Here is a 223,140-nt window from a genome sequence, read left to right as displayed (position 1 = left end):
TGGGCTGCCACCGCCGGGCAGCAACAACCGGCTGCCGGCCTCGCCATCCATCTCGCCGGCCTTCAGCAGGGCCGCGATCTCGCCGTCGCGAGCGGCATCCAGGGCGCTGGCGCCCGCGGCCGGCTTGCGCTTGTGGGCGATCCCGGCGGCGCGGATGCCGACGCGGGGTTTGTCGAGGGTCGAGGTGGTGACGGAGAATTGCATCAAATGCCTCCCGAAAATGAGTCCGAGCATGTTACCAGCGCCGAGCGGCGCCCGACCACGCGTCGCGTCCGGCGCGGGGTGACGGGCGCATGATCCTGCGTCGCGCCGAGCGCTTCATCGCCCGCGAGCTGTGGCTGACCCAGGCCGCAGTGAGCGTGGTGTTGCTGCTGGTCATTATCGGCGGCGTACTGGCGCGGGTGCTGCGCGACGTCGCCGAGGGCAGCCTGCCGGTCGATTTCCTCCCCGGCATGGTCGCGTTCGGGGCGTTCAAGGGCATTGTGTTCCTCTGGCCGGTCGCCCTGTTTCTGGCGTTCATGCTGGTGTTCGGGCGCATGCAGCGCGACAGCGAGATGACCGCGCTGCAGGCCAGCGGGATGTCGTTCGCGGCCCTCTACCGCGCGCTGTTCTGGGTGGCGGCCCCGGCCGCGCTCCTGCTGCTGGTGCTGATGACCATGGTCGTACCCCGTACCGAGGCGCAGATCGACCAGTTGCGTGACCTGGCCGAGCAGCGCTCCGACCTGGTGGGGATTGCCCCGGGGCGTTTCCTGCGTTCGCGGGTGGGCGATCAGGTCTTCTTCGCCGAGCGCATGAGTGAGGATCGCGAGGCCTTGCTGGAAGTCTTCATCTATCGCGAGGTGGATGGAGAGTCGCAGATCACCGTGGCCGAGCGCGCGGTGCCCGATCCCGAGGCCGAGGGCAGCGGCTTCCTGCTGCTGGAGAACGGCTATCGCTACGTCGGCGAGCCCGGCACTGCGAGCTTCCGCATGCTGGAGTTTGAGCGCCTGCGCACCCAGATTACCGAGCCCGACCCAACCACGCGCCGCGCTAGCCTGGATGCGCTGCCGACCTCCGCGCTGTGGGCGCAGCGCGACGATCCCGAGGCGCGCGCCGAGCTGGAATGGCGTCTGGCAATGCCGCTGTCGATCCTGGTGCTGGCATTGCTTGCGCTGCCGCTGGCGCAGGTGCCGCCCCGCACCGGGCGCTATGCGCGCATCCCGGCCGCGATCGGTGTGTACGTGCTGTACGCAAACTTCCTCATCCTCGGGCAGGGACAGCTGGCCGACGGCCGCACACCACTGGCCCTGGGGCTGTGGTGGACCCATGGCCTGATGCTGGTGTTGTGGGTGGTGCTGGCCTGGCACAAGGGCCTGTTGCGGCTGCGATCGGCCACTCCTCGCTTGCGTGATGCCGGAGGGGCGCCATGACCACGGTGTTGGGGCGCTATGTGATCCGCCAGGTGCTGATCGGCACGGCGTTGGCCGTAGTATTGCTGGTCGCGCTGGACGCGGTGTTCGCGATGATCGACGAGCTGCGCGATACCGGCACCGGCACCTACGGGGTCACCGAGGCGATGCTCTACGTGGCGCTGACCCTGCCGCGGCGGATGTACGAGATGCTGCCCTCGGCGGCCCTGCTGGGCGGGCTCCTGTGGTTGGGCAACCTCGCCGCGAACAGCGAGCTGACGGCGATGCGGGCCGCCGGCATGACCCTGGGCCGGTTCATCGTCTGGGTGCTGCAGGCGGGGCTGGTCGTGGTAATGGTGATGCTGATTATCGGCGAGTTCTTTGCTCCGGCCTCGGAGACGCGTGCCCAGGCGTTGAAGGCCTCGGCCTTCGACGAGGAGATCAGCGTGGGGTCGATGGGGCTTTGGGCACGCGACGGTCAGCGAATGATCCACGCCGAGTCGGTGCTGGCCGGGAATCAGCTGATCGGGGTGCGCATCATCGAGTTCACCGGGGATCGCGAGCCCAGCCGCATCACCCGCGCGGCGCGGGCCCAGTTTGTCGATGGAGATTGGCGGCTGGAGGACGTGGAGCGTTCGCAGCTGTCGCATGACCGCGTGGTCGCCGAACACCGTGAGCAGGAGACGATCGACCGGCTGATCGCCCCCGAGTATTTCGACGTGCTGGTGGTCGAGCCCAGCCAGATGGCCGCGCTCGATCTCTCTCGCTACATCGATTATCTGCAGCAGAATCAGTTGGATGCGGCTCCCTACGAGGTCGCGTTCTGGCAGCGCTTCACCCTGCCGGCCAGTACCTTCGTGATGCTGCTGCTGGCGATCCCGTTCCTGTTCGGCTCGCAGCGCGAGGGCGGCGCCGGCCAGCGCCTGTTTATCGGGATCGCGATCGGGGTCTCGTTCGTGATCGTGATGCGCGCGATCACCCACCTGGGGCTGGTGTACAACCTGCCGCCGCTGCTGGCGGCCAGCCTGCCGGTGTTGCTGTTCCTGGCCATCGCGCTGTTCGCGCTGCGACGCATGGCGGTGCGGGCATGATCGCTCCCTTGCGGCGGATATTTCTCGCGGGCGGTTTGGCGGGGCTGCTGGCCCTGCTCGCCGGCTGTGGTGGTAGCGGACCCGGTGACCTGGAGCCGCTGCCGCGCGCGGCCACGGTGCTGGCGTTCGGGGACAGCGTGACCCACGGGACGGGCGCCTCGCGCGGGGAAGATTTCCCGGCGCGTCTGGCCGAGATCACTGGCTGGCAGGTGGTGAACGACGGCGTGCCCGGCGACCGGGCGGACAGCGCGCGTGGCCGGCTGGGCCCCAGCCTGCGCGAGCACGAGCCCGATCTGGTGATCATCGGTCTCGGCGGCAATGACTTCCTGCGCCAGCGCGCCGCGCCGGCGGTCAAGGAGGACCTGCGGGCCCTGATCCACGAGGTGCGCGAGCATGGCGCCCAGCCCCTGCTGCTTGGCGTGCCCTCGGCCTCGGCCTTCGCGGCCGCCACGGGGCGCCTGCGTGACGACGGCATCTATGGCGAGTTGGCGCGCGAGGAGGAGGTCCCGCTAATCGACGGGGTGCTGTCAGGGGTGCTCTCGAACGGCGACCTGCGCGCGGATCGCATCCACCCCAACGCGGCCGGCTATCAGCAAATGGCGGAGCAAATCGCCGACGGGCTGGAGGAATCAGGCCTGTGGCTTGCCCCCTGATGTAAAGGACCCTGCGGGCTCCGGGGCCGCAGGCGGCGTCGGTTCAGGCCGCCTTGTCTTTTTTCCAGCGTGGTTTGGCGAGGCCCGGGATGCGTACCAGCTCGGTCCCGGACAGCCAGTCGTGCAGCATCCAGCGCCGTGGATGGAACTGCGACAGCCCCAGCGCGAAGATCGCTGCGGCGGTAACCGCCACGGTCGCCACGGCGCCGTGTTCGCGCACCGCCCAGATCGCCATCAGCACCACCAGCCACTGGGCGGCCGCCACCAGATAGCGCAGCGTGGCCTGCCAGGCGTTGACCGGCTGGCCATGCTCGGTGCGCAGCTGGATGTTCCAGGTCTGCAGGCCCAGGGTCTGCCCGGTGCGCGTCCAGAACCAGAAAAAGAATGCCCAGCCCACGAACAGGTTGGCGATGAAATGCGCGCGGGTGGAGTACCAGCCGGTCAGGTTGCCCAGTGCCACCACGATCATGCCCAGCACCATCCAGATCGCGATCAACAGCAGGGCGTCGTAGATGATCGCGCCGAAGCGGCGCAGCAGGCCGGCGGGCAGGCCTTCGATATTCTTGGGGTCTTGGCTCATGGGCAGGGTCGGGATCGGTATGCAGGTTGGTGGAACGGGCAAGGAGCGCGTAGTCTTCCTGTATGGAGCGACGGTTTCAACGTATCCCCCTGGAGTTTCCGGCCAACCTGATCCATGCGAACGGGGAATGTCCCGTGCGCGTCGAGGACATATCGCTGCGCGGTGTCCTGGTCGAGGGGGCGCAGATCCCAGTTTTTGAGCCAGATGCCGTGGTCACGCTGGACATCCCTTTGTCCGACGAGGCGCGGATCGCGTTCGAGGGTCGCGTACGCTGGCAGGAGGGCCTGTGGCTGGGACTCGAGATCGAGGCGATGCCGCTGGAATCGGCGACGCACCTGCGCCGCCTGGTCGAGCTCAATCTGGGTGACGAGGCCCTGCTGGAGCGGGAATTTGCCGCCATGGCCGAGTCCGCCCCGACTCGCGAATAAGTCAGCCTTCAAAGCAAAGGCCCCAGCCTGCAATCCCGAAGGCTGCGGCGATCAGAAGACTTCCCGGAACGAGAGCACCTCCACCCATTCGCCCACGCGCGCCCCGTCGGACTCGCGCGGCAGCACGATGTAGGCATTGGCCTCGCTCATCGCGCGCAGCTGGTGCGAGCTCTGGCCGCCGGCCGAACGTACGACCCATCCACGCTCATCGGTGGCGAGCACCGCCCGCTGGAAGTCCTTGCGCCCGGGGGTCTTGCGCAGGTCCTCCACCAGGCGTGCGCTGATGGTGTGCGGCGGCGTGGTGTCGCGTCCGGCCAGGGCCTGCAGGGCAGGGCGTACCAGCAGCGCGAAGGTCGTCATGACCGCGACCGGGTTGCCGGGCAGGCCCAGGAAGTGGGCGTTGCCGAAACGCCCGAAGGCCAGAGGGCGGCCGGGCTTGATCGCGATCTTCCAGAAGCCGACCTGGCCCGAGGCCTGCAGGACACGAGTCACGTGGTCGGCATCGCCGACCGAGACGCCGCCGGTGGTGATGACCAGGTCCGCTTCCTGCCCGGCGCGCTCCAGCGCCTCGCGAACGGCCGCCTCTGTATCGCGGATCACGCCGTAGTCCAGCGCCTCGACCGGGTAGGAGGCCAGCAGCGCGCGCAGCGTGTGGCGGTTGGAGTCATGGATCTGGCCCGGTCCCAGCGGCTGTCCCAGCGGCACCAGTTCGTCGCCGGTGGAGAAGAATGCGACCCGCGGCTTGCGCAGTACTTGCAGCTCGCCGATCCCCTGGCTGGCCAGCACGCCGATCTCGGCCGCCCCGATGACATGCCCCCTGGCGAATAGCGCGGTCCCGCTGGCAGTGTCGCTGCCCGGGCCGCGAATGTTGTGCCCGGGCGCCAGGCCGCCGTTGTGCAGGCGAATCCCGGTTTCGCCGACGCGCTCGACCTGTTCCTGCATGATCACGACGTCGGCCCCGTCCGGGACCACGGCGCCGGTCAGGATGCGCACGCACTGGCCCGGTGTCACCGTGCCGTCCCAGGGGTGCCCGGCGGCCGAAGTCCCGGCCAGCATCAGCTCGCGGCCCTCGACGGCGTCGTCGGCGCGCAGGGCATAGCCATCCATCGCCGAGACGGCGGCCGGCGGGACGTCGATACGGGCGGCGACCGGCTCGGCCAGGGTGCGGCCCAGCGCCGATTCCAGTGCCAACGTCTCGGATTCGGTCAGTGCATCGCAGGCCTGCAGGATGGCCGCGCGCGCCTGTTCCAGGGTCAGTGCGTTGGGGTCGAATTCGTCGCAGCTGGGCACGGACATAGCGCTCGGCGTCTCCGGGGCAGGTGTTCAGGGGTTCAGGTTGAAGTGGTCAATGATAAAACGCGCGACCGCATCGGGGTCGTTGATCGGCAGCAGGGGGCCGTCGAAGTCCAGCTCGGCGGCATCGGTCGCGACCGCGATCACGCCGGGGATCTCCGGGTAGAGCGGGGGCTTGCCGACAGAGGGGCGGTGGACCTCGATCTTCGGCAGGTCAGCCTGCTTGAAGCCCTCGACCAGGATCAGGTCCGCGCGTTCCGGGTCCAGGCGCGAGCAGAGCATGTCCAGGTCCGGTACGCGGCCATCGTCGGTCTCCGGGGTCTCCACCATCAGCGCATAGCGCCGGCAGGAGGCAACCAGCATCTGGTCCGCACCGGCATGGCGCAGCTCGTAGCTGTCCTTGCCGGGGGTATCCACGTCGAAGGCATGGTGGGCATGCTTGATCACGGCCGGGCGCTGGCCGCGGGCGCGCAGGGCGGGGATCACCGCCTTGAGCAGGGTGGTCTTGCCGCTGCCGCTCCAGGCGGCAAAGCCGATGCGCGGGAGGTTGGTCGGGATTGGGTTCATGGCCACCTGCTTGCGTTATGCACGCCCGAGTATAGCGATAACCGGTGGCAGCGGGAGGGGGCGCTCAGCCGACCAGGTCTTCGGGCGTGTTCAGGTTGACGAAGGCGCCGGGCTGGTCGGAGAAGTCGACCACCGTGGCGCCAATGTCGCGAAACCAGCGGCCGACCGCGAGTGGGCCACGTGCGAGATCCGTCTCCAGGCGCGCGGCCAGCTCGGGTCTGAGCAGCGCGAATAGCGGTTGCAGCCGTTCGCCGTCGTGGGCGATCGCGGCCGGGGCGGCGCAGGAGCCCAGCGCCTGGCCCAGTCTTGCGGCCAGATTCGGAGGCAGGTGCGGGGCATCCACCGGGACACAGAGCAGGGTGTGGCCGGGGGCGTGCGCCCATGTCGCGGCGATCCCGGCCAGCGGCCCCGGGTAATCGGGGCGCGTATCCGGCAGACAGGGAAACCCCAGCGCCTGATAGCGGTCGATATCGGTGTTGGCGCTGATCACGATGGAGTCCACTTGCGGCCGCAGACGTTCGATCACCTGTTCCACCAGTGGGCGGCCCTGGTACTCCACCCAGCCCTTGTTGCGCCCGCCCATGCGTCGACCCTGTCCGCCGGCCAGGACCAGGCCGAGTGGCGGATGCATTGCCTTGTTCGTGGGGGATGCGGACATCGGGATTGGGGAATCAGCGGCGCAATAGCCTATGGTTTAGGGTGGGGGCACGTACCGGGTGAAGCGTTGCCGAGTGTACGACGAAACAGGACCGACGGGAGAGGAAGCCCATGAAGCGAGGCGGCATGCGCCTCTGGCGAACCGTAATCTGGCTGGCGTTCCTGCTGCTGGGGGCCGGCTGGCTGGCGATGTCCACGCTGGCGGACACCGGGCAGCGGCAGGCACTGGTGCTGACCGTGGAAGATGCCATTGGTCCGGCCACCGGCGATTACATCCGCCGCGGTATCGAGCGCGCGGAGGCCGAGGACGCCGAGATCATGGTCCTGATGCTGGATACCCCGGGCGGGCTGGATTCCAGCATGCGCAGCATTATCCGCAACATCCTGCAATCGGATGTCCCGGTGGTCACCTATGTCCACCCTTCGGGTGCCCGCGCGGCCAGTGCCGGGACCTACATCCTCTACGGTTCGCATGTCGCCGCGATGACCCCGGCCACCAACCTCGGTTCTGCCACGCCGGTGCAGATGGGCGGAGGCGGCCTGCCGGGCATGGATCCGCCGGAAGAGGAGGAAGAAGAGGCCACCGACGAGACCAATGGCAATGGCGACAACGGTAACGGTAACGGCAACGGCAACGGCAACGGCGACAACGGCGAGGTCGAACCGGCCACCGAGGAGGAACTGCTGGAAGACGATCCCCCCTCACCCCGCCGGGGCGGCGACGCGATGGAGCGCAAGGTGCTGGAAGATGCGGTGTCCTACATCCGCGGCCTGGCCGAGCGCTACGACCGCAACGCCGAGTGGGCCGAGGAGACAGTGCGCGAGGGCTCCAACCTGACCGCGACTGCCGCGCTGGAACAGAACGTGATCGATTTCGTCGCGGACAACCTCGACGACCTGCTGGCGCAGATCGACGGCCATACCGTGCGTATGCACGACGGCGAGCGGACGCTGTCGACCGAGGGGCTGGAGATTGTGCGCATGGATCCGGACTGGCGCACCCAGTTGCTGTCGCTGATCACCAACCCGAATATCGCCTACATCCTGATGCTGATCGGGATATACGGCATCATCTTCGAGCTGGCCAATCCGGGCGCGATCTATCCCGGGGTGATCGGCTCGATCGCGCTGATACTGGCGTTCTTCGCGCTGCAGGTGATGCCGGTGAACTACGCGGGCCTGGCGCTGATGCTGCTGGGCATGATTTTCATGATTGCAGAGGCCTTCGTACCCAGTTTCGGGGCGCTGGGCATAGGAGGAATCGTGGCCTTTACTGTTGGCTCCATCATCCTGTGGGACGACCCGCAGCTGAATGTGGCGATCCCGCTGGTGATTGGCACTGCCATCGCTATCGGCATCCTGTCGGTCTGGGTGCTGGGCCGGCTGTTCAGCCTGCGTGGCAAGAAGCCCGCCACCGGCTACGAAGAGATGATCGGCATGATCGGCGAGGCGCGCGAGGACTTCGACCAAAGCGGTCGAGTCTGGGTCCACAGCGAACAGTGGAACGCGGAGACTTCGGCACCGGTCCGCGAAGGACAGAAGGTGCGGGTGACCGCAATCGAAGGACTCAGGCTTCGGGTCGAACCCGTGACTGAAGAAGACACCCCGGGCACTGCCTCGGCCGGCTAGGGAAACACTGATTAATGTACACACTCGCGTTGGTACCCCAGGTTTTCCGAGACAAGGCGCGGTGCGCAGCCGGTAGTGGTTCTACCGGCAAGTGCCGCAACGCAGGATCGGGGAACCTGGGGTGCCAACCCTACGACTTAATTAACGAAAGGGCTCGGCCGCTTTTGCGCGCGCACGGCGTTGCGGCTCCCTTGTGCAGAATGACTGCACGGCGGTCACCGCGCCTTGTTCGCACGCAAAAGCGACTCGAGCGCGAGCGTGTACATTAAACAGTGTTTCCCCCGCCGGCGCGGCACCCTCAACACAGAAGGAGCAGGACATGAACGATCTCGGTTTCTTTGTCGTCCCGCTAGTCATCCTGGTCGCCATCATCGTGATGTCGATCAAGGTGCTGCGCGAGTACGAGCGCGGCGTCATCTTCTTCCTCGGCCGTTTCCAGTCGGTGAAGGGCCCGGGCCTGATCATCGTGATTCCGGGCATCCAGCAGATGGTGCGGATCGACCTGCGCATCATCACACTCGACGTGCCCAGTCAGGACGTGATCTCGCAGGACAACGTGACGGTGCGGGTGAACGCGGTGCTGTACTTCCGCGTGGTGGATTCCGCCAAGTCGGTCATCCAGGTCGAGGATTACTACGCTGCGACCAGTCAGCTCGCGCAGACCACGCTGCGCTCCGTGCTCGGCAAGCATGACCTGGACGAGATGCTCTCCGAGCGCGACAAGCTGAACAACGACATCCAGGAGATCCTCGATTCACAGACCGATGCCTGGGGCATCAAGGTCACCAATGTCGAGATCAAGCATGTCGACCTGGACGACTCGATGATCCGCGCGATCGCGCGCCAGGCCGAGGCCGAGCGCGAACGTCGGGCGAAGGTCATCCACGCCGAGGGCGAACTGCAGGCGGCCGAGAAGCTGGTCCAGGCCGCGCAGCAGATGGAGGCGAGCCCGGCCGCGCTGCAGCTGCGTTACCTGCAGACGATGTCCGACATGTCGACGAACGGCAACGCCAACTCGATCTTCTTCCCGCTGCCGCTGGAGCTGACCAAGGTGTTCGAGAACCTCGCCGGCAAGTTCCGCGCGGAGAACCCCGAGGCGCCGGGCAATCCGATGGGTGGTCTCGGCAATCCCGGCAATCCGGGCAACCCGGGAGGTAACCCGTAGGCCGCGCGCGGGCCGTGACCGCAGCGGCAGTCCAGTCCGACACCCTCGACCGCTTCCTCGACGAGCTCTGGGCGGTCGAGGGCCTGTCGGATCACACCCTGGCGGCCTATCGCCGCGACCTTGAGGCCCTGGCGCGCTGGCTGCACGGGCGCGGGGTCGCGCTGGAGACGGCCAGTGGTGCCGATCTGCTGGGATTCGTCAGCGCCCGCATGCAGGCGGGCGCGCGGCCAAAGTCGATTACCCGTGCCCTGTCCAGCCAGCGGCGCTTCTACCGCTACCTGGTGCACCAGGGCGAGCGCGAGGATGACCCCAGTGCCGGGATCGAGTCCCCGCGCGCCGGGCGCCCGCTGCCGGACAGCCTGTCCGAAAGCCAGGTCGACGCGCTGCTGGCGGCCCCGGAACTGGATACCGCAGTCGGCCTGCGCGACCGCGCGATGCTGGAGCTGATGTACGCGACCGGCCTGCGCGTGTCCGAGCTGGTCGGCCTGGAGCAGTCCGAGGTGAACACCCGCCAGGGCGTGGTGCGCGTGACCGGCAAGGGCGACAAGGAACGCCTGGTGCCGCTGGGGGAGGAGGCCGTGCACTGGCTGACACGCTATCTGCGCGAGGCCCGGGCCGACCTGATGGCCGGTCATCCGCCGGTGGATACCGTGTTTGTAACGCGGCGTGGCCGGGGACTGACGCGTCAGGCCTTCTGGTATCGCATCAAGCACTATGCACGGGTGGCCGGCATCGAGGCGCCGCTGTCGCCGCATACCCTGCGCCACGCGTTCGCGACCCATCTGCTGGACCACGGGGCGGATCTGCGCGTGGTGCAGATGCTGCTGGGCCACTCCAGCCTGTCGACGACGCAAATCTATACCCACGTCGCACGCGCCCGCCTGCAGAGCCTGCATGCGGAACATCATCCCCGCGGCTGACGTCTATTACCCCAGTTTCGTGCCAGAGCCGGGCGGGCCGTATTGTTGGGCCTGCTAGACTGGCCTCCTTTTTTGTACAGCCACGAGAGAGTCCATGTTTGTAAAACGCGCACTGCCCCTGGCCGTCCTGCTGGCCGCCTTCACTACCACCGCCGCCGCGACCGATGCCATCGAGGAGCGCATGGCCGAGGTCATCCCCAATGCCGAGATCGACAGCATCCAGGAAACCGGCATGGACGGGATCTACGAGGTGCGCTACGGCACCGAGATCTTCTATGTGTCCGGGGATGGCAAGTACCTGCTGCAGGGCAACCTGATTGACCTGGATACCCGTGACAACCTGACCCAGGGTTCGCTGCGGGGCGTGCGTGCCGACATGTTCGCCGAGATCGACGACAGCGAACTGGTCGTCTATTCACCGAACGGCGACACCCGCGGCGTGCTGAACGTGTTTACCGATCCGAATTGCCCCTACTGCCGCGAGATCCACCAGGACATCCCGCAGTACCTGGAGGCCGGTATCAAGGTGCGCTACCTGATGTTCCCGGTGCTGGGGCAGAACTCCCCGGAGATCATGGACCGGATCTGGTGTGCGGATGACCGCGAGGACGCGATGGATCGCGCCAAGGCCGGTGACACTCTGGACGACATCGACGGCAGCTGCGGCACCCCGCAGGACGCGCACATGGCGCTGGGCCAGCAGCTGAATTTGCGCGGCACCCCGGCCCTGATCACCGAGGACGGCCAGCAGATGTCCGGCTACCAGGAGCCGGAGGCCGTGATCGAACGGATCGTCGGCAGCAACTGACCGAACGGATCGCCCGGACCGCAGCGGACGGGCCGGGCGCATTCTTCCAGCGGAGGTTTCGATGCTCGAATACGAGTTGCGCGTTGAACGACTGGACTCGCACGGCAGTGTGGCCAGCGCCAAGCAGGCCGAGATCACCCTGGACACCGACATGGACGGGCGTGACGATGCGCTGAGCCCGCCGGAGCTGCTGCTCGCATCGCTGGGGGCCTGCATGGTGAGGGGTATTCAGCGGGCCCTGCCAATGTTGCGCATGGAGATCGACACCCTGTCGATCCAGTTGCGTGGCTGGCGCCAGGACGACCCGCCCGCAATCGCCAGAATCGAGTACCGCATCGAAGTCGGGACCGACGACGATGAGGAGATGCTGGAGATCCTGCACCGCAACGTGCAGAAGGGCACGATCTACTCGACCCTGGCCGCTGGGACCGAACTCACCGGAGAGCTCGTCGCCAGCACCTGATGTTGCGCTTTCGTAGGAGGCCAGCCCCCTGGCCGATGGGGTGCTGCCGTATCGCGCGCACGCGTAGCCCCGCCCGCGCCGGATGTATTCCCGGTGGCTACGGCAGGGGTTCGGCGTCCGTCGGATGGGTTGGCCTGCGTCTGATCGCCGAGAGGGCTCGGCTCCTACAGCGCTGGACCGCGCCCCTCGTAGGAGGCCAGCCCCCTGGCCGATGGGGCGCATGCAGGAGCGCGGTCGCCCGCGAAGCCCCTGTTCGAGCGGATTCCCGAGCGTCTCCTTAGTACAGAAGTGACGCCATCTGCCGCCGGTACTGTCCGACCAGCGGATGGTCATCCCCCAGCACCTTGAATGCGGCCAGCAGGCCCTTCTGGCCAGCGCCGTCGTTGTAGGCGCGGTGCTGCTTCATCAGTTGCAGGTACAGCCCCAGCGCCTCCTCGGCGCGGCCCGAGAGGATCGCGTAGGCGGCCATCTTCTCCAGTGCCTCGGGGCTGGGGTTGCCGGACTGGATCTCCGTCGCCACGGCCTGCGGGTCGATGCCGGCTGCGGTCTTGGCGAAGACTAGTCGCGCACGCAGTTCCTTCACCGCGTCCTGTTCGTGCTGGTCCAGCGGCAGCTTGTTCAGCTCCGCTTCGGCGGCGTCCGCATCGCCAGACTGGGCCAGCGCTCGGGCCAGCTCGATGCGCAGGTCGCCATTGTCGGGGTCTTCCTCGAGCGCGGCCCTGAGCGTGGCCAGGGCACCGTCCACATCGCCGGTTTTCGCCTGTTCGCGCGCCTGTTCGATGATCCTGTCCGAGGGCTTTTCCAGGTAGCGGTCGATCATCGCGCGGATGTTCGGCTCCGGCTGTACGCCCATGAACTGGTCCACCGGCTTGCCGTGGCGAAACACCATCACGGTGGGCAGGCTGCGCACGCCGTACTGCTGGGCCAGGGCCTGCTGCTCGTCGCTGTTGACCTTGGCCAGGCGGAACTTGCCGGCGTACTGCGCGGCCAGTTGCTGCAGGAGCGGCATCAGCTGCTGGCAGGGCCCGCACCAGGCGGCCCAGAAGTCGACCATGACCGGGCGGCGGGCGGATTCTTCCAGCACGGCCTGCTGGAAGCTTTCCTGGGTGACGTCGAGGATATCGTCGCCGGTTATGCTCGCGGCTTCTTCCATCGGAAACCTCCTGTGAAGACGGGGATACGGAATCTGTCCTGCATTGTTGGGATCGGAACCGGGATTGCAAGCAGCCTTTCCCCCGCGGGCTTTGGTACGCTGCGCACAGGCCACCGCGCTGGCCACGAATACGGTTGCCCCGTCATTGCGAGAAGGCGTAGCCGACGAAGCAATCTCCCCGGGCGGCTCCGACGCTGGCCCGGACCAATGTCGGTGGTTTCGTTGGGAGGTTGCTTCGTCGCTTCACTCCTCGCAATGACGGTGCCTGTTCAGAAGGCCGGGTTCGGCAAAGGGCATGATCAATAAAGGGGTTCCTGTGTGAGCTATTCCGCATCCGATATCGAGGTCCTCGAGGGGCTGGACCCGGTGCGCAAGCGCCCGGGCATGTATACCGACACGACCCGCCCGAACCACCTCGCGCAGGAGGTGATCGACAACTCGGTGGACGAGGCGATCAGTGGCCACGCCAAGCGCATCGACGTGATCCTGCACAAGGACGACTCGGTATCCGTTTCCGATGACGGCCGTGGCATGCCGGTGGACCTGCACCCGCGCGAGAACCGCCCGGGGGTAGAGGTGATCCTGTCCACGCTGCATGCAGGCGGGAAGTTCTCCGACAAGAACTACCAGTTCTCGGGCGGCCTGCACGGGGTGGGCGTGTCGGTGGTCAATGCCCTGTCGCAGAAGCTCGAGGTGCAGATCAAGCGTGACGGGCGCGAGTACCGCATGGCCTTCGCCGGCGGCCACAAGACGCAGGACCTGGAACCGGTGGGGGAGGTCGGCAAGCGCAATACCGGCACCACGCTGCACTTCTGGCCGGACCCGCAGTATTTCGATTCGGCGAAGTTCTCGGTACCTCGGCTGAAGCACATCCTGCGCGCCAAGGCGGTGCTGTGCCCGGGTCTGACCGTCACCTTCCGCGACGAGACCACCGGCGAGGCCTGCGAGTGGTGCTATCAGGCGGGCCTGCGCGACTACCTGGTGGAGGCGCTGGATGGCCTGGAGCGCCTGCCGGAGGAGCCCTTCATGGGCGCGATGGCCGGCGCCACCGAGGCGGTGGACTGGGCGGTGACCTGGTTGCCGGAGGGCGGCGAGGTCGTCAGTGAGAGCTACGTGAACCTGATCCCGACCACCCAGGGCGGCACGCACGTGAACGGCCTGCGCACCGGTCTGACCGACGCGGTGCGCGAGTTCTGCGAGTTCCGCAGCCTGCTTCCGCGCGGTATCAAGCTGGCGCCGGAGGATGTCTGGGAGCGGGTCGCCAGCGTGCTGTCGTTCAAGATGCAGGACCCGCAGTTTGCCGGGCAGACCAAGGAGCGTCTGTCTTCGCGTCAGGCCGCGCCGTTTGTCTCCGGCGTGGTCAAGGACGCCTTCAGCCTTTGGCTGAATCAGCACCCGCAGCAGGGCGAGCGTATCGCCGAGCTGGCGATCCAGAACGCGCAGAAACGGAGCCGCGCGGGGCGCAAGGTGGTGCGCAAGAAGGTCACCCAGGGCCCGACCCTGCCGGGCAAGCTGGCGGACTGCGCCAGCCAGGACCTGGAGCGCACCGAGCTGTTTCTGGTCGAGGGCGATTCCGCCGGTGGCTCCGCCAAGCAGGCGCGCGACCGCGACTTTCAGGCGATCATGCCGCTGCGTGGCAAGATCCTGAACTCCTGGGAGGTCGACCCGGACCAGGTGCTCGGATCGCAGGAGATCCACGACATCTCCGTGGCCCTGGGCGTGGACCCGGGCCAGGCCAGCCTGGACGGGCTGCGCTACGGCAAGGTCTGCATCCTGGCCGACGCGGACTCCGACGGCGCGCACATCGCCACCCTCCTGTGCGCGCTGTTCCTGAAGCACTTCCGCCCGCTGGTGGAGCGGGGGCATATCTATATCGCGATGCCGCCGCTTTATCGCGTGGATGTCGGCAAGCAGACGTTCTACGCCCTGGACGACGACGAGAAGGCCGGGGTGCTGGAACGCATCGAGGCGGAAAAGCTGAAGGGCAAGGTCTCGGTGACCCGCTTCAAGGGCCTCGGCGAGATGAACCCGCTACAGTTGCGCGAGACCACCATGAACCCGGACACCCGGCGCCTGGTGCAGCTCACCCTGGACGCCGCCGACGACACCCAGCAGCTGATGGACATGCTGCTCGGCAAGAAGCGCGCCTCCGAACGCCGCGCCTGGCTGGAAGGCAAGGGCCACCTGGCCGACGTCGCCGTTTAAGGAAGTCACGTGCCCATGCATGTGCTCGTGCTCGGTTGGTTGCCCGCGCTTGTAGCGGAACCCGACCATCCCTTAGGGGGTCGATCATGCGTTATGCCCGACGAATCATCCCCAAGGAGTCGCTGATGAAATCTCTGTCCCCAGTGCGCTGGGTTTTCGGGCTGGTGCTGGCCGGCTGTATGGCCCCCGCCCTGGCCAATTCGTATACGACGATGCAGGACCGCGAGATCAAGGCCCTGTCGGCCGAGGAGCAGGAGGGTCTGCTGGACGGGCAGGGACTGGGGATGGCCCTGCCGGCGGAGCTGCATGGCTATCCCGGTCCGCTCCATGTGCTGGAGGTGGCCGATCAACTGGATCTCAGTGCCGAGCAGCAGGCGGAAACCGAGCGGTTGTTCGATGCCATGCGCGAGCAGGCGCGGGAGCTGGGGCAGCGGATCGTCGATCTGGAGCGTGAGCTTGACGAGCGCTTTGCCTCGCGCGAGATCACCAGCGACCAGATCGAGGCGCTGACGGTCGAGATCGGCGAGTTGCGTGGGCGGCTGCGCCACGTCCATCTTTCCCACCACCTGGAAGTGGACGAGCTGCTGTCGGATGAGCAGAAGGAGGCCTACCAGCGTGCCCGTGGCTACGACGAGGATCGGCCCGGCGCGCACGGACATCAGCACGGCCACGATCACCACCATGGCCACGGCCACTGATCGGGGCGCCGTTCAAGGGCGCCGATCGGCGCCCCAGTGCTCTTTTAGCGGCGTTTGCGGCGGCGCCGGCGGCCGAGCTTGATGCGCTTCAGGGCGGTTTGCAGCTCGCCCTGCGCCTCGCGGGGGATGGAGCCGGAGGCGCGCAGGCGTGCGCCCTCGCGGGTGCGCATCGCGGTCAGGCGGCCGCGCTGGATGCCGTAGCGCCGGGCGACATCCCGGGCTGTGTGCTCGAAGTGCATGGGCACGTCGCCGCGCCGTGCCCGCGGCTTGCCGTCCACGATCTCGAGGCTGAACAGGATGCTGGCCTGCCAGATGATCAATGCCGCTGCGGCCAGCAGCAGCGCAATCATCAGCAGTAACGCGGTGAGCATGGACATTTCGGTCTAATCCGACTCCGGTTCCGGTAGTGCTTCGACCTGGCGGCGAAAGCGCTGGAAATCATCGCTGTCTCGAGCCAGCCCGTCCAGTGTTTCCTGCGGGAGCGCGTCGATCCGCGCCTGGGTGTTCTCCACACGCTCGCGGGTGGTGGGGTGTGTAGCGAAGAACTGCTCGACCCGGCCGGGATCCCGGTCGCGCTCGTCCAGCAGGGTTTCGAAGAACGAGACGAGGCCAATGGGGTGGATACCGGCATCCACCAGGTAGCCAATGGCCACGTCGTCCGCCTCGCGCTCCGCCTCGCGGCTGTAGCCGGCGAACACGCCCGCGGCGCCGACCTGCACGGCCACCTGCTCCGCCGCGCCAGGGTCGCGTCCGAGAATCACGCCGTAGACGACGGCGAGCCCCATTTCCGCCTGCTGCGCGCGACGCCACTGGTCGATGCCATGGCGCTTCACCACATGCCCGACCTCGTGTGCCAGCACGCCGGCCAGTTCGGACATGTCGTCGGCCCGCTCGATCAGGCCGCGGTAGACATAGATATGGCCGCCGGGCACGGCGAAGGCGTTTACGTCCGGCCCGTTGACCACATAGAAGGTGTAGTCGATCTCTTCGCGATCGTCGGCCACCGCCGCAATCGAACGACCCAGCGAATTGATGTAGTCGTTGATGGCCGGCTCTTCGACGATGGGCAGCTCCGCGTTCAGGTCCGCGGCCAGCTCCTCGCCCAGCTGGCGTTCCTCCTGTACCGAGACTCGCGGTGCGCAGGCGCTCGCCAGCACAAACACACCGACCAGGGCCAGCACTGCGGCCAGCCGTCCATACGCCCTCTGCATGCCTGGTGTCGTCATGCTGTCCCTCCCATCCTGTCGCGTTCCCTTGTGTCTCCAACATAGAGCGTTTTGGCTCGCGCGGGGAGGGCCGGAATCGTACCTGGGTCTGCGTTTGCCTCAGTGTTTCAGCAAGTCGTCCAGCGTGCGGCGCGGCGCAGGGTGGGATGTGCCGTCCGGGCGGCCTAGCGCGAACAGCAGTTGCGGCTGGCCCCCACCCAGGGTCTCGGCCAGTTGCGGGCGCCAATCGGCCTGCTGGACGGGCTGATTCAGATAGCGGGCGCAGAGCCCGTGCCGGGCGGCTTCGAGCAGTACGCGCTGCAGGGCCTGGCCGGCGGTCAGCCACTGCATCGGACCCTCGATTCCGGTGCCCAATGCCAGCAGCAACGCGGCCGCCTGCGCCGCCCTTGCCTCGCCGCGCGCCATCGCGCGGGCGGGCACCAGATGGCGGACGCTCCAGCGGGCCAGGCCGCCGGTCACACGACCGACCGGCAGGCCGTCGCCCCGGGAGGCCGGGCGCATCCACTGCGCCAGTTCGCGGCGCCAGGCGGGATTCTTCCATTGAGCAGCGGTCGCCGCGCGGATCAGGTTGGCGACCTCCTCGCGGCGCTCGTCGCCCGTGATCGGGCGCAGCCAGGCCCCTTCCTGGCGGGCGGCATGCACGAGTGTTTCGACGATGTCCGGGGAGATTTCGCCGGTGAGAAACCGGCCACGCCAGGAGCGGCGTTCACCGATCCATTCTCGCAGCGGTGCCAGGTCCTGCTGGCCTGCTCCCCCATGGTGCCCAGTCAACAGCCGCACGAACGGGCCGTCGCCCGCCTGTTCCGGGCGCACGTTCAGGCCCTGGCCGTCCGCGGCGGCGGCCACGCGCAGGTTCAGCACCGCACAGCCGCAGCTGATGATGCGTTCGCGCCCGGTCGGGTCATTCACCGGAAGCGAGCGCGTCGGGTCGGTCCAGACCTCCACTCCCGCGCGGTCCACACGGAACCGCCAGGGCTGGGTGTTGTGCGAGGAGGGTGCCTGCCCGGCCAGGCGCAGCCACTCGCGGATGGTGGGATCGATCTCCATTCCGCCAACATACCGCTAAGCCTTCGCGCTGGCGACGGGCTTGCCAGGCTGCTAGTCGAGCGTGGGGTAATCCGTGTAGCCGTGTTCGTCGCCACCATAGAAGGTCGCCTCGTCCCATTCGTTCAGCTCGGCATGGCGGCGGAAACGCTCCGGCAGGTCCGGGTTGGCGATGAAGGGGCGGCCGAAGCTCACGAGGTCGCAGCGCCCGGCGTCGATGCGCTGACGGGCCTCGTCGGCGGTGTAGGCGCCGTTACCGATGTAGGTGCGGCTGAAGTGTTCACGGATCGCGTCGATCACGGGTTCCGGGCGACCGGATGCGTGGTTGCCCTGAAACGAGTCCTCGACGACCTCGATATAGCTGATGCCGGTGGCGTCCAGCTCGCGGGCAAAGGCGCTGTAGGTAGCCAGCGGGTCGTCGTCATGCATGTCGTTGAAGCTGCCAGTGGGGCTCACGCGGATGCCGACTCGCTCCGGTCCCCATACCCCGATGACCGCGCGCACGACCTCCAGCGGCAGGCGCATGCGGTTCTCGACCGAGCCGCCATAGGCATCGGTTCGCTGGTTGCAGCCGCTGCGCAGGAACTGGTCCAGCAGATAGCCATTGGCCGCGTGGATCTGCACCCCGTCGAAGCCGGCCGCTCGCGCGTTCTGCGCCGCCTTGCGGTACTGCTCCACGATGTCCGGCAACTCGTCGGTCTCCAGCGCGCGGGGTTCGAGCACCTCCACCATGCCGGAGTCCGCACTGACAAACGTGTAGGCACCTTTGGGCTGGATGGCGGAGGGCGCGACGGGCTGGGCGCCATCGGGCTGAAGCTCCGGGCGCGAGATGCGGCCGACATGCCACAGCTGGGCCTGGATGCGGCCCCCGGCGGCGTGCACCGCCGCGGTGACCTTGCCCCAGCCGGCGACCTGCTCGGCCGAGTAGATGCCCGGCGTAAAGGCGTAGCCCTTGCCCTGCGGCGATACCTGGGTCGCTTCGCCGATGATCAGGCCCGCTCCGGCACGCTGGGCGTAGTACTCGGCGTTCAGCTCCCAGGGTGCGTCGCCCGGCTGGGCGGCGCGCGAGCGCGTCAGCGGTGACATCAGTATCCGGTTGGGCAGTTCTAGATCGCCAAGGCGATACGGGCGGAAAAGCGGGTCGCTGGAAGCGGTCATCAGGTTCTCCATCTCGGTTGAGTTCGTTCCGTGCGGGGCGTCGGACCGGAACGGGCCGGCGGACGTTCCGCTGCAGGGCGTCACCGGCATCGGGTGGGCGATGCGCAGAACCCTGGCTGTTACCGATGGTCTGAACGTCGAGCTATCGCGGAGATTCGACATGCCCCTGTTCATGCGCCTGTTCGCTGCCATCCTGCTGGTCTTTCCTCTGGCGCTTGCCAGTGCCGCCGAGCCTGACCGGGCGGCGTTGTTCGAGCACGAGCTGGGTCGATTGCACTCCTCCGAGGTGGTCAATCTGCAGGAGCGCTTTCAGGGGCACCCGCTTCTGATCGTCAACACGGCCAGCCACTGTGGCTACACCGATCAGTTCGGCGGGCTGGAACGGCTGCACCAGGATTACCGGGACCAGGGCCTGAAGGTCGTCGGCTTCCCCTCGCACGACTTCAACCAGGAGGCGGATGACGAGGCGGAGACCGCGCGTGTCTGTTTTCAGAACTTCGGCGTGACCTTCGATATGTTCAAGCCGATCGGCGTACGCGGTGACGGTGCGCACCCGATCTTCCGCGAACTGGCGCGCCAGGCCGACGCCCCGCGCTGGAACTTCTACAAGTACGTGGTGGACCGCGACGGCCGGGTGGTCGCGCACTTCCCCAGCCGGGTCGGCCCCAACTCCACCGACCTGCGCGGCGCGATCGAGAGCATCCTGTAGTACGTCTTTCGCGGATGCCGGCCCCGGCGCTCAGGGCAGCGGGACGAACTCGTGCTCGTCGCCCGGGCCTTGCCGGAAACAGCCGCCTTACCAGTTCTGTCTGGTTTGTCCGATACGCTCCTGGCGCAGCAAGCGTCTACTCGGGAGCGTTCCCGGGGCTGTAAGGCGGGTTCTTCCGCCGCACAGGGGGCGGGCTAGGCCTCGCATGCCTGCTCGTCAGTACGTGCGCTGTTCCCGAGCGAGCCGGGACCTCCGGCGTTCGAACATCCCGGTGGCGCCAGTTCTGTGCCTGCGCGGGCGATTACCAGGCGGATTACGGCGCGGCGAGAGTTCGTTACGGTGTCGAGTCCAGAGAAACGGATGCGACAGGAGCGATGGCCATGGGGTCGACCAACACGCGGGGGCTGGATGAGCTGGCGATGCGGCTGGAGGCGTTCGTCGAAGAGCGCGACTGGGCGCAGTTCCATTCGCCGAAGAATCTCTCGATGGCGCTGGCGGGTGAGGTCGGCGAGCTGATCGAGCACTTCCAGTGGCTGACCGAGGAGCAGTCGCGTGGCCTGTCCGGCGAGGCGCTGGAAGAGGTTCGGGCCGAGATCGCAGATGTGCAGATCTATCTGCTGATGCTGGCGCGCAAGCTGAACATCGACCTCGTGCAGGCCGCGAGCGACAAGCTGGAAACCAACGCGAAAAAATACCCGGTGGACAAGGCGCGAGGCCGCGCACGCAAGTACACGAACCTGTAGATCGCTCGTTCGGCCCGCCGGGAGTCGTATGCGGCAAGAGTCGTGACCCGGATCAAGATGCCTGGCCTTTGCCGGGCTGATAATGGTTTTGTCCGCGAGCGCCTTGCCGCGGTTACCCGACTGCACGATGAAGGAGACACAGCATGAGTCCCCTGGAAGGAAAAGTGATCGTAATCACCGGTGGTGCCGGTGGTATTGGCGAGAGCACGGCGCGCATGGCGTACGAGCAGGGCGCCAGTGTGGTGATTACCGACCGCGACGCCGGGCCGGTGGAGGCCATCGCCCAGTCCCTGGGCGAGCGTGCGGTAGGCCTGGCCGTGGACGTCACGCGGCGCGAGGACAACGAGCGCATGGTCGCGACGGCACTGGAACGTTTCGGGCGCCTGGATGGCGTGTTCCTGAACGCCGGGATCGAGGGCGAGGTGGGCCCGTTCGACAGCCGTTCCGACGCGGCTTGGGAAAAGGTCTTTGCCGTCAACGTGCATGGCGTACGTCTGGGCGCGGAGGCGGCCCTTCCTGCGCTGCGTCGCGGCAATGGCGGCAGCATCGTGATCACCTCCAGCGTAGCCGGGCTGCGCGGGGCTGCGGGCCTGTCGCCCTATGTGTCCAGCAAGCACGCGGTGGTGGGCATGATGAAGTGCCTGGCCGCCGAGCTGGGATCGGAGAACATCCGCGTGAATACGCTCAACCCCGGCCCGGTCGCGAACCGCATGATGCAGTCCATCGAGGAGCAGGCGAACCCGGGCCACGCCGACGAGGTGCACAAGTCCTTCGAGGCGCGCATCCCGCTGGGCCGCTACGTCAGTAATGAGGAATGCGCCGGGATGGCGGTATTCCTGCTGTCCGACGCCGCCTCCGGCTGCACGGGCAACACCTTTGTTGTCGACGGCGGACTCTGCTCGCAGTAGCCTGCAGGCGCGCGCCACTCGTCGTCGTTCGGCGCGCCAGGTGGTGACGTCATTGCGAGGCCCCGCAGGGGCCGCGGCAATCTGTCGATTGAACCTGCAAGCGGGGCTCCGGGAGCTATGCCGGGGCCCCGCGTCAGCGCCCCACGCAGTGGTTGGCAAAGGCGAAGGCGTCGTTCATCGTCCACTGGGCCTGGGGCGTGTTGGCCATGGCGTCGCACCATGCGGGACTGCCAACCGCCTGCGCGCCACCGGCGAACGTGGCCTCCATCTGCCGTTCCAGCCGCTCGTTGGTCCGGGCGAAGTTCAGCCACGCCATCTCCAGGGCCGGCGTTGCATGCGCTGTCTCGACACGCATGATGTTTTCTTCCAGTCGATCCAGCGACTGCTCCATGCGCCCTTCCAGTTCCAGCATGCGCTGGTGGTTTTCCGGGGCGTCAAACGACGCCTCCATGACCTCCATCTCGTGTTCCTCGATCGACTCCATGAAGACGATCATCTCGCTCGCCAGTTGTTCCAGGCGCGGCGTCAGTTCTTCGGTCAGCCAGGTGGCGTGCTCATTGGCGGCCTCCCGGCTTTCGACCCCGGCCAGTTCCGCACTCATGGTGTCGAACAACTCGATCCAGGACTCCAAAAAGCCGATCGCGCGCTCCATGGCCGGCGCGTCTGGTTCTTCCTGGATGATGGTGTCCGGTTCCGCGGCCTGGGCCGAGTCGTTCGATTGGCCGCAGCCGGAAAACGTGATCAACACGAAAGCCAGCCCCGCGATGGCTGGCGCGGTAAAGCTCGGTAGGGTGTTCATGGCTGCCTCCCTCGGTTCCCCCTAACCGAACACAAATCAATGCAACAGGATGGGAACCGCGGCCGACAGCGAACGGAATGCGAACAGGCGGCGATTACCTAGTTCATAGCAGCAAACGCACCGGTTTGCCGAGGTGCAAGTTCGTCAGCCCAGCAGGCCGCTTTGCTCGAGGCCGTCGAATATGAACTGCATGGCCAGTGCGCAAAGCAGCACGCCGAGGATACGGGTCAGCACATGGGCGCCGGTCACCCCCAGCAGGTGCTGCAGGCGTGATGCCACCAGCAGACAGATCAGGGCCAGTACCATGATCGCCGCCAGCGCGCCCAGCACCACCGCCTGGGCCATCCAGTCATCGCCGGCCCGGCTCATCAGCAGGATTGCCGCCCCCATCGCGCCCGGCCCGGCCAGCATGGGGGTCGCCAGCGGGAACACCGAGATGTCGCCCCGGCTGCGCGCCTCGCTGGTTTCCGCCGGAGTCGCCGACACCCCACCGGAACTGCGCGCGAAGACCATGTCGATCCCGATCAGCAACAACAGGATGCCGCCGGCCGTGTACAGAGCCGGCATGGTGATGCCCAGTACCGACAGCACGGCCTCGCCGAACAGCGCGAACAGCATCAGGATGGCGGTCGCCAGCAATGCCGCGCGCCAGGCCACTCGGCGTCGCTGGGCCCGTGTCATGCCCTGGCTCAGCACCGCGAACACGACCGCCACGTCCACGGGGCCTACGGTCACGAAGAAAGTCGCCAGTGCGACCACACCCAGTTCCAGCATTGCTCTCCCCCGATGGCTCGGGTGACCGGATTAGTCGTTGACGTCCCGGCGGGATTCCCGGAATACGAATAGTGTCCGCACTAAGTAGGGGCTGACCAAAGTCAGGATCACCCATCCATTGAACAGCCATCCGGGCGCCCGGTCCACCTGCAGCCAGCTCCCCACTGCAAGGAGCGCAATCGGCGCCAGGATTGCGAGCACCGCATACGACGCGCGCGTACCGAAGCGCGCCCCATTCCCCGAAAAGACGATCGCGATAGCCATCCCCAGGAGAAAAACAGGAAGAAGTAGAGGCCACAACATTCGCGTCTAACCCACCCGGATTCCGCGAATTTCAGCCCCTTCCATCTGCGCAGCTCCTGTTGGATGGCGAATCGCCATATCGTTCGCGGTTACGGCGCCATCGAACCCCGTTGGTTGGCGGTCCCTGTGACATCCTCTGAGCCAATGGCCCGGTCCTGTAATTACCCGTGGACGCATTAGAAGTAGTCGTCCTCGCGCTGGTGCCGAAACGCCAGGAGGGAGACCGTCTCGGCATCGTCGATCTCGAACAGGGCGACATAACCCGAGCGGCCAAACGGAATCAGGAGTTCGCGGATGCGGGGGTGGGAGGCGTCGGGCATGCGGCAGCTCAGCGGAAAGCGCTCGAGTAGCGATACCGCCTCGCCGATGGCGGCCCGAGCATGGGCCGCGGCCGTTGGGTCGCGCTCCGCGAGGAAAGCGACAAGCCGCAGGAGATCTTCGCGCGCCTGCGCTGTAAATCGTACCGAGTAACTCATCCTTGAGACTCCAGCGGTTGGGCTACTACTTGCTTAAGAGACGGTCGAGATCATCGAGTACCGATTGGGCCGGGTAGTACTCGTCCGTTTCCCGGGCGCTGCGTGCGGACTCCAGGCCGCGCGCCAGGAACTCGGCCCGGGCTCGTCGACGGTCAATCTCGTGGCGTACGGCATCCTCGATAAAGGCCGACAGTGTCTCCCCTTCGCCAAGGGCTTGCTCCACCTGATGCCGAAAGCCATCGCTCACCCGCAGGGCTGGCAACGTCGTGTTTTTCATCCTGTGTCTCCGCAACCGCCTTCCCGTATTGTATCGCAAATGCAATACAGAATGCTGGCCTGCATTCGAAGGTGTTATCGCCTGTCAGGGATAACGAGTGGCAAAGGAAGGTCTGGTGCTGAAGTCGTCACTGCGAGACTGCGGCCATCCGCCGAACCGGCCAGCTATCCGGTCGCGCGCATGCCGCCGCCACCTCCGCCGCCCGGCGGGGGCGTCCAGACGTTGCGAAAGGCCTGGTGGGTCTTTGCTGGCAGGTCGCGGGAGAAGCGCAGTTGCACGCCCGCGTCGGTGCGCACGGCGGCGATTCGGCCCCGCTTGAGCCCGAACTGGCGTGCCACGTCCTCGCAGCCACGCAGGAAGCCGGCCGGGGGCTTGCCGCGCCGCACGCGGGCCGTCCCGTCGCGCAGCTCCACCGAGAACACCTGCCGCGCATGCCAGAGCATCAGCGCGACACCCAGGCCCAGCAACAAGAGCATGATCAACAGCGTAAGGAGCATCACCGAATGGGGCGCCAAGTGGGACGAGAATCGGCGCCCAGTGTAGCGCACGCCATCCTGCGTCGATCGCATGTCACAGCGGCGAGCTGGGGTCTCCCGATGCGTGCGGGGCGAAGTGCGGGCGGTTCCGCATCGCCCGCGAGCCGGGGCCAGACGCATGTACTACAGTCCAAAGAAAGACACGAACATGCCGTAGCGGAATGAGCTGCGGAGGGAGTGTGGCCAATGGAGCTTCGCGAAGGGCGTCGCAGGGCGATCGGCATGACCGCCGAGGTGCAGACTCGATCCGGTGCCCCAGGGTATCGCGCCCGTGGCCGGGTCCGGGATGTCAGCCTCAGCGGGTTGTACTTGGAGCTGCCGATTTCCGGTCTCTCCGAGAATTCCAGAGTGCGGCTGATTGTAAGCCCTGAAGAAGCGCCCGACGGCCGGACCCATGTCTGGCATTGCATCGTCATGCGCCTGGACGAGAACGGCGCGGGCGTGATGTTCGAAACGGAAGACCCGACCAACGTCGACGGCCTCCTCGACCTGATGCGCGAGCGCCTCGGGCTCTCACCCCCGAGGCGCCCATTTGGCGGGTGAAATGCCCCGTTTAAGCCTCAGGAACCGCCTTTGAGGGACCGAAAGTCTCGTTCCTACAGAGGGTTGCCGTGGTCCAACCCCGTTATATATTCGCTTAGAGTCATATACCCACGGATGAGCCGTAACGTATGCCATCAGCCGCGCGAAGTAAGAGGGTCGGATGGGTGTCGATTTTAATATCATACTTTTACATTGTATCCACCCGCTTTCAGCTCCTTAATTATCGAGTATCCACTTTCTTCAATGCTGGTCGTATATTGTTTGTACACCAAGCCGCCCAAGTCGCTAGGTAGCACGACGGAACCAGTGTGAAGACAGCAGACTCTGTTTCGCCCCAGCTTCCCAACGAAGTAGCCGAACTCGAATATAACGTTCGGCCTTGATCGGATTTCGATCTGTCGGTCACTTTCTGGAACCTCGGCTTCAGATGCTAGATACGCAAACTCATCTGGCGTCAAGAGCACGAAGACGTACCCGACATCGCTGTGGGCTTCGAATTTCTCTATTACCGTCCGCCCTTCGTCCGCCTTGCGGTGCAGTACCACCGGCTCCAAGCCCAGTTCTGTAAGGAATATTTCCATCTCCTGCTTTGCGCTCTCATCATGTCCATGAACAATGAAAACCTTGCTAGAACGTGGTTTCCCATCCGGACTTACGTCCAATGCTCCCACTTCGGGCAGTACCTCATCAGCCACGCTAGCCCGTGCCGACTTTAGCGAACTCAGTATCATGGTTTTCGCATTGGTGAACTTTTCTTCGCCAAATCCGAGAACGCGAATAACAAGGCCCTTTTGCAAGGTTTGAGCCGGGACTGAGTCTTGGCCAAATTTAGCCTCCAAGAAGGTCCTTGCGCGAGACTGCCATACGACCCACTCCTCGGAGTACGCAGCTGGGTATCCGTGACGGGAAGTGGTGGCGCGAAAGTTCTCGTACGTGAACTTTTCGCCTTCACTAATTAGCTCATCTAGGGTATCTAACATTGCGGGCATGTGGGTATTCCTCTCAACGGTGATTGGGTGGCTCGGATGGAGATTGGATTAACGTGCGCGCGTATTCAGTTCGATATTCAGCCGAGTGGGGGGGGGCAATGAAATCAGTCAGCTAGCGAGTGTCTGACGTGGTGTTCGGTGCCCGGGTATTTTGCGGAAGTGCGGAGTGGTTCGGTGGTCCGTCCATGTGAAGTAGTTCCGTTTCTATATGGTTACGACCTTATCTCTTTTTAGTTTGGTTGCACTGTACCGATATGTAGTGGCGTTTGGCTCCTATGAGGGTTTGTGATCCGTATGTTGTGTCATTGGGGGGGTGGACGTTGGTCCACTGGCGGCTTGTGGTGTGAGTCGCGCGTTACGCTTTGCGCGGCGACCGGGTTGGTGGGCTACTCGCTGCATGGTGGCGAGGCCGGTGTGGGAGGGGTTGGGGTGAACGGGAGGCCAGGGGGTTGGTCGGACTGGGTAGCCGTATCCGCGGATGTTGAAAGTGAGCAGGATAGGGATGTTGGTGGGGGCAAGGAGTGAAGGTCGTCCACCCTGTGCGCAATCCGCAGCACTCGGCGGCGCGATAACCACGGGCTATCGCCGGGATGGGCAATCTCAACTGGTACCCATGACGCCTGGGGCCTACCTTCATAGAGAGACGGGCAGCAAGCCGTTCTTCGGCCGGTTGGAATCCGGAGTGGAATGGCTCGCGGCCCTAAAGAAAGCCATTGCCGTGTAGACGGATGGCGGTTTCCGAAAGACGAACGAACACGCTCAACGCAGCGAACATGGAGAACGACATGGGTGAGCAGCAGAACATGGGCAAGTGCCCGGTCATGCACGGTGGCCAGACCACCGAGGGCCACTCCGTCACGGAGTGGTGGCCGGAGTCGCTAAATCTGGACATCCTGCATCAGCATGACCGCAAGACGAACCCGATGGGCGAGGACTTCGACTATCGGGAAGAGGTGAAGAAGCTCGACTTCGAGGCCCTGAAGAAGGACATGCACGCGCTGCTGACCGAGAGCCAGGCGTGGTGGCCGGCTGACTGGGGTCACTACGGCGGGCTGATGATCCGCATGTCCTGGCACGCGGCGGGTACCTACCGGATCGCCGACGGCCGGGGTGGCGGTGGCACCGGCAACCAGCGCTTCGCGCCGATCAACAGCTGGCCGGACAACGCGAGCCTGGACAAGGCGCGCCGCTTGCTGTGGCCGCTCAAGAAGAAGTACGGCAACAAGATTAGCTGGGCCGACCTGATCATCCTGGCCGGTAATGTGGCCTACGAGAACATGGGTCTGAAGACCTTCGGCTTTTCCTTCGGACGCGAGGACATCTGGCACCCCGAGAAGGACACCTACTGGGGGGCGGAGAAGGAGTGGCTGGCACCGTCCGACGAACGCTACGGCGACGTCGAAAAGCCCAACACCATGGAGAACCCGCTGGCGGCCGTGCAGATGGGTCTGATCTACGTGAACCCGGAAGGGGTTAACGGTAAGCCTGATCCGCTGAAGACCGGCGAGCAGGTGCGCGAGACATTCGCCCGCATGGCGATGAACGACGAGGAGACCGCGGCGCTGACCGCCGGCGGCCACACCGTGGGCAAGTGCCACGGCAACGGCGATGCCGGCGCGCTGGGGCCGGAACCGGAAGGGGCCGATGTCGAGGAGCAGGGCTTCGGCTGGAAGAACCCCAACATGCAGGGCAAGGCCGCGAACGCCATCACCTCCGGCATCGAGGGAGCCTGGACCAAGAACCCGACCCAGTTCGACATGGGCTACTTCGAAGCCCTGCTCGACCACGAGTGGGAGCTCAAGAAGAGCCCGGCCGGCGCCTGGCAGTGGGAGCCGGTGGACATGAAGGAGGAAGACAAGCCGGTCGACGCCACGGATCCGTCCATCCGCCATAACCCGATCATGACCGATGCGGATATGGCGATGAAGATGGACCCCGTCTACCGCAAGTACATGGACGCGTTCCGCAAGGACGCCGAGTACTTCAAGGACTGCTTCGCCCGCGCCTGGTTCAAGCTGATCCACCGCGATATGGGCCCGAAGACCCGTTACATCGGGCCGGACGCGCCGCAGGAAGATCTGATCTGGCAGGACCCGGTGCCGGCCGGCAACACGGACTACTGCGTGGAGGCCGCCAAGCAGAAGATCGCCGCGAGCGGACTGAGCATTGCCGAGATGGTCGCGACCGCCTGGGACAGCGCCCGTACCTTCCGTGGCTCCGATATGCGCGGTGGTGCCAACGGTGCCCGCATCCGCCTGGCGCCGCAGAAGGACTGGGAAGGCAACGAGCCCGAGCGCCTGGCCCGTGTGCTCAAGGTCTACGAGCAGATCTCCGCCGAGACCGGGGCCAGCGTGGCCGACCTGATCGTGCTGGGTGGTAGCGTGGGCATCGAGCAGGCGGCCCGGGCGGCCGGTCACGATGTGCTGGTGCCGTTCATCCCGGGCCGGGGTGACGCCAGCGCCGAGATGACCGACGCCGACTCCTTCGAGCCGCTGGAGCCGCTGGCCGATGGCTTCCGCAACTGGCTGAAGAAGGACTACGTGGTCAAGCCGGAAGAGATGCTGCTCGACCGGGCCCAGTTGATGGGGCTGACCGCGCCGGAGATGACCGTGCTGATCGGCGGTATGCGCGTGCTGGGCACCAACCATGGTGGCAGCCAGCATGGTGTGTTCACCGACCGTGAAGGTCAGCTGACGAACGACTTCTTCGTCAACCTGACCGACATGGCCTACGCCTGGCAGCCCGCGGGCAACGGCGTGTACGAGGTGCGCGATCGCCAGGGCGATCAGGTGAAGTGGACGGCCAGCCGCATCGACCTGGTGTTTGGTTCCAACTCCATCCTGCGTAGCTACGCCGAGGTGTACGCCCAGGATGACAACGAGGAGAAGTTCGTGAAGGACTTCATCCAGGCCTGGACCAAGGTCATGAACGCCGACCGCTTCGACCTGGAGCAGTACCAGCAGTAAGGCCCGAGCCGGGCGGTTCGCCCGGTTCAGATCAAAAGGCGCCCGGGGTTATCCCGGGCGCCTTTTTGTTGCGCAGTGCGAAACCTCTCGGCGTGCCCCCGACGCCCGGGCCGCCCAGGGGGATCGCCACGTCGCTGCGCTCCTCGCATGACGGTGCTTCTCTTACCCGTCATTGCAAGGTCCCGCAGGGGCCGCGGCAATCGGCGGGAGCGACCCGCTATCCGGTCGCGCGCATGCCGCCGCCATCGCACAACTCGACCGAAAACACCTGCCTTGCGTGCCACAGCATCAGCGCGACGCCAAGGCCCAGCAGGGCGAACACGATCCGCAACGTGAGCAGCATGGTGGGTAGCGGCACCGAACGGGCTGGGGTTGGCGGCCGAGTGAAGCGTATGCCATCCGGTGCCCCTTGCCTCCCGCTGTCACCACCTTCGGAGTTGATGCGGCAGGTGGTCTGCCAACAGAACGGTGGGCGTACTTTTTCCCATTCGCTGGGGGGGGCAGGCCGTGCCTGGTACCCCGGGGGGAATTTCTGGAGCTAAACGCGCCTTACAGGACCACAAAACTGCCACTGCTCTGTATAAAACCTATTGAATTCAATTTACTACCGTAGCCTTATCCCGTCTTGAGTCTTGGTGCCCGGAGTGTCCGGCACCGTTAACTCCCTATCCGGATGCATTAGAGTCTGGGGCCGCGAAACGACAATCCAGTGCCCGATGGGGCCAAGACGGGAGTTAGATAATGGATCTTCGAGAGGGGCGTCGCAGGGCCGTCCGTGTGGAAGCCGAGGTGGAGACTCTGGCCGGCGACTCTGAGTACAGAGCAAGCGGCCGGGTCCGCGATGTCAGCCTTAGCGGGTTGTATCTGGAACTGACGGATTCGGTTGTCTCGAAAAATACGAGACTGCGGCTGACCGTGAGCCCGGAGGAGTCCGGGGATGACCGGGCCCACGTCTGGCATTGCATCGTGATGCGGCTGGATGAGCACGGCGTGGGAGCGATGTTCGAGCCTGAAGATCCGTTTGCGGTCGATGGCCTGCTGGATCTGATGCGCGAGAGTATTGGCCTCCGCTCGGTCCAGGATGGTCCGCGGCATGACAGTCTCTGTACACCGTAGACACCACGGGATCACACCTGGCCGTTTGTTCTCGGGACCGACCAGGCGCAGGCAGAATCCTATCGGCCAGAGGGCTGGCCTCCTGCAGGTGATTGGGGGTTACAGCCAGCGGCGGCGGCGGAACAGGTAGAGCATGCCGAGGACGATGGCGAGCATGATGCCAAGCAGGACGGGATAGCCGTAATAGGTGTAGAGCTCGGGCATCGACCACGGGCTGTCGGGGTGGTCGAAGTTCATGCCGTAGATGCCGACGATGAACGTGAGCGGGATGAAGATGGTGGCGATGATGGTGAGCACGCGGATCACGTCGTTGGAGCGCTGGTTCACGGCCGAGAGGTAGGCCTCGATCAGGCTGGAGGCCATGTCGCGGTAGGACTCCAGCAGGTCCATGATCTGGATAGTGTGATCGTGGACGTCACGCAGCCAGGGCATCATCTCGGGGCCGAACGGGTCCTGGTCGTCGCGCATCAGGCGGGTGATCACGTCGCGCGTGGGCCAGAGCTGGCGGCGCAGCACCAGCAGCTCGCGGCGCACGACATGGATGCGGCTCAGGGTGTCGTGGTTGGGCTGCGAGAGCACGCGTTCTTCCAGGTCTTCGATGCGGTCGCCCAGTTTCTCCATCAGCGGGAAGGCCTGGTCCACGACGACATCCATGAGGGCATAGGCCAGGTACGGGGTTCCCAGGCGGTTGAAGTTGCGGTTGGTGCCGCGCATGCGCTGGCGGATGGGCTCGAACGGGTCGGTCTCGCCGCTGTGCACGCTGATCACGAACTGCGGGTGCACGAACAGGTTGAACTGCTCCAGGCGCACGCTATCGCCGTCCAGCTGCGGCTGGTTGAGGATGATCACCGCATAATCGCCAAAGTAGTCGAGCTTGGGGCGCTGGCCGCGATGGCGCACGTCCTCCAGCGCGAGGGGGTGCAGCGCGAAGGCCTCGGCCAGTTGCTGAAGCTGGCGTGGGCCGGGTGTTCCCTGGAAGTGCAGCCAGACGAATCCGTCCACCGGCGCACCCTCATGCATCACGGTTTCCGGGTCCTGGGGGTTCAGTTGTTCGTTGTGGTAGTGCCAGGCGGAAACAACGGCCTCGGAAGGGTGAGGGTGTTCGTGAGCGTGCACCCCGTGGCCCGGGGCTGTGCCGGGTTGCGGGTAGGTCTTCTCGAACAGTCGTGTCATGGGTTCTTCCGGGGCTGTGTTGTCCCGAGTATAGGGCGTTGACGGGCGCAGACGACACGCGGATGCGGTGGCGCGGCGACTCTGGCAGGCTGGGGCACTGGGCCAGCGCGATGGCCTGTAACGAGGAGCGCGGAGCCGATGGAACTGAAGACCATGCTGGTGCCGGTGGACGGCTCGGCCAACGCCTGGCGCGCGGTGGAAGTGGCAGCGGATCTGGCCGCCAAGTATCAGACGCGGGTGGTGCTGGTCAGCGTGCTGCTGCAGGGCGAGGTGCCGCCGCATATCCGCAAGCTGTCGGAGCTGCCCGATCCGGACGACCCGCCCCTGGCGGTCGGCGGTGCAGCCATTGGATCCGCGGTGCCGCCCAAGGTGTTGCGCGACATAGCGAAAAAGCTGGTGGAACAGGCGCACGAGTACTTCGCCGAGCTGGGCGTGACGGATATCGGCCATCATATCGAGGATGGCTCGCCCGCGAAGGTGATCCTGCAGCAGGCCGAGTACCACGATGTGGACATGATTGTGATGGGCTCGCGCGGGCTGGGCGGGTTGCAGGGGCTGCTGGCCGGTAGTGTGTCGCACAAGGTGCAGCAGCTGGCGCGCTGCATCGTGGTGACGGTGAACTGAGCGCCGTTGGTTAGCGATGTCACGACTGTCCATCGACCTGCACGAGTGCTTTCGTAACGGGCGCAAGATCGATGCGGCGCTCAACGGCGCAATCGAAGAGGCCTGCGACAAGCGCATCAAGACGGTGGAGATCATCCACGGCAAGGGCAGCGGGCAACTGAAAAAGCGCGTGCTGCGTTTCCTGCAGCAGCCGGAGATCAAGCAGCGCTACCACCGGGTGGAGAAGGACTCGAAGAACCACGGCCGCCTGTTCGTGCATTTCAAGCACTGAGCAGGCCGTTTCGCCTTTCCTGTAGGAGGCCAGCCCTCTGGCCGATGGGGCGCCGACAAAAACCCATCGGCCAGAGGGCTGGCCTCCTACGGGGGGTGGGGCGAACGCTGTTGGTGCCCCAGGCTGCGTTCGGCGAGGTGGTAGCCGAGTTCGATCATCTCGCGGGCGCGGTGGAAGTCGAAGATGCCGCAGGCGTTTACGGGCACCTCGATCAGGTGTTCGGGGTTGTAGGCGGCGATGCGAAAGCGCGCGATCGAGCCCTGCATGGCCTCAATGGAGTGGGAGACGACGTCGATCATGCTGAGCGCTCGGGCCTCCTGCGCGCGGCTCATGCCGTCGGTCGTGGAGCCCAGGCCCAGCTTGCCTGGCCAGTCCTGTAGCCAGCCGCCGACCCGGTCCGGCAATACGTCCTGCAGCCGCTGATTCAGGCGGCTGCGTCCCAGTTTTTCGGCCTCGACGTCATCGAAGGCATTGGGGCGGGTGACGCGCGTGAGTTCGTCGCCCATGCGCCCGTTCATGCTGACGGCCACGGTGATGTCGGTGTGGTCGTTCAGGGTCGGCGCGATGGGTACCGGGTTCAGCAGGGCGCCATCCACCAGCAGCCGTCCGCGATGGCGCACCGGGGTGAACACGGTGGGGATGGCGATGGAGGCGCGAATGGCGTTGAACAGCGAGCCGGAGTTCAGCCAGACCTCGCGTTCGCGCTCGATGTCGGTGGCCACCGCGGTAAAGGAGATCGACAGCTCTTCGATGTCGATGTCGCCCAGCATGTCGCGCAGTTTGCCGATCAGGCGGTCGCCCCGGATCAGCCCGGCACCGCGAAACGAGAAGTCCAGCAGCCGCCAGACATCCTGACGGCGAAGGGTCTTTACCCAGTCCTCGTAGATGTCCAGTTTGCCCGCTGCGTAGATGCCGCCGATCAGGGCGCCCATGGAGGCACCCGAGATGGAGCGAATGCGGTAGTCGGAGTGCTCCTCCAGCCAGCGGATGACCCCGATCTGCGCCAGGCCGCGGGCGCCGCCGCTTCCCAGTACGAGCGAAATCGACTGTTCGTGATCGTCCATCGTCGGGTCGCTAGGAAGAGGCGTCGCTCAGCAGGAAGTCGTGCAGCGTTCGGGCGGACTCCGTGGCCGACTCTTCCAGGCGCACCTGCCACACGGCCACTGGGTGTTCCGGCGACCATTCGCTGATCACCACCAGCCCCGAATAGACGTTCGTGCCGCGGACCGTACCGACGGTGACGCGCCCGGTATCGTCGCCGAACAGGCGGACTTCGAACTCCGAACCGGGCGTGGGCAGGGACCAGTACCCGTTCTGGCCTGTCTCGCGGAATTCTTCGTCGGAGGGATGCACCGCCTCGCCAAAGTGGCGGCGCAACAGTGGTACGGCGAGACGGTGGGGCAGGCCCAGCACGGTCTCGATCCCCGATCGGCCGCGGTCGATCGCGCGCGCAGCCCCGGTTAGGGGGTCTTCTCGGCCCAGCCAGCGTTTTACAGCATTCAGCATGCCCTCGATGATCCGCGTGACGGCGGGCGGCTGCAACCGGTTGGTGCGGGCCCGGGGCGCGCGTTAGGGTGGCGGGTACGCATTGATCAGGAGATTGGCGATGGGTTTTGCACTGTCCGACCTGCAGCTGTCCAGTTCCGCGTTCGGTCCGGGTCAGCCGATCCCGAAGCGCCATACGGGCGAGGGCGAGGACACCTCGCCAGCGCTCAAGTGGAGCAACCTCCCGCGGGAAACGCGTTCGCTGGCCGTCATTTGCCATGATCCGGATGCCCCGCTGATCAAGTCCGGCACCTACGGCTTTGTGCACTGGGTGCTCTACAACCTGCCGCCGGATACCGACGGCCTGCCCGAGGCGGCTACGCTGGGCGATGTCGGCGAGAACGACTTTGGCGGCACCGGCTACGGCGGCCCGATGCCACCCGAGGGCCACGGCAAGCACCATTACTTCTTCTGGCTGCTGGCGCTGGACCGCGACCTTCAGCTCCCTGCCGGCCTCACGCTCTGGCAGTTCCTGGAGCGCGCCGAGCCCCACGTGATCGGCATGAACCGCCTGGTCGGCACCTACCAGCGCGACTAGCCCTGGAGTCACAGTTCTTATTGTAGGAGCCGCCTTGGCGGCGAAGCCCCTGCCAGAGCCGGGCGCAGGCAGGGGCTTCGCGTGCAAGCACGCTCCCACGGGGCAGGGGTCGGAGCGGGTGCCATCCACAAAAAAGGCCCGGACCGAGGAAACTCGGGCCGGGCCTTTTGCGTTCCCGGGCGGAGTGCCCGGGGCGGCGTGAGGTCGCTTAGTAGCGGTAGCCGAAGGCCTTTTCGAACTTGTCGGCAAATTCGGTGGCAGTGAAGTGGTGGTTCTGGGTGCCGGAGTGGGCGATCTTGATCGAGCCGATCAGCGAGGCGATGCGGCCGGTGGTTTCCCAGTCGTAGCCCTGTTCCAGGCCGAACAGGATGCCGGCGCGGTAGGAGTCGCCACAGCCGGTCGGGTCCTTGATCGCGGCCGGTTCGACCGACGGGATGGTGATCTTCTTGCCGCCGGTGTAGATGTCGGAGCCCTCGCCACCGCGGGTGACGATCATTGCGTCGACCATCTCGGCCATCTGCTCCAGGCTCAGGCCGGTGCGGTCGGAGGTCAGCTGCGCTTCGTAGTCATTGAACGCGGCATAGGTCGCCTGTTCCATGAAGCGCTTCAGGTCGTCGCCGTCGAACATCGGCAGGCCCTGGCCCGGGTCGAACATGAACGGGATGCCGGCCTCGGCGAACTGCTGGGCGTGCTCGATCATGCCGTCACGGCCGTCCGGGGAGACGATGCCGACCTTGATGCCGTCGGCCTCGGTGACCTTCTGCTGGTGCGAGAAGCCCATTGCGCCCGGGTGGAAGGCGGTGATCTGGTTGTCGTCCTGGTCCGTGGTGATGAACGCCTGACCGGTGTAGGTGTCGTTCAGCTCCTTGATGTGCTTGCGCGAGATGCTGTGCTTGTCCATCCAGTCGGCATAGGGGGCGAAGTCGCCGCCGACGGTGGCCATGATGGTCGGCTCGCCGCCCAGCAGCTTCATGTTGTAGGCGATATTGCCGGCGCACCCGCCGAACTCGCGACGCATGTCCGGGACCAGGAAGGACACGTTCAGCATGTGCACCTTGTCCGGCAGGATGTGGTTCTTGAAGCGGTCGGGGAACACCATGATGGTGTCGTACGCGATGGACCCACAGATGAGTGCGGACATGTTGACTCCTTGCGTTGTTGAAACGGGTTGGCATGGCACCGCTTGTGGTGCCAAAACGGCTCTGCGGCGCGCGATTTCGGGATGCTCGGCGCGTCTGCGGCAGGCCGGACGGTGCGCATAGGGTAAATATTTGGGCGCAAAACAACAAATCGGGGGCCCCCGCGACGCCGTTCGTGCCACCGTCATCGCGAGTCGCGAAGCGAGGTGGCGATCTCCGGTCGAAGCCACCTGTTCCTGCGTGCAGACAGCTTTGGCCGATTGCCACGTCGCCTTCGGCTCCTCGCAATGACTTTGCTTTTGCCCCCCGTCATTGCGAGGAGCGCAGCGACGAAGCAACCTCCGAAAGCTGGCGGGGCGTCCACGATTTGCCCTGGCTGACAGCCTCAGGAGATTATTCGCTTCGCTCTCCATGCGGGCCGGCCTGCGGCCATTCAACGCGCTGCGCGCGTTTGTGCCACGGCCCCTGAAGGGGCCTCGCAATAACGGGACAGGAAACAACGCCATCGCGAGGAGCCGAAGGCGACGTGGCGATCTCCGGGCGTAACCCCGACGTTGGCCTGGCCTGGCCGGGGCGGTGGCGCTGCTTTTGGCGACGCCGTGCCGGAGGCTTTGTGGCAGCATTGGGGTACTGTCGCGAGCGAGGGCCTGTCCGATGAAACCACGTGTCCTGATCCCGATCCTGATCATTCTGCTGTTGCTGCTGAGCCTGTGGTCCATGAGCCTGGATGGCGAGGGCGGCATCCTGCCGAGCGCGCCCGAGCCGGGGGCCTCGGCACCGCAAACCACGCACCTGGTGGCCGCTCCCGCATGAGCGCGTCCCCGGCCCCCGTGGCCACGCGGGAGACGATCTTTCGCGCGGCGGGGGTGACCAAGGTCTACCGCATGGGCGAGGTGACCATCCACGCCCTGCGCGGGGTGGACCTGGAGCTGTACACCGGTGAGCTGGTGGTGATGCTGGGGGCCTCGGGCTCCGGCAAGTCGACGCTGCTGAACATCATGGGCGGGCTGGACACCGCGACCGAGGGCGAGGTGCGCTACCGCGACCAGGACCTGGCGCAGGCCTCCGAGCGCACGCTGACGGCCTTTCGCCGTGACCATGTCGGCTTCGTGTTCCAGTTCTACAACCTGATCGCCAGCCTGACCGCGCGCGAGAACGTGGCGATCGTCACCGAGATCTCGCGCGACCCGATGTCACCGGAGGAGGCGCTGGCGCTGGTCGGGCTGGAGGACCGCATGGACCACTTTCCCTCGCAGCTCTCCGGTGGCGAACAACAGCGCGTGGCCATCGCCCGCGCGATCGCCAAGCAGCCGGCCGTGCTGTTGTGCGACGAGCCGACCGGCGCGCTGGATTCGAAGACCGGTATCCGTGTGTTGGAGGTGCTGCAGCACATCAACGAGCGCCTGGACACGACGGTGGCGATCATCACTCACAACGCGGTGATCGGCGAGATGGCCGACCGGGTGATCCACCTGAGCGATGGGCGCGTGAGCGAGATCCACGAAAACGCCACGCGCCAGTCGCCGGCCGAGCTGCACTGGTAGCGACCGCGGCCGACCATGCGCGCGCTGAACCGCAAGATCCTGCGTGACCTCGGCCACCTGAAGGGGCAGGCGGCGGCGATCGCACTGGTGATCGCCAGCGGCGTAATGACCCTGGTGATCGCCGTGACCAGCCTCGACGCCCTGACGATCACCAAGGACCGTTTCTACTCGGAATACCAGTTCGCCGATGTATTCGCGGAGATCACGCGCGCGCCGGAGAGCGCGGTGGAGCGCTTTCGCGATACGCCGGGGATCAACCAGATCGAGACCCGGGTGCAGGCCCCGGTGCGCCTGGAGGTCGCCGGTTTTGACGATCCGATCCGCGGCACGGTGCTCTCCATACCGGACGGCGGCGAGCCACTGCTGAACCGGCTCTATCTGCGCGAGGGGCGGCTGCCGGAGGCCGGGCGCGAGCGCGAAGTGGTCGTCAGCGAGGCCTTCGCGGAGGCCCACGAGCTGCGGGCCGGCGATTCCCTGCGCGCGATCATCGACGGGCGCCTGACCGATCTGCAGATCAGCGGCATCGCGCTGTCGCCGGAGTTTGTCTATCAGATCAGCCCCACCGACCTGCTGCCGGACTACGAACGCTACGGCATCCTGTGGATGAACCGCCGCGCGCTGGCCGCCGCCTACGGCATGGAGGGGGCGTTCAACTCGGTGGCCGTAAGCCTGGAGGCCGGCGCGGACCCGGCCCCCGTGATCGAGGCGATGGACCGGGAACTGGCGCCCTACGGCGGCATGGGGGCCTATGGCCGCGACGACCAGTTCTCGCATCGCTTTCTGTCCGAGGAGCTGACCCAGCTGCGGGCGCAGGCGGCGATCCTGCCGACCATATTCCTGGCCGTCGCGGCGTTTCTGCTGAATGTCGTCGTCGGGCGCATCATCCGCTCCCAGCGCGAACCGATCGCCGTGCTCAAGGCCTTCGGCTACGGCAACGGCGCGATCGCCGGGCACTATGCCCTGCTGACCGGCGGCATCGTGCTGGTGGGCTGCGCCCTGGGGCTCGCGTTCGGGGCCTGGGCCGCACAGGGCCTGGCCGGGATCTACGCCGAATACTTCCGCTTCCCCGAGATGAGCTTTCGCCTGCAGGGCTGGGTGATGGTGCTGGCGGTGGGTGTGGCCATGGGCGCGGCGATGCTCGGCACCTTCCGCGCGGTCTGGCAGGCGGTGCGCATGCAACCGGCCGAGGCCATGCGCCCGCCGGCCCCGGAACGTTTTCATCGCGGCTGGCTGGAGCGCTCGGCGGCCTGGGGCGCGTTCGACCAGCCGACCCGGATCATCCTGCGCAACCTCGCGCGCCACCGCCTCAAGTCCGTGCTGTCAGTGATCGGCATCGGCCTCTCCGGCGGGCTGCTGCTGATGGGCGCCTACCAGCTGAACGCGGTGACCCAGATGCTGGACACCCAGTACGGGCAGGTGCTGCAGATGGACATCGACCTGCAGTTCACCGATCCCGTGCCGGCGCGCGCGGCCGGCGAGCTGCGTCACGAGCCGGGCGTGCTGGCGGTGGAGACCTTCCGCGCGGTACCGGTGCGGCTGGTCGGCGTGAACCGCGAGGAGCGCGTGCGCCTGCTGGGGCTGGACGCCGAACCGCGCCTGCGGCAACTGCCGATGGGCGGCGGGCGCGGGCGACTGCCGGACGAGGGCATCCTGCTGACGGATTATCTGGCCGAACAGCTCGGGCTGCACGTGGGCGACCCGGTGGAGGTGGAGATCCTGGAGGGGCGCCGCCGCACCGTCTCGGTGCCGCTGGCCGGTGTGGTGGAGGAGCCCATCGGTGTCGGGGCCTATATGTACCGCCCGGCGTTGAACCGCCTGATCGGCGAGGGCCCGGCGGTCTCCGGTGCCTGGTTGCTGACCGACCGCGCACAGGAGGATGCGCTGTTCCGCAGCCTGTCCGACCGCCCGCGGGTCGCCAGCGTTGGTCTGATCGCGGAGGCCGAGCGCAACATCCGCCAGTACATCGGCGAGACCATCATCGTGTTCGCGATGGTGTTCGTCGCGCTGGCCGTGTCCATTGCCTTTGCCGTGACCTACAACAACGCACGCATCACCTATGCCGAGCGCGCCCGCGACCTGGCCACGCTGGAGGTGCTCGGCTATTCGCGCGGCCAGGTCAGCTGGATCCTGCTCGGCGAGATCGCGATGCTGACCCTGGCCGCGATCCCGGTCGCCTGGCTGACCGGCACGGGCTTCGCCTGGCTGCTGAACCAGGCCTTTGCGATGGACCTGTTCCGCGTGCCGCTGGTGATCACGCCGCAGGCCTACGGCTTCGCCGCACTCGGCATCCTGGTCGCGGCCAGTCTGACCGCCTTTCTCGCCTGGAGGCGTCTGCAGCAGCTCGACCGTGTGCAGGCCCTGAAGGCGGCGGAGTAGCGGTCGTTGTTGCCCGCCTTTTTTGGCTGGATCTGGTTCGGCATCTGGTGTTTACGGTGGCCTTGGTCCACCGCCTGCCAAGCGCTGTCTCGGCAGCGCACCCCGAGCCCGAGGTACTTCTTTGCTCGTGCAAAGAAGTACCCAAGAAACACGCCCGACTGCCGCGAGCCCGGCCCGCTGTGCGGGCCGGGGTTTCCCTCGCTCCGAGGCTTTTCGCGGGCGGCGCTGAAACTCGCTGCGCCTTCGGCTCCGCTCAGACAGTCAGCGCCTCTCTTCCCGCGAAAACCCTCTCCACTCGGCGCGACGACAACGGGGGTGAAGGTCCAAACAACGGCTGTCCCAGCGGCGTAGCACATGGATGGAGGCTGGGTCTTCCGACATCTTGGGCACGCGCGGCCTACGGCCATGGCGTGCCGCGCCCGCAAGCGGGCGCTAAGGGTAGGATGCCGATGAGCGCAGCGAATCGCATCAGGGTTGCCCCGACGTTGGAACGGTGCGTTTCGCTGTGCTCAATCGCACCCTACGGCGTTGGAGTTAAGTACAAGCGCGGGGAGACCTTCTGTTTTGACCTTATCCCCCCGTATGAAGCCCCTTGCGGAGGGGTCCTCGGGACGGAAAAGAGGCGCTGACTGTCTGAGCGGAGCGTAGCGCAGCGAGTTTCAGCGCCGCCGGCCTGGCGCGGCCGGAGCAAGGTTCCTGGGCGAATCCCGGGCGTGTTTCTTGGTTACTTCTTTGCACGAGCAAAGAAGTAACTCGTGGCGCGCTGCCGAAACAGCGCATGGCAGGCGGCGGACAGAAGCCACCGTAAACACCGGATGCCGGACCATGCCTAGCCTCACAGCGGCTGGTTGCCAACCACCGTTCAGGTGATAACCGAGGGTGGCACTTTGCAGATATACGCTCCGACACGCCGGGCGATGAGGGGGGAAGCGCGGAGTGGCGGGATTTGCGAGACTGATCCTATGGCGATGAAAAAGCGAATCACGGTTGGGCTCATCGTGCTGGCAGGGGTGGCCGCGCTGGTATGGGCGCTGCGCCCGCAGCCGGTGCCGGTATCGCTGACCACGGTCGAGGCCGGCCCGTTCGAAGAGACCGTGCGCGAGGAAGGGCGCACGCGGCTGCGCGACACCTTTACGGTGTCGGCGCCGATCGCCGGCTTCCTGCATCGCGTCCGGCTCGAGGAGGGCGATGCCGTCGAGCTCGGCGACGCGCTCTTCCGCATGGAGCCTTTGCCGACCCCGGCGCTGGATGCACGTTCGCGTGAGCAGGCGCGCGAGAATCTCGCCGCTGCTCGGTCGCGGCTTCGAAGCGCCGAGGCGAATCTGGAGAACCTGCAGTCGGAGGCCCGCTTCGCGGAATCGGAATATCGCCGTTATCAAGAGCTGTTCGATCGGGGTGCGGTTTCCGCCACCGAGGTGGAGCGTATGGAGACCGCACGCGATCGGGCGCGCTCGGCGGTTCGCGCCGGCGAATCCGCGGTGGAGGTCGCGCGCAGCGAGGTCGAGAGCGCGCGGGTGGTGCTGGATATTGCCAGTGGACAGATGCCGGAGTCCGAGGCCGATGCCCTGACGGTTCGTTCGCCCGCCGCAGGCGTGATCCTGGAGCGGTATCGCTGCTGCGAGGGCACGATCGGGGCCGGCGAGCCGGTGCTGGTCGTGGGCGATCTCGACGACCTCGAGGTCCAGGTGGACCTGCTGTCCATGGACGCGGTGCGCGTGGTGCCCGGCATGCGCGTGCGGCTGACCGACTGGGGCCGCGATGCCGAACTGGAGGGCACCGTACGCCGGGTGCAGCCGTTCGGCTTTACCAGGATCTCCGCGCTGGGCGTGGACGAGCAGCGCGTGCCGGTGATCCTCGACCTCGACGCGGTGGAGGCCCGCATGGCCGGGCTGGCGGTGGGCTACCGCGTGGAGGCCGAGTTCCTGCTGTGGGAAGGGGATGAGGTGCTGCAGGTTCCGACCAGCGCGCTGTTCCGCGACCGCGGCGAGTGGTCGGTGTTCGTGGTCGAGGACGGCCGTGCCGAGCCGCGCCAGGTCGAGGTGGGGCGTCGCTCGGGCTTCGCCACGCAGATCCTCGAGGGCCTGGAGGCGGGCGAGCGTGTGGTCACTCGCCCGGGGGACCGCGTGCAGGCCGGTACGCGCGTGGTCGCGAACTGACCGCTGTAGATGGCGAAAGAGTTGAATGAGGCGCCGCAGGCCCGGGCGCTGGAAGACCTCCTGGACCCCCTGGATGCCGCGCTGCAGACGCGCGGTGCCGCCGTGCTGGTGGCCGAGCCGGGCGCCGGCAAGACCACGCGCGTCCCGCTGCATCTGGCCGCCTCCAGCCCCGAGGACCGGGTGATCGTGCTGCAGCCGCGTCGACTGGCCGCGCGCATGGCGGCGACCTTCATGGCCGCGCAGCTGGGCGAAGCGGCCGGGCAGACGGTCGGCTATCGCGTGCGCGACGAGCAGAAGGTCTCGGACCGCACCCGGGTGGAGCTGGTCACCGATGGGCTGTTCCTGCGGCGCATCCAGGGTGACCCGCTGCTGGAAGGGGTTGGCACCGTGGTCTTCGACGAATTCCATCTGCGCCGGCCGGAGGCCGAGCTGGCGCTGGCCTTTGCGCTGCAGGTGCGTCGGCTGCTGCGCCCGGAGCTGCGCATCGTGGTGATGTCGGCGACCCTCGACGACGAGGCCGTGGCCCGGCTGCTGGCCGGACCGGAGGCGGATGCCGTGCCGGTGCTGCGAGCGCGTGGGCGGCAGTTCCCGGTCGAGGTCCGTTACGCCCCAACGGCGAAGGATGCCCCGCTGGCTGACGGCGTGGCGCAGGCGGTTCGCGACGCGCTGGCGGCGGAGACGGGCTCGATCCTGGTCTTCCTGCCCGGCGAGCGCGAGATCCGCGAAGTGGCCGCGCGCCTGGGTGAGGGGGTGGACACGGCCTCCGGCCCCGCGCAGATCGCGCCGCTGTTCGGGCGGCTGTCGGCGCAGGAGCAGGCCCGGGCCGTGCGCCCGGCGCCCGCGGGCGAGCGCAAGGTGGTGCTGGCGACCGACATCGCCGAGACCTCGCTGACCATCGAGGGCGTGCGCGTGGTGATCGACGCGGGGCTGTCCCGCGAGCCGCGCTTCGATGCCGCGACCGGGCTCTCGCGCCTGGTGACGCTCCCGGCCTCGAAGGCCGCCGCCGAGCAGCGCGCCGGGCGTGCCGGACGCACCGAGCCCGGCGTCGCGATCCGCCTGTGGGCGCGGGCCGACGAGGTCGCGCGCCCGGACTACGCGACGCCGGGGATGCAGCAGGTGGACCTGCTGCCGCTGGCCCTGGAACTGGCCGGCTGGGGCGAGGCGGTGGCCGAACTGGACTGGCTTGAGCCGCCACCCGCGCAGGGCCTGGCCTCCGCGCAGGCGGTACTCGCGGAACTGGGTGCGGTGGATGCCACCGGTCGGATGACCGGGCATGGGCGGGCCCTGCTACGCCTGCCGACCCACCCGCGGCTGGCGCACATGCTGTTGCGGGGCCGCGAGCGGGGGCTGGCACGCCTGGCCTGCGAACTGGCGGTAGCCGTGGAGGAACCGGGTGTGGCCGGGCCGGGGGCTCCGCTGGAGCTGGGTGCGCGCCTGGAGCGCGCGCGGCGCTCCGGTGGCCGGGCCTGGCAATCCGGGCTGCGGCGTCTGGAGCAGGCGCTGGCGCGAGCCGGGGACCGCCCCGCCGTTATGGATGCGGTACTGGACGAAAGCACGGCGGTGGGCGTGCTGGCGGCGCTGGCCTGGCCGGAGCGCATCGCACGCCGCCGTGGCGAGGCTGCCGGTCGCTTCGTGATGGGGAATGGTCGCGGCGCGTGGCTACCGGAACGCGAGCGTCTGGCGCATGCCGACTACCTGGTGGCGGTGGACTGCACGGATGCCGACCGCGAGGCCCGCATCCGCTGTGCGGTGGCGCTGGATCTGGCCGCACTGGAGCAGGAGGCGCCGGAACTCTTCCACCGCGAGACGCGCTGCGACTGGGTGGAGGACGGCGCGCGGCTGGAGAACGCGCGGATTCGACGGATCGGCACGCTGGTGGTGGAGCGGCAGATGGTCGCGCTGGACGACCCCGCCGCCACCGTCCCGCGTTGGTGCGAGCGGCTGCGCCGCGAGGGCCTTGCACTGATGCCCTGGGATGACGCCGCGACCCAGTTCCGTGCGCGCATCCAGCTGTTGCACGAAACCATGCCGGGGGCCGGTTTTCCGGATCTGCGCGACGACGCGCTGCTGATGACCCTCGAGGACTGGCTGGGGCCGTATCTGGCAGGGACTACACGGCGCCGGGATCTGGAGCGGCTGGATCTGGCGGCGATCCTGCGCGCGCGGCTGGACTGGGGCCACCAGCAGCAACTGGAGCGGGAGGCGCCGGCGCGGATCGAAGTCCCCTCCGGTTCCGCTCACCGCATTGATTACACGCAGGACCCGCCGGTGCTGGCGGTTAAGCTGCAGGAGCTGTTCGGCCTGGGCGAGACGCCCCGGGTGGCGGGCGGCCGCGTGGCGCTGGTGCTGCACCTGCTGTCGCCGGCACGGCGGCCGGTGCAGGTCACCCAGGATCTCGCCAGCTTCTGGGAGAATGGATATCCGGAGGTGCGCCGCGAGCTGAAGGGGCGTTATCCGAAACACCCCTGGCCGGAGGATCCATGGAATGCGCCGGCCACGCGGCATACGAAGCGGCGCGGCTAGGAAGAGTCGGGTCTGGCGGGGGCTTCGCCTGCAAGCAGGCTCCCACAGGAGCTTGAGCAACACAGGACGCTGTGCGTCACCCTCTGTGTCGTCATCCCGGAAACCGCGGAGCGGTTAGCCGGGATCTCGGGCGTCGGGGTGGTGCATGGCTGCGGAGATCCCGGCTCTTCGCTGCGCTGCGGCCGGGGTGGCGAAGTGGGGTGCGGCGGCGGGATGACGATGCGGCGGGTGACGTTCTCGGGTAGTGTCGCGTTCAGAGCCTACCCGGGCCGAGTGCGAGGAAACGAACCGCGATGCTGAAGTTCCTGACCGTTGTCCTGATCCTGCTGTTTGTCTGGTGGCGGGTATCGCGCTGGCTGGAGGTGAGGCGGCGGCGGGCGCGCGGCGAGGATGTTTCCTACGAAGTGCGGGTGAAGGGCTTTCGCCCGATCACGATCCTTAGCGTCATCTTTCTGATTCTCTACGGGGGATACGTGATCTGGTTTGCCCTGACGGAGTGGGCGGATTTGTTCTAGCTGATTGAATCAGCGTCCCTCGGGAGGGGCCGCGCGTACTCGGGCCTGGGTCGAGCGCCATATTTTTGTGATGCAGTGCCTGAAACGATGGTGCGCACCGTGGCAGATCATGGCCGGGTGGTTACGGTCGAACGACCCCCTCATGCGAGCCCTCCGTGGAAAACCAGCCGCAATCGAATATCGAATTCAGCGCCTTCGAGCGGACCTTGTTCCGCTATGTCGCTGTGCTCGCCGCCTTCATGGTGCTGACCGGGCTGGTGGCCCTGCTGGTCTGGTTGCTGGGGCAGGTGGTGTCGTTTTTCTACGCGCTGCTCTTGCCGCTGTCGGTGGCCGGGGTGCTGAGCCTGATCCTCTACCCGGTGGTGCGCTGGCTGCAGCGGATTGCGGGATTCTCGCGGATGGGGGCGGTGAGTTCGCTGTTCGGTGTGGTGTTGATTGCGCTGGTGGTTGTCGCCGTACTGGTGGTGCCCACGGCGAGCCATCAGGTTCAGGAGTTCATCAAGGGTGCCCCGGAGCTGGCGGAGAATGCCTACGAGTCATTCTCGCGCAATTTCCCTGACGCCACCGAGCGCGTGGCCTCGATGCTGGAGGACCTGGATCTCCAGAGCATCATGCCGAACCTGGAGGGTGTGGGCTCGCAGCTGATGCACTACGTGACGGTAGTCGTCGGGCTGGCCTTTGTGCCCTTGTATCTGTTCTTTGCGCTGCTGTCCGGCGAACGCCTGAAGGAGGGCGGGCGCGAGGTCTTGTCGGTCTTTCGGCCCCAGACCCAGCGCGAGCTGATGTTCCTGGGCCGCCTGTTTGTCGGCTATGTGACGGCGTTCTTCCAGGGGCAGGTGGTGATCGCCCTGATCATGGGGGTTCTGCTGGCCGCCGGGTTCTCGCTGATCGGCCTGCAGGCGGCGATCCTGTTCGGGTTGATGCTGGGGTTTCTCAATATCGTGCCCTATCTGGGGACGATCGTCGGCTTGACGCTGGCTCTTCCGGTGGCCTATCTCCAGCCTGAGGGTGGCGGATTGACCCTGGTTGCGCTGGTGCTCGTGGTGTTTGCCCTGGTGCAGCTGATCGAGAGCTGGCTGCTCACGCCGAAGATCATGGCGGATCGCTCCGGACTGCATCCGGCGATTGTCGTGATCTCGATTTTCTTCTGGGGGACGGCGCTGGGTGGCATCATCGGCATGATCCTGGCTGTGCCGTTGTCGGCGTTTGTGGCCAGCCTCTGGAAACACTTCAGGGTCAAGTGGAGTACGGCCCTGGTGGATACCTCGGAAGTGGCCGAGGAAGACCCGGAAATCCTGACGGGGTTGAGTGGTTTCGATGACCCTGCAACCAATTCCGCGGGGGATGGGTCGGAAGATGATCCAGGCCCGCGATAGGGAGTGCGTGTAATGGCAACGACGAAAAGCAGCAGTGCGAAGAAACAGGACGAAGCGGAGCATGATGCCTCCACCACTGAACGTGTGGCGGCCCAGGCCCACGAGGCCGTGGACCGCGTGGCGGAGCATGCCGGTACGGCCGAGGAACGCATCCGCGAGGGCCTTTCGCATGCGGATGAAGAGGTTCGCGAGCGGGCGGAGAAGGCGCGTCAGAGTTCCGAGGACGTCTTGCGCGTGGTCGGCAACTACGTACGCGACAACCCGCTGACCGCGATCGGCCTGGCCTTTGTGGCGGGGACCCTGTTCTCGGCCTTGACCCGCCGCAAGTAGGCCATGGCCGCGCAGGACGACGGGCCGGCGCGCGAGCGACCGGACTCCGATACCGCCGATCCCGGGGACGTAATGCAGGACCTCGGCCGTATCCTGGGGGATTCGCGCGAGCTGCTGGGGACCGAGACCCGACAACTGGTGCGCAATGCGGTGGGGGTTATCGTGTTTGCGGTGGTGCTGGGGCTGCTGCTGGTCACGGTGTGGCTGGCGCTGGTCGCGGCCGTGGTGATGCTGCTGCAGGCCTATGCGGGGGTGTCGCCGGCGTTGTCGCTGGTGATCGTGGCGGCGCTGACCGGCGTGCTGGCGTGGCTGGTTGCGCGCGGCATTGGCCGGCTGCTGCACGGCATGACCTACCCGGAGACGCGTGCCCTGGTACGGAATCTGGTCGCGCGGCCCGAAAGCCAGGATACCGAGTAGCTCATGGCTGGCACCTGGCTGGGCCTGCGGGGCCGTTCTCGCGAACTGCGCCTGCGGCTGCAGGGTGAGGTCGACGAACTGCGCGACGATGTGCGTGCCACCGGCTGGTGGCGCGCGCTGCAGCGTCTGGGTTCACCGGAGATGATCCCCAGGGCGTTCCTGCTGGGATTTGCAGTCGATCAGCTGCGCGGACTGCGCCTGCTGCGGCCCGTGAAGGCACTGACAGCGGGTGTGCTGGCGGTGACGAAGCTGAGCTGGCTGACCCGGCGCTGGTGGTGGAAGGGCCGGACTCATCCGACCGAGTAAGGTCGAACCCCGGTTTCTCCTTCAGCCGCTCTTGAGGATGCGCGCTCGCTCGCGTTGCCAGTCCTTGTCCTTCTTGGCTGCGCGCTTGTCGAAATCCTTCTTGCCCTTGGCCAGGCCGATCTCCAGCTTGGCGCGGCCATGTTTCCAGTACAGGGCCATGGGGACCAGGGTATAGCCCTTGCGCTCCACCGCGCCGATCAGGCGGTTGATCTCCGAGCGGTGCAGCAGCAGCTTGCGCGTGCGGCTCGGGTCCGGGTTGATATGGGTGGAGGCGGTGGGCAGCGGGGTGATGTGGGCCCCGAACAGGAACGCCTCGCCCTTGCGTAGCAGCACGTACGCCTCGCTGAGCTGGGCGCGCCCGGCCCGCATGGACTTGACCTCCCAGCCCTGCAACTCCAGCCCCGCCTCCAGGCGGTCCTCGATAAAGAAATCGTGGCGCGCCTTGCGGTTCAGCGCGATGGTGTTGGAACCGGCGTCCTTTTTCTTCTTTGGCTTTCCCATGGCCCGCGCAGTGTACTGCACGCGCGGGGCGAAAGCCGAGGAAACACGCACGAACGTACAGGATCGCGGACGCGTCGCGGGTCGGCGCTTGCCGCGTACAGTTGAGCCCGTGGGAAGCCTGCCCCACAATTCCGGGCGACTCGAAGCCCCGCTTGTGCCGCCTGCGCCGTTGACCGCAACTCGATCTGGCTGCGCTGAACGATGGAACGGGTACCACCAACAAGGAGCCGCTGATGCCTGCCACGACTTCCATCCACGGTCAGTGGACGACCCGCCTGGCCTTTATCCTCGCGGCCACCGGGTCGGCTGTCGGGCTTGGCAACATCTGGCGTTTTCCCTATATCGCCGGCGATAACGGTGGCGGGGCCTTCGTGCTGGTTTACCTCGGCTGCATCCTGCTGATCGGCCTGCCGGTGATGATGGCGGAGATCCTGCTGGGGCGGCGCGGCCGCCAGAGCCCGATCAATACGATGGTGACGCTGGCGCGCGAAGAGGGCCTGAGCCGTGGCTGGGGCATGATCGGGTGGATCGGTGTGCTCGCCGGGTTCCTGATCCTGTCGTTCTACAGCGTAGTGGCCGGTTGGTCGCTGTCCTATGTGTTCAAGTCCGGCACGGGCGGCTTCTTGGGCCTGGATGCGGATGGCTCGGAGGCCATGTTCGACGGCCTGCTCTCAAATCCCGAGGCCCTGCTGGCCTGGCATACGATCTTCATGGTGATGACTGCGATGGTGGTCGCGCGCGGCGTGCAGTCCGGTCTGGAGAAGGCCGTGACCATCCTGATGCCGCTGCTGTTCGTAATGCTGGTGGTGATGGTCGGCTACGCGATGGTGGAAGGGAACTTTATCGCGGGGCTGGAGTTCCTGCTGTACCCGGATTTCTCGGCGCTGACGGCCAACGCGGTGCTGCTGGCGATGGGGCAGGCGTTCTTCACGCTGAGCCTCGGCATGGGCGCGATCATGATCTACGGCAGCTACCTGCAGAGCGACGCCTCGATCGCGAGGACTTCGGCGGCCGTGGTGGGCGCCGACACCCTGGTGGCGATCATGGCCGGGCTGGCGATCTTCCCGATCGTGCTGGGCGCGGGCCTTTCGCCGGAGCAGGGGCCGGGCCTGATCTTCGTCACGCTGCCGCTGTCGTTCGCGGAGATGCCGGGCGGGCTCTACTTCGGGACGATGTTCTTTGTGCTGCTGGTGTTCGCGGCCTGGACGTCGTCCATCTCCATCATCGAGCCGGCCGTCGCCTATCTGGTGGAGAATGTCGGCATGACGCGCGTGGCCGCGAGCGCCAGCATTGCTATCGCCGCCTGGCTGATGGGAATTGGCGCGCTGCTGTCGCTGAACGTCTGGTCGGATTACACCCTGTTCAACATGGGGATCCTGGACCTGCTGGACTATGTGACTGCTAACATCCTGCTCCCGCTGGGCGGGTTTCTGATCGCGGTATTCGTAGGCTGGCGCATGACCGAGCGCTCGGTCCAGTCCGAGCTGCGCATGAAACTCGGGGGTCTGTACCAGATCTGGTATTTCCTGGTGCGCTTCGTGGCCCCGATTGCCATCCTGTTTGTGTTCCTGCGCGCGGTGGAGCTTATTTGATGTCCTCGACAGTCCGGCGCTCGGCGGAGGTCCCGTACTCCCGCGAGCAGATGTTCGACCTCGTTAATGACGTGGATTCCTACTCGGAATTTCTGCCGGGTTGCCGCAGCTCGCGTGCGCGCATGCGCGGAGAGGATGAGGTGGAAGGGACCATCGAGATGGCCAAGGGCGCCCTGCACAAGTCGTTCACCACGCGCAATCGCGTGCAGCGCCCCGAGCGCATCGACATCCGCCTGGCAGACGGGCCGTTTCGTCGCCTGCACGGCACCTGGAGCTTTACCGAGCTGGACAATGGCCAGACGCGTATCGCGCTGGAGCTGGAATTCGAGTTTGCCAGCCGGCTGATGTCGTTCGCGATCGGGCCGATCTTCCACCAGCTCGCCAACTCTTTTGTCGACGCCTTTGTGCGGCGCGCGCGCGAGGTCTACGGTGCCCGATGATCAGGATGCCGTTAGCCCCGAGGCGGGGCACGGCACAATCCGTATCGAGGTCGCTTATGCACGCCCCGACCGCCAGGTGATCCTGCCGTTGGTCGTGCCCGAGGGCACGACCGTGGACGCGGCCCTGCGCCAGTCGGAGATCGACGCCCAGTTCCCGGAGATCGATCTGGAAAACGCCAAAGTGGGGATCTTCGGCAAGCTCACCCGGCGCGACACGGTGTTGCGCCCGAAGGATCGCATCGAGATCTACCGCCCGCTGATCGCCGACCCGAAAGAGGTGCGTCGTCAGCGGGCCGGCAAGAACCGGAAGAAGCCCGGCAAGGGGGACGCGCAGAAGGCCGGCGATCAGGCGTCCGCAAAGCCCGCGGGCGAGAAGCCGGAGGACGGCGCCGGGGGCGGCAAGGATTCGGCCGGCGATTGAGCCGGCCGGTTGCGATCAGTTGTCGTCGAGCTCGACCGGGTACTGGTCCAGCGCGATCGGCTGCGGCACGTCGGAGTCGACGTAGCTGACTACGCCATTCTCGAAGAACACCGTTACGCGGCGCTGCTCCGTCGGCCCGATCCCGGGACGGCGATAGTAGACGTAGTCCCAGCGGTCTTCGCGCTTGAACGCGCCGTCGATCTGCGGCGTACCCATCAGAAAGCGGACCTGCTGCGGGGTCATGCCGGGCTGGATCTGGGCGACCTGTGTCGCGTCGATGACGTTGCCCTGCTGTACATCGAGGCGGAACTGATTGAAGCCACTGCAGGCGGTGAGCAGGCTTGCAGCCACGGCAATAGAAATGAGAATCTTGATCATCGAGCCGGCGGGTCCCCAGAAGTCGGATGGGCCGTTGAACGCGCATGGTACACCAAAGCGTCCGGATGCTCTCAAGCAATCGGGTGACGGGAATCGAAGGATGGAAACAAGCGATCTCAAGAAAGCGGGGCTCAAGGTCACGCTGCCACGGATGAAGATCCTCGAGATCCTCGAGAACTCGGAAACGCGCCACCTGACGGCCGAGGCCATTTACCGCGAGCTGCTCGACTCGGGCGAGGAGATCGGGCTGGCCACGGTCTACCGCGTGCTGACGCAGTTCGAGGCCGCGGGGCTGGTCTGCCGGCTCCACCTGGAGGGCAACCAGGCCGTGTTCGAGCTGGAGCGCGGCGGGCACCACGATCACATCGTCTGCAACCAGTGCGGCCGTGTCGAAGAATTCTTCGACGAGACCATCGAGACCCGCCAGCGCGAGGTCGCGCGCCAGCACGGCTTCTCCATCAAGGACCACGCCCTGGTCCTGTACGGCGACTGCAACGACAGCGCCTGCCCCCACCGCCCCGTCTGACGCGCCCTCGCGCGGCTTTTCAGGCCAGCCGCTTTTCAGGCTGGACCTGGTTCGTCCTCTGGAGTTTACGGTGCCTTCGTCCGGCCGCCTGCCTGCGCTGTTTCGGCAGCGCGCCCCGAGGTACTTTCTTGCTTGCCCAAGAAAGTACCCAAAGAAGGGCACCCGGATTCCGCCCGGGAACCTTGCTCCAGGACCCTCGGGCCGGCGGCGCTGAAACTCGCTGCGCTCAGACAGTCAGCGCCTCTCTTCCGGCCCGAGGACCCCTCCGCAAGGGGCTTCATACGGGGGATGAAGGTCAAGACAACGGCCGCTCTGACGTTCGTGCCAATGGATGGAGGCAAGGTGTTCCGACATCCTGGGTACGCGCGGCCTGCAGCCCTGGCGTGCCGCGCCCGCCAGCGGGCGCCAGACCCCATCGTAGGATGTGATGAGCGCAGCGAATCGCATCAGGGTTGCCCCGACGTTGGCATGGTGCGTTTCGCTGCGCTCAACGCACCCTACAGCTCGGCCTTGTAGCGGGTGCTCGAATACCGCCTGTTTTGACCTACCCTCCCGATATGAGCCCCTTGTGGAGGGCGTGACAGGCCGGAAGAGAGGCGCTGACTGTCTGAGCGCAGCGAGTTTCAGCACCGCCGGCCTGGCGCGGCCGGAGCAAGGTCCCCGGGCGAATCCCGGGCGTGTTTCTTGGTTCCTTCTTTGCACGAGCAAAGAAGCCCGTTTTTGATCAACAACTGGCGCGGCGCGCTGGCGAAACAGCGCATGGCAGGCGGCCGGACGAAGCCACCGTAAACTCCAGAGGACGAACCAGGCCCAGCCACAAAGACGTGTGCTGCTGCCACGTCCAACCCGTCGGGGCCCGGGGGCCCGGAGGCCTGGCCTCAGGCCGTGTCGGCCAGGCGCGAGGCGATGTGCGCCGGGGCGAAGCCTTTCTGTGCGCGCAGGTAGGCGGCCAACCGCGCCGCAAAGTCACCGGGGACCGAGGTAGAGACCGCGTCCATGTCGCGCAGCATTTCCCAGCGCTCGGCCAGGCGCGGAAACGCCTCTGGCTCCCAGGGATTGTCGATGTCGTCGATCAGGCCGTAGCGCAGCAGGATCGGCGCGAGGGTGGCATCGATCAGGGTGAAGGCATGCCCCGTGAGCAGCGGATCGGCCGCCAGTTCCCGTTCCAGTCGCTCCAGCCCGCGCGAGGCCGCATGACGCTCCATCTCGAAGGCCTCTTCGTCCGCCGCCGTCATCCAGCGGTACTGCGTCATGGTCTGCTCGCCCAGGTATTCGATCCAGGCGCGCGTGCGGGCCTGCTGGAGCGGCGTGTCCGGCATCAGTGAGGGCGGGGTGATCGCATCGATATATTCGTTAATCACCGCCGATTCGAACAGCACGGTGTTGTGATCAACCTTCAGGATCGGCACCTTGCCGAGCGGAGATTGTTCGCGAAACCAGTCGGGCGGGTCCGCGAGATCGATATAGGTCACTTCGAACGGCGCCTGCTTGTATTTCAGCGTGATCACGCTACGCTGAACGAAAGGACAAAGGTCAAAGCTGATCAGGTGCAGATGCGGGAGTTTCATGACGTATCGAAGCCCCATGCGGGGCCCCATCCTCTGATGGTGGAAAGGCGCGCATTGTCCATGCCCGCGATCCGGCGGGAAAGTCCAGTGTCTCCAGTGCGAGGGTTCCTTGGCCAGGGCTGAGGCGCGCGCCGCGCCCGCCGGCGGGCTGCGCATCGACAAGTGGCTGTGGGCCGCGCGCTTCTTCAAGACCCGCGCGCTGGCCACCGAGGCCGTCAGTGGTGGCAAGGTCCATGTGAATGGCGAGCGCTGCAAGCCGGCGCGCCGGGTGCACCCGGGTGATCGCCTGACGATTCATCGTGGCCAGCAGACCTGGGACATCGACGTGCGGGCGTTGAATGATCAGCGTCGGCCCGCGACCGAGGCGCGCGAGCTGTATGCCGAGACGCCCGAGAGCACGGCCCGGCGCGAGGCCGAGTCCGAGCGCCGGCGCTCGGAGCGGGCGGTGGCCGACAGCGCGCCTATTCGCCGCCCGGACAAGCGCCAGCGCCGCCAGATCCGGCGTTTCATCCGCCAGGACGGACAAGACGAATGAGTGGCCCACCACAAACCCCCTTGCTGGCCGCGGATGTGGTGATCCATCACCCCGCTCACCCTGGCCGTGTCCTGGTGATCGAGCGACGCAACCCGCCCCATGGCTGGGCCCTCCCCGGGGGCTTCGTGGATGTCGGCGAGTCGGTTGAGCTGGCCGCCGTGCGCGAGGCCCTGGAGGAAACCGGTCTGGAGGTCACGCTGGAGGCCTTGCTGGGCGTCTATTCCGATCCTGCGCGGGATCCGCGCGGGCACACCGTCAGCGCCGTATTCGTGGCGCGCGGTGCGGGCGAGGCCCATGCGGCCGATGACGCCGCGGACTGTGCCTGGCTGGACCCCGACGATCAGAGCCAGCCCCTGGTCTTTGACCATCGGCGTATCCTCGATGACTATCTGCGCTACCGCCTGACCGGCGAAACCGCGCCGCTGCGCCTGCAGTTGTCGGGGGCGGGACGAGGAGCCGGGACATGATGTTTGTCCGTCCGGTCCTTTCCCGAACCGGCTTGCTGTTACCATATTGCGCTTTCGTTCACGGAACCCGAACCGAGTGACTCAGGCCGATCCTGCAACCCCGTCCGCCGCGATCCCCGAACCGCGCGTGTATTCACGCGAGGAGCACGGCATCTCGCGTGCCGCGATCGACGATAACGCCCTGAAGGTGCTCTATCGCCTGCGTGATGCGGGCTACCGCGCCTGTCTGGTGGGCGGGGGCGTGCGCGACCTGCTGCTGGGGCGCGAGCCGAAGGACTTCGACATCGCGACCGATGCCACGCCGGACCAGGTGCGCGGGCTGTTCCGTAACTGCCGCCTGATCGGGCGCCGTTTCCGCCTGGCTCATGTCTTGTTCGGCCGCGAGGTGATCGAGGTCGCCACCTTCCGAGCGCCGCACGACGAGGACGAGGGCGGCGACGGGCAGGTGGCGCTGAGCGACGAGGGGCGCATCCTGCGCGACAACCGCTACGGCACGATCGAGCAGGACGCGGTGCGGCGGGACTTCAGCGTGAACGCGCTGTACTACGACATCGACGATTTCTCGGTGCTCGACTACACCGGCGGGGTCGAGGACCTGCGCGAGGGCGTGTTGCGCCTGATCGGAGACGATGTCGAGACGCGGCTGCGCGAGGACCCAGTGCGCATGCTGCGCGCGGTGCGTTTCTCCGCGAAGCTGGGGCTGCGCGTCGCGCCCGAGGTCGAGGCCGGGATACACGAGCTCGCGGGCCTGATGCAGACGGTGGCCCCGGCGCGGCTGTTCGACGAGGTGATCAAGCTGTTCCACAGTGGTGCGGCGGTCACCTGCCTGGATGAACTGGAGCGCTTTGGTCTGTTCGCGCCGATGTTCCCGGAGGCGGCCGAGTGCTTCGCCGATCCGGATGTGGGCGCCGAGCGGCGGCAGTTCCTGGTCGAGTCGTTGCTCAATACTGACAAGCGCATCAACGAAGAGCTTGGGGTCAACCCGGCGTTTCTTTATGCCGCGATCCTGTGGGCCCCGGTGCAGGTGGCGGCGACCCGGCGCATCGAGGACGGCGAGCAGGAGATCCCGGCCTGGCAGCAGGCGATGGCCGAGGTGCTGGATCGCCAGGTGAAGACGGTGTCGATCCCCAAGCGCTTCAGCCTGATCGTGCGTGAGATCTGGGAGCTGCAGGCGCGGCTGGAACGGGCGCGGGGTGGCCGCGCGCTGCGCCTGCTGACGCATCCGCGTTTCCGAGCGGGATACGATTTTCTCTGCCTGCGCGCCCGCGCGGGCGATGCCGACCCGGAACTGTGTCGCTGGTGGACCGAGTTCCAGGAGAAGGACGAGGGCGAGCAGAAGAAGATGGCTGGGGGCGGCGGCAAGGGTAAGGGCCGTGCCCGCCGTGGCGGGCGTCGCCGAAAACGTCGACGCACGGGCGATGGCGAAGCCGGCAGCTCGAATGACGGCGGGGATGCGGCATGACCGACGCTGGTTTGCAGGTGTTCGTGGGCATCGGCGCCAATCTTGGCGACCCCGAGGATCAGGTGCGCGAGGCCTTTCGGCGCCTGGCCGGTGACGTGCCGCAGACGCTGCTGACGGGGCAGTCGCGGCTGTACCGAAACCCGCCGATGGGCCCGCAGGACCAGCCGGACTACGTGAATGCCGTGGCCCGGCTGCACACCCGGCTCGAACCCCTGGAGCTGCTGCATGCGCTGCAAGCGATCGAGGCCGACTGTGGCCGCGAGCGCGATGGCACCCGCTGGGGGCCGCGCCTGCTCGACCTGGACATCTTGCTGTACGGGGATCAGGTGCTGGACCTGCCCGGGCTGCATGTACCCCATCCGGGCCTGGCCGAGCGCGACTTCGTGGTCCTGCCGCTGGCCGAGCTGGCACCGGGTCTGAAGATTCCGGGTGAGGGCCTGATCGAGCGGCTCGCCCGCCGCTTCGATGGCGCCTCGCTGGTCGCGCTGGAGGACCCGAACGTTGCCCGTGCTGGAGGGCAGCGGTGAGTCTGAGCAACTTCGATTTTGTTGCGGTGGAAGGACCGATCGGGGTGGGCAAGTCCAGCCTCGCGCGTCTGCTGTCGGAACACCTGCGGGCTGAGGGAATTTTTGAAGCACCGGACGAGAACCCGTTCCTCGAGCGCTTCTACCAGGAGCCGGACAAACACGCCCTGGCCACGCAGCTGCATTTTCTGGTGCAGCGTGTGCGGCAGCTGACGCCGGTCAGCCAGAAGGGCCTGTTCGAGCAGCGCCACGTGGCCGACTACGTGATGGACAAGGACCCGCTGTTCGCCGAGCTCAACCTGCACCCTGACGAGCTGGAGATCTACCGCGAGATGTTTCGGCATCTGCGCGCGGGTCTGCCACGACCTGATCTGGTGATCTACCTGCAGGCGCCCGTGGAAGTGCTGCTGGACCGCATTCGCCAGCGTGCGCGACCGTACGAACGTCACATCGAGGCGCATTACCTGGAACGCCTGAACGCCGCCTATGCGGAATTCTTCTATCATTTCGAAGGGGCGGCACTGGTGATCGTGAACGCCACCGAGATCGACTGGGTGAACAATCCGGCCGATTTCGAACAGCTGGTGCAGTTCCTGGAGCCGATCCAGGGTGGCCGACACTATTTCAATCCGCTGCCGATCACGCTCTGACGTGCGGCAGACCGATCCCGCCCGGGAGGCAGACTGATGCGGCCGATCACGGTCAATACGCTGGCCAGGCGCAAGCAGGCCGGCGAACCGATTACCTGTCTGACGGCGTATGATGCGTCCTTTGCCGCGCTACTGGATCGCTGTGGCGTGGACGTCATCCTGGTCGGGGATTCGCTCGGCATGGTGGTGCAGGGGCACCCGACCACGCTGCCGGTGACAATTGACGACATGTGTTATCACGTCGCAAATGTTGCTCGTGTGACCCATAACGCAATGATTATGGCGGACTTGCCGTTTCTTGGCGACGCCGATGCACCGACCGCGTTGCAGCAGTCCGGGGCCTTGCTGCGTGCCGGTGCGCACATGGTCAAGGTCGAGTGCGGTCTGGCCGAGCTGCCGATCGTCGAGCGCCTGGTGGCCGCCGGGATTCCCGTTTGTGCCCATCTGGGCCTGACGCCGCAGGCGGTGCATCGCATGGGTGGCTATCGTGTACAGGGTCGTGACCCGCACGCCGCCGCCGAGATGGAATCGCTGGCCGCACGCCTGGAAGCGGCGGGTGCCCAGGGCCTGCTCCTGGAAAGCGTACCGGAGGAGCTGGCGAACGCGATCGTGCGCGCGACCGATATCCCGGTGATCGGGATCGGCGCCAGCCCGCGCTGCGATGGCCAGGTCCTGGTGATCCAGGACGTGATTGGTCTGACGCCCGAGCCGCCGCGTTTCGCCCGCGACTTTCTGGGCGACGGTGGCTCGCTGGAGGGCGCAGTTCGCGCCTATTGCGAGGCGGTGCGTGCGCGCACGTTCCCTGAATCCGGCGTGCACACGTACCGTTAGTTCTTTCTTTTTTCCGTCCATGAGGACCCCGGCCCAAGAGACCCCTGGCCCATGAGAATCCTGCGTGACCGGCCCCAGTTGGTGGCCATGCATCGAGAATGGGCCCGCAAGGGCCGCGGAACCATTGCCCTGATCCCCACGATGGGGCACCTGCACGAGGGGCATATGACGCTGATCCGGCATGCCCGGGCGCGTTCGCAGCGCGTGGTGGTTTCGATTTTCGTGAATCCGATGCAGTTCGACCGCCCCGAGGACCTGGAGCGCTATCCGCGCACCCTGGAGGAGGACTCGCGCCTGCTGACCGAGGCGGGTGTGGACGCGGTGTTCTGCCCGTCGGAGGAGGATATGTACCCGGACGACGGCATGCCTCCAGTGCGGGTGGTCGTCCCGGGACTGTCGGAGATGCTGGAGGGGGCTTTTCGCCCGGGGCACTTCGATGGCGTGGCCACGGTGGTGACCAAGCTGTTCAATCTCGTGCGGCCGGATATCGCGCTGTTCGGCGAGAAGGACTACCAGCAGTTCAAGCTGGTCGAGCGCATGGTGCAGGGGCTGGATATCCCGGTACGGGTCGAGGCCATCCCGACGGTACGCGAGAAGGATGGCCTGGCCTGCAGCTCGCGCAACGACCAGTTGCCCGAAGAGGCGCGGGTGATCGCGCCGGAGCTCAAGCGCGTGCTGGACGAAGTGGCCACGGTCTGCCGGGGCGCGACCGTATTCGATGCCGAGCGCATCCCCGAGGTCGAGGGGCGTGCCTGCGATCGTCTCCGCGAGGCCGGCTTCGACCCCGAATACCTGTCCATCCGCCGCGCGCAGGACCTGGCCGAGCCGGAGCATGGCGTGGCGCTGGCCGATCAGGACCTGGTCGTGCTGGCCGCCGCGTGGCTGGCGGAAGTCCGTCTGATCGACAACGTCCGCACCCGCCCGACGAACTGATCCGTGCCCGATTCGGGGTGGGGCATTTGCCGCGCCTGGCACAATCGCGGATAATTTCGCGCCCCCAGAGGTTATCGCCGGGAAAATCGCCGATGCACGTCACCATGCTCAAGGGCAAGCTGCACAAGGCCCAGGTCACTCATTGTGAGCTGGAGTACGAGGGCTCGTGCGCCATCGATACGCGGCTGCTGGAAGCCGCCGGCATCCTGCCGTTCGAGCAGATCCAGATCTACAACGTGGACAACGGCGAGCGCTTCACCACCTACGCGATCGAGGGCGAGCCGGGCTCCGGCATCATCTCGGTCAATGGCGCGGCCGCGCACAAGGCGGCGGTGGGGCACCGCGTGATCATCTGCGCCTACGCGCAGATGGAAGCGGCCGAGGCCCGGGAATTCACCCCGAACCTCGTGTATCTCGACGCCCGCAACGCGATCGTGCGCACTGGCCACGGCATCCCGGTGCAGGCCGCCTGAGAAACCACCCCTCGCGTTCGCCCCCGCAGTTGTAGGGCAACGGCCTCACCGCTATCCTCCACACCCATGAATCTCCACGAATTTCAGGCCAAGGCGCGCTTTCGCGACGCCGGCATCCCCGTTCCCGACGGACAGGTGATCACCCACGCTGACGAGCTTCCCGAGGCCTGGCAGGCACTGGGCGGCGAGCGAGTGCTGGTCAAGGCCCAGGTGCATTCCGGCGGGCGCGGCAAGGCCGGTGGCGTGGTGATGGCGGATTCCGCCGAGGCTGCGCGCGAGGCGGCGGAGAAGCTGCTGGGCTCGCGTCTGGTCACCGGGCAGAGCGGCCCCGAGGGCCTGCCGGTGGATCAGCTCCTGCTGGAGCCAGCCGCCGACATCGCCCGCGAGTTCTATTTCGCCCTGCTGGTGGACCGGGCCCGCGAGCGCCTGGCGCTGGTGGTCTCCGCCGAGGGCGGCATGGACATCGAAACCCTGGCCGCCGAACGGCCCGAGGCGGTGATCACCCTGCCGATCCACCCGGCCACGGGCGTGATGCCGTTTCACGGGCGGCGGGTTGCCTTTGCCCTCGGGCTGTCGGGCGAGCCGGCCAAGGCGATGGCCCAACTGGTGACCAATGCCCATGCCCTGTTCCAGCAGGTGGATGCGCAGCTGCTGGAGATCAACCCGCTGGTGCTGACCGCTGACGACCAGCTGCTGGCCATCGACGCCAAGCTGACCGTGGACGACTCCGCCGCCTACCGCCAGAAGGCACTGATGGCCGAACGTGACGCGCGCCAGCGCGACCCGGCCGAGGAACAGGCGCACGAGCACGACCTCAACTACATCCGCCTGGACGGCTCCATCGGCTGCATGGTGAACGGCGCGGGCCTGGCCATGGCCACGATGGACCTGATCAAGCACCACGGCGGCGAGCCGGCCAACTTCCTGGATGTCGGCGGCGGCACGACGGTGGAGCGGGTCACGGCCGCGTTCAAGCTGATCCTGTCGGACCCTTCGGTGAAGGCGGTGCTGGTGAATATCTTTGGCGGCATCGTGCGCTGCGACCTGATCGCCGAGGGCATCATCGCTGCAATCCGCGAGGTGCAGGTCCAGGTGCCGGTGGTGGTGCGGCTGGAAGGCACGAATGCCGAGCAGGGCCGCGAGGCCCTGGCCAGCTCCGGCCTGGACGTGATCCCGGCCGCGGACCTCGACCGCGCGGCGCGCACCGTGGTGGAGGCCGTGGCATGAGCATCCTCGTCGACCGCGATACGAAGGTGATCTGCCAGGGCTTTACCGGCAAGCAGGGCAGCTTCCACTCCGAGCAGGCGATCGCCTACGGCACCCGTCTGGTCGGGGGCGTGACGCCCGGCAAGGGCGGACAGACGCATCTGGACCGTCCGGTGTTCGATACCGTCGCCGATGCGGTGGCGCAGACGGGTGCGACCGTCAGCATGATCTATGTCCCGGCCCCGTTCGCGGCCGATGCGATCTGCGAGGCGGCGGATGCCGGCATCGAGCTGGCCGTGTGCATCACCGAGGGCATCCCGGTGCAGGACATGATCCGCGTGAAGCAGGTGCTGGCCGGCAGCCCGACCCGCCTGATCGGCCCGAACTGCCCCGGCATCATCACCCCGGATGCCTGCAAGGTCGGCATCATGCCCGGCTATATCCACCAGCGCGGGCGCATCGGCATCATCTCGCGCTCCGGCACCCTGACCTACGAGGCCGTCAAGCAGACCTCGGATCGGGGCCTGGGCCAGAGTACCTGTATCGGTATCGGTGGCGACCCGATCCAGGGGCTTGACTTCGTCGACTGCCTGCGCCTGTTCCGCGACGACCCGGAGACCGACGGCGTGCTGCTGGTCGGCGAGATCGGCGGCGATGCCGAGGAACGCGCCGCGCGCTATATCGAGAACGAGTTCGACAAGCCGGTGGCGGCCTACATCGCGGGCGCCACCGCGCCGCCCGGACGTCGCATGGGCCATGCCGGGGCGATCATCGCCGGCGGCCAGGGCACGGCCGAACAGAAGATGGCGGCCCTGCGTGCGGCCGGGGCGAGCGTGGCCGAGAGCCCGGCCGAACTCGGCCAGGCCATGCAGTCCGCGCTCGATCGCGCCTGATACGCCGCGATGGCGTCCACCGATGACCTGCCGCTGGCCCTGGCCCAGATCAACCCGATCGTGGGCGGGCTGGATACGAACCGCCACCTGATCGAGGACGCGATCGAACAGGCCCGCGCCGCCGGTGCGCGCGCGGTGGTCTTCCCCGAACTCGCCCTGACCGGCTACCCCCCGGAGGACCTGCTGCTGCGCCCGGCCTTCCTGCGCGCGGTGGAGCAGTCCCTGGCCGCGATTACACGCTCGGTAGCGGGCATCGACGTGATCCTCGGCGCGCCGGTTACCACCGAGAAGGGTCTGGTGAACGCCGCGCTGTGGCTGCGCGACGGTCGCGAGATCGCGCGCTATGCCAAGCAGGTCCTGCCCAACTATTCGGTATTCGACGAACAGCGCTATTTCGTCGCGGGCGATCAGGCCTGCGTGGTTGAGCTGGCGGGCTGGCGGATCGGCCTGACCGTCTGCGAGGACATCTGGCAGGCGGCGCCAGCCGCTGCCGCACAGGCGGCCGGCGCCGAACTGATCCTGAACCTGAATGCCTCGCCCTATCATCGCGGCAAGGCCGAGGAGCGCCTGCAGGTGGTGGGCGCGCGGGTCGCCGAGACCGGCTGCCCGGTGGTCTACGTGAACCAGGTGGGCGGTCAGGACGAGCTGGTGTTCGACGGCCGCTCCTTCGTGCACGACGCCGCGCATGGCGCGCGCGCGGTGCTGCCGGCCTGGGCGACCGGGTATGCCCTGGTGCAGGGCCGGCGCGGACCGTCCGGGATCGAACTGCAGCCCCGTCCCGAGACCATGCACCTGTCCGCCTGCGGCATCCGCCCGACGCTGACCGACCCCGGCCCGGAGCCGGACGAGGCGGATGCCCGCGACCTCTACCAGGCCCTGATGATCGGCATCCGCGACTATGTCGCCAAGAATGGGTTTCCCGGCGTGCTGCTGGGCCTGTCCGGCGGCATCGACTCGGGGCTGACGGCCGCACTGGCGGTGGACGCCCTGGGTCCGGCCGCCGTGACGGCGGTGATGATGCCGTATCGCTACACCGCGTCGATGAGTATCGAGGATGCCGAGGCACAGGCCCGGCTGCTGGGTATCGAGTACCACGAGATCGCGATTGAGCCGATGGTGCAGGACTTCCTCGAGGGCCTGTCACCGGCGTTCGACGCGATGCCCGCCCATGCGGGGGATGTGACCGAGGAGAACCTGCAGTCGCGCGCCCGCGGGGTGCTGCTGATGGCACTGTCGAACCGCAGCGGCAAGCTGCTGCTGGCGACCGGCAACAAGTCGGAGATGGCCGTCGGCTATTCCACGCTGTATGGCGACATGAACGGCGGTTTTGCCCCGCTCAAGGATGTCTCCAAGCAGTGGGTGTACCGCCTGGCGCGCTGGCGCAATACGCGTGGCGCGGCGATCCCCGAGCGGGTGATCGAGCGTCCGCCCAGCGCCGAACTGGCGCCCGACCAGAAGGATGCCGATTCGCTGCCCCCCTACGAGGTGCTGGATGCGGTGCTGGAGGCCTTCGTCGAACAGGAGCGCTCGGTGGAGGAGATCGTGGCCGATGGCTTTGATCGGGCCACCGTGGAGCGCATCGCGCGGCTGGTTTTCCTGGCCGAGTACAAGCGCCGCCAGGCCCCGCCCGGCGTACGCGTCAGCCGACGGGCCTTCGGCCGCGACCGGCGCTACCCGATCACCTCGGGTTATCGTCCGGATTGAGCGACACTCGACGCCGGACCCGAGCACCGTCATTGCGAGGAGGCGAAGCCGACGCGGCAACCTCTGTCCGGAGCCACCGATATTCGCCTTGGCCTATGCCGGGGGCATCCACGGAGATCGCCACGGCGCTGCGCGCCTCGCGATGACGGTTCTTCGGGATCCTGTCATTGCGAGGAGGCGAAGCCGACGTGGCAATCTCCTGAAGCTCGCAGAGCGCCGGGATCCGGTGGTTCCGGACGGAGGTGATTCGCTGCGCTCGCTCTGCGGGCCGGCCTGCGGCCGTTCAACGCGCTTCGCGCTTTTGTGCCGCGGCCCCTGCGGGGCCTCGCAAGGACGGGGGACTGGGACCGCTCAGGGGCAGATCCAGCACGGGGTCGGGGGTTTGATACACTTCCGGGGGTGAGATCAGCGCCCGCGCGGCGGGCACAACCAAAGGGATTCGCATGAAGAAGATCGAGGCGATCATCAAGCCGTTCAAGCTGGAGGATGTCCGCGAGGCCCTGACCGAGATGGGCATTGCCGGCATGACCGCGACCGAGGTCCAGGGCTTTGGCCGGCAGAAGGGCCATACCGAGCTCTACCGGGGTGCGGAATACGTGGTCGACTTCCTGCCCAAGGTAAAGCTGGAGCTGGTGGTGGATGACGACCGCGTGGACGCCTGTATCGATGCGATCGTGAAGGCCTCGCGCACTGGCAAGATCGGGGACGGCAAGATCTTTGTCTCCGACATGGCCCGCGTGGTGCGTATCCGTACCGGCGAAGAGGGTAGCGAGGCGCTGTAACCCTCGGCCTCGGGCTTTGTCCCGTCATTGCGAGGAGCGCAGCGACGAGACAATCGGCCGGCTCCGGTAATCCCCGGATTCAGGCCTGCGGGTTCAGGAAACCGATTGCCGCGTCGCCTTCGGCTCCTCGCAATGACGGTTTGATTGCGAAGCCGGGGGAGTGCGGATGCTCCCCGGTCAGTTCGTGAAGAACGGCAAGCGGTCGAACACGCGCCACAGGCCGCCGCGCTGCTCGCGGGTCTCGATCGGTTCGCCCGCGCGCACGGCTACGGCGGCGTCAGGATAGTTCAGTTCCAGGACCATCATCGTCGCGTCGGCGTAGTCCTCGAGCCCCAGTTCGGTATAGGCACGCCACAGCACGCCCAGGGCCTGTGGCTGGACCTCGGCACCGGGGTAGGTGGCCAGCAGGTGACGCGCGCGCTCGGCGCCCGCGACCCAGGCGGTGCGCTCCATATAGAACTCGGCCACGCGCAGTTCGTAGGCCGCCAGCGCATTGCGGATATAGACCATCCGCAGGTAGGAATCCTGCGCGTAGCGGCTGTCGGGGAACTCGCGGATCAGACGGTCGAAATCCTGAAAGGCCTGCTCGAAGGGCTCCGGGTCCATCTCCGCCGGATCCCGCGGGAACAGGTTGGCGAGGAAGCCCTGCTGGCGGTTGAAGTTGATCAGCCCGCGCAGGTAGTACGCATAATCCAGGTTCGGGTGGCGCGGATTGAGCTGGATGAAGCGGTCCACCGCGGCGATGGCGGCCTCCGGCTCGCGCGCCTTGTAGTAGGCGTACGGGATCTCGATCTGCGCCTGCTGGGCGTAGCGGCCGAACGGGTAGCGCGCCTCGAGGATTTCGTAGTATTCGACGGCCTGATCGTAGTTCCCCTCGTTCAGGGCGTTCTTCGCCTCGCCGTAGAGCTGACTGGCGGACCAGCCCAGCGTCGGGTCCTCGCGTCCGGCGCAGCCGGCAATCACAAGTGCCAGGAGCAGGACGGCGAGCAGGCGCAGCAGGTTTGGAGCAGAAATCACGATGGGGCCTCGCAGATGAAGCGGTGTCCGCGGATTCTACAACATCATGCCGTGCCTGGCCGTTCGCGGGTGCGGGAAAATCGAGACGAGTATCGCCAATGAACGAACCGCGATCTGCGGAACTCCCCGAGGAAGAGGCCGGCCAGCGGCTGGATGCCGCGCTGGCTAGGCTGTTCCCGGAGTATTCGCGCAGCCAGCTGACCCAGTGGCTGAAGGAAGGGGCCTTGACCGTGAACGGTGGCCAGCCGAAACCGCGCACGCCGGTGCAGGGCGGCGAGCATGTCGTGCTGGAGCCCCCGGAGGCCCCGGTCCTGGAGGCCGAGCCCGAGCCCATTGCGCTGGATATCGTCCATGAGGACCCCGCCGTACTGGTAATCAACAAGCCGGCCGGGCTGGTTGTGCACCCGGCGGCGGGGCATCGTGCCGGCACCCTGGTGAATGCCTTGCTGCACCATGACCCGAACCTCTCGCAGCTGCCGCGCGCCGGGGTGGTGCACCGGCTGGACAAGGACACCACCGGGCTGATGGTGGTTGCGCGTACGCCGCAGGCGCAGACCGCGCTGGTGCGCCAGTTGCAGGAGCGTACGGTCCACCGCGAGTACCGGGCACTGGTGCAGGGTCGCGTGATCAGCGGTGCCACCATCGAAGAGCCAATCGGCCGTCATCCGGTGGATCGCAAGCGCCAGGCGGTCACGGGCGGTGGCAAGCCGGCGGTGACCCACTATCGGGTAGCGGAGCGTTTCCCGGCTCATACCCTGCTGAATGTGCGACTTGAGACCGGGCGTACCCACCAGATCCGCGTGCACATGGCGCATATCCGGCACCCGATCGTGGGCGATCCCGCCTATGGAGGGCGCCCGCGCCCGGTGCGTGGCATGGGCGAGGCGGCGAAGGGGGCGCTCGCGGCCTTTCGCCGTCAGGCCCTGCATGCGGCGCGGCTGGAATTCGAGCATCCTGACAGTGGCGAAGTGCTCGCCTTCGAGGCACCCGTGCCCGAGGATTTCGAGGCGCTGCTCGTCGCCCTGCGTACCGACCGGGAGGCCGAGAATGACCGCTGAACTGATCCCCACGCTCGCACCGGACTTCGGCGACCTCCCGTCGGGCGTCTGGGCGGTACAGAGCACGCGGGAGGGGGGCGTGAGCACGGGCCCCTGGTACTCGCTGAATCTCGCCCTGCATACCGGCGATGACCCCGAACATGTCGCCGAGAACCGCTACCGCCTGGAACACAGCCTGGGGATCGCGGAGCCCGTCGCCTGGCCGCGGCAGGTCCACGGCACGCGCGTCATCCGGGCCGAGGACCTGCTGGAGGCGTGGGAGCAGGGCGAGGTGATCGAGGCCGATGCGGTATTCACCGACGCGCCCGGTGTGGTCTGTGCGGTGCAGACGGCGGACTGCCTGCCCGTCGTGCTGGCGACCGACGATGGCGAGGCGGTGGCCGTGGCCCATGCCGGCTGGCGCGGGCTGGCCGACGGGGTGCTCGAGGCGGCCGTCGAGGCCCTGCGCATTACTCGCCCCGAGGCGGAGATCCGCGCCTGGATGGGGGCGGCGATCGGCCCGGGGGCCTTCGAGGTCGGGCCGGAGGTGCGTGATACCTTCCTCGATCACGATGTCGAGGCCGCGCCCGCCTTCCGTCCCGGCCCGAACGGGCATTTCCACGCGGACATCTACGCGCTGGCCCGGCACCGGCTGGAGCGCGTCGATGTCGTGCAGGTGGCAGGCGGCGGGCGCTGCACCTATTCGGAGGTCGGGCGGTTCTACTCCTACCGCCGGGACGGCGAGACCGGGCGCATGGGCACGCTGGCCTGGATTGGACATCTGGACGAGGAATGACGGCGCGCCACGTGTTCTAAATTCGGTGGCTATCCTTGAAGCGACGGGCATTGCCCCCATGGTTCGTGTCAGTTCACCAAGATTTGACCGAGGGGTTTCCCAATGCGAATGGATCGCCTGACCACCAAATTCCAGTCCGCGATCGCCGATGCGCAGTCACTTGCCGTTGGCCGCGACCACCAGTTCATCGAACCGTCCCACCTGCTGCTGGCCTTGCTGGACCAGGATGGCGGTACCGTGCGCCATGTACTCGACCGCGCGGGCGTCAACGTGCGCCAGCTGCGCTCGGCGCTGGGCGAGGCGCTGGACCGCATGCCCCGCGTCGAGGGTGCGGCCGGCGAGGTCCATGTCTCCAATGACCTGGGCCGGCTGCTGAATGTCTGCGACAAGCTGGCCCAGCAGAACAAGGACCAGTACATCTCCAGCGAGCTGTTCCTGCTCGCCGCCGTCGACGAGAAGGGCGGCGTGGGCGAGATGCTGCGCCATGCCGGCGCCAACAAGGACGCACTGGACAAGGCCATTCATGACATTCGCGGTGGCAGCCAGGTGGACAACCCGGATGCCGAGGAGAGCCGTCAGGCGCTGGAGAAATACACCACCGATCTGACCGAGCGTGCCGAGCAGGGCAAGCTGGATCCGGTCATCGGGCGTGACGAGGAAATCCGCCGCTCGATCCAGGTGCTGCAGCGCCGCACCAAGAACAACCCGGTGCTGATCGGCGAGCCGGGGGTTGGCAAGACCGCGATCGTCGAGGGCCTGGCGCAGCGCATTATCAACGGCGAGGTGCCCGAGGGGCTCAAGGACAAGCGCGTACTGGCGCTGGACCTGGGTGCGCTGCTGGCCGGGGCCAAGTACCGAGGTGACTTCGAGGAACGGCTGAAGTCCGTGCTCAAGGAGCTGTCGCAGGAAGAGGGTCGCGTGATCCTGTTCATCGACGAGATCCATACCCTGGTGGGCGCCGGCAAGGCCGAGGGCGCGATGGACGCAGGCAACATGCTCAAGCCGGCGCTGGCGCGTGGTGAGCTGCACTGCATCGGCGCGACCACGCTGGATGAATACCGCCAGAACATCGAAAAGGACGCCGCGCTGGAGCGCCGCTTCCAGAAGGTGCTGGTCGACGAACCCAGCCAGGAAGACACCATCGCCATCCTGCGCGGACTGAAAGAGCGCTACGAGGTCCACCACGGAATCGAGATCACCGACCCGGCGATCGTCGCCGCCGCGCAGCTCTCGCAGCGCTACATCACCGACCGCCAGTTGCCGGACAAGGCGATCGACCTGATCGACGAGGCGGCCAGTCGCATCAAGATGGAGATCGACTCCAAGCCGGAGTCCATGGATCGCCTGGAGCGCCGTCTGATCCAGTTGAAGATCGAGCGCGAGGCGCTGAAGAAGGAATCCGACGACGCCTCGAAGAAGCGCCTCGACACCCTGGAGGGCGAGATCGAGCGCCTGGAGCGCGAGTACTCCGATCTGGAAGAGGTGTGGAAATCCGAGAAGGCCTCGGTCTCCGGTGCCGCGCAACTGAAGGAAGAGCTCGAGCGTGCCCGCATGGAGCTGGAGACGGCCCGCCGCGCCGGGGATCTCTCGCGCATGTCGGAGCTGCAGTACGGGCGGATCCCGGACCTGGAGAAGTCCCTGGCCATGGCCCACGAGATGGAAAGTCAGGAGACCAAACTGCTGCGCACCAAGGTGACCGACGAAGAGGTCGCCGAGGTCGTATCACGCTGGACCGGCATTCCGGTCTCCAAGATGCTGGAGGGGGAAAAGGACAAGCTGCTGCGCATGGAGGAGGCGATCGGCGCCCGCGTGGTCGGTCAGTCCGAGGCGGTCAATGCCGTGGCCAATGCCATCCGTCGCTCGCGGGCGGGCCTGTCCGACCCGAATCGCCCGAACGGCTCGTTCCTGTTCCTCGGCCCGACCGGCGTGGGCAAGACCGAGCTGACCAAGGCGCTGGCCAGCTTCCTGTTCGACACGGAAGAAGCGATGGTGCGCATCGACATGTCCGAGTTCATGGAGAAGCACTCCGTGGCGCGGCTGATCGGGGCGCCCCCGGGCTATGTCGGCTACGAGGAGGGCGGCTACCTGACCGAGGCCGTGCGCCGCAAGCCGTACTCCGTGATCCTGCTCGACGAGGTCGAGAAGGCGCACCCGGATGTCTTCAACGTGCTGCTGCAGGTGCTGGATGACGGCCGCCTGACGGACGGGCACGGGCGCACCGTGGACTTTCGCAACACGGTGATCGTGATGACCTCCAACCTGGGCTCGCAGCAGATCCAGGAGATGGCCGGCGAGGAGAACTACGCGGCGATGAAGGGCGCGGTGATGGAGATCGTCGGGCAGCACTTCCGCCCCGAGTTCATTAACCGTGTGGACGACGTGGTGGTGTTCCATCCGCTGGAGCGCGAGCAGATCCGCGCGATCGCCGACATCCAGTTGCAGTACCTGCGCAAGCGTCTGGAAGAGCGCGACCTGGGGCTGACCATCACCGACGCCGCGCTGGACCACCTGGGGGCCGCGGGCTTCGATCCGGTCTACGGGGCGCGTCCGCTCAAGCGGGCGATCCAGACCCAGCTGGAAAACCCGCTGGCGCAGTCGCTGCTGGCAGGCGAGTTCGGCCCTGGCGACACCATCGAGGTGGACATGGCCGGCGAGCATCTGGCCTTCACCCGCGCCGCAGCGGCCGCCTGATTCGGCCCGCTTTCTTCCGCAACCGACAAGGCCCGCCCCGCGCGGGCCTTTTTTGTTTGGGGCGCGCAGGGGCGGGTACCACAGCGGCGGTTAACAGCAGGCGATCTGGCGTGTGCGCCGCTATCCTGAGAGGGACAGGTGGGCGGCGAGATGCACGAGCCGCTTATTGGACTAATCCGGGCGGGCAGGAAGGCGGACATGGACGGAGCAAGGATTGCCGCACTGGTGCTGGTGGCGTGGTGGCTGACGGGCTGCGGGCTGTGGGATGCGCGCGGACAGATGCAGATGATGGGCCAGGCCTGCACGATTGCCGGAACCGTGGTGGCGGATGACGAGGTCCCGGGACCTTATGTGGTCGCGGTATTCCGCGCGCCGATGGAGGAGGGTGCTGTGCCGGAACCGGTGGACCACATGGTGAGCGCTGGAGGTGGCGAGTGGTTCTTTGGCCTGGCGCCGGGGCGTTACCAGGTCCTGGCCTTTGCCGACCCCGAGCGTGACGGGCGCCACGAGGCGGGTGCCCCGGTGTACCTGGCAAACGAGGGTGGCGTGCTGGAATGCCCTGCGGGTACGCGTTTTGGCGATATGGAGATCCGGATCGGGGGCGAAGGGGTCGCGGCACATGCGATCGCGTTGTCGCCCGCGCGCGAGCGGGGTCCGGAGGGCGGCCCCTTCAGCGTCGGTGGGGTCACGGCGTTCGGGGAAGTGACTACGCTGGATGACCCGCGTTTCGACGACGATGTCGCGCGCGGGAGCCAGTGGCGGCCGCTGGATTTCATGCTGGCCGGCTATGCCGGGGTCTATTTTCTCGAACCCTACGATCCCGACCGCATCCCGGTTTTGTTTGTACACGGTATGAACGGCTCGCCGCGCGGGTTCGCCGAACTCATCCACCAGCTCGATCGCGACCGTTACCAACCCTGGTTGTACTACTACCCGTCCGGGTTGCCCCTGCAGTCCATCGCGGCCCACCTGGCGCAGACCCTGGAAGAGCTGGAGCTGCGCTATGACGTGGAGTCCCTGCCGGTCGTGGCGCACAGCATGGGGGGGCTGGTGGCGAAGGGCTTTCTGCATGAGCGCGAGCGGCGGGCGGCGCCGGCCCGGATCCCACGCATGATTGCGTTGTCCACGCCCTGGCACGGGCATGCCGCCGCGCAGTCGGGGGTCGATCGTTCGCCGGTGGTGATCCCGGTCTGGCGTGACATGGCACCCGGCAGCGAGTATCAGCGCCGGCTGTTCGAATCGGAACTGTCGGGGGAGACGGAGCTGCACCTGCTATTCAGCTTTCGCCGTCCGGATAGCGGAGGACGCGCAGGGACGGATGGCGTGCTCACGCTGTCGACCATGCTGTACCCCCCGATACAGGGAATGGCGAGCAGCATCTACGGCGTGAACACCACGCATGCGGGGATTCTGACAGACCCGCTGGCGCTGAAGCGGGTACAAATGCTGCTCGAACCAGAGCCCTGAGTGGGCCTTGAGGGCCAGAACGTGCGCGACGCATGCAGCGGTTTTGGCGTAGGCTGAAAGCCGTGCCGCGAATCGCCGCGGCACGGCTTTTCGGGAGGTCGTAATGCAGCTGTTCGAGTGTGAAGGCTGCGGTAGTGTCATTTATTTCGACAATACCTACTGCAATGGTTGTGGACGGCGGCTGGGCTTCCTGCCCGATCGCCTGGAGCTGTCGGCGCTGGAGATGGCCGGGGATGCGCTTTTCTCCTCCGGGGAGCCGATCCCGGGCGGGCTGTGGCGTGTCGCGGGCGAACCCGATGGGCCGCTTTATCGCCAGTGCCGCCACTACGCGGTGGACGCGGTCTGTAACTGGATGGTGCGCCACGATGACCCGGAGGGCTATTGCCGCGCGTGCCGGCTGAACCGCACCATCCCCGATCTGAGCGTGCCGGGCAATGCGCGCCTGTGGGAACGGATGGAGACGGAAAAGCGGCGCCTGGTCTACAGCCTGTTGCGCCTAGGGTTACCCGTTGTGTCCAAGCAGACGGACTCCGCCGGCGTGGCGTTCGATTTTCTGGCCGACCCGAACCCTGATTTCCACGAGGGCGGCGGCGTGGTAACCGGGCATGCGAACGGCGTGATTACACTCAACATCGCGGAGGCGGACCCGTCCGTGCGCGAGAGCATGCGCGAGGCCATGGCCGAGCCCTACCGCACCATCCTCGGACACTTTCGTCATGAATCGGCGCATTACTACTGGGACCGTCTGATCCGGGGGACGCGCTGGCACGAGTACTTCCGTGGCCGCTTCGGCGATGAACGCATCGACTACGACGAGGCGTTGCGCCGCCATTACGAGGATGGGCCGCCCAGCGACTGGCAGAACCATTTCGTGTCCGCCTATGCAAGCTCCCATCCCTGGGAGGACTGGGCCGAGACCTGGGCGCATTACCTGCATATCGTCGACGCCCTCGATACGGCGGCGGCCTATGGCATGGATGTCGCGCCCAGTGTTGGAGAGGCGGCGAGGCTTGGGCCGCAGGGCGGGCAATCGCATTTCGATGCCTACGCCACCGACGATCCGGATGCCCTGGTCGCGCACTGGCTGCCGCTGGCCGCAGCCCTGAACAGCCTGAACCGCAGTATGGGGCATGCCCATGTCTATCCATTCGTCTTGACACCGGAGGCGATCTCGAAGCTGGGCTTCGTGCATCGGGTCATCCAGGATTTTCGTACCGGTAACCGTTCCGCAGGCGAGCGGGAACTGCTGCACACGCATCGCGTCTGAGGGCCGGACACTTCAGGGAGGAAGCGGATGTACAACGTCGCGACCCGAGGACCGTTCAAGGGACTGAACCCGCGCGTAGCCCCGATCGCGCTGCTGCTGGTGGTGCTGATCGCGCTGTTTGCGATCTACCGCACGGATGAACTCGAGCGGGTGGTCTCGGACGCCCGCACCTTTCTGACGCCTTTCCTCGAGTGGTACTACGTGGTCGCGATGGCCGTGTTCCTGGCCATCGTGATCTGGCTGGGGGTCGGCCGTTACAAGGACGTCCGTCTCGGGCGGGATGACGAGGTGCCGGAGTTCACCACTGTCTCGTGGCTGGCCATGCTGTTTGCCGCTGGCATGGGAGTGGGCCTCCTGTTCTGGGCGGTGGCCGAGCCGCTCAGTCACTACGGGGGCAACCCGTTCCTGCTGGACAACGGCGAGACGGCCGAGGCCGCCGACATGTCCATGGTGCTGACCTATTTTCACTGGGGTCTGAATGCCTGGGCGGTGTTCGCGCTGCTGGCGCTGATCCTGGCCTATTTCGGCTTTCGCAGGGGGCAGCCGCTGGCGCTGCGCTCCGCGCTGCATCCGCTGATCGGGAAATACAGCCACGGCTGGCCCGGCGACATCGTCGACCTGCTGGCCATCCTCGCCACGGTGTTCGGGATCGCGACCACCCTGGGGCTGGGTATTCAGCAGCTGGATACCGGGTTGGTGCATACCCTGGGGATTTCCGGTGGCGAGAACGGGCAGCTGTTCCTGGCAGCCCTGCTCACTGTCATTGCGATCGTTTCGGTCATTACCGGCGTCCAGGTCGGCGTACAGCGGATTTCCCAGGCCAATATGTGGCTGAGCGTGGCGCTGATGGGCCTGCTGCTGATCTGGGGGCCGACCCAGTATCTGCTGGCACTGTTCGTGCAGTCCTCCGGCAGTTACCTGCAGAACCTGCTGGGGCTCTCGCTGTACACCCACGCCCACCAGACGGATCCCTGGCATTCCGACTGGACGGTGTTCTACTGGGGTTGGTGGCTGGCCTGGGCGCCGTTTGTCGGGCTGTTCATTGCGCGCATCTCGCGCGGGCGCACGCTGCGCGAATTTGTCCTGGGCGTGCTGCTGGTGCCTACGGTCATCACCTTTTTCTGGCTCGCGATGCTGGGCGGTACCGCGCTGCATGCCGAGGTCGAGGGGATCGCGGATATTGCCGACAAGGTCTCCGAAGACCTGACCATGGCCACCTTCGCGACCATGGATACGCTGGAGCCCTGGCTGGTGGCCAAGGTCGGGGGCGGGCTGATCACGATCCTGATTGCGACCTACCTGCTGACCTCCGCCAACGCCGGGATCGTCGTGATCAATACCCTGCTGGCCCACGGTTCCACCGTCCACCGCAAGCGGCATCTGACGATCTGGGGTGCGTTGATCGGCCTGATCACTGCGGTGTTGCTGCTGGCGGGCGGCCTGGAGGTCCTGCAAAGCGCAGTGATCCTGGCGGCCCTGCCATTTTCGCTGGTGATCCTGATGATGATCGTGGGGCTGATCCGGGGGCTGGAGCAGGAGCGCTGGGCACCGCGCCCGGGCGAGCGGTCGATCCTGCCCAGCGAGCCCTGGCAGGTGCCGGCGGATCGCGTTAGCGAGGATTATGACACCGAGGATGATGCCCCAGAATCCGGTCCGGACGACGATAATCCGGAAGATCGGGAGCCACCGCCGCGGCCGTGGTGAGGGTCGGGCGATTCGCCGATCGTGGTGGAAAGTCCCGCCGGCTTTGCGTTCACTTTTGGACGCGGCGACCTTGCCTTAGCCTGTTCACACATTCGATAACCGAGAGAGCACCATGAGCGACGATACCCTGCAGCTGTCCGGCGACCTGATCCAGAAGATCCAGGACGTTCTGGTCGAGACCGATCCCAAGGCCCAGCAGCCCATCGTGGCCGTGCAGTATCTGAGCGCGATCACTGGTTTTCTGGTGGCGCAGATGCCGGAGTCGGTGAACGAGCGCAAGGAGTATCTGAAGCAGCTCTCGCAGTTCACCGAGTCGGTGTTCGTGGATATGGAGAGCCGCAAGCAGGCCGCCCCGCCGCCGCAGGAGGCCAGTGGCGTCTGGCGCCCGGGCGATAACTAAAGTCCGTTTGCCCGCCTGATTGCGGGCATGAAGCCGGAGGCTGGGGCTCAGTCGTCCTCGGCCTCGCCCTTCTTGCGTGAGCGCATCTGGCGCAGCATGGCTTCCTGCTCGTTGAAGCTTGGCATGCGGCGCTTGCCGCCCACGTCGCGATCGCGCTCATTCGCCCCGGCGGGGCCCGGGTGCCCGGCGCGCTCGCCTTCCTTGATCGACTGGTATTCAGTCAGTTCGCGCTGGGCGTCCTCGTCGCTGGTGTAGCGGCCGCGATAATCCTGCGGCGGCTTGTGGCCCTTGCGCAGGAACACCTGCTTGCGCAGTTCCTTGTTGTAGTCGGTCACGCGGCGGTCGATCCAGATCAGATCAAACGCCGCCCAGGCCACCATGGCACCCGTCGGGATCAGCCACCACCAGCCAGCCACTAGCCAGGCCACGATCAGGATTGCCGCACTCAGGCCAATGTAGCCCGCGCCCCCCAAAGGTTCGCGCAGATAGAAACGGTGCAGTCCCAGCGGAAACAGGACCCAGGCGACGTAGGCGGGCGGGCGCGCGCGCATCTCGGCCGCGAGTTTCGCGTTGATCGCCTGCAGGCCGCCGCCCTCGAGATCCAGTTCCTTCCACGCCTTGCGCATGGGTGCCTCCCAGCTGTGGACAATCGTCCGTGCACGGTAACGAACTGTGCCGGCATGCGCGATTGTTCGGGTTCGGCTCGGGGTTACCCGGTCGGGTTCTCGTGGGTCGGATCGCGTTCCAGCAGGCGGCGGGCGGCCTCGCGTACCGGTCGCCCCTGGTAAAGCACGGCGTGGACCTCCGCGGAGATGGGCATGTCCACCGACAGGGCCTCGGCGCGCGTGCTGATCTGGCGCGCGGTCTCGACCCCCTCGACCGACTGGCCGATACGGGCGCGGGCCGTCTCCAGGTCATAGCCCTGACCCAGCAGGCGCCCCAGGCGCCGGTTGCGCGACTGGTCATCGGTGCAGGTGAGGATCAGATCGCCGAGACCGGAAAGCCCGGTCAGCGTGCCCGGCTGGGCCCCGACCGCCTCGCCCAGGCGCTGCATCTCGGCCAGACCGCGCGTCATCAGCGCGGCGCGGGCATTGCCGCCGTAGCCCGCGCCGTCGGCGATCCCGGTCGCGACCGCGAGGACGTTCTTCAGGGCTCCGCCCAGCTCCACACCAATCACGTCGTGATTGCGATAGATGCGCAGGGCGTTGCCATGCAGTGCGCCAGTCAGGCGGTCCAGGCTGTGTTCGCTCTGCGAGGCCGCCGTCAGTGCGGTGGGCTGGCCGCGGGCCACCTCTGCGGCGAAGGAGGGTCCGGAGATCAGCGCGGGCGGGAAGCCGGAGCCCAGTTCTTCCTCGGCGATCTCGTGCAGCCAGGCCCCGCTGGATGTCTCCAGTCCCTTGGTGGCCCAGGCGACCGTCTGCCCTTCACGCAGGCGCGGCTGCATCCAGCGCAGGGTCTCGCGAAAGGCCCCGGACGGGACTGCGATCAGCACCAGGTCGACATCGTCGATCACACCGGGGGCGGCGCTGATGGAGAGGGTTTCCGGGAAGGGGATGCCGGGCAGATAGCGGGCGTTCTCGCGCGCGCGGCTCAGCCGCTCGGCGGCCTCGTCCTTGCGGACCCAGAGTACGACGTCCTGGTGCAGACGCGCGGCGTGGATCGCCAGCGCGGTGCCCCAGGAACCGCCACCCAGGAGTGCGATGCGCACGGGTGCGAGCCCCGGATCAGGCCTGGGAGGTCGACTCCGGCGCGGCCGCCTGCGAGTCGCCGGATGCCTTTTTCTGGTCTTCCAGGTGTTGCTGGTACAGCGCCTCGAAGTTGACCGGCTGCAGCAGCAGCTGCGGGAAGCCGCCCTTGAGTACCAGGTCCGCGACCGTTTCGCGGGCGAACGGGAACAGCAGGTTCGGGCAGTAGGAGCCCAGCAGCTGGTTGAGCTGGTCGCGGGGGAAGCCGCGGACGATGAAGACCCCGGCCTGGTTGATCTCGACCAGGTAGGCGGTCTTGCCGTTGGACTCGGTGGTCACGGTCAGTTTCAGCTCGACCTCGAACACGCCTTCTTCTTCGCGAATCGGGCGGGCGTTGGTGTTCAGCTGAATGTTGGTGTCGCCCTTCCACTCGTTCAGAAAGATCTCGGGGGCGTCCGGCGACTCGAACGAGATGTCCTTGATGAACACCTTCTGGATGGAGAAGCCGGGGTTGTCCTGGGAGTTGCCCTGCGCGCCCGCGCCGTTACCGCTGGTGTTGGAGGTTTCTTCAGCCATGATGTTGTTCCGAGTCGTGGAGAATGGGATTTGTGTGCGGGAATCGTAAAGGAATGTGGCGCCGGATAGGAGTCAAGAGGCGGGTGAGTTTTCCCGTCGTCCTGGGGGCTCAGGCGTCGCTGGTGCGCGCGATGCCGGCCGCTTCGGCCATGCGTTGCAGTTCACCGGAGCGATCCAGCGCCTGCAGCTCGTCGTATCCGCCGATATGGGTGTCACCCAGGAAAATCTGCGGCACCGAGCTGCGGCCGGCCCGCTGTTCCATCTCCGCGCGCGCCCCGGGTTCGCGATCCACCGGGTGGTCGTCGAAGGGGTAACCGTGGTGGATCAGCAGCCGGCGGGCCAGCAGACAGAACGGGCAGCGGACCGTGCCATAGACCTCGAAGCGCATTACTTCTTCTTGATCGGCATGCCCGCGGATTGCCAGGCCTGGATGCCGCCCTGGAGGTTCACGACATCCTGGAACCCCGCAGCGGTCAGCTGTGAGGCGGCCATCGCGGAGCGGTTACCGCTGCGGCAGTACACCACTACGGGCTTGTCCTTGTACTTGGCGATGTCGTCCATGCGCTTTTGCAGGCTGCCCACCGGGATGTGCTTGGCCCCACCAATGCGGCCGGAGGCGATCTCGTTGTCCTCGCGCACATCCAGCACCAGGCTGTCGTCCTGATTGATCACGCGCACGGCCTCGCTCGGCGAGAGGGTGCGGTACTTGCGGGTCAGGCGGCGGAACTCGGTGAACAGGATCATCCCGACAACCGCCAGCAGGGCACCGGTCAGGATCGGATGATTGGACAGGAATTCAGGGAGTCTTTCGAGCATTCAGGCCGCCGCGTCGGTCAGGGAGATGTCAGGAGCTGCAGAAAACGTCCTGCATCATACCGATCAGGCGCAGCGTGCGGGAGTCCCCCACTCGGTAGTAGACACGGTTCGCATCCTTGCGGGTCGCCAGGATGCCCTTGTCGCGCAGGATGCCCAGGTGCTGCGAAATGTTGCTCTGCGAGGTCCCGACCTGATCGACGATTTCCTGTACGCTGATCTCGCGATCGCCGAGAATGCAGAGGATCTTGAGCCGCAGGGGGTGGGACATGGCCTTGAGCGAGCGCGAGGCCCGTTCAATGTCCTCGTCCTGAGACATCAGTTCTTCTTCGACCATCTTTTCTTCTTCGACCGCTTCGTTGCTCACGGCATGCCTCTTTATTGTTTTTGCGAAACAGCAAGCCCGTAACCGGGTGAGAATATAAGTACCTAAACGTACCCCGATATGCGAATTTGCGCAATCTTGACTTCCCGATACCCCTTACTGCTTGTTCTGGCGGCATTTTTGCTGGCGCCCGCAGGCAGCCTGTCGGCGTTTGAACCGGAGGCCGAACTGGAGGAGACGCTGGAGGCGATCCGTGACCTGGAGCGTAGTCAGGAGGAGCGCCAGGCCGCGCTCGAACGTCTGGAGGATGAGCTCGAGCGCGCGGCGCGGGGCAGCAGCGAGTCGCGGCGCGAACTGCGCGAACTGGAGGCCCAGCGCGAGCAACAATCCGAGGTGATCGCCGAGCACGAGGCGCGCGTTGAGCAGGAAGAGGAACGGCTGCGCGAGGAACGCGTGCAGGCGGGGCGCCTGCTGCGCGACCAGTGGCAGCGCGACCGGCACCCGGGACGCGTACCGGGCACCGGGGGTGAGGGCGAGCTGAGCCGGTTGCACCCGGAGATCGCCGCGCGCCTGCGCGAGGCGCGGGCCGAGGCGCTGGCGGCCCTGGGTGAACAGCTCGAGGTGCTGCGCGCCGCGCGCGACGACCTGGAACGCGAGCAGGCGGTGCTGGCCGAGCAGGAGGCGGCGCTGCGCGAGGTGCTGGCGGATCTCGAACGCGAGGAGGAGCGGCAGCGTGTGGCGATGGACGAGCTGGAACGCGCGATCGAGGACGAGGCGCTGGAGCTGGCGCGGCTGGAGCGCAATGCCGAGACGCTGGAAGACCTGATTCGCGAGGTGGAGCGCGATGCGGCTGAACGCGAAGAGCGTGCCGCGCGGGGCGATCCCCCACCCGAGCGTGCGCCCGTTCGTTCCGATGTCGCCTTTGCTGACCTCCAGGGCGAGCTTCCGATGCCGGCGGACGGCTCGGTCGTTCGGCGCTTCAACGAGCCGCGCGGCAGTCGTCTGCAGTCACGCTGGCGCGGAACCGTGCTGGAGGTTGACAACGGCGAGTCGGTGCACGCCGTCCATTTTGGTCGTGTGGTCTACGCCGACTGGATGCAGGGCTACGGTTTTCTGGTGATCCTCGACCACGGGAGCGGTTACCTGACGCTGTACAGCAACCTGGAGGAAATCCTGGTCGCCGAGGGCGAGGAGGTCGAGGGCGGCACGCGGATGGCCCTGGCCGGCGCCGGGCGCGAGGCGATCGCACCGGGACTCTACTTCGAGATTCGGCGAAATGGCGATCCGTTGAACCCTGAGGACTGGTGGCTATCTCAATGACGAGCGTCACGAAATAATCGTGACCGTGTTTGAAGGATTTGTCGGGCGAAAACAGCAGACGCAGTCGGGCGTTCAGGCATGGGTCAGATTCCCGGTGCTACCATCGGTCCGGTAAATACCTCCGTTTCTAGAGGATCGGTAATGAAGAAGTCTTGTCGCACTGGGTACGCCCTGGTGGTGGGTTTGGTTGTCGGTGTCATGCTCAGCGTGTCGGTGGCGGTGTATGCCGATCGCGAGAATGGCGCACAGAATGCCTTGCCGGTGGAGGACCTGCAGCGGTTCACCGAGGTGTATATGCGCATCAAGCGCAACTACGTCACCGAGGTGGACGACAAGGAACTGCTGGATAACGCCATCCAGGGGATGCTCTCCGGGCTGGACCCGCATTCGGCCTATCTCGACGAGCAGGACTTCGAGGACATGCAGGTCGGGACCTCCGGCGAGTTCGGTGGTCTGGGGATCGAGGTCGGCATGGAGGATGGCTTCGTCAAGGTCATTGCCCCGATCGACGACACCCCGGCGAGCAAGGCCGGCATCCAGGCGGGTGACCTGATTATTCGCCTGGACGGTGAATCGGTGCAGGGCATGACGCTGTCCGATGCCGTCTCCAAGATGCGTGGAGAGAAGGGCTCGGACATTACCCTGACGATCGTCCGCGAGGGCGAGGATCAGCCGAAGGAGATCACGCTGACCCGTGACCGTATCCAGGTCCAGAGCGTGCGATCCGAGATCCTCGAAGACGGGTATGGCTACCTGCGTATCAGCAACTTCCAGCAGCGCACCGCGCGTGACGTCGTGCGAGCCGTCGAAGAGCTGAAGGAAGAGGGTGATCTGCGCGGCCTGGTGCTGGACCTGCGCAACAACCCGGGCGGCATTCTGAACGGCGCGGTCGGTGTGTCCGATGCGTTCCTGGAGGAAGGGCTGATTGTCTACACCGAGGGCCGGCTGGAGGACTCGCAGTTCCGCTACCAGGCCTCGCCGGGTGATGTGCTCGGCGGTGCCCCGATGGTGGTACTGGTGAACCGGGGTTCGGCCTCGGCTTCCGAGATCGTGGCCGGCGCCCTGCAGGACCACAAGCGTGCGGTGGTCATGGGCCAGAACACCTTTGGCAAGGGTTCGGTGCAGACGATCCTGCCGCTGACCGAGAACACCGGTATCAAGCTGACCACCGCGCGTTACTTCACGCCGGACGGCCGCAACATCGAGGAAGACGGCGTAGAGCCCGATATCCGGCTGGAGAACCTGACGGTCTCGCGTGCCGATGACGGCAATGGCCGCGACGCCCAGGTGCGCATGCAGCGGGAGCTGCAGGGCGAGGACGTGCCGGAGGATGATGACGACAATGGCGAGAGCCTGGCCGAGCGCGACTACGGCCTGAGCGAGGCCCTGAATCTGCTCAAGGGGCTGAACATCTACAGCCAGCGCTGATCGGAGGTGGCCATGACGCAGGAAACACCGCGTGTCCTGGTGCCGCTGGCGGCCGGGGCCGAGGAGCTGGAGGCCGTCACCATCATCGACTTGTTGCGCCGCGCGCGCTTCGAGGTCACGGTCGCGGGGCTCGAGCAGGGCCCCGTGCGCTGTTCCCGCGGGACGGTGATCCAGCCGGACGCCACGCTGGAAGCAGTTCAGGACGATGCCTTCGACCTGATCGTGCTGCCCGGTGGGCTACCGGGCGCCGATCACCTGCGCGACGATCCACGGGTACAGGCAATGCTGCGGGCACAGGCCGAGCGCGACGGCTGGCTGGGCGCGATCTGCGCCGGGCCCAAGGCGCTGGCGCAGGCGGGTGTGCTTGAAGGTCGCCGCGTGACCTCGTTTACCGGGGCACTGGACGAATCGGGTATCCCCTCTACCGGGGGGCTCGTGGAAGTCGACGAGCGCATCATCACCGGACGTGGTCCGGGGGCGGCGATGGACTTTGCCCTGACGCTGATCGAGCAGCTGGCCGGGCGCGAGGCCCGCGAGGCCGTCGAGGGACCGTTGCTGCGTCCTTAGCAAGGCAGACCTTTCCTGCTCCCCGTGCAAACCCTGCGCGGCTCCATCCAGCGTCCCTTTGCATCCTGGCATGAACCCGACGGCCCCAGTCGATTAGACTGTGCGGGTCTCGCGGTCGCCTGGCCGCGCCCAACGAACCCAACCCAAGGAGTCGTGACCGAATGGCAGGCCACAGCAAGTGGGCGAACATCCAGCATCGCAAGAACGCCCAGGACGCCAAGCGCGGCAAACTCTTTACCAAGCTGATCCGCGAGATCACCGTCGCTGCCCGGCAGGGCGGGTCCGACCCCGAGACCAATCCGCGCCTGCGCCTGGCGATCGACAAGGCGCTTGGCGCCAACATGACGCGGGATACCATCGAGCGCGCGGCCAAGCGCGGCGCCGGTGAGTCCGACGGGGCCGCGATGGAGGAGATCCGCTACGAGGGTTATGGCCCGGGCGGTGCGGCGATCCTGGTCGACTGCATGACCGACAATCGCAACCGGACAGTGGCCGAGGTCCGCCACGCCTTCTCCAAGATGGGTGGCAACCTGGGGACCGATGGCTCGGTGGCCTATCTGTTCCAGAACAAGGGCGTGGTCCGCTTTGCGCCCGGTCTGGACGACGAGACGGTCATGGAGGCCGCGCTGGAGGGCGGCGCCGAGGATGTGCAGGTCGAGGACGACGGCGCAATCGAGGTGATTACCGAGCCCGATGCCTATCAGGACGTGCGCCAGGCGCTGCTGGACCGCGGACTGGAGCCGGAGAGCTCCGAGGTCACCTGGCGCCCGGAGACCCTGTCGCCACTGGATGCGGAGACCGCCGAGTCCGTGCTGAAGCTCCTGGAGATGCTGGACGACCTGGACGACGTGCAGAACGTCTTTACCAACGCCGATTTCCCGGAAGGCGTGGGGCAGTGATGCCGCGCTGCTGCGCGCCGTAATCCGCGCCTCTCTGGACAAACAACGATGCGTATCCTTGGTATCGATCCCGGCTCGCGGATTACCGGCTTTGCGGTGATCGAGTATGCCAAAGGCCAGGGCCGTTCCCGCGGCCATGGCGTGATCCGGCCCAGATCCAAGGGGTTTCCCGAGCGCCTGGGCGAGATCTTCGCCGGTGTCGTTGAGGTGATCAGCGAACTCAAGCCCGACGTACTGGCGATCGAAACGGTGTTCGTCGCGCGCAATGCGCAGTCGGCGATCAAGCTGGGGCACGCCCGGGGGGCCGCCATCTGCGCGGCGACCCAGGCCGGGCTCCCGGTACATGAATATGCGCCGCGTGCGATCAAGATGGCGGTGGTCGGCGTGGGCAGCGCGGACAAGGAGCAGGTCCAGCACATGATGCAGCAACTGTTACGTCTGACCGAACCGGCCAGCAGCGATGCCGCCGATGCCCTGGCCGTCGCGCTGTGCCATGCCCATACCGCCCAGCACCAGGCGCGTCTGGCAGGGGCCGCCTCGGCCGTGATCGGGGGGCGCCCATGATTGCCCGGCTGGAGGGGACGCTGATCAGCCGCGAGGTGAATGGCGTGGTCATTGATGCGGGTGGCGTGGGCTACGAGGTCGAGGTTCCGCTCTCCACGCTGGCGGCCCTGCCGGAGCCGGGCGGCAGTGTCGTGCTGACCACGCACCTCGTGGTACGCGAGGATGCGCACCAGCTGTTCGGGTTCATGCACAAGCGCGACCGCGATCTGTTCCGGCGTCTGATCCGGGTCAACGGGATCGGGGCCAAGCTCGCGCTGGCGATGCTCTCGACCTACGCGGGCGATGAACTGGCCAGCCTGATCAGCGGCGGTGACGTGACCGGACTGGCCAAGGTCCCGGGGATCGGCAAGCGCACGGCCGAACGGGTGGTGCTGGAGCTCGGCGAGCGACTGGCCGAGATGGGATTCGCGGCCACGCCGGGTGTCGCCGGCGCAGGGGTCGATGCCCCGGCCGCCGCGATGGACGGCGAGGCCCTGGCGGCGCTCGAGTCGCTGGGTTATCAGCGCGCCAGCGCGGAGAAGATGGTCGCCGCCGTGCGCGATCAGGCCGATTCGGTAGAGACGCTGGTGCGCCTGGCATTGCGCGCGACCGTCAGGCGCTGAGAATGCCGGCCCGGTATCGCCTGGGCCGGTCAGATACGGTCAGCAGGCGCCCCCCTAGCAGTCGCCGATGCGCTGGCCTTCAACCGAGATTCGCACGGACATGGGACCCATCGGCGAGTCGATCTCGCTGGTCATCTCTCCCTCCGCTCGATCCCCCATGAACTGCATTGAGCCCTGCATGTCCATGCTGGTGCCGTCGGGATCGGTGCAGGTCATGGTGTAGTCCACACCGTCCGCGCGCATGTCCATGCTGTCCACGCTGCAGCCGTCCGGTGCCTCGATCATCTCCTCGCCGCGCGCGAGGTCGTCCTCGGTCACGCACTCGGTGTAGGTCTCGGTCTGCTCCGGCATCTGGTGCGCGCCGTCCATGGTGGTGGTGTTCGTGTACTCCCACTCGCCCGGCTGGATATTCGGTGTTTCGGCCTGGGCCACCAGTGGCAGGAACGCGAACGGGACGGCGGCCAGCAGGCTGTAAAGGCTGGAACGAGGCATCATGATGGGGCTCTCCCTGCGAAATGTGTGCGGTTCATGGTGCCTTGGCGCTTGCAGGGGAGCAAATTGGCGAATGTCTCTGATCGGTGGCATGTTGCGGTTGGGGGTCTCGGAGGGGATGCATGGCCATACCATTATGGGTGTTGGGCGGTGCGGGTGCCGTGGTGCTGGGCGGCGCCGTGCTGCTGGACGGGGATCCGCGCGATTTCCTGGCGGGCGGCGGGCATCCGGCCGCTCCCGGCTGTGCGATTCCGGTGGAGATGCATCTGGGCGAGATCGACCCGCGCTTCGAGCTGGAGCCCGACGAAGTGCGCCGCGCACTCGATGCCGCGGTGGCGATGTGGGAGACCCATACCGAAGAGCGGCTGTTCACCGCCCGCGACGGTGAAGGGATGGCCGTGCGGCTGGTGTTCGACGAACGTCAGGCCGGCGCCATGGCGCGGGAGCGCTCGCGTGCGCAGCTGGATCAGGCACAGGAGGATATCGACGATGCCCGGGAGCGCCTGGACCGCCATCGCTCGGCGCTGAACGCCGACGTCGAGCTGTACGAACGCGGTGTGCGCGGGTTCGACGAGCGCCGCCGTGCGCACGAAGGCCGGGTCGCCGACTGGAATGCGGGGCGCGGGGAGCGCAGTGCGCAGGCCCGCGAGCGTCTGGAACGGGAAGCGCGAGAGCTGCGCGAGGAGCACGAACGACTGGAAGAGCGCCGCCGCGGGCTGGAGGATCGCCGGTCGGATCTGAACGCGGCCGGTCGCGACCTGGAACGCGAGATCGCCGCCTTCAATGAGCAGGTCGATCAGTTCAACCGGACAGCGGCTGCGGGCAGCGGTTTCGACATGGCGATCTACCAGCAGCAGGGCAACCGTCGCAGCATCACGGTCTACAAGGCGAGCGACTTTGACGAACTGCGCCTGACGCTGGCACACGAGCTCGGCCATGCGCTGGGGATCGGGCACGTCGATGACCCCGCCGCGGTCATGCACGCGGAGCTGGGCCCCGCGAACGCGGGCCGCGAGGACCTGGCCGCGGCGGATCGTGCCGCGCTGGTGGAGTCGTGCGGGGTGGAGCTGGTGAAGCCGTGAAGGGCCGGGGCGCGATCCCTCGCCCCGGCAGGCATCAGAAGCGGTAGCGCAATCCGGCCGACAGGACGTGTACATCGCCCCGCGTGCGCCCGCGAGTCTCGGTGGTTACCCCGACATTGGCAAACTCCGATTCGAGCTCGATCGACTCGCTGCCAACGTCGATATAGGCATAGCCGAAGTCGAAACTGAAGCGATCGCTGGCGCGGTAGCTGGCGCCGACCGTGTACCAGGTGCGGTCGCCATCCGGTGTGCGCGTGCTGCGAAATCCGTCGCGGGTCGGTGTGCGGTCGTACTGGATTCCGGCGCGCAGCGTCCACTGCGGGTTGGCCTGATATTCTGCGCCCAGGGCGATCGCATAGCTGTCGCGATAGTTCTGATCCAGGGTCTGGATGGAACCGCCACCGCTGCCGCGAACATCGATCTCGTCGAAGTTCGACCAGCGAAACCAGGTGTACTGCACAAGCCCGGTCCAGCGGGCATCGAACTCGTGCGACAGGGCGACGCTCGCGATATCCGGCAGTTTCAGTTCGGCCTGCGCGGACATGGTGTTGGTATCCGCACCGGTCCCGGCCGGGGGCGTGATCGTCGCGGTGCCACGCAGGTTCTGGCTGACCCCGTGGCGGTAGTGCAGGCCCAGCCGGGTCGCGTCGGTCAGGTCGGCCTGCAGGCCCAGGTTGAAACCGACATCCCAGCTGTCGCCCTCCAGCTTGAATTCGCCATCGGTGTCCGGATCCGGTCCCGCGGGCGAGGGGATGGCGCTGCGCAGCGTGGCGTTCGCGTAGTGCAGGTCCAGGCCGCCGCCGATGGAGACGCGCTCGCTCAACTCGAAGGCCATCGACGGGTGCAGGTTGATCACCTTCAGGTCGGTCTCGGTGGAGTCGTAGCGGCCGAAGAAGTCGTCGTCGTAGTCGTTGGCCAGGCCATAGGGTGCGGTCAGCCCCACGCCCAGCCACAGGCGCTCGCCATAGCGCTCGGCCCAGTAGAGGTTCGGGACGGGGGTCGGCTCGTACGGGTTGCCGCCGTTGCCACCGTCGGTGGCCTGTTCGCCGAAGGCGCCGGTGGCCGAGGAGCCCCGGTCGCTCATGCGTGTGCGCGGCATCAGCAGGTGCACGTTGGCCTGAAACTCGCCGCTTTGCAGACGCGTCATGCCGGCCGGGTTGAAGTAGATGGTGCTGGCGTCATTGGCGGCGGCGGCCTCGCCGGCATAGGCCCGGCCAAGGCCCGCAACGCCCTGTTCCTGGATGTAGAACCCCGCCGCGAGCAGGGTGGTTGGTGCGGCGAACATGGCGCCGGCGACGGCGACACTGAGCGCCAGTCGGTGCGTGGAATGGTGCGTCATGCGGTCCCCCCGGTCTTGTTATGGGCGGGGCAGGGCTTGCCCCCCGTCCGGGGTGATCGTCTGCTCCCGGTTCGGACCCTACCGGGTCGGACGATATTCGCCAACCTGTTTGCGGTGTCTGAGCATGAGAAAAGTCATGCTCAGAGCGATGACTGCCGGGAAATCAGATCAGGAGGGCAAGCCCCACGACCGCGGCGGTGACGCCCCCGATCAGCAGGGCAAGCGTGCGCCGGGTGAAGCGGCCGAAGAACAGGCGGGCGGCCCGTTCACGCAGGCCGAAGCTGTCCTGCAGTCCGACGATGGCCGCGATCAGGCCACCGACCAGCAGGACAATGCCGAGGATCTGGATCATCGCGTCTCCCTCCATGCGGTTCGTTTACCACTTGCGTGGTGCGATCAGGCGCAGCAGCGCCAGCAGCAGAATCGCCCCGACGGTGGCCGCCACCAGGGTCCCGATCAGGCCGGCCGTCGGTACCCCCAGCTGGGTGAACAGCCAGCCACCCAGCACCGCCCCAATGACCCCGATCACGATGTTCAGCAGGATGCCCTGGCCGGCGCCGTGGACCAGCAAACCCGCGAGCCAGCCGGCGATGCCGCCGACCAGCAGCAGCAATAACAGTGATTCAACGGGCATTGAGTACTCCTTTGCTCTCTTGTCTGATGGATGACGCGGACGGGTGTTCCGTGCGGCCCGGATTCAGCCGACGGTGGCATAGCGCGTGGCGCTGCCCAGCCAGCGCTCGATCAGGGCCGCAGCACGCGGCCGGTCCTCGCGCACGCGCAGGGCCAGTTCCGTGGCCTCCTCCAGCAGGTCCTGATCGCGTGACCAGTCGGCCACGCGGAAGCTGCGGTCGCCCGTCTGGCGTGTGCCCAGCAGCTCGCCAGGGCCGCGCAACCGGAGGTCCACCTCCGCGATCTCGAAGCCGTCGTCGGTGCGGCGCATCGCCTCGAGGCGCTCGCGGGCGGTCTCGCCCAGCGGCGGGCGGTAGAGCAGCACGCAGGCGGAGGCGGTGTTGCCGCGCCCGACACGTCCACGCAACTGGTGCAGCTGCGACAGCCCCATGCGTTCGGCGTTCTCGATGATCATCAGGCTGGCGTTGGGGACATCCACGCCGACCTCGATCACCGTGGTCGCGACCAGCAGATCGAGCGCGCCGGCGCGGAAGCGTTCCATCACCGTATCGCGCTCGGGCCCCTTCATGCGCCCATGGGCCAGCCCGATGTTCAGCTCCGGCAGCGCTTCGCGCAGGCGTTCGGCGGTCGCCTCCGCGGACTCTGCCTCCAGTTGTTCCGATTCCTCCACCAGCGGGCATACCCAGTAGGCCTGGGTGCCGGAGCCGCAGGCGGCGCGGATGCGCTCGATCACCTCGTCGCGGCGCTCGTGGCTGATCAGTGCGGTGCGCACGGGTGTGCGCCCCGGTGGACGCTCGTCGATGACCGAGCTGTCCAGATCGGCGTACAGGGCCATGGCCAGGGTGCGCGGGATCGGGGTCGCGGTCATGATCAGTTGATGCGGCGTCTGGCCGTTGCCCTTGTCGCGCAGGGCCATGCGCTGGTGCACGCCAAAGCGGTGCTGTTCGTCAATGATCGCCAGCCCCAGGCGCTGGAAGCGGACCTCCTCCTGGAACAGGGCGTGGGTGCCGATCGCGACCTGGCGCTGACCACTGGCCAGTTCCGAAAGCAACTGGCTCCGCTCGCTGGCGCCCTGGCGTCCGCCCAGCCACGCCACCGACACGCCCAGCGGTTCCAGCCACATGGCGAGATTGCGCCCATGCTGACGGGCGAGCAGCTCGGTGGGGGCCATGAATGCCACCTGATGGCCCGCCTCCACCGCCGCCAGGGCGGCCGCGACTGCGACCAGGGTCTTGCCGGAGCCGACGTCGCCTTGCACCAGCCGGTTCATCGGAGCCGGGCGGGCCAGGTCCTCGCGCACCTCGTGGATCACGCGGTCCTGTGCGCCGGTGGGCTCGAACGGGAGCTGGTCGCGCAGTTGTCGCCACAGTGCGCCCTCGGGGCGGATGACCGGCGCGCGGCGCGTATCCTGCGGGGCGCGGCTTTGTTCCATGCGGGCGAGCTGGTGGGCGGTCAACTCCTCCAGGGCCAGGCGGGTGCGTGCGGGCCCGCGCTGCTCGGCGGTGTCCAGTGCATCCAGGGCCTCGGCCCGCGCCGGCGGGTGGTGCAGCTGCTGCAGGGCCGTGTGCAGCCCGGGCAGCTGGCGCTGGTTCAGCTCCGGGAGCAGGTCGGGCAGCTGCCCGGTCGTCGGCAGGACCTCGGTTACCAGCTGGCGCAGGAGCTTCTGCGAGATGCCCTCGGTGGTGGGATAGATCGGAGTGAGGTGGGTCTCCAGCACGGGCGGTTTCGTGCCCACCACCTGGAGTTCCGGGTGCACGCACTCCATTGCGCCGGGCATACCGCGGGGCTCGCCAAAGGCGCGAATGCGCGTGCCCGGGCTCAGGCGGCGTTGCTGACCACTGCCGAAATGGAAGAATCGCAGCAGGATGGACGCGCCGTCCTCTTCCAGCGTGACCACCAGCATGCGTCGGCGGCGATGGACGACCTCGGCATGGGTAACCCGGCCCTCGAACAGGGCGGGGAGTCCCGGGCGCAGGGCGCGGATCGGGGTCAGCCGGGTACGGTCCTCGAAGCGCAGCGGCAGGTGCAGGAGGAGGTCGCGGGCCTGTTCCAGGCCCAGGCGGGCCAGACGCTCGGCCACTGCGGGGCCGACGCCCTTGAACCCCGTCAGCGGTGCCTGAAGGTCCACCGCGGTCGCCGCGCGCGGATCAGCCGCGCGGGCACCAGGCGATGGCGTCCATCTCCACCTGCGCACCCTTGGGCAGGGCGGCTACGCCGATTGCGGCGCGGGCCGGGTACGGCTCGGCGAAGACCTCGCTCATGATCTTGTTGACCAGCGGGAAGTGGGTCAGGTCGATCAGGAAGATGTTCAGCTTGGCGATGTCGGAGAAATCCGCACCGGCGGCCTCCAGCACGGCCTTCAGGTTGTCGAACACGCGGCGGATCTGGTCTTCGATGCCGCCGTCGACCAGCTCCATCGTGGCCGGGTCCAGCGGGATCTGGCCGGACAGGTACAGGGTGTCGCCGGCACGCACGGCCTGGGAGTAGGGGCCGATCGCGGCCGGGGCATTTTCGGTCTGGATGATTTCGCGCGACATGCGGGCTCCTTGGCTCGGGTCGGTGATTCGGGATGCGGGCACCTTACCGCATTCGTCGGGCGGTGGGATCGCCGGGGCAATGCATCTACAAGAGAACGAGATTGTCGCGGTGAATGAGCTCGGGTTCCAGGAGGTAGCCAAGCTCCGCCTCGACATGGTCCGCGCGCAGGCCGCGGATGCGTTCCACCTCGCTGGAGGCGTAGTTGGTCAGCCCGCGCGCGACCGGGCGGCCGTCCGGGTCGACGCAGGTCACGACCTCGCCGCGGCGAAAGTCGCCGCGCAGGCCCACCACGCCCACCGGCAGCAGGCTGCGGCCCGACTCGCGCAGTACGCGTGCTGCGCCGGCATCCAGCAGGAGTTCGCCGCGCGAATGCAGCTGGTCGGCCAGCCAGCGCTTGCGCGCGGCCAGCGGCTCGCGGTCGGGCTTTAGCCAGGTGCCCAGGCGCTCGTTCTTCAGCACGCGGCCGATCACCTGGGCCTCGCGCCCGGAGGCGATCACGGTATGCGTGCCGGAGCGCGCGGCGCGCTCCGCGGCCTTGAGCTTGGTGGCCATGCCGCCGCGCCCCAGGCGCCCGAAATCGGCAGCCACGAAGCGGTGCAGTTCGGTATCCGTGGCGCGGCCCTCGTGGATCAGCTCTGCGTCGGCGTGCTGGCGCGGATCACGGTCGAACAGGCCGTCCTGGTCGGTCAGGATCAGCAGCAGGTCTGCGACCACGAGGTTGGCGACCAGGGCCGCCAGGGTGTCGTTGTCCCCCAGCCGAATCTCCTCGTAGGCGACCGTGTCGTTCTCGTTCACCACGGGGATGGTCCCCATCTCCAGCAGGGCCTGCATGGTCGAACGGGCATTCAGGTAGCGCGAGCGATCGGCGAGGTCGTCATGCGTCAGCAGGACCTGTGCCGCGTGCAGGTCGTGGCTTGCGAACTCCCGCTCGTAGGCCTGCACCAGACCCATCTGCCCCACGGCCGCGGCGGCCTGCAGGCGATGCAGCTGGTGCGGGCGCTCGCTCATCCCGAGCCGGCGCATGCCCTCGGCCACGGCGCCACTGGAGACCAGGATGACCTCCAGCCCCTTGCGCCGCAGCGCGGCGATCTGGTGAGCCCAGGATTCCAGCGCCGGGCGATCCAGGCCCGCGCCATCGGCGGTGATCAGCGCGGAGCCGATCTTGACCACCACGCGGCGGATGGCCGGGAGTTCGCGCAGGGCGCGGGTGCTCACGCGTGATCCTCCCCGGCCTCGCCGGTCGCCGTGGGGGCCGTAGCGGGTTCCTGGTTCGCCGCTTCGACGTGGCGCATGACGGCCTGCATCAGCGCGTCCACCCCGTCGCCGGTGGCGGCGGAGATGGTGAACACCGGGCGCTCGCCGCCCGCCACCTCGCGCACCCTCGTGATCAGGGTCTCGAGGGCCTCGGCGTCCAGCAGTTCCTTCTTGTTCAGCACGATCCAGCGCGGACGGCCGGCCAGTTCGTCGCTGTGGCGTTCGAGCTCGCCCAGCGCGGTCTGCATGTCTGCGACCGGATCGGCCTCGGGGTCGGGCGGTGCCACGTCGACCACGTGCAGGAGCAAACGGGTGCGCGCCAGGTGCTTGAGAAAGCGGGTGCCCAGCCCGGCGCCCTCGGCCGCGCCCTCGATCAGGCCGGGGATATCGGCCATCACGAAACTCTGGTTCGGTCCGATGCGCACCACGCCCAGCTGCGGGATCAGGGTGGTGAACGGGTAATCCGCGATCTTCGGACGTGCGGCCGAGGCGCGCGAGAGCAGGGTGGACTTGCCGGCATTCGGCAGGCCCAGAAGCCCCACGTCAGCCAGTACCATCAGCTCAAGCGCCAGCTTTCGCAGCTCGCCCGGCGTGCCGGGCTTGCTCTGGCGCGGGGCCTGATTGGTAGAGGACTTGTAGCGGGTGTTGCCGAGCCCGTGAAAGCCGCCCTGGGCGACCAGCAGGCGCTCGCCGTCGCGGGTGATATCGCCCAGGACCTCGTCGGTATCGGCGTCACGGACCTGGGTGCCGACCGGGACCGGGATCTCCAGGTCCGCGCCGGAGGCACCGGTGCGCTGGCGCCCCATGCCGTTCTCGCCACGCTGGGCGTCGAAGCGGCGCTGGTAGCGGAAGTCGGCCAGGGTGTTGAGCCCCTCGTCGCCGACCAGCCACACAGAGCCGCCATCGCCCCCGTCACCGCCGTCCGGCCCGCCAAACGGGATGAACTTCTCGCGGCGAAAGCTCACGCAGCCGTTCCCGCCGTCGCCGGCCTTCACGGTAATGGTTGCCTCGTCGATGAACTTCATGCCGCTTCTTCCTGGTTCCCGTTCTTGATGCGCACAATAAAAAAGCCCCGCGGAACGGGGCTTTTGGCGCTACCAGTGGCGTGTCCGCTTACTGCTGCGGCTGCACGCTCACAAAGCGCCGGTTGTTCGGCCCACCGACCTTGAACACGACCTGGCCGTCCACCTTCGCGAACAGCGTGTGGTCCTTGCCACAACCCACGTTCTCGCCGGGATGATACTGCGTCCCGCGCTGACGGACGAGGATGTTGCCGGCGCGCACGACCTGGCCGCCAAAGCGCTTTACGCCCAGGCGTTTGCTCTCGGAATCGCGCCCGTTGCGGGTACTCCCGCCTGCCTTTTTATGTGCCATGGATTCGTTCTCCTGAAAAAGTGCGCCGGCGCGTCAGCCGGCGATGCCGGTGATGCGCACGGTGGTGTAGTGCTGGCGGTGCCCCATCTGCTTCTGCGAATGCTTGCGGCGCCGGAATTTCATGATGTGGACCTTCTTGGCACGGCCATGGTCCTCGACCTTCGCGGTCACCTTGCCGCCGTCGACCAGCGGGGCCCCGACGCGAACATCGTCGCCCGAACCGACCATCAGCACCTGGTCGAACTCGACCTCGGAGCCGGCTTCGGCCTCAAGCTTTTCGATGCGGATCACGTCACCTTCGGCGACGCGGTACTGTTTACCACCTGTTGCGATGATCGCGTACATTTCCCTGGGACTCCGTTGCGATACCTGTGTGGACCGGCCCGTAAAGTCTGGAACTGAAGACCGGTCTCGCGAAAGGGCGGAAATGCTAGCAGCGAGTCGCGTTCGGGTCAATGCCATTCGGCGGTGCGCGCTTGACACCCCACCGGGGCCTTCCTAGCATGCCAGCGCCTACCAACTTCCTCATACTGGCGCGCCTACCCGCATGTCCATCAACGCAATCCGAGAGCTGGCTGCAGACGACATGCAGGCGGTCGACCAGTGCATCCGTGACCGGCTCAGTTCGCCGGTGGTGCTGATCAACCAGCTGGGTCACTACATTATCCACTCCGGGGGCAAGCGCCTGCGGCCCCTGCTGGCGACCCTGTCGGCGCGCGCCTGCGCGGTCGAGGGTGAGGAGCCGGTGGTGCTGGCTGCGGTGGTGGAGTTTATCCACACCGCGACCCTGCTGCATGACGATGTGGTCGATGCCTCCGAGATGCGCCGGGGCAACGAGACCGCGAACCACATCTTTGGCAACGAGGCCGCGGTGCTGGTCGGCGATTTTCTCTACTCGCGCGCGTTCGAAATGATGGTCGAGGTTGGTTCGATGCGGGTGATGGAGATCCTGGCCCACGCGACCAACGTGATCGCCGAGGGCGAGGTGATGCAGTTGATGAACTGCCACGATGCCGATGTCGACGAGGCCCGCTACATGAACGTGATCCAGTCGAAGACGGCCAAGCTGTTCGAGGCCGCCTGCCAGCTGGGCGCCATCCTGGGCGAGCGTCCGCGGGCCGAGGAAGAGTCGCTCGCGCGCTATGGCATGCATCTGGGCACCGCCTTCCAGCTGATCGACGATGTGCTCGACTACTCTTCCGACGATGCCGTGACCGGCAAGCGCATGGGCGATGACCTGGCCGAGGGCAAGCCGACCCTGCCGCTGATCCAGGCGATCCGGGTCGGTACGCCGGAGCAGCAGACCGTTGTGCGTCAGGCGATCGAAGACGGCGGGCGCGAACAGGTGGATGCGGTGCTCGAGGTTGTCCACGCCACCGGGGCCCTGGACTACGCCCGCGAACGCGCGGCCGCGGAGACCGAGGCAGCGATTGCCGCGGTGTCCGTGCTCCCCGAGTCGCCACACCGCCAGGCCCTGATCGACCTCGCGCGCTTCGCGGTGGGCCGCGATCACTGACCGGGCGCGGCCGCGGGTCGGTGCACTCGCGGCCGCGCAAGCGCATCGGGCGTTGCCCGGATCACGTATTCCGTTGGCCGAGGGCATGGACACGCCCGGAGTGGCTCGGCATAATAGCGGGCTCGGTTCGGAGTGTAGCTCAGCTTGGTAGAGCACTGCCTTCGGGAGGCAGGGGTCGAAGGTTCGAATCCTTTCACTCCGACCAACTCTATTTCCCTGGTGTGCCGGGTCGTATCTGGCCGGCAGCCAGCCGATGATTCCATTCCTGTTCTGCTCCTGCGGACGCGTTCATGACCGCCACTTCCCAGGCCGTTCGCGGCACCCTCTACATCGTTTCCGCGCCATCGGGCGCAGGCAAGACCAGCCTGGTCGCCGCTTTGCTGGAGCGGGTGGAGCAGGTCGAGGTCTCGGTCTCGCATACGACGCGCAAGCCGCGCGCTGGCGAGGTTGACGGCGAGCACTATCACTTCGTCTCGGCCGAGGAATTCCTCGGCATGATCGAGGACGGCCAGCTGCTGGAACACGCGAAGGTGTTCGACAACTTCTATGGCACCGCACGCGCCAGTGTCGAAGAGCGCCTGGATGCCGGCATGGACGTGATCCTGGAGATCGACTGGCAGGGTGCGCGCCAGGTGCGTGCGGCGGTGCCGGATGCGCATTCGATCTTCATTCTGCCGCCGTCGCGCGACGAGCTGGAACGCCGCCTGCGCGGACGCGGGCAGGACAGCGAAGAGGTTATCCAGCGGCGCCTGCGCGACGCGGAGTCTGATTGCACGCATTTCCGCGAATATGACTACACGGTCGTCAACTCGGATTTCGAGCGGGCGGTTAGTGATCTGGCCAGCATCTTCCGTTCCAACCGTCTGCGCACGGTAGAGCAGGAGATACGCTCCGCATCGACGATACGGAATCTGTTGGCGAGCACGCCGGGCACGGCGTAACATGCAGTATTAACGACTCATAACCGGAGTACCCATGGCACGCGTCACCGTCGAGGACTGCCTCGAAAAAGTGGACAATCGCTTCGAACTGGTGCTGATGGCGGCCCGCCGGGCCCGTCACATCGCACACGGCAAGGAGCCCCGTGTATCCGAGGACAACGACAAGCCCACGGTCATCGCCCTGCGCGAGATCGCCGAGGGGCTGGTCGGCACCGAGGTGTTCGACGAGCACGATGAACGGCCCCAGAACCAGATGCTGGACTTCAGCACGATCCGCCATCTGGAGCAGCTGGAAGCCGACGAACGCTAGGGATCGATAACTCATGGCCGCTGGGCAGCCAGCCGCGCCCGGGGCCGCATCGCCGGTTCCCGGTGACTCGACCCGATTCCTGATCAGCGATCTGTGTTCCGAGCTCGAGTCCTATCTCGAGCCGGACGAAGTCGAGGAGGTCTATCGCGCCTATCTGCTGGGCGCGGAGGCCCACGAAGGCCAGACCCGCAAGACCGGCGAGCCGTATATCTACCACCCGCTGGCCGTGGCCCGGACCATGGCCGAGATGCGGATGGACCACAAGGCCATCTGCGCCGCGATCCTCCATGACGTCATGGAGGACACCGCCACCAGCAAGGACCGCATCCACGCCGAGTTCGGCGAGGAGGTGGCCGAGCTGGTCGATGGTGTCTCCAAGCTGACCCACCTGCAGTTCCAGTCCAAGGCCGAGGCGCAGGCGGAGAACTTCCGCAAGATGATGCTGGCGATCACCCGCGACATCCGGGTGATCCTGATCAAGCTGGCCGACCGCCTGCACAATATGCGCACCCTGGGCGTGATGCGCCCGGACAAGCGCCGCCGCATCGCCAAGGAAACCCTGGAGATCTATGCGCCGATCGCCCAGCGCCTGGGGATGAACGCGATCCGCCGCGAGCTGGAGCAGCTCGGCTTTTCCGCCAAGCATCCCTGGCGCGCCGCCGTGCTGGAGCGCGCCGTGCAGCGGGCCGGGGGCAACCGGCGCGAGCCAATGAAGAACATCGAGCAGGCCATCTGCTCGCGCATGGAGGCGGCGGGGATCGTCGGGCGCATCTCCGGGCGCGAAAAGAGCCTGTACAGCATCTATCGCAAGATGCGCGACAAGCACCACTCGTTCGAGGAGGTGTTCGACGTTTTCGCCATCCGCATCATCGTCGACGATGTCGACACCTGCTATCGCTCGCTGGGCGTGGTGCACAACCTCTACAAGCCGGTGCCGGGGCGCTTCAAGGACTACATCGCGATCCCCAAGTCGAACGGCTACCAGTCGCTGCATACCATCCTGTTCGGGCCGCAGGCCATCCCGATCGAGGTGCAGATCCGCTCCACCGAGATGGATCGCGTGGCCGAGAGCGGGATCGCCGCGCACTGGCAGTACAAGGCCGGGGGCGAGTCCGCGCGAACCGCGCAGAGCCGGGCCCGCGAGTGGCTTAAGGATGTGCTGGAGATCCAGAACAGCGTCGGCAACTCCATTGAGTTCCTGGAGAACGTGAAGGTCGATCTGTTCCCGGACGAGGTCTACACCTTCACCCCCGGGGGCGACATTCTGGTTCTACCGCGCGATGCGACCCCGATCGACTTCGCATATGCGGTGCATTCCGATGTCGGCAACCGCTGCGTGGCCGCGAAGATCGATCGCCAGCTGGCGCCGCTTTCGGTACGCCTTCAGAGTGGACAGACGGTCGAGATTGTCACCGCGCCTGGCGCGCGCCCCAACCCTGCCTGGCTGTCCTTCGTCGTCACCGGAAAGGCCCGCTCTGGTATCCGGCATTGCCTGAAGTCGATGCAGTCGGACGAGGCCCGGGCCCTCGGCGAGCGCCTGTTGGAGAAGGCCCTGAGCGCGCTGGACGCCTCGCTCAAGCAGATCTCGCCGGCGCGTCTGGATCAGCTGCTGGACGCGATGCAGCTACAGGACCTGGACAGCCTGCTGGTGGATATCGGGCTGGGCAACCGCATGGCCTCGCTGGTCGCGCGCCAGATGGTGGGCAAGGAGAGCGCGGACGCCGACAACACGACTCAGACTACCCTGGCGGTCAAGGGTACCGAGGGGCTGGTGCTGAACTACGCCCGCTGCTGCCACCCGATCCCGGGTGACCCGATTATCGGCCAGTTGAGCGCGGGGCGTGGGCTGGTCGTGCACCGGGAGAGCTGCCGCAACGTGCTGCACGAGAGCCGCGACCGGGCGGACAAGACGATCGCGCTCGAGTGGTCGCACGAGCCGGAACTGCAATTCACCGCGGCGGTGCGCACCCGCACCGCCAACCGGCGCGGTGCGTTGGCCGACATGGCGGCCGTGATCGCCGATCACGGCTCGAATATCGAGCACATCTCGTTCAACGAGCAGGATGGCCACTCCACCGCGATGACCTTCCTGTTGACCGTCAGTGATCGTCAGCACCTGGCCCAGATCATGCGCGGCCTGCGGCGTCTTCCGGATGTGCTGCGGATCGCGCGTCAGCGCGGCTAGTTAGCGTTTCCCGGGCGTGCGCGGCTCGCTACCGTTGGCAGGTCGGGCAGTAGGCCGAGGCGCGCTGCCCGATGCGCCGGTTGCGCAGCGGTGTCGCACACTCCAGGCACGGCTCTCCGGCGCGCCCGTAGACCCGCAGTGATTGGCGAAAATACCCGTGTGTCCCGTCCTCGCGCAGGAAGTCGCGCAGGGTTGTGCCGCCCTGTTCGATCGCCGCGCCCAGCACGGTGCGGATGAATCCGGCCAGTCGTTCGTATTCCGCCCGGGTTACGCGCCCGGCGGCCCGCCCCGGACGGATCCCGGCCAGGAAGAGCGCCTCGGTCGCATAGATGTTGCCCACCCCGACCACGATATCCTGATCCATGATGAAGGCCTTGACCGGGCCCCGGCGCCCGCGGCTGCGGTGGAACAGGTAGTCGCCGTTGAATGTGGCATCGAGTGGTTCCGGCCCCAGGGCGGCCAGCAGAGGGTGCACCTCACCGGTCTCCGGCAGCGGCAGACAGCACCCGAAGCGGCGAGGATCGTGAAAGCGCACCTGCGAGCCATTCGTCAGATGCAGGATCAGGTGATCGTGCGTGCGCAGCGGGACGTCGGGCGTGCAGTGGCGCAGCGAGCCGGACATACCGAGATGCAATAGTGCCCCGCCACGGTCGGTGTCCAGCAGCAGGTATTTGGCTCGTCGCGCCAATGTCGTGATGCGGGCCCCGGCCAGACGCCCGGGCAGCTCCTCCGGCACCGGCCAGCGCAGGCGTCCATTGCGTACCTCGAGCCGTTCGATGGTCTGGCCTTCAAGAAGAGGTGACAGGCCCCGCCGGGTGGTCTCGACCTCGGGGAGCTCAGGCATGAACGCCCTCGATTTCCAGCAGGAGTTCTGGCCGGCAGATGTCGCCCCGGGCCCACTGGATGACGGGGCCCGGCTTCATTGCCTTGTAGTGGTCCGCGATCACCCCTGCAACGGCGGTGCGATCTTTGGGACGCCGCAGGTAGACCCGCAACCACGCGGGGCCGGGGAGTTCGCGCCCTGCCGTGTCGTGCAGGGCCTGGAGGTTGGTTACCGTCTCGCGCGCCTGGGCCACCACATCGTCCGGGTGGCGGCTTTCGTGACCGACGATACTCGCCGTGCCGGAGACCATCAGCATGGGCCCGGTCGCGGTCAGCAGCAGCGTGGCGCGCGCGAAGGCCGGGCTTCTCGGGCTGTAGCGTTCGGGGTAGTGGTAGGCGCTGACCTGGCGCGGATTTTCGATCGCACGGGCCGGGGCACGGGTGGCAAGCAGGTAGACGAACAGGCCCGGTTGCCGGGTGCCGATTGCGGTGGCTGCAGGCATGCTGCCCAGCGGGACTTCGAGCGCCCCCAGCGCCTCGGCGCGCCCGATACAGAAGGCCTGGTAGCGTTCCTGGCCCTGTTCGTCACCGTGGATGTCGGAAAAATAGTTCCAGATGCGTGCCGGGTGCTCGAAGCCGCGTTCCCTGCAGGCGTTCAGGAGCTGACGGTAGGCCTGCTCGGTTTGTTCGCGCAAAGGTCGGTCCGGGCCCTGCCAGGCGGCGAACAGAACATCATCGAACTCCAGCAGATGCAGGGGCGTGGCGTTCGTTGAACGTGCTGGGCCGTTTCCACACCAGCTCTCGATATAGAGATCCGGGGCCAGGGCCTCGAGGCCGGGGGCGACCTCGATCCGGCCGGCCCCGGCCTGGATCCCCACGGGGGCATCCAGTCGCACGTGGAGGCCGTCCTGGAGCGTCGTCCCGGGCGAGACGAGTCGGTTGTACAGGTGGGGTGCCATCAGTCAGGTCCTGGACAGCGCGTCGAGTATGTCCTCGGTCCAGCGTACCGATTCCAGGTAGAGCCGGCTGGCAACCTGTGGCGCCACCGGGGATTCGCCGGCGGGGGGCGGGTTTGCCGGTCCCTCGAACGCCTCGATGGTCTCCAGCCAGGGGGCGAGCGGGCCTTTGTGTTCGATCAGCGCCTGTTCCGTCTCTGGCACCAGATGCAGTTCGTTCAGGATGCGACGCAGCGGGATGCCCAGTACGCGGTCCAATCCCGAGAGCATCCCCAGCGAGAAGTGGCACTCGCACTCCGGGGCTGTCAGGTTGCACGCCCGGGCGAGCAGCATCCCCATGCGGGCGCGGATCATGACCTGTTCGACCGCGGCCGAGGGTCCGGCCGCATTGTTGAGCACCAGCAGCATCCCGATGCGGCGGATTCGCCCCTGTCCCAGACGCTCGATCGCCGAAGCCAGATCGACCGTGGGCTGTTCTGCCCGGTACGCGGGGCTGTTGGCGATGCGCAGGATCTGGGCGGCTAGATCGGGTTCAGCGCCAATGAGACGTTCCAGTTCCGACGGTTCGGGATCGCGGTCCTGCAGTGTCTTCAGCAGCTTCAACAGCGCGACTTCCAGGCTCTCCAGGCGCTGGCCTTCGATCACGTGCGGGTGTGACAGGTGGTAGCCCTGGAAGTAGCGAAAACCCAGTTGCTGGCAGTGGTGGTAGCACTCGGCGGTTTCGACCTTCTCTGCCAGCAGCTCTACGCCGAATGCGCGCAGCGTCTCGACCTCGCGCGCCAGTGCCTCGGTGGACAAAACCAGCACATCGAGCTTGACGATGTCTGCCAGTGCCACCAGCGGCGAGTGGTGGACCTGAAACTGGTAGTCATCCAGCGCGATGCGAAAACCGCGTTGCTTCAGCCTTTGTACCGCGGCGACGACCTCGGAATCGATCTCGATGTCCTCGAGGATCTCCAGGACCACCTGTTCGGGCGGCAGGCTGGTAATGATGTCGTCGTCGAGAAAGGACCGCGTCAGGTTGACGAAGGCCAGATGCGGACCGACCAGATGGGGCAGGCCGATATCCACGAACGCGCTTCGCAGCAGGTCCGAGGTGGCCTCGTCGCCATTGGTCACCGCCGCTTCGCTACGGTGGCCGGCGCGAAACAGGAGTTCGAAGCCGACCAGGTGCTCGTGCGCATCGAAGATGGGTTGCCGGCCGACAAAAATAGGGTGCATGCTTGCGCTTTGCCAGTTGATGAACGAGGCGGCTCGATCTGCGCGCGGCCGGCCCGGGAGAGAGCGAACACATCATGGAGTCGATTGATGCGCCGTTTGGTGAGGTCGTGGAGTTGCGGCAGATCCTGCACGACTCGGGAGTCCCTCTCCTGAGGGTTATTATCCGCGATGGCGGCCGTTACACCAAGATCGAACTGGATCCGGCAACCGCCCATCAGTGGGGACGCATGATGATGCGCTGGGCAGAGACGGCGGCACAGCAGGGAGCGGCCGGGGAAGGATAGGCTCCGAATGAGTGGTGCCCGTGATGGTGCGCCCACTCGAGGCCACAGGAAATAAAAAAGCCCGGCCAAGCCGGGCTTATAGCTCTGCCATCAGGCGCTCTCGCGCCGGGCAGGGATTACTTGATCTTGGCTTCCTTGTACATCACGTGCTTGCGGATGACGGGATCGAACTTCTTGATCTCCATCTTTTCGGGCATGTTCCGCTTGTTCTTCGACGTGGTGTAGAAGTGACCGGTGCCGGCGGAGGACACCAGGCGGATCTTGTCGCGTGCGCTCTTCGCTGCCATGGGTAGCTCCTTACACCTTTTCGCCGCGTGCGCGGCAGTCCGCGAGCACCGCATCGATGCCCAGCTTGTCGATGATCCGCATGCCCTTGCTGCTCACGCGCAGCCGCACGAAGCGGTTCTCGCTCTCCACCCAGAAGCGGTGGGTGTGCAGATTGGGCAGGAAACGCCGCCGCGTCTTGCGGTGGGCGTGGGATACGTTGTTACCAGTCGCCGGGCGCTTGCCGGTCACCTGACATACTCGGGCCATCTCGGGGACTCCGGAAATTGGGTCTAGCAAAAGACGGCGGATCTTAGCCCAGTCGGCGGCCGGGCGCAAGATCATCACGGATCGTCCTGTTCCAGTGCGCACTCGCGCCGCAACGAGGGCTCGACCGTCTGATGGCGTGCCCATTGCAGTGCCTCGCCGAAGGGCATGGGGCGGGCGACCCCGAAGCCCTGGACGGCGTCGCAGCCCAGTTCGCGCAGCATGGCGAGGGTCTGGCTGTCTTCCGCGCCTTCGGCAATCACCTTCAGGCCAAGGTCGTGTGCGAGGCCCACGGCCGCGCGGGTGATCTGCTCGTCCACCCTCTGAGTGGCCATGTGGGAGACGAAGGTTTGATCGACCTTGAGGGTCGTCACCGGGAGTCGCCTCAGGTAGGCAAGAGAGGAATATCCGGTGCCGAAGTCGTCGATGGAGAGTGCGAGCCCGCGCTCTGTCAGACGCCGCAGGGCCTCGATGACTTGATCAGGATCGGCCATCAGGGCCGTCTCGGTGAACTCGATTTCCAGCGCGCAGGGCGGGAGACCGGCGGCTTCTATGCGCTCGATAATGGTTTGTGCAAAGTCGGGATCGAGGAAGTTGCGCGCCGAGACATTGATACTGACCGGGGCCTGGATGCCTTGCTCGCGCAGCACGAGGAGGTCGGCGATCGCCAGGTCCAGCACCTTGAGCGTCAGGGCGTGGATGAGCCCGGTGCGTTCGGCTTGTGCAATGAACCGGTCCGGCGGTACCTGTCCTCGGTGCGGGTGCTGCCAGCGTAACAGGGCCTCGAAGCCGCACAATTCGTCACGCCGCAGGGTGACCTTGGGCTGGTAGTACAGCTGGAACTGGTCGTCCTCCAGGGCGCTTTGCAGCTCGCCCAGAAGCTCCACGGTCTGGCGGCCGGCGTCGTTGCTGCGTCGGTCGTAGGTGCGGTAGCGCCGGCCCGACTGACTGGCCTCGTGCATCGCCATCCAGGCCTTGGTCAGCAGGCTTTGCGGGTCGTCCTGTTCGTGGAACGGAAAAGAGGACACCCCGGCGTGGGCCCCGACGTAAACCGGCAGCCCGAGCACCTCGAACGGCGCCTGCAACTCTTCCACGGCCTCCTGTGTGGTGGCCAGGCACTCCTGGCGGCTGCGGTGGGGCAGCAGCAGGGCGAAGTGGTCGTCGTGGATATGGTAGACGAGCGTGTCCGAACTCCCGGCGACGGCCTGAAGTCGTTCGGCAATCCCCATCAGCAGGGGTCTCTCCGCGGCGAAGCCCAGGGCGCTGATCGTGTCCGCATAATTGTCCATTTGCAGGCTGATCACGAATACCCGGGTCGCGGGCTGCTCCGAGCCCTCCGCCTGGGCCATCAAATGGCGGATATGCTGTTCCAGTGACTCGCGATTGGGCAGGCCGGTCACGGGGTTGTGGTAGGCCTGATCGAACAGCCGCGCTGCGTGCTGGCGCAGCTGGGAGAACAGCCAGCCGCTGAACCCGCCCAGCACCAGATAGATCCCTGCCCGCGTTGCCCAGTTGAGGGTCGGCTGTGCAATACCTTCGTCCACGTTCAGGGGCATGAGAGGCCCCAGCAGAAGCCCGGCGAGCAGGCCGAAGGCCAGTCCGCCCCACAGGCCCATCAGGGCGGCGCCCAGCAGTACCGGGATCAGGATGAAGTTGAGATAGGCCGTGCTGGTGCCGCCAGTCTGATAGACCAGCAGTGTGATGCCGGCCATCAGGATCAGGACCAGGCCCACGCCGGTCAGGCGCCAGGCGCCGGTTACCCCGAGCCAGGATTCGGGACGCCAGGGTCGGTCAAACTCCGAAAGCTGCTCCATGCGCGTTCCTTGCTGGAATGAGTTTTGTCAGCCTGTCCCTCTTTAAAAATTGATTCCCGTGAGACTGGTGAGTTCATTCCCCGGTCACTGGTGGGTGCCAGTCGCTCATGGGTGTGCGTCTGGCTGTCCCCCTTGCGAGTGGCTTGGTAGCATGCCGAATCGTACGGGTTGCGGAGTGGTGCATGGCCGATAGACGCTTGCAGGTCTTTCTTACGGTGGCGCGCCTCCTGTCCTTTACCAGGGCGGCCGAGGTCCTGCATATGACCCAGCCGGCAGTCACCTTCCAGGTGCGCCAGTTGGAGGAGCAGCTGGAGACGCGGCTGTTCGACCGTAACCACAATCGGGTGACCCTGACCGAGGCCGGGCGTCTGGTGCAGCGCTATGCCGAGCGCATCTTCGATACCTACGGCGAGCTGGAGGCCGCGCTGCGCGAGCTGAAGGGTGCTGACGGCGGGGCGATCGTGATCGGCGCGAGCATGACGGTGGCCGAGTACATGCTGCCGGCCCTGCTCGGCGCCTTCCGTCGGGCACACCCGGATATCGGTATCCGGCTGCGTGTCGGCAACACCGAGAATGTCGTCGCGATGGTTGAAGAGGGCAGTGTTGACCTGGGGATCGTCGAGGCGCCGGTGAGCCATCGCACCCTGCTGGTACAGCCCTGCACGGTGGACCAGTTGCGCCTGATTGTGCCGCCGGAGCACGAACTGGCCAGCCGCAAGAGTGTGCGGGTCGCGGAGTTCGTCGAGCAGCCATTCATATGCCGCGAGGAGGGTTCCGGGACCCGCGAGGTCATCATGGAGTACCTTGGGCGGTCCGGTTACGACCGCAATACCCTGCGCGGGTGTATGGAACTCGGCAGCCCGGAGGCCATCAAGGGCGCCGTGGCGGCGGGCATGGGCGTGTCGGTACTGTCCGAGGCCGTGGTCGCCAAGGAACTGACACTGGGCGAGCTGGCGGCGATCCCGCTGGACCCGCCGCTGGAACGCCCGATCTCGCTGGTGCATGCGCGCCAGCAGTTCCGCGTGCCGACGCTGGAGGTGCTGATGCAGTTCCTGCGCGGCTACTGCACGGGCCTGGGGCCCGGCGCTGCCGAGGGTGACCCCGCGAACACAGAATCCAATCGAATAGAAGACGCGACATGAAGAATTACTGCGTAGTGCAGCATAGCTATTCCGAGTTTCTCGGCCTGATCGAATCGCAGCTCGAAAAGCGCGATATCGGCTTTTCCTATTACCGGCCTTTTGTCGGCCAGGACCTCCCCGGGTCGGCGGCCCAGTTTGACGGCCTGTGGCTGCTCGGTGGTGCCTGGCCGACCGCGGACCATGAAGAAAACCCGCAGGTCCCCGACGAGCTGGCGCTGATTGATATCTTCCGCCGTTCGCAGCGCCCGGTCGTGGGGCTGGGCATGGGCGGGCTGCTGGTAGCCGAACAGGCTGGCGGCACCGCGCATGAGGACCCGATGTACCGGGCCCGTTTCGTGACTGCGCACAAGACCGCGGCCGGCGAGGGCGACGACCTGGCCGAGGCCCTGGACGGGCGTCGCGTGCTGCAGCTGGTCAACGGCCGCGTGGATCTGCCGGAGGGGCTGGAGCCGGTCCTGGTGGACGACGATGGTGACTGGCTGGCGGTCCGGCCGGACAAGCTGACCTACGGCCTGCTGTTCCGGCCGGAAATGAAGCCGGGCATGCTGGAAGACATCATCATGGAGGCCAAGCACAACCCGCCGCCGAACATGGGCGAGTTGCTGGGCGAGGCGCGCATGGAATGGGGTGACATGCAAAAGGTCACCGAGGACGTGATCGTTGCCCTGGTGAAGGAGCTCGGCCTGATGCAGGAGCGGCGCAAGATGCCCGTGTTCAGCCTGAAGATCGAGAACGAGTAGGCATGCTCCCTCCGATGGGCAGTCCCGGCGGGCTGGGCGGGGGCGATGTCGCCTCCGCCCTGGCCCGTGGCAAGAAGAAAAAGGACGACCCGGCGCGCGAGCTGGCCGAGATCGCGTCACGCTTGTCGCCCGAGGATCAGGCCAGCCTGCTGAAATTCGCGCGATTCCTTGAACAGGAGTCGCCGGCCCCGGCACCGGAACCGGTGCCCGAGCCGGAGCCGATTCCGCGCCCGGAGCAGGAGTCGGTGGTCAAGGCGATGCGCCGGCTGTCGGCGACCTATCACATGCTGGATCGCTCCAAGCTGCTCAACGAGACTTCGGCGCTGATGGCCCAGCATGTGATGCAGGGGCGTTCGGCGGTGGAGGTGATCGACGAGCTGGAGGTTGTGTTCCAGACCCACTACGAAAAGGTACTGGCCGAGGACCCGATGCGCCAGGGCGAGGATACTCAGGCGAACGGTGGTTCGGCTGACGGGGACGAGTCGCGATGATCGACGTCCTGCGCGAGTGGTACCGGCGGCACTTCACCGACCCTCAGGTAGTGATCCTGGCGTTCCTGCTGCTGGCGGGGTTCCTGATTATCGTCTTCGCCGGGCGCATTCTCGCGCCGCTGCTCGCTTCGCTGATTATCGCCTACCTGCTGGAGGGGGCGGTGCAAAAGCTGATACGCCTGCATGTTCCACGCCTGCTGGCGGTCACGATCGTGCTGATCGTTTTCCTGGCGCTGACGGTGGCTGCCCTCTTTAGTGTCGTGCCGCTGATGTCGGCCCAGGTGACGCAACTGGTGCGCGAACTGCCGGGCATGATCCGCGAGGGGCAGGCGCTGCTCCTGCAGCTGCCCGAGCGATATCCGCAACTGATTACGGACGAGCAGGTGCGCGATCTGATGGGCGCCATCCAGGCCGAGGCCACCATGCTGGGACAGCGCGTCGTCTCGTTCTCGCTGGCCAGCGCCCGGCATCTGGTGGATGTTGTGATCTACCTGATCGTGGTGCCGCTGATGGTCTTCTTCATGCTGAAGGACCGCGACCTGATCCTCGACTGGGTACGCAGCTTCATGCCGCGCGACTCGCACCTGGCCAGCGAGGTGTGGCGCGAGGTCAACGTGAAGATCGCCAGCTACGTGCGCGGCAAGTTCATCGAGATCCTGATCGTCTGGGCAGTGAGCTTTTTGACCTTCAACTGGTTCGGGCTGGAATACGCCGTGCTGCTGTCGTTCATGGTCGGCATCTCGGTGATCATCCCGTATATCGGGGCGGCAGTGGTGACGATCCCGGTGGCCGCGGTGGCCTACTTCCAGTTCGGGCTGTCCAGCGAGTTTGCGTGGCTGCTGATCGCCTACGGGGTGATCCAGTTCCTGGACGGCAATGTGCTCGTCCCGCTGCTGTTCTCCGAGGTGGTCAATCTGCACCCGGTCGCGATCATCGCGGCGGTGTTCGTGTTCGGTGGCATCTGGGGGCTGTGGGGCGTGTTCTTCGCGATCCCGCTGGCGACCCTTGTGCACGCGGTGATCAAGTCCTGGCCGCGCACCGACAAGCTCGAGGCCAGGCGCGAGGCGGAGCAGCAGGCCGCAACGCCCGAGCCCGCCGAAGCCGACTCCAAGTAGCCCCGCCGGGCCGGCGTTCCGCGTCTGCGCGGGAGGCCGGCGTGGCTTGCACATTCACAACAACAAGAAGAAAAACCCAGCATGACCGGTACCGAAATCCTGATGAACGTCACCCCCCAGGAAAGCCGCGTGGCCCTGGTCGACAACGGCGTTCTGACCGAACTGCACCTGGAGCGGGCCCGTCGGCGCGGGATCGTCGGCAATATCTACAAGGGTCGTGTCGTGCGCGTGCTCCCGGGCATGGACGCGGCCTTCGTGGACATCGGCCTGGATCGTACGGCCTTTCTGCATGCCTCCGACGTGGCCCCGGTGGAGCGTGAAGAGCTTAATGGCCCAGGAGTGGGCAATGGGGCGGGCAATGGCGCCGGAAACGGCGGCGGCAATGGTTCCGGCCGTGCCGAGACCATCCGCGAGTTGCTGCGCGAAGGCCAGGATGTTCTGGTGCAGGTGATCAAGGACCCCCTGGGCACCAAGGGCGCCCGGCTGACGACCTACATCACCGTGCCGTCCCGCCATCTGGTGCTGATGCCGAATCAGAGCAATGTCGGCGTATCCACGCGTATCGAGGACGAGGGCTCGCGCAGTCGTCTGCGCGAGAAGGTGGAGGCGCTGCGCGACGAGATCGCCCCGCAGCATGGCTTTATCGTGCGCACCGCGGCGGAGCTGGTGGACGACGAGGCCCTGGAAAACGACACGGCCTTCCTGAAGAAGGTCTGGGACAGCATTCAGCTCGCCGCCGCCGAGGCCAGTGCGGGGGAGGAGGTCTACGCCGACCTGCCGCTGGTACTGCGCATCCTGCGCGACATGGTCGGGGTCGAGATCGAGCGCATCCGTATCGATTCACGCGAGACCTACCAGAAGGTGTGCGAGTTCGTCGCACAGTACCTCCCGGAGCTGGTCGGGCGGATCGAGCATTACCCTGGCGAGCGCCCGATCTTCGATCTGTTCAATGTCGAGGAGGAGATTCAGCGGGCGCTGGAGCGCAAGGTCGAGCTGAAGTCCGGGGGCTACCTGATCTTCGACCAGACCGAGGCGATGACCACGGTGGATATCAATACCGGCGGTTTCGTCGGGCATCGCAAGCTGGAAGAGACGATCTTCAAGACCAACCTCGAGGCGGCCCAGGCGATCGGGCGCCAGCTGCGCCTGCGCAATCTCGGCGGGATCATCATCATCGATTTCATCGACATGCAGGACGACGAGCACAAGCGCCAGGTGATCCGCGCGCTGGAGAAGGCGCTCGAACGCGATCACGTGAAGACGCAGATCTGCGATGTCTCGCCACTGGGGCTGGTGGAGATGACGCGCAAGCGAACGCGCGAGAGCCTGGAACACCAGCTCTGCGAACCGTGTCCAACCTGTGCGGGGCGCGGCTATCTGAAGTCGGCCGAGACCGTTTGCTACGAGCTGTTTCGCGAGATCCTGCGCGAGGTACGTCAGTACGACGCGCGCGAACTGCGCGTGCTCGCCTCGCAGAACGTGATCGACCTGCTTCTGGACGAGGAATCGGCGAGCCTGGCGGAGCTGCAGAGCTTTGTCGGCATCCCGATCCGTTTCCAGGTGGAGACGCTATATACCCAGGAGCAGTTCGACGTGGTTTTCATCTAGGTGGTTTTGTTCTAGCCAGGAAAACGCTGGGTAAACGAGCCCCCAGCCAGGAACGGAGGAGGAAACGGACGGCGTGACAGCGATGCACGGGCCCAGACAGCGCAGGGGTCCCGGCACACCGGGCCGGCGGTGTTGCGGCCGGTCGGGGCTGAAATGAGAGCCCTGTCACACTCCGTTCGTGTCGCTGTTGGCGTCCTCCTGCTGCTGATTGCGCTGGCTGCGCTTGCCTTGCTGTCTCTGCGCCTGACGGTGGCCCACTGGGACGGGCTGGACGAGTGGGTGGAGACCACGGCCAGCGCACAGCTGGGCTACCCCGTTCGCACGGACGAGATCGATCTGGGCTGGTCCGGCTGGTCGCCGGCGCTGGTTGCCCGGGGCGTGCGTGTCGACCTGTCCGGCGAGGAACCGCTGCATCTCGAACGTCTGCGCCTGTCACTCAGCGCCGGTGCGACGCTGCGAAGCCGTTTTCCGTCGATGCAGATCGAAGTGGCCGGCACCGAGGTCCGGGTGGTCCGCGAGGCCGATGGCGCGATTCACGTACACGGCTACGAGGTGGGGCTGGGCGACGGCGCCTTGCTGGAGATCCCGGTGGAGCGCTGGCCGGATCTCGAGGCGAGCGAGGTGCGCGTCACCTGGGAGGACCGCGGGGCGGCGCTGGAGTCGGTCCTGGACGTGCGGCGCCTGGCCGTGCGGACGGATGCCCGGGGCCGGCTGCGAGTCTTTCTCGACGGCGCCATGCAGGGGGCGGCCGACGGTGACTTCATCCTGGGGGTGGAGGTGCCGGACGCGACCGCCCGCGACGCGCGTTTCTTCCTCGATACCGAACCGGTGGCACTGGGCGCCTGGTCTCCCTGGCTGGTGCGCCTGGGCTGGGAGCCGCCTCCTGGCACGACCGCTCTGCGCCTGTGGGGCGAGATCGACGATGGCCGTGTGGTCGCGCTGCGCGGCGAGCACGACACCCAGCTGGACGGAGCCGGGGGCGAGCCGGGGGGCGCCTTTGGTCATCGCTTCGACTGGCGGGTGCGCGGCGCCGCCCATGAATCCAACTGGACCGCGACGCGCCCGGGGTCGGGCGATCTGCGCCTGCGCTATACGCTCGGGGGGGAACCCGAGGCCCTGATCGTCGAGGCGCTGGAACTCGCGGCGCGGGACCTGGAGGTGGAGCCCTATGCGCCGCTGTTGTTCCTGGTAGAGCAGCGCGCGCCCGAGCTGGCCGCCCCCCTGCGCGAGGTGCGCCCGCGCGGACGGCTCGGCGATGCCTGGGTGCGGGCGCGGCATGACGGGGAACGCCTGGAGCCGGCAGAGGGGCTGGCGCAACTGCGCGATCTGCAATGGCATGCGGGCGATTACGGGCCGGGCGTGCAGGGGGTCGACGGGGAGGTCTCCTGGCGCGAGGGCGGGTTGGAGCTCGACCTCGACAGCCGCAATGTGCGCTTCGAGATGCCGACCCTGTTTGATGACCCCCTGTGGGTCGAGACGGTGCGCGGGCGGCTGCGGGCCGAGCGCAGCGAGGCGGGTGACTGGCGCATCGCCGGGGAGGGGCTCGATGTCGCGAACGAGCACGCGGCGGCGCGCGGACGCATGCGGCTGTTGTTCGACGGACACGAGTCGGGCCCGCGCGTGGACCTGGCGCTGGATATCCTGCGCGCCGACGGCGACTACACCCAGCGTTATCTGCCCATTCATTTGTTGCCGTCCAATACCTACCAGTGGCTGGCGGAGAGCATCCAGACGGGGGTCTCCGACGGGGGCGGTATGGTCTATCGCGGCCGTGGCCGCGACTTCCCGTTTACGGATCAGTCGGGTGTGTTCGACCTGTGGGCGGATATCGAGGAAGGCCGGCTCGATTACGAGCCCGGCTGGCCGGTGGCGGAGGACTTGCGCGGGCGCCTGCTGTTCCACAACGCGAGTTTCCGCGCGACCGATGTCTCGGGACGCATCCTCGATACGGCGGTCCACGGCACCGAGGTGTGGATCGACGACATGATGGACACCCCGGTCCTGGAAATCGAAGGGACGGGCGACGGCACCGCACAGGACCTGCTGCTGTACCTGCGTCAGGCCGGGTTGCTGGAGGACGCCGCCGAGATTCGCGATGCGGCCATGATCGAGGGGCCCACGCGTCTGGCCCTGGGCATTACCCTGCCGCTCGACGAGGACCGCCTGCAGGATGTCCGTGTGCAGGGACGGCTGGACCTGCTGCATACGCGGGCCGAAGTCGCCGGCTGGCCGACCGGCTTCGAGGCCGTGGAGGGTGCGGTGCATTTTGATACCCACGACCGGGTATGGGCCGATGATGTGCAGGCACGAGTCCATGGAGAGTGGATCAATGTCAGCGCCGACTGGCCGCTGAACGGCGAGGAGGCCACGATTCGCGCCCATGGCCCCCAGCCGCTGGAACCGTGGCTGGAGGAGATACCCGCCCTGCAGCCATATCTGGAGGGGCGCGCGACCTGGGATGCGACCCTGCGGCTGGGGGATGCCATCGATGGCGTGCGTCTCGACCTGAGCTCGGATCTGGTCGGCGTCGGGATCGACTGGCCCAGCCCGATTGGCAAGGAACCCGATGAGCGGCGCCCACTGGAGGTAACGCTCCCGTTCGGTCACAGCCGGGCGGGCATCGGGCATGTGCGGCTGGGCGAGACCTTGCGGGCCCACCTGCGCCTGAGCCCAAGTCAGGCACCGGACGACCCGGCTGCGCGCGGGGTGGATCCACAGACCGCTGCGGCCGGAACGGACGTGCAGGCCATGGCGCTGGAGATAGGCATCCCGGCCGCAACCCTGCTCTCGCTTCCGGGCGAGGGCCTCTCGGTGCGGGCGCGGTTGCCGGAGCTGGAGGTCCAGCCCTGGCTGGAGGCGCTGGCCGAGGCGCCCTGGGCGCGGGATGTGGATCTGGGGGATGTGGAAGCCGCAGATGGCAGCGGCGGCCTCAGCCTGCAGCGGATCGAGCTGGACGTGCGCGATCGTATCCGCTGGGGCGAGCTGGAGATCCCGGGTACGCGCCTGCAGGGGCAGCGTCGTGACGAGGGCTGGGACCTGGAGGCCCAGTCTGCCTGGCTGGCGGGAAGCGCCTCCTGGCGTGCGTCCGGCGATGGCCGTGACCGCTGGCAGGCGCGCCTGCGTCATTTGATCCTCGAGGACGTGGAATTTGATGGCGAGCCGGACAGCGATACGACCGTTCGGGCTGTCGAGGGAGGGGGGCTGGAGGACCCGCGGGAGTGGCCGGGGGTGGATCTGATCCTGGACCGGCTGCAAGTCGGCGAGTACCGCCTGGCCGATGTCCACCTGGCACTGGAGCCCGTGGACCAGGGTCTGCGGGTGGAGAGCCTGCGCGCCCGCGGCCCGGACGGCGATTTGCGGGCGCAAGGGACTGGCCATTGGCATGTCCTCGCCGACGGACGGCCCGACAGCCGTCTGGATGTCCGGCTGTCTGGTGATGACTGGGGAGGGGCCCTGTCATCGGCACGGCTCTCCCGCGCACTGGTGGGGGGCGAGGGGGAGGGTCGACTGGACCTGTCCTGGCCTGGTCCGCTGTATGCACCGCGCCTGGCGTTACTGGTCGGGACGATGGAGCTGGAACTCGAAGATGGCCGCCTGGCGGATGTCGAGCCGGGGGCAGGGCGCCTGCTGGGGCTGGTGAGTCTGGATGTGTTGCCGCGACGTCTGCGGCTCGATTTCCGTGACGTGTTCACGGAAGGACTTTCGTTCGATCGGCTGGAGGCGACCGCGACGCTGCAAGATGGCAATCTGCACGTCCCCGATCTGGAGATGCGGGGCCCATCCGCGCGCGTACGACTGAGCGGTCGCACCGGCCTGGTCGCGCGCGATTACGATCACCACATCGTGGTGGTGCCGAGTCTGCGTACCGCACTGCCGATCGTCGGGGCCCTGGTCGGCGGTCCGGTAACCGGGGTGGTGGTACTGTTGGCGGAACGAGTGCTGGGGATTGGGGATCAAATCGAAGAGGCCGCTCGCGTGGAATATCGCGTCACCGGTCCGTGGGACGACCCGGAGGTGCAGACCCTGGTTCAGCCCGCCACTGACAACGACGACTAGCGGATGTACCGATGACACAGGTAGCGGCAATACAGATGGCCTCCGGGCCTCAGCCCCAGGCAAACCTGCTGGAGGCCAAGCGCCTGCTGCAGGAGGCCGCGGACAAGGGGGCCCGTCTGGCGGTGCTGCCTGAGAACTTCGCGTTCATGGGGATGCAGGAGTCGGACATCCTGGGCATCGCCGAGGTCGCCGACGGGGCGGGGCCGCTGCAGGCCTTCCTCGCCGAGCAGGCCCGTCGCCTGGGGTTGTGGATTGTCGGTGGCACCGTGCCGCTACAGACCGAGGACGGGGGGCGCGTGCGCTCCGCCTGCCTGGTGTTCGACGACCAGGGCCAGCAGGTCGCACGTTACGACAAGATCCACCTGTTCGACGTGCAGTTACCAGACAGCAGCGAGGCCTACACGGAATCGAAAGTATTCGAACGGGGCGACGAGGTGGTGGTCGTGGATACCCCTGTGGGGCGCATGGGGCTCGCGATTTGCTATGACCTGCGCTTCCCGGAGCTGTTTCGGGCCCTGCTGGACCAGGGGGCTGACTGGGTCGCGCTGCCGGCGGCGTTTACCGCGCAGACCGGCCAGGCTCACTGGGATGTCCTGCTGCGTGCCCGCGCGATCGAGAACCAGTGCTATATGCTTTCGTCGGCCCAGGGCGGGTTCCACGTGAACGGTCGCGAGACCCATGGGCACAGCGCCCTGGTCGACCCTTGGGGCCGGGTCGTGAATCAGTTGCAGCGCAACCCGGGTGTGCTGCTGGCCGATCTGGATCATGCCCAGGTCGAGCGCATCCGCACCGTGTTCCCCACCATCGAACATCGGCGCCTGGCCTGCCCGGGGACGGTCTAGTCCGAATGTCTGCGGCGGGCATAACCGCGTGGCGCGCGGGCTTGAAAGCCCGGCGCGGGCCCCAAGCTCCATACTGAACGCATTCCTGAACCCCGAGGATTCCATGATCGACAGCCTTGCCCAACAAACCCTGCTCGACCCGGCCGGTCTGGGCGACCACGAGCTGACCACCCTGCTCGGCACGACCTTTGGCCGCGGCGTGGACGGGGGCGACTGCTACTTCCAGTTTGCCTGCCAGGAGGGCTGGTCGCTGGAGGACGGCATCGTCAAATCGGCCAGCTTCAATATCGAGCGCGGCGTGGGTATCCGCGTGGTGCGTGGCGAGCAGACCGGTTTTGCCTATTCGGACGACATCGCGATGCCGGCACTGCTGGATGCGGCCCGCACCGCGCGCAGCATCGCCGATGCGGGCCAGAGCGGGCGGGTCGCGGTCGCGAGCCGCATGCCGACTCGTCCGGCGCTGTACGCCCCCGAGAATCCGATGGACTCGCTGGACGAGCAGTCCAAGATCGACCTGCTCAAGGAAGTGGACGCCGCAGCACGCGCCGCCGATCCGCGCGTGACCCAGGTGATGTGCTCCCTCGCCGGGGTGCACGAGGTCGTTCTGGTACTGAATGCGCGTGGCGAGTTGACCACCGATGTACGCCCGCTGGTCCGCCTGAGCGTTCAGGTGATCGCCCAGCAGGGGGATCGCCGCGAATCCGGTAGCTCCGGGGGCGGCGGCCGCTTCGGTTATCGCTACTTCCTCGAGAATGACCGCGCGGCTGGCTATGCCCGCGAGGCGGTGCGCCAGGCCCTGGTGAATCTGGAGGCGCGTGACGCGCCGGCCGGCACGATGAAGGTCGTGCTGGGCCCCGGTTGGCCCGGTGTGCTGCTGCACGAGGCGATTGGCCACGGCCTGGAGGGCGACTTCAACCGCAAGGGGACCTCGGCCTTTTCCGGGCGTATCGGCGAGCGGGTGGCCGCAAAGGGCATCACCATCGTCGACGACGGCACGCTGGAGGGGCGCCGCGGTTCGCTGAACGTGGACGACGAGGGCACTGCTACGCAACAGACCGTGCTGATCGAGGACGGTATTCTGCGTGGCTACATGCAGGACGAGATGAATGCCCGACTGACGGGCGTCCAGTCGACCGGCAACGGCCGGCGCGAATCCTACGCCCATCTGCCGATGCCGCGCATGACCAATACCTACATGCTGGCGGGCGAGGCTGACCCGGAGGAGATCCTCGCCTCGGTGGAGGACGGCCTGTATGCGGTCAACTTCGGCGGCGGGCAGGTGGACATCACCTCCGGCAAGTTTGTCTTCTCCGCCTCCGAGGCCTATCGCGTCGAGAAGGGCAGGGTGACCTACCCGGTCAAGGGCGCGACCCTGATCGGCAACGGCCCGGACGTGCTCACCCGCGTCTCGATGGTGGGCAACGACATGCGCCTGGACCCCGGGGTGGGGACCTGTGGCAAGGAAGGACAAGGCGTGCCGGTAGGCGTGGGGCAGCCCACCCTGCGTATCGACGGCATGACCGTGGGGGGCACCCAGGCGGCCTGACGCCGGCCCGGCGTGCCCGCGGACGAGCAGCGACAAGGAGGCTTAGATGAAGCTGGATTTTCTGGATCAGGAACATTCCCTGCCCGAGGGACACGGCCACGACAAGATCGTGCAGTGGCATGTCTTCCGCGACCGCGAACGGGCCGAGCATTTCGCCGATCACGTCGAGCTGGGCGAGGGCCAGGAATTGGTTGGTGGCTGGACCCGTGACAGCGTTGGCAAGCTCTACTGGGTCGGCGTGCACGTCGAGGACCTGGAACGCTGGGGCAACGTTGGCGCCGTACACAAGCACACGGGCCGCCCCTCCTGAAGCCCCGCGGGGCTTCGCACACCACGGCGGGCCGGGATGAACCCGGCCCGCCGATTCTGTTGATCTGAAGGCAAACGGACGTCTGTATGAGCACATCCCCCGAACGCATGGCGCCGGATCTCGAGATCCAGGCCCTGTCCCATTCCGCCGACTCCCTGCAGGATCGCGTCCAGCGGACCCTGGACGTGGCCCGCGCGCAGGGGGCTTCGGATGTGCAGGCGGTGGTCAGCCACAGCGTCGGTCTGGAGCTCTCCGTGCGCAAGGGCGAGATCGAGACGCTGGAGTACGAACGCGACCAGAGCCTGTCGCTGATTGCCTACTTCGGCCAGTCGAAGGGGGCCGCCTCGACCACCGATTTCGGCGAGCAGGCCCTGCTGGATACGGTCGAGGCCGCCTGCCGCATCGCGCGCTACACCGAGCCGGACCCCTATGCCGGGATGCCCGATCCCGCGCTCAAGGCCGGGGAGTGGGATGACCTGGACCTCGACCACCCCTGGGACTGCGATGCCGAGCAGGCGACCGAACTTGCGCGTGCGATCGAGGCCGCGGGCTTTGCCGCCGATTCGCGGATCGAGAACTCCGAAGGCGCGAGCGTCAGCACCCGCCGGGCGATCGCCTTTCTCGGCGACTCGCAGGGCTTCATGGGCGGGTATCGCAGTACGCGTCACTCGATGTCCTGTGCCCTGGTGGCGCGCGACGATGCCGGCATGCAGCGCGACTATGCCTACACCGTGGCCCGCCACGCGGCGGATCTCGACGCCTGCGAGGCTATCGGGCGTCAGGCCGCCGAGCGCACCGTGCGGCGCCTGGGCGGGCGCAAGCTTTCCACGCGCAGCTGCCCGGTGCTGTTTGCCCCGGAGATGGCGCGCACGCTGATCGGCAGCTTTACCCGCGCGATCTCCGGCCCCGCACAGTACCGCCACAGCTCGTTCCTGCTGAATGCGGTCGGGGAGTCCGTGTTTCCCGACTGGATGCAGATCGAGGAACGCCCGCTGACGCCGCGCGCGCTCGGCAGTGCCCCGTTTGATGGCGAGGGCGTGCGTACGCGCAACCGTCCTCTGGTGTCTGATGGCGTACTGCAGAGCTATACCCTGGACAGCTACGCTGCCCGGCGCCTGGGGCTGGAGAGCACTGGCAACGCGGGTGGGGCGCGCAACGTGACCGTCAAACCGGGCGAGCGGGACTTTGCCGCCCTGCTGGCCGAGATGGGCACGGGCTTTCTGGTGACCGAACTGATCGGCCAGGGTGTGAACGCGGTAACCGGCGACTATTCGCGCGGGGCGGCCGGCTTCTGGGTGGAGAATGGCGAGATCCAGTACCCGGTGGAAGAGATCACCATCGCCGGCAATCTCAAGGACATCTACCAGCGCATCGTCGCGGTGGGGACCGACGTCGATCGCCGGGGCAACATCCACACCGGCTCGATCCTGGTCGAATCGATGACCGTCGCCGGCGACTGACGACAGCGGCGCGCCCTGTCGTTTTCTGCTTCGCCTGGCCGCGACCCGGGCTCGGCCCGGGACCGGTGTTACCGGAATTTCTTTCGTGGTTAACTTGGCTCTGTTCACGGCCAGGGCGTTTTGTTGACGTTGATACCCTTCTTTCACCCGCGTACCCATGCTTCCGGACGCTATTCGTTCGCGGTGATCGTACTGGTTTTTGGCGGCGTGCTGACGCTGCTCGCGGCGCTTCAGGTCAAGCAGGTGCTGGATGCCGAGGCGACTGATCGCTTTGCGTTCGCCGCCGATCAGGTGACGATCCGGATCGAGGAGCGACTGGATGCCTACGCCCTGGTGCTGCGCGGGGCCGCAGGATTGTACGATGCCTCCGAGGAGGTCACGCGCGAGGAGTGGCGCGACTACGTGCGCAAGCTCCGGGTATCCGACACCCTCGAGCGCGTGCAGGGGATCGGTTTTTCACGCCTGTTGCGGCCCGACGAGTTGGCCGCACACATCGAGGAGATTCGGGTCGAGGGCTTCCCGGACTACACCGTGTTTCCGCCGGGTCCGCGCGAGACCTACTCCTCGATCGTCTACCTCGAACCTTTCGACGCCCGCAATCAGCGGGCCTTCGGCTATGACATGTTCTCGGAGCCGGTGCGCCGCGAGGCGATGACCCAGGCCCGGGATACCGGGCGTGCGGCGCTGACCGGGCGTGTGCAGCTGGTGCAGGAGACCGAGGAGGACGTGCAGGCCGGTACGCTGATGTACGTGCCCATCTATCGCATGGATATGCCCATCGATACGCCGGGGCAACGGGCCGAGGCCCTGAAGGGCTGGGCCTACAGTCCGTACCGCATGACGGACCTGATGACCGGCATCCTTGGTGACTGGGAACTGATGGAGGGCGAGGGCGTTGGGCTGCGCATCTATGACGGGCCCCAGGTGGATGACGACCGCCTGCTGTTCAGCAACAGCGGCATCGACTCGGAGGTCCCCAGCCGGTTTGCCCAGTCCCGCGAGATCGAGTTCAACGGCCGCATCTGGCGGCTGCAGTTCGATCACCAGGACCCGGATGCGGCGGTGGCCTACACCAGCGCCTGGGGCACGCTGGTGGCCGGGCTGGCGCTGAGCGGCCTGCTGTTCGGGCTGATCCTGTCGATCTCCGGCACCCGGGTGCGCGCCGAGGAGATCGCCCGGCGCCTGACCGACGAGCTCCGCGGGCAGGAGCAGCAGCTGCGCGAGAGCGAATTTCGCTGGCGCTTTGCCCTGGAGGGTTCGCGCAGTGGCCTCTGGGACTGGGATATCGCGCGGGACACGCTCTACTTCTCGCCCCGCTGGCGCGAAATCATGGGGGTGGTCGAGGCCGAACTCGGGGCTTCCCTGGAGGAATGGGAACGGCGCATCCATCCGGATGAAAAGGAGTCGGTGAAGGCCGCGCTGCGGGCCTATCTCGAGGGCCGGCGCGAACGCTACGTCCAGGAGTACCGGGTCCGGCACGCGGATGGTCACTGGATCTGGCTCGAGGATCGCGGCCTGATCGTCAGTCGCGATGCGGAGGACCGCCCGTTGCGGATGATCGGTACCTGCACCGACATCAGCGACCGCAAGAACGACGAGCTCGCCCTGCGCGCGGCCCATGCCGAGTCACAGCGCTTCCGTGATGCGCTGGACTATGTCTCCTCCTACATTTACATGAAGGACCCGCAGGGCCGATACACGTTTGCCAACAAGCCCTGCCTGCGCCTGTTCGGCGCGACGGAGGAGGATCTGCCCGGCAGCACCGACAGCCGTTTCTTCCCTCCAGACACGGTGCGTCGGTTGCGCAAGATCGACCACCGTGTGCTGGACGGTGACCAGACCACCGAGGAGATCGAGGTCATCGAGGAGGATGGCGGCCGCCGAGTGTATCTGGAGATCAAGACCCCGATCCGGGACGACAACGAGCCGGGCCAGATCATTGGCCTGCTGGGGATCTCGACTGATATCACCACCCTCAAGGAGCACGAGCGGCAGCTGGAACGGATCGCCCATTTCGATGCACTGACCGGTCTGCCCAATAGGGTGCTTCTGGCGGATCGCCTGCAGCAGGCCATGGCCCGCTCGCGGCGCCATGGCGAGCACCTGGCGGTCGTCTATCTGGACCTCGACGGGTTCAAACGAATCAACGACACCTTCGGGCATGCGGCCGGGGACCGGATGCTGGTGGAGGTCGCTGCGCGCATGAAGGCGGTCATGCGCTCGGAAGACACCCTCTCCCGCCTGGGTGGGGACGAGTTCGTCGCGGTGCTGATCGACGTCGGCGATCTGCACGGCTGCGAGGCCCTGCTGCAGCGGCTGCTGCAGGCGGCCGCGGAACCCATGCTGCTGGAAGACGACCGGTTGCAGGTCTCCGCCAGCCTCGGGGTGACCTTCTACCCGGAGGCGGACCAGGACCTGGATGCAGACCAGCTTCTGCGTCAGGCCGATCAGGCGATGTATCAGGCGAAGCTGTCGGGCAAAGGGCGCTTCCATGTGTTCGATGCCGAGCGCGACCGCTCGGCGCGCAGCCACCACGAGACCATCGAAGACATCCGCCGCGCGCTGGGGAACGAGGAATTCGTCCTGTTCTATCAGCCCAAGGTGAATATGCGCAGCGGCACGGTCATCGGGTTCGAGGCCCTGATCCGCTGGCAGCACCCGGAGTATGGCCTGCTGTCGCCCGGGGATTTCCTGCCCGAGATCGAGGACCATCCGCTGGCCGTTGATCTCGGCGAGTGGGTGATCGACCGGACCCTGCAGCAGCTGCGGGCCTGGGAGACCGTCGGGCTGTCCACACAGGTCAGTGTCAACATCGCGGCCTACCAGTTGCGCCAGCCGAACTTCGTCGAGCGCCTGGAGCGGCTGCTGCAGCACCATCCGGATCTCGCGCCCGGGCGCCTGGAGTTGGAGGTCCTGGAGACCAGTGCGCTGGGCGACATGGTGGAGATCTCCCGCCGCCTGGAGGGTTGCCGGGCCCTCGGGGTGGGCGTGTCGCTGGACGACTTCGGCACCGGCTACGCCTCGTTGACCTATCTCAAGCGCCTGCCGGCGGGGATGGTCAAGGTCGATCAGAGCTTCATCGGCGATATTCTGGATGATCCCGAGGATCTGGCGATTCTGGACGGGGTCCTGAGCCTGGCCGGCGCCTTCGGCCGGGAGGTGATCGCAGAGGGGGTGGAGACCATTGCCCATGGCGACATGCTGCTGGGCATCGGTTGCGATCTGGCCCAGGGCTACGGCATTGCGCATCCCATGCCGGCGGACCGGATCCCGGCGTGGGTGAACGAGTGGCAGCCACCGGCCCACTGGACGGACCTGGCTCGGATCCACCGCGAGGCCATGCCTCTGATGTATGCCGCAGTCGCCCACCGGGCCTGGGTCATGCGTGCGGAGGCCTATCTGCAGGGGCAGACTTCTCAGCCGCCGTTATTGGCCGAGGATCGGGACGGATTCGTTCGCGGCCTCGAGCGTGCGGGCTCGCGGCGGGTGGACGAGGCCGAGGCCCTGCTTCAGAGGCACCAGGAGGTCCATGACCTGGCCGGCGAGCTGTTCGCCCTGCGTGAACGCGGTGAGGATAGCCGGGCTCTGGCGCGCCTGCACGAACTGCATGCGGCCCGCGATCGTCTGTTGGACGAACTCTCGGCGTATCTGCACTCGGTCCACGCGGGTTAGAGAAGCACTGATCCAAGTACAAGTCGCATCGGTGCCCGGGTTTTCCGAGGCAAGGCGTCTCGTGGAGCGCGTTACCCGCCCATTGTTGATCAAAAACGGGTGTGCGCACGGTGCTGCGGCTCCCTTGTGCAGATCGATTGCACGGTAGTCACCGCGCCTTGTTCGCACGCGAAAGCGACTCAAGTGCGAGCATGTGCATTGCTCAGTGTTTCCCTGGCGGACGCTCTTTGCGCCGCCGATGGCCACGCTGCGCCTTATTGGCTGCAGGCGGTCTGCCAGGTGCGTACCCGGAAGGGGTCGCGGGTCTCGTCGAGGCGCGCGATCGTCATTGTCCTGCCCCAGACGCAGCCACTGTCCAGTGACAGCCAGCCGGGTCCTCGGCGGTGACCGAGCGCGGCCCAGTGACCGAACACCAGGGACCAGCCTTCGCTTGGGCGGCCCGGCCAGGCAAACCACGGTGTCAGCGTTTCCGGGGCATCTTCCGGTGGCCCATTGCCTGAGAATTCCAGTCCGCCATCGGGCATCAGGTAGCGCATGCGGGTAAAGGAGTTGATCGTGAAGCGAAGGCGATCATATCCGGCCAGCTCCGGGTCCCAGTGGGCAGGCTCGTCGCCGTACATCACCTCGAACAGGGCATGGCGTCGCGCGGGGTCGCGCAGCTCGGCCTCCACCCGCCGGGCCTCGGTCTGCGCGGTTTCGAGATCCCAGCCCGGCGCAATGCCGGCATGCACCAGGGTCCAGCCAGCGTCGGAATCCGTGTGCAACAGGGGACGCTGCGCCAGCCAATCCAGCAGCTCGGCGGCATCCGGGGCGTCCAGCACGGGGCGCAGGGTGTCCTTGTTGCCGGGGGTGCGGACACCCTCGGCCGTGGCCAGCAGGTGCAGGTCGTGATTGCCCAGCACGGCGGTCGCGGCATCGCCCAGGGCGCGTACGTAGCGCAGGCAGCCAAGCGAGTCTGGTCCCCGGTTGACCAGGTCACCCACCAGCCACAGGTGATCCGTGGCGGGGTCGAAACGGACCTGCTCCAGCAGGCGTTCCAGCGGGTCCAGGCAGCCCTGGAGGTCACCAACCGCGTAAAGGGCCATGCCCTGGCCTAGTGAAGCGTACGGGGTACGGAGAGGGTGAAGGGCGGGATCGGCGCCTCGAAGGTGTTGCCGCGTTCGTCCTGCATGCCGTAGCTGCCCTCCATGGTGCCGACGGGTGTCTCGATTACCGTGCCGCTGGTGTACTCGAAGCTGTCCCCCGGCTCGATGCGTGGCTGCTCGCCCACCACGCCCTCGCCGCGCACCTCCTGCGTCTGGTCGCGGCCATCGCGGATGATCCAGTGGCGGTTCAGCAGTTGCACGGTCAGCGCGCCGGAGTTACGGATCGTGATGTGGTAGGCGAACACGTAGCGGTCGTCGTCGGGCTCCGACTGGTCCTCGACATAGGCCGTGGCGACCTCGATCTCGATGGCGTGTTCTTCGGTTTCGCGGGGCGAATTCATTCGGTTGCAGCTCCTGTCTGGAACCAGGCGCTGACGGCAGCGCCCAGCAGGCCGGGTTCAGGGTGCATGATAAGGGACACGGGCAGTCGCTCAAGCAAGTGGGTCATCGGTGGGCGATTATGCAGGGCCCGCAGAAACGTCGTGTCCTGGAAGTAATCGGCCCAGCGCGGGGCGATCCCGCCGGCCAGGTATAGCCCACCGGTGGGCAGCGCAGTCAGGGCCATGTCGGCTAGTTGTCCCGCATAGATCGTTACAAAACGCTGGACGACCGCGAGGGCCGCCGCGTGGCCGGCATCGGCCAGGTCACTGATGGCGGCGGCCGGGTCGGCCGCGGTCAGCGCCCGCGCCAGCTCGCCATCGTCCCGGCGTGCCAGTTCAAAGCGTGCAATGCGTGCAATGCCGCGGCCGCTGAGCAGGTGCTCGCGGGTGCAAAGCCCTTCCTCGGCGCTGACGAACGCCGCGAGTGCCGCCTCGTTGGCGTCGGCCGGGGAAAAGCGTGCGTGCCCCCCTTCGCCGGGATGGATGGCGGGCTGCTGGCGCGGGCCGACCAGGCAGGTCCCGAGACCCGTTCCGGCCCCGACCACCAGGCGCAAACCCTCTGGATCGGCCGCTGCGTTCTGCAGGGTGATCCGGTCTCCGGGTTCCAGGGCATCCAGGCAGGCGCCGACAGCGGCGAAATCGTTGATCAGGGCGACCGGGATACCCAGTGCCTGTTCGAGGGCATACGCATCCAGTTCGGGCCAGTCGAGGTTGGTCGCGCGGGCCCGACCGCTCTGAACGGGGCCGGCCAGGGCCAGTCCGGCAGCGGCCAGCGGCTCGGCCGGTTCGACCTCGTTGCGCCAGACCTCGAGGATGTGGTCCAGGTCGGGAAAGTCGCGGCTGGGGTAGCGGCGGATGTCGTGCAACGACCAGTGCGCGCCGCTGCGGCGCGCACGTGCGACCCGGGTGCGGGTACCTCCGATGTCGGCCACCATGAAGTCCATGGGTCCATCATAGCGGATCGCGGTCCGCTGGCGGGGCCGGTCAGCTGGGCGCGACCATTCGCGCCAGCGCTGCGAAGCCGTGGACGTCCACGGTCTCCGGGCGGGCGCCCGGGTCCAGATCGGCGGCCTCGATCCGGGAGGCATCCACCAGCCCGGACAGCCCCCGCCGCAGGGTCTTGCGGCGGTTGGAGAAGGCCTGGTTCACGACCTTTGCGAACGCCGGATACAGTGCGCTGTCCACCAGCGGCGCCTCCAGTGGTGTGATGCGCACGACCGCGGAGTGGACCTTGGGCGGCGGGTGGAAGGCGCCGGGGGGAACCCCGAACAGCGACTGGGCCCGGGCGCGCGCCGCGAGCATGACCGTCAGTCGGCCGTAGGTCTTGCTGCCGGGGGCGGCGGTCATGCGCTCGACCACTTCGCGCTGCAGGAGGAAATGCATGTCGCGGATGGCCTCCATCTGGTCGAGCAGGTGGAATAGCAGGGGGGTCGAGATGTTGTAGGGCAGGTTGCCCACGACCCGCCAGCCACCCTCCGGTGTCGGGCCAAGGCTTGCCAGGTCCAGATCCAGCGCGTCGCCCACATGGAGCTCCAGGCGCTCCGGGGCAAAGGCGGCGCGCAGACCAGCCGCCAGGTCACGGTCAATCTCCACCGCGACCAGACGATTCAGGCGCTCCAGCAAGGCGCCCGTCAGGGCCCCCCGGCCGGGGCCGATCTCCAGCACCGGGTCGTCGGGGTGCGGGGCGATCGCGCCGACGATGCGCGCGAGCACGGCCTGATCATGCAGGAAGTTCTGGCCGAACCGCTTGCGGATCGGCGGCAGCGCGCTACCCATGTGCGGCATCACCCATGGGCGTGCGCGGCCTGTGCCTGCAGGCGATGGCGGGCCAGTTCCCGAGCCAGGCCCTCGGCCGCGAGGAAGCTGCCGACCTCTGCGCGGCCGCTGCCGGCCAGGTCGAGGGCCGTGCCGTGATCGACCGAGGTGCGCACGAAGGGCAGCCCCAGGGTCACGTTGACTGCGTGCCCGAATCCTGCGTGCTTGAGTACCGGGAGCCCCTGGTCGTGATACATCGCCAGTACCGCATCGACCTCGGCGAGGGCGCGCGGGGTGAAGGCGGTATCCGCGGGCAGCGGCCCGCGCAGGTCCAGGCCCTCGGCGCGCAGCCGGTCGAGCGTGGGGGTGATGACCTCGATCTCCTCGCGCCCCAGTACACCGTCCTCGCCGGCGTGCGGGTTCAGTCCGCACACGCCGATGCGCGGGCGTTCGATTCCGAAGTCCTCGGCCAGATCGTGGTGCAGTACGCGGGCGACCGCCTCGATGCGCTCCGGCGTGATCGCGTCGGGGACGTCGCGCAGGGACAGGTGGGTAGTCACCAGTGCGACCCGCAGGGATTCGGTGGCCAGCATCATCACGGGCATGGGCGCGCCGGCGCGTTCGGCCAGCCACTCGGTATGACCACTGAACGGGATGCCGGCACGGTTGATCACGCCCTTGTGCACCGGGCCGGTGACCATCGCGTCGAAGGTGCCATCGAGACAGCCATCGGCGGCGGCGGCGAGCATTGCCAGTACGCCTTCGGCGTGCCGGGGGTCGAGGGTGCCCGTCTGCACCGGGCCGCCGGCCGGGACCGCGACGATCTCCAGGGCCCCGCGCGGCGTAGCGGTGCGCGGTCGTTCGGGGTCGAAGGGGATCAGTTGGATCGACCGGCCCAGTTGCTGCGCCCGCTGCTCGAGTACATCTGGGTCCCCGATGGCGACGCGCTGGGCGCCACCGCCAGGCTCGTGGGCCAGGGCAATCAGCAGATCTGGCCCGATCCCGGCTGGCTCGCCGGCGGTCAGTGCCAGACGCGGGATTGCACCCGGCGTCCGGGCGTCAGGAGCCGAAGCCGTCAACGCGGTACTCGACATAGGCCTCGTCGCGCAGGCGCCGCATCCACAGCTCGATCTCTTCCTCGCGCTTGCGGTTTTGCAGGATCTCGCGGGCACGGGCGCGGATCTGCTCGCGCGAGGTGTCGACCTCGCGGTGGTCGAGGACCTCGATGATGTGCCAGCCGAACTGGCTCTCCACCGGCTCGCTGATCTCGCCCGGCTGCAGGGCGTTCATCGCCTCCTCGAACTCGGGCACTAGCTCGCCGGGGCTGATCCAGCCGAGCTGGCCGCCCTGGGCAGCGGAGCCGGGGTCGTCGGAGTTCGCGCGGGCCAGGGCCTCGAAGTCGCTGCCCTCGCGGATGCGGTTGTACAAGGACTCGGCCTGGCGGCGGGCCTCCTCGTCGCTGCGGACCTGGTCCGGGCTGATCAGAATGTGGCGTACCTGCGTCTGCCGGACGCGGGTCTGGTCGCCCCCTTCGCGGTCCACCAGCTTCATGACGTGGAAGCCATTCGGCGAGCGCAGCACGTCGCTGATCTCGCCGGTGCGCATCAGCACGGCCTCGCGGGCGAATACGGAGGGGATTTCGCCGGCGGTGCGCCAGCCGAGGTCGCCGCCCTCCAGGGCATCCGGGGCATCGGATTCGGAGATGGCCACACTGGCGAAGTCCTCACCCTCGCGCACCCGCTGGCGCAGTTCGCGGGCCTTTTCGCGCGCAGTGGCGATCTGGCTGGAGTCCGCGCCGCGCGGCAGCGAGACCTGGATGTGCGCGATGCGATAGCGCACGCCGCGGTCGATGGCGCCGCTTTCCGAGGCGATCAGGTCCGCGATTTCCTGGTCGCTGACGCGAATCTGGTTGTCGACCTGGCGACGCTGCAGCTGGTTGACGGTCAGTTCGTTGCGAATCTGTTCGCGGAAGGCGTTGAAGTCGACGCCGTCCTGCAGCAGGGCCTGACGCAGCTGCGGCAGGTTCATGCGGTTTTCGCGCGCGATGTTCTCCATCGCCCGGTTCAGGGTCATCTCGTCGATGTTGATGCCGACCCGCTCGGCCTCCTGCAGCTGAACGCGCTCGACGATTAGCCGTTCCATGACCTGCCGGGCGAGGGTGTCACGATCCGGCGGGCGGGTGCCGCGCTCCATCATTTGCTGGGCGACCAGGTTCATGCGCTCGACCAGTTCGCGCTGGGTCACCACGTCGTCGCCGACCACGGCGAGGATGCGATCGGTGAATTGATCCCCCTCCGGTGGCGTGATGGGCGCGGCCGGCGCACCGGCCTCGGAGGCGGCCCCCGGGGTGACCGGGGCCTCGACGGCGTCCTCGGGCTGTTCGCCGCCGGGAACCTGCGCCTGTGCGGACAGGCCGAGGCTCATAAGCACGGCGCCCAGTAGCGGGAGCCAGGAGGCCCGGCGGTGTTGGTCAGGGGAGTGCGTCATATCCGGCTATACCCTCGCTCAAAAGCGAATCCACGCCGGAGTCGAAACGTCCGAGTCCGTCCAGCGTGAGTTGGAAATAAATCGAGTTGTCGTAGGTCTCGTCGAAGTCGTAGGCGCGGCGGGCGACCACTCGGATGCCATAGCAGCAACTACGATACTGAAGGCCGGCCAGAAGTTCGAGATCACGCTCCTCCTGCAGGCTGTAATTCCAGCGCCCGATCGCATCGATGCGTGGGGTCACGGGCCACAGCACGGAGACATCGGTCTGGTCGATGGAGCGGTTGCCGGCCTCGCGCTGACGATACCCCACGTTGATGCGGGCGCGAGCGCTCGGGCTGTAGCTGACCGACAGTGCTGTGAGGGTGGTCTCGCCTTCGTCCTGGTTGTACAGGATGGAGCCCCGGCCGCTCCAGGCATCGCCGATGCGCACGCGGCCCTCAAGGGCGAGATCCGAGCGGGACTCCGTCAGCGGATCGCCGTCAGGAGCGCGGCGGACCTCGCGATCTTCGAAATAGCGAATCTGGCCGGCGGACAGGCTCATCCGTTCCTGGCCGGTCTGCTCGTCGAAGATGCGGGTGGTCAGCGCGGTGGTCAGCTGGTGCGTGTCGCCGACCCGGTCGGCGCCGACGAAGCGGTCGAGGCTGAACAGGTTGTCGAAGCTGAAGTCCGCCTCGCCGGTGTCGAAGACCGGGATATCGGTCTGGTCGACGAACGGGACATAGCCGTAGAAGATCCGCGGTTCCAGCGTCTGCAGGCGACGCCCGTCCTGGATCGGACGTTCGAAGACCAGACCGGTGTCGATCGATGCCCGCGGCACGGTGCGGCTGATCGACTCGGGTCCTGGCTCGCCCCGGCGGTCCAGTTCGTAATGGGTATAGCGCACCCCGGCGCTGGGCTCAAAGAAGAAGCCCCCAGTATCGAAACGCCAGGAGGCCGTGGGGTTGAGGTCGAAGCGCGTGCCCAGGGGTTCCAGCGAGTCGCTCTCGCTGCGCTCGAAGCGCACCAGTTCAGTGTCCAGGTCCCAGGCCAGTCCGCGCCCCAGATACTCGCCCGCCTCCAGGGTGATCTGCGGCAGGCGCTGGTAGGGCTCGCGCTGGGCCCGCAACTCGGGGTCGATGATCTGGTAGTCCTCGATGCGGGTGCGCAGGCGGTAGGCCGGCTGGTTGTAGGTCAGGTCCGCCCGGCGGCGCAGATAGGGGGTGCTGCCGGAGTAGCGGTCCGCGCCACCGAAGTCGCGGAAATACTCGCTGTCGGAGGCGTCGGCGGCGTCCAGGCGAAAGCGCAGGTCCGAGGTCAGGCGGCTCTGGTGAAACCACTGCACGTAGTGCCGGTCGTCGCCGAATACGCGGTCGCTCGGCAGGTAGCGGATATCGGCCACGCCCTCGTGGCGAGGCTGCAGGTAGCGGAATTCGGTGCCGAGCTTCACCCCGCGGTCCGACATGACTCGCGGGGTGAACGTCGCGTCGTAATTCGGTGCGATGTTCCAGTACCAGGGCGTGCTGATGTCGAGCCCGTGGCGTGAACTGACCCCGGCGCTGGGCAGCAGGAAGCCGCTCTGGCGGCGGTCGTCCAGCGGGAAGTGGATGTACGGCGTGTAGGCGATGGGCACGCCCTTGAAGTCAATGCGGGCGTTGCGGGCAACCCCGATGCCGCGTTCGCGGTCCAGTTCCAGATCTCGTGTGCGCAGCCACCAGCTGTCGTTGTCGATCGGGCAGGTGGTGTACTCGGCGTCCTCGAACTCGTGCAGGTGGGGCGCGAGCTGGATGCCCACCCCGGCGCTGCCTCGTGCCGGCACGGACTGCACCAGGTAGTCGATGCGCCGGAATTCCCCGGTTTCTTCGTCCAGGCGGTACTCGCCACCGTCGGTGTGCAGCAGCAGGTCGCCGTCGAACAGCCGGGTGTCACCCTCGGTGCGAGCCACGCCCGTCGCCCGGTCGTATTCGAGGAATTCGGTATCCAGGCGACGTCCTTGTTCGAAGAGCTGGACGTTTCCGCGGGCGCTGATCAGTTCACCCTCTCGGCGTACGTAATCGGCGTCGATATCAGTGATTTCGGCCGCGAGCTCGCGCATCTCGGGCCACTCCATGCCGGGGGCGAAGTCGCAGCCCGGGGGGCGCTCCATCCGCTCGAGTCCGGCCTGTGCCGCCGTGGCCGTGACGCCGAGCACGCAGGCAATGATGGTCCGCGCCGTGGCCCGGCGGTACAGTGGGCGTGCGTAGCCGTCAGGCGATGGCGTCATGCGGGTTTCAGTCTGGGGAAACACGGATCATGCTGGATCAGTGTTTCCCCAGCAGCTGGCGGACTTCGTCGAAGATCAGTGCAATGTCGCGGGTGCCATTCACATGCTTGAGCAGGCCGCGGCGGGCGTAGTATTCGATCAGCGGCTGGGTCTGTTCTTCATAGACCTTCAGTCGATTGACGACCGTCTTCTCGGTGTCATCGGCGCGGTGGACGAGTTCACCACCGCACAAATCACAAACCCCTTCCTGCTGGGGCGGGAAGGTATGGGAGTTGAATACCGCGCCACAATCGCCGCAGGAGACGCGTCCGGTCAGGCGCTGTTTCAGTTCATCGAACGGCACATCGATCTGGATCGCCTGGTCCAGCGGTGCGCCGAGCTTCTCGAGCATGGTGTCCAGGGTCTCGGCCTGGGCGACGTTGCGTGGAAAGCCGTCGAGGATGAAGCCCTTTTGTGCGTCCGGTTCCTGCAGCCGGTCGCGGATCAGGCCCAGGACCAGGTCGTCGGGTACGAGCTGGCCGGCGTTCATCGCGCTTTCGACCTGCTTGCCCAGGTCGGTCTGGGCGGCCATTGCGGCGCGCAGCAGGTCGCCGGTGGAGATTTGGGGGATACCGAAGGTGGCGACCATCTTCTTGGCCTGGGTGCCCTTGCCGGACCCCGGTGCGCCCATCAGGACGATACGCATGGCTGACTCCTGCTGCCGGGTGCGACGCCGAACCGCAGCACAAGCCGGGTACGAGGCGGCACGGTGAATGGCTATCGTGAAAGGGCCGCGGCGGTGCGGCGCAAACCGTTTCCCGAGCGCGGTCTTATACCGCCTGAGGGTAATCGGCCGCAACCGCTCAATACAGCCCGTGGCTCCCTGGCCTGACGGCGACGGGTGCCATTGCGGAGGCTCTCCCCTGTATAATGCCCCGCTCTTCAAAATAATCGGAATATACTCAAGCATGGACCTCAACCAGATCGAAGCCGGCAAGGATCTCCCCAACGACATCAACGTGGTGATCGAGATCCCCACCCAGGGCCAGCCCGTCAAGTACGAGATGGACAAGGACAGCGGGGCTCTGGTGGTCGATCGCTTTATGGCGGTCGCAATGTTCTACCCGTGCAACTACGGATTCATCCCGAACACGGAGTCGGAAGACAACGACCCGGTGGACGTGCTGGTGATCACCCCGGTGCCGCTGTTGCCGGGCTCGGTCGTGCGCTCGCGCCCGATTGGCATGCTGAAAATGACCGACGAGGCCGGGGTCGACGCGAAGATCCTGGCGGTTCCGGTGAGCAAGCTGTGCACGCAGTCCGAGCGATTCAAGGGCCCGGAAGACGTGCCGAAGGAACTGCTGGACTCGATCAAGCACTTCTTTGAGCGCTACAAGGAGCTGGAGAAGGGCAAGTGGGTCAAGGTTGAGGGCTGGGTAGGCGCCGAAGAGGCCAAGGCGGAGATTGTTGCCAGCTACAAGCGTTACCAGAAGAGCAAGATCTGAGCCGGTAGCGGCCCGGCGTCAGCGCGTGGCGTGGATCGTCCCCGTATCCCCGGGGTCGGGGGTCGCCGGGTGCGCGGCGTTCGTTGTTGTGGCGGTCCGCTGAGATGGCCGGGCGCGATGACTACGGGCAGGAACAACAGGACCAGCAGCGGTATGCCGTGCGCATCCTGCTGGCGCTGGTCCTGCTCGCCGCGGTCCTGCTCCTGATCGGCTGGCGCCTGTCGGGGCTTCAGGTCGGCGCGCATACCCATTTCACCACGCTGTCGGAGAACAACCGGCTGCGGGTGGAGCCGATTGCGCCCAGTCGCGGTGTGATCCGGGATCGCAATGGTCAGTTGCTGGCGGGCAACCGCGCCTCCTACCAGCTGGAGGTGACGGTTGAACAGGCTGGCAACCTCGATGACCTCCTGGAACGACTGCATGACTTTGTCGAGCTCTCCGACGCGGATATCGAACGCTTCCGCCGCGGCGTGCGCCAGCGCCGACCCTTCCAGCCGGTGCTGCTCAAGGCGGGCCTGGACGACACCACGGTGGCCAGGATCGCGGTCTCGCGGCACGAGTTGCCGGGGGTGGAGATCGAGGCCCGTCCGATGCGCTTCTATCCGCTCGGTGACAAGTTCTCGCATGTGGTCGGGTACGTGGGCCGGATCAACGAGCAGGACCTGGCGCGGGTGGACCCGCGTGCCTATGCCGGCAGCTCGCATATCGGCAAGATCGGCATCGAGCGCTACTACGAGGACCTGCTGCACGGCCGCCCGGGCTACCGTCAGGTAGAGGTGAATGCCCAGGGACGGGTGATCCGCGAGTTGTCGGTGACACCACCGGAAGCCGGTACCGACATTACGCTCACCATTGACGCGGACCTGCAGCGTGCCGCTTACCGGTCGCTGGCGGGCCGGCGGGGTGCGATTGTCGCCCTGGACCCGAACAACGGCGAGGTGCTGGCGCTGGTCAGTGCCCCGGGATTCGACCCCGAGATGTTCGTGCACGGCATCTCCCAGGCCGCCTTTTCCGATCTTCAATCTGACCCCGCGCGGCCGTTGTTCAATCGCGCCCTGACCGGGCAGTATCCGCCGGGCTCCACGGTCAAACCCCTGGTGGGGCTGGCCGCGCTGGACGAGGGGATTACCACCGCGGATCGTCGGATGTTCGCCCGTGGCTATTTTCAGATCCCCGGCCATGAGCGTCGCTATCGTGACTGGCGCCGGGAGGGGCATGGCTGGGTCGACATGTCGCGCGCCATCGCGGTCTCCTCCGACGTGTATTTCTACGACCTTGCGCATACGATGGGGATCGACCGCATGGTGCCGATGCTGGGGGCATTCGGGCTTGGGCAGCGCGTCGGTATCGACGCCACGGGCGAGCGCGCAGGTATCCTGCCCAGCCGTGACTGGAAGCGAGCGACACACGACCAGGTCTGGTTCCCCGGCGAGACCCTGATCACCGCGATTGGCCAGGGCTACATGCTGTCGACACCGCTGCAGATGGCGGACTTCACGGCGACGCTGGCCGGGCGCGGGCAGCGCATCCAGCCGCGCCTGCTGCAGTCGATGGACAATGGCAACGGCGAACTCGAACGGCTGCTGCCGCAGCCTCGCGAGCCGGTGCAGGCGGCCCCGGAGCACTGGGACACGATTCACGAATCACTGATCGAGGCCGTACATACGCGCCACGGCACCGCCTGGGGTTCGATTGGCAGCCGCCCGCCGACGAACTACCGCATCGCGGGCAAGACCGGCACTTCGCAGGTCTTCGGGCTGGGCCAGGACGAGGAGTACGACGAGGACGAGCTGCCCCGGCATCTGTGGGATCACGCCCTGTTCGTGGGCTATGCGCCCGCGGACGATCCGCAGATCGCGGTGGCCGTGCTGGTCGAGCACGGCGGCTCGGGCGGTCGTGTGGCGGCCCCGGTGGCCCGCGAGGTGATGGACGCCTTCCTGAAAGGCGACGCCGGAATGACGCTCGACGTGGCGGAGGACGAATGATCAGCGTGACGGGGCGCGAGATGCCGCTAGGGCAGTGGGTGCTGGGGCGCCTGCGCCTGGATGGCGTGCTGCTGGTGCTGATCGGCATCTTGCTGCTGGTGGGGCTGGCGGTGCTGTTCAGTGCCTCCGGCGAGAGCATGATTGCCCTGGAGCGTCAGGCCATGCGCATCGGACTCGGCGTGACCGCGATGGTGCTGGTCGCGCAGATCCCGGTGCGCACCCTGCGGTCCCTCGCGCCTTGGCTGTTTGTGGCTGGTGTCGCGCTACTGCTGGCGGTCATGGTCGCCGGCGAGATCGGCAAGGGGGCGCGACGCTGGCTGGATCTCGGCTTCATGCGCTTCCAGCCCTCCGAGATCATGAAGCTGGCGGTGCCGATGATGGTCGCCTGGTACCTGTCCACTCGCAACGATCGGCCGCGTTTTCGCGACCTGCTGGTGACGGTGCCCCTGATCCTGGTGCCCGTTTTTCTGATCATGCGCCAGCCGGATCTGGGGACCGCGATGCTGGTGGGTGCCGCTGGTTTCCTGGTGATTTTCCTGGCGGGGCTGAGCTGGCGCTGGTTCGTCGGGCTGGGACTGGCCGCGGCCGCCGCGATCCCGGCGTTGTGGTTGCAGATGCATGACTATCAGCGCCAGCGGGTGCTGACCCTGTTCAATCCGGAGTCGGATCCGCTGGGGACCGGTTATCACATCATCCAGTCGAAGATCGCGATCGGCTCCGGCGGGCTGTACGGCAAGGGCTGGCTGAATGGCACGCAGTCGCACCTCGACTTTCTGCCCGAGCGTTCCACGGATTTCATTTTTGCGGTATACGCCGAGGAATTCGGGTTTATCGGTGTCGCACTCCTGTTGTTGCTGTATTTTGCGATCGTGGCGCGCGGGCTGTGGATCTCGGCCCTCGCTCAGGATCGCTTCGCCCGTTTGCTGGGCGGTAGCCTGGCGCTGACCTTCGCCGTCTATATGGTGGTCAACATCGCGATGGTGACAGGGCTTCTGCCCGTGGTCGGCGTGCCGCTTCCGCTGGTGAGCTACGGCGGCACATCATTGGTGACGCTTATGGTCGCCTTCGGTATTCTCATGAGCATTGCGTCGCAAAAGCGCCTGGTGAATCGATGACCCTCAACCTCCGCCCGCTGGGCACCCTTCGTTCCGTCCTCTTGCAGGCCGGGTTGATCCTGTCACTGGGGGCCTGCTCCCTGTCGAACGTCTCGGGGTCCGAGTTTCGCGCCGGTGATCCGCCGTACCTGGAGCGCGAGGAGGTCCAGGCCTTTATCGACGAGCAGGTCGAGGCGGGCATGGATCGCGACGAGCTGGAGAGTATGTTCGCCGAGGCCGATCCCCAGCAACGCATCCTCGACCTGATCTCGGCCCCTGCCGAGGCGCGCCCCTGGAAGGACTATCGCCCGATCTTCGTGAACGACCTGCGCATCGAGCGCGGCGAGCGCTTTATGGAAGAGCAGGCCGAGACCCTCGCGCGCGCCGAGGAGACCTTCGGCGTCGAGCAGGCGATGATCACGGCGATCATCGGCGTGGAGACCAACTACGGGCGCAACACCGGGGGCTTCCGAGTGTTCGATGCGCTGGTCACGCTGGGATTTGACTACCCGCCGCGCGCGGACTTCTTCCGCCGCGAACTGGGCGAGTTTTTGACCCTGGTGCAGGAGGAGGACCTGGATGTCCGCGAGACACGGGGCTCCTACGCCGGCGCGATGGGGCGCGGACAGTTCATCTCGTCCAGCTACCGTCACTACGCGGTGGACTTCGACGGCGATGGTCGCCGGGACCTGCTGAACTCCTGGCCGGATGCGATCGGCAGTGTCGCCAACTACTTCCGCGAGCATGGCTGGCAGACCGGTGAGCCGGTGGTGGCACGCGCCCGGGTCGAGGGCGATGCCCACGAGGAGCTGATCAGCCGCAATTACCAGGCCCGCTTTGATCTCGACGAACTCGCCGAGCACGGCATCTATCCCGACGAGTCCGTGGCCGAGGACGGGAAGTACTCGTTCATTCGCCTCGAGGGCGAGGACGGGTATGAATACTATCTTGGCTATCCCAATTTCTATGTGATCACCCGCTACAACCGGAGCCCGCTGTATGCGATGGCCGTCCACCAGCTGGCCGAGGCCTTTGCCGAGTAAACGGTGCCGCCCTGGCGCGGCCGCCGCCGCGCCGGCGGTGTTGTTCGCGCTGATGCTGGCCGGCTGCTCGTCGGCCCCCGATCGCAAGGCAGACCCGGATCGCCCGCTGGGCGATGCGGCGTATGACGCCTACCCGGACCCGGATGACATCCCGCAGGATCTGGCGCTGATCCCCGACGCAGTGCCGACCGACGAGCCCCCGAGTCGCTACGGGAACCCGCCCGAGTACGAGGTCTTCGGGCAGCGTTACCGTACCCTGCGCACCAGCACCGGCTTCGAGGAAGAGGGTCTGGCCTCGTGGTACGGGACCAAGTTCCACGGCCGGCGAACCTCCAGTGGCGAGCCCTACGACATGTATGCGATGACGGCAGCCCACAAGACGCTCCCGCTGCCGACCTATGTCGAGGTCGTGAACCTGGAGAATGACCGCCGCGTGATTGTGCGGGTCAATGATCGCGGGCCCTTTGTGGATGAACGCATCATCGACCTCTCCTATGCGGCGGCGCATCGGCTGGACATGACCGATGCCGGTGTGGCCCCGGTGCGCATTCGTGCCGTGGGGCCGGAAGACGTCGATTCGCCGCGTGTGGCCGAATCGCGCCCGCCGGTGCCGGAACCCATCGAGCTCGCCGAGGCCAGCCAGGGGGGCGGCAGCAGCCCGGTCGCGACATCGTCTGATGACGCGCGCGCTGCTACCGAAGCGAACGCCCCAGAGGCCGTCGCGAACAACGGCCGCTGGGTGCAGATCGGGGCGTTTTCCGAACGCCGAACGGCGGAGGAGATCCGGCGCGATCTCGAGGCCCTGGGCTTCGAGTCGATCGAGATCTCGACGCTGGAACGCGACGAGCAGGCGGATCTGCATCGGGTGCGTATCGGCCCGCTGGAAGAGGTCGAGCTGCAGGAGGCGACCGAGCGCCTGCAGGAGGCCGCCCACGTCGACTACCGCATCGTTGACGACTGACATCGCGTATCGCTCAGTTTTTGTGCCGCCGGGCCCGTTTGCGTTCATCTGCTCGGGGCCGGTCTGCTATCGTTAGCCATCTCTACAGGAGGCCTCGAACCACCATGATCCCCCCGCTCCATTCTGTCGCCCGCCGCGCCCTGATGACCCTCTCCCTGGCCGTGTGCGTTGCCGCCATGCCGGCGATGGCGGGTGAGCCCCTGCCGGTTCCGGGCAGTGGTGGGGCCATGCCAAGCGGGATCCCCAGCCCGCCCTCTGACGTGACGGCGAAGAGCTATGCGCTGATGGACTTCGATTCCGGTCTGGTGCTGGCCTCGCGCGAGGCGGATGTTGATCGCGAACCCGCGAGCCTGACCAAGCTGATGACGGCCTACGTCGTGTTCGGCGAGATTCGCGACGGGCGGCTGGGGCTCGAGGACACGGTGACCATCAGCGAGCGGGCCTGGCGCACGGGTATGCGGGGCGCGTCGCGCATGTTTATTGAGGTCGGCGACGAGGTGAAGGTCGAGGACCTGCTGCGCGGGATGATCATCCAGTCCGGAAACGATGCCTCCACCGCGCTCGCCGAGGCTGTGGCCGGTTCCGAGGGGGCGTTCGTCGACATGATGAACAGCCAGGCGCGTGAACTCGGGATGATGAACTCGTATTTCACCAACTCGCACGGGCTGCCTTCCGATGAGCCGCAATCCACCTCTGCTCAGGATATGGCGCTGCTGGCTCGGGCGCTGATTCGCGAGTTCCCCGACCTTTACGGCTATTACAGCGAGCGCTCGTTCGAGTTCAACGATATCTCGCAGAGTAACCGCAACATGCTCCTTTGGCGTGACGCCGGTTTCGATGGCCTGAAGACCGGCTGGACCTCTGCGGCCGGTTACAACCTGGTCTCGTCGGCGAAGCGCAGCGATCGCCGCCTGATCGCCGTGGTGCTGGGCATCGAGGCCTCCAACCACCAGGAGGGTGGTACGCGTCGGGCCAACGAGTCGCAGGCCCTGGTCAACTGGGGCATGCGTTTTACCGAACCCCAGCGTCTGTTCGAGGCGGGGACGCAGCTGGGCAGCCCGCGCATCTATCGTGGTGCGGATAGCGAGGTGTCCGTCGGGCTGGCCGAGGATTTCTGGGTGATCGTGCCCCCGGGCCGCGGTGACAACCTTGAGGCCACAATGGAATTGAACCAGCCGCTGGAAGCGCCGCTGGCCGCAGGGGCCGCCGTGGGCGAGGTGCAGGCCCGTCTCAATGGCGAGTTGATCGGGCAGCAGCCGGTCGTCGCCCTTGAAGAGATCGAGGAGGGCGGGCTGGTGCGTCGCCTATGGGATGGTGCTGCCTTGTCGCTGCGCTCGGTCTGGCCGTTCTGACTCGGGGCGAGTGTGAGCGTTGCGTATTTCAATGGCGACTTCATGCCGCTCGAATCGGTGCGTATCTCCCCGCTGGATCGCGGATTCCTGTTCGGGGACTCGGTCTACGAGGTAATCCCCAGCTACGCCGGGCAGCTGTTTCTGCTGACGGAACACCTTGAGCGGCTGCAGCGCTCGCTGGACGCCATCCGCCTCGAATCGCCGCTGTCGTTCGACCAGTGGCGGGGCATGCTGGAGGAGCTCGTCCGGCGCAACGAGGGGGATGTGCCCATCGATCTCGGGCTGTACCTGCAGGTCACGCGCGGGGTTGCCCCGCGCGACCACGCCTTTCCCGCCGGCGGGCCGCCCACGGTCTTTGCGATGGCGAATCCGATCGCGCCCCTGGCGGACACGATCCGCCAGGCCGGGGTCGCGGCGGTGACGGGGCCCGATACGCGCTGGTCCCGCTGTGACATCAAGGCCACTACGCTGCTGGCCAACGTGCTCGCGCGTCAGGAGGCCCGCGAACAGGATGCAGTCGAGGCCATCCTGTTGCGCGACGGTCAGGTGACGGAGGGTGCGGCCAGCAATGTGTTCGCCCTCGTCGACGGCACGCTGGTTACGCCTCCGCTGGCATCATCGCTGCTCCCGGGGGTAACAAGGGCCCTGGTCCTGCGCTTGGCCGCCCAGTGCGGTCTCGATGTTGTGGAGCGTGATCTGTCCGAGTCCCAGTTGCGTGCGGCCGACGAGATCTGGCTGACCAGTTCCACCAAGGAGCTCCTGCCGGTTTGTCGGCTCGACGGCCATCCGGTCGGAGCCGGGGTCCCGGGCCCGGGCTGGCAGGCCGTTCATGCCGCGTATCAGCAGGCAAAGCGCGACGCTCACCCGTCCCGGGCACCAGTCGAGGGGTGCGCATGACAGACGAGCGCGAAAGCCTGATCGAGTTTCCCTGTCGTTTTCCGATCAAGGTCATGGGCGACTCGCACCCGGAGCTCCTGGAGGCCGTGGAGGCCTGTGTGGCCGAGCATGTGCCGGACCCGGACGACGCCGTGATCCAGCAGCGCGCCTCCAGTGGCGGGCGTTTCGTCGGCATCACCATCACCTTCACCGCGACCAGTCAGGCCCAGCTCGATGACCTCTACCGGGCCCTGGGGCGCTGCGACCGGGTCCGCATGATCCTGTGACCGGTCCGCTCGTCCCCGGGCCCGTGGCCCGCCTGCTGGGTATGCAGCCCTACGTACCTGTCTGGCAGGCGATGCAACTCCAGGCCCGGGAGCGCGATGCGACCCGGCCGGACGCGTTCTGGTGCGTTGAACACCCCCCCGTCTTCACCCAGGGCCGTAATGGCCGCCCCGAGCATCTGCTGGACCCCGGCGCGACGCCGGTGATCGCGATCGATCGCGGGGGACAGGTGACCTGGCACGGCCCCGGACAACTGGTCATCTACACGCTGGTGGATCTGCCGCGACTGGGGATCGGGGTCCGGCGTCTGGTCGAAGGCCTGGAGCAGGCGGTGATCGATACGCTCGCGCAATGGGGTATCCACGCGCAGCGCCGGGAAAAGGCGCCAGGGGTATATGTGGACGGGGCCAAGATTGCGGCGCTCGGGCTGCGCATCCGGCACGGGCGCAGCATCCATGGGCTGGCGCTGAACATCGCCCCGGATCTGGCGCCGTTTCAGCGCATGAACCCCTGTGGCTATCCCGGCCTCGCCGCGACCTCCATGCAGCATCTGCTCGGCCCGGTGGACGCCACCCGCGTCCGCGAGCAACTGCTCGCCCATCTAGCCGAACAGCTGTTTCCCGCCGCGGTCGCGAGCATCAGGCATGAACCCTCTTTGCCGCCTGAGCTTGTCCGGGTTCTGGCGCTGGGGCGTTGTCCCGCGCCCTCAGGGTGGGACTAGTTCGGCTTCTGGAGTTTACGGTGCCTTCGGCCGGCCGCCTGCCAAGCGCTGTCTCGCCAGCGCGCCGCGAGGTACTTTCTTGCTTGCCCAAGAAAGTACCCAAAGAAGGGCACCCGGATTCCGCCCGGGAACCTTGCTCCAGGACCCTCGGGCCGGCGGCGCTGAAACTCGCTACGCCTTCGGGTCCGCTCGGACAGTCAGCGCCCCCGTTTCTATTTTGAATCGTCCGTCCCGAGAACCCTTCCGCAAGGGGCTTCATACGGGGGGATAAGGTCAAGACAACGGCGATCCTCATGTTCTTGCGAATGGATGGAGGCAAGGTATTCCGACATCCTGGGCACGCTCGGCCTGCGGCCCTGGCGTGCCGCGCCCGCGAGCGGGCCCTAGACCCCATCGTAGGATGTGATGAGCGCAGCGAATCGCATCAGGGTTGCCCCAACGTCGGAACGGTGCGTTTCGCTGCGCTCAACGCACCCTAAGGCGTACGGAATAGGCAGAAGCGCTGGGATACCGTCGGTTTTGACTTTCCCTCCCGATATGAGCCCCTTGTGGAGGGCGTGACAGGCCGGGAGAAGGCGCTGACTGTCTGAGCGAAGCGAGTTTCAGCGCCGCCGGCCTGGCGCGTCCGGAGCAAGGTTCCTGGGCGAATCCCGGGCGTGTTTCTTGGTTACTTCTTTGCACGAGCAAAGAAGCCCGTTTTTGATCAACAACGGGCGCGGCGCGCTCGCGAGTGAGCGCAGGCAGGCGGTGGCCCGAAGCCACCGTAAACTCCAGAGGTCAAACCAGGTCCCGCCTCAGGGCACGGGACAGCGCCCCAGCGGGAGGGGGCACAGGGCGGGTCAGGCGGTTTCGAGGCCCTGGGCCTGGAGGTCGGCGTGGTAGGAGGAGCGCACCATGGGACCGCTGGCCACCTGCTTGAAGCCCATTTCGCGTGCGGCCTCGCCGAGGTCGTCGAACTCCTCCGGTGCCAGGAAGCGCGTGACCGGAAGATGATGGCGCGAGGGCTGCAGGTACTGCCCCAGGGTCAGCATGTCGCAGCCGTGTTCGCGCAGGTCCGCCAGGACCTCCAGCAGCTCCTCGCGGGTCTCGCCGAGCCCGAGCATCAGACCGGACTTGGTCGGCACCCCGGGGTGCTGTTCGCGGAAACGCTTCAGCAGCTCCAGCGACCATTGATAGTCGGCGCCGGGACGCGCCTCGCGGTAAAGCCGCGGGATCGTCTCGAGATTGTGGTTGAAGACGTCCGGCGGGGCCTGGTGCATGATCTCCAGCGCCCGGTCCATGCGGCCGCGGAAGTCGGGCACCAGGATCTCGATCTTCGTGTTCGGATTCAGCGTGCGGACCTCGCGGATGCAGTCCACGAAGTGGCCGGCGCCACCGTCACGGAGGTCGTCGCGATCCACCGAGGTGATGACCACGTACTTCAGGCCCAGCGCCTGGATGGTCTCCGCCAGGTGGCGGGGCTCGTCGGGGTCGAGGGCCTCGGGGCGGCCGTGGGCGACATCGCAGAACGGGCAGCGGCGGGTGCAGATGTCACCCATGATCATGAAGGTGGCGGTGCCGTGGGCGAAGCATTCGCCCAGGTTCGGGCAGCTCGCCTCTTCGCAGACGGTGTGCAGCTTCTGGTTGCGCAGGATGCGCTTGATACGCTGCACCTCGGGCCGAGCCTGGCTCTGGGCGCGGATCCACTTCGGTTTGCGCTGCGGCTGCTCGGTCGGGCTGATCTTGACCGGGATGCGCGCGACCTTGTCGGCGGCGCGTTGTTTTTCGCCAGGTTGGGGTCGTGTTCGAGTGGTCATAGGGTCTTCCCTGAATGGGTTGCGGTCGCTCCGCCCGATCAGGGGGCGATAGCGGCGCGATCGGGGTCAGGCGACCTCGCGGATCAGCGCGTCAATCTCGCGGCGGGCCGTGTCGATTGCCGGCAGCTGGCCGTCGTCGTCGAGCACAAAGCCGAATCGTGCCACGGCGTTCAACTTGGCCAGTGGCGTCCGGTCCGCCAGGGCGTCGTCGCCATCGCGCGTGCAGGCGCTGCGAGCGATGCGCACGATGTCGGTCAGGGGTGCTGCCGTAGCGGTTTCCGGGCCACCGGAATCGCGAATGGCCGCCATGATATCGGAAGCCAGGCCCCACTGTTGAGCAACCAGTTCGCCGATCAGGCCTTCCAGGCGATAGAGGATGCGCTCGATGTCCTCGGCACTGCGGTCGGGGTGGCTGCGGGCGACCTCGCCGATGATGGGCAATGCACCGACCCGATGCAGCAGCCCGGCCAGCAGAGCCTTTTGCGGATCGACTGCCTCGCTCTGGTCCGCCAGTACGCAGCTGATGGCCGCGACGCGGGCCGAACGCCGCCACAGGCGTTCCAGCAGGCCGTGGTAGGGGCTGTCGCGCCGAATGAAGACCTGGTGCGCAGCGAGCGCCATCACCAGTTGCCGGGTCCGTTCGAGGCCGAGACGGGAGACCGCATCGGCCAGTCGCGAGACCTCGCGCTGGCTCCCCATCGCCGGGCTGTTGGCCACCGACAGCAGGCGTGCGGCGACGCTGGGGTCTTCCTCGATGATGCGGGTGACGCGCTCGATATCGACGTCCGGGTCCTTCAGCGCCGCCTGCAGGTGCAGTGCCACTTCCGGCAATTGCGGCAGTTGCAGTTCGCCGGAGAAGGCGCGGGTGTAGATGCTGGTGAACAGCTCGCCCTCAAGGTCGGACAGCTCGATCTCGCTGACCTCCACACCTTCGCGCGCGCCATCGATCAGGTTTTCGTAGACCTTGCGGTCGAACAGGGCGATACGCCCGCTACTCGCCGCGATCGCGTGGCTGTGGTAATCGCGTTCGTTGAACAGTGGGTTCAGGGATTCCGGGCTGCCGCCCTTGAGGATGACCGACTGGCCGTCGTCAGACAGGATTACCCGGCCTTCAAGGAGAAAGATCAGGTGGCGCCATTCGTCACGCGCATGCAGCTTCAGGCCGGGCTTGATGTCCAGGGTGCTGGCGTGCTGGAGGAGCTTGTGGCGCGCACGCTCGCCGAGGTCGGCGAACGGGACCAGTTGTGGAAGACGTTCCTCGATCACCGACACCTCTACATATCAAAGAGTTTTTGCAATTCCGCCAGGTCGGCGGCCCGGGCCTCCAGGAAGGCGATCGGTTCCCCGGGGGCGGGGGCATCGATGCCCAGGAGTTCGAAAGCCTTGACCTCGGACGGGGCCGGCAGTTCCTTGCCCTCGGCCTGCAGCGCGGCGTACTGGGCGACCAGCGCGATGCTGGCATAGTCGGGTTCCGCCGGCCGGTAGCCCCAGTCGCTGCTGTGCTCCGCGACATTGACCAGGTCTCCGCCCAGGTCCCAGTAGTTGATAACCAGTACGCCGGCCAGATTGCGCAGGCGGCGAACCAGACGGGCCACCCGCTCGGGCTCCGGGTGGTCCTCGCGTACCTCGATGAACTGGATGATCGGGACGGCCCCGATGCCGGCCACCAGGCCGGCGAGCAACGCGCGCTCACGGTCCAGCAGCTTCAGGGAGTCGGCCACCAGATAGGCATAGGCCGATTGCAGTACCCCGTGCTGCCAGACCGCCTCCATCGCCTCGCGTGTAGCCGCATGACGGGCCTTGAAGGCCTGTCGCATAGCCATGTTCATGGCCAGCATGCGGGTATTGCGAAAGCCCAGGCGCGTGACCGCGTCCCGTACCGACTGGATCTGCTGCGAGCCGCGGAACAGCGGGCTGTTCGTGGCGTGCAACAAGGCCCCGGCGATGGTCCCGTCGCGCTGGATGACATCGGTCAGCTTGTCGATGTCCGCGTCTGGATCCTTGGTCAGCTCCTGGATGCGCAGGGCGACCTCGGGCATGGTCGGCAGCTCCAGACGATTGCTGGTGATCAAGTCGTACAGCTCGCCGAAAAAGGCGCCTTCCGTGTCATCCAGCTCGGTGTCGTGCATTACCAGCGAGGCACTGTGGGCCTGCTCCAGCGCCCCTGTGGGCACCTCCAGCATGCGGCAGGGCTTTTCGGTGATGATGAAATCGTGCTGGCCGGCCCCGCCGTCGAACATCTGCAGGGGCGGCTCGCTGTTGCCATCGCTGACGGTAATGCGCGAAGGGGTGCCGCCGCTGACGCGTACCAGTTGGCCGCTCAGCAGAAACAGGTGCCGGTCCGCTACGTCCTTGGGCCGCAGCCGCTTGCCGGCGGGCAGCTCCGGGCTCGCGCATGCCTGGGCCAGTTCCGCGCGGGCGGACTCCGACAGGTGCGCGGTGAGGTCCATTTCCTGGAGCAGACTGTCGATGGTCGTCGTGTCCATGAGCGATTCCGTTGCCTGTGTTTCGATCATTCCCTGGTCCGGGCGGGGCGCCAGTGGGTTCGTGTTCCCCCGGCCCGCGGTGCCCGGCCGCGCAATCACCGCAATGGAGCTTGCCGGGTATTTTGCGGGGGAGTCGCGCCTTGTGACGTGGGTCTCAGTGTAGCATCCCGCGCAGGCTCAAGGCCCCCGCGACAGGCGAAGGAAGGACGCTCGTGCGAGTCGATCAGGCCCTCGGCGCGCAGAAAGGCCCGTGCATCGTCGGCGTCCCCCTCGAACCAGCGCGCGGTCGATCCCAGGCGGAAGCTGTAGCCCCAGGCGTCCATGTCCTGCATCAGCCGGTTGCGCCCGACCCCGGGCAGGGCATCGGCGAGCAGGATCTGCAGATAGCACACCCCGCATTCCTCCAGGTCGTCGCCTCCGGCATTGGTATGCAGGGCCGCGCGGCGCTCGGGTTCCATGCAGATCAGATGGCCGGCCTCGTGCAGCGCCGAGTGCAGCGGGGTGTCCGGGCGTACATGTACGGCCAACCCGATGATCCCGGCCTCGGGCTCGCCCCACCAGGTCCCGGGCAGTGCGGCACCGGGCGGATGCATTACCAGTTGTAGTCCGTAGCGTTCGAGCAGGTCGCGTAGCGGGGTTTCGATGGTGGCATCGCCGCATTCGAGAACGGTTGAGGTCATGGGCCGGAGTTGCCGGGCAGGGCCTGGGTCTGGGCGCGGCTGCGGCGCGGGCATTCCTCCGGGTGCTCGCGGCACCAGGCATCCACCCGTTCGGCGAGGTCATCCTGAAAGCACAGGAGGTAGAAGCGGGCCTGCTCGCGGTTGGCGATAGCCGGTCGCCCGAGGGCGTCGACCACGCCGGTGCGCAATGCGGCGATGATTGCGTTGGCAGCCTTTTTTTGCGGCCAGGCGGTGATCTGGCCCCAGGCCTCGGGGCTGAAGTACAGACGTAGCAGGTCCGGGCGCGTGGTCAGCAGCATGCGCGTGACATTGCGCAGGGTCGTCTCGGCCTCGCCCCAGTCGTGGACCAGGCCGCCCTCCAGCAGGCGCTCGATCTCCTCGCGGCCCTTGGGTGAAAGCATTACCGCTCGCCGTGCCTAGGCGCTTGCGGCCTCTTCCGGCGTCAGGGCGCGGATGGACAGCGCGTGGACCTCGCCGGAGTCGATCTGGTCGCGCACGGTGGCGTAGACGGTCTGGTGCTTCTTGACCTTGTTCATTCCGGCGAACTGCGGGCTGACGACCAGGGCCTCGAATTTGCCCTCGCCCCCGGTCACCTCGACCTTCTCGGCCTCCGGCAGGCCGGCGCGGATGAGTTCGGCCACTTGATTGGCTTCCATGGTGAGTCCTTGATGTCGATGTGTATGTCGGCAGAGGCCGCATGATAGCCAGTGGCGTGGCGCTACAGAAGGGCGAGGTGGCCCGGCTCCGGGAACTCGTGGTAGTGGTGGGGTTCCGAACGGGAGATAGTCGCGGTACGCACACTGGCTTGGTGCCGGCAGCGACTACCGGTTAGTATTAGGAAATGCTGATATAACGGACGGGCCCATATGGCCCTGGAGGACACCGCATGATTTTCAAGCAGCTGTTCGAGGAAGAATCGTCCACCTACACCTATCTGCTGAGCTGCCCGGACACGGGCAAGACCGCGCTGATCGATCCGGTGATCGAGACCGTGGACCGCGATCTGCGGGTGCTGCAGGAGATGGGGCTGAGCCTCGACTACGCGATCGAGACGCACATCCACGCCGACCACATCACCGGCGGCAAGATGCTGCGCGAGCGGACGGGCTGCCAGCTGGCCGGCCCGGCGCTGGACGAGCTGCCCTGTCGCGACGTCGGCCTGCGCGAGGGCGAGCCCTTCCAGGTGGGGAATCTGGTGATCAATCCCCTCTATACCCCGGGGCATACCGATTCCCATCATGCCTATCTGATGGATCACGTCGGCCTGAAGATGCTGTTCTCCGGGGACGCCCTGCTGATCGAGGCCTGTGGCCGCACCGACTTCCAGTCGGGTGACGCCAAGACCCTGTACCGGTCGATCCATGACAAGTTCTTCACCCTGCCAGACGAGACGCTGGTATATCCGTGCCACGACTACGAAGAGCGCCAGATCACCACCATCGGGCAGGAGAAGATGCGCAACCCGCGTCTGGGCAAGAACAAGCCCGAGGCCGAGTTCGTCAAGATCATGGAGGAGATGGACCTGCCGTATCCGAAGAAGATCGACTGGGCGCTGCCCGGCAACGAGGGCTGCGGGATCTGCCCGGACAACCTGCCGGACGAGAAAAAGCGCCTCTGCGAACCGGATCAGCAGGGCTGATCGAGGTGTCGGGGCCGATCACGCGGCCCCGACACTGGCATCGGAGTGTGGCGGACGGTTTTGCCCGCCCACCGGGACCCCTTACACTGCACCTCCATGACGGACACCAATCCCGTGGATCGCCTGCGCGCGATCATGGCGCGCCTGCGTGATCCCGAGCAGGGTTGTGCCTGGGACCGGGCGCAGACCGCTCAAACTATCGTGCCCCACACACTGGAGGAGGCCTTCGAGCTGGCCGATGCGATCGCTCGCGACGATGGCCGCGAGGCGGCCAGTCGCGAGCTGCGCGACGAACTGGGCGATCTCCTGTTTCAGGTGGTCTTCCAGGCGCGGATCGCGGAGGAGGCGGGGCGTTTCGACCTCGATGACATCGCCCGTGCGATCGGCGACAAGCTGGTGCGGCGCCACCCGCATGTATTCGCCGATGCCGAATACTCGGATGATGCCGCCCGCGAGGCCGCCTGGGAATCGGCCAAGGCCGAGGAGCGCGCCGCGCGCGACCACCACAGCGCGATGGACGACATCCCGCTGGCGATGCCGGCCCTGGCCCGTGCCGCCAAGACCCAGCGCCGCGCGGCCCGGCTGGGCTTCGACTGGGGCGACCCGGCCCCGGTGCTGGAGAAGATCCACGAGGAACTGGACGAGGTCCGCGAGGAGCTGGCCAGCGACGCCGATCCCGAGCGCGTGGCCGAGGAGATCGGCGACCTGCTGTTTGCCGTGACCAACTGGGCGCGTCATCTGGGAGTGGAACCGGAGGGTGCGCTGCGTGGCGCCACGCGCAAGTTCGAGGCGCGCTTTCGTACCATGGAGGCCCTGGCCCGCGCGCAGGGGCAGGCCTTGGAACAACTGGATTTCGACGCCCAGGAGGCTCTCTACCAGGAGGCCCGGCGGCGTGAACGCGACACCAACACGGACCCCAAATGACACACGCCGTTGAACTGCCCGAACACTTCATGCCGGCCCGGATCGAGGCGATCGAACAGGTTACGCCGCTGATCAAGGTCTTTACTCTGTCGGCCGACCCGGCGCGCTTTGCCAGCAAGGCCGGGCAGTGGCTGGATCTGGTGATCCCGCAGGCCGCCGGCAAGCCATTTGTCGGGGGGTATTCGGTGGTCTCCGCGCCGCGCGATGACGGGCGGCTGCAGCTCGCAATCAAGTACGCCGATCACCATCACGCCACGCACTACCTGCACTCCACCGCACGCGAGGGAGATACGGTCTACATCACCCCCGGCCAGGGCAGCTTCTTCTTCGAGCCGGGCATGGCGCGGAACGTCGTGCTGCTGGGCGCGGGGATCGGGGTCACGCCGCTGTTCAGCATCCTGCGTGCGGTCAATGACGGCATGCCGGACGTCTACGCCCATCTCGTCTACAGCGTCGCTCACCAGGACGAGATGCTGTTCCCCGACGAGCTGGCGCACCTGGCCAAGGCCGAGAACATCGACGTAACGCTGACAGTGACGCGCGAGGCCGAGGACTGGCTGGGCCACACCGGGCGCATCAGTCACGAGCTGCTGGAGTCCCTGAACCTGCCGCGCGACGCCCTGTTCTACTTCTGCGGTTCGCGCGAGTTCATCGAGGATATGGCCACGCTTCTGGCCGAGTGGGGAATCCCCGAGGCGCAGCTCAAGTACGAGAAGTGGTGGTAGCGCCGCCGCGCTTGCCCCCCGTTATTGCGAGGAGCCGCAGGCGACGCGGCAACCGCCCGGAGCTGGACGTCGCTTTGGGGTTTGCTGGCTAGCGGATACCGCTTGCTTCGTCGCGAGGTTCCTCGCAATGACGGGGAGGCAGGTTACGGCCGGCGGCGGTCGCCGGGGCGCAGGGCGTTGTCCGGTGCCAGGATCGTCGGCTGGCCGTCCAGGGCCGGGTCGGTCTCGGGGTAGTCGCGAATAAAGTGCAGCCCGCGGCTTTCCTTGCGGGACAGGGCGCTGGTCACGATGATCTCCGCGACCATGGCCAGGTTGCGCAGCTCGAGCAGGTCCGGCGAGATGCGGAAATGGCTGTAATACTCGTGGATCTCTTCCTGCAGGATGCGGATGCGGCGCTCGGCGCGGTGCAGGCGCTCGCGGGTTCGCACAATGCCGACGTAGTCCCACATCAGGCGGCGCAGTTCATCCCAGTCGTGGGCGACCACGACCTCCTCCTCGGATTCCGTGACCCGTGACTCGTCCCAGGCGGGCGGTGCCGCGAGCTGCTCCGGCGCGGGCAGGTCGGTCTGCGAGAGGATGTGCTCGGCGGCCGCGCGGGCATAGACCAGGCACTCCAGCAAGGAATTGCTGGCCATGCGGTTGGCCCCGTGCAGGCCGGTATAGGAGACCTCGCCGGCCGCGTACAGGCCGGGCAGATCGGTCTGGCCAAAGTGGTTCACCATCACCCCGCCACAGGTGTAGTGCGCGGCCGGCACCACCGGCAGCGGCTCGCGGGTCATGTCGAAGCCGAACTCCAGGCAGCGCTCATAGATCGTGGGGAAGTGCTCGCGGATGAACTCTGCCGGCTTGTGGCTGATGTCCAGGTTCACGTGATCCAGGCCGAGACGCTTCATCTCGTGGTCGACCGCGCGGGCGACGATGTCACGCGGGGCCAGTTCCGCACGCTTGTCGAAGCGCGGCATGAAGCGCTCGCCGTTGGGGAGCAGCAGCAGACCGCCCTCGCCACGCACCGCCTCGGAGATCAGGAACGACTTGGCGCGCGGATGGAACAGGCAGGTCGGGTGGAACTGCATGAACTCCATGTTCGCGATGCGACAGCCGGCACGCCACGCTATCGCGATCCCGTCGCCGGTGGCGCCGTCGGGGTTGGAGCTGTAGAGGTAGACCTTGCTCGCGCCGCCGGTCGCCAGGATCACGGTCGGGGCGAGGATGGTTTCCACCTCGCGGGTCTTGGCGTCCTGCACGTAGGCGCCGACCACGCGCCGGGTTCCGTCCACGGGCTGGGTGATCAGATCCACCGCCACGTGGCGCTCGAAGACCTCGATGCTGGCCTGCCCGGAGGCGCTCTTCACGAGGGCATCCTCGATTGCGCGGCCGGTCGCATCGGCGGCATGGGCGACGCGCCGGGCGCTGTGCCCCCCCTCGCGGGTCAGGTGCAGGCGGCTGCGCCCCTCCAGGGCCTCGCGGGTGAACGGCACGCCGAGGTTCAGCAGCCACTGGATTGCCTCGGGGCCGGCGGCCACGGTGCGCCGGACCGCGTCCGGATCGCACAGGTCGGCCCCCGCATCCAGGGTGTCGGCGATATGGGCATCGAACGAGTCGGCGCGGTCGAGAACGGCGGAGATCCCGCCCTGCGCATAGCGGGTCGAGCCCTCGTCCACTGGACCCTTGCTGATTACGGTGACGCGGCGATGCGGGGCCAGATGCAGGGCAGCGGAGAGCCCCGCTGCGCCGCTCCCGATGACCAGTACGTCGGCCAGGCGAGGTTGTTGTACTGTTCCCATGGCTCAGGTAACGTGCTGCGCTTGTTGCCCGAGCAAATCGTGGCCCTTTCGCAACAGTGTTGTGCGGAAAGCGAACTTAATGCGAGTCAGGCGGTCCATGCTTCATAGATTACCGGAGACCGGTGCCCTGGCGGGAGCCCCCGCATGAGCGAGAAGGCTTCCGATGAGGCTCTGGTCAAACGCGTACAAACCGGCGACAAGGCGGCTTTCGACATCCTGGTGCTGAAGTATCAGCACAAGATTATCAACCTGGTCGGGCGCTACGTGCATGATCAGGCTGCCGCCCAGGATGTGTCCCAGGAGGCCTTTATCAAGGCGTACCGGGGACTGGCGAACTTTCGCGGCGAGAGTGCGTTCTACACCTGGCTCTACCGCATCGCGATCAATACGGCCAAGAACTACCTGGTTTCCCAGGGACGGCGGCGGCCGGAGGCCGAAGTCGACGCACAGGACGCGGAACAGATGAGCGGTGACTCCGCTCTCAAGGACAATGCAACCCCGGAGGGGGAGCTCTTGTCCGAGGAGATAGAAGGCGCGGTGCAGCGCACCATCGAGAAACTGCCCGACGACCTTCGCATGGCGATTACGCTGCGCGAAATCGAGGGACTGAGTTACGAAGAAATCGCGCAGACGATGGGATGTCCGATCGGTACCGTACGGTCGCGCATCTTCAGGGCCCGCGAGGCCATCGACCGGACCTTGCGTCCTTTGTTAGACGAAGAATGACGAGAAGCACCAAGAATGAACGTCTATCCGCCCTCGTAGACGGAGAAACGGATGACTTCGAGACGCGGCGCCTGATCGACGAGCTGGTCAAGTCCGAAGAGGATCGCAATCAGTGGGAACGCTATCACCTGATCGGTGACAGTCTCCGCGGCGGCCTGCGCAACACGGCCCCCGCACATTTCATGGATGACATCCGCACGGCCCTGGCGGACGAACCCGCCCTGCAGGGTGTGCCCCGGCGCGAATCGCCGCGCTGGCTGAAGCCCGTCGCCGGCACCGGAGTGGCCGCGGCCGTGGCGATGGTCACGCTGGTGGGTATGCAGATGCTGGGGGATCAACCCGGTCAGGATGCGACCCCGGTGGCCGTGGAAAGCGGTACCCCGGCGGCTACGGGCGACGTGCAGACGGCCAGCTCCCGCGCCGGTGCCGAAGATCCCGCACAGGCGGAACTTGGCGAGTCCCTGGATCCGCGGTTTGCCCGCTACCTCGAAAATCATGCCGAACTGACCGGCCCGGGCTCTTCGGCCCTGGGACGCGTACGCTACTCGGTCAGCGACGAGTAATACGTCATGTGGCGTGGGCTGCCGCTCGTTCTGGCCGCAACCGCGCTCTGCCTTCCGGCGCAGGTCCTGGCGGACGAGGTCTCGCCGTCGGAATGGCTTGAGCGCATGACGACAAGCCTGCATGCGGAGAGCTATCAAGGCACCTTCGTGCTGCAGCGCGATGACCGCATCGATACCATCCGTGTGGTACATGTCGCCGATGATGGCGGTTACCGAGAACGCCTCGAGACCCTGACTGGCGCCGAACGCGAGATCCTGCGCTCGGTGGATCGCCTGAGTGCAATCAAGGGCGCGCGCGGTGCCTCGGGAGACGGGGCGCAGTCACCGTTGGGCCCTGCCGGCGCGCCGGTCTCCCTGTTGGAAACACATGACCTCTATGCGCTGAAGATCCAGGGCCTGGACCGCGTGGCCGGTTATCCCTGCACCCTGATTATGGCGCGCGCGCGGGATGCCCTGCGCTACAGCCATCGCTACTGTCTCCATATGGACAGCGCCCTGCCGCTCCTGAGCGAGCTGTACGATCCCAAGGGCAAGCTGCTGGAACGGCTTGCCTTCACCGATCTGGAGTTGAGTGACGAGATCGCCGAGAGCGAACTCGAGCCGACGACCGATCAGGCCGAGCACATCGAGGTGCGCGCCGATCGCGGCCACAAGAAGCCCCAATGGGACGACGACAATGGCCTGGGTGGCTGGAAGTTTGGTGAACTCCCCCCTGGCTTTCAGGCAGTCGCCGCCACGGAGCGCTCGCTGGGTAACGGGGACGAGGTCTCGCGCCACTTCGTGCTGAGTGATGGTCTGGCCTCGGTGTCGGTCTATGTAGAGCCGGCGGATGGCGAGAAGAGTTTCGAGGGTGCAACCCGTGCCGGCGCCACGCATGCCGCTGCACGGGTGATGGCCGGACATCAGGTCACGGCGGTCGGCGATGTCCCCCATATTACGGTCCAGCAGGTGCTGGACGCGGTCTATTACCAAGGCGCCGCGGGCGAGTAAGGCCGGTGGGGCACTGGATCGAGGAACAAGGTGTCGTGCTCGCGGCCGAGGCGCACAGCGCGCGCGTGCGCATCGAGCGCCAGTCCACCTGCGGAAGCTGTTCGGCCCGCACCGGCTGCGGTAGCGGTGTGCTGTCCGAGGTGCTGGGGCGAAAGGCCGTGGAGGTGACCATCGGCCACCCGGGTCAGCTCCGCGCCGGCGATCGCGTGATCATCGGGATTCGCGACCAGGCCCTGGTCTCGGGGGCCCTGGCGATGTATCTGCTGCCACTGCTGGGCCTGGTCGCCGTGCCGGGGCTGCTGATGCTGGCCTGGCCGCTGCTGGGCGAGGGCTGGCTGATGCTGGCCGGTGCGGCGGGTTTCGTGCTGGGGCTCGGCGGGGTTCGGTACTGGATGCGCCACCGCGCACCGGATCTGGCGCCGGTATTCCTGCGCCGCGAGCCCGACGCCGGTGTGGTCCGGGCGCAGGGCCGTCCGCGTCCGATCGAATAATGCAGGCAATCGCCGGGAACTTGTCCCGGTACGAATTTTCTAGAGCATGAACGCACGAGCAAGAGCGGGTTCAATCATGACGCGACCGATGCAATGGGCCCTGCTGGGGCTGATCCTGTTTGCCTTCTCCCTGCCGGCTTCGGCGCGCATGCTGCCGGATTTTGTCCCGCTGGCGGAGGAGCACAGCCCCGCGGTGGTCAATATCTCCACCACGCGTGAGCGTGAGGGTGGCCAGACGGGCGGACACCCCGATTTCGAGGGCTCCCCGTTCGAGGACCTGTTCGAACGCTTCTTCGGCGCCCCCCCAGGTGGCGGACGAGGCGAGGGCGGCGAAGGCCGGATGCCGGAGCGCAGCTCGCTGGGGTCCGGCTTCATCTACACCGAGGATGGCTACATCATCACGGCGAATCACGTTGTGGAGGGGGCCTCCGAGGTCGTCGTGCATCTCTCCGACCGGCGCGTGTTCGACGCCGAGGTGGTCGGCAAGGACCCGCAAAGCGACGTGGCCCTGCTGAAGATCGATGCCGATGACCTGCCGACGCTGGAGCTGGGTTCCTCGGACGACCTCAAGGTCGGCGAGTGGGTGCTGGCGATCGGCTCGCCGTTCGGCTTCGATCACTCCGTGACGGCCGGGATCGTCAGCGCCAAGGGGCGCAACCTCCCGACCGAGAATTACGTCCCGTTCATCCAGACCGATGTCGCGATCAACCCCGGGAACTCGGGTGGCCCGCTGCTGAACCTGGACGGCAAGGTCGTGGGGATTAATGCCCAGATCTACAGCCGTACCGGTGGCTTCATGGGGCTGTCATTCGCAGTCCCGATCGAGATGGTCGAGGACGTGGTCAAGCAGCTGCGCGAGCACGGCGAGGTCACGCGGGGCTGGCTGGGCGTGCTGATCCAAGAGGTTACGCGCGATCTGGCCGAGTCGTTTGGCATGGACAAGCCCAGCGGCGCCCTGGTCGCCCGTGTGCAGTCGGACAGCCCGGCGGAGAAGGCCGGCTTCGAGACGGGAGATGTGATCCTCAAGTTCAATGGGATCGAGGTCCCGAACTCCTCCGCGCTGCCGCCGATCGTGGGACGTACACCGGTCGGTACCGAGGCCGAGGTGGAGATTCGTCGCGGCGAGGAGACCAGGACCCTGACGGTCGAGATCGAACGCCTGCCGGACGATGTGGCGGCGGAACGCGGCGGTCGCCAGCCGGAGCAGGAGGAGCGTGCCGAGCCGCAAAGCCTGCTCGGGATGCACCTGGAGCCGCTGGATGCCGCCGAGGCCGACGAGCTCGGGCTGGACGGCGGGCTGGTGGTTACGGAGGTGACGGGTAATCCGGCCCGTTCCTCCGGCATTCGGCCAGGCGACGTGATTGTGCAGTTCGGTCGCCACTCGGTGGATTCGCTGGAAGAGCTGGAAGAGCAGATCGAGGCGGCCGGCACCGGGCGTACGGTGCCGGTCCTGATCCAGCGCGACGGCAACCCGACCTTTATCGCCCTGCGCATCCCGTCCGAATGATGGTCGTGCCCTGGCCCGGGCGTTGTGCGCCCGGGCGGCGGCAGCGATCATGATGCGTACTTTGACGCTGTATCACCGCGAAGGCTGCGGGCTTTGCGAGCAGATGCTCGCGGAGCTTTCGGCCCTCAAAAGTCGTTATACTTTCGCCCTCGAGATCGTCGACATCGACGAGGACCGGGACCTGCGCGTGCGTTTCAACGCGAAGGTCCCGGTGCTTGCGGTCGACGGCGACATTCTTTGCTGCCATTTCCTCGACCGAAAGGCACTGCTGGACCTACTGGCCCCTGCATGACCGAAACTCGCCTGACCCGCAATTTTTCCATCATCGCGCATATCGACCACGGCAAGTCCACGCTGGCCGACCGCCTGATCCAGGGCTGCCATGGCCTGACCGAGCGCGAGATGTCCGAGCAGGTGCTGGACTCGATGGACCTGGAGCGCGAGCGCGGGATCACCATCAAGGCGCAGAGCGTCTCACTGTTCTACGACGCCCAGGACGGACAGCGTTACCAGCTGAATTTCATCGATACCCCGGGGCATGTGGACTTCTCCTATGAGGTCTCGCGTTCGCTGTATGCCTGCGAGGGCGCACTGCTGGTGGTCGATGCCTCCCAGGGTGTGGAGGCGCAGAGTGTGGCCAACTGCTACACCGCGATCGATCAGGGGCTCGAGGTCGTCCCGGTGCTTAACAAGATCGACCTGCCGGCGGCCGAGCCGGATCGGGTGGCGGCCGAGATCGAGGATGTGATCGGCATCGAGGCCACCGACGCCGTGCGGGTCTCCGCGAAGACCGGCGAGGGGATTGCCGAGCTGCTGGAGGAGATCGTGCGCCGCATCCCGCCGCCGGAGGGGGACGCCGAGGCCTCGCCCAAGGCGCTGGTGATCGACTCCTGGTACGACAACTACCTGGGCGTGGTCGCGCTGGTGCGGGTGAAGGCCGGGCGCTTCTACGCGGGGCAGAAGATCAAGGCGATGTCGGTCGGGCGCGCCCACGAGGTCAGCCGGGTCGGGGTGTTCACGCCGAAGCCGGTGGACCGCGAGACCCTTGAGGTCGGCGAGGTTGGCTACCTGATCGCGACCATCAAGGACATCTCCGGGGCCAAGGTGGGCGACACCTTCACCGACTTCAACAACCCGGCCTCCGAGCCGGTGCCGGGCTTCCAGGAGGTCCAGCCGCGGGTGTTCGCCGGCCTGTTCCCGGTCAGCGCGGATGACTTCAACGACCTGCGCGAGGCGCTGGACAAGCTGCGCCTGAACGATGCCGCATTGTCCTTCGAGCCGGAGACCTCGCAGGCGCTGGGGTTTGGTTTTCGCTGCGGCTTCCTCGGCATGCTGCACATGGAAATCGTGCAGGAGCGCCTGGAGCGCGAGTACGACCTTGACCTGATTACCACCGCGCCCACGGTGGTCTACGAGGTGGAAAAGAGCGACGGCGAGGTGGTGATGGTGCACAACCCATCCGGGCTGCCGCCGAGCAACGAGATTGCCGAGATCCGCGAGCCGATTATCGAGGCGAACATCCTCGTGCCGCAGGACTACGTCGGCGCGGTGATCACCCTGTGCATCGAGAAGCGCGGGGTGCAGACCAAGATGCAATACCTGGGGCGTCAGGTGCAGTTGTCCTACGAGCTGCCGATGTCCGAGGTGATGCTGGACTTCTTCGACCGGCTGAAGTCCGCAACCCGTGGCTACGCCTCGTTCGACTACCAGCCGCGGCGCTTCCAGGCGGCGCCGCTGGTGCGCGTGGATATCCTGATCAACGGCGAGCGGGTGGATGCCTTGTCCGGGATCGTGCATCGTGACCATGCGGAGTCGCGCGGTCGCGAGCTGACCGAGCGCATGGCCAAGATCATCCCGCGGCAGATGTACGAGGTGGCGATCCAGGCGGCGATCGGCTCGAAGATTATCGCGCGATCCACGGTCAAGGCGATGCGCAAGAATGTGCTGGCCAAGTGCTACGGCGGCGACGTCTCGCGCAAGCGCAAGCTGCTGGAGAAGCAGAAGGCCGGCAAGAAACGCATGAAGTCGATTGGCAAGGTAGATGTGCCGCAGGAGGCCTTCCTGGCGGTGCTGTCGGTCGGCGACGACAAATAACGCGCCCGGGTCGGAGCGGGCACGCCGCAAGGCGGTGATCGAGGACAATACATGGCGAATCTGGAACTGATCCTGGTACTGGCCACGGCCGCAACGGGCCTGATCTGGCTGGGCTGGGTGCTCCTGCGGCGGCGGCTGAGCCCCGAGCGTCAGGCGCGCATGCCGTGGTTCGTGGACTATTCGCGTTCGTTCTTCCCGGTGCTGCTGATTGTGCTGGTGCTGCGCTCGTTCGTGGCCGAGCCGTTCCGCATCCCGTCGGGCTCCATGATGCCGACCCTGCTGGTGGGCGACTTCATCATGGTGAACAAGTTTTCCTACGGGATTCGCCTGCCGGTTACGCGTACCAAGGTCTTCGATATGGGCGAGCCCGAGCGTGGCGAGGTCGTGGTGTTCAAGTATCCGCGCAACCCGCAAGAGGACTACATCAAGCGAGTGATTGGGCTGCCGGGGGATACCATCGAGTTCCGCGATCGCGTGCTGTACGTCAACGGCGAGGCACAGTCGGCCGAGCGCGTGGGTACCTTCGAGGGCGAGGGGTCCGGGGAGATGATGTCCGGTGCCTCACTGTACGAGGAGACCCTCGACGGGCGCACCTACACGACGCTGATGCGCGAGGAACGCCCGAGCCTGGATGGCTCGGTGACGGTCCCCGACGGCCACTATTTCATGGTCGGCGACAATCGCGACAACTCGAACGACAGCCGGACCTGGGGGTTCGTCTCCGAGGATCTGCTGGTGGGGCGTGCCCTCTTTATCTGGCTGCATTGGGATTACAATGAAGGGCACAGGGACTTTTCCCGGATTGGCCAGGCGATTCGCTAGGCCTGTTTCGCGGGCGCAGGCAACCAGGGGGTAGGGCGATGCGGCATTCCAGACATTCCATGCGCGGGGCGGGTGCCCTGACGGTGATGGCATTGATCCTGCTGGCGCTGCTGGTCGGGACCTTCGTGATCAAGATGGGTACGCAGTACACCCAGTACCTGACGGTGCGCTCGATCATGCAGGACGTGGCGACCCAGCCCGGTGCGGCCGAGAAAAGCGAGCGCGAGCTGTGGCGCGAGATGAACCGCCGCTTCCAGATCAACTCGGTGTACGACGGGATCGAGGAGGACGACTTCTCGGTGACCGAGGAGGGCGATCGCCGGCAGATGCATCTGGAATACGAAGTCCGCCGCGAGTTCCTGGGGAACGTCGACGTGGTCGCGCGTTTCTCGCGTAGCGAAACCCTGGCGCCCTAGGGAAACGCTGTGGGATTGTCGGACCGTAACCTTCAACGATCGAGTGCGAGTCGCGATTTTCGCGATCTGCTGCCGGAGGCGGTGCGCGAGGGCGATGGCGTCCGCCAGGCCCTGACCCATCGCAGTGCCGGCGGGCGCAACAACGAGCGCCTGGAGTTTCTGGGCGATGCGGTCCTGGGTCTGGTCATCGCCGATGCCCTGTACGAGCAGCTGCCGGACGCGCCAGAAGGGGATCTCACGCGCCTGCGCGCGGCGCTGGTCAACCGCGAATCGCTGGCGGCCCTGGCGCGAGAGTCGGGACTGGAAGGCACGCTCAATCTCGGCCAGGGCGAACGCAAGAGCGGCGGTCAGCGGCGCGATTCCATCCTCGCCGACGCGGTCGAGGCCCTGATTGGCGTGACCTACCGCGAGGCCGGCATGCAGGCTGCGCGCGACTTCACCCTGGCACTTTATGCCGAGCGCCTGGGGAATCTCCCCTCCGCCGAATCCCTGAAGGACCCGAAGACCCGTTTGCAGGAACAATTGCAGGGCCGCAATGCGGAACTGCCCGTTTACGAAGTGCTGGAGGTGGTTGGCCCCGATCACCAGCGCCGCTTCACCGTCTCCGTACACCTGCCTACTCAGGGCTGGGGGCAGCAGGGCGAGGGCTCCTCTCGGCGCCGCGCGGAGCAGGCCGCGGCCGAGGCCGCGCTGCAGCGGTTGCAGCAGCAGGCACAGGAGCAGTGAACGGCATGGATAGCACTTCCGAGTCCGGAACGCGGTGCGGTATGGTCGCGCTGGTCGGCCGCCCGAATGTTGGCAAGACTACGCTGATGAACCGCCTGGTGGGCGAGAAGCTCGCAGCCACGACGCGGCGTCCCCACACCACGCGCAATCGCATCCTCGGCATCGTGACCGAGGGGAACGACCAGATCGTGCTGATGGACACCCCGGGGATCGATACTGAACGCACGCGTCTGGTGAACCGTGTGCTGAACCGCACGGCCAGTCAGGCCCTGGCCGACGCGGACCTGGTGTGTTTCCTGGTCGAGGCGGGACGCTTTGGCGAGGGCGACGAGCGCATCGAGCAGCTGATTCGCCAGTCCGAGCGGCCGGCGCTGCTGGTGATCAACAAGGTCGATCGGGCGCGGGAAAAAGAAGAACTGCTGCCGTTTATCGCGGCGCGCATGGAGGCGATGCCGTATGCAGGTGTTGTCCCGCTGTCGGCGAAGACGGGCTCCAACGTCGCGGGCCTGATCGACGAGATCCGCGGCCACCTGCCCGCGGGGCCCTTCCTCTACGACCCCGAGCAGCTGTCCGATCGCCCGGAGCGCTTCCGCGCCGAGGAGATGATCCGCGAGTCCCTGCTGGAGAGCCTGGGGCAGGAGGTCCCGTACTCGGTGGCGGTGCGCGTGGAGCAGTGGTCCGACGAGCCGCGGACGACGCATATCGATGCCGTCATCATGGTCGAGCGCGACAGCCAGAAGGGGATCGTGATCGGCAAGGGTGGACAGCGCCTGAAGCGGATCGGGCAGGCGGCGCGTCTGCAGCTGGAAGAGCTGCTGGGGCGGAAGGTCATGCTGCGCCTGACGGTACGTGTCGAGGCGGACTGGACCCGGAATCCCCGCGCCCTGCGCGAGCTGGGCATCGAAGAACCCCGGTGAAGGCGCCGCGGCGCGCATGAGTGGCGCGGCGACGGCCGTCACCCAGGGTGTAGTGCTGCATGCGCGGGCACTGCGCGAGAACAGCCGCGTGCTGGAACTGCTGACGGGCGAGGCCGGGCGTGTGGCGGCGGTGGTGCGTGGCAAGGCGGGGTCGGTACAGCCCTTTGTGCTACTGGATCTGGCCTGGCGCGGCCGTGGCGAGCTTCCCACGCTGCAGGTGGCGGAGCAGCAGCGGGTCTTTCCGTTGACCGGGCGGGCGTTGGTCTGCGGTTTGTATCTGAATGAGCTGGTGTTGCGCCTCTATCCGCGTGACGCGCCGATCCCCGAGGCGTTGCCGGCCCTGCTGACGGCCTACGCGCGGCTGGCGGCCCGGGAGCGCGCGGACGTGGTGTTGCGCCGCGCCGAGTGGGCGCTGCTGCTGCCGATCGATTCCGGGCTCGAGCATGTCGATGCCGCCGAGCTTGATCCGGCGGCCTGGTATCGGTACGAGCCCGAGATGGGCCTGGAGCCCACGGCACCGGGGCGCGCGGGTGCCATCGCCGGGGAGGCCCTGTGGGCGCTCGCTTCGGGGCAGCCGGTCCCCGATAATCATGCCCGTCCGGCGCGTGACTTCATGCGCGCCCTGATTGACCATCACCTGGCCGGCCGCGTGCTGCGCACGCGAGCGCTGCTGTAGCCCCGGCCCTGACACGCATTCAAGCCCATACAAGGCCACACGTACCATGTCGCATCCCGCACCGCTCAAGCTGGGGGTCAACCTCGACCACATCGCCACGATTCGCCAGGCCCGCCACACGCCGTATCCTGACCTGATGCAGGCGGTACGCCTGGCCGAGGCCAGCGGCGCGGATTCGATCACCCTGCACCTGCGCGAGGATCGCCGCCATATCCAGGATGACGATGTCTTCGGGATCAAGCCGCGGCTTACGGTGCCGATGAACCTCGAGATGGCCGCCACCGAGGGCATGCAGGCGATCGCCTTGAAGCTGCTCCCCGAGGCTTGCTGCATCGTGCCGGAAAAGCGCGAGGAACTGACCACCGAGGGCGGGCTGGATGCGGCCGGGCAGCTGGAGCGGCTGCGTGATTTCGTGGCCCCGCTGACCGCGGCCGGGATCGAGGTCTCGCTGTTCGTGGAGCCGGATGTTCGCCAGATGGAGGCGGCGGTCAAGATTGGTGCTCCGGTGGTGGAGCTGCATACGGGCGCCTATGCCAATGCCCGTGATGCAGCCGAGCGCGAACGTTTGCTGGCCGGGATCAACCAGGCCGCCACTGCCGGTCAGGCCATGGGGCTGGTGATCAACGCCGGTCATGGGCTCGACTACGACAATGTACGTCCGATTGCCGCGAATCCGGTCTTTCACGAGCTGAATATCGGCCACTCCATCGTGGCCCGGGCGTTGTTTACGGGGTTGCCGGAGGCAGTCAGCCACATGCGCGGTTTGATGGATGCCGCCCGCGCTGGCCTGCCAGTCGGCCAGTACCCGGTGTGATCGCCGCATGATCCTCGGGATCGGCACCGACCTCGTCCAGGTGGCGCGCATGCAGGGCATGTGGGAGCGCCATGGCCGGCGGCTGGCCGAGCGTATCCTGCATCCGGTCGAGCACGCCGACCTGCCGTCGGAGCATCCGGCGGGATTTCTCGCCCGGCGCTTTGCGGCCAAGGAGGCCCTCGCCAAGGCGCTGGGATGTGGGGTCGGGGCCGACATGGGGCTGGCCGAAGCCGGGGTGACCCATGATGCCCGCGGGCGCCCCGAATTCGTGCTGGAAGGCCGCGCACGGGCGACCGCCGAACGCCTTGGGGTGAGCGCCATTCACCTCAGTATTAGCGACGAGCGCGAGTATGCCCAGGCCTTTGTGGTCCTCGAGGGTGGTGAGTAACCCGCTTTTCCCTCCGGTCGTGGTTGCCCGGGTGGGACCGGCTCCCTAGAATATGGCCCCTTATGCCCATCCGTGTCGGGTGAACGGATGGTGCCAGCCCTGAGCGAGTGACGGAGTCCAGTCCATGCCCTGGAACGAACCGGGAAATAGTAACCGCGACCCCTGGAGTGGGGGCGGCGGTGGCCAGCGCGGTGGTGGTAGCGGTGGCGGCGGGGGCAACCAGCCTCCCGATCTGGAAGAAATGATGCGCAAGCTGTCGCGCCAGCTGAATGGAATCTTCGGCGGTGGTGGCGACAGTGGCTCCGGGGGTTCCTCCGGTGGTGGCATGGGCCGTGGTACCCAGGCCCTGGTCAGTCTCGGGCTGATCATCGCTCTGGTCGTCTGGCTGGCCTCCGGCTTCCATATCATCTCCGAGGGCGAGCGCGGTGTTGTGCTGCGCTTTGGCGCCTTCCAGGAAGTGAAGAACCCGGGTCCCGGCTGGCATTTGCCCTATCCGATCGAGCGGGTCGAGATCGTCAACGTCGATAACGTGCGAACCATCGAGCACCGCGCGTTGATGCTGACCGGAGACGAGAACATCATCGATATCGATATCGCGGTGCAGTACCGCATCCTCGATCTGGTCGATTTCCTCTTCAACGTGCGCAACCCGGACTCCACTGTGAATCACGTAATGGAATCCGCGATCCGCGAACGTGTCGGGCGTTCCAACCTGGACTTCATCCTCGGCGAAGGGCGTGGGGAGATTGCCTCGTCGGCGCGTGTGGTGATGCAGGAGAATCTGGATTCCTACGGGGCCGGGGTTACGGTTACCGCCGTGTCCATGCAGCAGGCCCAGCCGCCCGAGCCGGTCCAGGAGGCCTTTGCCGACGCGATCCGCGCCCGCGAGGACGAGGTTCGCTTCCGCAACGAGGCCGAGGCCTACGCCAACGGCGTGATCCCGCGGGCCCGTGGTCAGGCGGCGCGTATCATCGAGGAGGCCGAGGCCTATCGTGATCAGGTCATTGCGCAGGCCGACGGTGATGCTGCGCGCTTCGATCAGTTGCTGGTGGAATACCAGCAGTACCCGGAAGTGACCCGCGACCGTCTGTATCTGGAGGCCGTCGAGGCCGTGCTCGAGGATTCGCGCAAGGTCATGCTCGACGTGGGCAGCAGCAACAACCTGATGATGCTGCCGCTGGATCAGCTGTTCCGTGGTACCGGTACCCGATCCAACTCGGGTGATACGCCGACCCCGCAACCCATCGATACCAGCCGCGGTGGCCTCGGTGCCACTCCTGGGTCAGGTGTCAATCGACTGGGTAGCCGTGATCCGGCGGCCCAGCGCTCGCGGGAGGTGCGCTAATGCTACGCATAGCCGGTATCGCCGTTGTTGTCATCGGGATCGTGGTGGCGCTGTCGACCTACACCGTCGATGAGCGCGAGCGCGTGATCAAGTTTGCCCTGGGGGAGATCCGTCAGGTCGATCCCGAGCCTGGTCTGCATTTCAAGTTTCCGCTGATCCAGAACGTCGAGAAGTTCGATGCCCGGATCATGACGCTGAACATCCCGCCGGATCGGTTCCTGACCTCCGAGGCGAAGAACATCATCGTCGACTTCTACGCCAAGTGGCGTATCGATGATATTGGTCAGTTCTACCGCGCTACCCGCGGTGACGAGCGGCTGGCCGAGGAGCGTCTGGCCCAGATCCTGCGCGACGGCATGCGTAACGAGTTCGCACGCTTCGAGTTGCAGGAAGTCGTCGCCGGCGAGCGCCTGGCGATCATGGGGGCGGTACGGCAGACCGCGCTGGAGACGGCGCTGGAGCTGGGGATTGACCTGGTCGACGTGCGCGTACGCCGGATGGATCTGCCCGACGAGGTCTCCGAGTCGGTGTACGAACGTATGCGTGCCGAGCGTGAGCGCGTGGCGCAGGACTTCCGTGCCCGTGGCCAGGAGGAGGCCGAGCGCATCCGCTCGCGCGCCGACCGTGACCGCACGGTCATCCTCGCCAACGCCTATCGCGACTCCGAGGAGATCCGGGGTGCCGGTGATGCGCGTGCCACCGAGACGCTGGGCCGCTCGTTCGGCGAGGACGAGGAGTTCTTCCGCTTCTATCGAAGCCTGATCGCCTACCGCAACAGCATGAGCGGCGAGAAGAGCACCTTTATCCTGGAGCCGAACTCCGAGTTCTTCCAGTTCTTCAACGCGCCGGGCGGGGAGCGGCCGGCGCCGCTGCCGACCCAGTAACACCGGGGCCGGGCGCCATCGCAGGTGTCCGGTGCGCGGTGACCGTTTGACTCGGGCCCGGTCTTCCGGGCCCGAGTCATGCCGGGAGCCGGCCGGCGCGCATTGGGTGACACAAGGGAAACACTGATCAATGTACACACTCGCCGGACGCAAAAGCGCCTTGAGTGCGAGCGTGGACATTGATCAGTGTTTCCCTAGGACAAGGGCAGGGACGAGATGACCGAGATCAACCGCTGGCTACTGCCGGATGGCCTCGACGAGGCGCTGCCCGACGCCGCGCGGCGCCTGGAAGGACTGCGCCGTCGGGTGCTGGACCAGTTTGATACCTGGGGCTATGACCTGGTAATGCCGCCGCTGGCGGAATACCTGGAGTCCTTGCTGGTGGGCGCGGGCCATGCGCTGGATTTGCAGACCTTCAAGCTGACCGACCAGATGAACGGTCGGCTGATGGGGGTGCGCGCGGACCTGACCCCACAGGTGGCACGCATCGACGCCCATCGCCTGAAGGTCGAAGGCCCCAACCGCCTCTGTTATGTCGGCAGTACGCTGCGTACGCGTGCGGACGAGTGGTCCGGATCGCGCAGTCCCCTGCAGGCCGGGGCCGAGTTGTTCGGCCATGATGGTCTGGATTCCGACCTTGAGATCATCCGCCTGATGCTCGCCACACTGGAGGTTTGCGGGGTCTATCAGCCCAGCATGGATCTGGGTCATGTCGGTATCTATCGCGCGCTGGCGCGCGAGGCCGGTCTGGACAACGCGCGCGAAGAGGCCTTCTTCGACCAGTTGCAGCGCAAAAGCGTCCCCGAGATCGAGGGGACCCTCGAGGCGTGGGAGACGGAAGGCATGGATGCGGCTGTCTGCCGGCGGTTGCGCGCTCTGGTGGATCTCAATGGTGACGCCGGTGTCATTGCCGCGGCGCGTGAGGCCCTGGCCGGTGCGCCGGCCGAGGTCGAGGCGGCCCTGGATCACCTGCAGGCGGTGGCGGAACGTCTGGAGGCGACACAGCCGAACGTGGACCTCCACGTTGATCTCGGCGAGTTACGCGGCTATGCCTATCACACGGGCCTGGTGTTCGCGGTGTTCGTGCCAGGCTCCGGGCAGGCAATTGCACGCGGCGGGCGCTACAACGATATTGGTCGCGTCTTTGGCCGGGCGCGCGCCGCGACCGGCTTCAGTACCGATCTGCGCGAGTTGCTGCGCCGTGCCGAGGTGGCGCCGCCGGTGCCGCGTCGTACGGTGCGCGCGCCGGCCTCGGGTGACGTGGCCATGGAGGCCGCAATCGCCGACCTGCGTGCGCGCGGTAATCGCGTGGTGCGCGATCTGGAAGGGCAAACCAATGAACCCCCCGCCGATGCGCGCCTGGAGCTGCGCGACGGGGCCTGGACGGTAGTGGAGTACTGAGCCGATGGGACGTTTCGTAGTCGTACTGGGCAGTCAGTGGGGTGACGAGGGCAAGGGCAAGATCGTCGACCGCCTGACCGAGGACGCAGCCGCTGTTGTCCGTTTTCAGGGTGGGCACAATGCCGGGCATACCCTGGTGATTGATGGCGAGAAGACCGTGCTGCACCTGATCCCGTCGGGGATCCTGCGCGAAGGCGTGGAATGCATGATCGGCAACGGGGTGGTGCTTTCGCCCGAGGCGCTGATTACCGAGATGGAAGAGCTCGAGGCCAAGGGCGTGCCGGTTGCCGACCGCCTGCGGCTGTCGGACGCCTGCCAGTTGATCCTGCCCTACCACGTGGCGCTGGACCATGCGCGCGAGAAGGCGCGCGGCAAGGCTGCGATCGGGACCACCGGGCGCGGGATCGGCCCCGCCTACGAGGACAAGGTCGCGCGTCGTGGCCTGCGCCTGGACGACCTGTTCCACCGCGAGCGTCTGGCCGCCAAGCTGGGCGAGGTGATGGACTACCACAACTTCGCATTGAAGCATTATTTCAAGGCCCCCACGATCGACCAGCAGGAGGTGCTGGAACAGTGCCTGGCGCACGCCGAGCGCCTGCAGCCGATGGTCGCGGATGTCGCCGGGCGACTGCACGAGTTGCGGGCCCAGGGCCGGGACGTGATGTTCGAGGGGGCACAGGGCACCCTGCTGGACATCGACCACGGGACCTACCCGTTCGTCACCTCGTCCAATACCACCGCCGGGGGCGCCTCGACGGGCTCCGGTGTCGGTCCGCGCGATATCGACTACGTGCTGGGGATCACCAAGGCCTACACCACCCGTGTCGGGGCCGGCCCGTTTCCGACCGAGCTGTTCGATAACATGGGCGAGCACCTGGCCACCCGCGGCAACGAATTCGGTTCCACCACTGGGCGCGCACGGCGCTGTGGCTGGTTCGATGCGGTCGCGCTCAAGCGCGCGGTCGCGATTAACAGCATCAGCGGCCTGTGCATGACCAAGCTGGATGTGCTGGACGGGCTGGAGAGCGTGCAGATCTGTGTCGGCTATGACTGTGGCGGCAAACGCCACGAGGTACCGCCGTCCGGAGCCGAGGCCTATGCGGCCTGCAAGCCGATCTACGAGGAGATGCCGGGGTGGCAGGAATCCACCGTGGGGATTCGCGAATACGAAAAGCTGCCGGCCGCGGCGCGAGCCTATCTGGAGCGCCTGTCCGAGGTGGTGGGTGTCCCGATCGACATGATCTCCACCGGGCCGGATCGCGACGAGACGCTTGTGCTGCGCGACCCGTTCGATTGCTGATCCAGGCGCGTTTGGGATATCGCTTGGACGTGCGGTGCGGGCCAGGCCCGTGCCGTACGCGCGGACAGACATAGTTCCACCGCTACACGGAGATCCGTGCGGAGAACGGGGCGGGTATTTTCGTCTCGGGGGATCGGGAAGCAGAGAAATGGTGCCGAGGAGAGGACTTGAACCTCCACGAGCTTTCGCTCACTAGCACCTGAAGCTAGCGCGTCTACCAATTCCGCCACCTCGGCACGAGGTCGGATCGCCGGTTCGAGACCGGGTCCTGCGCTTCAGGAGCGCGCAATATAGTGCGCGGCCAAAAGCCTGTCAACGCCCGCAAGAATGTCCTGTGCCATGGGCGCGGACGTGAGGCTGGGTTCGCGCGTCCCTCGGCGCTTCCGGCAGCAAATCTTTACTTGCCGCATAATAGGGCGCTTGCGTTGCCAGCCTTCCGCTGGCGGCCACCGAATCATCCAACGAGTTGTTTGAATGCCAAGAAAAAGAAGCAAGGCGCCGGCCGATCCCAATTTCGAGCGCGAGGCGCAGAAGTACGACAATCCCATCCCCAGCCGCGAGTTCATCCTCGGGCTCCTGCAGGAAGCCGACAACCCCCTGTCCTACGACGAGATCGCCGAGCGGCTGGAGATCGTCGACGACGACCGTCTCGAGGCCCTGCGCCGTCGCCTGAAGGCGATGGAGCGCGACGGGCAGGCCCTTTGCAACCGGCGCGGCGCCTATCTCCCGGTCAACCAGGAAGACCTGATTCGCGGTCGCGTGATCGGCCACCCGGACGGCTTCGGTTTTCTGGTGCCGGATGAACAGGACGACGATCTGTTTCTCTCGCCGCGCCAGATGCGCGGTGTGTTCCATGGTGACCGCGTGCTGGCGCGGGTCATGGGCGTGGATCGTCGCGGTCGCCGCGAGGGCGGCATCGTCGAGGTCCTCGAACACAACACGACCCAGGTGGTCGGGCGCCTGCGCATCGAGGACGGGGTGGGCATCCTGACCCCGGACAACAAGCGCATCACGCACGACATCCTGGTGCCGCCCGATGGTCTGGGCGAGGCCGAAGACGACCAGATCGTGGTCGTGCGTATCCGCGAGTCCGCGTCGCGCACGGCACGCCTGCGCGGGGACGTCATCGAGGTGCTGGGCGAACACATGGCGCCCGGCATGGAGATCGATATCGCGATCCGTGCGCACAGTCTGCCGCACGAGTGGCCAGAGGAGGTCGCTGCCGCAGCCGATGAGCTGGGGGCCGAGGTCAACGAGAAGGCCAAGAAGGGCCGCCTGGACCTGCGCGAGCAGCCATTTGTGACTATCGATGGCGACGACGCGCGGGACTTTGATGACGCGCTGTACTGCGAGCGCGACGGCAAGGGCTGGCGCCTGTGGGTGGCCATCGCGGACGTGTCGCACTACGTCGAGCGGGATGCGGCGCTGGACCGCGAGGCACGTACGCGCGGGACCTCGGTGTATTTCCCGAACAACGTGATCCCGATGCTGCCGGAGGTCCTGTCCAACGGGCTCTGCTCGCTGAACCCGAAGGTCGATCGCTTGAGCATGGTCTGCGAGATGGAGATCGGTGCTCGCGGTGCCCTGAAGAACTATCGCTTCCACGAGGGGCTGATCCGCTCGCATGCGCGCCTGATCTACGAGGACGTCGCCGCGATGCTCGATGGCGACGAGCAGCTGCGCGAGCAGAATGGGCATGTGATGCCCCACCTGGAGGTCCTGCACGAGGTCTTCAAGGCGCTGCACGCCGCGCGCAACCGCCGCGGGGCGATCGACTTCGATACCACCGAGACCAAGATCCTGTTCGGCGAGGATCGCAAGATCGAGCAGATCGTGCCGACCGAGCGCAACGACGCGCATCGCATGGTCGAGGAATGCATGATCATGGCCAACGTGGCGGCCGCGCGCTTTCTCAAGAAGCACAAGGTGCCGGCGCTCTACCGTATCCATGACCAGCCGCCGACGGACAAGGTCGACGACCTGCGTGACTTCCTCAATGGGGTGGGTCTGGCGCTCGGCGGGGGCAGCGAGCCGAGCCCCCGCGACTACACCGAGGTCCTGAAGGCGGCGAAGAAGCGTCCCGACCAGCAGCTGATCCAGACCGTGCTGCTGCGCTCGCTGAGCCAGGCGGTGTACGCGCCCGAACTGGACGGCCACTTCGGGCTGGCGCTGGATGACTACGCCCACTTCACCTCGCCGATCCGGCGCTACCCGGATCTGCTGGTGCATCGCGGGATTCGCCATGTGCTGCGCAAGGGCAGCAACAAGGCCTTCCCGTATTCGCACAACGACATGGAATCGCTCGGCGAGCACTGCTCCATGGCTGAACGCCGTGCGGATGATGCCACGCGCGACGCGGTCGCCTGGCTCAAGGCCGAATACATGCAGGACAAGGTCGGCGACACCTTTGACGGCGTCGTCTCCGGGGTGACCGGGTTCGGCCTGTTCGTCGAGATCAAGGACGTCTACATCGAGGGCCTGGTGCACGTGACCGCCCTCGATAACGACTTCTATCACTTCGAGCCGTCGCGCCACACGTTGACCGGCGAACGCGGCGGTCGCGTATTCCGTATTGGCGATGAGTTGCGCGTGCAGGTCGTGCGCGTCAGCCTGGACGATCGCAAGATCGATCTGGCTCTGGCCGAAGAGTCCCAAGTCGAGGCCGCGCCAAAGAAGAAGGGCGGCCGTGGTCGCAAGCGCAAGGACGCCGAGGCCGTGCAGCCGGCACCGGAGGCCGCGCCCGAGCAGGCCCAGGACGACGGCCCGCCGAAGAAGAAGCGCCGCCGCCGCGGTGGGCGCGGTCGTGGCAAGTCGTCAGAGTCCGCCGCTGAGGCCCCGTCCGAGGCCCCGGCTGCCGACGCTTCAGAGACGCCGTCGGGCACCGATGGCGAGCCCGGTGGCAAGTCCGGTCGGCGTCGTCGTGGTCGGCGCCGCCGCTCGTCCAGCGCCTCCTAGTCCTAGGAGGGATAGGGGCGATGGGCAAGGGCGGCAAGGGGCCTCGCGGCGAGTCCTTCGGCGGGATCCACGCGGTAGCCGCCGTGCTGCAGCATGCCCCGGAGCGCGTGCGTCTGCTGCAGCTGGCGAGCGGCACCCTGGAGCCGGCGCTGGCGCATTTGCTGGAGCAGGCCCAGGCACGCGGGATCTCGATCGAGCGGGCGGGGCGTGACAAGCTCGACCAGCACCACCCCGGGTTCCAGCATCAGGGCGTGATCGTGCATTGCGCCCCGCGCCCGGTAGTGGACGAAAAGACCCTGGTCCAGCGGGTACAGGATGGGCTGGACCTCGTGCTGGTGCTGGACGGGGTCACCGATCCGCATAACCTGGGCGCCTGCCTGCGCACCGCGGACGCGGCCGGCGCCGGTGCCATCGTCACGCCCCGACACCACAGCGCGGCGCTCACGCCGGCGGCGATCAAGGTCGCCTCGGGCGCGGCGGAAACCGTGCCGGTGGTCGCGGTCGGCAACCTCGCGCGGACCCTGGCGGCATTGAAGGATGCCGGCATGTGGACCGTGGGTCTGGACGGTGCCGCGCACGAGGACCTCTATACGGTGGATCTGCGGCCGCCGACCGCGATCGTGATGGGGGCCGAGGGCGAGGGCATGCGGCGCCTGACCCGCGAGGCCTGCGATCATCTCGCCAGGATCCCGATGGGCGGCACGGTGGAGAGCCTGAACGTCTCGGTGGCGACCGGGGTCTCGCTGTTCGAGGTCCGCCGCCAGCGCCAATCCTGACGCCGGCGGGCCTGATACACTCGGTATATGCGCGTGCATCCTCGACCGGTCCTCTGGCTGTTGTTGCTGTTGCCCCTGCTGGTGATGGCGCAAACCGTGCATGCGGCCGACATGGCGACCATGCCCAGCGAGCCCGCGGAGATGGACGTCTCCATGCACTGCGATGGTGCGCACTGCGATCATCACGCCGAGCAGGAGTGCTCCAGCCACGGGGGCTGTTGCGTGGCCCCGCTGGCGACAGCTGTCTCGCTTACGACGACGCTGACCCGGGTGCCCGCCGAGCCCCTGGTCCAGCCGAACCGGTTGTCCATCGAGCCCCCGAGCCCTCCACCGAGATCCTGATTCCCCTGTCTTGGATGCGGCCTGGCCGCGTCCGTTTCAATGATTGCGACAGCGAGGAATCCAGATGTCCATTGCAACCGTTTTTCCGGTCAGCACCCTGCTGGCCATGAGCCTGATCCTGGCGACGCCGCTCGCGGCGAGCGAGGGCCACGACCACCACCACGGGGAGCCGACGCATGATCACCATGACCATTCCGGCCAGGGTGACCACCCCGGCCATGACCACCACACGCACGAGCATCGCTGGGAGGCACCTTCCGATGCGGCCGAGCGGGATAACCCCCACGCGGCAGACGAGGCATCCATCCGCATGGGGCGGGACGCCTACAAGGCCCAGTGCCTGGCCTGCCACGGGGAGACCGGCGCCGGTGACGGCGCGCAGGCGCGTGCGCTGGAGTCGCGTCCAGCCGATTTACGGGAACACGCCGGGGGACACACCGCAGGCGAATACCACTGGGTGATTCGCGAGGGCTCGGGCGAGATGCCCGCCTTTGCCGGTGTGCTGGACGACGACGAGATCTGGCACGTGGTCAATTACATCCGCTACGAACTGGCCGATGCTGGCGACGACCCCTCGGATGACCACGATGGTCATCACGCGCCTGACCGGCACGACGACCACGATCACCACAATGGGGGCCATAATGGGCATGCGCATTAAGTCTGTTGGGGCGTCGGTGGTCGCGCTGGCCCTCGCCGGTCTCCTCGCCGGGTGCGGCGAGGAGACCCCGGAGGCGGCGCAGGAGCGAGCACCGTATCCCATCCAGGGGCTTGCCAACATCGAGCTGTACGGCGATCCGCAGGTGGGTCGGGAGCGCTTCGCGCAGAGCTGCGCGGAGTGTCATGGCGCCGATGCCCGCGGTACCGGGCAGGGGCCGGCACTAGTTCACCGGATCTACGAGCCGTCCCATCACGCCGACATCACCTTCTTCATCGCGGTCGAGCGCGGGGTGGTCGCGCATCATTGGGAATACGGCGACATGCCGCCGGTCCCGGGGCTGGATCATCAGGATGTGGCGGATATCGTCGCCTGGGTGCGGCACGAGCAGCGTGACGACGGGATTATTCCGGAAGACGAGTGGCCGGTGGACGAGGACTGACATCGTCACCCGGCCCGGCGCGACGGCGCTGCCGAGGGCCCTCGGGCTTGTTGCCGGGGCCCAGTTCGTTTAAGGTATCGCGCCTTTCCGTCTGCCGGTTATCCGGCGGTCGGAATCCTTGCCTCACCGCTGCGTCGGGAGGCTGATACCCGCAAGGAGTCGAAAATGCGTCATTACGAAGTTGTGTTCCTGGTCCACCCGGACCAGAGCGAGCAGGTCCCGGCGATGATCGAGCGCTACAAGGGCCTGGTCGAAGGTCACGAGGGCAAGATCCACCGTCTGGAAGACTGGGGCCGTCGTCAGCTGGCCTACCCGATCCAGAAGCTGGTCAAGGCCCACTACGTGCTGATGAACATCGAGGCCTCGGAAGAGGCGCTGGAAGAACTGGTCAGTGCCTTCCGGTTCAACGATGCCGTGCTGCGCCACCTGGCCATGCGCATGGAAGAGGCCGTCACCGAAACCTCCCCGCTGGCCAAGGGCCAGGAAGAGGAAGGTGCCAAGGGCCGTCGCCGCGAGCGTGACGACGAAGGTGGCCAGGCCGCCTCTGACGACTCGGCCTCCGCCGAGTAAGTCCCGCCCGTCCGTTGACCGAATTTTTGAAGGAGATCTGACATGGCCCGTTTTCCGCGTCGTCGCAAGTACTGCAAGTTCACCGCCGAAGGCATCGAGTACATCGATTACAAGGACCTGAACCTGCTGAAAGGTTTTGTAACCGAGACCGGCAAGATTGTGCCCAGCCGCGTGACCGGCACCAGCGCGAAGTATCAGCGCCAGCTGGCCACGGCCGTGAAGCGCGCGCGCTACCTCGCGCTGCTGCCGTACAGCGACAACCACTGATCCGCGCTCCGGTTCGCCCGGACGCACGGCCATGCGTGTACTGGCCGAATTCGTGATGAAAAGCCGGGGCCGCGCCGTGGGCGCGGTCTCCGGCTTTGGCGTTGCGGGGCTCTTCCTGCCGCCGATCGCGATCGTCAGCAGTGCCCTGATCGCACTGGTCGGCCTGCGTGTCGGTCTGGGGCAGGCCCTGCTCGTCGCCGCGTTGTCGGCGCTGGTGCTCGGAGCTGCGATGTTCGTGCTGATCCCGGAGGCCCCGCCGATGGCGGGTGTGGCCGCGGGGTTTGTGCAGTGGGCACCCGTGGTCCTGCTGGCCGAGGTCCTGCGCCGTACGGTGTCCTGGCGCATGACGCTGAAGGCCGGCGCGATGGTCGCCGGGCTTGGCGTACTGGCAGTACATGCCCTGGTACCGGATCTGCAGACGGCCTGGTCCGAGGCGGGCATGGCCCTGCTGGGACCGCTGGTCGAGGGTACGGATACCGGGGCGCAGGAGCTGGAGGCCGCGCTGCGCCGTGCGGCGCCCTACCTGACGGGGCTTTTTGCCGGGATCGTGCTGCTGAGTCTGACGCTGAGTCTGCTGATCGGCCGCTATTGGCAGGCGCTTCTGTATAACCCGGGGGCGTTTGGCGAGGAGTTCCGCGCGCTGCAGTTCGGTCGCGCCATGAGCGGCGTGACCGTCGCGCTGGGGCTGGTCGGGCATCTCGGCCCGGTGCCGCTGGCCACCGAGCTGGCGTTCATCCTTGGGGTGCTGTTCTTCCTCCAGGGCATTGCACTGGTGCATGCACTGACGCATCACCAGGGCATGAGCAGCTTCTGGATGGTGGGCATGTACGTGCTGATGGCGCTGGCCCTGCCGCAGATGTTCCTGCTGCTGGCGACGATCGGGGTGATCGATGCCTGGGCGGACATCCGCTCGCGTCTTGGCGCGCTGGGCGGGCGAAAGGGTCCGGGTGACGGACCGGACGGTGACAACAATTCGTGAGACCGGTCGGCGACCGGTGTAGAATGCCTCGTTTTTGGGGCTGACCCAACGTTACAGGAATACCGAAGATGGAAGTCATTCTGCTGGAAAAGATCGATAACCTGGGTGGTCTGGGTGACCGCGTGACCGTGCGCTCCGGCTTCGCCCGCAACTACCTGCTGCCGCAGGGCAAGGCCAAGTTCGCCACCGCGGAGAACATCGCCGAGTTCGAGGCCCGCCGTGCCGAGCTGGAAAAGGCCGCCGCCGAAGCGCTGGCCGCCGCCGAGGCGCGCAAGGCACAGCTGGAAGGCACCGTGCTGGAAATCACCGCCAAGTCCGGTGGCGAAGGCAAGCTGTTCGGCTCCATCGGGCCCGCCGATATCGCCGATGCGCTGACTGCCAAGGGCACCGAGGTGGAGAAGAAGGAAGTGCGCATGCCGGAAGGACCGCTGCGTACTACGGGTGAGTTCGAGGTCGGACTGCATCTGCATACGGACGTGGATGTCGACATTCACGTCGTGGTCATCGGCGAGGAGTGATCCTCCGCATGTCGGGAGAGTGGCCGCAGGTCGCTGACGCCCGGCAGGCTGGCCGGTTCACACGGTGCCCTCGGGCATGAACCGGCCAATGACGCCGAATCCGCGCATCCCCCCGCACTCCGAGGAGGCCGAGCAGTCGGTCCTCGGGGGGCTGATGCTGGATAACGCCGCCTGGGATCGGGTGGCGGACCGCATTACCGATGAAGACTTCTATCGCCACGACCACCGCCTGATCTTCCGGGCGGTGGCCGCGCTGGCCGAACGCAACGCCCCGTTCGACATGGTGACCGTGTCGGAGCAGCTCGAGCGCAGCTCCGAGCTGGAAGACGCGGGCGGGATGGCCTACCTGGGCCGTCTGGCGGCCGAAACCCCCAGTGCCGCGAACATCGTGGCCTACGCGGACATCGTCCGCGAACGCTCGATCCTGCGTTCCCTGATCTCGGTGGGCACCGAGATCGCCGACTCGGCCTTTGTGCCCGAGGGTCGGGAATCCAAGGAACTGCTGGATCAGGCCGAGCAGAAGGTGTTCCGCATCGCCGAGCAGGGTGCGCGCGGGGCTCGGGGTTTCCGCGGCATGAAGCCACTGCTGACCGCCGCGGTCGAGCAGATCGAGTACCTCTACGAGACGCAGAACCCGATCACCGGCGTGGCGACGGGGTATCAGGACCTGGATGCCCTGACGTCGGGGCTGAACCCCGGCGATCTGGTGATCGTCGCCGGCCGGCCCTCGATGGGCAAGACCTCGTTTGCCATGAACATCGCCGAGTATGTGGCGATGAAGAATGCCGAACCGGTCGCGATCTTCTCCATGGAGATGCCCGGCGAGCAGCTGGCGATGCGTCTGCTGTCGTCCATGGGCCGGATCAACCAGCAGAAGCTGCGCTCCGGGCGCCTGGAGGACGGCGACTGGCCGCGACTGACCAGTGCCGTGCAGATGCTCTCCGAGGCCCCGCTGTTTATCGACGACACCCCGGCGCTGTCACCCACCGAACTGCGCGCCCGTACCCGCCGGCTGATGCGCGAGCACAAGGGGCTCAAGCTGATTGTGGTCGACTACCTGCAGCTGATGCAGTCGCCCGGCAGCAGCGAGAATCGCGCCAACGAAATCTCGGACATCTCGCGATCACTGAAGGCCCTGGCGAAGGAGCTGAGCGTGCCGATGATCGCGCTGTCGCAGCTCAACCGCTCGCTGGAACAGCGCCCGAACAAGCGCCCGGTCATGTCCGACCTGCGCGAGTCCGGAGCCATCGAGCAGGACGCCGACATTATTGCCTTCGTCTACCGCGACGAGGTCTATAACGAGGAGTCCCCGGACAAGGGCACGGCCGAGATCATTATCGCCAAGCAGCGTAATGGCCCCATCGGTACCGTGCGCCTGACCTTCCGCGGGCAGTTCACTCGCTTCGAGAACTACGCCCCCGACGTCTACGGCGGGATGGAGCAGTAGGGGGACACCCAGCCATGTACACACTTGCGTTGGCGCCCAATGCTTCTCGATCCTTGGCGCGAGGCGGCGCGTGAGGCGCGCGGCCAGCATCCAGCTCCACCCCGAGGCCCTGCGGCACAACCTGGCCGTGGCGCGAGGCCTCGCACCCGGTGTCCCCATGTGGTCGGTGATAAAGGCGGAAGGCTACGGCCACGGACTGCTGTGGGCGGCCGAGGCACTCGCCAGCGAAAGCGACGGGCTGGCCGTCTCCCAGGTCGGTGAGGCGCGGGCACTGCGCGATGCCGGCTTCGACGGCGCGTTGCTGGTGCTGCAGGGTCCGCGCGATCCCTCCGAGGTGCATGCCTGCACCGAATTCGATCTGCAGCCCGTGCTGCACGACGCGGCACAACTCGACCATCTCGAGACCGCCCGAGTCACGCTTCCCATCGTCTGGATCAAACTGAATACCGGGATGAACCGGCTGGGTTTCGTGCCGGCGGAGGCGGCCTCGGTCGCCAGGCGACTGCAGGTTACCGGCCACGGGCAGGGCGGGTTGCACTGGATGACCCACATGGCCTGTGCCGACGAGCCGGAGCATCCACAAAATGCCCGCCAGCTGGACCGTTTCGCGACGACGGTGGCGGAATTTTCGGGACGCCGCAGCGTGGCCAATTCGGCGGCCCTGTTTGCCGGCTGGGGTCGGGGCGGGACGTCCGATGCCCCCGGTGAATACTGGGGCCGGCCCGGTATCATGCTCTACGGCGCGCATCCGGCCTCGGTACCCACCGAGCACCTCCCGGAGGGTCCGGACAGCGACCTGCGCCCGGCGATGACCGTGCAGGCCCCGATCATCGCCACCCAGCCGCTCGAATCCGGCAGTACCGTCGGTTATGGGGCGACCTGGGCTGCCGATGTGCCGGGCCGGGCCGGGATCGTCGCGATGGGGTATGCCGACGGATACCCGCGCCATGCCCCGTCGGGCACACCAGTGCTGGTGAAGGGGGCGCTTTGCCCGCTGATCGGGCGCGTGTCCATGGACATGCTGGCGGTGGATCTCTCCGGGGTGCCCGATGCGCAGGTCGGGGACCCGGTGACCCTGTGGGGCGAAGGCCTTCCCGTGGAACGCGTGGCGCGTGCGGCGGGGACGATCAGCTACGAGCTGCTGACGCGTGTGGCCGACCGGCTGCAGCCGGCGCGCTGATACACTGTGGCATTCCGCATTCAAGGATGCCGCGATGACCGACTTCGACCCCGCTGATTACGACCCGCAGACTGTAGCCATCCGGCACGGCTACCGGCGTACGCCCGAGGGCGAGCACTCCGAGGCGATCTTCCCGACCTCCAGCTTCGTGTTCGGTTCGGCCGCGGAGGCCGCCGCGCGCTTCGGCGGGGAGTCGCCCGGCAATATCTACTCGCGCTTCACCAACCCGACCGTGCGCACCTTCCAGGACCGTCTGGCGGCGCTGGAGGGGGGCGAGGCCTGTGTGGCCACCGCCTCCGGCATGTCCGCGATCCTCGCGACCATGATGGGTCTGTTGAAGGCCGGCGATCATGTGGTCTGCTCGCGTTCGGTGTTCGGCACGACGACCGTGTTGTTCAACAATTACCTCGGGCGTTTCGGCGTCGAGGTGACCTACGTCGAGCTGTCGAACCTCGAGGCCTGGGAGGCCGCCACGCAGCCCAATACCCGGCTGTATTTCTGCGAGACGCCGTCCAACCCGCTGGGCGAGGTGGTGGACATTGCCGCGCTGGCGGAGATCGCGCATCGGCACGACGCGCTGCTCGCGGTGGACAACTGCTTCTGCACGCCGATCCTGCAGCGTCCGCTGGATCTGGGCGCCGACATCATCATCCACTCGGCGACCAAGTTCCTCGACGGCCAGGGGCGCTGCCTGGGCGGCGCGGTAGTCGGCGATGCCGAGCGCGTCGGCAAGGACGTCTACGGCTTCCTGCGCACGGCCGGGCCGACCCTGTCGCCGTTCAACGCCTGGGTGTTCCTGAAGGGGCTGGAGACCCTGGCCCTGCGCATGCGCGCCCACAGCGACAACGCCCTGGCCCTGGCGCAGTGGCTGCAGGCCCACCCGAAGATCACCGCCGTGCATTACCCGGGGCTCGAATCCCACCCGCAGCATGCGATCGCCAAGCGCCAGCAAAGCGGCTTCGGCGGCGTGCTGAGCTTCGAGGTCGCCGACGGGCGCGAGGCCGCCTGGTCGGTGATCGACGCAACGAAATTCCTGTCGATCACCGCGAACCTGGGCGATGCCAAGACCACCATCACCCACCCGGCCACCACTACCCACGGTCGTGTGGACCCGGACAAGCGGGAGGCCCAGGGCATTACCGAGGCTCTGGTGCGGGTCGCCGTGGGGCTGGAGGCGGTCGCCGACATCCAGCGCGACCTGGCCCGCGGGCTCGACGCGCTCTGACGCGGCTCCCGGGTCGACCGCACGGATATGTCCAGACCCGAGTCCGGTGATGCCCATCCGAAGCCGCGCCGGCGTCCGCGCTGGCGCGTGCTGCTGACGGTTGTAATTGGCTTTCACCTGCTGGGGTTCCTGTCGTCGCTGGATGCGCTGATGTCCACCCGCACGCCGCAGGGCGCGGTGGCCTGGATCGTGTCGCTCAACACCGTTCCCTATGTGGCTGTGCCGGCCTACTGGGTATTCGGCGCCAGCGAGTTTCGCGGCTATGTGGTCGCGCGCCGTGACGAGGACTCCGCTCTGGCGCGGGCCTTGCAGCCGAAGACCGAGGAGCTGTGGTCACACCAGTACATCGCGCAAGAGCCGAGCAAGCACCTGGACGGGGTGCAGCAACTCGCCCGCTGGCCGTTCCTCCACGGCAACGAGGTCGAGCTGCTGGTGGATGGCGAGGCGACCTTCGACAGTATCTTCGAGGGGATCGAGCAGGCCGAGCGCTACCTGCTGGTGCAGTTCTATATCGTGCGCGACGACGCGATCGGGCGCGAACTCAAGCGGCGGCTGGTGGAGCGGGCGCAGGACGGGGTCGAGGTCTATTTTCTCTACGACGAGATCGGCAGCTACCGCCTGCCCGGCAGCTATCTGGACACCCTGCGCGAGGCGGGGGTGCATGTGCAGCACTTTCACTCGACCCGCGGGCGCGGCAATCGCTTCCAGCTGAACTTCCGCAATCACCGCAAGATCGTGGTGGCCGATGGCGAACAGGGCTGGGTCGGCGGACTGAACGTGGGGGACGAGTACCTCGGGCGGGACCCGAAGATCGGCCCCTGGCGCGACACCCACCTGCGCATCGAGGGGCCGTCCGCCCTGGCCCTGCAGTCGGTGTTCCTGGAGGACTGGCACTGGGCCACCGAAGAGATCCCGGAGCTGGACTGGCAGCCGGCGACCATGGCGGACGATGGCGTCCCGGTGCTGATCCTGCCCTCAGGACCGGCCGACGAGTTCGAGACCGCCAGCCTGATGATGCAGCAGGCGATCCATTCGGCCGAGCGGCGCATCTGGATCGCCAGCCCGTACTTCGTGCCCGACGAGGGCGTGCAGGGCATGCTCAAGCTGGCGGCACTCAGTGGCGTCGACGTGCGCGTGCTGATCCCCGAGGTCACCGACAACCCGCTGACCACGCATGCGGCCTACGCCTTCCTGGGCCCGCTACTGGATGCCGGCGTGCGCGTCTACCGCTATCAGGAGGGCTTCCTGCACGGCAAGGCCTTCGTGGTGGACGACATGGGTGCGGCGGTGGGGACCGTGAACCTGGACAACCGCTCGTTTCGGCTGAACTTCGAGGTCACCGCGCTGGTGCTGGATCCGGGATTTGCCCGCGAGACGGCGCGCATGTTCGAGGCCGACTTCGCCCGCTCGCGCGAGATGACCCGGCAGGACGTGGACGACCTGCCGCTGTGGCGCCGCGTGGCCGCGCGGGCCGCCTATCTGCTGGCGCCTGTGCTGTAGCGCTCTGGGCGATGAACGGGCGGCTTGATCTGTGTCACGCCGAACGCCGGACCGGCTGCTAGACTTGCAGGCAGAATACCTTTTCGAGACCAGCCCGTGTCACGAGCCTCGCGCCATCTGCTGAATCTACTGATCGTCGCCGCCCTGTTGCTGGCGCCGATCGCCGGTGCGGGGATGATGCACGGTGGCGCCGCGGGCGGCATGACCGCGGCGGACCACTGCCTGGATCATGGAGCGGGATCACCTGCAGACCCCATGTCATCGGACCTTTCGCCGGACCTTGTGATCCAGGCTGCGCCTTCGGCCTGCGAGATGCCCTGTGCGGTCTGTGGCGCCTGCGGGGTCTCGGGTTTGCCTTCACCCGCCGGCACGCCGGTCACGGCGGCCGCGCCCGTTTTCGCCCCCCTTCCCGTCGCCATGGGCCCCGGTATCCCTGCGGCACCGGATCTTCGCCCACCCCTCTGAGTCCTCCCTGGCCGGGGTTCCGCCCGGCCCCGGGTGATCGTGGATCGCCCACTCGGTGCGCGGTGTCGCGCATTGCGGTTGTCACTAGTTCCCTGGGAGGACTACACCATGATGCATGAACAAGGTTTTGGCTGGATGACGGGCCTCGGCTTCGGCCATGGCTGGATTGGTCTACTGATTCTGGCGCTACTGATCCTCGGGATCGCGGCCCTGATCAAGTATCTGTTCAGTAATCGCTGAGGAGTCGCGCGATGACGACGGAAACGAAGCCAGCGGACGCCCGCGAGGCGGTGGTGATCGTCCCCGGCATGGGGTCGGACCACTGCGCGGGGATTGTCCGCGCGGCGCTGGAGAAGACCCCGGGTGTAGCCTCGGTGGGGACCAATATCGCCCGCCACCGGGTGACCGTGGGATACGACCCCGAGCAGGTGGACCCGCAGGGGTTGCGGGCCGCCGTGGAGGGGGCCGGCTACGACGTTGCCCAGGTCGAGGGCGCGGCGGGCGGTGCCGGTGCGGTGCGCCTGGTGGTGCCCGGCATGGGGTCGGATCACTGCGCGGGGATCGTGCGCGGTGCGATCGAGAAGCTGGACGGCATCCAGGCGGTGCGCACCAACATCGGCGATCACCGTGTGACCGTAGAGCCCGGTCCCGGCGGCCCCGATGCCAAGGCCCTGCGCGCCGCGGTCGAGGGGGCCGGCTATGACGTGGCGGCGGTGGAGACCGAGGAGGCCGGCAGCGAGGCGGACGACGCCGAGATTGACGCCGCCTATCTGAAGCAGGCCTGGCGCCGGCTGTGGATCGCGATGATCCCGACCATCGCGATCATGGTGCTGATGATGCCGCACATGTTCTGGCAGGAGATCCCCGGCTATCTGCTGATCATTGCCGTGTTGGCCTTCCCGGTGGTGTTCATGGCGGGCGGTGCGGCCACCCACCGTTCGTCCTGGCGCGCGCTGAAAAGCGGCAGCCTGAACATGGACGTGCTGATCTCCATGGGCTCGCTGCCACCCTACCTGCTGGGGCTGATCGGCTTCTTCTATCCGATGACCTCGTTCATCGAGATGGCCGCGACCATCATGGCCTTCCACATGCTCGGGCGGTATCTGGAGTACCGCGCCAAGGGCGAGGCCTCCTCCGCGATCCGCAAGCTGCTGGATCTGGGCGCGAAGACCGCCCGGGTCGAACGCGATGGCGAAGAGGTCGAGGTGCCGGTGAAATCGCTGCAGGTGGGCGAGCTGATGATCGTGCGCCCGGGCGAGAAGATCCCCACCGATGGCGAAGTGGTCGCCGGCGAGAGCACGGTGGACGAATCCATCGCCACCGGTGAGTCGGTGCCGGTGGACAAGGGCGAGGGCGATAGCGTGCTCGGCGCGACCCTGAACCAGCAGGGGCGGCTGAAGGTGCGTGCGACCCGCGTGGGGGCCGACACCTTCCTGTCGCAGGTGATCCGTCTGGTGAACGAGGCCCAGGGTTCGCGGGTGCCGGTGCAGGAGCTGGCGGACCGCATCACCGCGCGCTTCGTGCCGGCGGTGCTGGTCATTGCGCTGGCCGCGTTTGCGGCCTGGTTGGCGTTCTCCGGGGCGCTGCAGCCGATCCTGATCTGGGGCGAGGGCTTCCTGCCCTGGGTGGACTCGGAACGGCCGCCGATCGTGCTGGCGCTGCTCGCGGCGATCGCCGTGCTGGTCATTGCCTGCCCCTGTGCGCTGGGACTGGCCACGCCCACCGCGCTGATGGTGGGCTCCGGTATGGGCGCCGAGCGCGGAGTGCTGATCCGCTCGGGCTCCGCGATCCAGACGCTGAAGGACATCCGCGTGATCGTGCTCGACAAGACCGGGACCATCACCCGCGGGCAGCCGGCACTGACCGACGTGATCGCGGCCGAGGGCTTCGATGACGCTCGCGTGCTCGGTGCGGCCGCGGCCGTGGAGGCCGGCTCCGCGCACCCGCTGGCCGAGGCCGTCGTGCAGGGTGCGCGCGACCGGGAGCTGGCGATCGCCGAGGTCGAACAGTTCCAGTCGCACACCGCGCGCGGGGTGGAGGCTCACCTTTACGGGGAACGCGTCCTGGTCGGCAGCCAGCGGCTGCTGGAGGAGCAGGGCCTGGATCCGTCCGGCCTGCTGGAATCGCTGCGGCGGCTCGAGGATGCCGGCAAGACCGCGATGCTGGTGGCCATTGGCGAGCGACCGGCCGGCATTGTCGCGGTCGCCGACACCCTCAAGGAGGCGTCGCAGAGCGCCATTGAGCAGCTGCATAGCCTCGGCATACGCTGCGTGATGGTCACCGGCGACAACGAGCGCACCGCGAAGGCCGTGGCCGCGCAGGTGGGGATCGACGAGGTTCGTGCCGGCGTGCTGCCGGAGGGCAAGGTCGAAGCGGTCCGCGAACTGCAGGCGCAGTACGGCGACCACGTGGCCATGGTGGGGGACGGCATCAACGACGCCCCGGCCCTGCAGCAGGCCAACGTCGGCATCGCGATCGGGGCCGGCGCGGATGTGGCCATCGAGGCCGCTGACGTGACTTTGGTGCGTGGCGAGTTGACCAAGGTGGTCGAGGCCGTGCAGCTCTCGCGCCTGACCTTCCGCAAGATCGTGCAGAACCTGTTCTGGGCCTGGGGCTACAACTCCGCCGCAATCCCGATCGCCGCGGCCGGCCTGCTGCACCCCATGATCGGCGTGATCGCGATGACCGCCAGCTCGCTCTCGGTGATCGGCAACTCCATCCTGCTGCGCCGCAGCATGCCGACCGACGAGCGCTGAACGGGTATCCTTGGCCGCCATGAGTCAGCCGATCACCCATCCCGCGAGCCCGGATCTCTACCAAGCGGCCGAAATGGCGCTGCGCGAGTGCGATCCCGAGACCAAGTGCGAGCGCGTGCTGGCGCTGATGCAGGCCTGGTGGTCCGATGAGCTGGAGGCGGTCGCCAGCTCCGGGCCGGAACGGTTGGAGGTGCCCGGGCGTCCGGAACGGCCGGTGCTGGTGCACCCGAAGGACCTGCCGCGACGCGGGTTGCACACGACGGCCGGGCGGGTGGCGCTGGTGCATGCGGTCGCGCATATCGAGTTCAACGCGATCAACCTGGCGCTGGATGCCGTGTATCGCTTTCGCGACATGCCGGCGCCGTTCGTCAGCGACTGGCTGCAGGTGGCGGCCGAGGAGGCGCGCCATTTCCGGCTGTTGCGTGCGCGGCTCCACGAGCTGGGGGCGGACTACGGCGACCTGCCGGCCCACAACGGGCTGTGGGAGGCGGCACTCGCGACCGACCAGGATGTGATGATCCGCATGGCCCTGGTGCCGCGCGTGCTGGAGGCGCGCGGGCTGGACGTCACCCCCGGCATGATCGAGCGCCTGATGGCCGCGGGCGATCACGCAACCGTGGCGCTTCTCGAGATCATCCAGCGCGAGGAGGTCGCCCACGTGGCGATCGGCTCGCGCTGGTTTCGCGAGCTGGCGCACGTACGCGGGCTTGATCCCGAGCCGCTGTTCCTCGAGCTGTTGGCCGAGTACATGCCGGGCCGCGTACGCCCGCCCTTTGCCCACGAGGCCCGCCGCGCCGCCGGCTTCACCGACTCCGAGATGGCGCAACTGGAGGCCCAGGCCACCGCCGAAACGTCGCCATAGCCCCGACCGCCTGCCTTGATGAGGCTGGTCCTAGTTCGGCATCCGGTGTTTACGGTGGCTTCGGGCCGCCGCCTGCCATGCGCTGTCTCGCCAGCGCACCGCGCCCGTTGTTGATCAAAAACGGGCTTCTTTGCTCGTGCAAAGAAGTATCCAAGAAACACGCCCGACTGCCGCGACCCCGGCCCGCTGCGCGGGCCGGGGTTCCCCTCGCTCCGAGGCTTTTCGCGGGCGGCGCTGAAACTCGCTGCGCCTTCGGCTTCGCTCAGACAGTCAGCGCCTCTCTTCCCGCGAAAACCCTCTCCACTCCGCGCGACGACAACGGGGGTGAAGGTCAAGACAACGGCTGTCCCAACGATTGTGCTTACGGATGGAGGCTAGGTCTTCGGACATCTTCGGCACGCGCGGCCTTCGGCCATAGCGTGCCGCGCCCGCCAGCGGGCGCCGGGGGGGAGTAGGATGCCGATGAGCGCAGCGAATCGCATCAGGGTTGCCCCGACGTCGGAACGGTGCGTTTCGCTGTGCTCAACCGCACCCTACGGCGTTGGAGTTGGCTGCAGGCGCGGGGATAACTTCTGTTTTGACCTTCATCCCCCCGTATGAAGCCCCTTGCGGAAGGGTTCTCGGGACGGAAGAGAGGCGCTGACTGTCTGAGCGAAGCCGAAGGCGTAGCGAGTTTCAGCGCCGCCGGCCCGAGGGCCCTGGAGCAAGGTCCCCGGGCGGGATCCGGGTGCCCTTCTTTGGGTACTTTCTTGGGCAAGCAAGAAAGTACCTCGGGGTGCGCTGCCGAGACAGCGCAGGCAGGCGGCCGGATTAAGGCACGGAAACACCAGATGCCGAACCAGGCCCAGCCAAGAACGGCCGAGGCGTGGCAGCGGTTCAGGCGTGCAGCAGGTGCGCGGGGTAGGGCGAGCCGTCCAGCGCGCGCAGGACGGGGCCGGTCGCCGCGACCTCCAGGTAGCCCGGGTGCTCGTCCCAGGCCGGCAGGACGCAGCGCTGGCGGGGCTGACCGTCGACCGCCAGGTCGTGGATCGCGGGGCGGTGGGTATGGCCATGGATCATCAGCGGGACATCGGCGTCGCGGAAGGTGTCCGCCACGGCGTTCGCATTCACGTCCATGATGGCGTCGGCCTTCATCCGGCTGTTGTCGCGGCTGGTGGCGCGCATGGACTCGGCCTGGCGGATGCGTTCCTCCAGCGGATGGGCGAGGAACGCCCGCTGCCATTCGCCGCCGCGTACCTGCTGGCGAAAGGCCATGTGTTCGGTGTCGTCGGTGCACAGGGAATCGCCATGCAGCAGCACGGCGGGCCCGCAGGGCAGGGCCGCGTGCAGCGGCTCGGGCGCCAGCTGCATCCCGGCGCGGGCGGCATAGTCCGGGCCCACGAGAAAATCCCGGTTGCCATGGATGAAGGCCACCGGGATCTCGAGTGTCTGCAGGGCCTCGGCGAGCTGTTCGGCGGCCGGGAATCCGGCGTCATCGCCGACCCAGTATTCGAACAGGTCGCCGAGGATGTACAGCGCCGAGGCGCTGCGCGCCGGTCCCTTCAGGAAGGCGAGTGTGGCCTCCAGCAGGGGGCCGGGCTCGCGATCCAGGTGCAGGTCGGAAATGACCAGGGCCGGCGCGCTGGAAGCCACGGGGTGGCTCAGTCCTCGACGCGCTTCACGCTTTCCATCACGACCGGCTCCTGCGGCACATCCTGGTGCATGCCGGAACGGCCGGTGGGTACGGACTCGATCTGGCGCACGACGTCCATGCCCTCGGTCACCTTGCCGAAGACCGCATAACCCCAGCCCTGCGCATTCGGGGCCGTGTGGTTGAGGAAGTCGTTGTCGTTCACGTTGATGAAGAACTGCGCGGTGGCCGAGTGCGGATCCTGGGTGCGGGCCATGGAGATCGCACCCACCTCGTTCTTCAGGCCGTTGTCCGCCTCGTTGCGGATGGGCTCGCCAGCGGACTTCTGGCTCATGTTCTTGTCGAAGCCGCCGCCCTGGACCATGAAGCCCGGGATCACGCGGTGAAAGATCGTGCCGTCGTAGAAGCCGTCATCCACGTAGGACATGAAGTTGGCGACCGTCTCCGGGGCGGCCTCGGCATTGAGTTCCAGCACGATGCGGCCATGGTTGGTTTCGATCGCGACCTGCGGATTGGTATCGGCCATGGGGGCTCCTGAAAGCAGTAGGGCAAGAAGGGCGGTGGCCAGCACAATGCCGAGCCGGAAACGGGATCGCTGCACGGGACTGGCCCTCCGGATGAGTGTCGGGCGGCCATGGTACCCGGCAGGCGGGGTGCCTGCCAGCAACGCTACTAGGGAGACGCTGATTGAATCGCACGTCCGCGTTGGTGCCCCCTGTTTTCCGAGACAAGGCGCGTCGTGCAGCGGGTAGTGGTTCTACCCGTAAGCGGCGCAACGCAGGATCGGGGAACAGGGGGCACCAACCCCACAAGACATTTAGTGCAGGGGCTCGGCCGCTTTTGCGCGGGAACGGCGTTGCGGTTCCCTTGTGCAGAATGACTGCACGGCAGTCACCGCGCCTTGTTCGCACGCAAAAGCGACTCGAGCGCGGACGCGCGATTCAATCAGCGTCGCCCTAGGGCCACGGCCGGCCCGGCTGGTGGCCCGCGGGGTGCTCCGCTACCATGCGCGCGATGACGACACCGCCGACCAAGACCCGTTTCGCGCCCAGTCCCACCGGGCTTCTCCACCTCGGCAACGTGCGCACCGCGTTGTTCAGCGCGCTGTTCGCCCGCTCGCGCGGCGGGCATTTTCTGCTGCGGATCGAGGACACCGACGCCGAGCGCTCGCGCCCGGAGTTCGTGGTCGCGCTGATGCGCGACCTGCGCTGGCTGAAGCTGGACTGGGACGAGGGCGTTGACGCCGGTGGCGATGCCGGACCGTATGCCCAGTCCGAGCGCGGCGGGATCTTCGATGGCTATTACCAGCAGTTGATTGATGCCGGTCAGGCCTACCCCTGCTTCTGCTCGCCCGCCGAGCTGGAGCGGGGACGCAAGCGCATGCGCGCCCAGGGCAAGCCGCCGCGCTATCCGGGGACCTGCTCCCACCTGAGCGCGGAGGAGGCCGAGCGGCGCGCGGCCGAGGGGCAGAAGCCGACCCTGCGCTTTCGTGTGCCGCTGGGTCGGACGGTCCGTTTCGAGGACGGGGTACGCGGGCCGGTGAGCTTTCGGACCGACGAGATCGGCGATTTCGTGATCCGCCGCTCCGACGGCACGCCCGCCTTCTTCTTCTCCAATGCGATCGACGACGCCCTGATGGGCGTGACCGATGTGGTGCGCGGCGAGGACCATATCGCCAACACCCCACGCCAGATGCTGTTGCTGGAGGCGCTGGGGCTGGCGGCGCCGGCCTACCATCACCTGCCGCTGGTGATGGGGCACGACGGTGCGCCGTTGTCCAAGCGCAATGGGTCGGCCAGTGTCGAGGAGTTGCGCACTACGGGTTACCTGCCGCTCGCGATCCTTAATCACCTGGCACGCCTCGGGCATCGCTACGAGTCGGACGAGTTACTGAGTGCGCAGGAACTCGCGGCCGGGTTCAGCCCGGAGCGCATTGGTCACAGCGCTGCGCGCCACGATGCGCAGCAGTTGGAACACTGGCAGACCGAGGCCCTGCGCCAGCTGTCCGATGCCGATCTTCTGGCCTATCTCGATGACTTCGATGTGTTCGGGCAGCTGTCAGAGGACCAGCGCCCGGCACTGGCGGGGCTGTTGCGTGACAACATCACCCGCGCCGAGGACGCCCGTATCTGGGTGGAGGCCTTCGCCGCCGATCCGGCCCCACTGAGCGAGGCGGCCGCCGCCGAGCTGCAGCAGGCGGGCGCGGATTTCTACCGCGCCGCCCTGGACGCCCTGGAAGAGGCCGAGGATTTCCCGGCCCTGGCAAAGGCTGTCGGCGCGGCGACGGGTGCGAAGGGGCGCAAGCTGTTCATGCCGCTGCGTGCGGCGCTGTCCGGCCAGACGCATGGGCCCGAGCTGCCGCGCATCTTCGAGTATCTAGGGCGTGAACGGGTGCGTGCGCGCCTGCAGGCCGCGCTTGAGCAGGCGGGCTGAAGCGCCCTTCAGTCTCCCTCGGGCGATTTCGTCGCCGTCACCTTCAGCTCGAGTGCGCCGCGCGCCAGGCGGGCCTGCAGCGGCGCGCCGATCTCGGTTCTTGCGGCGTCGCGCAGGACCTGTCCTTCTTTCGTTTGCAGGATCGCATAGCCGCGTTCCAGGACCGCCTGGGGGCCGAGGGCGCTCAGCTGGCGCCGGGTGGCCTGCAGCCGCTGCTGGCGGATCGTCAGGGCCTGACGCATCTGGTATTCGAGATCCCGGTGCAGGCGTGCCAGGCGCTCGCGGTGTGAGCGGATGTCGTGTGCCGGGGCGGCGCGCGCGAGACGCTGGTGCAGATGGTCGAGGCGCATCCGCGCGGAGGCGATGCGGTTGCCGGGGGAGGCCCCGGCCAGGCGCAGGCGTAGATGCTGCAGGCGCTGGCCGGCCTGCTCGTGCCGGCGCTGCCAGGCGCGTTGCAGGCGCTCGTGCTGGTCGTCCAGGCGCTGCGCGTTGCGTTCCATCAGCTGGCGCGGGTGGCGCCGTTCGAGTCGGGTCCACAGGGCGTTCAGCGTCTGCCGGTGCTGGGCAACGCGCTGGCCTGCAAGTGTAGTCATCCGGTCGCGCGCCCGTTCGATCCGGTGGCGCAGGGTGGCGCCATCCGGGCTGACTGCCTCGGCCGCCGCGGTCGGGGTGGAGGCGCGCAGGTCGGCGACGAAGTCCGCAATGGTGGTATCGGTCTCGTGCCCGACACCCGTCACGACCGGGATTGGCGACGCGGCGATGGCGCGGGCCACGCTTTCCTCGTTGAACGCCTGCAGATCCTCCAGCGAACCGCCGCCGCGCGCCAGGATCATCACGTCCACGATGCCCTCGCGGGCGGCCTGCTCCAGGGCCGCGACGATCTGGCTGGCGGCCTGCGCGCCCTGTACCGCGGTGGGGTAGAGGGTAAAGGGCAACAGCAGAGGGAAACGCCGCGCCAGGGTGCGTTCGATATCGTGCCGCACATCGCCCTGGGTGGAGGTGATCACGCCGAGGCGATGGGTCCAGGTGGGGAGGGGCTTCTTCCGCTCGAGGTCGAACAGGCCCTCGGCGGCGAGCTTTTCCTTCAGGCGCTGGAAGGCCGCCAGGAGCTGGCCCTCGCCGGCCGGCTGCAGCTGCTCGACGATGATCTGGAACTGGCCGCGTGCGGCGTAGATCCCGGCGCGGCCCTGGATCTGCACCGCGTCGCCATCGGCGAAGCGCGCGGCGTTGCGGGCATTGCCGCGAAAGAGCACGCAGCTTACCGAGCTATTTGCGTCTTTGAGCGAGAAGTACTGGTGGCCGGAGGCGTACTGGCGCAGGTTGGAGACCTCTCCCTCCACGCGTACCCGGCCCAGGCCGTCGCGCAACAGGCCGTCGGCACACTGGTTGAGTTCGGTGACGGTCAGTACGGGGGCGTCGCTCATGGTTCGGGATTCACGGACGTGGTGTTCGGGATGTGCGTGGCGAAGGGCTATTGTCGCCGGAACACGCGGTGCAGGACATCGGTGCCGCGTCCCTGCGGGTTGGCGCGCAGGCGGGCCTCTTCCTCCGCCAGCATGAAGAACAGGCCTTCCATCGCATGCTCCAGGACGTGCTCGACCGGGTCGAAGCGCACGCGCGCGAGGAAGGGGATGTCGCGCATGCGCTCCTTCAGCTCACCGTAGGTGTCCAGGGCCTCCACCTGCTCCAGGCTCTGCTGGATGGCCGGGCGCATCGTCTCGGTGATTTCGGCGCGTGCGTGGTGTTCGAGATGCCGGGTGGCGGCGTCGTCGTCGCCGACCAGGATTTCGCGGGCGTTGTCCAGGTCGAGCGCGAAGACGGCCCGTACCAGTGGCTCGCGGGCTTCGCGTATAGCGGCCTCGGCGGCCCGGTTCATCCGCTCCTCAAGCTGGTTCAGCGGCGTGGCCATGCCGATGCGATCCAGCGACCGACGGGCGGTCGCGAGTACCTCCGGCAGCGGGACGCGCACGTCCGGGTTGCCGAAGAAGCCGTTGCGCTGGGACAGGGTCTCGGTGGCCGAATGGGAGGCGATGATCAGGGCCTCGTGTACTGCCTCGATGATCTCGGCCGTCGTGAGGTCGGAGGCGTCCGGGCGGCGGGTCAGCGCGCGCAGCACGTCGGGGTTGAAGGGCCACCAGCTGGCGCTGGCCGTCGGTGCCGCGGCAACCGTCAGCAGCCCGGGTGCGAGCATCAGGGCAAGCAGTCGGCGGCGGCTCAGGCAGGGCATGAAGGGGCTCGGTGGCTTGAAACGAGGACGGTCATCGTAGCAGGGTGCCGATTTCGCGTCTGCCGGGCGACATGTACGGCGTTCGCCCGGTCTGCTTGTCGGGAGGTGGCCGGAAAATTTATACTGAACGGCTATTTATCATTCCGGGAAAGATATCGGTTCTTTCCCCCGCTGGACTGTCCTGGAGCGATGCATGCGGATACTCGGTGAAGCCCTGACCTTCGATGACGTGCTGCTGATCCCGGGGCATTCGAATGTCGTCCCCCGCGATGTTGATCTGACCACGAACATCACCCGCGAAATCCAGCTGAGCGCGCCGGTCGTCTCCGCCGCGATGGATACGGTGACCGAGGCGCGTCTGGCGATTGCCATGGCGCAGGAAGGCGGGCTCGGGATCGTGCACAAGAACATGTCGGTCGAGGCCCAGGCCGCCGAGGTTCAGCAGGTCAAGAAGCACGAAAGCGGGGTAATCAGCGAGCCGATCACCATCGGCCCGACCGCGACGATCGGCGAGGTCGTGGAGCTGACCCAGGCCAATCACATCTCCGGCGTGCCGGTGGTGAACGGCAATGACCTGGTTGGCATCGTGACCTCCCGCGACCTGCGCTTCGAGACTCGCATGGAGGCCCCGGTCACCGAGATCATGACCCCCCGCGAGCGGCTGGTCACCGTGCCCGAGGGCGCGGACCGCGGTCACGTGCTGGAGCTGCTGCACAAGCACCGCATCGAGAAGGTGCTGGTGGTCAACGACGACTTCCAGCTGCGCGGGATGATCACCGTCAAGGATATTCAGAAGTCCACCGAACACCCGCACGCCTGCAAGGACGATCGCGGTCGCCTGCGCGTGGGCGCGGCGGTCGGCGTGGGTGCCGGTACCGACGAGCGCGTGGCCGCGCTGGTCGAGGCCGGGGTGGACGTACTGGTGGTGGATACCGCGCATGGTCACTCGCAGGGCGTGCTGGATCGCGTGGCCTGGGTGAAAAAGCACTATCCGGACGTGCAGGTGATCGGCGGCAACATCGCCACCGCCGCCGCCGCGAAGGATCTGGTCGCGGCCGGGGCCGATGGCGTTAAGGTCGGGATCGGCCCGGGCTCGATCTGCACTACCCGTATCGTGGCCGGCGTGGGCGTGCCGCAGATCACCGCGATCTCGGATGTGGCCGAGGCGCTGAAGGGTACCGGTGTGCCGATGATCGCCGATGGCGGCGTGCGCTTCTCTGGCGACCTGGCCAAGGCCATCGCCGCCGGCGCCAACTGCGTGATGCTGGGTTCGATGTTCGCCGGGACCGAGGAGGCCCCGGGCGAGGTCGAGCTCTATCAGGGCCGCTCCTACAAGATCTACCGCGGTATGGGTTCGCTGGCTGCGATGCAGCAGGGCTCCTCGGACCGCTATTTCCAGGACCCGAACAGCTCGGCCGACAAGTTCGTGCCCGAGGGCATCGAGGGCCGGGTGCCGTACAAGGGCTCGATTGTCGCGATCATCTACCAGTTGATGGGCGGGCTGCGCTCGTCCATGGGCTATGTCGGCGCGCACGACATCGAGGAGATGCGCAGCAAGCCGCACTTCGTGCGCGTGACCGCCGCGGGCATGCGCGAGAGCCATGTGCACGACGTGGCGATCACCAAGGAAGCCCCGAACTACCGAATGGACTGATCCTGCCCCCGGGCGGATCCCCGACAGCGACCCGGCCGTCCGGCCGGGATACCGGATGACCTCATGACCCAGGATCTTCACGCCCACCGCATTCTGGTGCTGGACTTCGGCTCCCAGTACACCCAGCTGATCGCCCGCCGCGTGCGCGAGGCCGGGGTCTACTCCGAGGTGCATGCCTGGGACATGCCGGCGGCGGACATCCGCGCCTTCAATCCCACCGGGATCATCCTGTCCGGCGGCCCGGAGTCGGTGAACGTCGACCACCCGCCGCGCGCCGAGGATGCAGTGTTCGAGCTGGGTGTGCCGGTGCTGGGGATCTGCTACGGCATGCAGACCATGGCCGCGCAGCTGGGCGGACGGGTCGAGCCCTCCGAGCGCCGCGAGTTCGGTTACGCCCAAGTGCGTGCCCGCGGCCATACGCCGCTGCTGCGTGATATAGAGGATCACACCACACCGGAGGGCTACGGCCTGCTGGACGTGTGGATGTCGCATGGCGACCACGTGACCGAGCTGCCGGAGGGCTTCCGCCTGATGGCCTCCACCGATTCCGCGCCCATCGCCGGCATGGCCGACCCGGAGCGCGGTTTCTACGGTGTGCAGTTCCACCCCGAGGTCACGCACACGACCCAGGGCCAGCGCATCCTGGAGCGCTTCCTCCACGAGATCTGCGGCTGCGAGTCGCTGTGGACTGCGGACAACATCATCGACGACATGGCCGCGCGGGTGCGCGAGCAGGTCGGGGACGACCACGTGGTGCTGGGCCTGTCCGGCGGGGTCGACTCCTCGGTGGTCGGGGCGCTGCTGCACAAGGCGATCGGCGACCAGCTGACCTGCGTGTTCGTGGACACCGGCCTGCTGCGCCTGGGCGAGGGCGACCAGGTGATGTCGACCTTCGCCCGCCACATGGGCGTGAACGTGATCCGCGTGGATGCCGAGGACCGCTTCATGCGCTCGCTCGCCGGGGTCGAGGACCCGGAGGCCAAGCGCAAGGTCATCGGCGGGCTGTTCATCGACGTGTTCGACGAGGAGGCCGCGAAGCTGAACAACGTGCAGTGGCTGGCCCAGGGCACGATCTACCCGGACGTGATCGAGTCGGCCGACTCCAAGACCGGCAAGGCGCATGTGATCAAGTCGCACCACAACGTGGGCGGGCTGCCCGAGAACATGAAGCTGGGGCTGGTGGAGCCGCTGCGCGAGCTATTCAAGGACGAGGTGCGCAAGATCGGCGTGGAGCTGGGCCTGCCCACCGAGATGGTCTACCGCCACCCGTTCCCGGGGCCGGGTCTGGGCGTGCGCATCTTGGGCGAGGTGAAGAAAGAATACGCCGAGCTACTGCGCCGGGCGGACGCCATCTTCATCGAGGAGCTGCGTGCCGCGGATCTATACGACAAGACCTCGCAGGCGTTTGCGGTGTTTCTGCCGGTGAAGTCCGTTGGGGTGATGGGCGACGGCCGGCGCTACGATTACGTGGTCGCGCTGCGCGCGGTGGAGACCATCGATTTCATGACCGCGCGCTGGGCGCACCTGCCGTATGACTTCCTCGACCACGTCTCGCGCCGGATCATCAACGAGATCCCCGGCATCTCGCGCGTGACCTACGACATCTCCGGCAAGCCCCCGGCCACGATCGAGTGGGAATAGCCGCTGCGGGGGGTGGCTAACTCAGCCCCCGGCCAGGAACAGATAGCCCGCCGTACCGGCGATGCCTGCGGCCACGGCGGCCGCGACCCAGCCCGCCAGGGCTAGCAGGCGACGCCGATCGCCCGGCGGGGCGGGGCTCGTTGAAGGCGTGCTCCCGCTGATCGCGGGTGTCGCCTCCAGTTCGCTGTCGCGTCCGCTGCGCAGGAGATCCAGCATCGCTTCAATCTGCTGGTCGTCGAAGCCGAAGGGATCGAACCGGCGCTGCCCGAATTGCTGCAACAGGGCGCGTACCTCGCCGGCCGCGGGGACATATTTCATCGACCACTCTCCGAAGCCTGCGCGCTCCAGCTCGCGTTCGCGCAGTACGGTGATCTCTTCGTGGCGCGGGTCGCAACGGATGCGCTCCAGAGTCGCGTAGACGGCCTTGGGCTCGCCCTCCAGGCACTGGAAGAAGTGGCCGTCGCCGTAATAGAGGGCACCCACGATGCCGGCCCGGGGGTTGTTCTGGCGCGACTGCAGCAGGATCCGCCCGACCTCGGGCTCGATGCCCTGGGCGGGATGTTCGTGGCGCGCAAAGGCCGCGCGGCTGACATACACCAGCTGGAGCGTCATCAGCGGAACATCTCTGAATGGATATGTAGGGAAGACCACGCCCGGGGTCGGACGTTCCGCAGTGGGATGAGCGTCGACCCTATTCGATGATCTGGTTGACGTGCTCCAGGCCAATCGCGTCGCTTTCCCAGTCCAGGTCCCGGGTGGACGAACGCGGGGCCAGGCGGCGCAGCGAAGCGACCCCTTCGCGATCGATGTGGGCCAGACGGTGGGGGGTGCCGACATGGCTTTCGATGTTGGCGGCCTGTACGACGTCGCTGTAGCTGATCGGGGACTCGGCATCTGGTTCGCGCTGGAGGTTCTCGTGGTCCGCGACCGCGCGGATGATCTCCGGCTCGAAGTTCCAGTTCTTCAGCATCGCTCGGCCGATCGCGACGTGTGCGGCATCTGCCGCTGCCTGCAGGGCGCGTGGATCCTCGTAGATCGCCGGCGTCTTCTCCGCACGGCGCAGGATCGGGATCATCCCGATGTCGTGCACCAGGCCGGCGAGCAGGGCGGTGTCCGGGTCCAGATGCGGATGCCGGCGCGCCAGCAGATAGCTGATGATCGCGACCTCGAGGCTGTGGTTCCACAATGCTTCCATGCGTTGCCGGATCGCGTCGTTGCCACTTTGAAAGACCTCTTTCATCGACAGGGCGATGATGGTCTGGCGCGCCCGCTCCATGCCCAGTCGGGTCACCGCGGAGCGGATGGTCGCGCAGCGGCTCAGTCCCCGATAGGCGGGGCTGTTGGCATGGCGCACCAGCCGAGTCGCCAGCGCCGTGTCACGCGAAATCAGGTTGACCAGATCGGCGATGGAGCTGGTGTCGTCCTGCACGATAAACAGCGCCTGCACGGAAATATCCGGAAGGGTCGGGATATCGATCTGCTGACGTTCCAGATCCGAGCGCAATCGCTCGAGGAATTTTTCCACTTCCGCGCGGGTGGCCAAGGGTCGTCCCTGTATGGCTGGGAGGTCAGGCGGGATTATGCCACAGGGTGCCCCTGGCGCCGATCCGAACATGGCCTTGGTTGACGGGTTTGCGGTCGCCGCCGATGATGGAGAAAGAACCCGACAGGAGGTCGTGATGCGCCGCTTCGTGCTGGATACCAGTGTGTTCACCAACCCGCATGTGGCGGGCCAGTTTGGCGCGGACGCGGAGGACATCCTGCGCACCTTTCTGCATCTGGCGCGCGATTGCCCGGCCGAGTTCTACATGCCGCTGTCGGTGTACGAGGAATTCCGCGGCATGCGCGACCTGGAGGCCCTGGCCGCGGATTTTGAGACCGTGGTCTGGGTGCGCTCGCCGCGTCGCTTCGCCCTGACACTACCCAGCGACATCCTCTACGAGTTCATCGACGAGGTGCGCACGCGTATCGACCGCGGGCTGCGCATCGCCGAGGAGCACACGCGCCAGGCGGGTGCGGCGGAGTCGCTCAAACCTGAGCTCATCACCCAGCTGCGCGAGCGCTTTCGCGAGGCCATGCGCAAGGGCCTGGTGGACTCGCGCGAGGACGTCGATGCTGTTCTGCTGGCGATGGAGCTGGATGCGGAGCTGGCCAGTGCCGATGAGGGCATGCGCAAACTGGGCAACCGCATGGGCATCAAGCTCGTCACCGCCGATTATCTGCGCCGGGTGATGGAGAACCTCGCAGAGGCGGAGCGCCCCGGCATTTGAGCGCGCCGGCTCAATCGTACTGGCGTTCGCCGGCCAGGGCGGAGGCCAGTGTGCCGGTGATGCGGTCGAACTGGCGGTCGAATTCCAGCAGCCAGTAGCCATCTTCCTGGCGCGGTGCGTCGTCGGCGAAGGCCACGTGGCGTCCGCCGGTGGCACGCATGTGGTTCATGAAATGCAGCGCGTTGGCACGCTCGCGGAAGCGGCAGCGATAGCGATGGCCGACATGGCCCTGCCGGCGGTGCTGCCCGACCGCCCCGTAAAGCCCTGAAAGGAGCGCATCGCCGAGAATCTGTTCCAGATCGGTGTGGTGCCGGGACGGGTGCTCGGACAGAAAAATGGCGAGGCGCGTCAGGCGGTTGGTGAAATACTCTGGCGGCAGGTCGAGCAGTTGTTCCGAACATACGCGAATATCGGAGATGCACGAGCTCCCGGTGACATATTTGGCGCGGTGCTGCCCGTCCACGGTCTTCAGGACCAGCCCCTCGGCCCCTTCCTCGTCCAGCCGCCGTATCAATTGCCCGAGCGCCTGGGTGTCGTGTGGGGTGAACTGTCCGTGCAGGGGCGCCGGGGGCAGTGCGTGGTGCTCGATCAAAGAGAATTTCTCTGGCTGGGGCACGAAGCCGGGCTGGCCGAGGCGCATCAAGTCGAAGACGAACAAGCCCACATCGTGTGCGACCCGGGGGGTGGAACCTTCCAGGTACGGCGTATCCGGACCGGCGATCTCTGCGCACAGGATCAGGTCGGGCTCGGCGTCGAAGATCACCGGGTCCATGAAATCCGTCACCCGGTCTGTGCTGAACGCGCAGACGTAGCCGCCGCGGCTGAAGGCATAGATGCGCCCGTGCCAGCGCAGGATGCGCACGTTGAAGCCGTCGATCTTCTCCTCCGCCCAGAAGGGCTGGTCGAACTGACGGGGCAGCCCGGCTTCCAGCGACTGGATGCGTCCGATTGCCGGGTAGCCGGGGATTATTGAACCGTCCGGCAATACTACTGATCCGCGCGGGTAGTGATTAACCGGTTCCAGCAGCCGTGCGTACTCCAGCCCGTCAAACGTCAGGGCCTCGGCGCGGCGATTTGCGACGGCATCCTGCAGTGTTTCGTGGTCGATCATGCGTTCTCTTCTGTCGGGGTCTTCCTCAGGCCCCGGATCTGATCCTTCAGGGCCTCGGTGTGGCGGCGGGCCTTGCCGGCCTGGGTTACCAGGCGCCGCGCCATGCTGATGATCCGCAGCTGTCGTTCCATCTCGGCCATGCTCAGCGAGCCGAAGGTGCCTTCGCGCAGCAGGGCGGCCTTCAATTCGGCATAGGCGGATTCCACCGTGTCTACAGCCTCTGCGGCGGCCAGTTCATGCCCATTGTCGCCATCGTCCGCCTCCAGGTTGCACAGGTCCAGGGCGCGGATCGCCTGTTCCTGCCAGGCGCGGCGCTGTTCGGTCACGATCGGGCGCTCCTCGCCGCTGGACTGGCGGCGCAGGTCGGCGATGTCGTCGGCCAGTATGGCGACCTCGCGATGGTAGCGGGCAATGCGCACGGTTTCGGCGATTCCGTGCCCGACCTGTTCTGGCATTGGGTGGTTCGCGGTATGGGCCGCGAAGTCGGCGATGGCCTGGGTCAGCTGCTCCGCGGCCAGGCGCCTGCGGTCCAGGGTGCCGGCCGCCGGCGGCGCGGTCTGCAGGGCTTCGCGGGCCATCGAGTGGCCGATGTCGGCCAGGCGCTCGGTCTCCTGGATCAGCGACTGCAGGGCGAGATCCGGGACCCCGGAGCTGCTGCGGTCCAGGTATTGTGGCCGGGCGATGTCCTCCTCGATAGTGCGGAAGCGGCCCTGCAGCCAGCGGATCATCGGCGGGGCGACTGGCACCATCAGCGCCACCCCGAGCAGGTTGAACGCGGTATGAAACAGCGCCAGCAGCACCGCCGGCGCCGGGGCCTCGCCGGTGCTGCCCCAGATCCAGGCGATCGCGGCCAGGAACCAGGGCAGGATCAGTAGCGCAACGATCGCGGTCAGGCCGTTGAAGATCACATGGGCCGCAGCGACGCGCTTGGCGTTCGGGGTTGCGCCGATTACGACCAGCAGCGCTTTCACCGTGGTGCCGAGGTTGGCGCCGATCACGGCCGCGGCGGCCGCTTCCAGCGGTACCGCGCCACTCATCGCGGCGGTCAGGGCCATGGCCATGGAGGCCGAGGAGCTCTGCATCAGCACGGTCAGGAGTGCCCCGATGCCGACCATGATCAGGAGCCCGGCGAAACCGGGACGCGCCAGCGCGCCCAGGTCGAAGGTGGCGCTCAGTCCCTCGAAGGCCTCGCGCAGCACGTCGATCCCGAAGAACAGCAGACCGAAGCCGGCCAGCGCCAGGCCCAGATAGCGCGGCCGTGCGGCCTTCATGAACAGGTAGAGCAGGGCGCCGATGCCGATCGCCGGCAGGGCGAAGGCCTCGATGCGGATGTTGAAGCCGATCAGTGCGACCAGCCAGCCGGTCATGGTCGTGCCGACGTTGGAGCCGAAGATTACCCAGACCGACTGGCCCAGCGTCAGCAGACCGGCATTGGCGAAGCCGATGGTGGCGACCGTGACCGCGCTGGAGGACTGCACCAGCGCGGTCACGCCCATGCCCGAGGCGAGGGCACGCGGCCGGGTGCGGGTCCATTGCCCGAGGATGTGCTGCAACGCCCTGCCGCCGGCGGTCTTCAGGCCGTCGGTCAGCAGGGTCATCCCGAGCAGGAACAGCCCGAGACCGCCGAGGAAGCCGGCGATCAGGGCGTAGGTGCTGACGGCTTCGGCCTCCGGCATCGGTCCTTATTTTTCGCGCAGTTACAGCGTAATGGTCTCGCCGAAGGCGGGTGCATGCGCCTCGGCCCCCAGCTCGTCACGCAGGCCGGTGGCCAGGGCCTCGCGCGCCTCCGGCTCGCCGTGCACGAGGTGGAATACCGGCTGGTCCTGAAAGGCGCGCGCCCAGTCGATCAGCTGGCTGCGCCCGGCATGGGCGGAAAAGCCGCCCAGGGTGTGGACCTTCGCGTTCACCGCGACCTCGTCGCCCAGGAGCTTGACTCGCTCGGCGCCGTCGACCAGGCGCCGGCCCAGCGTGCCTGTCGCCTGGAAGCCGACGATCACCAGATGCGCCTCGCGCCGCCACAGGTTGTACTTCATGTGGTGCCGGATGCGCCCGCCATTGCACATTCCGGAGCCGGCGATGATGATCGCGCCGCCGGTGATCCGGTTGATCGCCATGGATTCCTCGACCGTGCGGCAGACCTGCAGCCCCGGCAGGTAGGCCGCCGGATCCCCATTCGCGGCCTGGTGCAGCCGGTCCATGTCCTCCGGGTCCAGCGTGCGGCGCAGGCGGGCGTACAGCTCGGTGACCTTGATCGCCATCGGACTGTCGAGGAAGACCTTCTGCTGCGGCAGGCGCCCGGCGTGGTGCAACATGCTCAGGTGGTAGAGGATCTCCTGGGTGCGGCCCACGGCGAAGGCTGGGATCAGCACGTTGCCGCCGCTCTTGTCGGCCTCGGCCAGGACCTGCGCGAACTCCTCGACCGTCTCCTCCATCGGGCGGTGGTCGCGGTCGCCGTAGGTGCTCTCCAGCAGCACGTGATCCGCGTGTTCCGGGCGTGCCGGGTCGTGCATCAGCACGGCGTCGGCGTTGCCGAGATCGCCCGAGAACACCAGGTGCCGATCGCGCCCGCCGGAGGGCACGATCAGGTCCACGATCGCGGAACCGAGGATATGCCCGGCATCGCGGAAGGTCAGGCCAATTCCGCCCGCGATCTTGCGCGCCTGGCCGTAGGGCACGGCCTCGCACAGCCCGAGGGTGGTGGCGACGTCGTCGATGTCATAGACCGGCTCCAGCAGCGGCTTGTCCGCGCGCCGGCGCCACTTGTTCTCCCACTCGATGTCCTTGCTCATCACGAACGCGGCGTCCTCGAGCATGATCTCGAGCAGCTCCTCGGTGCCTGGCGTGCAGTAGATCGGGCCGCGGTAGCCATCGCGCACCAGCTTGGGCAGGAGCCCCGAGTGGTCGAGGTGGCCGTGCGACAGCACCACTGCGTCGAGTGTTTCCGCCAGTTCGACGAGCGAGGCGCGGTTGGCCTCGTCCGCTTCGCTGTTGCCCTGGTGCATGCCGCATTCCAGCAGGATGCGGGCGTCGTCGGTCTCGAGGAGATAACGCGAACCGGTGACCTCGCCGGTTGCCCCCTGAAAGGTCAGTTGTGCCATGAGGGGAAGTGTACGCGGGACGTGGGTGTAATGGGCAAGCAAAGCGTTCGCACTTGATCCGGATCAACGCCCGGGCGTGGCAGTTGACCGCATGGGTTGACCCACCCCGGCCGGCGGGCGAGGCTGTCAACAGGACCACGGGGTAGGTTGCAAGGCGATGCGGCTGAGCAGTCCGGCGTTTGCAGACGGAGAACGGATGCCGATCGAGGTCTCGGCGCGGGATGCCAACGAGTTGCCGCAGCTGGACATTCGTGATGTGCCGGCGGGTGCACGCAGTCTCGCGTTGATCCTGGAAGACCTGGACTCGCCGCTGGGGGAGGTCACCCACTGGCTGGTCTGGAACCTGCCACCGGATACGCATTGCGTGGATGCCCTGCACCTGCCCCGCGAGGGGCGCGTGGGGATGGATGCCTTCGGCAAGGTCGGCTATCTCGGCCCGGTGCCGCCGGAGGGCTGTCATCACTACCGCTTCCGCCTGCTGGCGCTGGATGCCGAGCTGGAGCTGGAGGCGGGGGCGACCCGCAGCCAGTTCGATGCCGTGGCCGAGGGGCACGTGCTCGACGAGGCGGACCTCACCGGGGCGCTGTGCTCGGCGGACGCGGGCGCGGATCCCGATGCGCCGGCCTGATTCCGCCCGCGGGGAGGTCGCGGCATGAGCCACTACCGACCGGAGGCCTTCTTCGCCACGGTGAACCCGACGGTGTTCACTGCCTCCGCGATTATGGTGGTGGTGTTCGTCGCCTTCGGGGTGATCTTCCCCGACACCGCCAGCGAGGTGTTCGCCAGGATCCACGGCTTCATCACCGAGTATCTCGGTTGGGGCTACCTGTTGGTGGTGACCTTCTTCCTCGGCTTTCTGATCTGGCTGGGCTTCAGCCGCTACGGGGCCATCCGCCTGGGGCAGCCGGATGACCGGCCGGAGTTCGGCTTTGCCGCGTGGTTCGCGATGCTGTTCTCTGCCGGCATGGGGATCGGGCTGGTGTTCTGGAGCGTGGCCGAGCCGATCCTGCACTACCAGCATCCGCCGACCGGCGATGGCGAGACCGACGCGGCCGCGCGCCAGGCGATGGTCTACACCTTCTTTCACTGGGGACTGCACGCCTGGGCGGTGTACGTGGTGCTGGGGCTGTCGGTCGCCTATTTCAGCTTCCGTCACCGCCTGCCGCTGACCATCCGTTCGATCTTCTACCCGCTGCTGGGGGACCGCATCTACGGCCCGATCGGGCATGTGATCGACATCCTCGCGGTATTCGGCACCCTGTTCGGGTTGGCCACCTCGCTGGGTTTCGGGGCGATGCAGCTCAATACCGGGCTCAACGTGCTGGTCGACATGCCGGTCTCGCACTGGTGGCAGGTGGGCATTATCACCGCGATCACCGCGGTGGCGGTGCTGTCGGTGATCTCCGGGCTGGACCGCGGGCTGAAGTGGGTCAGCGTGTTCAACCTGGTACTGGCGATCAGCTTCATGCTGTTCGTGCTGATCGCCGGGCCCACATTGTTCATCCTGCGCTTCTTCCTCGACTCCACCGGCGGCTATCTGCAGCAGATCGTCCAGCTCAGCCTGCACACCGATGCCATCGGCGGCTCGCAGTGGCAGAAGGACTGGACCATGTTCTACTGGGCGTGGTGGATCGCCTGGTCGCCGTTCGTCGGCATCTTCATCGCGCGCATCTCGCGCGGGCGCACCATCCGCGAGTTCATCGTCGGCGTGCTCGCCCTGCCCAGCCTGTTCGTGTTCGCCTGGATGGCGATCTTCGGCGGCACCGCGCTGCACATGGAGCTGTTCGACGATGGCGCGGGTATCGCCGCGGCGGTCGCCGAGGACACCACCGTGGCCCTGTACGCGACCCTGGCGCAGCTGCCCTGGACCACGATCGCCTCCGGCGTGGCGACCCTGCTGATTGCGACCTACTTCATCACCTCGTCGGCCTCGGGCACCTATGTGGTCGATGCGCTGATCTCGCGCGGCTCGAAGCACTCGCCGAAGCGCCAGCGGGTGATCTGGGGCATTACCGAGGGGGCAGTGGCCGCCACCTTGCTGATCGTTGGCGGCGAGCGCGCGCTGGACAGCCTGCAGACCGGTTCCCTGACCGCCGGGCTGCCGGTCGCCATCATCCTGGTGTTCTGCTGCATCAGCCTGATGCGCGCGCTGGGCCGCGAGTACCGGGTCGAGGGCGTGGATCCGCCCTGGCGCTGACCCATCGCTCGGGCAGCGACCGGGCTGGGTGTGCTGCGGTCAGCTCTGGACCTGCCAGCTCCCGTCCGGCTGGCGGCATGCCGTGCCATAGACCTGTTCGCGCTGACCACCGATGGTCGCATCGATGGTGTACTCGCGGCAGGGTCCGGTCGCGGTATCAAAGGTCCGGGTGGGGGTCACCGCATACTGGTGTCCGGTATCCGGATTGACCCATTGCGCTGGCACCCCCGTGCGTACGGTTTCCAGGGTCTGGGCGGTCTTCATGCGGTCGACGTCGTCCATCGAGCGGCCGACTGCGCCGCCGATCGCCGCGCCGGCCAGGGTGCCGGCGATGATCGCGGCGGTGCGCCCACGCCCCGCGCCGACCTCGGCGCCGAGCAGGCCTCCCAGGGCGCCGCCGATCACCATGCCGGCCTGCTCCTGTCCCCCGTAGTGTGCACAGCCGGAAAGGGCAAGCGCCCCGGCCGCAAGGATCGTGTAGGTCGTCTTGCGCAGCATGGCATCCCTCCGCGCGAAGCTGTTGGATATGACCGGGCTCGACCAACAGCGCGCCGCTTGTGAGCTTGCCGGTCCGGAACCATCGGGTGCAGCGCCGTCAGGGCGACCTGCGGTCCTGGGTGTTTCTACCGAGTATAGGCACGAGTGGCGCGGCCTGCCCGCGAAGGCTTTCCGGGCCGGCACAGTGTCCCATGGCAGGGTGGGGGTTAGCGGCGACGTTCCAGACGCTGGAAGGTGAAGGCGCAGGCGTGGCGGTCGTCGGGTTCGTGGTGTTCGGACCAGACGCAGTCCCAGTCATCGGGGTTGATGGCCGGGAACCAGGTGTCCCCGGCATGGGGTTCGTGCACGCGTGTCAGGTGCAGCACGGAGGCCCGGGGCAGGGCCTCGGCAAACAGCCCTGCGCCGCCGATCACGAAGGCCGGGCCCTCGGGGATGGAGGTGAGGGCGCTGTCCAGGTCCGGATAGACCTCCACGCCGTGGGCCTGCCAGTCTGCCTGGCGGGTCAGCACCAGGTTGCGGCGCTTCGGCAGGGGGCGACCGATGGACTCGAACGTGCGCCGGCCCATGATCATCGGGTGCCCGTCGGTCACGCGCTTGAAGTGCTGCAGGTCCTTCGGCAGATGCCAGGGCAGATCGTTGTCGCGTCCGATTACATGGTCCGGGTCCAGCGCGACGATCAGGTGGATCTCGGGGGCCGCCATCAGATCGCCACCGGCGCCTTGATCGGCGGGTGCGACTGGTAGTCGCGCACCTCGATGTCGTCGAAGGTGAACGCGAACAGGTCCGTGACCTCGGGATTCAGGTGCAGGGTGGGCAGCGGCAGGGGCTCGCGGCCCAGCAGCTCGTTCACCTGCTGTTCGTGGTTGTGATACAGGTGGGCGTCGCCGAAGGTATGCACGAAGTCGCCCGGTTCCAGGCCGGCCACCTGCGCCAGCATGTGCGTGAACAGGGCATAGCTGGCGATGTTGAACGGCACACCCAGGAACACATCGGCACTGCGCTGGTAGAGCTGGCAGGACAGCCGGCCGTCGGCGACGTAGAACTGGAACAGGGTGTGGCAGGGCGCCAGCGCCATGCGCCCGGCGGTCGCGTTCTCCTGTGGTGAGACGGACTCGTCCGGCAGGTCGGCCACGTTCCAGGCGCTGATGATGTGGCGCCGCGAGTAGGGGCGTTGCTTCAGGTTGTCCACCAGTTCGGCCAGCTGGTCGTGCCCGGCCCAGTTGCGCCACTGTGCCCCGTAGATCGGGCCCAGATCGCCGTCCTCGGTGGCCCACTCGTCCCAGATGCGGACCTTGTGTTCCTTGAGATAGCCGATGTTGGTCTCGCCGCGGATAAACCACAGCAGTTCGTGGATCACCGAGCGCAGGTGGGTGCGCTTGGTGGTGACCAGCGGAAAGCCCGCGGCCAGGTCGAAGCGCATCTGGTAGCCGAACACCGAGCGCGTGCCGGTGCCGGTGCGGTCCGGGCGGTCGGTGCCGTGTTCACGAATGTGGCGGACGAGGTCGAGGTATTGCTGCATGTCAGGCGTTCTCGGTGGCCGGGCGGGATTCCGGCACGGCATTCTTGCGTGACCAGAGGATCAGACCAATCCCGAACAGGATGACCGGCAGGCTCAGTACCTGGCCGAGCGTCAGCCAGTCGAAGGCCAGATAGCCGATATGCGCATCCGGCACGCGCACGAATTCGACCAGGAAGCGGAAGCCGCCGTAGAGCGTCAGGAACAGCCCGGAGACCAGCCCCGTGCGGCGCGGATGACGCGAGACGATCCACAGCACCACGAACAGCACCAGCCCCTCGAGGAACGCCTGGTAGAGCTGCGATGGGTGGCGCGGCACGTAGTCGGCGGCCGGGAAGATCATCGCCCAGGGCAGGTCGGTGGGTTTGCCCCACAGCTCGCCGTTGATCCAGTTCCCGATGCGTCCCGCGCCCAGGCCGATCGGGATCAGCGGTGCAATGAAATCCGTCAGGCGGAAGAAGCCCACGCCCAGCCGGCGTGCATAGAGCCAGGAGGTTACGAGTACCCCGACCAGGCCGCCGTGGAAGGCCATGCCACCTTCCCAGACACGGAACAGGCTGACCGGGTCGGCGAGTGTGGCATCCAGGTTGTAGAAAAGGGCATAGCCCAGGCGCCCGCCGATAATCACGCCGATCGCGCCCCAGAACAGCAGGTCGCCGACCTGAACCGGTTGCAGGGGCGCCCAGCCCTGCGTGCGCGCACGCCAGGCGCCCAGTGCCCAGAAGGCCACGAAGCCGATCAGGTACATCAGCCCGTACCAGTACAGGGTCAGGGGGCCCAGCGACAGGGCTACCGGATCGATAAACGGGTGCGTGGGCATGGTCGCTTGCGGATGGAAAATCGGCTGCACATGCTACCCGGCCTGGCCCTGGCGTGCACCTGTACCCGTCGGGGCGAATCCGCTTTCCAGGGAGGTCGTGCGATGAATCGACTGGCCGGGGCCAGCAGCCCGTATCTGCTACAGCATGCCGACAACCCGGTGGACTGGTATCCGTGGGGCGAGGACGCGCTGCAGCGCGCCCGCCGTGAGGACAAGCCGATCCTGCTGTCGATCGGCTACTCCGCCTGTCACTGGTGCCACGTGATGGCGCATGAATCGTTCGAGGACCCGGCCACCGCCGAGGTGATGAACGAACGTTTCATCAACATCAAGGTGGATCGCGAAGAGCGTCCCGACCTCGACCGTATCTATCAGAACGCGCACATGCTGCTGTCCCAGCGCCCGGGAGGCTGGCCGCTGACGGTGTTCCTGACCCCTGACCAGGTGCCGTTCTTTGCCGGCACGTACTTCCCCAGCACTCCGCGCCACGGACTGCCGTCGTTCGTCGACCTGATGACCCGGGTGGCCGATTTCCTCGCGGAGCATCCCGACGAGATCCAGCGCCAGAACGAATCGCTGCAGCAGGCGCTGGCACGCATCTACCGCCCGGCGGGCGGGGCGATCCCGGCGATCGGCGTGCTGGACAAGGCGCGGGCGGAACTGGCGCAGACCTTCGACGAGCAGTTCGGGGGCTTCGGCGACGCACCCAAGTTCCCGCACCCGGCCAGCCTCGAGTGGCTGGCCTGGCATGCGGCGCGCCACAAGGATGCCGAGGCCGACCGCATGCTCGAGCGGACGCTCGTGGCGATGGCCGCCGGCGGGATCTTCGACCAGGTCGGCGGCGGCTTTTGCCGCTACTCGGTGGATGCGCGCTGGATGATCCCGCACTTCGAGAAGATGCTCTACGACAACGGGCCTTTGCTGGGCCTGTATGCCGAGCGCGCGGCCGCCGGTGACGACCTCGCGCGGCATGTGGCCGAGCAGACGGTCGCCTGGCTGGAGCGCGAGATGCGCGACCCCTCCGGCGCGTTCTACTCCAGTCTCGATGCCGATTCGGAAGGGGAGGAAGGCCGCTTCTACGTTTGGGATCCGGAGACGGTCGAGGGCCTGCTGGCGGAGGACGAATGGGCGGTCGCCAGTCGGGTCTGGGGACTGAACGGCCCGGCGAACTTCGAGGGTCGCTGGCACCTGCACGAGGTGGTCCCGATCGCGACCGTGGCCGATGCCCTGGGCATCGACGAGCCCGAGGCGAACGCGCGCCTCGGCCGCGCCCGCGAGCGCCTGCTGGCCGCGCGGGAGCAGCGCGTGCGGCCGCATCGCGACGACAAGATCCTGGGCGCCTGGAACGCGCTGATGATTACCGGGCTCGCCCGCGCCGCGCGTGCGATGGAGCGGCCCGACTGGCTGGGACTCGCCCGCGCGGCGATGGATGCGGTGCGCGAACGGCTCTGGCGCGATGGCCGGCTGTTTGCCAGCTACCGCGAAGGGGCGACCGGCGAGCTGCCACGGGCCTATCTGGACGACCACGCCCTGCTGCTGGAGGCCACGCTGGCGCTGCTGGAAGCCGAATGGGACAGCGACCTGCTGGGCTGGGCTACGACCCTGGCGGAGGCCCTGCTGGACGACTTCGAGGATACCGAGCACGGCGGCTTCTTCTACACCGCGCGCGATCACGAGGCGCTGATCCAGCGGCCCAAGGTCTACGCCGACGACGCGATGGCCGCCGGCAATGGCATCGCCGCGCAGGCCATGCAGAAACTCGGCTTCCTGCTGGCCGAGCCGCGCTACCTGGAGGCCGCCGAACGCACGCTGGCCAACGCCGGGCCGATGATCGAGCAGGCCCCGCTGGGCCACATGAGCCTGCTGATTGCGCTGGATATGCACCAGCAGCCGCCGCCGCTCGTCGTGCTGCGCGGCGCGGCGGACGAGCTGCCGGCCTGGCAGCAGCGCCTGCGGTCACAGGGCCATCCGGCATGGGGCTTCGCCATCGCGGGCGAGGTCGACGACCTGCCGGCGGCCCTGGCGGAGAAGGCGCCGCCGGAGTCTGGCGTGCGCGCCTATCTCTGCCGCGGCCTGCACTGCGAGGCGCCGGTAACCGACCCCGCGGCGCTGGACAACGCGCTCTCACCGGGTTGAAACGCCTGGTCGCGCACCCACAGTAGAATGGGTCAGCCCCGCAAGCAGGCTCCCACAAAAACATCCAGATCATTGCAAAAGGGAAGGTTCGAATGAGCGAGAAGAAGCTGATGGATTTCGTCGCCGAGGCGCGCCAGAACGTCGAGGAGATCACCCCCGAGGACCTCTCCGAAAAGATGGAGGCCGGCGAGGACTGGCTGCTGGTGGACGTGCGCGAGCCGTATGAATACGAAAAGATCCATGTGCCGAATTCGCTGCTGATCCCGCGCGGCCTGCTCGAAGGCGCGGCGGATCCGAACACCCCGCATCGCATCGATGCACTGGTCAACGCCCGCGAGAAGCCGGTGGCCGTGATGTGCGCCACGGGCGGACGTGCCGCGATGTCGGTGCAGCGCCTGCGCGAGATGGGCTTTGGCCAGGTCGTGAACGTGGCCGGCGGCATAAAGGGCTGGGAGGCCGAGGACCTGCCGGTGGAATCCGGCGCCTATACCGGTCAGCTGCCGTAGAAAACCCTCCCTGCTGACACCCGTGGCGTGTTCACGGGAACGTCACGCGGGTTACACGAGGCCGTCAAATCGCGGGCGTAGTCTCCGGGACAGTTCAACCGGAGGTGGCGCCCATGTCCGCACCGCAGATCATCCCGCCCGTAAAGGCGGCTCACGCCGAGACGGGCTTTCGCGTTCATCTGGCCGCCGGACCGGGCGATCTGGAGGCCGCTCAGCGCCTGCGCTACTCCGTGTTCGCGGAGGAGATGGGCGCGCGGATCCCCGACGCCGAACGCGAGCTGGGTGCCGATTATCTGGACCCCCACTGCCATCACCTCCTGGTACGCGAGCCCCGCACCGGGGAGCTGGTCGCCTGCACACGCATCCTGACCGAGGAGAGCGCGGCCATTGCCGGTGGCTTCTACTCACTGGCCGAGTTCGAGCTGGGTCCGTTGATGAATCTGCCCGGCAAGACGCTGGAGATCGGGCGCACCTGTGTGCGCGCGGATCAGCGCCAGGGTGCGGCGATCAACGCGCTGTGGTCCGGTCTCGCCCGCTTTATGACCGCGAGGCAGTATCAGTATCTGATGGGCTGCGCCAGTCTGCCGCTGACCGAACAGACCCCGGCTCAGCTCTCGTGGCTGCGCCTGTTCCACCGCGGCCCGTCGCGCCTCCGAGTCACGCCGCGCCGCCCACTGCCCAACTCGCTCAGCATCTGGCACGGCACGCCGTCGCGCGCCGGTCTGCCGCCGCTGCTCAAGGCCTACCTCCGCCTGGGCGCCCGTATCTGTGGCGAGGCCTGTCACGATCCCGACTTCAACGTCGCCGACCTGCTGGTCCTACTGGATGTCAGGGACCTTCCGGATCGCTACCATCGGCACTTCCTGGGCGCGATCGCGCCCGCAAGCCGAGGGTTGCACCATGACGGGAAGCCTGCGGGCATCGGGTAGGCTGATGCGCATTCTCCTGCACCTGCTGAAAGGCGTCTGGCTGACCTGGCGCATGTCGCGCCGGGGTGATGACTTCGAGACGCGCAGCCGCATCCGCCGCGACTGGTACGATCGCGCGCTGTGGCTGGCGGGTGTGCGCTTTCGCCTGACCGGTACACGGCCTCAACAGGCCTCGCTGGTGGTTGCCAACCACGTCTCGTGGCTGGACATCCCGTTGATCGGCGCGGCCGTGGACCCGTGTTTTCTGTCCAAGGACGAGATTGCCCGCTGGCCGGTGATCGGCTGGCTGGCGCGCCAGCACGACACGCGTTTCATCCGCCGCGGTGCGGGCGAGGCGAACGCCCACATCGAGGCCATGCGCGAGGGCCTCGACGAGGGCCGGCACTTCGTCGTGTTCCCGGAAGGGACGACCAGCCGCGGGCAGGGCGTGCGCCGCTTTCATCCGCGCCTGTTTGCCGCGGTGGCCGAGAACGGCCATCCGGTGCAGCCGGTGGCGCTGGACTACGAGCGCCCCGAGGGCGGCCCGGTCCCCGTCGCCTATACCGACGACGACCGCCTGCTGGTGAATGCCTGGCAGCTGCTGTGCCGCCGCGAGACCCGCGTGCAGGTGCATTTCCTCGCGCCGCTGCAAACCGCCGAAGAGGATCGCCGCTCGCTGGCCGAGGCCTCGCGGGACGCGATCGTCGAGCGACTGGGGCTGCCCGCCGAGCCCCTGGACCCGCCCGCCACGAAGCGACGAAAGGCGCGCTGACCATGGAGGCCGCGACGATGCCAGCCCCGTTTTCCCTTGCATCGCGTGGCCCGAATCCAGGTCGTTTGAACGTGGCCCTCGTGACCGAGACCTGGCCACCCGAGGTCAATGGTGTGGCGCATACCCTCGAACGGCTGACCGAGGGGCTGCGGGAACGGGGCCATCGGGTCCAGGTGATTCGCCCGCGGCAGGGGCTCGATCGGCCCGTCGCGGGGCCCCGGCATGCAACGAGCCCCGAGGATGTCACGCTGCCCGGTATCGCGATCCCCGGCTACCGGGGGCTGCGCATGGGCCTCCCCTCCACTCGACGCTTGCGCCGCCTGTGGCGGCACTCCCCCCCGGATGTCGCGTACATCGCCACCGAAGGACCCCTCGGGCATGCCGCGCTGGCGGTGGCCAGGCAGCTCGGCATCCCGGTGGCCTCGGGTTTTCACACGCGTTTCGATGGCTATGCCCGCCACTACGGGCTGGGGCTGCTGACGCTCCCGGTGCGGCGTCTGCTGCGCCGGTTTCACAACCGCTGTGGCGCCACTCTGGCACCCACCCGTGCGCTGGCCGAGGAACTGCGGGATCAGGGGTTTCAACGAGTAGGTGTCCTGGCGCGGGGGGTGGATACCCGGCGTTTCACCCCCGCGCGTCGTTCCCGGACCCTGAGGGGGCAGTGGGGTGCGAGTGGCCCGGTGCCGGTCGTGATTCATGTCGGACGCCTGGCCGCGGAGAAGAATCTGGATCTGGTGATCGCCGCCTTCCGCGCGATCCAGACGATTCGTTCCGATGCGCGGCTCGTGCTGGTGGGGGATGGCCCTCAGCGCGAGCGTCTGGCGCGTACGCATCCGGATGTCATTCTCGCCGGGCAGCAGACCGGACAGGCCCTCGCGCAGCACTACGCCAGTGGGGACCTGTTCCTGTTCCCGTCGACCTCGGAGACCTTCGGCAATGTGGTGATCGAGGCCATGGCCAGCGGCCTTCCGGTGCTCGCTTTCGATACGGCCGCCGCTCACGAGCACCTGGCCGATGGCGTATCGGGTGTCCGCGTTTCGCTGACCGGCAGTCGCCGGGTCGACGAGCAGGCCTTCGTGCGCGCGGCACGCGAGCTCGCCGGCCATCCCGAGCAGTGGCCGCTGCTCGGCGCGCGTGCGCGGGAGCATGCGTCCACGCTGGACTGGTCCGAAGTGATCGGCGGCTTCGAGTCGGTCCTGGTGCAACTGGTGCAGACGGAGGCCCGTGATGCGCATGCCTCGGCGCATGGATGAGGCGGAGCTGGCGATCTGCCAGCTGTGCAATCAGGTCAATCGTCAGTGGGCGATCAGCCGCTTCTTCGGACTGATCAGCCGGCTGGGGGACGGGGTGTTCTGGTACGGGCTGATGCTCCTGCTGCCGCTGTTCCACGGTCCGCAGGCCGCCTGGGTCAGCCTGCAGATGGCCGCGGTGGGGCTGGCGTCATTACCGCTGTACAAGTGGCTGAAACGCCGCACGAGTCGGCCGCGACCGTGCAACCGCGACCGTCCGTTCACCCGCACGGTAGATCCACTGGACGAGTTCAGCCTCCCCTCCGGCCACACCATGCATGCGGTGGGATTCACCGTCGTGCTGGTGGCATGGTTCCCCGTCTGGGTCTGGCTGGTGGTGCCGTTCGCCGCCCTGGTCGCCGCTTCGCGCCTGGTGCTGGCGCTGCACTATCCCAGCGACGTCGCGATGGGGGCGCTGATCGGGGCTAGTATGGCCGGGGCGGTGCTGGCACTGGCCGGTCTGGTTTGAACGGGCCCGATGGTGCGGTTGCGACCTGTCGTCCAGGAAGTGTTCCGTCGTGCCGGCCGCCGCCAGTGCACGCGAGGTCCCGGATAACCGCCATGCGGTTTCCGGGACGGCGGGGGATGGGGGTCAGCCGCGTGAGGAGAGGGCCTCGTCGTTGTAGGCGGCGTCGATGGTGACGATGGTCTTTTCGACCAGGCGGAAGCCCTCGACCGGGGCGTCGTCGGCCATGTATTTCAGGCGTACCGGGCCGATGGCCTTGACCGCCTCGGCGCGCTCCAGGGTGGCATCCGGACGATCGGCGCCGGCACCGTCCATCAACGCCACCAGCACCTCGGCGGCGATTGGGTTGCGGTGCGAGCCTTCGCGTGCCTTGTCCAGCGTGGCGGCTGGGTCGCCGTCCAGGAAGACCCCGTCCATATTTTCGTCCAGGTACTGCAGCAGTTCGGATAGCGTCATGTTGCGTCTCCCGCAGGTTTGGTTATTGGCTCGGGTGGTCCAGCGCTACGCTTGCTTGTAGCTCGCGCGGGCGGCGGCCAGGGCCTGGCCCGGCTTCACCGCGCCCATGTCGGCCAGCACCGCCTCCAGCGCGGACAGGCACAGCGACACGTTGCGCTCGTTCGCGCCATGGCCCATCAGGCCGATGCGCCAGACCTTGCCGGCATAGGGGCCGAGCCCGGCGCCGATCTCGAGGTTGTAGCGCTCCAGCAGCTCCGCACGCACGGCGGCCTCGTCCACGCCTTCGGGGATGTGCACGGCATTGAGCTGCGGCAGGCGGTGGGCCTCGTCGACCAGGAACGTCAGGCCCATGGCCTCGAGGCCCGCGCGCAGGGCTGCGTGGTGGCGGGCGTGGCGGGTCCAGCTGTTCTCCAGGCCTTCCTCGGCGAGGATGACCAGCGACTCGTGCAGCGCATACAGGGCGTTGATCGGCGCGGTGTGGTGGTAGGCGCGCTTGCCGCCGCCACCCCAGTAGCCCATCACCAGGTTCAGGTCGAGGAACCAGCTCTGCACCTTGTGGCTGCGCGCCTGGATACGCTCCACCGCACGCTGGCTGAAGCTGACCGGCGAAAGACCCGGGGTGCAGGACAGGCATTTCTGCGAGCCGGAGTAGATCGCATCCACGCCCCAGTCGTCGACCTTCAGCGGGCTGCCGCCCAGGCTGGTGACCGCGTCCACGATGGTCAGGCAGTCGTGCTCGCGGGCCATCCGGCACAGGGTCTCGACATCGGAGCAGGCGCCGGTGGAGGTCTCGGCATGCACGAAGGCGAGGATCTTCGCGTCCGGGTTGCCCTTCAGTGCGTCCTCGACCTTGCCCGGGGAGACCGGGGCGCCCCAGTCATCCTCGACCACCACCGCCGTGCCGCCGCAGCGCTCGACGTTCTCCTTCATGCGCGTGCCGAACACGCCGTTGATGCAGACGATCACCTTGTCGCCCGGCTCCACCAGGTTGGCAAAGCAGGTCTCCATGCCGGCAGAGCCGGGAGCGGAGACCGGCAGGGTCAGCGCGTTCTCGGTCTGGAACGCGTACTGCAGCAGGCCTTTCATCTCCTCCATCATGCCGACGAACACCGGATCCAGGTGACCGATGATCGGGCGGCTCATCGCGCTCAGCACGCGCGGATTCACGTCGGAGGGGCCGGGGCCCATCAGGGTGCGCTGCGGGGGGAGGAAGGATTTTGCCTGCATGGATGCGTCTACCGGATTGGAAAAGGGGGAATCTAGTGTGCCGAACCGGTCCGGGCAAGCGCCCCTACGCACCGGCGGGAGTTGCCGGGCAATGGCGTTCGAGCAGCGTCAGCCAGTGCTCGACCGGGGTGTCGGTCCCGGACTGGAGATGCGTCTGGCAACCGACGTTGGCCGTCACGATGCGCGCGGGTGCGGCGGCCTCCAGGTTGTCCAGCTTGCGGGTACGCAGCCGGGCGGCCATCGCCGGCTGGGTGATCGAATAGGTCCCCGCCGAACCGCAGCACAGGTGTGGCTCCGCTGTGGGTACCAGTTCGAAGCCGGCCGTCTGCAGCAGCGGCTCTACGCGCCCGGCCAGGCGCTGGCCATGCTGCAGGGTGCAGGGGGCGTGCCAGGCGATCGGGTCGTGGCCTTGCGGCGCGCGGATGCCCAGCTTCTGTACGGCAGCGGGGGTGAACAGTTCCACCGGATCGCGTACGCGCTCGGCAACGGTGCGTGCGCGTTCCGCGTAGTCGGGGTCGCCGGCCAGCAGGTGGCCGTAGTCGCGCAGCATCACACCGCAGCCGCTGGCGGTGCTGACCACCGCGTCCACGCCCTGGTCGAGTACGCCTTTCCAGGCGTCGAGGTTGGCGCGCACCCGTTGCCGGGCGCGCTCCTCGAACGCCAGGTGATGTTCGACCGCGCCGCAGCAACGCGTTTCAGCGACTTCCACGACGTCGATGCCGAGGCGCCCCAGCAGGTTCTTCAGCGAGGCGTTGGTGCGTGCGTCAATCGCGTCATGTACGCAGCCAGCCAGCAGCAGGATGCGCCCGTGGGGGAAACCTTCCAGGGTTGGCGAAGGGGTCGGTTGTGTCGTTTCGTGGGCTTCCTGTCGCGCGGGTACTCGACGGCGCAGGGTCGCCGGCAGGACGGGGCGGACCAGGCGCCCCAGCCCCAGGGCCATTCGGAACGGCCAGCGTGCGGGCAGGGCGCGGGCCAGCAGGCTGCGCAGGCCCCGGTCACGCCAGTTTCGGTCGAGGTCGTGCTCGATCACCTCCCGGCCATAGGCGACCAGGTGGTTGTAATCCACGCCGGAGGGGCAGGTGGTCATGCAGTTGAGACAGGTCAGGCAGCGGTCCAGGTGGGTGCGCGCGGTCGGGTTGGCCTCGCCGGATTCGAGGATTTCCTTGATCTGGTAGATGCGGCCGCGCGGGCCGTCGACCTCGTCGCCCAGTTCCTGGTAGGTCGGGCAGGTCGCGTTGCAGAAGCCGCAGTGCACGCAGGCGCGCAGCGCATCCTCCGCAATGCGCGCGGCCGGGTCATCGGCGAAGCGTTTGTGCAGCCGGGTCTCCATGGCTCAGGTCGTGCGCGGCCGGCGGGAGCGCGGGTTCGGCAGCAGGGGGGCGAAGAAGACGCCATCCGGGTCCAGGGACTCGCGCAGGCGGCCTTCCAGGGCCTCCAGTGCCTCCCCGCGCGGGTGCAGGCGGGGCACGCCCGGGGCGTCGCCGAGCCACAGGCGGGCGTGCCCGCCGGCGTCGGTCACGACGCGGCGCACGGTCTCAGCGTGCTCCGTCGTGCGCAGCCAGCGCTCCGCGCCACCCCAGTTCATCAGCCATTCGCCGGAAAGCGCGAGCGGTTCCGTCGCCGGCGGCAGGCTGATCCGCCACAGCCGGGCCTCGGCGGCCAGCTCGTCCGTGAACAGGGGCAGGCTGCGGTCCCTCAGCGCGTCCCAGAAGCCCCGGGCCGGGTCGCCCGGTTCGGCGTCGATGCGCTGGATGGCCTCGTCGACCGCCTCCTCGCCGCCACCGAGCCGAATATGGGTGACGCCGTCGTGCCAGGCGATCCCCGAGAACGGCCACCCGGTGCGCCCCCAGGCGCTGCAGCGCGCGACGAACGACTCCGCATCATCCTCGCGTTGCAGGTAGCGCTCGCAGGGCGGTCTTGGCAGCAGCTTGAAGCTGGTCTCCAGGATCAGCCCGAGACCGCCCTGGCTGCCGCACATCAGACGGGAGACATCGAAGCCGGCGACGTTCTTCATGACCTGGCCGCCGAACTGCAGGATCTCGCCACGTCCGTTCACAACCCGGGTGCCCAGCACCGCATCGCGTAGCGCGGCGGCCCACGGGCGCCGCGGTCCCGACATCCCCAGCGCGACCATGCCGCCGACGGTGGCTTCGGGATTACCCAGCGCGGGCTCGAAGGGGAGCATCATGCCGACCTCGGCCAGCGCCTGGTCCAGCGTGACCACGGGCGTTCCGCTGCGCACGGTGACGACCAGCTCGCTCGGCTCCAGGGTCGCGATACCCCGGTGCTCGCGGGTCTCCAGCTGGAGTACACCGGAGGGGAGGCCGTCGGGGAAGCTCTGATCACCATGCTGGCGCCCGCCGCGCACGGCGATTCGGGTCCCCGCAACGCTGGCCTCGCGAATCGCCTCCGCGAGCGGCGCGGCATGGTCCTTGTTATCTCTCACCGGGTGGCAGGCTCACCGGCTTCCAGTGCCTGGCGGACCCGTTCGAGGCGTTCCCGGACATCGCTGGCAAGGGCCTCGACGCCCGGTTTGTCCACCAGGGCCATCACCGCTACCGGGTCCATGAAGCCGACGGTGCAGGTCCCGTCCTGGTTGTCCTGCACCAGGACGTTGCAGGGTAGTAGCAGCCCGATGTTGGGATCGGCCTCGATGGCATGACGCGCGAGATGCGGGTTGCAGGCGCCGAGGATGCGATAGGGGCGATGATCGAGATCCAGCTTCTTCTTGAAGGCGGCGGCTACATCGATCTCGCTGAGGATGCCGAAGCCCTCCTCGCCGAGGGCCGCTGTCGTGCGCTCGATGGCCGTATCCATCGGGACGCTCAGAATCACGTTAAAGCCGTACTTGGGTTGTTCCATGGTGCCGTCTTCCTGTCGCGTGGGTCGTCAGGCGCTGAGCGCCGGTGCCGTCGCGGTAGGCCCGGCGGGCGGTTCGCGACGGCGCTGGTTCCAGGCCACCAGCAGCGCCGGCAGCAGGCCCGGGAGGTACCACCAGTAGGGGCTCGGGCGGTCCGTATCCACGAGCACGCTGGTGATCGTCCAGCCTCCTTCCAAGCCTACTCGGCCGGCCGGGCTGCCAAAAGCAACCGTCTGAATGCGCGCTTTTTCCGTGTCCGTATCGAAGGTGACATCGAGTCCGGCATCGGACAGGCGCTCGCGCGGCTCCAGGCCCGGGTCGCCCAGCGGGAACATCACGGTGCGGGTGATCTCGCGGCCCTCCAGGTCGATGCCGGTGGCCTCGACCCGCAGCGATTCGCGATCCGGGACGGTCTCCACGACCTCGAACAGCTGTTCGGCCGGCACACGCTCGTAGGGCTCCGCCACGCGGTCCATCAGTACGGTCGGGGCCAGCAGCACGAACGCACTGACCAGCAGCAGTGCCGATTCCCAGCGCCGGCTGCGGGCCAGGAACCAGCCCTGGGTCGCCGCAGTGAACAGGAGGATGCCCGCCAGAGAGCCGAGGAAGACCAGCAGCAGCTGGAACACGTTATCCACGCCGATCAGCAGCAGCTGGCTGTTGAAGATGAAGAAGAACGGCAGCGCGATGGTGCGCAGGCTGTAGGCGAAGGCCTGTATGCCGGTGCGGATCGGGTCTGCCTTGGCGACGGCCGCCCCGGCGAACGAGGCCAGCCCCACGGGCGGTGTCACGTCCGCCATGATGCCGAAATAGAACACGAACAGGTGTGCGGCGATCAGCGGTATCAGGATGTCGTTCTGCGCCCCCAGCTCCACGATCACCGGGGCCATCAGGGTCGCGACCACGATGTAGTTCGCGGTGGTCGGCAGCCCCAGGCCCAGCACCAGGCTGATCAGCGCGGTCAGCAAAAGCACCATCAGCAGGTTGCCGCCGGACAGGGTGTCGACCAGGTCGGTCAGCACCAGTCCGACCCCGGTCATCGCGACGGTGCCGACGATGATCCCGGCCGCCGCGGTCGCCACCCCGATGCCGATCATGTTGCGCGCGCCGGTCTCGAAGCCCTGGAACAGCTCCCACACCCCGACCCAGGTCGCCTGGGCGAGCCGGCCCTGGCGCCGGAACAGCGCCACCAGCGGCCGCTGGGTCAGCACGATGAAGATCATGAACGCCACGGCCCAGAAGGCGGAAAGCCCCGGCGACAGGCGCTCCACGACCAGGGCCCAGACGAGCACCACCAGCGGCAGCACATAGTGCAGGCCGCCCAGCACTGTGGGCAGCACGCGCGGCAGGGGACGCTCGGTATCCAGCGGCTCCGCCTCCGGCTCGTGAGCGGCAATCCACAGCAGCACCATATAGGCGGTAAACAGCAAAGCGGCGATGATCCAGGCGGCGGCGTCGCCGGCCAGGTCCTTGATCCAGCCGAGCCCCCAGTACACCGCGGCGGCGAGGATGATCAGGCTGGAGACGGTAATCCCGAAGCTGATCAGGCGGCCGCGCCAGGTGGTGACGGTAGCGCGCTTGAGGCCCTCCATGCCGTTCTTGCAGGCCTCCAGGTGCACGATGTAGATCAGCGCGATATAGGCGATCAGGGCCGGCAGGATCGCGTGCTTGAGGACCTCGACATAGGGAATCCCGACGTACTCGACCATCAGGAACGCGGCCGCACCCATCACCGGCGGCATCAGCTGCCCGTTCACCGAGCTGGCGACCTCCACGGCCCCGGCCTTGTGCGGGCTGAAGCCGACCCGCTTCATCAGGGGCACGGTGAAGGTCCCGGTGGTGACGACATTGGCGATGGACGAGCCCGAGACCACGCCGGTCATCCCGGACGCCATCACCGCCGCCTTGGCCGGGCCACCGCGCATGTGCCCCAGCAGCGAGAACGCCACGCGAATGAAGTAGTCGCCGGCGCCGGCCCGTTCCAGTAGCGCGCCGAACAGCACGAACAGGAACACGAAGCTGGTCGAGACGCCGAGCGCGATCCCGAACACGCCTTCGTTGGACAGCCACTGCTGGGCCATCGCGCGCGGATAGCTGGCGCCGCGATGGGCAATGATGTCCGGCATGATCGGGCCGGCGAAGGTGTAGAACAAAAAGATCGCGGCAATGATCGTCAGCGCCGGGCCCAGTACCCGCCGGGTGGCCTCCAGCAGCAGGATCAGGCCGATCCCGGCGACGATCAGGTCGACGTCCGAGGGCGCCCCGGGACGGTCAGCCAGCTCGGCGTGGAACAGGTACAGATACAGCGCACTGAAGGCCGCGATTGCAGCGAACATCCAGTCGGTCAGCGGTATGTGGTGGATGGGGTCATGGCCGCGCAGCAGCGGCAATGCGACCACCAGAAGGGTCAGCCCGATGATCACGTAGACCTCGGCCAGGCGCTCCAGGCCCAGCAATTGCCAGATCCCGAACACCATCAGGACCAGCCCGCCCAGGGCATAGGTCACGCCAATGGCGCGTGGCCAGGACACGTGGCGTGTGCCCGGCCGGATCGCGGGAAACAGCAGATAGGCCAGGAAGACTGCAAAGGCCAGATGGATCGAGCGCGCCTCGGTGTCCGAGACGACAAAGAAATCCAGCCAGTCGCCCAGGGGCGAGGCGATCCAGATCTGGAACAGAGACCAGGCCACCGCCGTCAGCCAGATCAGGCTGCGCGTGCCGCGCCCCGGATGACGTGCGCCGGATTCCAGCTCCTGAGCAGTCTCGGCCGCGTTGTCGGCCGGTTCCGTGGCCCCCCCGGTGGTCCCCCTGGTATCGCTCATTCGATCAGCCCCGCTTCACGGAAATAGCGTTGGGCCCCCGGATGCAGGGGGGCCGACAGTCCTTCGTCCACCATCGTCTCGCGTTCCAGCGGGCCAAAGGCCGGATGCAGGCCGCGAAAGGTCTCGAAGTTCTCGAACACCGCGCGGGTGATCTCGTAGACCGCGCGTTCCGATGTAAGGGTCGAGGTCACCAGCGTGGCGCCGACACCGTAGGTATGGATGTCGTCGTCCTGGCCCGGGTAGGTGCCGGCGGGGATCAGCGCGCGCAGGTAATAAGGGGTGTCCTCGACCAGTTGGTCGACGGTTGAACCCTCGATCGACACCAGTCGGGCGTTGCAGGTCGCGATGGGTTCCTGAATCGCGGCCGAGGGGTGGCCGACGGAAAATACAAAGGCGTCGATGCGGTTGTCGCAAAGCGCCTGGGCCTGCTCGCGCGAGGGCAGCTCACTCACCCGGCGAAAGGTGTCCTGGTCCCAGCCCAGCGCCCCCATTAGTTCTTCCATCAGGATGCGCTGGCCCGAGCCCGGGTTGCCGATGTTGACGCGCTTGCCGGGCAGGTCATCCAGCCCCTCGATGTCTGCGTCGGGGCGCACCACCAGGGTGAGGGGCTCGGCATGCAGGCTGAACGCCGCCCGGAGATGGGGAGCGGGCCCGAATTCCTCGAAACGCCCGGAGCCCCGATAGGCGTGGTACTGCAGGTCCGACTGCGCGACGCCGAAGTCCATGTCGCCCGAGCGGATCATGTTGAGATTGAAGACCGAGCCGCCGGTGCTCTCCGCTGTGCAGCGCATCCCGTGCTCGTCGCGACGGGTGTTGAACAGGCGGCACAGGTGCTGGCCCGCCGGGTAATACACGCCGGTGACCCCGCCTGTGCCGATATTGATGAAGCGCGATTCGGCCTGCGCGGTGGTGGCCAGTAGCAGGCTGACCAGGGTGAGCACTGGCAGCAGGCGTTGCAGCCATCGCCGGTCGGCCCTCGGCACACTGGATCGATTCATACGCCCTCCGGGGTCATGCCGGGAACGAATCGCGGCAGTGCCGAGGATTCTAGGGAGACGCCGATCAAATAGCACGTTCGCGTTCAGGTCGACTGTGCCTGCGGGCCGGGGGCGATGGGGATCGCCTCGCCTTCGGTCATCCGCGGTCCTGTGCAGGCCCCTCTTCAATCAGGGTAAAGGACACGCCCGACAGGCGTGCCCTTGATGGCGCGGCGACGGGCCGTTGGGCGTTCGCCTAGGCCGGAAAACGGGGCCCCTGGCGTCGGTTCCGGCGAAGCATCAGCCCGAGCAGGCCGAGCCCCAGTCCCATCAGCAGCATCGTCTTCGGTTCGGGGACGGTGCCGACCGCGCCCGAACGGTAATAGACGCTGATATGCGAGATGTTGCGTGTGGCCACACCCGGATAGCTGAAGGGCGGTTGGGTGAAGGGTGAGCTGTAATCGCCATTGATCCCGGTCATCAGGAAGCCGACCAGGTTGGTGCCGCTGCCATGACTGAACACGAACAGCAGGTCTCCATAGTCCCATTCGGAATCGAGGTTCCATTGCCCGCTGTGGCGATTGCCATCAAAGCTGGCGAGGGTCGAGCTGTTCGACCCGGGGGAGGTCCAGCGGCCGTCGAATAGCCAGTCGCTGATTCCGAAGAATCCGGTGTCGCCCGCGGTATTCACAAGCCAGCTGGAGGGATCGCCGGTGGTGGAGTCGGTGGCTGCGCCATCCAGTGGCGACAAAATCTGACAGCCGAGATTGTTGGTGACCTTGTCACCGACGTTGCCGGACAGGGCAGTGCAATCGAGCAGTGCGGCCTGGGTGGCCCCGGAGAGCGACAGGGTCAACAGGAACACCGTTCCGGCCAGGAACGAGAGCAATGGCTTGCATGACATCGAGCTTACCTCCATGGGACGAAAGTCCCTCCATGGTTTCTCATGAATGCGGCTGGGGCGCGGATCGCCTGAAAGTGCCATCACTCACAAGGCGGGAATGCAGCACGCTTCGTGCCATATCCAGTGCGCAGAGGGGATTGCGTCGTTGAAACAGCGGGTTATGGGTCCAGGTGTGGGAGGTACGGCCAACGGGTTTGTGCGGGTTGTAAAAAAACCGGACATGTCCGGCTGAGTTGTGCCATATACGTTCGGTCGTCGGCCCAAACGAAATGATGGCGCCACATGGGCGCCATCATGCCAAGTCGAGCAGGACGTGATCAGGCCGCCATCGTGTCCCTGCGTGCTTTGCGGCGGACGGCGATACCCAGCAAGCCCAGACCCAGACCCAGTAGCAACAGTGTGTGGGGCTCCGGTACCTGCCCGTTCGGACGGTAGTAGATGCTCACGTGGGAGATGTCTTTGGGGCTTGCACCCGGGAAGTCAAACGGCGGGTCAATGAATGGCGAGAGGTAGCTGCCGTTATAGCCAGTCATCAGGAACCCGGTCAGATTGGTGCCGCGGCCATCCTTGAACAGGAACAGCAGGTCGCCGTAGACAAAGCTCGGATCCAGTGTCCAGGTCCCGCCCTGGGAGGTTCCGTCCAGCGTGACCAGGTTGAGGGTCGGATCGGCCGGATCAAACTCCAGCGGATCGCCGTTGCTGTTCGGCGGATCTTCCCAGCGGCCATCGAACTGCCAGTCACTGATGCCGAAAAAGCCCGTGCCACCGGCCGTGTTGACGATCCAGTTGGAGGGGTCGCCTCCCACAGGGTCGTTTGCATGCCCATCCAGGGGTTCGAGGATCTGGCAGCCGATGTTGGCGGTGACGCGGTTTTCAACGCCGCCATCCAGGCTGGCGCAGCTGATCAACGAAGCCTGTGCGGCGCCGGAAAGGCCCAGGCCCAGCAACAGGGCGGCACTCGCGAAATAGGGTGTAGTACGTTTGGGGTTCATTCGATGCACCTTCCCTGGGAATAGCCCCCTGGGTGGCTTGCGCGGATCCGGCCCATCCGGTCCTTGTGCACTCAGGGCTATGCAGAAACGGTGCCATTCCCATATGCGCGCTAATTCATTCGAAAAAACAGACCGATAGGAGGATGCGCCTTTTGCCGGATGGCAGCGGGACTGGATGGGCGTAAAAAAGTGTGACACCGACGACTACGCCGTTCGGGTGAGTGGCGCCCGGCGGGTACATTCTCAGTGCCGCGAGAGGGGTTTACCCGGCCAGGATTGGGTGTAAAGAAACGGGACACCAGGCCGTGCGCGCCGGAGGCCATGGCTACCCTGTCGAGCTTGCCCGGCAGCGCGCAATAGGCCGTATGTAGCTGAAAATACGGAAGGCTTTGGATTCTTGCGTTGTGCGCTACCTGGACGGTGGTCTGGCCATGGCGTGGCGGCCACCTGAAAAAAAGCCCCGCATCCCCTATCATTACGCGTCTTTGTTTCCCCCTTCCCAGGCCTGCGCCGGTGAGTCGGCGCGCCGGGAAACCGAATCCACGAAAGTAATGAAACGGGAGATCCGAATGTTTTCGATCGACATGAGTATCCACGGCTACGACGACGAACTCTGGGGCGCCATCAGCAAGGAGGCGCAGCGCCAGGAAGAGCATATCGAGCTGATCGCCTCCGAGAACTACACCAGCCCGCGCGTGATGGAGGCCCAGGGCTCCGTGCTGACCAACAAGTACGCCGAGGGCTATCCGGGCAAGCGCTACTACGGTGGCTGCGAGTATGTGGATATCGTCGAGCAGCTCGCGATCGATCGCCTCAAGCAGCTCTACGGCGCCGACTACGCGAACGTGCAGCCGCATTCCGGCTCGCAGGCCAACGCGGCCGTGTACATGGCCCTGCTGCAGCCGCATGACACCGTGCTGGGCATGAGCCTGGACGCCGGCGGTCACCTGACCCACGGCGCCAAGCCGAACTTCTCCGGCAAGATCTACAACGCGGTGCAGTACGGCATCACCGACGAGGGTCTGATCGACTACGACGAGGTCCAGCGCCTGGCCACCGAGCACCAGCCGAAGATGATCGTCGCCGGCTTCTCCGCCTACTCGCGCGTGGTCGACTGGAAGCGCTTCCGCGAGATCGCCGATTCCGTGGGCGCCTACCTGATGGTGGACATGGCCCACGTCTCCGGCCTGATCGCCGCCGGCGAATACCCGAACCCGATCGACCACGCCCACGTGGTCACTTCCACCACGCACAAGTCCCTGCGCGGGCCGCGTGGCGGCTTCATCATCACCAAGGGCCAGCCGGAGCTGAACAAGAAGTTCCAGTCGCTGATCTTCCCGGGTACCCAGGGCGGCCCGCTGATGCACGTGATCGCCGGCAAGGCGGTGGCCTTCAAGGAGGCCCTGGAGCCGGAATTCAAGACCTATCAGAAGCAGGTGATCGCCAACGCCCGCGCGATGGCCGAGGTCCTGGTCGAGCGTGGCTACGACATCGTCTCCGGCGGGACCGACAATCACCTGTTCCTGCTGAGCCTGGTGTCCAAGGGCATGACCGGCAAGGCCGCGGACGCCGCGCTGGGTCGCGCCAACATCACGGTCAACAAGAACGCCGTGCCCAACGATCCGGAATCCCCATTCGTGACCTCCGGCATCCGCATCGGCACCGCCGCTCTGACCACGCGTGGCTTCACCGAAGCGGAGTCGCGCGAGCTGGCCGGCTGGATCGCCGACGTGCTGGACGACCACGAGAACGAGCAGGTGATCGACGCGACCCGCGACAAGGTCGTCGAGATCTGCCGCCGCTTCCCGGTCTACGGCGCCCCCGAATAACGCGGCGTAGCGGCGGCCCGCCATGCGCTGCCCGGCCTGTGGCGCTCAGGACACCCGCGTGGTCGACTCGCGGGTGGCCGGTCCGGAGCAGGAGCAGATCCGGCGTCGGCGCGAGTGCCGCGAGTGCCGGGCGCGCTTCACCACCTTCGAGCGGGCGGAGTTCAGCCTGCCGCGGGTGGTCAAGCGCTCCGGCGAGCGCGTTGCCTTCGACGAAGACAAGTTGCGCAGTGGTCTGCGCCGGGCGTTGCACAAGCGCCCGGTGAAGACCGAGGATGTCGAGCGCGTGATCGACGACATCAAGCGCCAGCTCGCGTCCCTGGCGGCCCCCGAGGTCAAGTCCGACCGTATTGGCGAAATGGTCCTGGCAGCCTTGCATGCCCTGGACCATGTGGCCTATATCCGTTTTGCCTCCATCTATCTGAGCTTTGCCAGTGTGCAGTCCTTCCGCGAGGCCATCGAGCGGCTCGAGGATGACCTGACGCCGGAGATGCGCCGTTCACAGCTGCGCCTGATCGATGAGGGACTCGCCGACACGGATGCCGCCGCACCGGGGGATTCGCAGGAGGGCAGTTGATGGCACAGCCGGGACACGAACAGGCGGTGGAGGATCGGCGTCACATGGCGCGGGCGCTGGAGCTGGCCGACTATGGCCGCTTCAGTGCCGATCCCAATCCTCGGGTGGGCTGTGTGCTGGTGCGCGATGGCGAGGTCGTCGGAGAGGGGCTGCACTGGTGTGCCGGCGAGCCGCACGCCGAGGTGAACGCCCTGCACGCGGCCGGCGAAGCCGCGCGCGGGGCCACTGTCTACGTGACGCTCGAGCCGTGCAGTCACCACGGTCGCACTCCTCCCTGTACCGAGGCGCTGATCCAGGCCGGCGTGGCCCGGGCCGTGATTGCGATGCAGGACCCGAACCCGCGGGTCTGTGGTGGCGGCATGGAGGCGCTGCGCGCGGCCGGGATCGAGGTCGAAACCGGCGTACTCGAGGCCGAGGCCCGGGCACTGAACCCGGGCTTTGTCCAGCGCATGGAGCAAGGACGTCCCTGGGTCCGGATCAAGCTCGCGGCGAGCCTGGACGGGCGCACGGCGATGGCCTCGGGCGAGTCCCGCTGGATTACCGGCGAGGCCGCGCGTCGCGACGTACAGCTGTGGCGGGCGCGCGCCGGGGCGATTCTGACCGGCAGCGGTACCGTGGTGGCCGACGACCCGCGCCTGACCGTGCGCATGAAACCGCATCAGCTGGCTGCCCAGGCCGGTTTTCCTGATGACCCGCACTACTCGGATCTGCCCACCCGGCAGCCGCTCAGGGTGATCCTGGATGCCCGGCTGCGCACGCCCCCCGGCGCCCAGATCCTGAAGAGCGGGCCTGTGTGGGTCCTGACCGGGCCGGATGCCGCGCGTTCGCCGGTCGCGGATACGTTGCGCGGGCATGGCGCGGATGTGCGGCCGATCGCGCTGGCCAGCGACTCGCCCGAGGGCGGACTGGACCTCGGCGAGGTGCTGGTGGAGCTGGCACGCGCCGAGGTAAACGAACTGCATGTCGAGTCCGGCCCCGGTCTGGCCGGCGCCCTGGCCCGCGGGGGCTGGGTGGACGAGTGGCTGTTGTACCAGGCGCCGTTGCTGCTGGGCTCGAGTGCCCGTCCGCTGGTGGAGTGGCCGCTGGCGCGCATGGACGAACGCGCGGAGCTGGAGATCCTCGAGAGCCGCTGGGTCGGTGACAGCCTGCGCCTGCGAGCCCGTCCGCGCTCCTGATGGTCCGATCGTCCTGCGCCTTGTCGGGGTGCTAAATCCATACGTCCTCCATCGTGTGGTGCGAACGCCTTCGCGTTTCCCTAAGATGGGCGGCTCGCGGCGTCCCTTCCCGGGGCGGCCTGAAACCGATACAAGGCCCATGTTCACCGGAATCATCGAGACCCTTGGCAGCCTGGATCGCCTGACGCCCAGCGGCGGCGACGTGCGCCTGCATGTGAATGCACCTGGGATGGACCTGTCGGACACGCGCCTGGGCGACTCCATCGCGGTCAACGGCGTGTGTCTGACCGTGACCGACCTGACGGGCGCGGGCTTCGCCGCCGATGTCTCGCGCGAGTCCCTGAACGTGACCACGCTGGGCGGGCTGGGGCCGGGCGACCGGGCCAACCTGGAGCGGGCCCTGGCGCTGGGCGACCGCCTCGGGGGCCACATGGTCTCGGGCCACGTCGATGGCGTCGGCGAGGTGGTCGCGATGGAGCCGGACGCACGCTCGACCCGCGTGCGCTTTCGCGCCCCCGCCGCGCTGGCGCGCTACATCGCCGCGAAAGGCTCGATCACCATCGATGGCACCAGTCTGACCGTGAACCGCGTCGACGGGGCCGAGTTCGAGGTCAACATCATCCCCCACACCTGGTCGCTGACCCGCTTCTCTGTCTACGCGGTGGGCACGCCGGTGAACCTGGAGGTGGACCTGATCGCGCGCTACCTCGAGCGCCTGATGCTGGGCGAGCGCGCGGCGGAGCCGGGCGTGGGCGCGGGTGATCTGTCCGAGGCCTGGCTGGCCGAACAGGGCTTCCCCAATCATTCCGGGTCGCGCGACTGAGCGCACGGCCCCCGACCGAAGGCACGCATGGAATTTTCCAATACCGAAACCATCCTCGAGGAACTGCAGGCCGGGCGCATGGTGGTCATCGTCGACGACGAGGACCGCGAGAACGAGGGCGATCTGCTGATGCTCGCCTCGCATGTGCGCCCCGAGGACATCAACTTCATGGCCAAGTACGGCCGCGGGCTGATCTGCCTGACGCTGACCCGCGAGCGCTGCAAGCAGCTCGCGCTGCCGCTGATGGTGACCGACACCAACGATGTGCACGGCACCAACTTCACGCTGTCCATCGAGGCCGCCGAGGGCGTGACTACGGGTATTTCCGCCTATGACCGCGCGCACACCATCCGCACGGCCGTGGCGCCCAACGCGCAGCCGGGTGACATCGTCCAGCCGGGACATGTCTTTCCGCTGATGGCGCAGCCGGGCGGGGTGATCGTGCGCGCCGGCCATACCGAGGCCGGTTGCGACCTCGCGCGCCTGGCCGGGGCCGAGCCGGCCGCGGTGATCGTGGAGATCCTCAACGAGGACGGTACGATGGCGCGGCGCCCGGACCTCGAGCGCTTCTGTGCCGAACACGACCTGAAGATGGGCACGATCGAGGACCTGATCCGCTACCGCATCGAGAACGAGAAGACCGTTCAGCGCGTCTCGGAGCGCCCGTTCCCGACCGCGCACGGCGAATTCCGCCTGCTGTCATTCCAGGACGAGGTCGACCACCAGCTACACTTTGCGCTGGTGCGCGGCGAGCCGAAGCCGGAGCAGGGCACCCTGGTGCGCGTGCACCTGGAAAACACGCTGCATGACACCCTGGGCTATGCCGGCCCGGATCGTGGCTGGCCGCTGGACGACGCTCTGCGCCGCATCGACGAGGCGGGCGAGGGCGTCGTGGTGGTGCTGCGCAAGCACGAGAGCGCCGAGGCCCTGGCGCAGCGCCTGGAACAGCTCGGGCAGCCGCCGCAGGAGGAGCGTGGCGGGCGCGAGAATTCGGCCGAGTGGCGCATGTACGGCATCGGCGCGCAGATCCTGGCGGACTGCGGCGTGGGCCGCATGAAGCTGATGTCCGCGCCCAAGCGCTTCCATGGCCTGGGCGGTTTCGGGCTCGAGGTCGTCGACTACATTCACGAATAGCCCGGGCCACGAATATCCCGGGGCCGCGAATAGCGCAGGGCGCTCCTCCTCGTGCTCGTCCGCGCTATATCACCCCGTCCAGGCGCAGGTAGCCGATCAGGAACAGCACGGCGAGGACCCCGGACAGTACGTACAGCCAATTGGACAGCGTCGGGTTGTTGGGGCGGCTGAAGAAGGCCGCCCACAGCGCGAGCAGGATCAGGACGAAGAAGAAGAACAGGAATCGCATGGCTCAGGCTCCTTCCGGTACCGCGTAGGGCAGGTCGACGACCTCCGCCCGAGGTCCATCCGGTGCCCCCCAGTGCAGCTCGCCTTCGGCGGCCGCCACCTGCACCACCGCCAGGGCCGAGTAGAGGCCGTCCGGGTGCAGTTCCGCGGCCACGATCTCGCCGTCCGACTGCTCCGGGTTGCCTCCGGCGCGAAATACCGGTGAGCCCGGCTGCGGCAGCTCCGAGGCGGGGATTGCCAGGCGGAACATGCGCCGCTTCAGCTTGCCGAGGTAGTGCATCCGGGCCACCACCTCCTGTCCCGGGTAGCAGCCCTTCTCGAAGTTGATCGCCCCCAGCGCGTGCAGGTTCAGCATCTGCGGCACGAACATCTCGCTGGTCGCCTCGACCACGGTCGGCATCCCGGCGAGGATGTCGAGCAGGGCCCACTCGCGCGGCCCCACCGGGCCCGAGCGCACGTTCAGCTTGTCCCAGGCGGTGCGCATCGGTTCGAGCTCGCCGAACAGCTCGTAACGCGGGTGCACCCCGGGCACGCGCACGATGGTCACGCCGTCTTTTTCGACCACGTCGTCCACGTTCGCGGGGCGGGCGCCCAGTGCGTTGTTCAGTTCGGTTTCGGCGTCAGGGCCGGAAAACCCGAAGTGGATGCGCGAGTCGTCGGCGCGCTCGATCACCACATGGGCCCGCAGCACGAACATCCGCAACCGCT

Annotated in this window: 226 protein-coding genes and 2 tRNA genes (2 of these 228 only partly in view); 141 read left to right on the top strand and 87 right to left on the bottom strand. The window is 67.0% G+C overall.

What is annotated here, in order from left to right; genetic code table 11:
* Positions 1-204, bottom strand: the 5' portion of a protein-coding gene (locus F467_RS0112455) for a leucyl aminopeptidase (protein ID WP_018138163.1). It extends 1,290 nt beyond the left edge of the window; the window shows 204 of its 1,494 coding nt (coding positions 1-204); it begins with the start codon at positions 202-204; its stop codon lies off the left edge, out of view.
* Between the two features lie 89 nt (positions 205-293).
* On the opposite strand from F467_RS0112455, the gene lptF reads away from it, so the two are divergent.
* From lptF to F467_RS0112440, 3 genes are read left to right on the top strand one after another with little or no spacing between them, the layout of a single operon-like run.
* Positions 294-1,409, top strand: a complete 1,116-nt coding sequence (lptF, locus tag F467_RS0112450) for an LPS export ABC transporter permease LptF (protein WP_018138162.1) — start codon at positions 294-296, stop codon at positions 1,407-1,409.
* Complete coding sequence (gene lptG, locus F467_RS0112445; RefSeq protein ID WP_018138161.1) at positions 1,406-2,479, top strand: LPS export ABC transporter permease LptG; 1,074 nt, start codon at positions 1,406-1,408, stop codon at positions 2,477-2,479. Before lptF ends, lptG begins: the two co-directional genes overlap by 4 nt.
* Positions 2,476-3,132 carry a GDSL-type esterase/lipase family protein gene (locus tag F467_RS0112440; protein ID WP_018994346.1) on the top strand — a complete coding sequence of 219 codons (657 nt, stop codon included), beginning with the start codon at positions 2,476-2,478 and terminating at the stop codon, positions 3,130-3,132. Before lptG ends, F467_RS0112440 begins: the two co-directional genes overlap by 4 nt.
* 43 nt (positions 3,133-3,175) lie before the next feature.
* Here the strand turns inward: F467_RS0112440 and F467_RS0112435 are convergent, their stop codons facing one another.
* On the bottom strand, positions 3,176-3,712 hold the full coding sequence (locus tag F467_RS0112435) for an RDD family protein (RefSeq protein ID WP_018138159.1): 537 nt from the start codon (positions 3,710-3,712) through the stop codon (positions 3,176-3,178).
* A 62-nt stretch (positions 3,713-3,774) separates the two neighbouring features.
* Between F467_RS0112435 and F467_RS0112430 the strand changes: the two genes are divergently transcribed.
* Positions 3,775-4,140, top strand: coding sequence for a PilZ domain-containing protein (locus F467_RS0112430; RefSeq protein ID WP_018138158.1), 366 nt, complete (start codon positions 3,775-3,777; stop codon positions 4,138-4,140).
* 51 nt (positions 4,141-4,191) lie between these two features.
* On the opposite strand, the gene glp is transcribed toward F467_RS0112430, so the two are convergent.
* From glp to mobA, 3 genes are all read right to left on the bottom strand, one after another.
* Positions 4,192-5,436 carry a gephyrin-like molybdotransferase Glp gene (glp, locus tag F467_RS0112425; protein ID WP_018138157.1) on the bottom strand — a complete coding sequence of 415 codons (1,245 nt, stop codon included), beginning with the start codon at positions 5,434-5,436 and terminating at the stop codon, positions 4,192-4,194.
* Positions 5,437-5,463: 27 nt separating this feature from the next.
* A complete protein-coding gene (gene mobB, locus F467_RS0112420) occupies positions 5,464-6,000 on the bottom strand; it encodes a molybdopterin-guanine dinucleotide biosynthesis protein B (protein WP_018138156.1) in 537 nt (178 codons plus the stop codon).
* 64 nt (positions 6,001-6,064) lie between these two features.
* On the bottom strand, positions 6,065-6,631 hold the full coding sequence (gene mobA, locus F467_RS0112415; protein WP_018138155.1) for a molybdenum cofactor guanylyltransferase MobA: 567 nt from the start codon (positions 6,629-6,631) through the stop codon (positions 6,065-6,067).
* Positions 6,632-6,768: 137 nt separating this feature from the next.
* On the opposite strand from mobA, the gene F467_RS0112410 reads away from it, so the two are divergent.
* From F467_RS0112410 to F467_RS0112390, 5 genes are all read left to right on the top strand, one after another.
* A complete protein-coding gene (locus F467_RS0112410; protein WP_018138154.1) occupies positions 6,769-8,286 on the top strand; it encodes a nodulation protein NfeD in 1,518 nt (505 codons plus the stop codon).
* Positions 8,287-8,605: 319 nt separating this feature from the next.
* Positions 8,606-9,451, top strand: a complete 846-nt coding sequence (locus F467_RS0112405) for a slipin family protein (RefSeq protein WP_018138022.1) — start codon at positions 8,606-8,608, stop codon at positions 9,449-9,451.
* Positions 9,452-9,465: 14 nt separating this feature from the next.
* Complete coding sequence (gene xerD / locus F467_RS0112400; protein WP_018138023.1) at positions 9,466-10,371, top strand: site-specific tyrosine recombinase XerD; 906 nt, start codon at positions 9,466-9,468, stop codon at positions 10,369-10,371.
* Positions 10,372-10,465: 94 nt separating this feature from the next.
* On the top strand, positions 10,466-11,179 hold the full coding sequence (locus tag F467_RS0112395) for a DsbC family protein (protein WP_018138024.1): 714 nt from the start codon (positions 10,466-10,468) through the stop codon (positions 11,177-11,179).
* Positions 11,180-11,240: 61 nt separating this feature from the next.
* A complete protein-coding gene (locus F467_RS0112390; RefSeq protein ID WP_018138025.1) occupies positions 11,241-11,642 on the top strand; it encodes an OsmC family protein in 402 nt (133 codons plus the stop codon).
* Between the two features lie 277 nt (positions 11,643-11,919).
* Here the strand turns inward: F467_RS0112390 and trxA are convergent, their stop codons facing one another.
* Positions 11,920-12,795, bottom strand: a complete 876-nt coding sequence (gene trxA / locus F467_RS0112385; RefSeq protein ID WP_018138026.1) for a thioredoxin — start codon at positions 12,793-12,795, stop codon at positions 11,920-11,922.
* Between the two features lie 318 nt (positions 12,796-13,113).
* On the opposite strand from trxA, the gene parE reads away from it, so the two are divergent.
* Both parE and F467_RS0112375 read left to right on the top strand, forming a co-directional pair.
* The gene (parE, locus tag F467_RS0112380; protein WP_018138027.1) at positions 13,114-15,000 is read left to right on the top strand and encodes a DNA topoisomerase IV subunit B; all 1,887 of its coding nucleotides are present in this window, start codon (positions 13,114-13,116) and stop codon (positions 14,998-15,000) included.
* A gap of 125 nt (positions 15,001-15,125) precedes the next feature.
* The gene (locus F467_RS0112375; RefSeq protein ID WP_018138028.1) at positions 15,126-15,698 is read left to right on the top strand and encodes a Spy/CpxP family protein refolding chaperone; all 573 of its coding nucleotides are present in this window, start codon (positions 15,126-15,128) and stop codon (positions 15,696-15,698) included.
* 44 nt (positions 15,699-15,742) lie between these two features.
* Here the strand turns inward: F467_RS0112375 and F467_RS0112370 are convergent, their stop codons facing one another.
* The 4 genes from F467_RS0112370 to F467_RS0112355 all read right to left on the bottom strand — a co-directional run bounded on the left by F467_RS0112370 (position 15,743) and on the right by F467_RS0112355 (position 19,126).
* Positions 15,743-16,069, bottom strand: coding sequence for a DUF3634 family protein (locus F467_RS0112370; RefSeq protein ID WP_018138029.1), 327 nt, complete (start codon positions 16,067-16,069; stop codon positions 15,743-15,745).
* Positions 16,070-16,081: 12 nt separating this feature from the next.
* Positions 16,082-16,909: a M48 family metallopeptidase gene (locus F467_RS0112365; RefSeq protein WP_018138030.1), complete on the bottom strand. Its 828-nt coding sequence runs from the start codon at positions 16,907-16,909 to the stop codon at positions 16,082-16,084.
* 114 nt (positions 16,910-17,023) lie between these two features.
* Positions 17,024-17,971 carry a hypothetical protein gene (locus F467_RS0112360; RefSeq protein WP_018138031.1) on the bottom strand — a complete coding sequence of 316 codons (948 nt, stop codon included), beginning with the start codon at positions 17,969-17,971 and terminating at the stop codon, positions 17,024-17,026.
* A gap of 51 nt (positions 17,972-18,022) precedes the next feature.
* The gene (locus F467_RS0112355; protein WP_038049521.1) at positions 18,023-19,126 is read right to left on the bottom strand and encodes an alkene reductase; all 1,104 of its coding nucleotides are present in this window, start codon (positions 19,124-19,126) and stop codon (positions 18,023-18,025) included.
* Positions 19,127-19,286: 160 nt separating this feature from the next.
* Here F467_RS0112355 and F467_RS0112350 point away from each other — a divergent pair, with 160 nt between their 5' ends.
* The 3 genes from F467_RS0112350 to F467_RS0112340 all read left to right on the top strand — a co-directional run bounded on the left by F467_RS0112350 (position 19,287) and on the right by F467_RS0112340 (position 21,486).
* Positions 19,287-19,835, top strand: a complete 549-nt coding sequence (locus tag F467_RS0112350) for a glutathione peroxidase (RefSeq protein WP_018138033.1) — start codon at positions 19,287-19,289, stop codon at positions 19,833-19,835.
* 380 nt (positions 19,836-20,215) lie between these two features.
* Positions 20,216-20,578 (top strand): nucleotide pyrophosphohydrolase, encoded by a 363-nt coding sequence (locus F467_RS0112345; RefSeq protein ID WP_018138034.1) that lies wholly within the window; start codon positions 20,216-20,218, stop codon positions 20,576-20,578.
* 143 nt (positions 20,579-20,721) lie between these two features.
* Positions 20,722-21,486, top strand: coding sequence for an SDR family NAD(P)-dependent oxidoreductase (locus tag F467_RS0112340; RefSeq protein ID WP_018138035.1), 765 nt, complete (start codon positions 20,722-20,724; stop codon positions 21,484-21,486).
* A gap of 133 nt (positions 21,487-21,619) precedes the next feature.
* Here F467_RS0112340 and F467_RS0112335 read toward each other — a convergent pair whose 3' ends face one another.
* The 5 genes from F467_RS0112335 to F467_RS0112310 form a co-directional block, all read right to left on the bottom strand.
* On the bottom strand, positions 21,620-22,285 hold the full coding sequence (locus tag F467_RS0112335) for a DUF3012 domain-containing protein (protein ID WP_018138036.1): 666 nt from the start codon (positions 22,283-22,285) through the stop codon (positions 21,620-21,622).
* A gap of 144 nt (positions 22,286-22,429) precedes the next feature.
* Positions 22,430-23,059 (bottom strand): MarC family protein, encoded by a 630-nt coding sequence (locus F467_RS0112330; protein WP_018138037.1) that lies wholly within the window; start codon positions 23,057-23,059, stop codon positions 22,430-22,432.
* A gap of 479 nt (positions 23,060-23,538) precedes the next feature.
* Entirely contained in the window at positions 23,539-23,838 is a 300-nt protein-coding gene (locus F467_RS0112320) for a type II toxin-antitoxin system RelE/ParE family toxin (protein ID WP_018138039.1), read from the bottom strand.
* A 25-nt stretch (positions 23,839-23,863) separates the two neighbouring features.
* Complete coding sequence (locus F467_RS0112315) at positions 23,864-24,115, bottom strand: YlcI/YnfO family protein (RefSeq protein ID WP_020404933.1); 252 nt, start codon at positions 24,113-24,115, stop codon at positions 23,864-23,866.
* Positions 24,116-24,279: 164 nt separating this feature from the next.
* Positions 24,280-24,612, bottom strand: a complete 333-nt coding sequence (locus tag F467_RS0112310; protein ID WP_026182187.1) for a DUF3634 family protein — start codon at positions 24,610-24,612, stop codon at positions 24,280-24,282.
* 225 nt (positions 24,613-24,837) lie between these two features.
* On the opposite strand from F467_RS0112310, the gene F467_RS0112305 reads away from it, so the two are divergent.
* A complete protein-coding gene (locus F467_RS0112305; RefSeq protein ID WP_018138042.1) occupies positions 24,838-25,194 on the top strand; it encodes a PilZ domain-containing protein in 357 nt (118 codons plus the stop codon).
* Between the two features lie 179 nt (positions 25,195-25,373).
* On the opposite strand, the gene F467_RS0112300 is transcribed toward F467_RS0112305, so the two are convergent.
* Positions 25,374-26,183: a TIR domain-containing protein gene (locus tag F467_RS0112300; RefSeq protein WP_018138043.1), complete on the bottom strand. Its 810-nt coding sequence runs from the start codon at positions 26,181-26,183 to the stop codon at positions 25,374-25,376.
* A gap of 773 nt (positions 26,184-26,956) precedes the next feature.
* Between F467_RS0112300 and katG the strand changes: the two genes are divergently transcribed.
* Entirely contained in the window at positions 26,957-29,149 is a 2,193-nt protein-coding gene (gene katG / locus F467_RS0112295; RefSeq protein WP_018138044.1) for a catalase/peroxidase HPI, read from the top strand.
* A gap of 217 nt (positions 29,150-29,366) precedes the next feature.
* Here katG and F467_RS13845 read toward each other — a convergent pair whose 3' ends face one another.
* Positions 29,367-29,492, bottom strand: a complete 126-nt coding sequence (locus tag F467_RS13845) for a hypothetical protein (protein WP_018138045.1) — start codon at positions 29,490-29,492, stop codon at positions 29,367-29,369.
* 398 nt (positions 29,493-29,890) lie between these two features.
* Here F467_RS13845 and F467_RS0112285 point away from each other — a divergent pair, with 398 nt between their 5' ends.
* Complete coding sequence (locus F467_RS0112285; RefSeq protein WP_018138046.1) at positions 29,891-30,265, top strand: PilZ domain-containing protein; 375 nt, start codon at positions 29,891-29,893, stop codon at positions 30,263-30,265.
* Positions 30,266-30,364: 99 nt separating this feature from the next.
* Here the strand turns inward: F467_RS0112285 and corA are convergent, their stop codons facing one another.
* On the bottom strand, positions 30,365-31,438 hold the full coding sequence (corA, locus tag F467_RS0112280) for a magnesium/cobalt transporter CorA (RefSeq protein WP_018138047.1): 1,074 nt from the start codon (positions 31,436-31,438) through the stop codon (positions 30,365-30,367).
* A 138-nt stretch (positions 31,439-31,576) separates the two neighbouring features.
* Here corA and F467_RS0112275 point away from each other — a divergent pair, with 138 nt between their 5' ends.
* Both F467_RS0112275 and F467_RS0112270 read left to right on the top strand, forming a co-directional pair.
* Positions 31,577-32,062: a universal stress protein gene (locus tag F467_RS0112275; RefSeq protein ID WP_018138048.1), complete on the top strand. Its 486-nt coding sequence runs from the start codon at positions 31,577-31,579 to the stop codon at positions 32,060-32,062.
* Between the two features lie 16 nt (positions 32,063-32,078).
* Complete coding sequence (locus F467_RS0112270; protein ID WP_018138049.1) at positions 32,079-32,333, top strand: Smr/MutS family protein; 255 nt, start codon at positions 32,079-32,081, stop codon at positions 32,331-32,333.
* A gap of 86 nt (positions 32,334-32,419) precedes the next feature.
* On the opposite strand, the gene F467_RS0112265 is transcribed toward F467_RS0112270, so the two are convergent.
* Positions 32,420-33,397 carry a patatin-like phospholipase family protein gene (locus F467_RS0112265; RefSeq protein WP_018138050.1) on the bottom strand — a complete coding sequence of 326 codons (978 nt, stop codon included), beginning with the start codon at positions 33,395-33,397 and terminating at the stop codon, positions 32,420-32,422.
* A gap of 10 nt (positions 33,398-33,407) precedes the next feature.
* Positions 33,408-33,839, bottom strand: coding sequence for a hypothetical protein (locus tag F467_RS0112260; protein WP_018862951.1), 432 nt, complete (start codon positions 33,837-33,839; stop codon positions 33,408-33,410).
* 100 nt (positions 33,840-33,939) lie between these two features.
* On the opposite strand from F467_RS0112260, the gene F467_RS0112255 reads away from it, so the two are divergent.
* Positions 33,940-34,416: a YbhB/YbcL family Raf kinase inhibitor-like protein gene (locus tag F467_RS0112255; protein WP_018138052.1), complete on the top strand. Its 477-nt coding sequence runs from the start codon at positions 33,940-33,942 to the stop codon at positions 34,414-34,416.
* A gap of 208 nt (positions 34,417-34,624) precedes the next feature.
* On the opposite strand, the gene F467_RS0112250 is transcribed toward F467_RS0112255, so the two are convergent.
* Positions 34,625-35,557, bottom strand: a complete 933-nt coding sequence (locus F467_RS0112250) for a carbohydrate kinase family protein (RefSeq protein ID WP_018138053.1) — start codon at positions 35,555-35,557, stop codon at positions 34,625-34,627.
* A gap of 652 nt (positions 35,558-36,209) precedes the next feature.
* Here F467_RS0112250 and F467_RS13770 point away from each other — a divergent pair.
* The 10 genes from F467_RS13770 (at position 36,210) to F467_RS0112200 (ending at position 47,098) form a co-directional block, all read left to right on the top strand.
* On the top strand, positions 36,210-36,368 hold the full coding sequence (locus F467_RS13770) for a hypothetical protein (protein ID WP_018138054.1): 159 nt from the start codon (positions 36,210-36,212) through the stop codon (positions 36,366-36,368).
* A complete protein-coding gene (locus F467_RS0112240) occupies positions 36,365-37,099 on the top strand; it encodes an ABC transporter ATP-binding protein (RefSeq protein WP_026182188.1) in 735 nt (244 codons plus the stop codon). The genes F467_RS13770 and F467_RS0112240 overlap by 4 nt, the downstream gene beginning before the upstream one ends.
* Positions 37,100-37,114: 15 nt before the next feature.
* Positions 37,115-39,475, top strand: a complete 2,361-nt coding sequence (locus F467_RS0112235; RefSeq protein ID WP_018138056.1) for an ABC transporter permease — start codon at positions 37,115-37,117, stop codon at positions 39,473-39,475.
* Between the two features lie 962 nt (positions 39,476-40,437).
* Positions 40,438-41,631 (top strand): efflux RND transporter periplasmic adaptor subunit, encoded by a 1,194-nt coding sequence (locus F467_RS0112230; protein WP_018138057.1) that lies wholly within the window; start codon positions 40,438-40,440, stop codon positions 41,629-41,631.
* 9 nt (positions 41,632-41,640) lie between these two features.
* The gene (gene hrpB / locus F467_RS0112225) at positions 41,641-44,154 is read left to right on the top strand and encodes an ATP-dependent helicase HrpB (RefSeq protein WP_018138058.1); all 2,514 of its coding nucleotides are present in this window, start codon (positions 41,641-41,643) and stop codon (positions 44,152-44,154) included.
* 293 nt (positions 44,155-44,447) lie between these two features.
* Positions 44,448-44,669, top strand: coding sequence for a hypothetical protein (locus F467_RS0112220; protein ID WP_017925782.1), 222 nt, complete (start codon positions 44,448-44,450; stop codon positions 44,667-44,669).
* A gap of 155 nt (positions 44,670-44,824) precedes the next feature.
* On the top strand, positions 44,825-46,045 hold the full coding sequence (locus tag F467_RS0112215; RefSeq protein ID WP_018138059.1) for an AI-2E family transporter: 1,221 nt from the start codon (positions 44,825-44,827) through the stop codon (positions 46,043-46,045).
* A 12-nt stretch (positions 46,046-46,057) separates the two neighbouring features.
* Positions 46,058-46,375: a YqjD family protein gene (locus F467_RS0112210; RefSeq protein ID WP_018138060.1), complete on the top strand. Its 318-nt coding sequence runs from the start codon at positions 46,058-46,060 to the stop codon at positions 46,373-46,375.
* A gap of 3 nt (positions 46,376-46,378) precedes the next feature.
* Positions 46,379-46,792 carry a phage holin family protein gene (locus tag F467_RS0112205; protein WP_018138061.1) on the top strand — a complete coding sequence of 138 codons (414 nt, stop codon included), beginning with the start codon at positions 46,379-46,381 and terminating at the stop codon, positions 46,790-46,792.
* A gap of 3 nt (positions 46,793-46,795) precedes the next feature.
* On the top strand, positions 46,796-47,098 hold the full coding sequence (locus F467_RS0112200) for a hypothetical protein (RefSeq protein ID WP_018138062.1): 303 nt from the start codon (positions 46,796-46,798) through the stop codon (positions 47,096-47,098).
* 21 nt (positions 47,099-47,119) lie between these two features.
* Here F467_RS0112200 and smpB read toward each other — a convergent pair whose 3' ends face one another.
* Positions 47,120-47,599, bottom strand: coding sequence for an SsrA-binding protein SmpB (gene smpB, locus F467_RS0112195; RefSeq protein WP_018138063.1), 480 nt, complete (start codon positions 47,597-47,599; stop codon positions 47,120-47,122).
* 233 nt (positions 47,600-47,832) lie between these two features.
* Between smpB and F467_RS0112190 the strand changes: the two genes are divergently transcribed.
* The 3 genes from F467_RS0112190 to F467_RS0112180 are packed head-to-tail and all read left to right on the top strand — an operon-like array spanning position 47,833 to position 50,052.
* On the top strand, positions 47,833-49,191 hold the full coding sequence (locus F467_RS0112190) for a sodium-dependent transporter (protein ID WP_018138064.1): 1,359 nt from the start codon (positions 47,833-47,835) through the stop codon (positions 49,189-49,191).
* Positions 49,191-49,631 carry a type II toxin-antitoxin system RatA family toxin gene (locus tag F467_RS0112185; RefSeq protein WP_017925780.1) on the top strand — a complete coding sequence of 147 codons (441 nt, stop codon included), beginning with the start codon at positions 49,191-49,193 and terminating at the stop codon, positions 49,629-49,631. The genes F467_RS0112190 and F467_RS0112185 overlap by 1 nt, the downstream gene beginning before the upstream one ends.
* Positions 49,621-50,052: an RnfH family protein gene (locus tag F467_RS0112180; protein WP_018138065.1), complete on the top strand. Its 432-nt coding sequence runs from the start codon at positions 49,621-49,623 to the stop codon at positions 50,050-50,052. The genes F467_RS0112185 and F467_RS0112180 overlap by 11 nt, the downstream gene beginning before the upstream one ends.
* Positions 50,053-50,067: 15 nt before the next feature.
* Here F467_RS0112180 and F467_RS0112175 read toward each other — a convergent pair whose 3' ends face one another.
* Positions 50,068-50,430 (bottom strand): outer membrane protein assembly factor BamE, encoded by a 363-nt coding sequence (locus F467_RS0112175; protein WP_018138066.1) that lies wholly within the window; start codon positions 50,428-50,430, stop codon positions 50,068-50,070.
* Positions 50,431-50,530: 100 nt separating this feature from the next.
* Between F467_RS0112175 and fur the strand changes: the two genes are divergently transcribed.
* Entirely contained in the window at positions 50,531-50,956 is a 426-nt protein-coding gene (fur, locus tag F467_RS0112170; RefSeq protein WP_018138067.1) for a ferric iron uptake transcriptional regulator, read from the top strand.
* Positions 50,957-51,834: 878 nt separating this feature from the next.
* On the opposite strand, the gene F467_RS0112165 is transcribed toward fur, so the two are convergent.
* Positions 51,835-52,524, bottom strand: coding sequence for a glutathione S-transferase family protein (locus F467_RS0112165; RefSeq protein ID WP_018138604.1), 690 nt, complete (start codon positions 52,522-52,524; stop codon positions 51,835-51,837).
* 109 nt (positions 52,525-52,633) lie between these two features.
* Here F467_RS0112165 and F467_RS0112160 point away from each other — a divergent pair, with 109 nt between their 5' ends.
* The 12 genes from F467_RS0112160 (at position 52,634) to F467_RS0112105 (ending at position 62,984) form a co-directional block, all read left to right on the top strand.
* On the top strand, positions 52,634-53,059 hold the full coding sequence (locus tag F467_RS0112160; protein WP_018138605.1) for an RNA-binding S4 domain-containing protein: 426 nt from the start codon (positions 52,634-52,636) through the stop codon (positions 53,057-53,059).
* Between the two features lie 20 nt (positions 53,060-53,079).
* Complete coding sequence (locus tag F467_RS0112155; RefSeq protein ID WP_018138606.1) at positions 53,080-53,526, top strand: NUDIX hydrolase; 447 nt, start codon at positions 53,080-53,082, stop codon at positions 53,524-53,526.
* A 76-nt stretch (positions 53,527-53,602) separates the two neighbouring features.
* Positions 53,603-54,988, top strand: a complete 1,386-nt coding sequence (pcnB, locus tag F467_RS0112150) for a polynucleotide adenylyltransferase PcnB (RefSeq protein ID WP_018138607.1) — start codon at positions 53,603-53,605, stop codon at positions 54,986-54,988.
* Positions 54,985-55,515, top strand: a complete 531-nt coding sequence (folK, locus tag F467_RS0112145) for a 2-amino-4-hydroxy-6-hydroxymethyldihydropteridine diphosphokinase (protein ID WP_012983411.1) — start codon at positions 54,985-54,987, stop codon at positions 55,513-55,515. Before pcnB ends, folK begins: the two co-directional genes overlap by 4 nt.
* Entirely contained in the window at positions 55,512-56,162 is a 651-nt protein-coding gene (locus tag F467_RS0112140; protein ID WP_012983410.1) for a deoxynucleoside kinase, read from the top strand. The genes folK and F467_RS0112140 overlap by 4 nt, the downstream gene beginning before the upstream one ends.
* A gap of 36 nt (positions 56,163-56,198) precedes the next feature.
* Positions 56,199-56,993: a 3-methyl-2-oxobutanoate hydroxymethyltransferase gene (gene panB / locus F467_RS0112135; protein WP_012983409.1), complete on the top strand. Its 795-nt coding sequence runs from the start codon at positions 56,199-56,201 to the stop codon at positions 56,991-56,993.
* 51 nt (positions 56,994-57,044) lie between these two features.
* The gene (gene panC, locus F467_RS0112130; RefSeq protein ID WP_018175399.1) at positions 57,045-57,926 is read left to right on the top strand and encodes a pantoate--beta-alanine ligase; all 882 of its coding nucleotides are present in this window, start codon (positions 57,045-57,047) and stop codon (positions 57,924-57,926) included.
* A 92-nt stretch (positions 57,927-58,018) separates the two neighbouring features.
* A complete protein-coding gene (gene panD / locus F467_RS0112125; RefSeq protein ID WP_018138609.1) occupies positions 58,019-58,399 on the top strand; it encodes an aspartate 1-decarboxylase in 381 nt (126 codons plus the stop codon).
* A gap of 66 nt (positions 58,400-58,465) precedes the next feature.
* Positions 58,466-59,626, top strand: a complete 1,161-nt coding sequence (gene sucC / locus F467_RS0112120) for an ADP-forming succinate--CoA ligase subunit beta (protein ID WP_018138610.1) — start codon at positions 58,466-58,468, stop codon at positions 59,624-59,626.
* Complete coding sequence (sucD, locus tag F467_RS0112115; RefSeq protein ID WP_018138611.1) at positions 59,623-60,498, top strand: succinate--CoA ligase subunit alpha; 876 nt, start codon at positions 59,623-59,625, stop codon at positions 60,496-60,498. The genes sucC and sucD overlap by 4 nt, the downstream gene beginning before the upstream one ends.
* 9 nt (positions 60,499-60,507) lie before the next feature.
* Positions 60,508-62,202, top strand: coding sequence for an NAD+ synthase (locus tag F467_RS0112110; RefSeq protein ID WP_018138612.1), 1,695 nt, complete (start codon positions 60,508-60,510; stop codon positions 62,200-62,202).
* Positions 62,203-62,645: 443 nt separating this feature from the next.
* Positions 62,646-62,984: a P-II family nitrogen regulator gene (locus tag F467_RS0112105; RefSeq protein ID WP_012983402.1), complete on the top strand. Its 339-nt coding sequence runs from the start codon at positions 62,646-62,648 to the stop codon at positions 62,982-62,984.
* A gap of 177 nt (positions 62,985-63,161) precedes the next feature.
* Here F467_RS0112105 and F467_RS0112100 read toward each other — a convergent pair whose 3' ends face one another.
* On the bottom strand, positions 63,162-64,001 hold the full coding sequence (locus F467_RS0112100) for an outer membrane protein assembly factor BamD (RefSeq protein WP_018138613.1): 840 nt from the start codon (positions 63,999-64,001) through the stop codon (positions 63,162-63,164).
* Between the two features lie 98 nt (positions 64,002-64,099).
* Between F467_RS0112100 and rluD the strand changes: the two genes are divergently transcribed.
* From rluD to F467_RS0112065, 7 genes are all read left to right on the top strand, one after another.
* Entirely contained in the window at positions 64,100-65,059 is a 960-nt protein-coding gene (rluD, locus tag F467_RS0112095; protein ID WP_018138614.1) for a 23S rRNA pseudouridine(1911/1915/1917) synthase RluD, read from the top strand.
* Complete coding sequence (pgeF, locus tag F467_RS0112090; RefSeq protein ID WP_018138615.1) at positions 65,049-65,834, top strand: peptidoglycan editing factor PgeF; 786 nt, start codon at positions 65,049-65,051, stop codon at positions 65,832-65,834. Before rluD ends, pgeF begins: the two co-directional genes overlap by 11 nt.
* Before the next feature lie 108 nt (positions 65,835-65,942).
* Positions 65,943-68,525: an ATP-dependent chaperone ClpB gene (clpB, locus tag F467_RS0112085; protein WP_018138616.1), complete on the top strand. Its 2,583-nt coding sequence runs from the start codon at positions 65,943-65,945 to the stop codon at positions 68,523-68,525.
* 198 nt (positions 68,526-68,723) lie between these two features.
* Entirely contained in the window at positions 68,724-69,992 is a 1,269-nt protein-coding gene (locus F467_RS0112080) for a triacylglycerol lipase (RefSeq protein WP_018138617.1), read from the top strand.
* Between the two features lie 103 nt (positions 69,993-70,095).
* A complete protein-coding gene (locus F467_RS0112075) occupies positions 70,096-71,259 on the top strand; it encodes a putative zinc-binding metallopeptidase (RefSeq protein ID WP_018138618.1) in 1,164 nt (387 codons plus the stop codon).
* Between the two features lie 27 nt (positions 71,260-71,286).
* Positions 71,287-72,963: a BCCT family transporter gene (locus F467_RS0112070; protein WP_018138619.1), complete on the top strand. Its 1,677-nt coding sequence runs from the start codon at positions 71,287-71,289 to the stop codon at positions 72,961-72,963.
* A 112-nt stretch (positions 72,964-73,075) separates the two neighbouring features.
* Positions 73,076-73,363: a hypothetical protein gene (locus tag F467_RS0112065; RefSeq protein WP_017925760.1), complete on the top strand. Its 288-nt coding sequence runs from the start codon at positions 73,076-73,078 to the stop codon at positions 73,361-73,363.
* Between the two features lie 47 nt (positions 73,364-73,410).
* Here F467_RS0112065 and F467_RS0112060 read toward each other — a convergent pair whose 3' ends face one another.
* The 6 genes from F467_RS0112060 to F467_RS0112035 form a co-directional block, all read right to left on the bottom strand.
* Positions 73,411-73,989 carry a hypothetical protein gene (locus tag F467_RS0112060; RefSeq protein ID WP_018138620.1) on the bottom strand — a complete coding sequence of 193 codons (579 nt, stop codon included), beginning with the start codon at positions 73,987-73,989 and terminating at the stop codon, positions 73,411-73,413.
* A gap of 83 nt (positions 73,990-74,072) precedes the next feature.
* The gene (locus tag F467_RS0112055) at positions 74,073-75,071 is read right to left on the bottom strand and encodes an NAD(P)H-dependent glycerol-3-phosphate dehydrogenase (protein ID WP_018138621.1); all 999 of its coding nucleotides are present in this window, start codon (positions 75,069-75,071) and stop codon (positions 74,073-74,075) included.
* A gap of 16 nt (positions 75,072-75,087) precedes the next feature.
* The gene (secB, locus tag F467_RS0112050) at positions 75,088-75,624 is read right to left on the bottom strand and encodes a protein-export chaperone SecB (RefSeq protein WP_017925757.1); all 537 of its coding nucleotides are present in this window, start codon (positions 75,622-75,624) and stop codon (positions 75,088-75,090) included.
* A 109-nt stretch (positions 75,625-75,733) separates the two neighbouring features.
* On the bottom strand, positions 75,734-76,012 hold the full coding sequence (locus tag F467_RS0112045; RefSeq protein WP_018138622.1) for a glutaredoxin domain-containing protein: 279 nt from the start codon (positions 76,010-76,012) through the stop codon (positions 75,734-75,736).
* A complete protein-coding gene (locus F467_RS0112040) occupies positions 76,012-76,440 on the bottom strand; it encodes a rhodanese-like domain-containing protein (RefSeq protein WP_018138623.1) in 429 nt (142 codons plus the stop codon). The genes F467_RS0112045 and F467_RS0112040 overlap by 1 nt, the downstream gene beginning before the upstream one ends.
* Positions 76,441-76,468: 28 nt before the next feature.
* Complete coding sequence (locus tag F467_RS0112035; RefSeq protein ID WP_017925754.1) at positions 76,469-76,804, bottom strand: helix-turn-helix transcriptional regulator; 336 nt, start codon at positions 76,802-76,804, stop codon at positions 76,469-76,471.
* Positions 76,805-76,882: 78 nt separating this feature from the next.
* Between F467_RS0112035 and F467_RS0112030 the strand changes: the two genes are divergently transcribed.
* The 6 genes from F467_RS0112030 to ruvA all read left to right on the top strand — a co-directional run bounded on the left by F467_RS0112030 (position 76,883) and on the right by ruvA (position 82,142).
* Positions 76,883-78,082 (top strand): peptidoglycan DD-metalloendopeptidase family protein, encoded by a 1,200-nt coding sequence (locus F467_RS0112030; protein WP_038049618.1) that lies wholly within the window; start codon positions 76,883-76,885, stop codon positions 78,080-78,082.
* A 141-nt stretch (positions 78,083-78,223) separates the two neighbouring features.
* A complete protein-coding gene (locus tag F467_RS0112025) occupies positions 78,224-79,510 on the top strand; it encodes a S41 family peptidase (RefSeq protein WP_018138625.1) in 1,287 nt (428 codons plus the stop codon).
* 12 nt (positions 79,511-79,522) lie between these two features.
* A complete protein-coding gene (locus F467_RS0112020) occupies positions 79,523-80,077 on the top strand; it encodes a DJ-1 family glyoxalase III (RefSeq protein WP_018138626.1) in 555 nt (184 codons plus the stop codon).
* A 161-nt stretch (positions 80,078-80,238) separates the two neighbouring features.
* The gene (locus F467_RS0112015; protein ID WP_018138627.1) at positions 80,239-80,976 is read left to right on the top strand and encodes a YebC/PmpR family DNA-binding transcriptional regulator; all 738 of its coding nucleotides are present in this window, start codon (positions 80,239-80,241) and stop codon (positions 80,974-80,976) included.
* 48 nt (positions 80,977-81,024) lie between these two features.
* Positions 81,025-81,540, top strand: a complete 516-nt coding sequence (gene ruvC, locus F467_RS0112010; RefSeq protein WP_018138628.1) for a crossover junction endodeoxyribonuclease RuvC — start codon at positions 81,025-81,027, stop codon at positions 81,538-81,540.
* Positions 81,537-82,142 (top strand): Holliday junction branch migration protein RuvA, encoded by a 606-nt coding sequence (gene ruvA / locus F467_RS0112005; RefSeq protein ID WP_018138629.1) that lies wholly within the window; start codon positions 81,537-81,539, stop codon positions 82,140-82,142. The genes ruvC and ruvA overlap by 4 nt, the downstream gene beginning before the upstream one ends.
* 54 nt (positions 82,143-82,196) lie before the next feature.
* On the opposite strand, the gene F467_RS0112000 is transcribed toward ruvA, so the two are convergent.
* Positions 82,197-82,637, bottom strand: coding sequence for a DUF3617 family protein (locus F467_RS0112000; RefSeq protein WP_018138630.1), 441 nt, complete (start codon positions 82,635-82,637; stop codon positions 82,197-82,199).
* A gap of 119 nt (positions 82,638-82,756) precedes the next feature.
* Here F467_RS0112000 and F467_RS0111995 point away from each other — a divergent pair, with 119 nt between their 5' ends.
* Positions 82,757-83,716, top strand: a complete 960-nt coding sequence (locus F467_RS0111995; RefSeq protein ID WP_038049621.1) for a matrixin family metalloprotease — start codon at positions 82,757-82,759, stop codon at positions 83,714-83,716.
* A gap of 34 nt (positions 83,717-83,750) precedes the next feature.
* Here the strand turns inward: F467_RS0111995 and F467_RS0111990 are convergent, their stop codons facing one another.
* The 9 genes from F467_RS0111990 to rplU form a co-directional block, all read right to left on the bottom strand.
* Entirely contained in the window at positions 83,751-85,055 is a 1,305-nt protein-coding gene (locus F467_RS0111990; protein ID WP_018138632.1) for an OmpP1/FadL family transporter, read from the bottom strand.
* Between the two features lie 163 nt (positions 85,056-85,218).
* Positions 85,219-85,407, bottom strand: coding sequence for a DUF3185 family protein (locus F467_RS0111985; protein ID WP_026182206.1), 189 nt, complete (start codon positions 85,405-85,407; stop codon positions 85,219-85,221).
* 24 nt (positions 85,408-85,431) lie between these two features.
* The gene (locus F467_RS0111980) at positions 85,432-85,689 is read right to left on the bottom strand and encodes a GlsB/YeaQ/YmgE family stress response membrane protein (RefSeq protein WP_018138634.1); all 258 of its coding nucleotides are present in this window, start codon (positions 85,687-85,689) and stop codon (positions 85,432-85,434) included.
* Positions 85,690-85,752: 63 nt separating this feature from the next.
* Entirely contained in the window at positions 85,753-87,882 is a 2,130-nt protein-coding gene (gene recG, locus F467_RS0111975) for an ATP-dependent DNA helicase RecG (protein ID WP_081601204.1), read from the bottom strand.
* Positions 87,836-88,225 carry a RidA family protein gene (locus tag F467_RS0111970; protein ID WP_018138636.1) on the bottom strand — a complete coding sequence of 130 codons (390 nt, stop codon included), beginning with the start codon at positions 88,223-88,225 and terminating at the stop codon, positions 87,836-87,838. The genes recG and F467_RS0111970 overlap by 47 nt, the downstream gene beginning before the upstream one ends.
* A gap of 85 nt (positions 88,226-88,310) precedes the next feature.
* Complete coding sequence (gene proB, locus F467_RS0111965) at positions 88,311-89,441, bottom strand: glutamate 5-kinase (RefSeq protein ID WP_018138637.1); 1,131 nt, start codon at positions 89,439-89,441, stop codon at positions 88,311-88,313.
* Complete coding sequence (gene cgtA, locus F467_RS0111960) at positions 89,438-90,505, bottom strand: Obg family GTPase CgtA (protein ID WP_018138638.1); 1,068 nt, start codon at positions 90,503-90,505, stop codon at positions 89,438-89,440. The genes proB and cgtA overlap by 4 nt, the downstream gene beginning before the upstream one ends.
* A gap of 88 nt (positions 90,506-90,593) precedes the next feature.
* Positions 90,594-90,854 (bottom strand): 50S ribosomal protein L27, encoded by a 261-nt coding sequence (gene rpmA, locus F467_RS0111955; protein WP_012983372.1) that lies wholly within the window; start codon positions 90,852-90,854, stop codon positions 90,594-90,596.
* 33 nt (positions 90,855-90,887) lie between these two features.
* Positions 90,888-91,199, bottom strand: a complete 312-nt coding sequence (gene rplU / locus F467_RS0111950) for a 50S ribosomal protein L21 (RefSeq protein ID WP_012983371.1) — start codon at positions 91,197-91,199, stop codon at positions 90,888-90,890.
* 202 nt (positions 91,200-91,401) lie between these two features.
* Here rplU and ispB point away from each other — a divergent pair, with 202 nt between their 5' ends.
* The 5 genes from ispB to spoT all read left to right on the top strand — a co-directional run bounded on the left by ispB (position 91,402) and on the right by spoT (position 95,806).
* Positions 91,402-92,370, top strand: coding sequence for an octaprenyl diphosphate synthase (ispB, locus tag F467_RS0111945; protein WP_018138639.1), 969 nt, complete (start codon positions 91,402-91,404; stop codon positions 92,368-92,370).
* A gap of 128 nt (positions 92,371-92,498) precedes the next feature.
* Positions 92,499-92,575: transfer RNA gene (locus tag F467_RS0111940), tRNA-Pro, on the top strand.
* A gap of 85 nt (positions 92,576-92,660) precedes the next feature.
* Positions 92,661-93,311 carry a guanylate kinase gene (gene gmk, locus F467_RS0111935; protein ID WP_018138640.1) on the top strand — a complete coding sequence of 217 codons (651 nt, stop codon included), beginning with the start codon at positions 92,661-92,663 and terminating at the stop codon, positions 93,309-93,311.
* A gap of 34 nt (positions 93,312-93,345) precedes the next feature.
* Positions 93,346-93,621 carry a DNA-directed RNA polymerase subunit omega gene (gene rpoZ / locus F467_RS0111930; RefSeq protein WP_017925738.1) on the top strand — a complete coding sequence of 92 codons (276 nt, stop codon included), beginning with the start codon at positions 93,346-93,348 and terminating at the stop codon, positions 93,619-93,621.
* Between the two features lie 13 nt (positions 93,622-93,634).
* Positions 93,635-95,806, top strand: a complete 2,172-nt coding sequence (gene spoT / locus F467_RS0111925) for a bifunctional GTP diphosphokinase/guanosine-3',5'-bis pyrophosphate 3'-pyrophosphohydrolase (RefSeq protein ID WP_018138641.1) — start codon at positions 93,635-93,637, stop codon at positions 95,804-95,806.
* A 28-nt stretch (positions 95,807-95,834) separates the two neighbouring features.
* On the opposite strand, the gene mutM is transcribed toward spoT, so the two are convergent.
* From mutM to F467_RS0111910, 3 genes are read right to left on the bottom strand one after another with little or no spacing between them, the layout of a single operon-like run.
* Positions 95,835-96,650: a bifunctional DNA-formamidopyrimidine glycosylase/DNA-(apurinic or apyrimidinic site) lyase gene (gene mutM / locus F467_RS0111920; RefSeq protein ID WP_018138642.1), complete on the bottom strand. Its 816-nt coding sequence runs from the start codon at positions 96,648-96,650 to the stop codon at positions 95,835-95,837.
* Complete coding sequence (locus F467_RS0111915) at positions 96,643-97,587, bottom strand: hypothetical protein (RefSeq protein ID WP_018138643.1); 945 nt, start codon at positions 97,585-97,587, stop codon at positions 96,643-96,645. Before F467_RS0111915 ends, mutM begins: the two co-directional genes overlap by 8 nt.
* 3 nt (positions 97,588-97,590) lie before the next feature.
* Positions 97,591-98,805, bottom strand: a complete 1,215-nt coding sequence (locus tag F467_RS0111910) for an EAL and HDOD domain-containing protein (RefSeq protein WP_018138644.1) — start codon at positions 98,803-98,805, stop codon at positions 97,591-97,593.
* Positions 98,806-98,879: 74 nt separating this feature from the next.
* Between F467_RS0111910 and F467_RS0111905 the strand changes: the two genes are divergently transcribed.
* The gene (locus F467_RS0111905) at positions 98,880-99,089 is read left to right on the top strand and encodes a hypothetical protein (protein WP_018138645.1); all 210 of its coding nucleotides are present in this window, start codon (positions 98,880-98,882) and stop codon (positions 99,087-99,089) included.
* Between the two features lie 116 nt (positions 99,090-99,205).
* Here F467_RS0111905 and rpmG read toward each other — a convergent pair whose 3' ends face one another.
* The 3 genes from rpmG to F467_RS0111890 form a co-directional block, all read right to left on the bottom strand.
* Entirely contained in the window at positions 99,206-99,376 is a 171-nt protein-coding gene (gene rpmG, locus F467_RS0111900) for a 50S ribosomal protein L33 (RefSeq protein WP_012983362.1), read from the bottom strand.
* A 10-nt stretch (positions 99,377-99,386) separates the two neighbouring features.
* Positions 99,387-99,623 (bottom strand): 50S ribosomal protein L28, encoded by a 237-nt coding sequence (rpmB, locus tag F467_RS0111895; protein ID WP_012983361.1) that lies wholly within the window; start codon positions 99,621-99,623, stop codon positions 99,387-99,389.
* Positions 99,624-99,697: 74 nt separating this feature from the next.
* Positions 99,698-101,434 carry a bifunctional diguanylate cyclase/phosphodiesterase gene (locus F467_RS0111890; RefSeq protein ID WP_018138646.1) on the bottom strand — a complete coding sequence of 579 codons (1,737 nt, stop codon included), beginning with the start codon at positions 101,432-101,434 and terminating at the stop codon, positions 99,698-99,700.
* A gap of 182 nt (positions 101,435-101,616) precedes the next feature.
* Between F467_RS0111890 and F467_RS0111885 the strand changes: the two genes are divergently transcribed.
* The 11 genes from F467_RS0111885 to F467_RS0111835 all read left to right on the top strand — a co-directional run bounded on the left by F467_RS0111885 (position 101,617) and on the right by F467_RS0111835 (position 118,416).
* Positions 101,617-102,576 (top strand): LysR family transcriptional regulator, encoded by a 960-nt coding sequence (locus F467_RS0111885; protein ID WP_018138647.1) that lies wholly within the window; start codon positions 101,617-101,619, stop codon positions 102,574-102,576.
* The gene (locus F467_RS0111880) at positions 102,573-103,316 is read left to right on the top strand and encodes a type 1 glutamine amidotransferase (RefSeq protein WP_018138648.1); all 744 of its coding nucleotides are present in this window, start codon (positions 102,573-102,575) and stop codon (positions 103,314-103,316) included. Before F467_RS0111885 ends, F467_RS0111880 begins: the two co-directional genes overlap by 4 nt.
* 14 nt (positions 103,317-103,330) lie before the next feature.
* Positions 103,331-103,807: a hypothetical protein gene (locus F467_RS0111875; RefSeq protein WP_018138649.1), complete on the top strand. Its 477-nt coding sequence runs from the start codon at positions 103,331-103,333 to the stop codon at positions 103,805-103,807.
* Positions 103,804-104,922 (top strand): AI-2E family transporter, encoded by a 1,119-nt coding sequence (locus F467_RS0111870; protein ID WP_018138650.1) that lies wholly within the window; start codon positions 103,804-103,806, stop codon positions 104,920-104,922. The genes F467_RS0111875 and F467_RS0111870 overlap by 4 nt, the downstream gene beginning before the upstream one ends.
* Positions 104,923-105,003: 81 nt before the next feature.
* The gene (gene rng / locus F467_RS0111865; RefSeq protein WP_018138651.1) at positions 105,004-106,530 is read left to right on the top strand and encodes a ribonuclease G; all 1,527 of its coding nucleotides are present in this window, start codon (positions 105,004-105,006) and stop codon (positions 106,528-106,530) included.
* Between the two features lie 153 nt (positions 106,531-106,683).
* A complete protein-coding gene (locus F467_RS0111860) occupies positions 106,684-110,586 on the top strand; it encodes a YhdP family protein (protein ID WP_018138652.1) in 3,903 nt (1,300 codons plus the stop codon).
* 11 nt (positions 110,587-110,597) lie between these two features.
* A complete protein-coding gene (locus F467_RS0111855; protein ID WP_038038394.1) occupies positions 110,598-111,428 on the top strand; it encodes a carbon-nitrogen hydrolase family protein in 831 nt (276 codons plus the stop codon).
* 103 nt (positions 111,429-111,531) lie between these two features.
* Complete coding sequence (gene tldD / locus F467_RS0111850) at positions 111,532-112,974, top strand: metalloprotease TldD (protein WP_018138653.1); 1,443 nt, start codon at positions 111,532-111,534, stop codon at positions 112,972-112,974.
* Between the two features lie 46 nt (positions 112,975-113,020).
* On the top strand, positions 113,021-113,284 hold the full coding sequence (locus tag F467_RS0111845) for a hypothetical protein (protein WP_012983351.1): 264 nt from the start codon (positions 113,021-113,023) through the stop codon (positions 113,282-113,284).
* A gap of 86 nt (positions 113,285-113,370) precedes the next feature.
* Positions 113,371-114,744, top strand: a complete 1,374-nt coding sequence (pmbA, locus tag F467_RS0111840) for a metalloprotease PmbA (RefSeq protein ID WP_018138654.1) — start codon at positions 113,371-113,373, stop codon at positions 114,742-114,744.
* A gap of 183 nt (positions 114,745-114,927) precedes the next feature.
* The gene (locus tag F467_RS0111835) at positions 114,928-118,416 is read left to right on the top strand and encodes an EAL domain-containing protein (protein ID WP_018138655.1); all 3,489 of its coding nucleotides are present in this window, start codon (positions 114,928-114,930) and stop codon (positions 118,414-118,416) included.
* 254 nt (positions 118,417-118,670) lie between these two features.
* On the opposite strand, the gene F467_RS0111830 is transcribed toward F467_RS0111835, so the two are convergent.
* The 8 genes from F467_RS0111830 to F467_RS0111795 are packed head-to-tail and all read right to left on the bottom strand — an operon-like array spanning position 118,671 to position 127,107.
* Entirely contained in the window at positions 118,671-119,501 is an 831-nt protein-coding gene (locus F467_RS0111830) for a symmetrical bis(5'-nucleosyl)-tetraphosphatase (protein ID WP_018138656.1), read from the bottom strand.
* 8 nt (positions 119,502-119,509) lie between these two features.
* Positions 119,510-119,902: a Co2+/Mg2+ efflux protein ApaG gene (gene apaG / locus F467_RS0111825; protein ID WP_012983348.1), complete on the bottom strand. Its 393-nt coding sequence runs from the start codon at positions 119,900-119,902 to the stop codon at positions 119,510-119,512.
* Positions 119,899-120,885, bottom strand: coding sequence for an ROK family protein (locus tag F467_RS0111820; protein WP_018138657.1), 987 nt, complete (start codon positions 120,883-120,885; stop codon positions 119,899-119,901). The genes apaG and F467_RS0111820 overlap by 4 nt, the downstream gene beginning before the upstream one ends.
* Before the next feature lie 40 nt (positions 120,886-120,925).
* Entirely contained in the window at positions 120,926-121,717 is a 792-nt protein-coding gene (rsmA, locus tag F467_RS0111815) for a 16S rRNA (adenine(1518)-N(6)/adenine(1519)-N(6))-dimethyltransferase RsmA (protein WP_018175425.1), read from the bottom strand.
* Between the two features lie 8 nt (positions 121,718-121,725).
* Entirely contained in the window at positions 121,726-122,790 is a 1,065-nt protein-coding gene (gene pdxA, locus F467_RS0111810) for a 4-hydroxythreonine-4-phosphate dehydrogenase PdxA (RefSeq protein WP_018138659.1), read from the bottom strand.
* Positions 122,756-124,183 (bottom strand): peptidylprolyl isomerase, encoded by a 1,428-nt coding sequence (locus tag F467_RS0111805; RefSeq protein ID WP_026182207.1) that lies wholly within the window; start codon positions 124,181-124,183, stop codon positions 122,756-122,758. The genes pdxA and F467_RS0111805 overlap by 35 nt, the downstream gene beginning before the upstream one ends.
* On the bottom strand, positions 124,167-126,422 hold the full coding sequence (locus F467_RS0111800; protein ID WP_018138661.1) for an LPS-assembly protein LptD: 2,256 nt from the start codon (positions 126,420-126,422) through the stop codon (positions 124,167-124,169). The genes F467_RS0111805 and F467_RS0111800 overlap by 17 nt, the downstream gene beginning before the upstream one ends.
* A 37-nt stretch (positions 126,423-126,459) precedes the next feature.
* Positions 126,460-127,107 (bottom strand): adenylate kinase, encoded by a 648-nt coding sequence (locus F467_RS0111795; RefSeq protein ID WP_018138662.1) that lies wholly within the window; start codon positions 127,105-127,107, stop codon positions 126,460-126,462.
* A 262-nt stretch (positions 127,108-127,369) separates the two neighbouring features.
* Between F467_RS0111795 and ppa the strand changes: the two genes are divergently transcribed.
* The 9 genes from ppa (at position 127,370) to lipB (ending at position 136,223) form a co-directional block, all read left to right on the top strand.
* Positions 127,370-127,906: an inorganic diphosphatase gene (gene ppa, locus F467_RS0111790; RefSeq protein WP_018138663.1), complete on the top strand. Its 537-nt coding sequence runs from the start codon at positions 127,370-127,372 to the stop codon at positions 127,904-127,906.
* A 104-nt stretch (positions 127,907-128,010) separates the two neighbouring features.
* Complete coding sequence (gene mrdA / locus F467_RS0111785) at positions 128,011-129,891, top strand: penicillin-binding protein 2 (RefSeq protein WP_018138664.1); 1,881 nt, start codon at positions 128,011-128,013, stop codon at positions 129,889-129,891.
* Entirely contained in the window at positions 129,888-131,006 is a 1,119-nt protein-coding gene (gene rodA, locus F467_RS0111780) for a rod shape-determining protein RodA (protein ID WP_018138665.1), read from the top strand. The genes mrdA and rodA overlap by 4 nt, the downstream gene beginning before the upstream one ends.
* Positions 131,003-132,028 carry a lytic murein transglycosylase B gene (gene mltB / locus F467_RS0111775; protein ID WP_018138666.1) on the top strand — a complete coding sequence of 342 codons (1,026 nt, stop codon included), beginning with the start codon at positions 131,003-131,005 and terminating at the stop codon, positions 132,026-132,028. The genes rodA and mltB overlap by 4 nt, the downstream gene beginning before the upstream one ends.
* Positions 131,985-132,989, top strand: a complete 1,005-nt coding sequence (locus tag F467_RS0111770) for a septal ring lytic transglycosylase RlpA family protein (RefSeq protein WP_038049624.1) — start codon at positions 131,985-131,987, stop codon at positions 132,987-132,989. The genes mltB and F467_RS0111770 overlap by 44 nt, the downstream gene beginning before the upstream one ends.
* A gap of 104 nt (positions 132,990-133,093) precedes the next feature.
* Complete coding sequence (locus tag F467_RS0111765; protein WP_018138668.1) at positions 133,094-134,341, top strand: D-alanyl-D-alanine carboxypeptidase family protein; 1,248 nt, start codon at positions 133,094-133,096, stop codon at positions 134,339-134,341.
* A 12-nt stretch (positions 134,342-134,353) separates the two neighbouring features.
* Positions 134,354-135,238 (top strand): D-amino acid aminotransferase, encoded by an 885-nt coding sequence (locus F467_RS0111760; RefSeq protein WP_018138669.1) that lies wholly within the window; start codon positions 134,354-134,356, stop codon positions 135,236-135,238.
* Complete coding sequence (locus F467_RS0111755) at positions 135,235-135,504, top strand: YbeD family protein (protein WP_017925710.1); 270 nt, start codon at positions 135,235-135,237, stop codon at positions 135,502-135,504. The genes F467_RS0111760 and F467_RS0111755 overlap by 4 nt, the downstream gene beginning before the upstream one ends.
* Positions 135,501-136,223 carry a lipoyl(octanoyl) transferase LipB gene (gene lipB / locus F467_RS0111750; RefSeq protein ID WP_018875329.1) on the top strand — a complete coding sequence of 241 codons (723 nt, stop codon included), beginning with the start codon at positions 135,501-135,503 and terminating at the stop codon, positions 136,221-136,223. The genes F467_RS0111755 and lipB overlap by 4 nt, the downstream gene beginning before the upstream one ends.
* A gap of 839 nt (positions 136,224-137,062) precedes the next feature.
* On the opposite strand, the gene lipA is transcribed toward lipB, so the two are convergent.
* The 6 genes from lipA to F467_RS0111720 form a co-directional block, all read right to left on the bottom strand.
* On the bottom strand, positions 137,063-138,019 hold the full coding sequence (gene lipA, locus F467_RS0111745) for a lipoyl synthase (RefSeq protein WP_018138068.1): 957 nt from the start codon (positions 138,017-138,019) through the stop codon (positions 137,063-137,065).
* 66 nt (positions 138,020-138,085) lie between these two features.
* A complete protein-coding gene (locus F467_RS0111740) occupies positions 138,086-139,285 on the bottom strand; it encodes an HDOD domain-containing protein (RefSeq protein WP_026182189.1) in 1,200 nt (399 codons plus the stop codon).
* An 8-nt stretch (positions 139,286-139,293) separates the two neighbouring features.
* Positions 139,294-140,505, bottom strand: coding sequence for an HDOD domain-containing protein (locus tag F467_RS0111735; RefSeq protein ID WP_026182190.1), 1,212 nt, complete (start codon positions 140,503-140,505; stop codon positions 139,294-139,296).
* Between the two features lie 95 nt (positions 140,506-140,600).
* Positions 140,601-141,185 carry a hypothetical protein gene (locus tag F467_RS13765; protein WP_018138071.1) on the bottom strand — a complete coding sequence of 195 codons (585 nt, stop codon included), beginning with the start codon at positions 141,183-141,185 and terminating at the stop codon, positions 140,601-140,603.
* Complete coding sequence (locus tag F467_RS0111725) at positions 141,182-141,586, bottom strand: hypothetical protein (protein ID WP_018138072.1); 405 nt, start codon at positions 141,584-141,586, stop codon at positions 141,182-141,184. The genes F467_RS13765 and F467_RS0111725 overlap by 4 nt, the downstream gene beginning before the upstream one ends.
* Before the next feature lie 15 nt (positions 141,587-141,601).
* Positions 141,602-141,841: a BolA family protein gene (locus F467_RS0111720; protein WP_018138073.1), complete on the bottom strand. Its 240-nt coding sequence runs from the start codon at positions 141,839-141,841 to the stop codon at positions 141,602-141,604.
* 230 nt (positions 141,842-142,071) lie between these two features.
* Here F467_RS0111720 and F467_RS0111715 point away from each other — a divergent pair, with 230 nt between their 5' ends.
* From F467_RS0111715 to F467_RS0111705, 3 genes are all read left to right on the top strand, one after another.
* Positions 142,072-142,824 carry an MBL fold metallo-hydrolase gene (locus F467_RS0111715; protein WP_018138074.1) on the top strand — a complete coding sequence of 251 codons (753 nt, stop codon included), beginning with the start codon at positions 142,072-142,074 and terminating at the stop codon, positions 142,822-142,824.
* 96 nt (positions 142,825-142,920) lie between these two features.
* Positions 142,921-143,748, top strand: a complete 828-nt coding sequence (gene mazG / locus F467_RS0111710; RefSeq protein ID WP_018138075.1) for a nucleoside triphosphate pyrophosphohydrolase — start codon at positions 142,921-142,923, stop codon at positions 143,746-143,748.
* On the top strand, positions 143,745-144,473 hold the full coding sequence (locus F467_RS0111705) for a ferredoxin--NADP reductase (protein ID WP_018138076.1): 729 nt from the start codon (positions 143,745-143,747) through the stop codon (positions 144,471-144,473). The genes mazG and F467_RS0111705 overlap by 4 nt, the downstream gene beginning before the upstream one ends.
* Before the next feature lie 143 nt (positions 144,474-144,616).
* Here F467_RS0111705 and nadB read toward each other — a convergent pair whose 3' ends face one another.
* Positions 144,617-146,257 carry an L-aspartate oxidase gene (gene nadB / locus F467_RS0111700; RefSeq protein ID WP_018138077.1) on the bottom strand — a complete coding sequence of 547 codons (1,641 nt, stop codon included), beginning with the start codon at positions 146,255-146,257 and terminating at the stop codon, positions 144,617-144,619.
* Positions 146,258-146,401: 144 nt separating this feature from the next.
* Between nadB and rpoE the strand changes: the two genes are divergently transcribed.
* The 18 genes from rpoE to F467_RS0111610 all read left to right on the top strand — a co-directional run bounded on the left by rpoE (position 146,402) and on the right by F467_RS0111610 (position 162,317).
* The gene (gene rpoE, locus F467_RS0111695) at positions 146,402-146,983 is read left to right on the top strand and encodes an RNA polymerase sigma factor RpoE (protein ID WP_018138078.1); all 582 of its coding nucleotides are present in this window, start codon (positions 146,402-146,404) and stop codon (positions 146,981-146,983) included.
* Positions 146,980-147,546 carry a sigma-E factor negative regulatory protein gene (locus F467_RS0111690; protein WP_018138079.1) on the top strand — a complete coding sequence of 189 codons (567 nt, stop codon included), beginning with the start codon at positions 146,980-146,982 and terminating at the stop codon, positions 147,544-147,546. Before rpoE ends, F467_RS0111690 begins: the two co-directional genes overlap by 4 nt.
* Positions 147,547-147,552: 6 nt before the next feature.
* Positions 147,553-148,536 carry a MucB/RseB C-terminal domain-containing protein gene (locus tag F467_RS0111685; protein ID WP_018138080.1) on the top strand — a complete coding sequence of 328 codons (984 nt, stop codon included), beginning with the start codon at positions 147,553-147,555 and terminating at the stop codon, positions 148,534-148,536.
* Positions 148,537-148,541: 5 nt separating this feature from the next.
* A complete protein-coding gene (locus F467_RS0111680) occupies positions 148,542-149,027 on the top strand; it encodes a SoxR reducing system RseC family protein (protein ID WP_018138081.1) in 486 nt (161 codons plus the stop codon).
* Positions 149,028-149,115: 88 nt separating this feature from the next.
* Entirely contained in the window at positions 149,116-150,534 is a 1,419-nt protein-coding gene (locus tag F467_RS0111675; RefSeq protein WP_018138082.1) for a DegQ family serine endoprotease, read from the top strand.
* Between the two features lie 52 nt (positions 150,535-150,586).
* Complete coding sequence (locus F467_RS0111670) at positions 150,587-150,826, top strand: glutaredoxin family protein (RefSeq protein ID WP_026182191.1); 240 nt, start codon at positions 150,587-150,589, stop codon at positions 150,824-150,826.
* A complete protein-coding gene (lepA, locus tag F467_RS0111665) occupies positions 150,823-152,628 on the top strand; it encodes a translation elongation factor 4 (RefSeq protein ID WP_018138084.1) in 1,806 nt (601 codons plus the stop codon). The genes F467_RS0111670 and lepA overlap by 4 nt, the downstream gene beginning before the upstream one ends.
* A gap of 51 nt (positions 152,629-152,679) precedes the next feature.
* A complete protein-coding gene (lepB, locus tag F467_RS0111660; protein WP_018138085.1) occupies positions 152,680-153,450 on the top strand; it encodes a signal peptidase I in 771 nt (256 codons plus the stop codon).
* Between the two features lie 59 nt (positions 153,451-153,509).
* A complete protein-coding gene (locus F467_RS0111655; RefSeq protein ID WP_017925696.1) occupies positions 153,510-153,866 on the top strand; it encodes a DUF4845 domain-containing protein in 357 nt (118 codons plus the stop codon).
* Between the two features lie 15 nt (positions 153,867-153,881).
* Positions 153,882-154,592 (top strand): ribonuclease III, encoded by a 711-nt coding sequence (gene rnc / locus F467_RS0111650; RefSeq protein ID WP_018138086.1) that lies wholly within the window; start codon positions 153,882-153,884, stop codon positions 154,590-154,592.
* A 41-nt stretch (positions 154,593-154,633) separates the two neighbouring features.
* Positions 154,634-155,509 carry a GTPase Era gene (era, locus tag F467_RS0111645; protein WP_018138087.1) on the top strand — a complete coding sequence of 292 codons (876 nt, stop codon included), beginning with the start codon at positions 154,634-154,636 and terminating at the stop codon, positions 155,507-155,509.
* 16 nt (positions 155,510-155,525) lie between these two features.
* A complete protein-coding gene (locus tag F467_RS0111640; protein ID WP_018138088.1) occupies positions 155,526-156,185 on the top strand; it encodes a DNA repair protein RecO in 660 nt (219 codons plus the stop codon).
* A 46-nt stretch (positions 156,186-156,231) separates the two neighbouring features.
* The gene (locus tag F467_RS0111635; protein WP_018138089.1) at positions 156,232-156,999 is read left to right on the top strand and encodes a pyridoxine 5'-phosphate synthase; all 768 of its coding nucleotides are present in this window, start codon (positions 156,232-156,234) and stop codon (positions 156,997-156,999) included.
* A gap of 7 nt (positions 157,000-157,006) precedes the next feature.
* Positions 157,007-157,387: a holo-ACP synthase gene (gene acpS, locus F467_RS0111630; protein ID WP_026182192.1), complete on the top strand. Its 381-nt coding sequence runs from the start codon at positions 157,007-157,009 to the stop codon at positions 157,385-157,387.
* 124 nt (positions 157,388-157,511) lie between these two features.
* On the top strand, positions 157,512-158,732 hold the full coding sequence (hflK, locus tag F467_RS0111625; protein ID WP_038038384.1) for an FtsH protease activity modulator HflK: 1,221 nt from the start codon (positions 157,512-157,514) through the stop codon (positions 158,730-158,732).
* A complete protein-coding gene (hflC, locus tag F467_RS0111620; RefSeq protein WP_018138092.1) occupies positions 158,732-159,616 on the top strand; it encodes a protease modulator HflC in 885 nt (294 codons plus the stop codon). Before hflK ends, hflC begins: the two co-directional genes overlap by 1 nt.
* A gap of 216 nt (positions 159,617-159,832) precedes the next feature.
* Positions 159,833-161,017, top strand: coding sequence for an ATP phosphoribosyltransferase regulatory subunit (locus F467_RS0111615; RefSeq protein ID WP_018138093.1), 1,185 nt, complete (start codon positions 159,833-159,835; stop codon positions 161,015-161,017).
* Positions 161,018-161,021: 4 nt separating this feature from the next.
* The gene (locus F467_RS0111610) at positions 161,022-162,317 is read left to right on the top strand and encodes an adenylosuccinate synthase (RefSeq protein ID WP_018138094.1); all 1,296 of its coding nucleotides are present in this window, start codon (positions 161,022-161,024) and stop codon (positions 162,315-162,317) included.
* A 149-nt stretch (positions 162,318-162,466) separates the two neighbouring features.
* Here F467_RS0111610 and F467_RS0111605 read toward each other — a convergent pair.
* Positions 162,467-162,553: transfer RNA gene (locus F467_RS0111605), tRNA-Leu, on the bottom strand.
* A gap of 238 nt (positions 162,554-162,791) precedes the next feature.
* Here F467_RS0111605 and rnr point away from each other — a divergent pair.
* The 17 genes from rnr to F467_RS0111520 all read left to right on the top strand — a co-directional run bounded on the left by rnr (position 162,792) and on the right by F467_RS0111520 (position 179,259).
* A complete protein-coding gene (gene rnr, locus F467_RS0111600; RefSeq protein WP_018138095.1) occupies positions 162,792-165,272 on the top strand; it encodes a ribonuclease R in 2,481 nt (826 codons plus the stop codon).
* Positions 165,273-165,292: 20 nt separating this feature from the next.
* The gene (gene rlmB, locus F467_RS0111595; RefSeq protein ID WP_018138096.1) at positions 165,293-166,048 is read left to right on the top strand and encodes a 23S rRNA (guanosine(2251)-2'-O)-methyltransferase RlmB; all 756 of its coding nucleotides are present in this window, start codon (positions 165,293-165,295) and stop codon (positions 166,046-166,048) included.
* 27 nt (positions 166,049-166,075) lie between these two features.
* Positions 166,076-166,390 (top strand): hypothetical protein, encoded by a 315-nt coding sequence (locus F467_RS0111590; protein ID WP_018138097.1) that lies wholly within the window; start codon positions 166,076-166,078, stop codon positions 166,388-166,390.
* 64 nt (positions 166,391-166,454) lie between these two features.
* Complete coding sequence (locus tag F467_RS0111585) at positions 166,455-167,051, top strand: cytochrome c (protein WP_026182193.1); 597 nt, start codon at positions 166,455-166,457, stop codon at positions 167,049-167,051.
* Positions 167,035-167,490, top strand: coding sequence for a cytochrome c (locus tag F467_RS0111580; protein WP_018138098.1), 456 nt, complete (start codon positions 167,035-167,037; stop codon positions 167,488-167,490). The genes F467_RS0111585 and F467_RS0111580 overlap by 17 nt, the downstream gene beginning before the upstream one ends.
* A 165-nt stretch (positions 167,491-167,655) precedes the next feature.
* Positions 167,656-168,060, top strand: coding sequence for a 30S ribosomal protein S6 (gene rpsF, locus F467_RS0111575; RefSeq protein ID WP_012983301.1), 405 nt, complete (start codon positions 167,656-167,658; stop codon positions 168,058-168,060).
* A gap of 42 nt (positions 168,061-168,102) precedes the next feature.
* Complete coding sequence (rpsR, locus tag F467_RS0111570) at positions 168,103-168,327, top strand: 30S ribosomal protein S18 (RefSeq protein WP_018138099.1); 225 nt, start codon at positions 168,103-168,105, stop codon at positions 168,325-168,327.
* 31 nt (positions 168,328-168,358) lie between these two features.
* Positions 168,359-169,306 carry a hypothetical protein gene (locus tag F467_RS0111565; protein ID WP_018138100.1) on the top strand — a complete coding sequence of 316 codons (948 nt, stop codon included), beginning with the start codon at positions 168,359-168,361 and terminating at the stop codon, positions 169,304-169,306.
* Between the two features lie 68 nt (positions 169,307-169,374).
* Entirely contained in the window at positions 169,375-169,824 is a 450-nt protein-coding gene (rplI, locus tag F467_RS0111560) for a 50S ribosomal protein L9 (protein ID WP_018138101.1), read from the top strand.
* Between the two features lie 88 nt (positions 169,825-169,912).
* Positions 169,913-171,271: a replicative DNA helicase gene (dnaB, locus tag F467_RS0111555; protein WP_018138102.1), complete on the top strand. Its 1,359-nt coding sequence runs from the start codon at positions 169,913-169,915 to the stop codon at positions 171,269-171,271.
* Between the two features lie 70 nt (positions 171,272-171,341).
* Complete coding sequence (gene alr / locus F467_RS0111550) at positions 171,342-172,451, top strand: alanine racemase (RefSeq protein ID WP_018138103.1); 1,110 nt, start codon at positions 171,342-171,344, stop codon at positions 172,449-172,451.
* A 34-nt stretch (positions 172,452-172,485) separates the two neighbouring features.
* Entirely contained in the window at positions 172,486-173,676 is a 1,191-nt protein-coding gene (locus tag F467_RS0111545; protein ID WP_026182194.1) for an O-succinylhomoserine sulfhydrylase, read from the top strand.
* 27 nt (positions 173,677-173,703) lie between these two features.
* Complete coding sequence (gene cls / locus F467_RS0111540; protein WP_018138105.1) at positions 173,704-175,176, top strand: cardiolipin synthase; 1,473 nt, start codon at positions 173,704-173,706, stop codon at positions 175,174-175,176.
* 96 nt (positions 175,177-175,272) lie between these two features.
* The gene (locus tag F467_RS13840) at positions 175,273-175,641 is read left to right on the top strand and encodes a hypothetical protein (RefSeq protein ID WP_081601197.1); all 369 of its coding nucleotides are present in this window, start codon (positions 175,273-175,275) and stop codon (positions 175,639-175,641) included.
* Positions 175,642-175,749: 108 nt separating this feature from the next.
* A complete protein-coding gene (locus F467_RS13880) occupies positions 175,750-175,881 on the top strand; it encodes a hypothetical protein (RefSeq protein WP_018138107.1) in 132 nt (43 codons plus the stop codon).
* Positions 175,882-175,892: 11 nt separating this feature from the next.
* Entirely contained in the window at positions 175,893-178,397 is a 2,505-nt protein-coding gene (locus F467_RS0111525; protein WP_018138108.1) for a heavy metal translocating P-type ATPase, read from the top strand.
* A gap of 19 nt (positions 178,398-178,416) precedes the next feature.
* Positions 178,417-179,259: a ferritin-like domain-containing protein gene (locus F467_RS0111520; RefSeq protein WP_018138109.1), complete on the top strand. Its 843-nt coding sequence runs from the start codon at positions 178,417-178,419 to the stop codon at positions 179,257-179,259.
* A gap of 876 nt (positions 179,260-180,135) precedes the next feature.
* Here F467_RS0111520 and F467_RS0111515 read toward each other — a convergent pair.
* Positions 180,136-180,891, bottom strand: coding sequence for a UDP-2,3-diacylglucosamine diphosphatase (locus F467_RS0111515; protein WP_018137549.1), 756 nt, complete (start codon positions 180,889-180,891; stop codon positions 180,136-180,138).
* Positions 180,892-180,899: 8 nt separating this feature from the next.
* Complete coding sequence (locus tag F467_RS0111510; protein WP_018137548.1) at positions 180,900-181,415, bottom strand: peptidylprolyl isomerase; 516 nt, start codon at positions 181,413-181,415, stop codon at positions 180,900-180,902.
* Positions 181,416-181,894: 479 nt separating this feature from the next.
* On the opposite strand from F467_RS0111510, the gene gltX reads away from it, so the two are divergent.
* Positions 181,895-183,322, top strand: a complete 1,428-nt coding sequence (gene gltX / locus F467_RS0111505) for a glutamate--tRNA ligase (RefSeq protein WP_018138425.1) — start codon at positions 181,895-181,897, stop codon at positions 183,320-183,322.
* Between the two features lie 8 nt (positions 183,323-183,330).
* Here the strand turns inward: gltX and xseA are convergent, their stop codons facing one another.
* Both xseA and F467_RS0111495 read right to left on the bottom strand, forming a co-directional pair.
* Positions 183,331-184,746, bottom strand: coding sequence for an exodeoxyribonuclease VII large subunit (gene xseA, locus F467_RS0111500; protein WP_018138426.1), 1,416 nt, complete (start codon positions 184,744-184,746; stop codon positions 183,331-183,333).
* A 47-nt stretch (positions 184,747-184,793) separates the two neighbouring features.
* Positions 184,794-185,549: a DUF4197 domain-containing protein gene (locus F467_RS0111495; protein ID WP_018138427.1), complete on the bottom strand. Its 756-nt coding sequence runs from the start codon at positions 185,547-185,549 to the stop codon at positions 184,794-184,796.
* Positions 185,550-185,742: 193 nt separating this feature from the next.
* Here F467_RS0111495 and guaB point away from each other — a divergent pair, with 193 nt between their 5' ends.
* A complete protein-coding gene (gene guaB / locus F467_RS0111490; RefSeq protein WP_018138428.1) occupies positions 185,743-187,203 on the top strand; it encodes an IMP dehydrogenase in 1,461 nt (486 codons plus the stop codon).
* Positions 187,204-187,266: 63 nt separating this feature from the next.
* Entirely contained in the window at positions 187,267-188,844 is a 1,578-nt protein-coding gene (guaA, locus tag F467_RS0111485) for a glutamine-hydrolyzing GMP synthase (protein WP_018138429.1), read from the top strand.
* Positions 188,845-188,865: 21 nt separating this feature from the next.
* On the opposite strand, the gene F467_RS0111480 is transcribed toward guaA, so the two are convergent.
* Both F467_RS0111480 and F467_RS0111475 read right to left on the bottom strand, forming a co-directional pair.
* A complete protein-coding gene (locus tag F467_RS0111480) occupies positions 188,866-189,456 on the bottom strand; it encodes a BLUF domain-containing protein (protein WP_018138430.1) in 591 nt (196 codons plus the stop codon).
* Between the two features lie 79 nt (positions 189,457-189,535).
* Positions 189,536-190,387 carry an HDOD domain-containing protein gene (locus F467_RS0111475; RefSeq protein WP_018138431.1) on the bottom strand — a complete coding sequence of 284 codons (852 nt, stop codon included), beginning with the start codon at positions 190,385-190,387 and terminating at the stop codon, positions 189,536-189,538.
* A 136-nt stretch (positions 190,388-190,523) separates the two neighbouring features.
* On the opposite strand from F467_RS0111475, the gene F467_RS0111470 reads away from it, so the two are divergent.
* The gene (locus F467_RS0111470; protein WP_018138432.1) at positions 190,524-191,114 is read left to right on the top strand and encodes an RNA ligase partner protein; all 591 of its coding nucleotides are present in this window, start codon (positions 190,524-190,526) and stop codon (positions 191,112-191,114) included.
* A gap of 10 nt (positions 191,115-191,124) precedes the next feature.
* Here F467_RS0111470 and F467_RS0111465 read toward each other — a convergent pair whose 3' ends face one another.
* The 3 genes from F467_RS0111465 to F467_RS0111455 are packed head-to-tail and all read right to left on the bottom strand — an operon-like array spanning position 191,125 to position 195,323.
* On the bottom strand, positions 191,125-192,225 hold the full coding sequence (locus F467_RS0111465) for an RNA ligase (RefSeq protein ID WP_018138433.1): 1,101 nt from the start codon (positions 192,223-192,225) through the stop codon (positions 191,125-191,127).
* Positions 192,222-193,901, bottom strand: coding sequence for a Na/Pi cotransporter family protein (locus tag F467_RS0111460; RefSeq protein ID WP_018138434.1), 1,680 nt, complete (start codon positions 193,899-193,901; stop codon positions 192,222-192,224). The genes F467_RS0111465 and F467_RS0111460 overlap by 4 nt, the downstream gene beginning before the upstream one ends.
* A 21-nt stretch (positions 193,902-193,922) precedes the next feature.
* Positions 193,923-195,323, bottom strand: a complete 1,401-nt coding sequence (locus tag F467_RS0111455) for an MBL fold metallo-hydrolase RNA specificity domain-containing protein (RefSeq protein ID WP_018138435.1) — start codon at positions 195,321-195,323, stop codon at positions 193,923-193,925.
* Positions 195,324-195,519: 196 nt separating this feature from the next.
* Between F467_RS0111455 and F467_RS0111450 the strand changes: the two genes are divergently transcribed.
* Positions 195,520-195,951, top strand: coding sequence for a YbhB/YbcL family Raf kinase inhibitor-like protein (locus F467_RS0111450; RefSeq protein WP_018138436.1), 432 nt, complete (start codon positions 195,520-195,522; stop codon positions 195,949-195,951).
* Between the two features lie 24 nt (positions 195,952-195,975).
* Positions 195,976-197,520, top strand: a complete 1,545-nt coding sequence (locus F467_RS0111445) for a BCCT family transporter (protein WP_018138437.1) — start codon at positions 195,976-195,978, stop codon at positions 197,518-197,520.
* 39 nt (positions 197,521-197,559) lie between these two features.
* On the opposite strand, the gene F467_RS0111440 is transcribed toward F467_RS0111445, so the two are convergent.
* From F467_RS0111440 to lgt, 4 genes are all read right to left on the bottom strand, one after another.
* Positions 197,560-198,018 (bottom strand): RT0821/Lpp0805 family surface protein, encoded by a 459-nt coding sequence (locus F467_RS0111440; protein ID WP_018138438.1) that lies wholly within the window; start codon positions 198,016-198,018, stop codon positions 197,560-197,562.
* Positions 198,019-198,224: 206 nt separating this feature from the next.
* A complete protein-coding gene (locus F467_RS0111435; protein ID WP_018138439.1) occupies positions 198,225-198,719 on the bottom strand; it encodes a dihydrofolate reductase in 495 nt (164 codons plus the stop codon).
* On the bottom strand, positions 198,719-199,537 hold the full coding sequence (locus F467_RS0111430; RefSeq protein ID WP_018138440.1) for a thymidylate synthase: 819 nt from the start codon (positions 199,535-199,537) through the stop codon (positions 198,719-198,721). Before F467_RS0111430 ends, F467_RS0111435 begins: the two co-directional genes overlap by 1 nt.
* 1 nt (position 199,538) lies before the next feature.
* A complete protein-coding gene (lgt, locus tag F467_RS0111425; protein ID WP_018138441.1) occupies positions 199,539-200,384 on the bottom strand; it encodes a prolipoprotein diacylglyceryl transferase in 846 nt (281 codons plus the stop codon).
* 72 nt (positions 200,385-200,456) lie between these two features.
* Here lgt and F467_RS0111420 point away from each other — a divergent pair, with 72 nt between their 5' ends.
* The 6 genes from F467_RS0111420 to F467_RS0111395 all read left to right on the top strand — a co-directional run bounded on the left by F467_RS0111420 (position 200,457) and on the right by F467_RS0111395 (position 206,434).
* A complete protein-coding gene (locus F467_RS0111420) occupies positions 200,457-202,490 on the top strand; it encodes a thioredoxin domain-containing protein (RefSeq protein WP_018138442.1) in 2,034 nt (677 codons plus the stop codon).
* A 92-nt stretch (positions 202,491-202,582) separates the two neighbouring features.
* Complete coding sequence (locus tag F467_RS0111415) at positions 202,583-202,996, top strand: rhodanese-like domain-containing protein (protein WP_018138443.1); 414 nt, start codon at positions 202,583-202,585, stop codon at positions 202,994-202,996.
* A gap of 113 nt (positions 202,997-203,109) precedes the next feature.
* On the top strand, positions 203,110-203,925 hold the full coding sequence (locus tag F467_RS0111410) for a GNAT family N-acetyltransferase (RefSeq protein WP_018138444.1): 816 nt from the start codon (positions 203,110-203,112) through the stop codon (positions 203,923-203,925).
* A 4-nt stretch (positions 203,926-203,929) separates the two neighbouring features.
* Positions 203,930-204,676: a 1-acyl-sn-glycerol-3-phosphate acyltransferase gene (locus F467_RS0111405; RefSeq protein ID WP_018138445.1), complete on the top strand. Its 747-nt coding sequence runs from the start codon at positions 203,930-203,932 to the stop codon at positions 204,674-204,676.
* Positions 204,677-204,741: 65 nt separating this feature from the next.
* Entirely contained in the window at positions 204,742-205,929 is a 1,188-nt protein-coding gene (locus tag F467_RS0111400) for a glycosyltransferase family 1 protein (RefSeq protein WP_018138446.1), read from the top strand.
* A complete protein-coding gene (locus tag F467_RS0111395; RefSeq protein ID WP_018138447.1) occupies positions 205,904-206,434 on the top strand; it encodes a phosphatase PAP2 family protein in 531 nt (176 codons plus the stop codon). Before F467_RS0111400 ends, F467_RS0111395 begins: the two co-directional genes overlap by 26 nt.
* A 123-nt stretch (positions 206,435-206,557) precedes the next feature.
* Here the strand turns inward: F467_RS0111395 and F467_RS0111390 are convergent, their stop codons facing one another.
* From F467_RS0111390 to F467_RS0111350, 9 genes are all read right to left on the bottom strand, one after another.
* On the bottom strand, positions 206,558-206,887 hold the full coding sequence (locus F467_RS0111390) for a hypothetical protein (RefSeq protein WP_018138448.1): 330 nt from the start codon (positions 206,885-206,887) through the stop codon (positions 206,558-206,560).
* A gap of 45 nt (positions 206,888-206,932) precedes the next feature.
* Positions 206,933-208,114 carry an alanine--glyoxylate aminotransferase family protein gene (locus tag F467_RS0111385; RefSeq protein WP_018138449.1) on the bottom strand — a complete coding sequence of 394 codons (1,182 nt, stop codon included), beginning with the start codon at positions 208,112-208,114 and terminating at the stop codon, positions 206,933-206,935.
* Positions 208,115-208,178: 64 nt separating this feature from the next.
* Positions 208,179-209,444: a glycolate oxidase subunit GlcF gene (gene glcF / locus F467_RS0111380; RefSeq protein ID WP_018138450.1), complete on the bottom strand. Its 1,266-nt coding sequence runs from the start codon at positions 209,442-209,444 to the stop codon at positions 208,179-208,181.
* 3 nt (positions 209,445-209,447) lie between these two features.
* A complete protein-coding gene (gene glcE, locus F467_RS0111375; protein ID WP_018138451.1) occupies positions 209,448-210,560 on the bottom strand; it encodes a glycolate oxidase subunit GlcE in 1,113 nt (370 codons plus the stop codon).
* Complete coding sequence (locus tag F467_RS0111370; RefSeq protein WP_018138452.1) at positions 210,557-210,976, bottom strand: DUF302 domain-containing protein; 420 nt, start codon at positions 210,974-210,976, stop codon at positions 210,557-210,559. The genes glcE and F467_RS0111370 overlap by 4 nt, the downstream gene beginning before the upstream one ends.
* A 27-nt stretch (positions 210,977-211,003) precedes the next feature.
* The gene (locus F467_RS0111365; protein ID WP_018138453.1) at positions 211,004-213,796 is read right to left on the bottom strand and encodes a TRAP transporter permease; all 2,793 of its coding nucleotides are present in this window, start codon (positions 213,794-213,796) and stop codon (positions 211,004-211,006) included.
* On the bottom strand, positions 213,793-214,794 hold the full coding sequence (locus F467_RS0111360) for a TAXI family TRAP transporter solute-binding subunit (protein WP_018138454.1): 1,002 nt from the start codon (positions 214,792-214,794) through the stop codon (positions 213,793-213,795). Before F467_RS0111360 ends, F467_RS0111365 begins: the two co-directional genes overlap by 4 nt.
* A gap of 235 nt (positions 214,795-215,029) precedes the next feature.
* Positions 215,030-215,662 carry a PEP-CTERM sorting domain-containing protein gene (locus tag F467_RS0111355; RefSeq protein WP_018138455.1) on the bottom strand — a complete coding sequence of 211 codons (633 nt, stop codon included), beginning with the start codon at positions 215,660-215,662 and terminating at the stop codon, positions 215,030-215,032.
* Between the two features lie 332 nt (positions 215,663-215,994).
* Complete coding sequence (locus F467_RS0111350) at positions 215,995-216,669, bottom strand: PEP-CTERM sorting domain-containing protein (protein ID WP_018138456.1); 675 nt, start codon at positions 216,667-216,669, stop codon at positions 215,995-215,997.
* 569 nt (positions 216,670-217,238) lie between these two features.
* On the opposite strand from F467_RS0111350, the gene glyA reads away from it, so the two are divergent.
* From glyA to ribBA, 5 genes are all read left to right on the top strand, one after another.
* Entirely contained in the window at positions 217,239-218,498 is a 1,260-nt protein-coding gene (gene glyA, locus F467_RS0111345) for a serine hydroxymethyltransferase (protein WP_018138457.1), read from the top strand.
* Positions 218,499-218,520: 22 nt separating this feature from the next.
* Positions 218,521-219,072: a transcriptional regulator NrdR gene (gene nrdR / locus F467_RS0111340; RefSeq protein WP_018138458.1), complete on the top strand. Its 552-nt coding sequence runs from the start codon at positions 218,521-218,523 to the stop codon at positions 219,070-219,072.
* A complete protein-coding gene (gene ribD / locus F467_RS0111335) occupies positions 219,072-220,247 on the top strand; it encodes a bifunctional diaminohydroxyphosphoribosylaminopyrimidine deaminase/5-amino-6-(5-phosphoribosylamino)uracil reductase RibD (RefSeq protein ID WP_018138459.1) in 1,176 nt (391 codons plus the stop codon). Before nrdR ends, ribD begins: the two co-directional genes overlap by 1 nt.
* A gap of 139 nt (positions 220,248-220,386) precedes the next feature.
* On the top strand, positions 220,387-221,070 hold the full coding sequence (locus tag F467_RS0111330; RefSeq protein WP_018138460.1) for a riboflavin synthase: 684 nt from the start codon (positions 220,387-220,389) through the stop codon (positions 221,068-221,070).
* Between the two features lie 27 nt (positions 221,071-221,097).
* Entirely contained in the window at positions 221,098-222,204 is a 1,107-nt protein-coding gene (ribBA, locus tag F467_RS0111325) for a bifunctional 3,4-dihydroxy-2-butanone-4-phosphate synthase/GTP cyclohydrolase II (protein ID WP_018138461.1), read from the top strand.
* Positions 222,205-222,268: 64 nt separating this feature from the next.
* Here ribBA and F467_RS13760 read toward each other — a convergent pair whose 3' ends face one another.
* Positions 222,269-222,433 (bottom strand): hypothetical protein, encoded by a 165-nt coding sequence (locus F467_RS13760; RefSeq protein WP_018138462.1) that lies wholly within the window; start codon positions 222,431-222,433, stop codon positions 222,269-222,271.
* Between the two features lie 3 nt (positions 222,434-222,436).
* Positions 222,437-223,140 carry the 3' portion of a folate-binding protein YgfZ gene (locus F467_RS0111315; RefSeq protein ID WP_018138463.1) on the bottom strand. It continues 343 nt past the right edge of the window, so 704 of the gene's 1,047 nt are visible here — the last part of the coding sequence; the start codon falls outside the window, past its right edge; its stop codon occupies positions 222,437-222,439.

The sequence above is a fragment of the Thioalkalivibrio sp. ALJ12 genome, from assembly GCF_000378305.1.
In the GTDB taxonomy this organism is placed as follows: Bacteria; Pseudomonadota; Gammaproteobacteria; order Ectothiorhodospirales; family Ectothiorhodospiraceae; genus Thioalkalivibrio.
Note: the sequence above shows the minus strand (reverse complement) of the source record. Positions and strands in the feature narration are given on the sequence as shown.

Excerpts from the sequence above, each read along its gene's own strand:
- lptF (WP_018138162.1), top strand. The coding sequence starts at position 294 with ATGATCCTGCGTCGCGCCGAGCGCTTCATCGCCCGCGAGCTGTGGCTG.
- lptG (WP_018138161.1), top strand. The coding sequence starts at position 1,406 with ATGACCACGGTGTTGGGGCGCTATGTGATCCGCCAGGTGCTGATCGGC.
- F467_RS0112440 (WP_018994346.1), top strand. The coding sequence starts at position 2,476 with ATGATCGCTCCCTTGCGGCGGATATTTCTCGCGGGCGGTTTGGCGGGG.
- F467_RS0112435 (WP_018138159.1), bottom strand. The coding sequence starts at position 3,712 with ATGAGCCAAGACCCCAAGAATATCGAAGGCCTGCCCGCCGGCCTGCTG.
- F467_RS0112430 (WP_018138158.1), top strand. The coding sequence starts at position 3,775 with ATGGAGCGACGGTTTCAACGTATCCCCCTGGAGTTTCCGGCCAACCTG.
- glp (WP_018138157.1), bottom strand. The coding sequence starts at position 5,436 with ATGTCCGTGCCCAGCTGCGACGAATTCGACCCCAACGCACTGACCCTG.
- mobB (WP_018138156.1), bottom strand. The coding sequence starts at position 6,000 with ATGAACCCAATCCCGACCAACCTCCCGCGCATCGGCTTTGCCGCCTGG.
- mobA (WP_018138155.1), bottom strand. The coding sequence starts at position 6,631 with ATGCATCCGCCACTCGGCCTGGTCCTGGCCGGCGGACAGGGTCGACGC.
- F467_RS0112410 (WP_018138154.1), top strand. The coding sequence starts at position 6,769 with ATGAAGCGAGGCGGCATGCGCCTCTGGCGAACCGTAATCTGGCTGGCG.
- F467_RS0112405 (WP_018138022.1), top strand. The coding sequence starts at position 8,606 with ATGAACGATCTCGGTTTCTTTGTCGTCCCGCTAGTCATCCTGGTCGCC.
- F467_RS0112395 (WP_018138024.1), top strand. The coding sequence starts at position 10,466 with ATGTTTGTAAAACGCGCACTGCCCCTGGCCGTCCTGCTGGCCGCCTTC.
- F467_RS0112390 (WP_018138025.1), top strand. The coding sequence starts at position 11,241 with ATGCTCGAATACGAGTTGCGCGTTGAACGACTGGACTCGCACGGCAGT.
- trxA (WP_018138026.1), bottom strand. The coding sequence starts at position 12,795 with ATGGAAGAAGCCGCGAGCATAACCGGCGACGATATCCTCGACGTCACC.
- F467_RS0112375 (WP_018138028.1), top strand. The coding sequence starts at position 15,126 with ATGAAATCTCTGTCCCCAGTGCGCTGGGTTTTCGGGCTGGTGCTGGCC.
- F467_RS0112370 (WP_018138029.1), bottom strand. The coding sequence starts at position 16,069 with ATGCTCACCGCGTTACTGCTGATGATTGCGCTGCTGCTGGCCGCAGCG.
- F467_RS0112365 (WP_018138030.1), bottom strand. The coding sequence starts at position 16,909 with ATGCAGAGGGCGTATGGACGGCTGGCCGCAGTGCTGGCCCTGGTCGGT.
- F467_RS0112360 (WP_018138031.1), bottom strand. The coding sequence starts at position 17,971 with ATGGAGATCGATCCCACCATCCGCGAGTGGCTGCGCCTGGCCGGGCAG.
- F467_RS0112355 (WP_038049521.1), bottom strand. The coding sequence starts at position 19,126 with ATGACCGCTTCCAGCGACCCGCTTTTCCGCCCGTATCGCCTTGGCGAT.
- F467_RS0112350 (WP_018138033.1), top strand. The coding sequence starts at position 19,287 with ATGCCCCTGTTCATGCGCCTGTTCGCTGCCATCCTGCTGGTCTTTCCT.
- F467_RS0112345 (WP_018138034.1), top strand. The coding sequence starts at position 20,216 with ATGGGGTCGACCAACACGCGGGGGCTGGATGAGCTGGCGATGCGGCTG.
- F467_RS0112340 (WP_018138035.1), top strand. The coding sequence starts at position 20,722 with ATGAGTCCCCTGGAAGGAAAAGTGATCGTAATCACCGGTGGTGCCGGT.
- F467_RS0112335 (WP_018138036.1), bottom strand. The coding sequence starts at position 22,285 with ATGAACACCCTACCGAGCTTTACCGCGCCAGCCATCGCGGGGCTGGCT.
- F467_RS0112330 (WP_018138037.1), bottom strand. The coding sequence starts at position 23,059 with ATGCTGGAACTGGGTGTGGTCGCACTGGCGACTTTCTTCGTGACCGTA.
- F467_RS0112320 (WP_018138039.1), bottom strand. The coding sequence starts at position 23,838 with ATGAGTTACTCGGTACGATTTACAGCGCAGGCGCGCGAAGATCTCCTG.
- F467_RS0112315 (WP_020404933.1), bottom strand. The coding sequence starts at position 24,115 with ATGAAAAACACGACGTTGCCAGCCCTGCGGGTGAGCGATGGCTTTCGG.
- F467_RS0112310 (WP_026182187.1), bottom strand. The coding sequence starts at position 24,612 with ATGCTCCTTACGCTGTTGATCATGCTCTTGTTGCTGGGCCTGGGTGTC.
- F467_RS0112305 (WP_018138042.1), top strand. The coding sequence starts at position 24,838 with ATGGAGCTTCGCGAAGGGCGTCGCAGGGCGATCGGCATGACCGCCGAG.
- F467_RS0112300 (WP_018138043.1), bottom strand. The coding sequence starts at position 26,183 with ATGCCCGCAATGTTAGATACCCTAGATGAGCTAATTAGTGAAGGCGAA.
- katG (WP_018138044.1), top strand. The coding sequence starts at position 26,957 with ATGGAGAACGACATGGGTGAGCAGCAGAACATGGGCAAGTGCCCGGTC.
- F467_RS13845 (WP_018138045.1), bottom strand. The coding sequence starts at position 29,492 with ATGCTGCTCACGTTGCGGATCGTGTTCGCCCTGCTGGGCCTTGGCGTC.
- F467_RS0112285 (WP_018138046.1), top strand. The coding sequence starts at position 29,891 with ATGGATCTTCGAGAGGGGCGTCGCAGGGCCGTCCGTGTGGAAGCCGAG.
- corA (WP_018138047.1), bottom strand. The coding sequence starts at position 31,438 with ATGACACGACTGTTCGAGAAGACCTACCCGCAACCCGGCACAGCCCCG.
- F467_RS0112275 (WP_018138048.1), top strand. The coding sequence starts at position 31,577 with ATGGAACTGAAGACCATGCTGGTGCCGGTGGACGGCTCGGCCAACGCC.
- F467_RS0112270 (WP_018138049.1), top strand. The coding sequence starts at position 32,079 with ATGTCACGACTGTCCATCGACCTGCACGAGTGCTTTCGTAACGGGCGC.
- F467_RS0112265 (WP_018138050.1), bottom strand. The coding sequence starts at position 33,397 with ATGGACGATCACGAACAGTCGATTTCGCTCGTACTGGGAAGCGGCGGC.
- F467_RS0112260 (WP_018862951.1), bottom strand. The coding sequence starts at position 33,839 with ATGCTGAATGCTGTAAAACGCTGGCTGGGCCGAGAAGACCCCCTAACC.
- F467_RS0112255 (WP_018138052.1), top strand. The coding sequence starts at position 33,940 with ATGGGTTTTGCACTGTCCGACCTGCAGCTGTCCAGTTCCGCGTTCGGT.
- F467_RS0112250 (WP_018138053.1), bottom strand. The coding sequence starts at position 35,557 with ATGTCCGCACTCATCTGTGGGTCCATCGCGTACGACACCATCATGGTG.
- F467_RS13770 (WP_018138054.1), top strand. The coding sequence starts at position 36,210 with ATGAAACCACGTGTCCTGATCCCGATCCTGATCATTCTGCTGTTGCTG.
- F467_RS0112240 (WP_026182188.1), top strand. The coding sequence starts at position 36,365 with ATGAGCGCGTCCCCGGCCCCCGTGGCCACGCGGGAGACGATCTTTCGC.
- F467_RS0112235 (WP_018138056.1), top strand. The coding sequence starts at position 37,115 with ATGCGCGCGCTGAACCGCAAGATCCTGCGTGACCTCGGCCACCTGAAG.
- F467_RS0112230 (WP_018138057.1), top strand. The coding sequence starts at position 40,438 with ATGGCGATGAAAAAGCGAATCACGGTTGGGCTCATCGTGCTGGCAGGG.
- hrpB (WP_018138058.1), top strand. The coding sequence starts at position 41,641 with ATGGCGAAAGAGTTGAATGAGGCGCCGCAGGCCCGGGCGCTGGAAGAC.
- F467_RS0112220 (WP_017925782.1), top strand. The coding sequence starts at position 44,448 with ATGCTGAAGTTCCTGACCGTTGTCCTGATCCTGCTGTTTGTCTGGTGG.
- F467_RS0112210 (WP_018138060.1), top strand. The coding sequence starts at position 46,058 with ATGGCAACGACGAAAAGCAGCAGTGCGAAGAAACAGGACGAAGCGGAG.
- F467_RS0112205 (WP_018138061.1), top strand. The coding sequence starts at position 46,379 with ATGGCCGCGCAGGACGACGGGCCGGCGCGCGAGCGACCGGACTCCGAT.
- F467_RS0112200 (WP_018138062.1), top strand. The coding sequence starts at position 46,796 with ATGGCTGGCACCTGGCTGGGCCTGCGGGGCCGTTCTCGCGAACTGCGC.
- smpB (WP_018138063.1), bottom strand. The coding sequence starts at position 47,599 with ATGGGAAAGCCAAAGAAGAAAAAGGACGCCGGTTCCAACACCATCGCG.
- F467_RS0112190 (WP_018138064.1), top strand. The coding sequence starts at position 47,833 with ATGCCTGCCACGACTTCCATCCACGGTCAGTGGACGACCCGCCTGGCC.
- F467_RS0112185 (WP_017925780.1), top strand. The coding sequence starts at position 49,191 with ATGTCCTCGACAGTCCGGCGCTCGGCGGAGGTCCCGTACTCCCGCGAG.
- F467_RS0112175 (WP_018138066.1), bottom strand. The coding sequence starts at position 50,430 with ATGATCAAGATTCTCATTTCTATTGCCGTGGCTGCAAGCCTGCTCACC.
- fur (WP_018138067.1), top strand. The coding sequence starts at position 50,531 with ATGGAAACAAGCGATCTCAAGAAAGCGGGGCTCAAGGTCACGCTGCCA.
- F467_RS0112165 (WP_018138604.1), bottom strand. The coding sequence starts at position 52,524 with ATGAAACTCCCGCATCTGCACCTGATCAGCTTTGACCTTTGTCCTTTC.
- folK (WP_012983411.1), top strand. The coding sequence starts at position 54,985 with ATGACCGACGCTGGTTTGCAGGTGTTCGTGGGCATCGGCGCCAATCTT.
- panB (WP_012983409.1), top strand. The coding sequence starts at position 56,199 with ATGCGGCCGATCACGGTCAATACGCTGGCCAGGCGCAAGCAGGCCGGC.
- panC (WP_018175399.1), top strand. The coding sequence starts at position 57,045 with ATGAGAATCCTGCGTGACCGGCCCCAGTTGGTGGCCATGCATCGAGAA.
- panD (WP_018138609.1), top strand. The coding sequence starts at position 58,019 with ATGCACGTCACCATGCTCAAGGGCAAGCTGCACAAGGCCCAGGTCACT.
- sucC (WP_018138610.1), top strand. The coding sequence starts at position 58,466 with ATGAATCTCCACGAATTTCAGGCCAAGGCGCGCTTTCGCGACGCCGGC.
- sucD (WP_018138611.1), top strand. The coding sequence starts at position 59,623 with ATGAGCATCCTCGTCGACCGCGATACGAAGGTGATCTGCCAGGGCTTT.
- F467_RS0112110 (WP_018138612.1), top strand. The coding sequence starts at position 60,508 with ATGGCGTCCACCGATGACCTGCCGCTGGCCCTGGCCCAGATCAACCCG.
- F467_RS0112105 (WP_012983402.1), top strand. The coding sequence starts at position 62,646 with ATGAAGAAGATCGAGGCGATCATCAAGCCGTTCAAGCTGGAGGATGTC.
- rluD (WP_018138614.1), top strand. The coding sequence starts at position 64,100 with ATGAACGAACCGCGATCTGCGGAACTCCCCGAGGAAGAGGCCGGCCAG.
- pgeF (WP_018138615.1), top strand. The coding sequence starts at position 65,049 with ATGACCGCTGAACTGATCCCCACGCTCGCACCGGACTTCGGCGACCTC.
- clpB (WP_018138616.1), top strand. The coding sequence starts at position 65,943 with ATGGATCGCCTGACCACCAAATTCCAGTCCGCGATCGCCGATGCGCAG.
- F467_RS0112080 (WP_018138617.1), top strand. The coding sequence starts at position 68,724 with ATGGACGGAGCAAGGATTGCCGCACTGGTGCTGGTGGCGTGGTGGCTG.
- F467_RS0112075 (WP_018138618.1), top strand. The coding sequence starts at position 70,096 with ATGCAGCTGTTCGAGTGTGAAGGCTGCGGTAGTGTCATTTATTTCGAC.
- F467_RS0112070 (WP_018138619.1), top strand. The coding sequence starts at position 71,287 with ATGTACAACGTCGCGACCCGAGGACCGTTCAAGGGACTGAACCCGCGC.
- F467_RS0112065 (WP_017925760.1), top strand. The coding sequence starts at position 73,076 with ATGAGCGACGATACCCTGCAGCTGTCCGGCGACCTGATCCAGAAGATC.
- F467_RS0112060 (WP_018138620.1), bottom strand. The coding sequence starts at position 73,989 with ATGCGCAAGGCGTGGAAGGAACTGGATCTCGAGGGCGGCGGCCTGCAG.
- secB (WP_017925757.1), bottom strand. The coding sequence starts at position 75,624 with ATGGCTGAAGAAACCTCCAACACCAGCGGTAACGGCGCGGGCGCGCAG.
- F467_RS0112045 (WP_018138622.1), bottom strand. The coding sequence starts at position 76,012 with ATGCGCTTCGAGGTCTATGGCACGGTCCGCTGCCCGTTCTGTCTGCTG.
- F467_RS0112040 (WP_018138623.1), bottom strand. The coding sequence starts at position 76,440 with ATGCTCGAAAGACTCCCTGAATTCCTGTCCAATCATCCGATCCTGACC.
- F467_RS0112030 (WP_038049618.1), top strand. The coding sequence starts at position 76,883 with ATGCGAATTTGCGCAATCTTGACTTCCCGATACCCCTTACTGCTTGTT.
- F467_RS0112025 (WP_018138625.1), top strand. The coding sequence starts at position 78,224 with ATGAAGAAGTCTTGTCGCACTGGGTACGCCCTGGTGGTGGGTTTGGTT.
- F467_RS0112020 (WP_018138626.1), top strand. The coding sequence starts at position 79,523 with ATGACGCAGGAAACACCGCGTGTCCTGGTGCCGCTGGCGGCCGGGGCC.
- F467_RS0112015 (WP_018138627.1), top strand. The coding sequence starts at position 80,239 with ATGGCAGGCCACAGCAAGTGGGCGAACATCCAGCATCGCAAGAACGCC.
- ruvC (WP_018138628.1), top strand. The coding sequence starts at position 81,025 with ATGCGTATCCTTGGTATCGATCCCGGCTCGCGGATTACCGGCTTTGCG.
- ruvA (WP_018138629.1), top strand. The coding sequence starts at position 81,537 with ATGATTGCCCGGCTGGAGGGGACGCTGATCAGCCGCGAGGTGAATGGC.
- F467_RS0112000 (WP_018138630.1), bottom strand. The coding sequence starts at position 82,637 with ATGATGCCTCGTTCCAGCCTTTACAGCCTGCTGGCCGCCGTCCCGTTC.
- F467_RS0111995 (WP_038049621.1), top strand. The coding sequence starts at position 82,757 with ATGGCCATACCATTATGGGTGTTGGGCGGTGCGGGTGCCGTGGTGCTG.
- F467_RS0111990 (WP_018138632.1), bottom strand. The coding sequence starts at position 85,055 with ATGACGCACCATTCCACGCACCGACTGGCGCTCAGTGTCGCCGTCGCC.
- F467_RS0111985 (WP_026182206.1), bottom strand. The coding sequence starts at position 85,407 with ATGATCCAGATCCTCGGCATTGTCCTGCTGGTCGGTGGCCTGATCGCG.
- F467_RS0111980 (WP_018138634.1), bottom strand. The coding sequence starts at position 85,689 with ATGCCCGTTGAATCACTGTTATTGCTGCTGCTGGTCGGCGGCATCGCC.
- F467_RS0111970 (WP_018138636.1), bottom strand. The coding sequence starts at position 88,225 with ATGTCGCGCGAAATCATCCAGACCGAAAATGCCCCGGCCGCGATCGGC.
- cgtA (WP_018138638.1), bottom strand. The coding sequence starts at position 90,505 with ATGAAGTTCATCGACGAGGCAACCATTACCGTGAAGGCCGGCGACGGC.
- rpmA (WP_012983372.1), bottom strand. The coding sequence starts at position 90,854 with ATGGCACATAAAAAGGCAGGCGGGAGTACCCGCAACGGGCGCGATTCC.
- rplU (WP_012983371.1), bottom strand. The coding sequence starts at position 91,199 with ATGTACGCGATCATCGCAACAGGTGGTAAACAGTACCGCGTCGCCGAA.
- ispB (WP_018138639.1), top strand. The coding sequence starts at position 91,402 with ATGTCCATCAACGCAATCCGAGAGCTGGCTGCAGACGACATGCAGGCG.
- gmk (WP_018138640.1), top strand. The coding sequence starts at position 92,661 with ATGACCGCCACTTCCCAGGCCGTTCGCGGCACCCTCTACATCGTTTCC.
- rpoZ (WP_017925738.1), top strand. The coding sequence starts at position 93,346 with ATGGCACGCGTCACCGTCGAGGACTGCCTCGAAAAAGTGGACAATCGC.
- spoT (WP_018138641.1), top strand. The coding sequence starts at position 93,635 with ATGGCCGCTGGGCAGCCAGCCGCGCCCGGGGCCGCATCGCCGGTTCCC.
- mutM (WP_018138642.1), bottom strand. The coding sequence starts at position 96,650 with ATGCCTGAGCTCCCCGAGGTCGAGACCACCCGGCGGGGCCTGTCACCT.
- F467_RS0111915 (WP_018138643.1), bottom strand. The coding sequence starts at position 97,587 with ATGGCACCCCACCTGTACAACCGACTCGTCTCGCCCGGGACGACGCTC.
- F467_RS0111910 (WP_018138644.1), bottom strand. The coding sequence starts at position 98,805 with ATGCACCCTATTTTTGTCGGCCGGCAACCCATCTTCGATGCGCACGAG.
- F467_RS0111905 (WP_018138645.1), top strand. The coding sequence starts at position 98,880 with ATGGAGTCGATTGATGCGCCGTTTGGTGAGGTCGTGGAGTTGCGGCAG.
- rpmG (WP_012983362.1), bottom strand. The coding sequence starts at position 99,376 with ATGGCAGCGAAGAGCGCACGCGACAAGATCCGCCTGGTGTCCTCCGCC.
- rpmB (WP_012983361.1), bottom strand. The coding sequence starts at position 99,623 with ATGGCCCGAGTATGTCAGGTGACCGGCAAGCGCCCGGCGACTGGTAAC.
- F467_RS0111890 (WP_018138646.1), bottom strand. The coding sequence starts at position 101,434 with ATGGAGCAGCTTTCGGAGTTTGACCGACCCTGGCGTCCCGAATCCTGG.
- F467_RS0111885 (WP_018138647.1), top strand. The coding sequence starts at position 101,617 with ATGGCCGATAGACGCTTGCAGGTCTTTCTTACGGTGGCGCGCCTCCTG.
- F467_RS0111880 (WP_018138648.1), top strand. The coding sequence starts at position 102,573 with ATGAAGAATTACTGCGTAGTGCAGCATAGCTATTCCGAGTTTCTCGGC.
- F467_RS0111875 (WP_018138649.1), top strand. The coding sequence starts at position 103,331 with ATGGGCAGTCCCGGCGGGCTGGGCGGGGGCGATGTCGCCTCCGCCCTG.
- F467_RS0111870 (WP_018138650.1), top strand. The coding sequence starts at position 103,804 with ATGATCGACGTCCTGCGCGAGTGGTACCGGCGGCACTTCACCGACCCT.
- rng (WP_018138651.1), top strand. The coding sequence starts at position 105,004 with ATGACCGGTACCGAAATCCTGATGAACGTCACCCCCCAGGAAAGCCGC.
- F467_RS0111860 (WP_018138652.1), top strand. The coding sequence starts at position 106,684 with ATGAGAGCCCTGTCACACTCCGTTCGTGTCGCTGTTGGCGTCCTCCTG.
- F467_RS0111855 (WP_038038394.1), top strand. The coding sequence starts at position 110,598 with ATGACACAGGTAGCGGCAATACAGATGGCCTCCGGGCCTCAGCCCCAG.
- tldD (WP_018138653.1), top strand. The coding sequence starts at position 111,532 with ATGATCGACAGCCTTGCCCAACAAACCCTGCTCGACCCGGCCGGTCTG.
- F467_RS0111845 (WP_012983351.1), top strand. The coding sequence starts at position 113,021 with ATGAAGCTGGATTTTCTGGATCAGGAACATTCCCTGCCCGAGGGACAC.
- pmbA (WP_018138654.1), top strand. The coding sequence starts at position 113,371 with ATGAGCACATCCCCCGAACGCATGGCGCCGGATCTCGAGATCCAGGCC.
- F467_RS0111830 (WP_018138656.1), bottom strand. The coding sequence starts at position 119,501 with ATGGCCCTTTACGCGGTTGGTGACCTCCAGGGCTGCCTGGACCCGCTG.
- apaG (WP_012983348.1), bottom strand. The coding sequence starts at position 119,902 with ATGAATTCGCCCCGCGAAACCGAAGAACACGCCATCGAGATCGAGGTC.
- F467_RS0111820 (WP_018138657.1), bottom strand. The coding sequence starts at position 120,885 with ATGGACTTCATGGTGGCCGACATCGGAGGTACCCGCACCCGGGTCGCA.
- rsmA (WP_018175425.1), bottom strand. The coding sequence starts at position 121,717 with ATGGGTAGCGCGCTGCCGCCGATCCGCAAGCGGTTCGGCCAGAACTTC.
- pdxA (WP_018138659.1), bottom strand. The coding sequence starts at position 122,790 with ATGTCGAGTACCGCGTTGACGGCTTCGGCTCCTGACGCCCGGACGCCG.
- F467_RS0111805 (WP_026182207.1), bottom strand. The coding sequence starts at position 124,183 with ATGACGCACTCCCCTGACCAACACCGCCGGGCCTCCTGGCTCCCGCTA.
- F467_RS0111800 (WP_018138661.1), bottom strand. The coding sequence starts at position 126,422 with ATGACGCCATCGCCTGACGGCTACGCACGCCCACTGTACCGCCGGGCC.
- F467_RS0111795 (WP_018138662.1), bottom strand. The coding sequence starts at position 127,107 with ATGCGTATCGTCCTGATGGGCGCACCGGGGTCCGGCAAGGGCACCCAG.
- ppa (WP_018138663.1), top strand. The coding sequence starts at position 127,370 with ATGGACCTCAACCAGATCGAAGCCGGCAAGGATCTCCCCAACGACATC.
- mrdA (WP_018138664.1), top strand. The coding sequence starts at position 128,011 with ATGGCCGGGCGCGATGACTACGGGCAGGAACAACAGGACCAGCAGCGG.
- rodA (WP_018138665.1), top strand. The coding sequence starts at position 129,888 with ATGATCAGCGTGACGGGGCGCGAGATGCCGCTAGGGCAGTGGGTGCTG.
- mltB (WP_018138666.1), top strand. The coding sequence starts at position 131,003 with ATGACCCTCAACCTCCGCCCGCTGGGCACCCTTCGTTCCGTCCTCTTG.
- F467_RS0111770 (WP_038049624.1), top strand. The coding sequence starts at position 131,985 with ATGCGATGGCCGTCCACCAGCTGGCCGAGGCCTTTGCCGAGTAAACGG.
- F467_RS0111765 (WP_018138668.1), top strand. The coding sequence starts at position 133,094 with ATGATCCCCCCGCTCCATTCTGTCGCCCGCCGCGCCCTGATGACCCTC.
- F467_RS0111755 (WP_017925710.1), top strand. The coding sequence starts at position 135,235 with ATGACAGACGAGCGCGAAAGCCTGATCGAGTTTCCCTGTCGTTTTCCG.
- lipA (WP_018138068.1), bottom strand. The coding sequence starts at position 138,019 with ATGACCACTCGAACACGACCCCAACCTGGCGAAAAACAACGCGCCGCC.
- F467_RS0111735 (WP_026182190.1), bottom strand. The coding sequence starts at position 140,505 with ATGGACACGACGACCATCGACAGTCTGCTCCAGGAAATGGACCTCACC.
- F467_RS13765 (WP_018138071.1), bottom strand. The coding sequence starts at position 141,185 with ATGACCTCAACCGTTCTCGAATGCGGCGATGCCACCATCGAAACCCCG.
- F467_RS0111725 (WP_018138072.1), bottom strand. The coding sequence starts at position 141,586 with ATGCTTTCACCCAAGGGCCGCGAGGAGATCGAGCGCCTGCTGGAGGGC.
- F467_RS0111720 (WP_018138073.1), bottom strand. The coding sequence starts at position 141,841 with ATGGAAGCCAATCAAGTGGCCGAACTCATCCGCGCCGGCCTGCCGGAG.
- F467_RS0111715 (WP_018138074.1), top strand. The coding sequence starts at position 142,072 with ATGATTTTCAAGCAGCTGTTCGAGGAAGAATCGTCCACCTACACCTAT.
- mazG (WP_018138075.1), top strand. The coding sequence starts at position 142,921 with ATGACGGACACCAATCCCGTGGATCGCCTGCGCGCGATCATGGCGCGC.
- F467_RS0111705 (WP_018138076.1), top strand. The coding sequence starts at position 143,745 with ATGACACACGCCGTTGAACTGCCCGAACACTTCATGCCGGCCCGGATC.
- nadB (WP_018138077.1), bottom strand. The coding sequence starts at position 146,257 with ATGGGAACAGTACAACAACCTCGCCTGGCCGACGTACTGGTCATCGGG.
- rpoE (WP_018138078.1), top strand. The coding sequence starts at position 146,402 with ATGAGCGAGAAGGCTTCCGATGAGGCTCTGGTCAAACGCGTACAAACC.
- F467_RS0111690 (WP_018138079.1), top strand. The coding sequence starts at position 146,980 with ATGACGAGAAGCACCAAGAATGAACGTCTATCCGCCCTCGTAGACGGA.
- F467_RS0111685 (WP_018138080.1), top strand. The coding sequence starts at position 147,553 with ATGTGGCGTGGGCTGCCGCTCGTTCTGGCCGCAACCGCGCTCTGCCTT.
- F467_RS0111675 (WP_018138082.1), top strand. The coding sequence starts at position 149,116 with ATGCAATGGGCCCTGCTGGGGCTGATCCTGTTTGCCTTCTCCCTGCCG.
- F467_RS0111670 (WP_026182191.1), top strand. The coding sequence starts at position 150,587 with ATGCGTACTTTGACGCTGTATCACCGCGAAGGCTGCGGGCTTTGCGAG.
- lepA (WP_018138084.1), top strand. The coding sequence starts at position 150,823 with ATGACCGAAACTCGCCTGACCCGCAATTTTTCCATCATCGCGCATATC.
- lepB (WP_018138085.1), top strand. The coding sequence starts at position 152,680 with ATGGCGAATCTGGAACTGATCCTGGTACTGGCCACGGCCGCAACGGGC.
- F467_RS0111655 (WP_017925696.1), top strand. The coding sequence starts at position 153,510 with ATGCGCGGGGCGGGTGCCCTGACGGTGATGGCATTGATCCTGCTGGCG.
- era (WP_018138087.1), top strand. The coding sequence starts at position 154,634 with ATGGTCGCGCTGGTCGGCCGCCCGAATGTTGGCAAGACTACGCTGATG.
- F467_RS0111640 (WP_018138088.1), top strand. The coding sequence starts at position 155,526 with ATGAGTGGCGCGGCGACGGCCGTCACCCAGGGTGTAGTGCTGCATGCG.
- F467_RS0111635 (WP_018138089.1), top strand. The coding sequence starts at position 156,232 with ATGTCGCATCCCGCACCGCTCAAGCTGGGGGTCAACCTCGACCACATC.
- acpS (WP_026182192.1), top strand. The coding sequence starts at position 157,007 with ATGATCCTCGGGATCGGCACCGACCTCGTCCAGGTGGCGCGCATGCAG.
- hflK (WP_038038384.1), top strand. The coding sequence starts at position 157,512 with ATGCCCTGGAACGAACCGGGAAATAGTAACCGCGACCCCTGGAGTGGG.
- hflC (WP_018138092.1), top strand. The coding sequence starts at position 158,732 with ATGCTACGCATAGCCGGTATCGCCGTTGTTGTCATCGGGATCGTGGTG.
- F467_RS0111615 (WP_018138093.1), top strand. The coding sequence starts at position 159,833 with ATGACCGAGATCAACCGCTGGCTACTGCCGGATGGCCTCGACGAGGCG.
- F467_RS0111610 (WP_018138094.1), top strand. The coding sequence starts at position 161,022 with ATGGGACGTTTCGTAGTCGTACTGGGCAGTCAGTGGGGTGACGAGGGC.
- rnr (WP_018138095.1), top strand. The coding sequence starts at position 162,792 with ATGCCAAGAAAAAGAAGCAAGGCGCCGGCCGATCCCAATTTCGAGCGC.
- rlmB (WP_018138096.1), top strand. The coding sequence starts at position 165,293 with ATGGGCAAGGGCGGCAAGGGGCCTCGCGGCGAGTCCTTCGGCGGGATC.
- F467_RS0111590 (WP_018138097.1), top strand. The coding sequence starts at position 166,076 with ATGCGCGTGCATCCTCGACCGGTCCTCTGGCTGTTGTTGCTGTTGCCC.
- F467_RS0111585 (WP_026182193.1), top strand. The coding sequence starts at position 166,455 with ATGTCCATTGCAACCGTTTTTCCGGTCAGCACCCTGCTGGCCATGAGC.
- F467_RS0111580 (WP_018138098.1), top strand. The coding sequence starts at position 167,035 with ATGGGCATGCGCATTAAGTCTGTTGGGGCGTCGGTGGTCGCGCTGGCC.
- rpsF (WP_012983301.1), top strand. The coding sequence starts at position 167,656 with ATGCGTCATTACGAAGTTGTGTTCCTGGTCCACCCGGACCAGAGCGAG.
- rpsR (WP_018138099.1), top strand. The coding sequence starts at position 168,103 with ATGGCCCGTTTTCCGCGTCGTCGCAAGTACTGCAAGTTCACCGCCGAA.
- F467_RS0111565 (WP_018138100.1), top strand. The coding sequence starts at position 168,359 with ATGCGTGTACTGGCCGAATTCGTGATGAAAAGCCGGGGCCGCGCCGTG.
- rplI (WP_018138101.1), top strand. The coding sequence starts at position 169,375 with ATGGAAGTCATTCTGCTGGAAAAGATCGATAACCTGGGTGGTCTGGGT.
- dnaB (WP_018138102.1), top strand. The coding sequence starts at position 169,913 with ATGACGCCGAATCCGCGCATCCCCCCGCACTCCGAGGAGGCCGAGCAG.
- F467_RS0111545 (WP_026182194.1), top strand. The coding sequence starts at position 172,486 with ATGACCGACTTCGACCCCGCTGATTACGACCCGCAGACTGTAGCCATC.
- cls (WP_018138105.1), top strand. The coding sequence starts at position 173,704 with ATGTCCAGACCCGAGTCCGGTGATGCCCATCCGAAGCCGCGCCGGCGT.
- F467_RS13880 (WP_018138107.1), top strand. The coding sequence starts at position 175,750 with ATGATGCATGAACAAGGTTTTGGCTGGATGACGGGCCTCGGCTTCGGC.
- F467_RS0111525 (WP_018138108.1), top strand. The coding sequence starts at position 175,893 with ATGACGACGGAAACGAAGCCAGCGGACGCCCGCGAGGCGGTGGTGATC.
- F467_RS0111520 (WP_018138109.1), top strand. The coding sequence starts at position 178,417 with ATGAGTCAGCCGATCACCCATCCCGCGAGCCCGGATCTCTACCAAGCG.
- F467_RS0111510 (WP_018137548.1), bottom strand. The coding sequence starts at position 181,415 with ATGGCCGATACCAATCCGCAGGTCGCGATCGAAACCAACCATGGCCGC.
- gltX (WP_018138425.1), top strand. The coding sequence starts at position 181,895 with ATGCGCGCGATGACGACACCGCCGACCAAGACCCGTTTCGCGCCCAGT.
- xseA (WP_018138426.1), bottom strand. The coding sequence starts at position 184,746 with ATGAGCGACGCCCCCGTACTGACCGTCACCGAACTCAACCAGTGTGCC.
- F467_RS0111495 (WP_018138427.1), bottom strand. The coding sequence starts at position 185,549 with ATGCCCTGCCTGAGCCGCCGCCGACTGCTTGCCCTGATGCTCGCACCC.
- guaB (WP_018138428.1), top strand. The coding sequence starts at position 185,743 with ATGCGGATACTCGGTGAAGCCCTGACCTTCGATGACGTGCTGCTGATC.
- guaA (WP_018138429.1), top strand. The coding sequence starts at position 187,267 with ATGACCCAGGATCTTCACGCCCACCGCATTCTGGTGCTGGACTTCGGC.
- F467_RS0111480 (WP_018138430.1), bottom strand. The coding sequence starts at position 189,456 with ATGACGCTCCAGCTGGTGTATGTCAGCCGCGCGGCCTTTGCGCGCCAC.
- F467_RS0111470 (WP_018138432.1), top strand. The coding sequence starts at position 190,524 with ATGCGCCGCTTCGTGCTGGATACCAGTGTGTTCACCAACCCGCATGTG.
- F467_RS0111465 (WP_018138433.1), bottom strand. The coding sequence starts at position 192,225 with ATGATCGACCACGAAACACTGCAGGATGCCGTCGCAAATCGCCGCGCC.
- F467_RS0111460 (WP_018138434.1), bottom strand. The coding sequence starts at position 193,901 with ATGCCGGAGGCCGAAGCCGTCAGCACCTACGCCCTGATCGCCGGCTTC.
- F467_RS0111455 (WP_018138435.1), bottom strand. The coding sequence starts at position 195,323 with ATGGCACAACTGACCTTTCAGGGGGCAACCGGCGAGGTCACCGGTTCG.
- F467_RS0111450 (WP_018138436.1), top strand. The coding sequence starts at position 195,520 with ATGCCGATCGAGGTCTCGGCGCGGGATGCCAACGAGTTGCCGCAGCTG.
- F467_RS0111445 (WP_018138437.1), top strand. The coding sequence starts at position 195,976 with ATGAGCCACTACCGACCGGAGGCCTTCTTCGCCACGGTGAACCCGACG.
- F467_RS0111440 (WP_018138438.1), bottom strand. The coding sequence starts at position 198,018 with ATGCTGCGCAAGACGACCTACACGATCCTTGCGGCCGGGGCGCTTGCC.
- F467_RS0111435 (WP_018138439.1), bottom strand. The coding sequence starts at position 198,719 with ATGGCGGCCCCCGAGATCCACCTGATCGTCGCGCTGGACCCGGACCAT.
- F467_RS0111430 (WP_018138440.1), bottom strand. The coding sequence starts at position 199,537 with ATGCAGCAATACCTCGACCTCGTCCGCCACATTCGTGAACACGGCACC.
- F467_RS0111420 (WP_018138442.1), top strand. The coding sequence starts at position 200,457 with ATGAATCGACTGGCCGGGGCCAGCAGCCCGTATCTGCTACAGCATGCC.
- F467_RS0111415 (WP_018138443.1), top strand. The coding sequence starts at position 202,583 with ATGAGCGAGAAGAAGCTGATGGATTTCGTCGCCGAGGCGCGCCAGAAC.
- F467_RS0111410 (WP_018138444.1), top strand. The coding sequence starts at position 203,110 with ATGTCCGCACCGCAGATCATCCCGCCCGTAAAGGCGGCTCACGCCGAG.
- F467_RS0111405 (WP_018138445.1), top strand. The coding sequence starts at position 203,930 with ATGCGCATTCTCCTGCACCTGCTGAAAGGCGTCTGGCTGACCTGGCGC.
- F467_RS0111395 (WP_018138447.1), top strand. The coding sequence starts at position 205,904 with ATGCGCATGCCTCGGCGCATGGATGAGGCGGAGCTGGCGATCTGCCAG.
- F467_RS0111390 (WP_018138448.1), bottom strand. The coding sequence starts at position 206,887 with ATGACGCTATCCGAACTGCTGCAGTACCTGGACGAAAATATGGACGGG.
- F467_RS0111385 (WP_018138449.1), bottom strand. The coding sequence starts at position 208,114 with ATGCAGGCAAAATCCTTCCTCCCCCCGCAGCGCACCCTGATGGGCCCC.
- glcF (WP_018138450.1), bottom strand. The coding sequence starts at position 209,444 with ATGGAGACCCGGCTGCACAAACGCTTCGCCGATGACCCGGCCGCGCGC.
- F467_RS0111370 (WP_018138452.1), bottom strand. The coding sequence starts at position 210,976 with ATGGAACAACCCAAGTACGGCTTTAACGTGATTCTGAGCGTCCCGATG.
- F467_RS0111365 (WP_018138453.1), bottom strand. The coding sequence starts at position 213,796 with ATGAGCGATACCAGGGGGACCACCGGGGGGGCCACGGAACCGGCCGAC.
- F467_RS0111360 (WP_018138454.1), bottom strand. The coding sequence starts at position 214,794 with ATGAATCGATCCAGTGTGCCGAGGGCCGACCGGCGATGGCTGCAACGC.
- F467_RS0111350 (WP_018138456.1), bottom strand. The coding sequence starts at position 216,669 with ATGAACCCCAAACGTACTACACCCTATTTCGCGAGTGCCGCCCTGTTG.
- glyA (WP_018138457.1), top strand. The coding sequence starts at position 217,239 with ATGTTTTCGATCGACATGAGTATCCACGGCTACGACGACGAACTCTGG.
- nrdR (WP_018138458.1), top strand. The coding sequence starts at position 218,521 with ATGCGCTGCCCGGCCTGTGGCGCTCAGGACACCCGCGTGGTCGACTCG.
- ribD (WP_018138459.1), top strand. The coding sequence starts at position 219,072 with ATGGCACAGCCGGGACACGAACAGGCGGTGGAGGATCGGCGTCACATG.
- F467_RS0111330 (WP_018138460.1), top strand. The coding sequence starts at position 220,387 with ATGTTCACCGGAATCATCGAGACCCTTGGCAGCCTGGATCGCCTGACG.
- ribBA (WP_018138461.1), top strand. The coding sequence starts at position 221,098 with ATGGAATTTTCCAATACCGAAACCATCCTCGAGGAACTGCAGGCCGGG.
- F467_RS13760 (WP_018138462.1), bottom strand. The coding sequence starts at position 222,433 with ATGCGATTCCTGTTCTTCTTCTTCGTCCTGATCCTGCTCGCGCTGTGG.